The organism is Salinispora goodfellowii, from assembly GCF_059570675.1.
This window is the reverse complement of record NZ_JCANTD010000003.1, coordinates 170,322-345,764: the sequence shown is the minus strand read 5'-3', so window position 1 is coordinate 345,764 and position 175,443 is coordinate 170,322. Positions and strand designations below refer to the sequence as shown.

The following is a 175,443-nucleotide window of genomic DNA, read 5'->3' as shown; positions in this document are numbered from 1 at the left end:
GGGTGATCTGCGCGATCAACGCATCCGCGTCACACGGGACCGGAATCCCCGTCGGCTTCTTCTCCGAACCCCTGCCCTTCTCCCCGCCCTTGCCCTTGTCGGCGCGCTTGCCGCGATCACCACCGTGCTCATCGGCGACGGTCAGGGTACGCCCGAGCGCATCCGCCGCCGGGCTGGCAGCAACGCCGACGGCGCTCAAGGCCAGACCGGTCACCCCGGCCAACCCCACCGCCCACCACCGCCGCCGCGCCCGACCCCCGCCAGGCCGCACCGGCCCCTGAGTCTGGTCCTGATTACTCATCGTGAACTCGATGTCCTTCCCCCGTACCCGACAAGGACCCACCACCCGCACGCACGAGGGCCGCCCTCGGCTACCAACCGGCGGTAGCAGCCACCCGCAACCTAAACCGGGTAAACAGCACACATCAACCTGAACGCGAATAAATAACTGAAAAGGGATGCTAATGGTTTGCGGTCAACAGACCTTTCGCGGGCACCTCTGTGCCAACGAAGATTGACCGCGGGTGCGATCTTTGCCGAGCGGGTCGAGTTGACTCGGGTGGGAGGGCCACTGTGCCGACGCACGAGGTGTTCAACCAGGTGCCACCCCTGGTCGACTACGACGTGGCGGACGACCCGGCGCTCCGCTCCGGGCTGGCCCGGGAGGGAGCCGGCTGGGCCGCCGCCGAGCTGCGCGACCTCGGCCGGCTCGGCGGCGCCGCGGCGGCGATCGAGCACGGTCGGTTGGCCAACGAGCACCCACCCGTACTGCGTAGCCACGACCGCTACGGGCACCGGGTGGACGAGGTGGAGTTCCACCCCTCGTGGCATGAGCTGATGCGGACCGCGGTGACCTTCGGCCTGCACGCCGCGCCGTGGGCCGACGACCGACCGGGAGCGCATGTCGCCCGCGCCGCGAAGTTCTACACCTGGCGGCCGGACGCCGGGCACGGCTGCCCGATCTCGATGACCTACGCGGTGGTGCCGGCGCTGCGGCACGCCCCGGAGTTGGCCGCCCAGTACGAGCCGCTGCTGACCGCCACCACGTACGACCCGGGGTTGCGTCCGGCGCTCGGCAAGCACGGCCTGCTGGCGGGCATGTCGATGACCGAGAAGCAGGGCGGTTCGGACGTACGCGCCAACACCACCCTCGCCCAGCCGGCGGCGGACGGCAGCTACCGGTTGGTCGGGCACAAGTGGTTCACCTCCGCACCGATGTGCGATCTCTTCCTGACTCTTGGCCAGGCCCCGGGTGGGCTGACCTGCTTCCTGGTGCCTCGGGTGTTGCCCGACGGCACGCGCAACGCGCTGCGGTTGATGCGGCTCAAGGAGAAGCTGGGAAACCGGTCGAACGCCTCCGCGGAGATCGAGTACGAACACGCGGTGGCGTGGCGGGTCGGCGACGAGGGGCACGGCGTCCGCACCATCATCGACATGGTCAACCTCACCCGGCTCGACTGCCTGATCGGCGCCGCCGCCGGGATGCGCCAGGGGGTGGTCACCGCGGTCCACCACGCCCGCCACCGACGGGCCTTCGGGCGCCCGCTGGTCGACCAGCCGTTGATGCGCAACGTCCTCGCCGACCTGGCGGTGGAGTCGGAGGCCGCGACCGTCCTGATGCTGCGGCTCGCCGGTGCGACGGACCGGTCCGCCCGGGGTGACGCCGACGAGGCCGCGTTCCGGCGCCTCGGTGTCGCGGTCGGCAAGTACTGGGTCTGCAAGCGGTGGCCGGGGCATGCCGCCGAGGCCCTGGAGTGCCTGGGTGGCAACGGGTACGTGGAGGAGTCCGGCATGCCCCGGCTGTTCCGGGAGTCGCCGCTGAACTCGATCTGGGAGGGCTCCGGCAACGTGGCCGCCCTGGACGTGCTGCGGGCCTTGACCCGCCAGCCGCGGGTGCTGGCCGCGTTCGAGGCCGAGGTGGACGCCGCCGCCGGTGCGGACACCCGACTCGACGCTGCGGTCCGGCGGCTGCGGGTGAGCCTGGCGGACCCGGCCGACGCCCAACTCCGGGCACGGCACCTGGTGGAACGGCTCGCCCTCGTCCTACAGGGGTCGCTGCTGGTGCGACACGGCCACCCGGCGGTCGCCGAGGCGTTCTGCGCGTCCCGGCTGGGCGGTGCGCACGGCTACGCGTACGGCACGCTGCCCGCCGGGGTCGACCGCACCGCGATCATCGACCGCGCCACGCCGAAGGTGGGCTGACCCACCGCGCCGGCCGTGGCCACCAGGCAGAACGGGGAGGCGGCCAGCCACTGCCGGTCCCGCTCGTGCAGGTGCGTTCGCTCCTTCGTGGCATCCCGAGCCGTCGGTACGCCCAGTAACTCCCGCAACTCCTCGTGAGTGGTGATTTCTACCGTCACGTGCCCCTCCCTCGTCCGTTGACCATGGCGGCGGTGCGTCATCGACAGCCTAGGTGGCATCGGCCGGGGTGAGGTTTGCCGAACAGTGGAGGCCCGGGTATGGAGAGCCGACTCAGAGTGTTGGGTCATCCCCTCCACCCAATGCTGGTGATGTTCCCGGTCGCCCTGCTCGCGACTGCCGTGCTCTTCGACGTGGTCGACATCGTGGGCGGGCCCGACTTCCTCGGGGAGGTCGCCTACTGGAACCTCACCGTCGGCCTGGTCGGTGCTCTGCTGGCCGCGGCGGCCGGGACGGTCGACCTGCTCGCCATCCCAGCTGGTACCCGGGCCAAGCGGGTGGCGCTCACCCACGCCGCCGCGAACGTGGCGCTGATCCTGCTCTTCGCCGCGGTCTGGGCGGTCCGGCTCAACGCCGACTCCCGGGCCGCCGGCGGCGCGCTCATCGCGATCGAGATCGTCGCCCTGGCGATCCTCGGGGTCAGCGCGTGGCTCGGCGGAGAGCTGGTCGGCCGGCTCGGCGTCGGGGTTGACCGGGACGCCGACCTGGACGCGCCCAGTTCCCTGCGGCCCTCGACAACCCCCAGTGAATAGGAGAAGTGTGATGAGTGAACCCGGCGGCGGGATCGGCCAGGGCAGGCGTGGCCGGCAGCAGGGGTGGGACCCGATGGGCGAGCTGCATTCGCTCCGCGCCGAGCTGGGGCGGCTGGTGGGGGGTCGGTCCGACTCGACGGACCTCCAGCTGGACGAGACCGAGGACGGCTGGGAGGTGATCGTCCGGCTGCCCGGGGTGGCACCCGACGAGGTGGCCGTCGAGCTGGACGAGCGGGAGCTCTGCGTCCGGGCCCGGTCGGAGGCCGAGGTCAACGCCGACTACGGGATCCTCGACGGCTCCGAGACCCGGGCATTCGTGTACCGGGTGGAGCTGCCGTCCCGGGTGGACCCGGAGGCCATCGACGCGGTGATGGATCACGGTCTGCTCCGGATTCGGCTGCCCCGGACCGTCCGACCCGAGCCCCGCACCATCACCGTCGGGCACAGCGGTGCTCGCGGCGGCGGTGACGGTGGTACCCCGTTCCCGGTCGACCCCGCCGCCAACCGGGAGCTGCACCACCCGCACGTCGAGACCGACCGGCCGTAGCGCGCCGATGGCCGCCCCGCACCTGCTCGGCCCGGCCGCGCAGCGCGTACCCGAGGTGGAGCGGATCGCCGTGCTGCGGGCCAATGCGCTCGGTGACTTCATCTTCGTCCTGCCGGCGCTGGCCGCGTTGCGGGCCGCGTACCCCGCGGCGGAGATCGTCCTGCTCGGCGCGCCGTGGCACGCGAAGCTCTGGCGGGATCGGCCCGGTCCGGTGGACCGGGTCCTGGTGGTTCCGCCGGCTCCCGGGATCCGCCGTCCGGAGCCGGACGAGCCGGACGAGCCGGAGTCCGGGCTGGCGGACTTCCTCACCCGGGCCCGCGCGGAGCGCTTCGACCTGGCGTTGCAGGTGCATGGCGGCGGGGCCAACTCCAACCCGGTGGTGGCCGGCCTCGGCGCCCGGGTGACGGCCGGTCTGCGGGCCGAGGACGCGCCACCGCTGGACCGCTGGCTGCGGTACGTCTACTACCAGCACGAGGTGATCCGCTACCTGGAGGTGGCGGCCCTGGTGGGGGCCCCGGCGACCACGGTCGTCCCCACCCTGGCGGTCACCGACGCCGACCGGGCGGAGGCGGCCGAGGTGCTCGGCCCGGCGGACCGGCCGCGGGTGGCGCTGCACCCGGGCGCCACCGACACCCGTCGACGTTGGCCGGTCGAACACTTCGCGGCCGTCGCCCGGCAGCTGCACCGGGACGGGTACGAGGTGCTGGTCACCGGCACCCCGGTGGAGCAGGAGGTGGTGGACCGGGTGGTGGCGGCGGCCGGGGTGCCGCTGCGGCCGGAGGTCGGCACGCTCAGCCTCGGCGGGCTGGCCGGCTGCTACGCCGGCTGCGCGCTGGTGGTCGCCAACGACACCGGGCCGCTGCACCTGGCGGCGGCGGTCGGCACCGCCACGGTCGGCATCTTCTGGGTTGGCAACCTGATCACCACGGCTAGCCCGCTGCGGGGCCGGCACCGCCCGATCACGTCCTGGACGGTGCACTGCCCGGTCTGTGGGGTTGACTGCACCCCGGGCAGCTATCCCCACCGGCCCGGCGACGGCGAGTGCCCGCACCGCGACTCGTTCGTGGCCGAGGTCCCGGTGATCGAGGTCCTCGAAGCCGCCCGCGACCTGCTCGCCGACGGAGAACAGCCGGCCCCGATGCCCTGAGCCGGGCTGCGGATTTCCGCCCACCGGTCAGGCCTGTTCGAGGAGCACCTCCCACGCCTCAACCTCACGTTCGGTGACGGTGGTCGGTGACTCCAGGTGGAACGCCCCGCTGGGCAGGACGCCGGCACCGCCGTGCCGCTCCAACACGGCGAGCTGGGCGGCGACATCCTCCCCCTGGTGCCGCTCCGGCACCCGTCGCCAGAAGTCGAAGCCGCCCGCGTCCACCAGCTTCTCCCGGTCGTACAGCACACAACCACCGATCCAGGACACCTTGTACGCCCGCCAGGAGTCCGGCGGCAGGCGCAGCCGCTCGGTGACGTGCAGCAGGTTCGCGGCCGGGTGGAGCAGTGCGCGCTCCCACTCCGGGGCACCCGGGCGGATCCGCTCCGGCACCGGCGGCCCGTCCCACTCCTCGTAGTGCCGGTGCGTCTCCGGGCGGATGTCGTGCCGGTACGACAGACCGTGTACGGCGTTGCCGACGAACCCGCAGCCCAGCTCCGCGATCGCGGTGACCAGCCGGCGCAGGGTTCCCGGCGCCAACCACACGTCGTCGTCGAGGCAGAGCACGTAGCGGGCGGTCGAGGCGGCCAGCAGCGCTGCCCGGTGCTCGGCCATTCCACGCCGGGGTAGTCGGCGGGTCAGCAGGACCGGGTGTCCCTGGTGGCGCAGGACCCGGACCATCGCGGCCACGGCCGGGTGCGCGTACGCGGGAGCGTCGTCGGACTGGTCGCTGACCACCACCCCGAAGTCGGGTACGCCTTCCTGGGCGGCGAGCCCGGAGAGGGTGACGGCCAGCTCGGCGGGGCGGTTTCGGGTGGGGACCAGTACGTCGAGGTGTCGGTCGGCGCGGAACTCGTCGGCGGTGCCGCGCTCGAGGGGTCGGCTCACGCCTGCCCCGCCACCGGTGCGCTGCCGCCGTGCGCGCGGATCCGGTCGATGATCGCCGAGGTGGAGCGGTCCGGCACGTAGCCGAGGGTGCGGACCTGGCCGCCGAGCCGGCGGACCAGGGGTGCCTCCGGCACCAGCTCCGGCGGGTAGTCCCCGCCCTTGACGTAGATGTCCGGCCGGGTGGCCTCGATGAGCCGGGCGGGCGAGTCCTCCTCGAAGACCACCACATGGTCAACGTGGGTCAGCGCCGCCAGCAGGGCCACCCGGTCCTCGACCGGGTTGACCGGCCGGTCGGCGCCCTTGAGCCGGCGGACGCTGCCGTCGGCGTTGACCGCCACCACGAGCAGGTCGCCGAGGGCGCGGGCCTGCTCCAGGTAGCGGACGTGCCCGGGATGCAGCACGTCGAAGCAGCCGTTGGTGAAGACGACCGAGCGGCCCGCGCGGCGGTGCGCACCGGCGATCGTCGCCAACTCGTCGGCGTCGACGAGGGTCGGGGCGTCGCCGTCGCCGGACCGGTTGAGTGCGGTGAGCAGGTCCTCCCGCCGGCAGACACAGGTGCCGGTGTCGGAGACGGTGATGGTGGCCGCGAGTTGGGCGAGCTGCGCGGCGGTCGGTAGGGGGGCGTCGGCGGCCAGGGCGAGGGTCATCGCCGCCAGGTACGCGTCTCCGGCCCCGACCGTGTGACTGGCCGGCATCGGGTTGCTGTGGCTGCGGTTGGGCTCGCCGTCTGGGCCGGCGACGACCGCGCCCTCGGTGTCCAGCGTCACCGCCACGACGTCGGCGCCGGTGTGCTGCCGTAGCTCCGCCAGCCGGGACTCGGCCAGTAGCGCCCGGTCCGGCCGCGCGGCGTCCCCGCGCGCTCCGGGTTCGATCTCCTCGGCGGCGACTCGGCCGTCGCCGGGTGCGACTCCCACGGTCAGCTCGGAGGGGCCGTCGGAGCGGGCGCGGTCCGGGTGGTCCAGGTGCAGGCCCTCGCCCCCGCCCCCCGGCCGGGCCGCGGTGTGGGCGAGCAGTCGGCTCGCCTCGGCGAAGCTCGGCGTGACCACGGTCGGGGCGAGCCCACGCCAGTCGGCGAGGTCATGCGCGTCCAACGCGACCGTCGCGTACCGCTCCCGGTTGGCCACCAGCCACCCGCGTACCGGTGCGGGCAGGGCCCCCAGCGCGTAGTCGCAGACCACCAGGGTCGGCGCCGCGCCGCCCGCCGCGTGTAGCTCCGTGGTCGCGCAGGCCAGGGCGTCGAGCAGCCGAGCCACCCCGGCATCGTCCAGGGGCTCCGCGGGACCACCGGAGTCCTCCCGGAGCAGGATCTGGCTGCCGGCGAGCATCCGTCGCTTGACCGGGGTCGGGCGGCTCGAGTGGCTGACCGTGCGGTCCCACACGCCAGCCCGGTCCAGGCAGTCGTGCACCTCGTCGCCGGCCACGTCCGCGCCGATCGGTGCGACCAGCGCGGCCCGTCCGCCGAGCGCGGCGATGTTGACGGCGGTGTTCGCCGCACCGCCCGCGGCGGAGATCCGCCGACGCAGGGTGAGGATCGGGGCCGGTGCCTCCCGACAGAGCCGATCCGAGTCGGCGAACCGCCACTCGTCGAGCATCGCGTCCCCGACGACCAGGACGGGGCGTCCCAGCCAGCTCTCCACCACGGCGGCGAGTCGGTGCTGTTCCGCTGCTGCTCCTGCCATGTCCGTCCGGGTCCCCGCCGGTCCGCCGGGCCAAACCTGGCGGTGCGGGACCGGCGGCGGACTATTTGAGGATCAGACGGTTCGTCTGCTCGAAGACATCCAGGTCGGCGAGGGTCTCCGGGACGCTGGCCGACAGCGGGCTGGGCAGGTGGCCCCGGTCGAAGAAGGCGGCATCGGTGGTCTCATCGGTGACCCGGGTGAGGTCCCCGTCCCACTCCTCCACCCGGAACGCGGTGGTGAAGATCTGGTACGTGTGCCCGTACATGTTGGTGTGGGTGCGGTCCGGCCCGGTGTAGAGGGCGAAGGCGCTGACCCGCAGGGCGCGCAGCCCGGTCTCCTCCCGAACCTCCCGTACCGCGCAGTCGGCGATCGACTCACCCAACTCCATCGCCCCTGCCGGCATGGCCCAGTGCCCGTTGTCGGCGCGCTGGATCAGCAGGATCCGGTCTGCGTTGTCCCGCACCACCGCGCGGGCGCCGACGAACATCAGCGTCCGGTCGCCGGCGAGGGCGCGGAGCTGTCCGACGTAGGAATCTGCCCAGGAAATGCTCACTCCGGCTAATCTACGCACCGCCGCCGGGGCGAGATGGAGATCCGGGGTTCCCAGATGTGATCGGTGACACTACTTTGTTGCTCATGCGGAGCACGATGATGGATGCCCCCCTCCAGGTCTCCCGGATTCTTGACCACGGCGCCACCGTGCACGGCGCGGCCACGGTGGTCACCTGGACCGGTGCCGAGCCGCGCCGGATGAGCTACGCCGACGTGGCGCGTTCGGCCGCCCGGCTGGCGCACGCGTTGCGGGACGAGTGCGGGGTGACCGGGGACGAGCGCGTCGCCACCTTCCTGTGGAACAACACCGAGCACCTGGTGGCCTACTTCGCGGTGCCGAGCATGGGCGCGGTGCTGCACACGCTCAACATCCGGCTCCTCCCGGACCAGGTCGCCTACATCGCCAACCACGCGCAGGACCGGGTGGTGCTGGTCGACACGACCCTGATCCCGCTGCTGGCGAAGGTCATCGGCGACCTGGGCACCGTCCGGCACGTGGTGGTGGTCGGCGGTGGTGATCCCGCCCCGCTGGTCGCGGCGGCCGGTGACCGGATCGCCGTGCATCACTGGGATGCCCTGCTGGCCGGCAAGCCCGACAGCTACGACTGGCCGGACGTGGACGAGCGTTCCGCCGCCGCGCTCTGCTACACGTCCGGGACCACCGGCAACCCCAAGGGGGTGGCCTACTCGCACCGCTCGCTCTACCTGCACTCGCTCCAGGTCTGTATGCCGGAGTCGTTCAGCCTCGGGCCGAGGGACCGGGTCTTGGGCATCGTGCCGATGTTCCACGCGATGTCCTGGGGGCTGCCCTATGCGGCGTTCCTCTGCGGCGCGTCGCTGCTCCTGCCGGACCGGTTCCTCCAGGCCGCCCCGATCGCCGGGATGATCGCCGCCGAGCGGCCGACCGTCGCCGGTGCGGTCCCGACCATCTGGACCGACCTGCTCGCCCACCTGGACAGCCACGACGTCGACACCAGCTCCCTGGGAGAGGTGATCGTGGGTGGGTCGGCCTGCCCACCGGCGCTGATGCACGCCTTCGAGGAGCGGCACGACATCCGGATCATTCACGCCTGGGGGATGACCGAGACCTCTCCGCTCGGTTCGGTGGCCCGCCCGCCGGCCGGTGCGGACGAGGCCACGGCGTGGCGCTACCGCTACACCCAGGGGCGGGTCCCGGCCGGCGTCGAGGCCCGGATCGTTGGCCCGCAGGGCAGGCAGCTGCCCGCCGACGGCACGTCCGTGGGGGAGTTGGAGGTCCGCGGGCCGTGGGTGACCGGGCGGTACGTCGGCGACGAGACCCCGGACGAGGAGACGTTCCGGGACGGCTGGCTGCGTACGGGTGACGTCGGCACCCTCTCCCCGGATGGCTACCTGACGTTGACCGACCGGGCGAAGGATGTCATCAAGTCCGGCGGTGAGTGGATCTCCTCGGTGGAGCTGGAGAACGCGCTGATGGCCCACCCGGATGTGGTCGAGGCCTGCGTGGTGGGGGTCCCGGACCAGCGTTGGGGAGAGCGGCCGTTGGCGACCGTGGTGCTTCGGGAGGGGGCGAAGGCCGGGGTTGCGGAGCTGCGGGGCTTCCTCGCCGAGTCGGTGGCCCGCTGGCAGCTCCCCGAGCGGTGGGCGGTCATCGACGCCGTGCCGAGGACCAGTGTGGGCAAGTTCGACAAGAAGGCGGTTCGGTCCCGGTACGCCGAGGGGGAGCTCGCCGTCCGGGAGCTGGCCTCTTCGTAGCCGCCACCACCCCCGGCCGGGCGGGTTGGGCTGGTGCAGGGAGGGGGCCGCGGTCGTGGCATAGGGGGGCGGCCCCGGCGTTCGCACCGCGCCGGGGCCGCCCGTTCAGCGCGGGGCGACCCGCACTGTCATTCTCGCGAGGACGATTCGCCTCTGTCCTCCATACCTGGGAACTTGATACGGGGGGAGGATTGCCCGGTCCGATCCGGGTTCACCGGTCGTTCGAGGTGTTGATCAACACCTTGCCGATCGCCCCCTCCTCCACTGCCCGGTGCGCCGCCTCGGCTGCCGGCAACGGGTAGTGGTGCAGCGGCAGCCCCGCCTCCTCGCCCACCCGGACGCCCCCCTGCTCCACCGCCGCCGCCACATCCACGACGGCCTGCGCCTTCGCGGCCTTCGGCGCGGTGTAGACCAGGACGAACTGCCAGCGGGCGTTCAGGGCCATGAGGGGCCGGACCGGCAGGGTCACCTGACCGCCGCCGTCGTCGGCGTACACACAGACCGCGCCGCCGGTCCGGAGTAGCTGGACATCGATGTCACTGTTGCGCGTGGAGACCTCGACGATCGCGTGGACCCCCGCTGGTGCGATCTTGCGGACCTCCGCCACCACGTCCTGTTCCCGGTAGTTGACCACCAGATCGGCCCCGGCCGCCGCCGCGAGTTTCCCCTTCTCCGCGCTGCTCACCGTGGTGACTACGCAGGCGTCCGCCCAGCGCGCGAGCTGGATCGCCGCGTTACCCACCGCGCCCGCTCCACCCTGCACCAGCACGGTGTGACCAGCGAGCGCCCCGGCGTGTAGCGCGTCCGGCAGGTACTCACCGGCGGTCAGGCACCGGTGCGCGGTCAGGAACGGAATGCCCAGGCACGCGCCGAGGTCGAAGGAGGCAGCGCCGAGGCGGACGGCCTGCCGGGCCGGGAGCAGCGTGTACTCGGCGGTCGTTCCCCACGGCCGCTGCCAGGCGGCCTCCCACACCCAGACGCGTTCGCCGATGAGGGACCGGTCGACTCCCTCGCCGACCGCCTCGACCACCCCCGCGCCGTCCTGGCCGGGTATCTGCCAGCCGGCCGGCAGTTGGCCGTCTCGTCGTGCCTTCCAGTCCGTCGGGTTCACTCCCGCGACCGCCATCCGGACCAGCACCTCGCCGGCCCCCGGATCGGGCACCGGCCGGTCAACCGGCCGCAGCACCGTGGGGTCGCCGGTGCGCTCGTACACGATCGCTCTCATGCCGCCTCCATCGCTTTCATGCCTTCTTCTCAGCTGCCTGTTGGTCTGCCGTACCCGGCCGTTCCTCGCCTATCCCGCCGTGGACCGTCGCCACGACCTCCGGCGTCAGCTCGCCGATCGAGGAGAGCACCACCGCGGCGAGCCGCTCGGCCGCCGGCTCCAGCGGGTACGCCCCGTGCGGCACCGCCACCACGGCCATCCCCGCGGCCGCCGCGGACCGGACGCCGTTGGCGGAGTCCTCGACGGCGACGCAGCGGGCCGGGTCAACACCGAGCCGTTCCGCGACCGCCAGGTAGACATCTGGAGCCGGTTTGCCGTGCCTGGTCTCCTCGGTCGACAGCGTCGCGTCGAAGGTGTCGCTGAGCCCGGTCGCGTCGAGCGCCGTCCGGATCAGCCGGGTCGGGGAGGAGCTGGCCAGGCCCAGCGGCCACCGCCCGGCGGTCCGGCGCACGGCTTCGACGCCGCCATCGATCAGCGGTACGCGGTGCGCGTACCGCCGGGACATCTCCGTGACCACCTCGCTGGCGACCTGCTCGGCGGTCCGGTCAACGCCGAGCTCACCGCTGAGGTAGCGGGACCATTCGCCGGTGCTCATGCCCATCAGCCGGCGCTGCGAGTCGGCCTGCCAGGTGCCGCCGTGTGCCGAAACATACGCCCGCCGGACCTCCTCCCAGACCGGTTCGGAGTCCACGATCACGCCGTCCAGGTCGAAGATCACCGCAGCTACCATGCCCTCATCCTGCCGGACCGTGCCAGCGGCGCCGGTCAACCCAGGGACGGCAGGCCGATCGGGTTGTCCGGCGGGATGATGGTGTGCCCGGCCCGGACCACCGGGTCGAGCAGTTCCCGGAGCCGGGCGCTGCGCTCCGGGCCGAGTGCCTGCCACGGGTGGGTCGCCGCCGCGTCGGTGGCCGCCTCGACGGTGCCGAATCCGGCCTGTCCCCGCTCGGTCGGTTCGCCGTCGGCGGTTAGCCACCCCCGGTCGTGGAGCCGACTCGTGGCCGCCGCCCACTCCTGCTCGGTCCAGCCCCGGCCGAGCAGGGCGGCCGCGGGTAATCCCACCGCGACCCGCCAGGCCAGCGTCTCCACCGGGTCGAGGTCGGCCGCGACGAGCGCGGCGATGTGTCCGTCCCCACGGTGCTCCCGCAGGACCGTCGCCGCCTGCCAGAGCCGGGCGAGCGGGTATTCACCGCGCGGCAGCGCCGCGTTCGCCGCCCCCAGCACCCGGCCCGCCGTCTTGGTCTCGACCGCCGCGGCCTCCATCAGGTCGGCGGTCTCCGTGAGGTGGGACTCGGGCAGCTCGTAGGTGAGCTCGGCGAGGGCCTGGACGGCACCGGTGAGTCGGGCGCGCAGGGCCTCCTCCGGGGAGGCCAGCTTCCAGACCGCGGGCAGCGCGCGCTGCACCATGTGCGGGGCGAAGTGGTAGAAGGCCGCGGTCACCGGTGCCGCGGCGGTGGCGCCGAGCGGCGCGGACCGGCCGGCGAAGTAGCCCCGCCAGTAGCCGCGTAGCCCGGTCGCCTCGTACGCCGCGCGGGCCCGGGGATGGAAGTACGTCACCGCGTGCACCGGCTCGAAGTGGGTCCACATCAACCGGGCTGTCCGCCCCGCGTCGTCTGTCATGCGCACCTCCGCGTCCGTTCCGGCCCCTTGGGGGTATCTGCCCCCGGTTCGACGAACCTACTGCCGTTCGGTAACGGTATGGAAGCCCACTGTGGCCAACTGCACCGGCGCGGGGCGGGGCGGGTTACTGCGCGTCGAGCACGTCCACGACGAAGCGCAGCGGACCGGCCGGCTGACCGCCCTCGGGGGTTGGGTACGCCAGTTCGGTGGGGATGTCCAGCTGCACCCGGCTGCCGATGGTCACGCCGACCAGGCCCTGGTCCCAGCCGGGGATCACCGTACCGACCCCGATCGGGAAACTCGCCGGCTGCCCGCGCGACCAGGACGAGTCGAACTCCTCGCCGTCTTCGTAGCGGACCCCGACGTAGTTGACGGTGATCGTCTGACCGCTCTCCACCGCGGGCCCGGTGCCCTCGATCAGGGGGGTGACGAGGAGTTCGGTCAGCTCGCCCTCGCCCGCCTCCATGGTCGGCGGGGTGTTCAGCGCCGGGTCGGCCCCGTCCGGCAGCTCGATGCCGCCGGCAGCCGGGTCGGGGGCGTCCGCCGACGGGGTCCCCGCCGACGGGGTGTCCGCCGCGGTCGGGTTGCCGTCGTCGTCGCCGGCCGGGCCGACCAGCACGAACACGGTGACCAGGAGGGCCGCCACGGCGACCCCGGCGAGACCGCCGGCCCAGGCCTGCCGGCGACGCTTCGCCTCGGCCGCCTTCTGCTCGGCGAGCTGCGCGGCCAACCGCCGCTCCGACTTCTGTGCCCGGTTCTGCGTCCGCTCGCTCACGGCGTCGACTCCCTGTTCGAAGATGGTGGCCGGCACCGTGTGCCGGGGGAAGGCCGACGAACACGGTACCCGCCGAGGTCCCCGTGGTGCAGGTGCCGGGCGACCTCTTGTCCGGTGGTGACCGGCGTCGCCAACGGTGACCGGGGTCGCCAACGGTGGCTGGTAGCGCCAGTGGTGGCCGGCTCGCCGCTCAGGCGGTCTTGCGGGCGCCCTTGCGGGCCGGTGACTTCTTGGCCGGCTCGGCCCGCTGCCCCTCATCCTTCTTGGCGGTCGTCTTGGTCGCCGTCTTCTTCCCGGCTGTTTTCTTGTCGGCCTTCTTCTCCTCGGCCTTCTCCTTTTCCGCCGGCTTCTTCGCCGGAGTTGTCTTTTCGCTCTTCTTGCCGGCGGCTTTCTTCGGTGGGGCCTGCTGCTCGGCGGCCTTTCGCTGGGCGGAACGCGCCGCCGAGATGGGGGTCGGTTCGCCCGAGCCGGAGCCGGCGGGCTTCTCGCCGCGTGCTGCCTGGGCCCGCTCCACCGATGCCTTCAGCGCCGCCATCAGGTCCACCGCCGCCGCCGGAGCCTCTTCGACCTCCTCCGGCTGGACGACCTCGCGGCCCTCCACCTTCGCGTCGATGACCTCCTTCAGGGCGGTCCGGTAGTCGTCGGTGAAGACGTCGGGCTGGAAGTCACCCGCCATCGAGTCGATCAGGGAGCTGGCCATCGCGAGCTCCGGGGGGCGGACCGTCAGGTCCTCGTCGAGAAAGCCGAACTCCGGCGTCCGGATCTCGTCGGGCCAGAGCATCGTGTTGAGCAGCAGGACGTCCTGGTGCACCCGCAGCGTCGCGAGCTGCTCGCGTTGCCGGATCGCCACCTTCACGATGGCCACCCGTTCGGAGTCGGTGAGCGCGTTGCGCAGCAGCACGTACGGCTTGGTGGCGGTGCCCTCCGGCTCGAGGAAGTACGCCTTGTTGTAGAGGATCGGGTCGACCTGCTCGGCGGGGACGAACTCCAGTACGTCGATCGCCCGTGAGGTGCTCAGTGGCAGGTCGGCGAAGTCGTCGTCGGTGAGGATGACCAACTCGCCGCCACCGAGGTCGTACCCCTTGGCGATGTCGTCGTAGCTGACCTCTTGGCCGCAGACCTGGCAGGTGCGCTTGTAGCGGATTCGACCTCCGTCATCCCGGTGTACCTGGTGGAACCGAATATCCTTCTCCTCGGTCGCGGAATACAGCTTCACCCCGATCGAGACGAGCCCGAACGACACGGCTCCTTTCCAAATGGCCCGCACCCTGTGCTCCTTTCGCCGGTATCGACCATGTTCTCATCCGATGGAACCGGGCGCGAGTAGTTCCGCATTCGACTAAGGTCGGTTCGTGCCCGGCGTGCCGTCCAAGCCGATGCTCGCGACCACCGGGGAGTTGCCGGTGGGCCCGGGCTGGGCCTATGAGTTCAAATGGGACGGAATTCGAGCGCTGGTCAACATCGGCGACGACCAGCAGCGGGTGTACGCCCGTTCCGGCGTCGAGGTCACCGTCGCCTACCCGGAACTGGCCGGCCTCGCCGCGCAGGTGGATGACGCCCTCCTCGATGGCGAGGTGGTGCTCTTCGGCGCGACCGGGCAGCCATCGTTCACGGCGCTCGCCGAGCGAATGCACGTCCGGGACCGTGGTCGGGCCGCTCGGCTCGCGGCGTCCCTGCCGATCACCTACCTGGTCTTTGACCTGCTGCGCCTCGACGGCGTCGACCTGACCGGCTACCCGTGGCAGCGGCGGCGGGCGGTGCTCGACGAGTTGGGGCTGGCCGGGCCCCGGTGGGCGGTCCCGCCCGCCTTCTCGGACGGCCCGGCGACCTTCCAGGCGGCGGGGGAGCACGGCCTGGAGGGGGTGATGGCCAAACGGGTCGCTTCGGTCTACCGGCCGGGTACCCGTTCACCGGACTGGGTCAAGGTCAAGTTGGAGGTGACCGGCGACTTCGTGGTGGGTGGTTGGCGGCCGGGTGCTCGCCGGCTCGGCGGGCTGCTGGTCGGCGTGCCCCGGCCGGACGGCCGCCTCACGTTCCGGGGGCGGGTCGGCGGTGGCATCGGCGCCGCGCTGGAGCGAGAGCTGTTGCGCGAGCTGGAGCCGTTGCGCACCGATGGTTCCCCCTTCGCCGGGGACCTGTCCCGCGCTGACTCCCGGGCTGTGGTCTGGGTAGCGCCCCGGGTCGTGGTGGAGGTGAAGTACGGCCAGCTCACTCCGGATGGGCGCCTGCGGTTTCCCCGGGTGCTGCGGTTACGCCCGGACAAACCCGCCGAGGAGGTGGACGATGCCTGACCGGCTCCGGGTCGAAGTGGCTGGCCGTACGTTGGAGTTGTCGAATCTGGATAAGGTGTTGTACCCGGCGACCGGCTTCACCAAGGGTGAGGTGATCGACTACTACACCCGGGTCGCCCCGGTGCTCCTGCCGCACCTCGCGGGCCGGGCGCTGACCCGGATCCGGTTCCCGAACGGCGTCGACGGCAGCTCCTTCTTCGAGAAGAACGCCCCGGCGGCGACCCCGAGCTGGGTCCACACCGAGACGTTGCCGGTCCCCGGCTCGGCGAAGGGCCGGGAGACGATCGACTACGTGGTCGCCGACGAGTTGCCGACCCTGGTCTGGTTGGCCAACCTCGCCGCCCTCGAGTTGCACACGCCACAGTGGCAGATCGGGGCGCATCCGGACCTGATGGTGGTTGATCTCGACCCGGGTGCACCGGCCGGGCTTCGCCAGTGTTGTCAGGTCGCCCTGTTGCTGCGGGAGCGGCTCGCCGACGACGGGATCGAGTCGTATCCGAAAACATCGGGAAAGAAGGGCATGCAGCTCTGCTGCCCGATTGCCGGCACCCAACCGGCCGACGTGGTCTCCGGCTACGCCCGGCGGGTCGCCCAGGAGTTGGAGCGGGCCCATCCGAAACTGATCGTGTCCAAGATGGCGCGAAAGCTGCGGGCCGGAAAGGTTTTCATTGACTGGAGTCAGAACAGCGCGGCGAAGACGACGGTGGCGCCGTACTCGTTGCGTGCGCAGCCGGTGCCGGCGGTGTCCACCCCGCTGACCTGGGCTGAGGTTACGGCCGGGGCGGCCGGCGAACGTCCGGCGCTCACGCCCTACCCGGCGGCCGAGGTGCTGACCCGTATCGCCGAGCAGGGCGATCTGCTCGCCCCACTGCTTGACGGTGGACCGGAGCTGCCGGGCTAGTTGGGTGGGCGGTCAACGGTGTCCAGCCGTTTGGAGTGTCGGTGTGGCGTGTCCGAAAGGGCGATGTTGGCGTCGACCGACTGGGGTAGCGTGACCGGTCGATCACCTGCTCTCGGGGGCTTCACATGTCACGGTTAAAGAACATCGTCGTCCTGGCGGCGGCGACCGCCGCGGCGGTCGCGGTGACCGGCTGCGGGCCCAGCACGGGCTCGCCGGAGGCGGCACCGCAGTCGAGCGTGCTGGAGCTACTCGCCAACGACCTCCAGGGTTCACTTCAGGAGGCGGCGAATCGGACCAGCAACGTCGAAACCGTACGGGCGACGATGGTGGTCTCGGGTCCCGAGGACTTCGAGGTGCAGATTGCGATGGATCTGCGTGACTCCCTGAGTTACGAGGTAGTCATGGAGCTGGAGGGAGAACTCACCACCATCCGTTTGATCGACTCCGTGATGTACGTGGAGATTCCCGAGATAGCATCCGAGCGTAGCGACGGAAAGCGGTGGATTAAGACGGATTTTTCTGTCGCCGCGGGAATGGGCCTCGACGATCAGATGACGGGCATCGACGATCAGATCCGGGATGCCGACCCGGTCCAGCAGGTCAAGACACTGCTGGAACTTGAGGGAGTCACCGTTGTCGGCGAGGAGACGGTGGGCGGGGTGCCCACGGTCCACTACAGCGTCACCGCCACCATGGAGGAGCACCTCGCGCTGTTGGAGAAGCAGGGTGAGCTCGACCCCGCCAGCCGGGCGAACGCCGCGGACGAGATGGCCGAGTTCGGCGTCACGGAGATCAAAACTGAGCTGTGGATCGACGAGCAGTACTGGCCGCGCCGGGCCCGCATGACCATGGGTGAGATGGGTGAGATGGGCGTGATGACGATCGACTACACCGACTACAACGAGCCGGTGACCATCGAGGCGCCGCCGGCCGCCGAGACCGCCGACTTCGCCGACCTCCTCGGCGACCTCAGGGAGGAACTCGGCGCCACCACCTGAACGTCCGGATCCGTTTGTCGATCTCATCGGTCGCATGGCGGCCCCGGTCGCCGGTGGCCGCAGGACACGATGTCAGCCGGGGTAGTTGCCGTCAGGCGGAAGGACGCAAGCGGACCTGACGAGCAGTGCCAGCCATACTCGATCGCCTGAGCTGGCCAGTGTGATCGCCGTGCCGTCCCTGGGGTCGGACAGGATCGCTTCGGCGCCGGTGGGTCCGGGAAGGTCGCGGTACGAGGTGACCGTGTAGCCCTGCCTCTCGAGGGTGTCTCGGGCTTGGGTGACGAGGTGGCGGTGTTGGTCTGCGGGTGCGGTGATGGTGGTCTGCCCGCTGACGTAGTACATGCCGTCGGTCGCGGTCTCGCCGTTTGGACCGTTGCAGGGCACCGCGAGCAGTTGGGGCGTGCTGGCGTCTGGTGTTCCGGCGTTGACGGCGGTGATCACGGTGGAGATGTGTTGTCGGGTGGCTTGTTCGAGGTCGGCCTTGGGTTGGGTACGCACGGTGGCGCTGTTCCTTTCCGCTGGCTCTTGCCCGGTGCAGCTGGTGAGAACGAGTGCGAGACATGCCGCTATCGCGGCTTGCTTCCTCAACGCGGTGCGCTCCCGTGGTCAAGGGACACGTCGGCGTAGCGGCCGACGATAATCCGGGCTTGGTTGTTCAGACTCCCCCAGCGACGCTGGGTAGCAAGACGCACACAGGCCCGAAAGCGCCGGCGTAGATCACGTACTCCACGCTGATCAGGCGCCAACCGTGTGACATCGCCTCGTAGCAACAGGAGGTGTACGCGCCTTTGATCTTGTTCGAGAATCGACTGTTTTCCGAATAAGATCGAAAACGACCGACTGCCCCGGCTTCTTCGGGGTCGGCCTCGACTTCGCCTTGCGGGAGTCGCAGTGTGCCCAGTCCCACGGCGGTGTCTGATGGATCGGGACCCTGCCGCTCTGCCCGGCCGGGCTCACCGGCCGGGCAGAGTTGCTACCGGGGCGGACGCGGCCGGCAGCGGGAGGTGTGGTCCACCGCGAGTACGCACCGTCCGCCTCCCTCCGGCAACAGCTGGTTGCAGAAGACCCAGTGGCGCACATCCTGCTGGTCCTCGGCGGAGACGGTTACCCCGCCCGGTTCGACCCGGGCGCCGAACCGAATCAGCACCCGGGCGGCGGTCCGGGCCAGGATTCGGGCTCGCATCAGGTCGGCCGCGGTGACCGGGAGGTGGATCACCCAGCGGCTGGTCATCGGTAGTGGTGGCGAGCCGACTGGGCGCTCTGCCATTCCCGTAGGGCGTTCTTGATCCGTACATTTTCCTCCCGCACCGCGACCAGGGCGGTCTGCGCGGTGGTCAACTCGTCGGCGACCCGGTGCAGGAAGTCGCGGATCTCCACCGGGTCGAGCCCCCGTCGCCGGACCGAGAAGTAGCGGTCCCGGACCTCCCCCGGCCGCAGCGGCAGTCGGGGGTGCGTGGGCGGGGCGGGTTTGTGGTGGTGGGTGACCTCGCTGTTCGGGCCGGGGCCGGGTCGGTGCGTGAGTCGGCGGATCAGGTTGCGCATGGTGGCCACCCTTCGTCGAGTCGCGGGTAGGTGGAGGGGCGCTCCGTCGGTTGCGGCCGGCGGAGCGCCCGCCCGGCCGTCGCAGCCTCAATCGGCGGTACGACAACCGGGCCGCGCCTGGTGGTGGCGCGGAGGTGTGATCTCGGCGGCGATGCGAGACCAGTACGAGAGGCGCCAACCGACCGCAGCGGCACCGCATCACCGACAGCGACGCTACTGAGACCTCGCACCTCTGTCAACGCTTCCTTATCTGTCGAATCTAGCTCACCCTCTTCCTGCTGCTTTTCTCCTAGCTCTTGCTGCTCTCTCAGTCGGTGATCAATACTGGAAGAGCCAACCGACTGCAAGGGGCTTCCATGCCAATACCGCCAACCATGGATGAGTTGATCAGTGATCTGTTGAAGCGGATCGAGGCGGGCGAGCTTCGTCCTGGCTCGCAGATACCGTCCACCCAGGAGCTTGCCGACCACTACGACCTGTCGCTGTCGACGATTCATCGAGCCGTGGCGCGGCTGCGGGCGCAGGGGGTGTTGGTGGGGCGTCCGGGACGCGGCGTCTTCGTCGCGGAGCCGCCACGTCGTTGACGGGCCCTTGATCGGGCAGTACCCCGCGCTGCCGCCACCCGTGCCTCGATGGGCTTGAGGTCATCGCACCGGCCGCGACCCCGGATCGGCCTGCGCCGCACTTCGGGGCTCTCGGTTATGGCCACCACCGGGGAGGCCCTCTCCCGCGTGACCCGCCGGCCGCCGCTGCTCGCCGCGGGCGAGCTGCACTTCCTTCGTTCTCACCCGCTACCGGACGCCTCCCGGGCCCGCAGTCAACTGGGCTGGCAGACCACCGACGTACCGGAGGGCTTCGCCCGCGCCCTGCGGCACTTCGACGTGCTGCCCCAGCCCAATCCCACCCACGGTGGATGAGTTGCGCGAAGAGCTGACGCGGTGCTGCCCTTGATCGGGTAGCCCGCCTCTCCCGTCGTCGTTACGCCTCGGCCCAGACGGCCAGCTCGTTGCCGCTCGGGTCGGTGAAGTGGAACCGACGCCCGCCCGGGAAGTCGTATGGGCCGTTGACCACGGTGCCGCCGGCCTCGGTCACCGCCTGGACCGACTTTTCCAGGGCGGTCGAGAACAGTACGACCAGTGGGCCGCCCGCCCGCACCTGCGGGTCCTGCCGCAGCCCGCCCACCTCTGGTGCGGACTCGCCGTGCGGGCTGCGGATACCGGCATATTCCGGCCCGTAATCGGTGAACTGCCAGCCGAAGGCCTCGCCGTAAAACCGTTTCGCCTCCGCGAGGTCGGTGACGGCGAACTCAACGTAGTCGATGGCGTGCTGTCGGTTTGTCACAGAATCGGTCATGCATCAGATCATGCCCGGTGGGTACGACCAACTCGTGGACGCGAACCCATCCACACCGTCCCGCCGTCGAATGCGGCCAGCACAAACGTTACCCAGCGCAGAGGTCGCCCGTACGACTAACGTGCCGGGTGGCAATTCGTGGGTCGGCCGTTGCCCGGCGTCATAGCGGGTGAAGTGGTGCAGGGCGGTGAAATCGGGCACCGATTCGATCGAGTTCCTCGCCGTTCCCGGATCGGCGGGTCATCGCCGGGCCGTCGTCCGTGCAACAATTCGTTCGGATTCAATGACGAGGTTCCTGGGAGTCGATGGTGCAGTGCGCGAACTGCGGCAATTATATTGATCCGGCAAAGGGTGAGTGCGAGTGCGGCACTCCGTTGCCGCAGCCAACCGGAGCGGAGGTGCCCGGCCAGCGGCCGGCGCAGCCGATCTCCGTCCCGCCGCACAACGTCAAGCCGGCCCGGGGGCAACGGCTCTTCGCCCGTCCCCCTGGCTATCCGACCTTCGTCTCCTGGCTGGTGACCGGCGCGTTCCGGGACCGGCGTGGTGCGCTCGGCGCGTTCATCGCCGCCTGGTTCAACCTGCCGCTCGCCGTGTTCCTCGGCGGTTTGGGGATCGTGTACGGCGGGATAGCTGGCTACCTTGGCGGGTTTACCAGTGGCAATGAATTCGGCCCCGATTTCCTCGCCGAGGTTCCCCTGCTCGGTCCGGTGCTCAGCGGTGCCGCGCTTCAGGTGGGCGGTGTGCTCGGGCTTCTGGTCGGCGTGCTGCTCGGCTGCCTGGCCGGGTTGGTCGGCGGCTTGTTCGTGCCGTGGTCTCTGGTCACCACCGAGCCGGGCTATGCCGTCGGCTACTTCGTCGCCCAGACCATCGTCGCGATTCTCCTCAGCCTGCTCTACACCAGCTACGGAATCGCTACCGAAGGATGGCGGTTCCGGGCTGCCGGCTACCGCGAACCAAGCCGTCGAGAAAGGGAACTACTCCAGCCGATCCTGGTCGACTGCGCGACACGGCTGCAGCTCGACGCGTACCCCAAGCTGCTCATCGATGACAGCCACGATCCGCACGCGGTCAGCGGGACTCGACACGTGGTGATCAGCCGCGGACTGCTCGACGAGTTCGACTACGCGCCCGAGCCGATCGCCGCGGTGCTGTGCCACGAGCTGACGCACTGGCGCAACGCCGACCCGGTGTCCGGCCTCTTCGTGCGCGGGCTCGGCCTGCCGCTCTACCTCGCCTACGCGTTGGTCACGTGGCTGCGACGGAAGTTCCGGCACCCGATCCTCTCCCTCGTCCTGGCGCTCAGCGCCTGGCCGCTCCTGCTGACCGTCCGGTACGTCGTCATGCCGACGCAGGCGGCGGGGAACCGAGCCGCCGAATACCTGGCCGACCAGGGCGCGATCTGGGCGGGGCACCACCTCGGGCTGCGGCAGGTGTTGAGCCGGATCCAGGGAGGATTCGACGGAGCCCGCAATGGGTGGGAACACGCTGTCTGCGCCAACCACCCCCCGAGTGAGCTGCGGTTGGAGCGTGCCGAGGCACCCGGTGTTGACTACCCGCTGCCCGACCGAGACTCGCCGGCACGTCCGCTTCCGGTGGTCGTGTCCAGCTCATCCCGTGACTGAGCCGACGGCGGAGAGGCAGCGATGACGACGATTCATGCCTGCGTGACGTGCCGGACCGTGCTCCTTCCGGGCCAGCAGGGGTGCCTGCGATGTGGTCTCCCGACCGCCGAGCAGACGCAGGAGTGCCCCACCTGTCACCGTCTCACCGGGGTGGACGCGCGGTTCTGCCCCGCCTGTGGGCAGCGGCTGGGGCAGCGGTCGCCGATGCCCGCCGTTGAAGCGGCGACGGCGACGACGCCCGGCGCCGACCCAGCTGCCCCGTTGCCGCCGCCCATCGTGTTTGCCAAGGTGCGCAACCCCAATCGCTGGCTGTACCGGCTCACCGGCGTCGGTCTGGCCGTGCTGTTGGCCGGTATTGCCGGCCTCTACGTGGTCCAAAGCATCTTCTACACCCCCGAGCGGGTGGTGGCGGAGTACTTCTCCGCGCTCTCCGAGCGGGACTTCGCCACCGCGCGCTCGCTCCTGGAGGAGCCGTCCGGGGACGGCCCGAACGATCCCGGGAAGCTACCGCTGATCCCCCTGAACGCGTCGTACCAGCCGCCGTCGGCGGCGGAAGTCACCTCGATCGAGGAGCCGAACGAGATCCAGCTGGCGGGCGTTCCGGCCGGGACGGAGCGGGCTGACTGGCGGTTCGCCGGCGTCACGTACCGGGTGGGCGACCGTACCTATCGGGAAGTGTTGTATCTGCACCGGCAGAAACGGAAGGAACTGGGTGTTCTGGATGGCTGGTTGATCTACGGCGGGGTTAATGAGCTGACCGTATCGGCCTGGCAGAACAGTCCGAGCGTGCTCATCAACGGGCAGGTGGTGCCAGCTCGCGAGGGGCGCGCGATTGCCCGCGTCTTCCCTGGTGTCCATGAGGTGGGAGTGGCTGACGACCCACTACTCCAGGCCGGGCTGGTGTCTGCGGAGGTTGGCCTGCTGAGACCGCGTGAGGCGAGGCTACGGCCAACGGTCCGGGACTCGGCGCGCAGCGCGGTCGAAAGTCAGGTGAAGGCGTACCTTGACAACTGTGCTGAGAGCACCGACCCGTCGCCGGCGGACTGCCCCTTCTCCTGGACCGCAGTCGATTCTTCACAATCTGTGCAATGGGCGATCGAAACGTATCCGGAGCTCGACTTCGATATCTATGAGGGTCAGGTCGGCGTCACCGGTTGGACGGGACGTGTCAACGTGGCATGGGTCGGCTACGACGGGGTGGAGATGGATTACGACATCGGCTTCTCCGTCACCGGTTGGGCCAGCTTGATCGGTGGTCAGGTGACTTTCGACCACGACTGATGTCACCAGCAGTCCAGTATGGATGATGCCGGTTTCGTCTCCGCGTTGCCAAACTGGCGTGGGTCGGGAATAGGCTGATTCGCCGCCCCTGTCGTTGCCGGGGCGGGGGGTCCGGAAGGGACTTGTTCGGCCTGACCTACTGGGTTAATGTGTACAGTCGACCTAGATTTACTTCCCGGGGGAGTGGCTTCACGTGTCACGTTGGAAAAAGTTGAGCGCCCTGGCAGTCGCGGCCGTTACGGCGGTTTCGATGACTGCCTGCGGACCGAACGACTCCACGGGAGAGTCGGGTGCGCTGGAGCAGCTCACCGATGACGTCTCTGGCTCGCTTCAAGCGGCGGCCGACAAGGCCAAGGAAACCGAATCGGTGCGAGCGGACGTGGTCACTTCGGGAGGTGCCGCAGATTCTGAGTTGCAGATAACGATGAACTTCCGTGGCGCGGTCAGCTTCGAGATGGTCGGCGACATGGTCGGTGAAGACGTCACCATGCGCATGGTTGACTCCGCGCTTTACACGGTGAATTCCCCGGAGGATCGGGAGCTCTACGGCGGTAAGCACTGGACCAAGATCGACCTCAACGCGTCGCCCGCAGGTGACGTGGGCGTGGATCAGATGTTGCAGGAATCCGACCCATCAAGGCAGATCGAGGCGCTGCTGGAGTTGGAGGGCGTCACCGCCGTGGGTGAGGAGACGGTGGATGGGATCCGCACGGTCCAGTACACCGTCACCACCACCCCCGAGGAACTCGCCGAGGCGCAACCGGAGGGGTCAGCAGAAGACTCGGACCTGTCGGCTGCTGGGGACGCTCTCGGTGTCACCGAGGTAACGCTCGATGTCTGGATCGACGAAGAGTACCTACTCCGTCGGTTCCGCTTGGACACGGGCACGGCGGGCGTGACGACGGCTGACTACTACGACTACAACGAGCCCGTGCAGATCGAGGCGCCCCCGGCAGCGGATGTTGTCGACCTGGAGGATCTCTTTACGGACCTTGAGGGCTCCTTCGCGGAGATCGAGGATGCCATGAAGGAGATCGAAGACCTCACTGGTGGCAACTGAACGGGATCGCCCTAGCTGATCGTCGTACCCCGCCCGGCCGGTCTCCCCGGCCGGGCGGAGTCGTTGCGGCCCCTGCCCGGGGTGCCGGACGGTCGAGCCTGGACCGGAAATCGGCCCACGGTCCACCATCGCCAGGCCATCGGCGAGCGCCCCGCGGCGTCAGTCGACCGAGGGCAGCGACGGGCCAAGGACATCGTCGGCGTCCACGATCGTGTAGGCGTACCCCTGCTCGGCGAGGAAGCGTTGGCGGTGGGCGGCGTACTCGGTGTCGATCGTGTCCCGGGAAACCACCGTGTAGAAGTGCGCCTGCCGGCCGTCGGCCTTGGGCCGGAGCACCCGACCGAGCCGCTGCGCCTCCTCCTGCCGGGAGCCGAACGTGCCCGACACCTGGACCGCCACCGCCGCCTCCGGTAGATCGATCGAAAAGTTACCCACCTTCGAGATCACCAGGGTGCGCAGCTCACCGGAGCGGAATGCGTCGAAGAGCCGCTCCCGCTCCCGGTTCGTGGTTGACCCCTGCACGATCGGCGCGTCCAGATACTCCCCCAGCTGGTGCAGCTGGTCGATGTACCCGCCAATCACCAGGGTCTGTTCGCCCGGGTGTCGGTCGAGTAGCGCCTTCACCACCGGCAGCTTGGTCCGGGTCGTCGCCGCCATCCGGTAGCGCTCCTCGGCCTCCGCCATCGCGTACGCCATCCGCTCGGCCTCGGTGAGCGTCACCCGTACCTCGGTGCACCGGGCCGGTGCGATCCAACCCTGCTGTTCGATGTCCTTCCACGGCGCGTCATATCGCTTCGGACCGATCAGACTGAACACGTCCCCCTCCCGACCGTCCTCGCGAACCAGGGTGGCCGTCAGCCCCAGTCGGCGACGGGCCTGAAGGTCGGCGGTGAACCGGAAGATCGGTGCGGGCAGCAGGTGAACCTCGTCGTAGACGACCAGACCCCAGTCCCGTGCCCCGAACAGGTCCAGGTGGGTGAACGCGCCGCCGCGCCGGGAGGTCAACACCTGGTACGTGGCGATGGTGACCGGACGGATCTCCTTGCGCTCCCCCGAGTACTCGCCGATCTCCGCCTCGGTCAGCGACGTGCGGGCCACCAACTCCCGTTTCCACTGCCGCCCCGCCACCGTGTTCGTCACCAGGATCAGCGTGGTCGCCTTCGCCTCAGCCATCGCCGCCGCCCCGACCAGGGTCTTCCCCGCGCCGCAGGGCAGCACCACCACGCCCGACCCGCCGGCCCAGAACGCCTCCACCGCCTCCCGTTGGTAGGAGCGCAGCGTCCACGGCTTTCCGCCGTCCCCGCCAGCCTCGGCCAGCTCGATCGGGTGGGCCTCACCATTGACGTACCCGGCCAGGTCCTCGGCCGGCCAGCCGAGCTTGAGCAGCGCCTGCTTGAGCCGCCCGCGCTCGGACGGATGCACCGCGATGGTGTCGTCGTCGAGCTTCGTGCCGAGCATCCCGGCGAGCTTCTTGCTCTTGGCGACCTCGATCAGCACCACCCGATCCACGGCCCGCAGCACCAGGCCGTGCGTCGGGTCGTTGATCAGTTGCAGCCGGCCATACCGGTCCATCGTCTCGGCCACGTCAACCAGCAGGGCATGGGGTACCGGATAGCGGCTGTACGTGATCAGCGCGTTGACCACGCCCTCGGCGTCGTGCCCAGCGGCCCGGGCGTTCCAGAGGCCCAGTGGGGTCAGCCGGTACGTGTGTACATGCTCCGGTGAGCGTTCCAACTCGGCGAACGGCGCGATCGCCAACCGGCAGGCCTGCGCATCGGGATGCTCGATCTCCAACAGCAGGGTCTTGTCCGACTGCACGATCAGGGGTCCACCACTCACGTGAGTGCCTCTCTTGATCTTCGGATGTCGGTCGTCGTGCCGGGCGTGGGGCCACGGGACGACCATCCAGTGTTGCACGCTCCGCCCCGGATCTTGGATTTTTGGGCGCACCATGCAACCTGACGGGGTGCTGGTACGTCTTGCAGGGTGACAACCAATGCGGGCGGGTCTCACATTTCTGGTTCCGGACTGCCTTCCGGATTCTGCCCGCACGGCTGTCACGCTGGTCGGCGCCGGTGCGTACGCGTTCGATCCGCGGCCGAGGGCGGCGGGGCCGGAGGTCCGCGTCGACCGGGCGGCGGAGTCGCCAACGGGGGCGGGCGCAACGCCCGGGCCGGACCGGCCGGTGGTGGTGCTGGCCCACGGCCACGGTGAATGTCACCCTGGACCCTCGGAGCTCGTCGATGGCGGGGAGGGCGGAATGACCGTCGACCAGGATGTGATGACTGAGACGCCGCGGAGACCTGATCCGCCTGTCTCCGCCGGCACCATGGTCGCCTACGTGGCCGGCGGGGTGCTCCTGTTCGGTTGGTTCCTGTTTGGTCTGCTGGTGCAGCGGCAGGGCCTCGTGGACTCGGTCGGCGAGACCGCCGGTACGGCGTTTGGTCTGCTGTTGGTGGTCGCGGTGGTCGGTACGTTCCGCCGCGATCGGCGCTGATCCGTTGGTCCTCTGCCGCGCGATCGGCCCTGGCCTGGCAGGGTGTTCAGTCCGCCAGCACCGCTGCTGCCACCCGGTGTAGGGCGAAGGTGTGCAGCATCTCGGTCCGCTCGTCTTCCGCCCGTAGGTAACCGGCCCCGATCGACACCGGCCGGACCAGCCGGGAGGCGGTCGCCCCGTGCGCGTCGACATACCCCACCCAGACCAGCGCCTTGTCCCGAACCGCTTGCTGGAGTACGGCCAGCGCGTCGGTGTGGCGGTGCGCGGCTCCGGCGCCCTCCTGGCCGCGGAGCGACGCCGGTGCCCGCTGCGCGGCCCGGGTGGCGGCGTCACCCCGCCGGATCTGCTCGACCATGCCGAGGAGCCGGGGCATCGGGAGCCTCGGGGCGGTGACCGGGTCAACGATCCGGGCGGCGGTGCCCGGCGAGCGCGCCGGTGCCCGGCGGGCCCTGGGCCGGGTGAGTACCGCCGCACCGGTGGCGTCCTCGGGCACCGGTGCGTAGCCAGCCTCGCGCAGCGTGGCGAGCATCCGGTTGACCGGGCCCGGCGTGACGAGCACGGTCGGCGCGAGCCGGCGGAGCGCCAGCACCTCCAACCGGCGGTCGGCGAGTACCTCGCCGAGCAGCGCCTCATCGTCGCTGCGTAGGTACGCCCCGGTGGCGCCGACCCGTAGCCCGCCGTGCCGGCGGGCGACGTCGTCGACCAGGTAGGTGAGCCCCTGCGGCACCGGGGTCCGCGAGCGCCGGGCGAACAACCCGTGTAGGTCGGCTGCCGAGTAGCCGGCGTCCAGCGCCCGCCGGACACTTGCCGGGGTCACCCGGTGCACGCTGGCCCCACCGGCCGACTCGTGCTCGGCCACCACGTCCAGTTCGGCGGCGAGGGTCGGGTCAGCCGGTCCCGGTACGACGACGGTCAGATCGGCCTGCACCAGGAAGTGGTCAACCGGGGCGGGCAGCAGCCCGTCCAGCGCCCGTACCGCCGTTGACGGCTCGCCGTCGGCGTGCAGGCCCAGCGGGTCGTCCGCGCCCCGCTGCTCGCTGGCGGTGGTGTCGGCGAGCAGCAGCCGCCCGTACGAGGTGAGCGCCCCCAGCCCGGTCACGCCCAGCGTGGCCGCCTCGGTCAGCACCTCCCGGTGTGCCGCCTCCCGTCCCCGGCTGCGCCGGGGCGCTCGCCAGTCCAGCAGCTCCAACACCTCGTCCGGGGTGGGTGCGGTCGCCGGCTCCAGGTCGGCGAGGACACCGAGCGCCGCCTGCCGGGCGATCGGCGCCCCAGCACGTTCCGCCTCGGGGGAGAGCACCGTGATCGGGCGGTCCCGGTCGTCGCGTTGGCCGACCAGCCCGGGTTGTCGGGTCATCGTCAGCCAGGCCCGGGCCAGCTGCTCCCACCGTTGCGCCAGCGAACCGGCGCGCCAGGCCTCGTACCCGGCGCTCGGCAGCACCTGCTGCTCGGCGCCGGCCCGGGGTGCGGCGACCCCGGGCGCCTCCAACTCCCCGGTTAGTCCGGCGGCGTGCGCCGCCTCCAGCAGCAGTGCGGCGGTCGGTTCGTCCAGGCCGAGGGCGCGGGCCAGCCGGCGCAGGTCGCGGACGCCCAGGCCGCCGGAGCGAAGCACCGAGGCCGGCTCCGCGGCGAGCTGTTCCAGCAGCGCCTCGGCCTGGCGGACCACCTCCATGGTCTGGCCGGCCCCGGCTGAGTCGACCGCCTTCGGTTCCCGGGGTGGGGCCGCGACCGGTGGCGGGTCGGTGGGCAGGGGGCCGAGCGAGCCGGTGTCCCGGCGGAGCAGGAGCCCCACCTCCCGGGGCAGCTCGACAGTCCCGGGGCGGCCGCCCCCACCGGTGGTGACCGAAACCAGGAGCCGGTGGTCAACCAGCCAGCGCACCGGTGAGCCGGTGGGTGCGCCGCCGTTCGTGGGGTCCGGCGGCAGGGCATCCTCGGCGCCCAGGGGCAGGGCCTGCAACGCCCCCGGTGGCACGCTGCCGACCGGCGGACCGGCGGCGAGTCGATCCAGGATGGCCCGCGCCGACGGCGGTGCCGAGAGCAGGGTGCGCCGCAGCTTCGCCGGGTCCGCGCAGAGGGCCGCCGCCCGCGAGTCCAGCTCCGCTGCCGGCCGGCCCAGCCCCGCAGGGTACGGGGAGACTTCGTCGATGCCGCCGATCACGTGTAGCCGTTCGTCGGGTCCGTACAGCAGCAGGCGGGATCGGAGCAGTCGCACCGCTTCGCGGACGGCGGCCGGGTCGGGCGGGCACACGTTGGCCGCGGCCATGGCGAGGATCACGTCGAGGCTGGTCGTGTCGGCCGCTGCGGCGCGGGTGAGTCGGGCGGCGTCGAGGACCTGAAGCGTGAACCGGTCCAGGCTGTCCAGCACGCGGGCCACCGACACCCGGGACTGGGCTCGGAGGGCGAGCGCGGCGAGGTCGCTGGGGACCGGTACGACCAGGTCCGGCCGCCGCTGGAGCAGGGCCGCGAGCTCCTGGTCGGGCAGCGCACGCAGGTGGTCGGCGAGTGAGTTGGTCATCGTCTTTCCACGCTAGCCCGGCGGGTGCCCGCTCCGCCCCTCGGTCGGCCAGTCGCCCTCACCGCATCGGTGACCGCCGTACCGGTGGCAGCCGCGGCGGGGTGGAGCCGGTGCGCGATGATCTCACTGGATTCCCAGCGGCGCCCGACGCCGTGGTCCGGCTAGCCTTAGAGCAGTAGACGTCGTGAGTGAAGCAGAGGTTTTCAAGTGCCGACGGGTCGAGTGAAGTGGTACGACGCGACCAAGGGATATGGGTTCGTCACCAGTGACGAGGGCGGCGACGTGTTCCTGCCCAAGGCGGCGCTTCCGGCGGGTGTCACCGACCTCAAGGGTGGGCAGCGGGTCGACTTCAGCGTGGTCGACAGCCGTCGTGGCACCCAGGCGATGGGGGTCAAGCTGTTGGAGGCCCCACCGTCGGTGGCGGAGCTGCGTCGTCGCCCGGCGGAGGAGCTGCACGGCCTCGTCGAAGACATGATCAAAGTTCTGGAGGCAAAGGTGCAGCCGAACCTACGCCGAGGCCGGTTCCCGGACCGGAAGACCGCGCAGAAGATCGCTCAGCTGGTCCACGCGGTCGCCCGCGAGTTGGAGGTCTGAGGCACCAGGCCGGCGTCGGCGGCCCGGCCCAGCAGCGCGTTGACGGCGGCGGACCCGGCTGCACCCAGGTCGGCGGTGAACTCGTTCACATAGAGGTCGATGTGCCGCTGGACCACGTCGGGCTCCATCTCCTGCGCGTGCCTCAGCACGTAGTCGCGGCTGGCCGCCGGGTCCGCCCAGGCGCGGTGGACCGACTCCCGGATCCATCCGGTGGCGGCCTCGGGGTCCACGCTGCCGCGGCGGGCGAGAATCGCGCCGAGCGGGATCGGGAGGCCGGTGTCGGCCTCCCACCACTGGCCCAGGTCGACCAGGGCGGTCAGCCCGTGCCGGGGGTAGGTGAACCGGGCCTCGTGGATCACCAGGCCGGCGTCGTAGCGACCGGCGGCGACCCCCGGCATGATCTCGTGAAACGGCACCACCTCGATCCGGGCGGGTGGCCGCCCGGCTGACCAGAGCCGGAAGAGCAGGTAGGCCGTGGTCCGGTCGCCGGGTACGGCAACCGTGGCCCCGGAGAGGTCGGCCCGGTCTGGGACCCCGGTCACCCGGCTGCCCGAGCCCTCGGGTGCCGCAGCAGGGGCGAGCGTCGGGTCGGGTCGGGTCAGCACCAGGGGTCCGCAGCCCCGGCCGAGTGCTCCACCGCAGGGCAGGAGGTGGTAGTCCTCGAGCAGCCACGGCAGCGCCGCGTAGCTCACCTTCACCAGGTCGAACGCGCCCCGCTCGGCGGCCGTGTTGGTCACGTCCACGTCGGCGTAGGCCACCGTGACCGCGGGGGCGCCGGGGACCTGCCCGTGCACCAGCGCGTGGAAGACGAACGTGTCGTTGGGGCAGGGCGAGATCGCCAGCGAGAGCGTCACGCACCTACGGTAGCCCCGCGGTATCGCCGCTCCTGGCCGGCCTTGTGGCAGTGGCCAAGATCCGGCATTGTCCGGTGGTCCAGATCCGCGTCCTCGCCACCGGAGGCACCAAACTGCCCACCTCGTACCTGCTCTGGCTCGTCGGGATCCTCGCCTCGTTGCTGGGCAACTCGCTGTTCTACTTCGCCCTCGGTTGGCAGGCGAGTGCGCATGGCGGCGCCATCGCCGGGCTGGTGCTCACCGCCATCACGCTGCCGCGGGTGCTGCTGCTCCTGATCGGTGGGGCCCTCGGGGACCGGGTGAGCGCACGCCGAGTGCTCATCATCGGCGACGCGGCGATGCTCGTCTTCTCGGTCGCCCTGGCGGCGGCGGCCTACCACCTTGGCGCGCCGCCCTGGTTGTTGCTTACCGCCGGGGTCGCGGTGGGGGTCGCCGATGCCTTCTATCTGCCAGCGTCCGGGTCGATGCCGCGACGGCTGGTCCACCCGGACCACCTGCCGCGGGCCCTGGCGCTACGTCAGGCCGGCGGTCAGTTGGTGGCCGTGAGCGGCGGTCCGCTCGGCGGGGTTCTCGTCGGGTTGGCCGGGCTGGCGGGGGCCGCCCTGGTGAACGCGGTGACCTTCGCCGCGGTACTGATGCTGCTGATCGTCATCCGGCCGCGGTACGGTGGCCCGCCACCGCCCGCGGGCAGTGGGGTTGTCCGCGACGCCTTCGACAGCTTCCGCGTCGGCTTTCGTGATCCGCTTCTGCGCCCCGGGTTGACGATGACCGGGGCCGCGGCGGCGTTCCTGCTTCCGGTGTTGTCGTTGCTGGTCCCGCTGCTCGTGCGGGCGGAAGACTGGGGAGCCGCGGCTGCCGGTCTCATTCTTGGGGCGCAGAGCATCGGCATGCTGGTCGTCACCCTGGCTGTCGCGCGCCGGGGCCCGCTTGGCCGGCCCGGTCTTCTCTCCGCCTGGGGCCTGTTGGCAGCGAGCACCGGTGTCCTCGGACTGGCGCTCTCGCCCACCGCCGCTGTTGCCGTCGGCGCGGCGCTGGTGTTGGGGCTCGGGAGTGGCCTCTTTGCCGCGCACATCGGGCCCCTGATCCTGGGGACGACCCCGGAGACGCACCTGTCCCGTATTCAGGCCCTGCTGGTTCTGGTGCAGAGCCTGGCTTCGTTGGTCATGCTCAATGTGCTCGGCGCTGTCGTCGAACACCGTGGTGCGGTGGTGGCGGTCGTGGTCTGCGCGGTGGCCACCGGCGGCGTCGGGCTGTTGGCGCTCTTGTCCGCGCCGCTGCGTACCACTCGGGTCGGGCTTCCGACAGTCCCGGTCAACCGGTGAACGTTCGAGTGGCGTTGCCCGAGCGGCACATGAACGTTCGAGTGGCGTTGCCCGAGCGGCGCAACCGGTGGTGCTGCCCGGCCACGTTACGGAGCTCCCGCCTCCGGCGTGGCCTCGTGCCCCCGCAACCCGTGGGTACGGCGCCGCTGCTTCATCTCCGCCTCGTAGATGTGCCGCCGCCCGCCGGCCAGGCGCTCCCGTGCGTCCCGTTCGATCTCCTGGAACGTAGCGTAGTAGCCGTCGTCGAACTCCTCCACGACCTGGAACGTCCACCGTCCGGGTAGCACGTTGCGGCCCAGCAGCTCGTGCTCGACCCGGTCGGCAAGGTCGTCGTGCCCAGCCTCGCGGAGCAGCCCTACCACCCGGTCGAGGGTGAGATCTGCTCCCCCGATGAGCTGGTGTGCCGAATACAGGTGACCACGTGCTCGGTGGACCGTCTCCAACGCCCCGCTCAACTCGCCCAGTGCGTCGACGGTGACGTCATCGACCCCTGCTGGCCGGGAGTGTTCCGCGTCCACCGATCTGTCCTTATTTGACATGTGATCGACTACCCTTAAACGGTGGGATCGTACCCAGTTGCTGCGTCGAGATTCGGGCCAGATCAGGGTAGGTCAGGATCATTCTATCTGTAGTAGTAAAAGGTTATTTTTGCCCGGATTTGTCGTTTCCAGATCCGTCCCGCCGGGGGCTTTGCCGGCGGATTCCACATGTGGCACCATCGTGACACCGGCAACAATCTCGGATCCCCTCCCGGCAGGAGTTAATCGATGTCTGGACTGGCACGTCGGGGGCGAAGTGCCCTCACCTTCGCGGTAGTGGCCCCATTCGGTAGCCGCCTGGCCCTGAACTCGGGTGCGCAGCGCGCTGACTGGATTTGGGTCTAGCCGTGGAGGCTGGTACCACGGTAAGCAGGTAGCGTCCGCGCCGTCGACCAGGGGGCGGAATGTCAGGCGGTCCACCGCCGGTGCATAGGCTCACCGAGCAGGTCTGGCTGATTACCGCCCCGCTGGCGATGGTCGCGGTATTTGGGAGCATCTTCCTGGCGCTCGCGGCCGAGTCTCCCCCCGGTGACCTGGCTATCGCCGCTGTCCTGCTCGTCGTGATGATCGCGGCTGGTGCCGGGGTCCTACAGATCGTCGTGCGCCGGGAGGCGCTCGAGGTGGTCGTCACCGAGATCCCACTCGTGCTGGCGTTCTACTACCTGCCGCCCTTCACGGTCGTGGCGCTCATCGTGCTGTCCACCCTTGTCGGGCTGCTCTGGCGTCGGCTCGGCGCGGTGAAGGTCTGGTTCAACGTGGCCTGCAAGGGCGCGGCGGCCGCGCTGGGCGGCGTGGTCCTGGTCGGGCTTTCGGGTGTGGACGGAATCGGTCCCCGGACCTGGGCGGTCCTGTTCGCCGCGGTCACCGTGAACTCGGTCGCCTCCCTGATCGCGGTCAGTGGTGTCGTGAGTCTGCTCCACGGCTGGCAGGCGGGCTGGGAGTTTTTCCGTGGGTCCCGGGTGCAGTTGGTGGTCAACTCCATCAACGTGGCGATCGGCCTGATCCTGTTGCTGGCGCTGGAGTCGACCTGGTGGTCAGTGCTGCTGATTGCCGTGCTGGCCGTTGCGATGGTGGTGGTCTACCGCTCCTATGCGCAGTTCCTCCGGCAGCACCGCACGTTGAGCAGCATGTACGAGCTGACTCGGGCGATGACCGAGGGCGGTCGGGAGGGTGCCGTCGCCGACCAGCTATTGGGTCGGATCCGGGCCCTGATGCAGGCCGAGTACGCGACCCTGTGGCTGCCCGCGCAGGGGCGGTACCCCGAGGTGCTGCTCAGCGCCCGGATGGGCGACCGGGGACTACTCGATGTCGCGCCCACCCCAGCCGACCTGCGGGAACAGGTCCGGGAATCCGGTGTTACCCGCGCCGTCGGGCGGGCCCTCCCGGACTCGGCTGACGCTTGGGGGGACCTGGCCGGCCACGGGGTGAAGGACGTGATCGTCGTCCCGTTACGGTCGGGTCCGGCGGTGATCGGCACACTGGAGGTCGTCAACCAGCTCAGCGTAGGAGGTCGCTTCACGCCGGATGATGTCCCTGTCTTCGAGACCGTCGCCGCGCACACCGCGGTCGCGCTCGAGAATTCCCGGCTGGTTGACCGGCTGCGGCACGACGCCTACCACGACACGCTCACCAAGCTGCCCAACCGGCGGCGGGTCACCGAGGCGCTGGACGAGGCGGTGAAGATCCGGGCGCCGGGTGAGGTGGTGGCGCTGCTGCTCTTCTCGGTTGATCGACTCCGGGAGGTCAACGAGTCTCTCGGGCGGGCCGCCGGGGACACGGTGTTGGTCCAGGTCGCCGCGCGGCTTCGGTCCTGCGCGCCGTCCTCGGCATTGGTGGGACGGGTCGGCGGTGACGCGTTTCTGGTGACCCTCCGGCTGGCGGGGGCGACCGCGGCCCTGGAGTTGGCGGCGCGGATGCGGGAGCAGATCCGGGCCGTGGTGATTCTTGACGGGCTGACCCTCGACGTGGATACGGCGGTGGGTGTCGCCGTGCACCCGGAACATGGCAAGGGGCCTGCCGCGCTGCTGCAAGGGGCCGACCTGGCCGTACGGGCGGCCAAGTCCGCGCCGGGGAACGTCCAGCTGTTCCACCCGGCGTTGGAGTCCCGGTCGCTGCGGCGGCTCGGTCTCGCCGGTGACCTGCGGCGGGCCCTGGCCAACGGGGAGCTGGAGGTGTATTTCCAGCCCAAGGTCACCCTGCCCGACCGGCGGTTGGTGGGCGTCGAGTGCCTTGCCCGCTGGGAGGACCGGGCCCACGGGGCAGTCTCGCCGGAGGACTTCGTGGCGGTTGCGGAGTACACCGGTCAACTGGGGCGGCTCACCGAGTTTGTGCTCCGGGAGGGGCTACGCCGTAGCCGTGACTGGGCGCCCGGGGGTCACCCGCTCTCCGTCGCGGTCAACCTCTCCCCGCGTACGCTGTCCGACCAGCATTTCCCGGAGCGGGTGCGGGAACTGCTCGAGGAGTACGGGGTGCCGCCGGAGCGGCTCACGTTGGAGATCCGGGAGTCCGGGGTGCTGGACGGCACCGACCGCCCCATTCCAACCCTGCGGCGCCTACGTGATCTGGGCGTCCGCCTGTCGGTGGATGACTTCGGTACGGGTAACTCGTCGCTTGCCCACCTGCGTCGGCTCCCCGTGCACGAGGTGAAGGTCGATCACCGGTTCGTGCAGGGGATGGCGACCGACCCCGGGGACCTGGCCATCGTCAACGCCGTGGTCACGCTCTCCCAGCAGTTCGGGCTCGGCGTGGTGGCCGAGGGGGTGGAGAGCGAGTTGACCCTGGAGCTTCTCCAGGACATCGGGTGTGAGTACGGGCAGGGGTTCCTGTTCAGTCGGCCGTTGCCCTATGAGCGGCTGGAGGCGTGGTTCGGCGCCCAACTGGAGTCGGGGACGGTGGCCGCGGGGGAGCCGCCGCGACTGCGGGTCGTGCCGTGAGCTGGGCCTGCGGGCCGTCGGGGGATCCGATTTCAGCTCCGCGATCCCGCCGTGTAGGCTTATCTCTGCGCGGCCACCGAGTGGTTGCGCAGGCCCCCTTAGCTCAGTCGGCAGAGCGTCTCCATGGTAAGGAGAAGGTCTACGGTTCGATTCCGTAAGGGGGCTCAGAGGGTCCGGCTGGACCCACCCGGCGGTGTAGCTCAGGTGGCAGAGCAAGCGGCTCATAATCGCTGTGTCGCCGGTTCAAGTCCGGCCACCGCTACTTTCGTCCATCGGGCCTCACCCGGCGGATGATGGGACGGGCGCCTTCGGCGCCCGCTTTGCATGTCCACGTGCTCTGCGCGTAGGCTGATGCGCCCGTAGTTGTCACCCATTTACGAGGAAGGCACTCCGCCGTGGCGAAGGCGACCGATGTCCGGCCGAAGATCACTTTGGCGTGTGTGGAGTGCAAGGAGCGCAACTACATCACGCGCAAGAACCGGCGTAACGACCCGGACCGTATCGAGCTGAAGAAGTTCTGCCCGCGTGACGGCCGGCACACGATCCACCGCGAGACCCGCTGATCCTGGCGGTCCACCGCTGAGTTGTCCACGGTCGCCGATCCGCCGACCCGCGTGGCTTTGCCGCCGCCGGTCGGGTGGATCGGCGGCCGTGTTCTGCGTGTAGGTTCACGGCATGTCCCTGGACCCCTCCTTCGTCGGCCGGACCTACCCGCCGACCGCCCCCTACCAGGTGGGCCGAGAGAAGATTCGTGAGTTCGCGACCGCGATCGGCGCCACCGAACCGGCCCACCACGACCCGACTGCCGCTCGTGCACTCGGCCATCCGGACGTGGTCGCCCCGCCGACCTTCCCGGTCGTGGTCACCATGGCCGCCACCCGTCAGATCGTGGAAGATCCGGACCTCGGTGTCGACTACAGCCGGGTGGTCCACGGCGATCAGCGCTTCGCCTACACCCGCCCGGTGGTGGCGGGGGACGAGTTGGTCTGCGTCAACACCATCGAGGACGTCCGCACCCGCGGCGGGCACGGGTTCCTGACCACCCGCACCGAGGTCACCACGCCTGATGGTGAGTCGGTGGTCACCGTTTGGTCGAAGATTGTCGTACGGGGGGAGGGCTGAGATGGAGCTGCCGACCAAGACGTTCCGGGTGACCCGGGCGGACCTGATCCGCTACGCGGGTGCCTCGGGAGACTTCAACCCGATCCACTGGAGCGACCGGATCGCGACCTCCGTCGGGCTGCCCGGCGTGATCGCCCACGGCATGTTCACGATGGCTCTGGTGGGCCGGGCCGTCGCCGAGTGGGCCGGCGCTGCCGACGCGGTGGTCGACTACGGGGTCCGATTCACCCGGCCGGTCGTTGTCCCAGACGATGATCAGGGCACCGAGATCGAGGTGACGGCGGCGGTTCGGGAGGTCACCGATGCGGGCTTGACCAGGATCGACATCACCGCGACCTGCGGCGGGGAGAAGGTGTTGTCGCAGGCGAGGGCGACCATTCGGACGTCCGGCTGACCGATCTTTGACGTGCCAGGGGCGGACCGGTTGGGAAAGTCGTGCCACTACCCGTACACTGATCCGCCGTGGGGCACGTGACCCTGCCCAGCCGTATTGGCGGGTGAGGTGACGTCTGCCGCATAGGGGTGTAGCTCAATTGGCAGAGCAGCGGTCTCCAAAACCGCAGGCTGCAGGTTCAAGTCCTGTCACCCCTGCGCCTCAGGCCTGATCGCTTCGTGGGTCGCGTCGTCGGTTGGCGGCGTCCGGCCCGTGGTGGTGGTATCGGCAGGGCGGCCCCGAGGCACTCGGGCCCCAAGTTCGGACCGCTGGCTACGGCCCGTCGCGGACGGTCGGGCCGGCCGGCGTGACCAGACGCCGCGTATGCTGTGACGGCGTGCGAACCGACATCCCGCGACGGAGGGCGATGTGGCCGACAACAAGCGGCGCGGCGAGGATGCCGACGACGAGCGTCCGGACGGCGAGCTCGACGCTGCCGGCGATGCCGGCGCCGACGATGAGTCAGCCTCCCGGGGCGAGGGCGCGAGCAGCTCACGGGCCGAGTCGGGGGACCGGCCGAAGAGTCGTACCCAGGGTGACAAGGTTGGTCCGATCGGTCGAGTCGTGCGATTCGTCCGCGAGGTCGTGGCTGAGCTGCGTAAGGTCATCTGGCCGACTCGCAAGGAGCTGTTGACCTACGCCTCCGTGGTGATCGTGTTCGTCGCCGTGATGCTGGCGATCGTGGCTGGCCTGGACCTCGCCTTCGCCGAGGGTGTGTTGTGGGTCTTCGGTAACCCCAGCTGACCGGCTGACTGTGCTGATAGTGACGGAAGTGAGCAAGCGTGCCTGAGTACGACGAGACCGCCGAGCCTGTGGACGAGCAGTCCACGGTCGCGACGGCGGCTGGTGACATGTCGGTTGAGGCCGCCAGCGAGCCGGAGCTCTCCGCCAGCGCCAGCGAGCCGGAGCTCTCCGCCAGCGCCAGCGAGCCGGCCGAGGAGGACGAGTTCGACCCGGTCGCCGAGCTGCGGCAGAAGCTGCGCTACGCGCCGGGCGACTGGTATGTGGTGCACTCGTACGCCGGCTACGAGAACAAGGTCAAGACCAACCTCGAGACCCGGATCACCTCCCTCGACATGGAGGACTACATCTACCAGGTCGAGGTGCCGACCCGGGACGAGGTCGAGGTCAAGAACGGCAAGCGTTCCCAGATCCAGGCCAAGGTCTTCCCCGGCTACATCCTGGTGCGAATGGAGCTCACTGCCGAGTCGTACTCCTGCGTGCGGAACACGCCCGGGGTGACCGGCTTCGTGGGCGCCACCGACCGGGCCGACCGTCCGGCGCCGCTGAGCCTCGACGAGGTGTTGAAGTGGCTGGCGCCAGCGGTCGAGGCTGTGGAAAAGAAGGCGAAGCCCGAGGTCAAGGTCCTCGACTTCGAGGTCGGCGACTCGGTCACCGTCACCGACGGTGCCTTCGCCTCCCTGCCGGCGACGATTAGCGAGATCAACGCCGACCAGCAGAAGCTCAAGGTCTTGGTGTCGATCTTCGGTCGAGAGACGCCGGTGGAGCTGAACTTCAACCAGGTCGCCAAGATCTGACCTTCAGTACGTCGGCGGTGGGTAGCTACCCACCGCCGACGTACTCGTTTCTGGCCCGGGCGGCCGGCAGCCGTACCCCGGAAGGCCGGCAGTCGGCATGCGCTACCCTAGAACGTCGCCGTCTACGCGGCATGCTGACCGTGCATGCCCCGACCGGCGGTGCGAATTTCCGTTCCACGTCCCAGGAAGTGACATGCCTCCGAAGAAGAAGCTCGTCAAGACGTTCACGCTTCAGCTGCCGGCGGGCCAGGCCACCCCGGCGCCGCCGGTTGGCCCCGCGCTGGGTCAGCACGGTGTGAACATCATGGAGTTCTGCAAGTCCTACAACGCGCAGACCGAGTCCCAGCGGGGCGACATCGTCCCCGCCGAGATCAGCGTCTACGAGGACCGCTCGTTCACCTTCGTGCTGAAGACCCCGCCTGCCGCCCGGCTGCTGATCAAGGCCGCTGGTGTGGCGAAGGGCTCGGGTGTCCCGCACCTGGAGAAGGTCGGCCAGGTCAGCCGGGCCCAGCTGCGGGAGATCGCTGAGAAGAAGATGGCTGACCTCAACGCCAAGGACCTCGACCAGGCCGAGAAGATCATCGCCGGCACCGCCCGGTCGATGGGCCTGAACGTCGTCGACTGACCCAAGCCGACCCGCCGATCCCGTTTGTGGGAGGGCTCGTGAGCACCGCGGCCCGCCAGAGACCACAGGAGTAACCACAGATGCAGCACAGCAAGAACTACCGCAAGGCGGCTGCGGCCATCGACCGGTCGAAGCTGTACACCCCCGCCGAGGCCGTCAAGCTGGCCAAGGAGACCACCTCCGCCAAGTTCGACGCCACGGTCGAGGTCGCGATGCGCCTCGGCGTCGACCCGCGTAAGGCGGACCAGATGGTGCGCGGCACGGTCAACCTGCCGCACGGCACTGGTAAGACCGCGCGTGTGATCGTGTTTGCCGCCGGCGCGAAGGCCGAGGAGGCCGTTGCCGCCGGGGCTGACGAGGTGGGCACGGATGAGCTGGTCGCCCGGATCCAGGGCGGCTGGCTCGACTTCGACGCGGCGATCGCCACGCCGGACCAGATGGCCAAGATTGGTCGGATCGCGCGGATCCTGGGCCCGCGCGGTCTCATGCCGAACCCGAAGACCGGCACGGTGACGATGAATGTCGCCAAGGCTGTTGCGGACATCAAGGGCGGTAAGATCGCTTTCCGGGTGGACAAGCACTCCAACCTGCACCTGATCATCGGGAAGGCATCGTTCTCCGAGAGCCAGCTGGTGGAGAACTACGCGGCGGTCCTCGACGAGATCCTGCGGGTTAAGCCGTCCGCGGCCAAGGGTAAGTACCTGCGGAAGGTAACCCTCACCACCACGATGGGCCCGGGTGTTCCGGTCGACCCGAACGTGGTGAAGAACCTGCAGGAGAGCTCCGCCGAGGGCTGAGCACGACTGCGTTCGAACGGGGCCCTGCCAGCTGGTGGGGCCCGTTCGGCTTTCTGACTGATCGGCTGGCGGTCGGCCGGGTGCTGGGCGGTAGGGCTGATGGGGGCGGTGTGGCAGCCCTCGCGGGCATCGCGTATTCTTGTCGCGAAGTTCCACCCAGAGACCGCTGGTCACCGTGCCTCGGCACGGTCGAAGGTTCCGCGACGACGGGCGACCCGCGCAGGGCGGTAAGCGAAAACAGGTTGTCTCCCACGGTCCGCCGACTGTGGTGCCAGCACCAGCCTTTCGCCCCGTGCGCCCTGCGCCGGGGCTTTTCTCGTTGCTGTGTTTCCTCCGGATCCGCCGTCGGCTACCGCCGATGACGGTGACCAGCCTGGAGCAACGAGAGAGGAGGGACATGGCGGACAAGCCGATCCGGGCCGACAAGGCCACGGCCGTCGTCGAGCTGACCGAGAGTTTCCGCAACGCGGGTGCGACCGTGCTGACCGAGTACCGTGGTCTGACGGTCTCCCAGCTCACCCAGCTGCGGCGCTCGCTCGGCACGGAGACCACCTACACCATCGCCAAGAACACGCTGGCCAAGCGTGCCGCGGCGGACGCGGGTATCTCCGGGCTCGACGAGCTGTTCACCGGTCCTACCGCGCTGACTTTTGTTTCGGGCGACGTCGTCGAGGCGGCCAAGGGTCTTCGCGATTTCGCGAAGACCAACCCGAAGCTGGTCATCAAGGGCGGCGTTTTCGAGGGCAAGGCCATCTCTGCGGCCGAGGTCACGAAGCTCGCCGACCTGGAGTCCCGCGAGGTGCTGCTGGCCAAGCTGGCCGGTGCCATGAAGGGCAACCTGAGCAAGGCCGCGTCGCTGTTCCAGGCGCCGATGGCCAAGACGGCCCGCCTGGCGGCTGCCCTGCAGGACAAGCGCGAGAAGGAAGGCGCCGAGGCGGCCTGAGGCTGCCCCGGTGCACACGATTCTTAGCAACACCACTTGAGAAAGGACGCCAGATATGGCGAAGCTCAGCACCGACGAGCTGCTCGACGCGTTCAAGGAGATGACGCTGATCGAGCTCTCTGAGTTCGTGAAGCAGTTCGAGGAGACCTTCGAGGTCACCGCGGCGGCGCCGGTCGCCGTGGCCGCTGGTGTCCCGGCCGACGGTGCTGGTGCGCCGGTCGAGGAGGAGAAGGACGAGTTCGACGTCGTCCTCGAGGCCGACGGCGGCAAGAAGATTCAGGTCATCAAGGTCGTGCGTGAGCTGACCGGCCTGGGCCTCAAGGAGGCCAAGGACCTGGTCGAGTCCGCGCCGAAGGCGATCCTGGAGAAGGCCAACAAGGAGACCGCCGACAAGGCCAAGGCCAAGCTCGAGGGTGAGGGCGCCAAGGTCACCCTCAAGTGACCTTGTGCTAACCCCGGTAGGGTGTCCCGGTGTACGTGTGCCGGGGCGCCCTGCGGCACGACGGGCGGTGATCCGGTCAGCGGATCGCCGCCCGCCCGTTTTGGTGGCGTGGGCTGCCCCAGCCGAGCCGGGTGTTCCGCGCGGTTGGCGGGAGCCTGGCCTGTCGGTGCCGCCCACCTGGCTGCGCCGGGTCCGATGCTGGCGGGGAGCGGTGGGTCGCCGCCGGCGGTAGCCGGCCCTTGACGGGGCCCGGCCGGGCAGGCACGCTGAAACCAGCAAGACTTTCCGCGCTTGCACGGCCACCACTGGGTGTGGGCTCGGAGTCGCCCGGTGGCCGCAATGCGGCCCGGTGGGAGCGTCGCGTTCTGAGCGGCCCGGCATGAGGTTCCGGGGCGCGCTCCGCGATGACCTGCGGGGTTGGCTGGACAGCGGCCAACCTCTCGGCTACACTGCTAGTTTGCGCTGCCTTCCGAATTTACCCCTGCTCGGAAATGTCCGATTGTGGATATTTCTGGTGGGGTTATTGGAGTGCGCGCGTACCAGCCGTTCTGCAGCACCGGTCCTCGGAAGGACGCATCTTGGCAGCTTCCCGCCCTGCGAAGACCAGTCGTACGTCGAGCGCTTTCGCTCCCCGCCGAGTTTCTTTCGGTCGGATTACCGAACACCTCGAGGTCCCCAACCTCCTTGCCATTCAGACCGAGTCTTTTGACTGGTTGGTTGGCAACGAGGCGTGGCAGGGCCGGTCGGCGGACGATCCGCACGCGCGCTCGGGTCTCGCGGAGATTCTCGACGAGATCAGTCCCATTGAGGACTTCTCCGGCACTATGTCACTCTCCTTCTCGGCCCCACGCTTCGACGAGGTCAAAGCCTCGATCGAGGAGTGTAAGGAGAAGGATCTCACCTACTGCGCCCCGCTCTTCGTGACCGCGGAGTTCACCAACAACACCACCGGCGAGATCAAGAGCCAGACGGTGTTCATGGGTGACTTCCCGATGATGACGCCGAAGGGCACCTTCATCATCAACGGTACCGAGCGCGTCGTCGTCAGCCAACTCGTCCGGTCGCCGGGTGTCTACTTCGACAAGCAGCCGGACAAGACCTCCGACCGCGACCTCTCCAGCGTGAAGGTCATCCCGAGTCGGGGTGCCTGGCTCGAGTTCGATATCGACAAGCGTGAAACCGTCGGGGTTCGGATCGACCGTAAGCGTCGGCAAGCTGTCACCGTGCTGCTCAAGGCTATCGGTTGGACGGCGGAGCAGATCCGCGAGCGGTTCGGCTGGTCCGAGCTGATGATGACCACGCTCGAGAAGGACCACATCGGCAGCCAGGACGAGGCGCTGCTGGACATCTACCGCAAGCTGCGTCCGGGCGAGCCGCCGACCCGGGAGAACGCCCAGACCCTGCTCGACAACCTCTTCTTCAACCCGAAGCGGTATGACGTCGCCAAGGTCGGCCGATACAAGTTCAACAAGAAGCTCGAACTGGACCTGTCGATCGACACCGGGGTGCTCACCCAGGACGACATCGTCGCCACCGTCGAGTACCTCTGCCGGCTGCACGCCGGGGAGGAGGGCTACGAGGCCGACGACATCGATCACTTCGGTAACCGTCGGCTGCGTACCGTGGGTGAGTTGATCCAGAACCAGGTCCGGGTCGGCCTGTCCCGGATGGAGCGGGTCGTTCGGGAGCGGATGACCACGCAGGACGTCGAGGCGATCACGCCGCAGACTCTGATCAACATCCGCCCGGTGGTGGCGGCGATCAAGGAGTTCTTCGGCACGTCGCAGCTGTCCCAGTTCATGGATCAGACCAACCCGCTGGCGGGCCTCACCCACCGGCGTCGGCTGAGTGCTCTTGGCCCCGGTGGTCTGTCCCGGGAGCGGGCCGGATTCGAGGTCCGCGACGTACACCCGTCGCACTACGGTCGGATGTGCCCGATCGAGACGCCGGAAGGCCCGAACATCGGGCTGATCGGCGCGCTGTCCACCTTTGCCCGGGTCAATCCGTTCGGCTTCATCGAGACGCCGTACCGGAAGGTCGTTGACGGTCGGGTCACCGACCAGATCGACTATCTGACCGCGGACGAGGAAGACCGCTTCGTCAAGGCGCAGGCCAACGCACCGCTGCGGGCGGATGGCTCGTTCGCCGAGGACCGTGTCCTGGTCCGTCGTAAGGGTGGCGAGACCGAGGACGTGCCCCCCGCGGCCGTGGACTACATGGACGTGTCGCCGCGACAGATGACCTCGGTCGCGACCGCGATGATCCCGTTCCTCGAGCACGACGACGCCAACCGCGCGCTGATGGGCGCGAACATGCAGCGCCAGGCGGTGCCGCTGGTCAAGGCCGAGGCGCCGCTGGTCGGCACCGGTATGGAGTACCGGGCCGCGGTGGACGCCGGGGACGTGGTGGTCGCCGAGTTCGGCGGTGTCGTCGAGGACCTCTGCGCCGACTACATCACCGTGCACCAGGACGACGGCCACCGTCGCACCTACCTGCTGCACAAGTTCCGCCGCTCCAACGCCGGCTCCTGCGTCAACCAGAAGCCGGTCGTGTTCGAGGGGGACCGGGTCGAGGCCGGCCAGGTGATCGCCGACGGTCCGTGTACCGACGACGGCGAGATGGCACTCGGGCGCAACCTGCTCGTGGCGTTCATGACCTGGGAGGGCCACAACTACGAGGACGCGATCATCCTGTCGCAGCGCCTCGTGCAGCAGGACGTGTTGACCTCGATTCACATCGAGGAGCACGAGGTTGACGCCCGGGACACCAAGCTTGGGCCGGAGGAGATCACCCGCGACATCCCGAACGTCAGCGAGGAGATGCTCGCCGACCTCGATGAGCGGGGCATCATCCGGATCGGCGCCGAGGTCGTCCCCGGCGATGTCCTGGTCGGTAAGGTCACGCCCAAGGGTGAGACCGAGTTGACCCCCGAGGAGCGGCTGCTCCGCGCGATCTTCGGCGAGAAGGCGCGTGAGGTCCGGGACACCTCGCTGAAGGTGCCGCACGGCGAGACCGGCACGGTCATCGGGGTGCGCACCTTCTCCCGCGAGGACGGTGACGAGCTGCCGCCGGGCGTCAATGAGCTGGTCCGGGTCTATGTCGCCCAGAAGCGGAAGATTCAGGACGGCGACAAGCTCGCCGGCCGGCACGGCAACAAGGGTGTCATCTCCAAGATCCTGCCGGTGGAGGACATGCCGTTCCTTGAGGACGGGACCCCGGTCGACATCGTGCTGAACCCGCTCGGCGTGCCATCCCGGATGAACATCGGCCAGGTGCTGGAGACGCACCTCGGCTGGGTGGCCAAGACCGGGTGGAAGGTCGAGGGTGACGACGCCGAGTGGAAGCGGCAGCTCCAGGCGATCAGCGCCGACGAGTCCGAGCCGGACAGCAACGTGGCCACCCCGGTCTTCGATGGTGCCCGCGAAGAGGAGATCTCCGGTCTGCTCGCGTCCACCCGGGCCAACCGGGACGGCAAGCAGCTGATCGGTTCGTCCGGTAAGGCCCAGCTCTTGGACGGTCGCTCCGGCGAGCCGCTGCCGGACCCGATCGCGGTCGGCTACATCTACATCCTGAAGCTCAACCACCTGGTCGATGACAAGATCCACGCGCGGTCGACCGGTCCGTACTCGATGATCACGCAGCAGCCGCTGGGTGGTAAGGCGCAGTTCGGCGGCCAGCGCTTCGGTGAGATGGAGTGCTGGGCGATGCAGGCGTACGGTGCCGCGTACGCCCTGCAGGAGCTGCTGACGATCAAGTCCGATGACGTCCTCGGCCGGGTGAAGGTCTACGAGGCGATCGTCAAGGGCGAGAACATCCCGGAGCCGGGCATCCCGGAGTCGTTCAAGGTGCTGCTCAAGGAGCTTCAGTCGCTCTGCCTCAATGTCGAGGTGCTCTCGAGCGACGGTGTGGCCCTGGAGATGCGGGAGACCGACGACGAGGTGTTCCGGGCCGCGGAGGAGCTGGGCATCGACCTGTCCCGGCGCGAGCCGAGCTCGGTCGAAGAGGTGTGAGTGGCGAGGGTTGCGGGCCGGCCGGCCCGCAACCCCGCCGAGAGCTAGCTAGAGATCAGACACGACACGAGGGATATAACGTGCTCGACGTCAACTTCTTCGACGAGCTGCGCATCGGCCTCGCCACCGCCGACGACATCCGGCAGTGGTCCCACGGCGAGGTCAAGAAGCCGGAGACCATCAACTACCGCACTCTCAAGCCAGAGAAGGACGGGCTTTTCTGCGAGAAGATCTTCGGTCCCCAGCGGGACTGGGAGTGCTACTGCGGTAAGTACAAGCGGGTCCGTTTCAAGGGCATCATCTGTGAGCGCTGCGGCGTTGAGGTGACTCGGTCCAAGGTCCGCCGGGAGCGGATGGGGCACATCGAGCTCGCTGCCTCGGTGACCCACATCTGGTACTTCAAGGGCGTGCCGAGCCGGCTGGGCTACCTGCTGGATCTCGCCCCCAAGGACCTCGAGAAGATCATTTACTTCGCCTCGTACGTGGTGACGAGTGTGGACGCCGATGCGCGTCACCGGGATCTGGCCACGATCGAGAACGAGATTCTCGCCGAGAAGCGGCAGTCCGAGAACAGCCGGGATTCGGAGATCGAGAAGCGGGCGGGCAAGCTCGAGGCCGACCTCGCCGAGCTGGAGGCCGAGGGCGCCAAGGCGGACGTCCGGCGCAAGGTCAAGGAGGGCGGAGAGCGCGAGATGCGCCAGATCCGCGACCGGGCCCAGCGCGAGATCGACCGCCTGGACGAGGTGCTGGAAACCTTCCGCAAGCTGGAGCCGAAGCAGCTGGTCACCGACGAGCTGCTCTACCGGGAGCTGCGCGACCGGTTCGGCGAGTACTTCACCGGCGGGATGGGGGCCGAGGCGATCAAGGCCCTGGTCCAGAACATGGACCTCGGCACCGAGGCGGAGAGCCTGCGGGAGACCATCCGTACCGGCAAGGGGCAGCGGAAGATTCGGGCGCTCAAGCGACTCAAGGTGGTCGCCGCGTTCCTGAACACCAGCAACTCGCCGCTCGGCATGGTGCTGGACTGCGTCCCGGTCATCCCGCCGGACCTGCGCCCGATGGTGCAGCTCGACGGTGGCCGCTTCGCGACCTCCGACCTGAACGACCTCTACCGCCGGGTGATCAACCGGAACAACCGGCTCAAGCGGCTGATCGATCTCGGTGCTCCCGAGATCATCGTCAACAACGAGAAGCGGATGCTCCAGGAGGCCGTTGACGCGTTGTTCGACAACGGCCGCCGTGGTCGACCGGTCACCGGTCCGGGTAACCGTCCGCTCAAGTCGTTGTCCGACATGCTCAAGGGCAAGCAGGGCCGGTTCCGGCAGAACCTGCTCGGCAAGCGGGTCGACTACTCCGGCCGGTCGGTGATCGTGGTCGGTCCGAAGCTCAAGCTGCACCAGTGCGGCCTGCCCAAGCAGATGGCGTTGGAGCTGTTCAAGCCGTTCGTGATGAAGCGGCTGGTGGACCTCAACCACGCACAGAACATCAAGTCCGCCAAGCGGATGGTCGAGCGGCAGCGGCCGGTCGTCTGGGATGTGCTGGAGGAGGTCATCGGCGAGCATCCGGTGCTGCTCAACCGGGCGCCGACCCTGCACCGGCTGGGTATCCAGGCGTTCGAGCCGCAGCTGGTCGAGGGCAAGGCGATCCAGATCCACCCGCTGGTCTGCACCGCGTTCAACGCTGACTTCGACGGTGACCAGATGGCGGTCCACGTGCCGCTGTCAGCCGAGGCTCAGGCCGAGGCACGGATCCTGATGCTCTCGTCCAACAACATCCTCAAGCCGGCGGACGGCAAGCCGGTGACCATGCCCACCCAGGACATGATCATCGGTCTCTACCACCTCACCCACCGCACCCCGGGTGAGCGGGGCGAGGGCCGGGCGTTCAGCTCGGACGCCGAGGCCCGGATGGCGTTCGACAACGGTGAACTGCACCTGCAGGCGCCGGTGAAGATCCGGCTGCGGGGTCTCGTCGGGGTCGAGAGTGGCCCCGGTGCCGAGCCGTGGACCGCGCCGGAGGGCTGGGTCGAGGGCGACCCGATCACGGTGGAGACGACGCTCGGTCGGGTTCTGTTCAACGAGACCCTGCCGCCGGGCTACCGGTTCGTGAACTACGAGATCCGCAAGGGGCAGCTCTCCGCGATCGTCAACGACCTCGCCGAGCGTTTCCCGAAGGTCGCCCTCGCGGCCACCCTCGATGGTCTCAAGGAGGCCGGCTTCCACTGGGCCACCTGGTCCGGCGTGACCATCGGGATGGAGGACGTCCTCGCGCCGCCGCGTAAGCGGGAGATCCTTGGTCGGTACGAGAAGGAAGCCGACCGGATCGACAAGCAGTACCAGCGTGGTCTGATGACCGCCGAGGAACGTCGCGGTGAGCTCATCGAGATCTGGACCAAGGCGACCAACGAGGTCGCCAAGGAGATGGACACCGCACTACCGCAGGAGAACCCGCTCTGGAAGATGATCAACTCGGGGGCCCGGGGTAACCTGCTTCAGCTCCGGCAGATCGCCGCGATCCGTGGCCTGGTGGCGAACCCGAAGGGTGAGATCATTCCGCGTCCGATCAAGGCTTCCTACCGCGAGGGCCTGTCGGTACTGGAGTACTTCATCTCCACGCACGGTGCCCGTAAGGGTCTGGCGGACACCGCCCTGCGTACCGCCGACTCGGGTTACCTGACCCGTCGTCTGGTGGACGTCTCGCAGGATGTGATCATCCGCGAGGAGGACTGCGGCACCGACCGGGCCATTCCGATGCAGGTGGGCCAGCTCGCCGGCGAGGCCGGTTCGTTGGCCGTGCACGAGCACGCGGAGACCAGCGTGCACGCCCGTACGTTGGCTGACGACATCAAGGGGCCGGACGGCACCGTCGTCGCTGAGCGGGGCGCGGACATCAATTCGATTCTGGTGGACAAGATCGTCGCCGCCGGGGTGGAGTCCGTCCGGGTCCGCAGCGTGCTTACCTGTGAGTCGAAGCTGGGCGTCTGCGGGGCCTGCTACGGCCGTTCGCTCCCGACCGGCAAGACCGTGGATGTCGGCGAGGCCGTCGGCATCATCGCCGCCCAGTCGATCGGTGAGCCGGGTACGCAGCTGACGATGCGTACCTTCCACACCGGTGGTGTCGCCGGGGAGGACATCACCCAGGGTCTGCCCCGGGTCCAGGAGATCTTCGAGGCTCGTATCCCGAAGGGCAAGGCCCCGATCGCGGACACCCCTGGTCGGGTCCGGATCGAGGACGGCGAGCGGTCGCGGAAGATCATTGTGGTGCCGGACGACGGCAGTGACGAGATCGCCTACGACAAGATCTCGAAGCGGGTCCGACTGCTGGCCAACGACGGCGACCACGTCGAGGTCGGCGAGAAGCTCACGGTGGGTACGATCGACCCGCACGAGCTGCTCCGCATCCTCGGTCCGCGTGCGGTCCAGGTCCACCTGACCCAGGAGGTCCAGGAGGTCTACCGCTCGCAGGGTGTGCTCATTCACGACAAGCACATCGAGATCATCATCCGGCAGATGCTGAAGCGGGTGACGGTGATCGACTCCGGCTCGACCGAGTTCCTGCCGGGCGTGCTCGTGGACCGGGCCCTGTTCGAGTCGGAGAACCGCCGGCTCGTCTCCGAGGGCGGCGAACCTGCCGCTGGCCGTCCGGTACTGATGGGTATCACGAAGGCATCCCTGGCCACCGACTCCTGGCTCTCGGCGGCCTCCTTCCAGGAGACCACCCGGGTGCTGACGGATGCGGCGATCCACGCTCGCAGCGACTCGCTGATCGGTCTCAAGGAGAACGTGATCATCGGTAAGCTCATCCCGGCTGGTACTGGTATCAGCAAGTACCGCAACGTCCGGGTCGAGCCGACCGAGGAGGCGAAGGCCAAGGTCTACTCGATGACCGGCTACCCGGAGACCGATTACGGCTTCGGGCCGGCCAGTGGCCAGGCGGTCCCGCTGGACGACTTCGACTTCGGGTCGTACCGCTAGACCACCCAATGATTGACGCGGCCCCCGGCATTGCTGGGGGCCGCGTCGTGTTCGTCGGTGTCGGTGATCCGCTGGGCGACCGGCTCGAGCTCTGTTCCGTTCCGAGTCCGGGCATGATGGGGGCATGAGCACCACTGCCGGGCCCTCCCCGCTCGCCCCGCCGGGGCTGCCCCGGCACCCGCAGGATCCGGATCCGGTGCGGTCAACCAAGGCGCGGGCTGTCTTCGCGCTCGGGCTGTTCGGGGCACTGACCGGCCTCTTCGTCGGGGGAGTGGTGCCGGCCACGGTGGCACTCGTGCTGGCGCGGCAGGCCCGTCGTGAGGCGTACCTGTCTGGGGGGTTTCTGACCGGAGCGGCGTGGCTGCGGCGCGGGGAGCGACTGGCCTGGACCGGCCTGGTGCTGACCATGGTCGTGGTGACCGCCCTGGTGGTGATTGGTGTCATCCGGCTGGCGGAGGCCCCCTACGGCCAGGATTTTGCCCCGAACGTGGACTGACCGTTGGGAGCGTTGACCAAGTCGGGCATCGCCCGCTGGCCGCGCAGCGGTAGCCTGACCGATGTTCGGCGCTTGGGCGTCGACTGCCGACTTGGAGGACCTGTGAGCGATCCGGCCCGACCGCCGGGCACCGATCCGGCCCGCCCGCCGGGCACCGATCCGGCCCGCCCGCCGGGCACCGACCCGACCCGACCGCCGGGCACCGACCCGACGGCGTCCGGCGGGCCGCCGGGGCCAGCGGAGGGCGCGCCTGCCGCGCCGCGGCTGGGGGCGCCGACTCCGGACCCGTGGGCCCGGCCACCAGCGCCGTCCGGCCCGGCGGGCACGCCACCGACCTCAACCCCCGGTTGGGGCCCCCTGCCGGTGGTGTCGCCGCCTCCACCGCGGGAGCCGTTGGGTCGGCCGAGTCAGATTCATCCGGTGCCGGGTACGCCGTTCGGGGTTGTGCACCTCGACGTACCGGCGGTCACCTCCGGTCTCGCCGTGGGCTCCCTGGTCGTGGGGATTGTTTCGATTCTGGTGTCGTTGCCGGTGGTCGGTTTCGGCGTGATTGGGGCGGGTGGGGACGGCGCGTGGGCTGCGGGGGCCTTCGCCATGCTGGGCGTCCTTACCGGGGCGGGCGCTGTTGGTGTCGGATTGTTCGGGCTGCGGCAGATCCGTCGGCCGATGCCGCCGCCGGCGGTCCGGTTCTCCGGGCGGGGACTGGCCTGGGCCGGGGTTAGTTGCGGTGGTGCCGGGCTGCTCTTCAACCTGGGCGGGCTTGGGTTGGCACTGCTCGCGGGGTTGTCCTGATCGTCGGGTTTATGGCTGATTGTGCAGGGCGTTGGGAACCAAGGGCCGCGGGATCGTTGCCAGGTGCAGCCGGTACACTCGACTCGGTAGGTGCCCGGCACGGGCGCGCAGGCCGAACGGTCTCGACCGGTGGGTGAACCCGCTGGCCGCCCAGTTTTGACCTGCGCGGTTGTGGTAGGTACTCTTTCCCCTTGTGCCCAGGCATGCCTGGGCAGTTCGTGCGTGCGCTGTGATCTCGCTTCGTGGGTGTTCTCGCGGTGCACGACGACAGCCAGAGAGATCCGGCCACATTGCGTCGGTGACCAAACCCGGTTTTCGCCCGTGAGTGACGACCGGGAAACCGCGAATCGGCGACACGCCCGACCGCGGGTACTGGGACCCCGGCAGGTGGCCCTGGTTGGAATGTAGGAGAGCCGTCCATCCGGCCGGCTAGAAGCAGACGGCGCGGTCGCTCGCTGGCGACCGAAGGGAGCGGAGAAACCCGGTGCCCACCATTCAGCAGCTGGTCCGAAAGGGCCGTCAGGCCAAGACGACCAAGACGAAAACCCCCGCCCTGAAGGGGTCCCCGCAGCGGCGGGGCGTGTGCACCCGGGTGTACACCACCACCCCGAAGAAGCCGAACTCGGCGCTGCGTAAGGTCGCTCGGGTCAAGCTCAGCAGCCAGATCGAGGTGACCGCCTACATTCCGGGCGTCGGTCACAACCTCCAGGAGCACTCGATCGTGCTGGTCCGCGGTGGCCGGGTGAAGGACCTCCCCGGCGTGCGGTACAAGATCGTACGTGGCTCGCTGGACACCCAGGGTGTCCGCAACCGCAAGCAGGCGCGTAGCCGCTACGGCGCGAAGAAGGAGAAGAGCTGACATGCCGCGTAAGGGACCCGCTCCGCGGCGGCCGCTGGTCGCTGACCCGGTGTACAACTCGCCGCTGGTCACCCAGCTGGTAAACAAGATCCTGCTGCGCGGTAAGCGTCAGCTCGCCGAGACCCTCGTCTACGCGGCGCTGGAGGGCTGCCGGGAGAAGTCCGGCACCGACCCGGTGGTCACCCTCAAGCGGGCGATGGACAACGTCAAGCCGACGCTCGAGGTGCGCAGCCGTCGGGTTGGTGGCGCCACCTACCAGGTGCCGGTCGAGGTTCGTCCGGCCCGCGCCACCACCCTGGGCCTGCGCTGGCTGGTCACCTACGCCCGTGCCCGGCGCGAGAAGACCATGGTTGAGCGGCTGATGAACGAGCTGTTGGATGCGAGCAACGGCCTCGGCGCCGCCGTCAAGCGGCGTGAGGACACGCACAAGATGGCCGAGTCCAACAAGGCCTTCGCGCACTACCGCTGGTAACACCCGGGTTCCGGCGCCGTCTCGGCGCCGGAACCACACCAGTTGTGTCGAGACGACGATAAGTAGGGATTGAAGTGGCCGCCGCAGACGCGCTCGCCAACGTACGCAACATCGGCATCATGGCGCACATCGATGCCGGTAAGACCACTACCACCGAGCGGATCCTGTTCTACACCGGTATTACCTACAAGATCGGTGAGGTTCATGAGGGCGCTGCCGTCATGGACTGGATGGCGCAGGAGCAGGAACGCGGTATCACGATCACTTCCGCCGCCACGAAGTGCGAGTGGAAGGGCCACACGATTCAGATCATCGATACGCCCGGCCACGTCGACTTCACGGTCGAGGTCGAGCGGTCGCTGCGGGTTCTGGATGGTGCGGTCGCGGTCTACGACGGTGTCGCCGGCGTGGAGCCGCAGACGGAGAACGTCTGGCGTCAGGCCGACAAGTACAACGTCCCGCGGATGTGCTTCGTCAACAAGCTCGACCGGACCGGTGCGGACTTCTTCCGCTGCGTCCAGATGATGGTGGACCGGCTCAACGCCACCCCGCTGGTGCTTCAGGTCCCGATTGGGCTCGAGTCCGAGCACATCGGTGTTGTTGACCTGATCGGCATGCACGCCCTCACCTGGCGTGGGGAAACCCAGAAGGGCGAGGACTACGCGGTCGAGGAGATCCCGGCTGAGTTGGCCGACGTCGCCGCCGAGTGGCGCGAGAAGCTGATGGAGACGCTGGCCGACGTCGACGACGCGGTGATGGAGAAGTACCTGGAGGGCGAGGAGTTCTCCGTCGAGGAGATCAAGGCCGCCATCCGCCGGGCGACCATCGCCGGTAAGGCCAACCCGGTCCTCTGCGGCTCCGCCTTCAAGAACAAGGGCGTCCAGCCGATGCTCGACGCCGTGGTCGACTTCCTGCCGTCGCCGCTGGACGTCCCGGCGATCGAGGGCACCGCGACCGACGGTGAGACCCCGCTGCTGCGGAAGCCGTCCACCTCGGAGCCCTTCTCCGGTCTCGCATTCAAGATCCAGACCGACAAGCACCTTGGGAAGCTGACCTACGTCCGGGTTTACTCCGGTGTGGTCGAGACCGGTTCGCAGGTGGTCAACTCCACCAAGGACCGCAAGGAGCGGATCGGCAAGATCTACCAGATGCACGCCAACAAGCGGGAGGAGCGCGGCTCCGCCAAGGCTGGCGACATCATCGCGGTTCAGGGTCTGAAGCAGACCACCACCGGTGACACCCTCTGCGACCCGGCGAACCCGGTCATCCTTGAGTCGATGACCTTCCCGGAGCCGGTCATCGAGGTGGCCATCGAGCCGAAGACCAAGGCCGACCAGGAGAAGCTCAGCACCGCCATCCAGCGGCTGGCCGAGGAGGACCCGACCTTCCGCGTCAAGCTGGACGACGAGACCGGGCAGACGGTCATCTCCGGCATGGGCGAGCTGCACCTGGACATCCTGGTGGACCGGATGCGTCGCGAGTTCAACGTCGAGGCGAACATCGGTAAGCCGCAGGTGGCGTATCGCGAGACCATCCGCCGCAAGGTGGAGAAGGTCGAGTACACCCACAAGAAGCAGACCGGTGGCTCCGGCCAGTACGCCCGGGTGATTATCAGCTTGGAGCCGCTGCCCCTGGACAACGACGCTCCGACCTACGAGTTCGCCAACGCCGTCACCGGTGGTCGCATCCCGCGGGAGTTCATCCCCTCGGTGGACGCAGGTGCGCAGGATGCCATGCAGTACGGCATTCTGGCCGGCTTCCCGCTGGTCGGGGTGAAGCTGACGCTGGTGGACGGTCAGTACCACGAGGTCGACTCGTCTGAGATGGCGTTCAAGATTGCCGGTTCGATGGTGCTGAAGGACGCGGCTCGCAAGGCCGATCCGGCGCTGCTCGAGCCGATGATGGCCGTTGAGGTCACCACTCCAGAGGAGAATATGGGTGACGTTGTCGGCGACATTAACTCCCGTCGGGGCATAATCCAGGCGATGGAGGATCGCGGCGGTGCCCGCGTCGTCCGTGCCCTGGTGCCGTTGTCGGAGATGTTCGGCTACGTCGGCGACCTGCGGTCGAAGACCCAGGGCCGGGCTAGCTACAGCATGCAGTTCGACTCCTACGCCGAGGTCCCGGCCTCGGTGGCGAAGGAGATCATCGCCAAGGCGACCGGCGAGTGACACTCGCCTGAGCCGGTTGATGAGCCGGGGCGGGTCGCGGGAGGGTCTCCCGCCCGCGACCACCTCGGTCGGAGGGCATGAACCTGGGCCTGTAGGCTTCATCGCCGCAGCGCCCGCAAATGGCTTCCCGGCCGTCAGGCCGGAAAGGCTGTCGACAGAGTCCTAAGCGCCGAACGGCGCGCCGGGGCGAACGAACCAAGAAAGTCCACAGGAGGACACCAGTGGCGAAGGCGAAGTTCGAGCGGACTAAGCCGCACGTCAACATCGGCACCATTGGTCACATCGACCACGGTAAGACGACGCTGACGGCGGCCATCACCAAGGTCCTGCACGACCAGTACCCGGACCTGAACCCGTACATGCCGTTCGACGAGATCGACAAGGCGCCGGAGGAGAAGGCCCGCGGTATCACGATCTCGATCGCGCACGTCGAGTACCAGACCGAGGCGCGGCACTACGCGCACGTCGACTGCCCCGGGCACGCCGACTACATCAAGAACATGATCACCGGTGCGGCCCAGATGGACGGCGCGATCCTCGTGGTCGCGGCGACCGACGGCCCGATGCCGCAGACCCGCGAGCACGTGCTGCTGGCCCGCCAGGTCGGCGTGCCGTACATCGTCGTGGCGCTCAACAAGAGCGACATGGTTGACGACGAGGAGCTCCTTGAGCTCGTCGAGCTCGAGGTCCGTGAGCTGCTCTCCTCGCAGGAGTACCCGGGTGACGACCTGCCGGTCGTGCGGGTCTCCGCGCTGAAGGCCCTTGAGGGTGACCCGGAGTGGGCCGGCAAGCTCATGGAGCTGATGACCGCGGTCGACACCTCGATCCCGCAGCCGGAGCGCGAGACCGAGAAGCCGTTCCTGATGCCGATCGAGGACGTCTTCACGATCACCGGCCGGGGCACGGTTGTCACCGGTCGCGCCGAGCGTGGCGTGCTGAAGCCGAATGAGGAGGTGGAGCTCGTCGGCATCCGCGAGAAGTCGACGAAGACCACCTGCACCGGCATCGAGATGTTCCGCAAGCTGCTGGACGAGGCTCGCGCGGGTGAGAACGTCGGTCTGCTGCTGCGTGGTGTGAAGCGCGAGGACGTCGAGCGCGGCATGGTCGTCATCAAGCCGGGCACCGCCACCCCGCACACCGAGTTCGAGGCGACGGTCTACATCCTCTCCAAGGAGGAGGGCGGCCGCCACACGCCGTTCTTCCAGAACTACCGTCCGCAGTTCTACTTCCGGACCACGGACGTTACCGGCGTGGTTACCCTCCCCGAGGGTACCGAGATGGTCATGCCGGGCGACAACACCACGATGACCGTGAAGCTGATCCAGCCCGTCGCGATGGAGGAGAACCTCAAGTTCGCGATTCGGGAGGGTGGCCGCACGGTTGGCGCTGGTCGCGTCACCAAGATCGTTCAGTGAGCTAGGTAACCCCGATTAGGTATGCCGCCGCTCGTGCGGCATACTGGTCAGGTTGCGTAACGATGGTTCGCCCGTTTGCGTTCGGCAGCGCCGAACCTCCGGGTGGGGGAACCAGTCGGGCGCAGGGTGGTCAGCGATTCGGTCGCTGACCACCCTCGCGCGGCGTCTAGGTCGCCATTGTGCGATCGACGTGATGACCCACCGCGGCAGGACCGCTCCGGAACCTGGGGCGGATTCTGAACCGAGGGCGCGACACGCCCGACCGCGGGGGTCGGCGAAGCGGGCCCGGTGCCACTCGGCGCAGGCGTCCGCAACACAGCGGCATCGAGAGAAGGAACAGAAGCCACTATGGCGGGACAGAAGATCCGCATCCGGCTCAAGGCCTATGACCACGAGGTCGTCGACTCCTCGGCTCGGAAGATCGTCGAGACGGTGACGCGCACCGGGGCGCAGGTCGCAGGGCCGGTGCCGCTGCCCACGGAGATCAACCGTTTCTGCGTTATCCGCTCGCCGCACAAGTACAAGGACTCGCGCGAGCACTTCGAGATGCGCACGCACAAGCGGCTGATCGACATCATCGACCCGACCCCGAAGACGGTCGACTCGCTCATGCGCCTCGACCTGCCGGCTGGCGTCGACATCGAGATCAAGCTGTAGGGATCGGACAAATGGACAGGCAAGTCAAGGGGATCCTGGGCGCGAAGCTCGGCATGACCCAGGTCTGGGACAACAACCGTGTTGTCCCGGTGACTGTGGTGCAGGCCGGCCCGTGTGTCGTCAGCCAGGTCCGTAGCCAGGAAAAGGACGGCTACACGGCCGTCCAGTTGGCGTATGGCGCCATCGACCCGCGCAAGGTCAAGAAGCCGGTCAGCGGCCACTTCGCAAAGGCCGAGGTCGCGCCGCGCCGGCGCATCGTCGAACTGCGCACCACCGACGCCGCCGAGTACTCGCTCGGCCAGGAGGTCACGGTCGAGGAGTTCCCGGCCGGTATCTCGGTTGACGTGACCGGGAAGACCAAGGGCAAGGGCTACGCCGGCCCGATGAAGCGGCACGGCTTCCACGGCCTGCGCGCCAGTCACGGTGTCGAGCGCAAGCACCGCTCGCCGGGCTCGATCGGCGGCTGCGCCACTCCGGGGCGCGTCTTCAAGGGCACCCGGATGGCCGGCCGGATGGGTGGAGTGCGTTACACCGTCCAGAACCTCACCGTCCAGGCGGTTGACACCGAGAACAATCTCCTGCTCGTCCGGGGTGCCATCCCTGGCCCCAAGGGCGCGCTGGTCCTGGTTCGCACTGCGGCCAAGGCGAAGAAGGGTGGGGCAGTCAAGTGACCACCGTTGATGTCCACACCGTTGAAGGTGCCAAGGCCGGCTCTGTCGAGCTGCCCGCTGACATCTTCGACGCGCAGGCCAACATCCCGCTGATGCACCAGGTCGTGGTTGCTCAGCTCGCAGCGGCTCGACAGGGCACGCACAAGGCCAAGACGCGGGGCGAGGTCGCCGGCGGCGGCAAGAAGCCCTACAAGCAGAAGGGCACCGGCCGGGCCCGCCAGGGCTCGATCCGTGCTCCGCAGTTCGCCGGGGGCGGCGTGGTGCACGGCCCGGTGCCGCGCGACTACAGCCAGCGCACCCCGAAGAAGATGAAGGCCGCCGCGCTGCGGGGTGCCCTCTCGGACCGGGCCCGCGCCGAGAAGGTGCACGTCGTCGAGGCGTTCGTCGCCGGTGAGAAGCCGTCCACCAAGGCGGCCCTGGCCACCCTGGCGAAGCTGACCGACGCACGCCGGGTGCTGGTGGTGCTGAGCAGCACCGATGAGGTGAACTGGGTGTCGCTGCGCAACGAGCCGCGGGTGCACCTGATCGAGTCCGGCCAGCTCAACACGTACGACGTGTTGCTGGCCGACGACGTGGTCTTCACCAAGGAGGCCCTGGAGGAGTTCCTGGGCGTTCCCGCTGAGACCACCGAGGAGGGTGGCAAGTGAGCACGATCGCCGACCCGCGCGACATTATTATTGCGCCGGTCGTCTCGGAGAAGAGCTACAGCGAGCTGAACCGTAACTGGTACACGTTCCTGGTGCACCCGGACGCGAACAAGACCGCGATCAAGATCGCCATTGAGCAGATCTTCAACGTCCGTGTCCTGACGGTCAACACGCTCAACCGCGTGGGCAAGCGTAAGCGGACCCGGACCGGGTTCGGCAAGCGGAAGGACACCAAGCGGGCGATGGTGAAGCTGGCTGACGGTGACCGCATCGAGGCCTTCGGCGGCCCGGTCAGCTGAGGGGTGTAGACAATGGCTATCCGTAAGTACAAGCCGACGACGCCGGGCCGGCGTGGCTCGAGTGTTGCCGACTTCGCCGAGATCACCCGGTCCACGCCGGAGAAGTCGCTGCTGGCCCCGCTGCCGAAGAAGGGTGGGCGGAACGCCCACGGCCGGATCACCGCCCGGCACCAGGGTGGCGGCCACAAGCGTCAGTACCGAATCATCGACTTCAAGCGAGTCGACAAGGACGGCGTGCCGGCGAAGGTCGCGCACATCGAGTACGACCCGAACCGCACCTCGCGGATCGCGCTGCTGCACTTCCGGGACGGCGAGAAGCGATACATCCTCGCGCCGAAGGACCTGAAGCAGGGCGACATCGTCGAGTCGGGTCCGGGCGCCGACATCAAGCCGGGCAACAACCTGCCGCTGCGGAACATCCCGGTCGGTATGACCATCCACAACGTGGAGCTGCGCCCGGGTGGCGGCGCCAAGCTGGCCCGCTCCGCGGGGACCGGAATCCAGCTGCTGGGTCGGGAGGGCGCCTACGCGACCCTGCGGATGCCCTCCGGTGAGATCCGCCGCGTTGACGTGCGTTGCCGGGCCAGCATTGGTGAGATCGGCAACGCCGACCAGTCAAACATCAACTGGGGCAAGGCCGGCCGGATGCGGTGGAAGGGCAAGCGCCCGACCGTCCGTGGTGTGGCCATGAACCCGGTCGACCACCCGCACGGTGGTGGTGAGGGTAAGACCTCTGGTGGCCGTCACCCGGTCAACCCGCAGGGTAAGCCCGAGGGCCGTACCCGCCGTAAGGGCCAGCCGAGTGACCGGCTGATCGTCCGCCGTCGCTACGCCACGCGTAAGCGCGGCTGAGGGAGATAAGAGATGCCTCGCAGCCTGAAGAAGGGCCCGTTCATCGACGACCACCTGCTCAAGAAGGTGGAGACGCAGAACGACAAGGGCAGCAAGAACGTCATCAAGACCTGGTCGCGGCGCTCGACGATCATCCCGGAGATGCTGGGTCACACGATCGCTGTGCACGACGGGCGCAAGCACGTCCCGGTATTCGTGACCGAGGCGATGGTCGGGCACAAGCTCGGCGAGTTCGCGCTGACCCGCACGTTCAAGGGTCACGAGAAGGACGACCGGAAGAGCCGTCGGCGCTGACGCCGCGGGCATACGGATAGAGGAACAAGGGGTTACAGCGATGCCAGGAAAGGGCGACGCTCCGGTGCTTCCGGGCGCGCGGGCGGTTGCGCGGTACGTGCGCATCTCGCCGATGAAGGCGCGCCGGGTGGTCAACCTCGTCCGCGGCCTGCCCGCGAAGGAGGCGCTCACGGTGCTGCAGTTCGCGCCACAGGCCGCGAGCGAGCAGGTGTACAAGGTACTCGCGAGCGCGATCGCCAACGCGGAGAACAACGAGCGGCTGGACCCCGACGCGCTGCTCGTCCGCGAGGCGTACGTGGACGAGGGCCCGACGATGAAGCGGTTCCAGCCGCGCGCCCAGGGTCGGGCGTACCGGATCCGGAAGCGCACCTGTCACATCACGGTGGTGGTTGAGGCGGTCGCGCCGGCTGCGCCGAAGGCGGCGGCGAAGAAGGCGGCCCCGGCGAAGGAGACCACGCCAGCTGCGACCGAGAGCAAGACGGAGGGTGCCGAGTAATGGGTCAGAAGGTTCACCCGCACGGGTTCCGGCTCGGCATCTCGACCGACTGGAAGTCGCGCTGGTTCGCGGACAAGCTCTACAAGGACTACGTCGGCGAGGATGTCAAGATCCGGCGGATGATGTCCAAGGGCCTGGAGCGGGCGGGAATCTCCAAGGTTGACATCGAGCGCACCCGGGACCGGGTCCGCGTCGACATCCACACGGCCCGGCCGGGCATCGTGATCGGCCGTAAGGGTGCTGAGGCCGACCGGATCCGGGGCAAGCTCGAGAAGCTGACCGGCAAGCAGGTCCAGCTCAACATCATCGAGGTGAAGAGCCCCGAGTCGGACGCGCAGCTCGTCGCGCAGGGCGTGGCTGAGCAGCTGTCCAGCCGGGTCAGCTTCCGTCGGGCGATGCGCAAGGCCATGCAGTCGGCGATGAAGAACCCGGTCTGCAAGGGCATCCGGGTGCAGGTCTCGGGGCGGCTCGGTGGTGCCGAGATGAGCCGGACCGAGTTCTACCGCGAGGGCCGGGTCCCGCTGCACACGCTGCGGGCCAACATCGAGTACGGCTTCTTTGAGGCCCGAACCACCTTCGGCCGGATCGGTGTGAAGGTTTGGATCTACAAGGGCGACGCGGTACCAGGTCGGGAGACCCCGGCCGAGGCTCCGTCGCGTCCGCGCCGGGAGCGCGGCGACCGCTCGGAGCGGCCGCGTCGGGGTAGGTCTGGTTCGTCCGGCACCACCGCTGGTGGCACCGAGACCGGCCGCGCCGCCGCAACCACCATCGCGCAGGCGGCCGAGACGCCGAGCGGCGAGTCGGTGGACGCTGGCGCGATCGCGTCGGCCGCTACCCAGCCGGCAGAAACGCAGCAGGAGGGCTGACAGATGCTGATGCCGCGCAAGCCCCCGAAGGGCTTCCGCAAGCCGCACCACCCGGACCGCAGTGGCGCGTCCAAGGGCGGTAACCGGGTGGTGTTCGGCGAGTTCGGGATCCAGGCTCTCGAGCCGGCCTACGTGACCAACCGCCAGATCGAGTCGGCGCGTATCGCGATGACCCGGCACATCAAGCGTGGTGGCAAGGTCTGGATCACGATCTTCCCGGACCAGGCGCTCACCAAGAAGCCGGCGGAGACCCGGATGGGTTCCGGTAAGGGCTCCCCCGAGTGGTGGGTCGCGAACGTGAAGCCGGGGCGGGTGCTCTTCGAGATGTCCTTCCCCAACGAGCAGATCGCGCGTGAGGCGATGCGTCGCGCGATTCACAAGCTCCCGATGAAGTGCCGGATTGTTACACGCGAAGTGGGTGAATCCTGATGGCAGCGGGCGTTAAGGCCGGCGAGCTGCGTGAGCTCTCCGAGGAGGAGTTGGTCACGAAGCTGCGCGAGGCTAAGGCGGAGCTGTTCAACCTCCGCGTGCAGGCCGCAACCGGGCAGCTGGACAACAACCGGCGGCTGCAGGTCATTCGTCGGGAGATCGCCCGGATCTACACGATCATGCGTGAACGCGAGCTGGGGCTCTCGGCCGCGCCGACTGAGGTGACTGCAGGATGAGCGAGAACACCACCGCGACCACGCGGGCCCGCCGGAAGGTTCGTGAGGGCCTCGTGGTCAGCGACAAGATGGACAAGACCGTTGTCGTCGAGGTCGAGGACCGCGTCAAGCACGGGCTGTACGGCAAGATCATGCGCCGTACCAGCAAGCTGAAGGTCCACGACGAGCAGAACTCGGCCGGCATCGGCGACCGGGTCCTGATCATGGAGACCCGGCCGTTGTCTGCCACCAAGCGGTGGCGGCTCGTGGAGATCCTCGAGAAGGCCAAGTAGCGAAGGCTCGAGCTCGGCCGGTTCCGGTCGGGCGCAGGTTCCGCCAGGCTCCGGCCGCCGCGGTGCGGCCGGAGAACCGGCAGACATAGGAGATAGACGTGATTCAGCAGGAGTCGCGACTGCGCGTCGCCGACAACACGGGTGCCCGGGAGATCCTGTGCATCCGGGTGCTCGGTGGCTCCGGTCGGCGCTACGCGAGCATCGGCGACGTCATCGTGGCCACCGTCAAGGACGCGATCCCGGGCGCCGGTGTCAAGAAGGGCGATGTCGTGAAGGCGGTCGTCGTTCGTACCGCCAAGGAGAAGCGGCGGCCGGACGGCTCGTACATCCGCTTCGACGAGAACGCCGCCGTCATCATCAAGGACGGCGGGGATCCGCGTGGTACCCGTATCTTCGGCCCGGTTGGCCGGGAGCTGCGGGACAAGCGGTTCATGAAGATTATTTCTCTCGCGCCGGAGGTGTTGTGACCGTGAAGGTCAAGAAGGGCGACACGGTCGTCGTCATCGCCGGCAAGGACAAGGGCGCCAAGGGTAAGGTCATCTCGGCCTACCCGCGGCAGGACAAGGTCCTGGTCGAGGGCGTGAACCGGGTCAAGAAGCACACCCGCATCAGCACCACTCAGCGTGGCGCGAAGACCGGTGGCATCGTCACCCAGGAGGCTCCGATCCACGTCTCGAACGTGATGGTCTTGGACTCCGACGGCAAGCCGACCCGGGTCGGCTACCGGATCGACGACAACGGCCAGAAGGTCCGCATCGCGCGTAGCACCGGTAAGGACCTGTGATGACCACGGCTACCGAAACCAAGACCATGCCGCGCCTCAAGGAGCGGTACCGTAACGAGATCGTGGGCCAGCTGCGGGAGCAGTACAAGTACGGCAACCCGATGCAGGTGCCGGGCCTGGTCAAGATTGTCGTCAACATGGGCGTCGGCGAGGCCGCTCGGGACGCCAAGTTGATCGACGGTGCGGTCCGCGATCTGGCCACCATCACCGGCCAGAAGCCGCAGGTTAGGCGGGCCACCAAGTCCATCGCGCAGTTTAAGCTGCGGGAGGGGATGCCGATCGGCGCGAAGGTCACGCTGCGCGGCGACCGGATGTGGGAGTTCCTGGACCGGCTGCTCTCCATCGCGCTGCCGCGTATCCGTGACTTCCGCGGTCTCGACGGGCGCAAGCTCGACGGGAACGGTAACTACACGTTCGGTCTGACCGAGCAGTCGGTGTTCCACGAGATCGACCAGGACAAGATCGATCGCCAGCGGGGCATGGACATTACGGTGGTCACCACCGCCACGACCGACGATGAGGGCCGGGCGCTGCTCAAGTTCCTGGGCTTCCCGTTCAAGGAGAACTGAGATGGCCAAGAAGGCGCTGATCCTCAAGGCGGCCGCGAAGCCGAAGTTCTCGGTTCGCGCGTACACCCGCTGCCAGCGGTGCGGGCGTCCGAAGGCGGTCTACCGCAAGTTCGGTCTCTGCCGGGTCTGCATCCGGGAGATGGCCCACCGCGGTGAGCTGCCCGGCGTGTCCAAGGCTTCCTGGTAATAGCCCGGCGCGCTCCGCGCGTCAGCTGCACTGTCTCTTCGCCGTAGGCCCGGGATCACCCGGGAACCCCGGCGAGAAAGGTTGACGAGTTTAATGACGATGACCGACCCGATCGCAGACATGCTTACGCGTCTGCGTAACGCCAACCAGGCGTACCACGACCGGGTGACGATGCCCTACTCGAAGATCAAGGCGAATATCGCCGAGGTCCTCAAGTCCGAGGGATACATCAGCACCTGGTTGGTCGAGGAGCCCGAGGAGAGCGCCGTCGGCAAGCGACTGGTCGTCGAGCTGAAGTACGGCCAGAACCGCGAGCGGAGCCTGGCCGGCATCAAGCGCGTGTCCAAGCCCGGCCTCCGGGTGTACGCCAAGTCGGGTGAGCTTCCGCGGGTGCTCGGCGGCCTTGGCGTGGCGATCATTTCGACGTCCCAGGGGCTGCTCACCGATCGGCAGGCCCGCAAGCGGAGCGTTGGCGGGGAAGTCCTCGCCTTCGTCTGGTAACGGGAGACAGGTAGAAATGTCGCGTATTGGACGTAAGTCGATCCCGGTGCCAGCCGGCGTTGACGTCACGATCGCCGGCCAGACCGTCACGGTCAAGGGCCCCAAGGGCGAACTCTCGCACACCATCGCCGAGCCGATCACGATCGAGCAGGCGGAGGACGGGCAGCTGAACGTGGCTCGCCCGAACGACGAGCGCAAGGCCAAGGAGCTGCACGGACTGAGCCGTACTCTGGTCGCCAACATGATCGTCGGCGTGACCGAGGGGTACCGGAAGAGTCTGGAGATCGCGGGCACCGGTTACCGGGTGACCGCGAAGGGCAAGGACCTCGAGTTCGCGCTCGGGTTCTCGCACCCGGTCACCGTGGTGCCGCCGGAGGGCATCACCTTCTCGGTGGAGAGGCCGACGCTGTTCCACGTGGCCGGCATCAACAAGCAGCTGGTCGGTGAGGTCGCCGCGAACATCCGGAAGATCCGTCCGCCGGAGCCCTACAAGGGCAAGGGCGTGAAGTACCAGGGTGAAGTGATCCGCCGTAAGGCCGGAAAGGCAGGTAAGAAGTGAGCGCCACGCTGCTCAAGCGTCGCCGCGGTGTCGCCGCCAAGCGCGCCGTCGGGCGGGCGCGCCGGCACTTCCGGGTCCGCCGGCAGGTCAGTGGGACGCCTGCGCGTCCCCGCCTGGTGGTCACCCGTTCGCTGCGGCACATCGTCGCCCAGATCGTGGACGACACCAAGGGTCACACCCTGGTGTCGGCCTCGACCCTGGATGCCTCGCTGCGGGGCACCGAGGGCGACAAGAGTGTTCTGGCCGGCAAGGTCGGCGTCCTGCTCGCCGAGCGGGCGAAGGCCGCTGGTATCGCCAAGGTCGTCTTCGACCGCGGTGGCAACCGGTACGCGGGGCGGGTCGCCGCGCTAGCCGACGCCGCCCGCGAAGCCGGGCTCGAGTTCTGACAAACCCCGTCACGAGAGAGAAGGAAGGCTGCTGATGCCAGGTCAACAGCGCCGTGGCGGCGGGTCCGGTGGCAACGAGGGTGGTCGCCGCGACAACCGCCGTGAGGGCGGCCGCGGAAACGCGCCCGTCGAGAAGACCCCGCACCTTGAGCGGGTCGTCGCAATCAACCGCGTCGCAAAGGTCGTGAAGGGTGGTCGTCGCTTCAGCTTCACCGCCCTGGTGATCGTGGGCGACGGCGACGGCACCGTCGGTGTGGGCTATGGAAAGGCCAAGGAGGTGCCCGCGGCGATCGCCAAGGGTGTCGAGGAGGCCAAGAAGCACTTCTTCAAGGTGCCGCGGATCGGTCAGTCCATCCCGCACCCGGTGCAGGGCGAGGACGCCGCTGGTGTCGTGTTGCTGAAGCCCGCTTCGGCCGGTACCGGTGTCATCGCCGGTGGCCCGGTCCGTGCCGTGCTGGAGTGCGCCGGCGTTCACGATGTGCTCTCGAAGAGCCTCGGGTCGTCCAACCCGATCAACATCGTGCACGCCACGTTGGCGGCGCTGAAGGGGCTTGAGTCCCCCGAGGCCGTCGCGTCCCGGCGGGGCCTGCCGGTTGAGGACGTCGCGCCGGCGGCCATGCTGGCGTCGCGGGCGGAGGTGGCGTCCTGATGGCTCGCCTGAAGGTCACCCAGGTCCGGTCCGAGATTGGGACCAAGCAGAACCAGCGGGACTCGCTGCGTTCGCTCGGGCTCAAGCGGATCAACGACGTGGTGGTCAAGGAAGACCGTCCGGAGATTCGCGGCATGATCTTCACGGTCAACCACCTCGTGAAGGTCGAGGAGGTCGAGTAATGACGATCAAGGTCCACCACCTGCGTCCGGCGCCGGGCGCCAAGGTCGCCAAGACCCGGGTGGGTCGTGGTGAGGGCTCCAAGGGCAAGACCGCCGGTCGCGGTACCAAGGGGTCCAAGGCCCGGAAGAACATCTCGGCAGCGTTCGAGGGTGGGCAGATGCCTATCCACATGCGATTGCCGAAGATGAAGGGCTTCAAGAACAAGTTCAAGGTGACCTTCCAGGTCGTCAACCTGGAGCGGCTCGCCGAGCTGTTCCCGAACGGTGGCCAGGTTGGCCCGGCCGAGCTGGTTGATGCCGGTGCGGTCCGCAAGGGGCAGCCGATCAAGGTCCTCGGGACCGGTGACCTCGGCGGCGTGACCCTCCAGGTCTCGGCGCAGGCGTTCAGCGCGTCGGCCAAGGAGAAGATCACTGCTGCCGGCGGTTCGATCACCGAGCTGTAAGAGTTCTGCGGCGTGGGCATGGTCGGGAAACCGACCATGCCCACGCCGCGACTCTTTGGCCGTCGTAATGGGGCGTGGGCTGGGTTCGTGGGAAACGTGAAGCATCCTGAACCGGCCGCGGTGTGGTCGGCTGATTGAATGACCAGAGAGTGGCGCCGCGTTTGGTAATGCCGACCGCGACCGCTTTCGGTTTTGTTTCCCGAAAGAGTGAGACCGTCGTCTTGTGACCCGCGTTCGCTACGGCTGCGGTAGCGTCGGGAAATGTGGCCGCGTTGGGCGCGGTAGAATTGATTCGAATTGACCGACGGGTCCGGGAAACTCTGTTTACAGGTGCTGCCGCGTTACCACCCGGCGGACTCGAAGCCCCGATGTGTTAATGGTCAGCGATACCACTTTCGTGTTCGGGTGGCATACCTGATGTGGACTTCACCGACCACGGTGGAGGTGTGGCTGAGGTCCGGATGGGCTGGGCGAGTGCCAGCGTGACGGCCGTAGCGAGATCGAGGCCGAGTCTGAGACCCAAAACCGAGATCAGGGGATCGCGGTCGGGCCGGGGTGCATGGGAGTCGCCCCAGAGTCGTTAGCTATAGTTGCCAACAATTCTGCACGCTAGCGTACGGGTGGTGCCGGGGTCAATAGAAGATTATAGGCTCGATAAATCGGTGCGTCGCTCTCTGGTGGCCGGATGGGCGCGTAAGCTGCTCCGGGCCCCGATGTGGGAGGCCGTGGAGGTTCGCTCCCTCGTCTGTCAGCTTCGTATGCCGCGACCTGACGGAACAAGACATGTAGGCACCCAGTGGTGTGGTGTTGGGCAAGCCTGTTAGGGTGTGACTTCGGCGTCGTCTAGGTCGCCAGTCTGATGGTGCCCGTGTTGGCGAAAGGCCACGCGGCCTTCGCGCAGGAGGAAGAACTTGCTGTCTGCCTTTCTCAGTGCGTTCCGTACGCCTGACCTGCGCAAGAAGCTGCTGTTCACGATCGGCATCATTGCGATCTACCGCCTCGGTGCCGCGCTACCCAGCCCCGGTGTGTCGTACACCAACGTGCAGAAGTGCATCGACGCGACGCAGGGCAGCACCGGCGTACTGAACCTGCTCAACCTCTTCTCTGGTGGGGCGTTGCTCCAGCTCTCGGTCTTCGCGCTGGGCATCATGCCCTACATCACCGCGTCGATCATCCTGCAGCTGTTGACGGTGGTGATCCCCCGACTGGAGCAGCTCCGCAAGGAGGGTCAGGCCGGCCAGGCGAAGATCACGCAGTACACCCGCTACCTGACCCTTGGGCTCGGCGTGCTGCAGGCGTCGGCCTTCGTGGCGCTGGCCCGTTCCGGGCAGCTCTTCAACAACCAGTGCGACCAGTTCCCGATCATCCCGGAAGATACCGGCGTCCCGAACTGGCTGACCCTGAGCATCCTGGTCATGACGATGACCGCGGGCACCGGTGTGGTGATGTGGCTCGGCGAGCTGATCACTGGCCGCGGTGTCGGTAACGGCATGTCAGTGCTGATCTTCACCTCGATCGCGGCGCGGCTCCCCGCCGAGGGCTGGACGATCAAGGAGAGCCAGGGCTGGGCCAAGTTCCTGCTCGTCATCGCCCTGGTGCTGGTCATCATCACCGCGGTTACCTTCATCGAGCAGTCGCAGCGCCGGATCCCGGTGCAGTACGCCAAGCGCATGATCGGCCGGCGGATGTACGGCGGCACGTCCACCTACATCCCGTTGAAGGTGAACCAGGCTGGTGTTATCCCGGTCATCTTCGGTTCGTCGCTGCTCTACCTGCCGCAGCTGGCCCTGCAGTTCTTCGACCAGAACAACCCGGGCCGGACCCAGGTGTGGATTCAGAACAACCTGGTCGACCCGACCAGCCCGATCTACATCGTGGTCTACTTCCTGCTGATCATCTTCTTCACGTACTTCTACGTCTCGATCACCTTCAACCCGACCGAGGTCGCGGACAACATGAAGAAGTACGGCGGTTTCGTTCCGGGCATCCGTCCGGGCAAGCCGACCGCCGACTACCTGGACTTCATCCTCAGTCGGATCACCCTGCCGGGCGCGCTCTACTTGGCCGTCGTCTCGATCCTGCCGAACTTCTTCTTCATCTGGCTCGACCGCCAGCAGTACCTGAACTTCCCGTTCGGTGGTACCGCAGTTCTGATCATGGTTGGTGTCGGTCTCGAGACCACCAAGCAGATCGAGAGCCAACTGATGCAGCGGAACTACGAAGGGTTCCTGCGGTAGATGAGACTCGTTCTGGTTGGCCCGCCGGGTGCGGGCAAGGGCACGCAGGCAGAGTTCGTCGCCGCGCACCTTGCGGTGCCGAAGATCTCGACCGGGGATATCTTCCGGTCCAACGTCTCGCAGGGTACGCCTCTCGGGGTTCAGGCCAAGCGATTCATGGACGCCGGCGAGTTGGTGCCGGATGAGGTGACCATCAGCATGGTCCGGGACCGGCTCGCCGAACCGGACGCCGGTGCGGGGTTCCTTCTCGACGGTTTCCCGCGGACCACGCCACAGGCGGCCGCGCTGGACAAGCTCCTCGTTGACCTGGGCGCCGCGCTGGACCTGGTGCTCGAACTGGTGGTTGACGACGACGAGGTTATTCGGCGGCTCTCCGGCCGTCGTACCTGCCGGGGCTGCGGCAAGGTCTGGCACGTCGAGTTCGACGCCCCCAGTCAGGAGGGGCGCTGCGACCGGTGTGGGGCTGAGCTGTTCCAGCGGGACGACGACAAGCCGCAGACCATTGCCACCCGGTTGCGGGAGTACACGGACAAGACCGCGCCGCTGGTGGACTACTACGGTGCCCAGAGCAAACTCGTGGGCATCGACGCCACCGGCCCGGTCGAGGATGTCACCGTTCGGGCAATCGACGCTCTGCGGTCCTACGGCGGCTGAGTCCCAGCCCTGCGGATAGAGCCCCGGTAGCGGGGTACGTGGCGGCGTGCCCGCTGCTCGGTGAGAAAGGTTTGCCCCGATGCGTCGTCCCCAGTTGGATATCCAGCTGAAGACCGCTGACCAGATCGCGAAGATGCGCGCCGCCGGGCTGGTGGTGGCGGAGGCGTTGCGCCGGATGCGGGAGGCGGTGGCTCCCGGTGTCAGCACCGCGGAGCTGGACGCGATCGCCGAGTCGACGATCCGGGCGGCGGGGGCAACCCCGTCCTTCCAGGGCTACCACGGCTTCCCCGCCTCGATCTGCGCATCGGTCAACGAGCAGGTGGTGCACGGTATTCCGGCCCCCACCCAGGTGCTCCGGGACGGAGACATCATCTCCGTCGACTGCGGTGCGGTGCTGGACGGTTGGCACGGGGACGCAGCCATCACCGTCGCGGTGGGCGACGTGGATCCGGCGTTGCTGAGGATGGCCGCGGTCGCCGAGGACGCGATGTGGGCCGGCATCGCCGCGGCCGCCCGCGGCGCCGTCAGCGGCAGGGGACGGCTTACCGACATCTCCCACGCCGTCGAGACGGCGGTCCGCAAGGGCGGGCGGTACGGCATCGTTGACGGGTATGGCGGTCACGGAATCGGCACCGAGATGCACCAGGATCCGCATGTGCTCAACTATGGCCGTCCGGGTAAGGGCCCCCGGTTGGTGCCGGGGATGGCGCTGGCCATCGAGCCGATGATCACCCTGGGCTCGCCGCGGACGGCAGAGCTGGCCGATGGCTGGACGGTCGTGACGCGGGACGGCTCTCGGGCGGTGCACGTGGAGCACAGCATGGCACTGTTGCCGGATGGGGTGTGGGTGCTCACCGCGGTCGACGGCGGGCGGGAGCGTCTCGGTGACCTGGTGACCGCCCAACAACCAGCGGTTACCGGCTGAGGCCCGAGGAGACCAACCGGCTGGGGCCCGCGAGCAGCCCGGGTCCGCGAGCAGCCCGGGTCCGCGAGCAGCCCGGCGTCAGGTCGGGAGCAGCGGGGCGTCCGCCCGGGACGGCCCCGCGAGTAGTGCGAGGTCAGCTCGGGAACGGCGGCTTCGCCGGGGCCCTGGCGGGCGCTGACTGTGCCGCCGGTGTGGGATTCGGCTGGCGCGTTGACCGCAGGCCAGCCGGGCGGCTGGTCCGGCTGGCGCCGGCCGTCGGACCCGCCGGCTTGGGATAGTGCCAACGCCGGCCGGTGGTGGGCCCGGCGGTGGGGCCGGCCACCCGACCGGTGCCGGACCCTGGCCGGTGCCGGACCTGGCCGGTGCTGGACCCGGCCGTCCCCTAGCCGGTCCGGGCCCGTGCCGGCCTGGGCCTCCGGTGGGGCCGGACGGGTTGGTGCGGCCCGCGCCCCAGCACTCCGACGGGCGGCGCTGACCGTCCGATCGTCCGGTTCGGTGAGGTCAACTGCCCGGTCGGGTGGTCGGTTTGGCGACGGCGTACGGGCCGGCGTACACTTTCTGATCGGCGCACAGCGTCCACTCCGGCATGCCCGCCCGCGCTTCGGCGGGTGCTGGAGCCGCGGCTGGCGCGGGTCACCTGATTTCGATCAGTCATCCCGTGAAAGGCGTTGTGGGCCGTCCGGAGCAACCGACGTCAGGACAGCGGAGGACATGCCGAAAAAAGACGGAGCCATCGAGATCGAGGGCCGGGTCATTGAGCCCCTGCCGAACGCCATGTTCCGGGTGGAGCTCGCGAACGGGCACAAGGTGCTGGCTCACATCAGCGGCAAGATGCGGCAGCACTACATCCGTATCCTGCCGGAGGACCGGGTCGTCGTCGAACTTTCGCCGTACGACCTGACCCGAGGGCGCATCGTCTACCGCTACAAGTAAGCCTGACGGCGGCCGGGTGAATCCCGTGTCCGTCTTCGTCGCCCGGAGCCGCGCCCGCCGCGTCGCCGGGCCAGATCGGAAGTAAGGCAACCGTGAAGGTCAAGCCGAGCGTCAAGCGGATCTGCAACAAGTGCCGGGTGATCCGCCGGCACGGCCGGGTCATGGTCATCTGCGCCGACCCGCGCCACAAGCAGCGTCAGGGCTGACTGTTCAGCCGGTCGTGACACCGCGACCGGTTGACACCGGCCCAGCCGCAGATTCGTCACAACACAGCACATGCTCGTTCCAGCCGCAGGAGTGCGCAGCGCGTACCTCGTCGTGGTTAACCCCCGGTCGGAGGCCGGGGCCCGCTCGGGCAGCGACCAAACCGGTCGCCGACGTCGATATCGGCGTCGGAGAACGGGGATGGTCGGTAGCGGGATGGGACGGGACCACACCTCCGCCAGAAAACACGAGGAGTACGCCCGCACATGGCACGGCTAGTCGGCGTGGATCTCCCCCGCGAGAAGCGGTTGGAGATCGCGCTCACCTACATCTTCGGCGTGGGTCGTACCCGCGCCCTGGAGACGCTCGCCGCCACCGGCATCTCGCCGGACAAGCGCGCCCGGGACCTCACGGACGAGGAGCTCGTGCAGCTCCGCGACCACATCGAGGCCAACTACAAGGTCGAGGGTGACCTGCGCCGCGAGGTCGCCGCGGACATCCGTCGCAAGGTCGAGATCGGCTGCTACGCCGGTATCCGGCACCGCCGGGGCCTACCGGTTCGTGGTCAGCGGACGCGGACCAACGCCCGCAGCCGCAAGGGCCCGAAGCGGACCGTCGCCGGTAAGAAGAAGCCCGGCAGGAAGTAATAGGAGCGCAGAAGACTTATGCCACCGAAGGCTCGTGCCGGAGCCGCCGTCAAGAAGGTCCGGCGCAAGGAACGCAAGAACGTCGCCCACGGCCAGGCGCACATCAAGAGCACCTTCAACAACACCATCGTGTCCGTCACGGACCCGACCGGTGCGGTCATCTCCTGGGCCTCCGCCGGCCAGGTTGGCTTCAAGGGCTCCCGCAAGTCGACTCCGTTCGCCGCGCAGCTGGCCGCCGAGGCCGCCGCGCGTCGCGCGATGGAGCACGGCATGCGCAAGGTCGACGTGTTCGTCAAGGGCCCCGGCTCCGGCCGGGAGACCGCCATCCGTTCGCTGCAGGCCGTCGGCCTGGAGGTCGGTCAGATCTCCGACGTGACCCCGCAGCCGCACAACGGGTGCCGTCCGCCGAAGCGTCGCCGGGTCTGAGAGGTAGGAAGAGATGGCTCGTTACACCGGTGCTGACTGCCGCCGTTGCCGGCGGGAGAAGATGAAGCTGTTCCTCAAGGGCAGCAAGTGCGATGGCCCGAAGTGCCCGTTCGAGTCCCGGCCGTTCCCGCCCGGACAGCACGGCCGTGGTCGCACGAAGGAGACGGAGTACCTGCTCCAGCACCGCGAGAAGCAGAAGGCCCGCCGGGTTTACGGCGTGCTGGAGAAGCAGTTCCGCGGTTACTACGACGAGGCCGTGGCGAAGCAGGCCAAGACCGGTGAGGTCCTCCTGCAGATCCTTGAGTCGCGGCTGGACAACGTGGTCTACCGGGCCGGCTACGCCAAGTCCCGGGACATGGCCCGGCAGCTGGTCAAGCACGGTCACTTCACGGTGAACGGCAAGAAGGTCGACATCCCGTCGTACCGCGTCAAGGAGCACGACATCATCGAGGTCCGGGGCAAGAGCAAGGAGCTCACCCCGTTCCTGGTGGCGCAGGCCGAGGCCGGCTCCAAGAGCGTGCCGGCGTGGCTGGAGGCCATTCCGAGTCAGATGAAGGTGCTCGTGCACTCGCTCCCGAGCCGTCAGGTGATCGACACCCAGGTCCAGGAGCAGCTGATCGTCGAGCTCTACTCCAAGTAGGTGCTCGGGTGGTGGTCCGCCCCCGCGCGGGGGCGGACCACCACAACGGTGTGTGTCGTGGGCGTCATATGGCGGGCGCCCCGGAAGAAAAGAGAAGAGATGCTCATCTCCCAGCGGCCCTCGCTCTCCGAGGAGTCGATCAACGAGACCCGGTCCCGGTTCACCATTGAGCCGCTGGAGCCCGGCTTCGGCTACACCCTGGGCAACTCGCTGCGCCGGACGCTGCTGTCGTCCATCCCCGGCGCGGCGGTGACCTCGATCAAGATCGATGGTGTGCTGCACGAGTTCACCACGATCCCCGGGGTCAAGGAGGATGTGGTCGAGCTCGTCATGAACATCAAGGAGCTCTGCGTCAGCTCCGAGCATGACGAGCCGGTCAGCATGTACCTGCGTAAGCAGGGCCCGGGTGACGTGACCGCGGGTGACATCCAGCCCCCGGCTGGCGTCTCGGTGCACAACCCGGACCTGAAGCTCGCCACCCTCAACGGCAAGGGCCGGCTCGACATGGAGCTGACCGTCGAGCGGGGCCGTGGCTACGTCACCGCGGCGCAGAACAAGCAGGCGGGTGCCGAGATCGGTCGGATCCCGGTAGACTCGATCTACTCGCCGGTGCTGCGGGTCACCTACCGGGTCGAGGCGACCCGGGTCGAGCAGCGGACCGACTTCGATCGGCTGATCATCGACGTCGAGTCGAAGCCGTCGATGGGGCCCCGCACGGCCCTGGCCTCGGCCGGTTCCACGCTGGTCGAGCTCTTCGGCCTGGCCCGGGAGCTGGACGAGACCGCAGAGGGCATCGACATCGGGCCGTCCCCGCAGGACGCCCAGCTGGCAGCGGACCTGGCGCTGCCGATCGAGGAGCTGGACCTCACCGTCCGCTCCTACAACTGCCTCAAGCGCGAGGGCATCAACACCGTTGGTGAGCTCATCGGGCGTACCGAGGCTGACCTCCTCGACATCCGTAACTTCGGCCAGAAGTCGATCGACGAGGTCAAGATGAAGCTCGCCGGGATGGGCTTGGGGCTGAAGGACTCGGCTCCGAACTTCGACCCGGCGAACGTCGTGGACGCCTTCGGTGAGGCCGACTACGACACCGAGGACTACCGCGAGACTGAGCAGCTGTAAGCGCGGCTGAGGATTGACGAGGAGCACCGAGAATGCCCACGCCCACCAAGGGTGCCCGCCTCGGCGGCAGCCCGGCGCACGAGCGGTTGATGCTGGCCAACCTGGCCATGTCGCTGTTCCAGCACGGCAAGATTCAGACCACCGAGACCAAGGCCCGGCGGCTGCGCCCGCTCGCGGAGCAGTTGATCACCAAGGCGAAGCGCGGTGACCTGGCCGCCCGGCGTCGGGTGCTCGGGGTCGTCAAGGACAAGGACGTGGTCTACACCCTGTTCGACCAGATCGCGCCCCGGTACGCCAACCGCAACGGTGGCTACACCCGGATCGTGAAGACCGGTCCGCGTAAGGGTGACGCCGCCCCGATGGCGATCATCGAGCTGGTCGAGGAGCTGGCGGTCGCGCAGCCGAAGGCGAACAAGAAGACCGCCGCCCGCAAGGCCGCGCAGCAGGACAAGGTCGAGGCGCTCGCCCCGGCCGCGGAGGCCCCGGCGCCGACCAGCGGCGACCAGGACGCCGAGGCGCCCGTCTCGGTCTCGGGGGACACCGCTGCGGCCCGTGCAGACAGCGACCTCGCTGTCGAGGAGAACAACGAGCAGAACAACGAGCAGAACAAGGCCTGATCGGCCAGGCTCCCGTCGGGCCCGACACCCATCCGGGTGTCGGGCCCGACGCGCGGAAGGGGACACGAGTGCAGGAGCGCACCCGGGTACGGCTGGATGTCTCGTACGACGGAACCGACTTCTCCGGCTGGGCGGTCCAGCCGCAGCGGCGTACGGTCGCTGGTGCCCTCGTGGCCGCGCTTGACCTGGTGCTCGGTGCCGGCGCGGCGACCGGGCTGACCGTCGCCGGCCGGACCGACGCCGGCGTGCACGCCACCGGGCAGGTCTGCCACGTCGACCTGCGGACCGATCTGTGGCACCAGCATGAGACCACCCTGCTGCGGCGGCTGGCCCGGCTGCTCCCCGCCGACGTCCGGGTACGGGCGATGACGGGCGCGCCGGCCGAATTCGACGCCCGCTTCTCGGCGACCTTCCGGCGGTACGAGTACCGGGTCACGGACGTGCCCTGGGGGGCCGAGCCGTTGCGGCGCCACGACACCCTGGCCTGGCCGAGCCGGCTCGACCTGGCGGCGCTGAACACGGCCGCCGACGGGCTGGTGGGGGAGCACGACTTCGCCGCGTACTGCCGGCGGAAGGAGAACGCGACGACGCTGCGGGAGGTGACCCGGCTGGACTGGCGGAGTGCCCCGGACGGGATTCTCGTGGCGACCGTGCAGGCTGACGCCTTCTGCCAGGCGATGGTGCGCAGTCTGGTCGGTGCGATGCTGGCCGTCGGGGATGGCCGCCGCCCCGCTGACTGGCCGGCCGGGCTGCTCGCCCGTCGGGAGCGCGCCAGCGAGGTGAACGTCGCCCCGGCACACGGCTTGACCCTGGTCGAGGTGGGCTACCCGGACGACCCCGCCGAGTACGGCCGGCGGGCCACCCGGACCCGCCGGTTGCGGGTGCCGCCGCCGGCCTGGGGCGGGGCGTCGGCGGGGCCGGTGCGAGAATCATCGGTGTGACCGGCGACCACTACTTCACTGCTGAACCGGCGACCGCCGCCCAACCCCGGGAGGTGGTCTTCTCCGCGGCCGGCCGCGACTACACCCTGGCCTCCGCCGGCGGTGTCTTCTCCGCCGGGCGACTCGACCCGGGTACGGCGGTGTTGCTGCGGAAGGCCGAGCTACCGGAACCGGAGAGCACCGGTCACCTGCTCGACCTCGGTTGCGGCTTCGGACCGATCACCTGTGTGCTCGCCACCTCGGTGCCGTCGGCCACCGTCTGGGCCGTGGATGTCAACGAGCGGGCTCGGGAGCTGACCACGGCCAACGCCGCGCGGGTCGGGGCGGCGGCCCGGGTCCGGGTTTCCCCGCCGGACGCGGTGCCAGCGGCGGTGACGTTCGATCAGATCTGGTCGAATCCGCCGATCCGGATCGGCAAGCACGAGCTGCACCAGCTCCTGCTGCGCTGGCTGCCCCGGCTGGCGCCGGGCGGGGTGGCCTGGCTGGTTGTCGCCCGGCACCTTGGTGGTGACTCGTTACACCGCTGGCTGTCCGAGCGGGGCTGGCAGGTGGCGCGGCCGGCGAGCCAGAAGGGCTACCGGGTGCTGCGGGTGACCCGGTAACCGGGTTGGTCCGGTAGCGCGCGCTGGTCCGGTAAAACGGGTTGGCCCGGCCGGGTCGGCCCGGCAGGATGCCAACGTGGGTTACGTGGATGTGGCAGCCGTTGGGCACTGGCTGCCCGACGGGCGGCAGCTCTTCGGCGATGTGTCGTTCCGGGTCGCGGACGGGGCCAAGATCGCCCTGGTCGGGCCGAACGGCGCGGGCAAGACGACGCTGCTGCGTATGGTCGCCGGCGACCTGCCGGTGCAGCGCGGCGTGGTCACCCGGGCCGGCGGGCTGGGCGTGATGCGTCAGTTCATCGGGATGATCGGCGACGAGTCAACCCTCGCCGACCTGGCCCTATCCCTCGCCCCGCCCCGGCTACGCGAGGCGGGTGAGCGGGTCGCCGGAACGGAGTCGGCGATGCGGGCGGCTGAGGTGCGTGGCAAGTACAGCACCGCCGCCGGCAAAGCCCAACTCGCGTACGCGGACGCGCTCGCCGCCTGGGGGGAGGCGGGCGGGTACGACGCGGAGGTGCTCTTCGACACGGTGACCACGATCGTGCTCGACCTGCCGTGGGATACGGCGCGGCACCGTCCGGTCCGGACGCTCTCGGGCGGCCAGCAGAAGCGCTTCGCCCTGGAGTTGCTCCTGCGTGGTCCGGAAGAGGTGCTCCTGCTCGACGAGCCGGACAACTTCCTCGACGTGCCCGGGAAGCGCTGGTTGGAGGCGCGGCTGCGGGAGTCCGGCAAGTCGGTGCTGTACGTCTCGCACGACCGGGAACTGCTGGCCCGCACCGCGGACCGGGTGGTGGCGGTCGAGGGTGGTGGCGCGTGGGTACACCCGGGTGGCTTCGCCAGCTGGCACGAGGCCCGCGTCGCCCGGCACGACCGTCTCGACGAGCAGCGTCGGCGGTGGGACGAGGAACACCAGAAGCTGCGGGAACTGGTGCTGATGTACAAGCAGAAGGCCGCGTACAACTCGGGTATGGCCTCCCGCTACCAGGCCGCCCAGACCCGGTTGCGGAAGTTCGAGGAGGCCGGGCCGCCGCCCGTACCCCCGAAGGAGCAGGACATCCGGATGCGGCTGGCCGGCGGCCGCACCGGCAAGCGTGCCCTGAGCTGCGAGCAGGTGGCGCTCGACGGCCTGACCTACCCCTTTGACCTGGAGCTCTGGTATGGCGACCGGCTCGCCGTGCTCGGTGCCAACGGGACCGGGAAGTCGCACTTCCTCCGCCTGATCGCCCGGGGCGGAACCGACCCCGATCCGGTGAATCTGCCGGTTGACGGCGGCGCGGGACTCGCACCCGTCGGGCATGACGGGGCGGCCCGCCTCGGTGCCCGGGTCCGGCCCGGCCACTTCTCCCAGACCCACGACCGGCCGGAGCTGATGGAGCGGACGCTGGTCGACATCCTCTGGCGGGGCGACGAGCACCGCGCCGGAATGGATCGACATTCGGCGATGGCGGCGCTGTCCCGGTACGAGCTGGCCGGGCAGGGGGACCAGCGGTTCGGCACTCTCTCCGGCGGCCAGCAGGCTCGGTTCCTGGTGCTGCTGCTGGAGCTGTCCGGGGCGACCCTGCTGCTGCTTGACGAGCCGACGGACAACCTGGACCTGGCCTCGGCCGAGGCGCTCGAAGCGGGGTTGGCCGCGTTCGCGGGGACGGTGGTGGCGGTGACCCATGATCGATGGTTCACCCGTTCCTTCGATCGATTCTTGCTGTTCCAAGGGGACGGCGAGGTGGTGGAGGTCGCCGAGCCGGTCTGGGAGGTGGCCTGAGCGCGGGCGGCATAGGGTGGATTTCGTGACTGAGATGACGTACCGCCGGTTGGGCGACTCCGGGCTCGTGGTGTCCGCGGTCGGCGTCGGCTGCAACAACTTTGGCCGCCGGGTCGACCTGGACGGGACCCGGGCGGTGGTGGCGGCCGCCCTCGACTCCGGGATCAACTTCTTCGACACCGCCGACATCTATGGTGCTCCGCCGGGTGGCTCCGAGGAACTCCTCGGCCAGGTGTTCAAGGGGCGCCGGGACGATGTGGTGATCGCCACCAAGTTCGGCATGGACATGGACGGCCACAACGGGCCGGACTACGGCGCCCGCGGTGCCCGGCGCTATGTGATGCGGGCGGTGGAGGCTTCGCTGCGGCGGCTGCAGACCGACCACATTGACCTGTACCAGCTGCACCAGCCGGACCCGGGCACTCCGATCGACGAGACGCTCGCCGCACTGGACGATCTGGTCACCGCCGGCAAGGTGCGGTACCTGGGCAACTCCAACTTCGACGGCTGGCAGATCGCCGACGCGGACTGGACCGCCAGCTCGCGCGGGTCGACCCGGTTCATCTCCGCCCAGAACCACTACTCGTTGCTCGAACGGGGCGTCGAGGCCGAGGTTGTCCCGGCGTGTGCGCGGTTCGGGCTGGGCCTGCTGCCCTTCTTTCCCCTCGCCAACGGACTGCTCACCGGCAAGTACCAGCGCGGCGCGGCGGCGCCGTCGGGCACTCGCCTCGCCGGTGGCGGCCGGTACGCGGCCCGGCTGGCCGCCGCCGAGTGGGACACCATCGAGGCGCTCGAGGCATACGCGGCCGAGCGCGGGCTCAGCCTGCTTCAGGTCGCCATCGGCGGGCTCGCCGCCCAGCCCGCGGTGGCCTCGGTGATCGCCGGTGCCACCAAGCCTGACCAGGTGCGGGCCAACGCGGCGGCGGGCTCCTGGTCACCCGATGCCGACGATCTGGCCGCCCTGCGGGCGGTACTCGACAGCTAGCGAGGGGAGAATCTCGGCCTCCCATCGTCTCGACGGTGGGAGGCCGATTCGTGTCCGGTCCGGCTCCGGCAGCGGCCGGTCCGCACACCCGCGTCGAGGACGCCGTCTTGGCAGCCACACGGCGCCTGCCGTACGGTGGTGGGTAGGAACCCACGGGAGCCCGGTAAACCGGGCTGAGAGGGGGGCTGAGAGCCCCCGACCGTTGAACCTGATCCGGATAGTGCCGGCGCAGGGAGGAGAGTTGCCGTGTCGTCCCTTGGGCGTCTACATCTGATTACCGACACTCGACCTGGGCACAACCCGCTCACCGTGGTGCGGGCCGCCCTGGCGGTGGCTCGCGCCGAACTGGTCGTCCAGGTCCGCGTGACCGACGACGCGACCGACCGGCAGGCGTACGACCTGGCCCGCCAGGTGACCGCGCTCTGCGCCCCGTACGGTGCGACCTGCCTGGTGAATGACCGGCTACACGTGGCTCTGGCGGTTGGTGCTGCCGGTGGGCACGTGGGCGTCGAGGACCTGCCGGTCGGGGCGGCCCGCGTGGTGCTCGGCTCCGCCGCTGTCCTCGGCGCCACCGCCCGGTACGCGGACACCGCCGTCGAGGCGGTCGCCGCCGGGGCCAGCTACCTCGGGGTCGGGCCGGTCCGCCCCAGCACCTCAAAGGACGGCCTGCCGCCCCCGATCGGCGTGGCGGGGGTACGAGCGGTTTCCGCCGCGGTCAGCGTGCCGGTGATCGCCATCGGGGCGGTGACCGCGGCGGACGTGCCCGCCCTGCGGGCCGCGGGCGCGTACGGAGTGGCGGTGATCGGCGCGCTCTCGCGCGCCGCCGACCCTGCCCGGACCACCACCGAACTGATGGCGGCACTGACATGGTGAGCAGACTCCCCGGCACCCCCCGGGGCGGCAACCGGAACTCGCTGTCCACCCCCGACGTCGCGGTGGTCGGGGCCGGGCCGATCGGCTTGGCCATCGCCTGGCGGTGCGCGGCCCACGGGCTGCGGGTCGTCGTACACGACCCGGATCCCGGCTCGGGTGCGGTGCACGCCGCGGCGGGGATGCTCGCGCCCGTCGCCGAGGCGTACTTCGGGGAGCACGAGCTGACCGGACTGCTCACCGAGTCGGCGGCGCGCTGGCCGGCGTTCGCCGCCGAGCTGGCCGCCGCCTCCGGCACCGACGTCGGCTACCGCAGCGAGGGCACCCTGATGGTCGGGCTCACCACCGACGATCTCGCGGTGGCCCGCCGGCTCTGGGCGTACCAGCAGGGGCTGGGGCTGCCGGTCACCCCACTGCGCCCCTCCGAGCTTCGAGACCGGGAGCCGGCGCTGTCACCCCGGCTGCGGGGTGGCGCCTACGCCGGCACCGATCACCAGGTGGACCCGCGGCGGCTGGTGTCGGCGTTGCGCACCGCCACCGAGCGGGCCGGGGGAGTGCTGGTGCCGACGCCGGTCCAGCGGTTGACCGAGGTGACCGCGGGGACCACGGTGGTCGCGGCCGGCTGCGGCTCCGCCGCGCTGACCGGGTTGCCGGTCCGCCCGGTCAAGGGCCAGGTGCTTCGGCTCCGTGCTCCCGGTGCGCCGGGCTTCCAGCACGTGATCCGGGGCTTCGCCGACGGGGAGCAGGTCTATCTCGTCCCGCGGCCGGACGGGGAGGTCGTGGTCGGGGCGACCTCGGAGGAGCGCACCGACACCATGGTGACCAGCGGTGCGGTGTTGCGGTTACTCCGGGCCGCCACCGAACTGGTACCCGAGGTGGCTGAGTACGAGCTGGTCGAGGCGGTCGCCGGGCTCCGTCCGGGCAGCCCCGACAACGCGCCGATCCTTGGCCCGCTCCCGGGCCGGCCGGGGGTGCTCGCCGCGACCGGGCACCACCGGCACGGGGTGGTGCTCACCCCGGTGACCGCCGACCTGATCGCCGACCTGATCACCACCGGTACGCCGGATCCGCTACTCGCCGCCTTCACCCCGGAGCGCCTCGGTCCGGGGCTGTCCCGTCCACCCGCCACCGCTGACCCGGCGTGCGGATCCGCCGTGTCCCGGCCGACCCCACTGGAGGAGTCGTGGAACTGATGGTGAACGGCCTTGGGCGCAGCCTGCCCACCGGCTCCACGCTCGCGGACCTGGTCCGAGCGGTGACCGAACAGGAGCGTGGTCTGGCGGTCGCCGTCAACGGCGAGGTCGTGCCCCGGGGCGGCTGGCCGGTCACCCTGCTGTGCGAGGGCGACCGGGTCGAGGTGCTCAGCGCCGCGCAGGGCGGGTGAGCGGGGTGACCTTCGAACTGGGTGGGGTACCGATCCCGTCGCGACTGGTCCTCGGCACCGGCGGGGCCGCCAACCTCACCGTCCTGGAAGAGGCGATCCGAGCCTCCGGCACCGGACTGGTCACGGTGGCGCTGCGCCGGGTGGACACCACCGGGGGCCCTTCGGGTGGCCTACTGGACCTGGTCGACCGGTGCGGGGTCCGGCTGCTGCCCAACACCGCTGGCTGCTACACGGCGGGTGAGGCGGTGAAGGTGGCCCAGCTGGCCCGGGAGGCGTTCGAGACCGACTGGGTGAAGCTTGAGGTGATCGGCGACGAACGTACTCTGCTGCCCGACGGCGTGGAGCTGTTGCGGGCCGCGGAGGAGTTGGTCGCCGACGGGTTCACCGTGCTGCCGTACACCTCGGACGACCCGATTCTGGCGCGTCGGCTCGCCGATGTCGGCTGCGCGGCGGTGATGCCGGCGGGTTCTCCGATCGGGTCGGGGCTCGGGGTGTCGAACCCGCACCACATCCGGCTCATCCGGCAGAGCGTGGCGGTGCCGGTGATCCTGGACGCGGGGATCGGCACCGCCTCCGATGCGGCGCTCGCCATGGAACTGGGCTGCGACGCGGTGCTGCTGGCCAGCGCGGTGACCCGGGCCGCCGATCCGGTGGCGATGGCGACAGCGATGCGGTACGCGGTCGAATCCGGCCGGCTCGCGTACCAGGCGGGCCGGATACCGCGCCGCTTCCACGCCCTCGCCTCGACTCCGGACGATGGGCGGCCGGAGCTGTGACCGGGCTTACCGGCCTGGTGGTGCTCACCGATCGCTGGGTGGCCCGGCGACCGCTCGTCGAGGTTGTCGCCGCGGCGGTGGCCGGCGGTACGCGCTGGGTGGTGCTGCGGGAGCGGGACCTTCCCCGGGCCGAGCGCGTCGCCCTCGCCGATGACCTGCGTCAGGTCCTCACCCCGGTCGGCGGTACGTTGGTCGTTGCCGGCCCGGACCCGCTCGGCGGCGACGCGGTGCACCTGCCGGCGGCTGGTCCGTACCCGCCGCCGCGACTCGGGCTGATCGGCCGTTCCTGCCACGACGAGGCGGAACTGGGCCGGCTCACGGTTGAGGACTATGCCACTCTCTCCCCCGTCTATCCGACGCCGACGAAGCCCGGCTACGGCCCACCGCTGCTTCCGTCCGGGTTGGCAGGCTTGATCAAGGCCAGTCCAGTCCCGGTGGTGGCGCTGGGCGGGATCGAGACGTCCGGGCAGGTGCGCGACTGTGTGCGGGCGGGAGCCGCCGGGGTGGCGGTCCTGGGTGCGATCATGCGGGCCGAGGACCCGGGCGCCGTAGCCGCCGCCCTTCAGGGAGCCTTCGACGCCGTCGCCCGGGTAGGCATGCGATGACACCCCGTACCGTCCTCACCATCGCTGGCTCGGACTCCGGCGGGGGTGCCGGCATCCAGGCCGACCTGAAGGTCTTCGCGGCGCTGGGGGCGTACGGCACCAGCGTCGTCACCTCCGTCACCGCGCAGAATACCTGCGGTGTTGATGCCGTGCTGTCGTTGCCCCCGCAGACCGTCACCGACCAACTGGAGAGCGTGCTCACCGACTTCACGGTGCGGGCGGTGAAGACCGGCACGCTCGGTAGCCCGGCGATCGCCGACGCGGTCGCTGTTGCGGCGGGGGAGGGCCGACTGCCGCACCTCGTCGTCGACCCGGTGCTGGTGTCGACCAGTGGACGTCGGCTGGGAACGGTCGCGGCGGTGGAGCGGTTGCTGCCGTTCGCCCGGGTGGCGACGCCGAATCGGGCGGAGGCCGCGGCCCTCACCGGCGGCCGGGTGGAGACGGTCGAGGAGATGGTCGTCGCCGCGAAGGCACTGGCCGCCGGCGGACCGGAGTATGTCGTGGTCACCGGCGGGGACACCGACGGTGAGGAAGCGGCGGTGGACGTGCTCCACGGCGAGGACGGCACCATCCAGTTCCGCGCGGCCCGGGTGTCGACCCGGCACAACCACGGCACCGGGTGCTCGTTCTCGGCGGCCGTCGCCGGCCGGCTGGCGTTCGGTGATTCGGTGCCGACAGCCGTCGCGGCGGCCAAGGAATATGTGACCCGGGCGCTGATCGGCGCTCGGGGCTGGGAGTTGGGCGCGGGACGCGGACCACTCGATCACTTCAGCTGGTCCGTCTGACCTATAGGGAGGCTGTCATGCAGAAACGTCGCAAGGTCTACGTCGAGGGATCGCGGCCGGACATCCAGGTGCCCTTCGCCGAGGTCGACCTCGCCGGAGACAACCCGCCCGTCCGGCTCTACGACACCTCGGGACCGGGCTCCGACCCGGAGGCGGGGCTAGCGCCGATGCGCGGCAAGTGGATCGCGTCGCGGGGGGACGTCGCCCCGGTCCGCGGGGCTGGTACCCCGTTGGCGGGGGTGGACGGCCAGCGGCCGACCCAGCTGGCGTACGCCCGGGCCGGGGTGGTGACGCCGGAGATGGAGTTCGTGGCGATCCGGGAGGGGGTGGCGCCGGAGTTGGTGCGGGAGGAGATCGCGACCGGGCGAGCCGTGCTGCCACTGAACGTCAACCATCCGGAGTGCGAGCCGGCGATCATCGGCAAAGCCTTCCTGGTGAAGATCAATGCGAATATCGGCACCTCGGCGGTGACCTCCTCGATCGCCGAGGAGGTGGAGAAGCTGACCTGGGCGACCCGGTGGGGCGCGGACGCGGTAATGGACCTGTCGACCGGCAAGCGGATCCACGAAACCCGGGAGGCGGTCGTCCGGAACTCTCCGGTGCCGATCGGCACCGTGCCGGTCTACCAGGCCCTGGAAAAGGTGGGTGGCGATCCGGCGAAGTTGAGCTGGGAGGTGTTCCGGGAGACGATCATCGAGCAGGCCGAGCAGGGCGTCGACTACATGACCGTGCACGTCGGCGTGCTGCTGGCATACGTGCCGCTCGCGGTGGAACGGGTGACCGGGATCGTCTCCCGGGGTGGTTCGATCATGGCGGCGTGGTGCCTCGCCCACCATGAGGAGAACTTCATCTACACGAACTTCCGGGAACTTTGCGAGATCATGGCCCGCTACGACGTGACGTTCTCGTTCGGCGACGGGCTGCGCCCCGGCTCCATCGCGGACGCCAACGACGAGGCGCAGTTCGCCGAGCTGCGTACCCTCGGTGAGCTGACGAAAATTGCCTGGGAGTACGACGTCCAGGTGATGATCGAGGGCCCCGGGCACGTGCCGATGCACAAGATCAAGGAAAATGTGGACCTGCAGCAGGAGTGGTGCCACGAGGCGCCGTTCTACACGCTGGGCCCACTGGCCACGGACATCGCGCCCGCGTACGACCACATCACCTCCGCTATCGGCGCGGCGATGAGCTCCTGGTTCGGCACCGCGATGCTCTGCTATGTCACCCCGAAGGAGCACCTCGGGTTGCCGGACCGGGACGATGTGAAGGCCGGCGTGATCGCTTACAAGATCGCCGCGCACGCCGCCGATCTGGCCAAGGGGCACCCGGGGGCCCAGGAGTGGGACGACGCGCTCTCCAAGGCGCGGTTCGAGTTCCGCTGGGAGGACCAGTTCAACCTGGCGTTGGACCCGGAGACCGCGCGGGCCTACCACGACGCCACCCTGCCGGCTGAGCCAGCGAAGACGGCCCACTTCTGCTCGATGTGCGGCCCGAAGTTCTGCTCCATGAAGATCACCCAGGAGCTGAAGGAGTACGCCGCACGCGGCATGAAGGACAAGTCAGAGGAGTTTGTCGCCTCCGGCGGTCGGGTCTACCTTCCGCTTGCCTGATCTCTGACCACGGTGGCACCCCGACCAGCGGGCGGGGTGCCACCGTGGCACCCACATCGACCGGGCCAGTCGAGGCGCCGGGGCGGCCCCGGGTCAGTCGGCGTGATGCCGGCCGACAGAACGCAACGAGCGGCGAGCGCTTTCCCGATCGGGCTCGTTGTTGGGCACCGGCTCGCTCAGACCGGTGACCCAGTCCACGAACTCCTCGTCCGGTGCTGGTAGCCGGACCTCCGCCGGCGGCTTTCCCGCCTCGTCGACCCGGGTGCGACTGCGTCGGAACAGGCTTCGGCGGCGCGGGGCGGGCGGCGTCGCGCCGGCCACCACCGGGTCGGCTGCGGTGCCCGGGTCGGCTTCGTCCTCGTCCGACGCCGGACGCGGCGGGGCCGCCGGTACGGGGCCGCCGGTGGTCGGCGCGGCCGAGTCGACCTCGGCCGGAGCCGGGCGTACCGGGGAGACTGCCGTCGGCGCGGGCGTGAGCAGCGGTGCGGGACCGGGTGTCGGCTCGGGCTTCGAGGCCGGCTTGGGGTCGGGAGCCGGGTCGGGGTCGGGAGCCGGGTCGGGGTTGGCCGCCGGCTTGAGGGCGGGTGTCGACCCGGGGCTGGCTGCCGGTGGGCGTTTCTTCGGTGGCCAGCGCAGTAGCGTGGTGGCTCGTTCGACGGGGCGTTCGAGCAGCGGCCAGCGCAGCAACGCGGCGCCGGCCGAGCCGAGCCCGCCGGCGACCACCGAGAGCAGGGCGGCGTAGTACGGCGTGGCCTGGTACTGGTCCGGATCCGTCCCGGGTCCCGCGGCCAGGTACGCGCCGGCTAACAGCATCGGCCCGGGGAGCCCGGTCAGCGCGCCGACGGATGCGGCCTGCCCGCGCCGACGGCCGAGGCCGCCGCTGCCGGCTCCGGCCAGTAGCACCGCCACCGGAAGGCCCAGCAGGCAGAGGCGGTTCGCCGCGGCGGGATCGAGCCAGGAGGGTTCCCACACCCCGAGGCGTACTGCCCGAAGTGGACCGGTGTCGTTCAGCGACGGAGCAACCGAGGCCAGGGCGAGGAACCAGCCCAGGCCGGCGACGAACGCCAGGTTCCAGAGCAGTGGGGGTCGGATGAGGACGGCCAGCGCCGCGCCCCCGCCGAGTACCACGCCGAGGAGTGCACCAGCGGCGACGGACCAGACCGGCGCCCCGGCACCCACGTCGGCGGCTCGGGCGGACTGCATTCCCAGCGGCGCGACGACCGTGGCGCCGAGCGCGGCGGCGCCCGCCACCGCAGCCCGCCGACCAGCGCTGATCAGCGGGGCTCCCCGGCGCGCCAGCCGGTCGGCACCGACCGCACCGGCGACTGCGGCGTTCGCCGTGAACCAGGCGACCCAGGCGAGCTGTGCTGGCCCCTGGTCGAGGCCCGCACCGGTGAAGGCGCCGGAGAAGCGCACGATGCCGAAGCCGAATGCGACGCCGAGCTGTCCGGCTCCGGCCAACAGGCTTACCCCAAGCGCCGCGAGCAGTAGCTTGCCCAAGGTCCGAAACGCCATGCCGGGCACGTTACGGTCCCGGTCCGGGCGCGCGCCACTGGCACGCCGGGGCGGGGTGCGGTAGCCCCCGGCGCTGGACTACTTGAGCTCGACCAGCCGGGCCAGGTAGGTCGTGTCGCCCGTGTTGGTGAGCATGTGCACAGCACCCGGATCCCGATAGACGACGCCGCCGGTCGGCTCGTCGGCGTCGATCCGGTCGCCGTCGATGGTCTGCACGACGTTCTTGGCACCCTGGATCGCCACCACCAGATACGGGTGGTCGTGCCGATGCAGCGGCTGCCGCTCACCGGGTGCCAGCCGGATGTGCCAGACCCGTACCCGGTCGTTCTCGAAAACGATCTCCTGGCCCACCGGGCCCAGCTCAAGGTCGGTTGTGCTCATTGTGGTCCATCCAGTTGGGGGAGCACCTCGGCGGCGACGAGCTCCAGGTGGTCGAGGTCGGCGAGGTCGATGAGGCGCAGGTGGACGCGGCTCGCTCCGATCGCGGCGAACTCGCCGATGCGTTCGACGAGCTGCGCGGGCGAGCCCACGACCGCATCCTCCGGGGGCAGTGCGCTGGGTCGGTGTAGCGGAGTGGCGCGGTGGCGCGCCTCGGCGTCGGTACGGCCGATGGCCACCACAATCCCCGCCGAGAGCGTCAGCGGTTGCCGCCCGGACTCGGCCCGGCCAGCGGCATCGCACGCCTCCCGGACCCGCTGATACGCCGCCGCCGTCTGCGCGACGGGGGTGAACGGCATGTTGAACTCGTCGCCGTACCGGGCGGCCAGGTCCGGGGTACGCTTCGCGCCGCGACCGCCCACGATCACCGGTGGACCGGGGCGCTGGACCGGCTTCGGCAGGGCTGGGGCGTCAACGAGTTGGTAGTGCTCTCCGCTGTGGTTGAACCCGGCCCCTGGAGGGGTACGCCACAGGCCGGTGACGATCTCCAGCTGTTCGGCCAGCCGGTCGAACCGTTCGCCGACCCTGGGGAAGGGGATCCCGTACGCGGTGTGCTCCCGTTCGTACCATCCGGCGCCGATGCCCAGCTCGACCCGGCCACCGCTCATCTGGTCGACCTGCGCCACCATGATGGCCAGCGGGCCGGGCAGCCGGAAGGTGGCCGACGTGACCAGCGTGCCGAGCCGGATCCGGTTGGTCTCGCGGGCCAGCGCGGCCAGCGTCAGCCAGGCGTCCGTGGGACCGGGCATCGCCGGGTCGTCGCCCATCGCCCGGTAGTGGTCGGCGCGGAGGAAGGCGTCGTAGCCGCAGCGTTCCGCGTGGCGGGCGAACTGGAGTTGGTCTTCGTAGCTGGCGCCACGGTGTGGCTCGGTGAATACCGAGACGCGCATCAGGGTACCTCCACTGATCCGGGTTCTTTCTCCGCGAGTAGCTCGTGCAGGTCGGCGCTGACCCGGGCGACATCGGCCAGATGTGCGTTGCGGCCAAGCGTGCGCGGACGGGGGATGGAGACGTCAACGGTGTCGCGGATGCGGCCGGGGCGAGGGCTGAGCACCACCACCCGGTCGGCCAGCAGAACCGCTTCCTCAATGGAGTGGGTGACGAAGACGACCGTCGCGGAGGTCTCCATGTGCACCCGTTGCAGCTCACCGGAGAGCTCCTCGCGGGTGAGCGCATCCAGTGCGGAGAAGGGCTCGTCCATCAGCATCACCCGGGGGTCGCCGATCAGAGAGCGGCAGAGCGAGACCCGCTGTTGCATGCCGCCGGAGAGCTCGTGTGGCAGCCGCTTCTCGAACCCGCCGAGGCCGGTCAGCTCCAGCAGCTGCCGGGCCCGGTCGCGGTGTTGGGCCCGCTTCCAGCCGAAGATCTCCACCGGGAGCAGGACGTTGTCGAGCACCGTGCGCCAGGGCAGGAGGGCCGGTCGCTGGAACAGCATCGCGACGTCTGGTCGGGGATGGGTGACCGGTGCGCCAGCCACGGTGACCTCCCCGATGGTGACCGGGAGTAGCCCGGCGATGAGTCGGAGCAGAGTGGACTTACCGCAGCCGGAGCGGCCGAGTACGGCTACGAACTCACCGTCGCCGATCTCAAGGTCGATGCCGCGCAGGGCCTCGACGGGGCCGGAGCGGCCATCGAAGCTCCGGGACACCCCGGACAGCCGGATCATCCGCGGACCTCCCTGAGTTGACAGTCAGTGATCAGGCGACAGGGTACCGGTCGGGCGGGGCGGCGGTGCTGGCTGGGGTGGGATTAGTTGTTTCCGTTCCGCAACCCGATATGCCTGGTGGTGGGGCCGTGTTTTTCTCGTACGCTGTGCCCCCGAAGAGTCCCCTCACGATGGCGGCGCCGGCTTCACCCTTCGGGCCGCCGCCACCCGACTACCTTCCGGCGGCGCTCGGCCCCGGTCGGAAAGGACAAGGTGCACTGATGAGAAGGCTGACCCGTACGGTCGCCGCGGCTGCGATGGCGGCTGCGCTGGCGACGGTTGGGGCGTGTAGCAGCGACTCGGACTCCACCGAGGGGGGTGACGGCGCGATGGAGAAGGTAACCTATCTCACTTCCTTCGGAAACTTCGGCCGGGACTCCTATGCCTGGGTGGCGAAGGAGAAGGGCTTCTTCCGCGACGCGGGTTTTGATGTCGAGATTAAGCCGGGGCAGGGCACCGGCAGTACTATTCAGACGGTCTCCGGCGGCAAGGCCGACTTCGGGCCGGTCGACCTCACCGGTAGCCTGCTCCAGTTCGGCAACGGCGAGGCCAAGGACTTCGTCGTCGTCGCCGCGATCCAGCAGCGCACCATGGCCGGTATCGCCACCGTCGAGGGTACGAACATCGCCACGCCGAAGGACCTCGAGGGCAAGAAGATCGCGGACTCCCCCACCTCGGTGGTCCGTAACCTCTTCCCCACGTACGCGGAGTTGGCCGGCGTGGACGCGAGCAAGGTGACCTGGGTCAACGGTCAGCCGCAGGACCTGATGGGCACCCTCGCCGCCGGCACGGTCGACGGCATCGGGCAGTTCGTCGTGGGCCAGCCGACCATCGAGGCGATCGCCAAGAAAAAGGCGTTCATGCTGCCGTACAGCCAGTACATGCAGGACCTGTACGGCAACGTGCTGATCACCTCCGCGCAGATCGCCAAGGAAAAGCCGGAGATGGTCAAGCGGTTCAGCGAGGCCCTGTTGAAGGGCTTGGAGTACGCGTTGGAGAACCCGCAGGAGGCGGCCGAGCTGCTGAAGAAGAACGTGGACTCGACGAATGTCAAGTCCGCCCAGGCGGAGCTGGAGTTGATGGTCGACTACGTCCGGTCCAGCAACAGTGGTGCGACGCTGGGCACGCTGGACAGTGCCCGGGTAGCGAAGAGCATCGCCATCCTGCGGGGTGCGGGACAGCTCGAGCAGGAGCTCGAGCCCGACCAGGTCATCGACTTCAGCCTCACCCCGAAGGCCTGATCGTCCACCGTTCGGGGGTGTGGACCGGGGCCCCGGTCCACACCCCCGCCGTGTGCCGGCCCGCAGCCGGCAGGAAGGAGGGAGGCGGTGACCGAGACCCGGACCCGTCTCGAGGGACCGTCGGCAGGGGTGGTGAACCCGCCCACGCCGGCCGCTCGCGGACGGCGTGCGATCCCGGTCGGGGCCGCCGGGCTTCCGTTCCTCGGACTGGTGATCGCACTGGCCTGTTGGTGGCTGGTCACCACCGGGTTCGGCCTTGTGCACCCGGCTGCCCTGCCGTCACCGCAGGCTGTCGGGGCCTCGATGGTAGAACGGAGCGGTGTGCTCCTGCCCGCGCTCGGGATCACTTCCTCGATGACGGTGGTGGGGTTCCTGCTCTCGGCGGCCGCCGGGGTGCTGATCGGGATTGCGCTGGCCGCGTCTCGACACCTCGAGCGGATGTTCGCGCCGTTGCTCGTCGCCGTCAACGCGGTGCCGAAGATCGCGCTTGGCCCGCTCCTCGTGGTGTCTTTCGGCTGGGGAGCGAAGCCGGTCCTGACGATGGTGTTCCTGCTCTGCTTCTTTCCGATCGTGCTCTCCACCGCGACTGGTCTGACGACCACCCCGGCGGACCTCGCCGAGTTGGCGCGGTCGCTGCACGCCTCCTGGTGGCAGTCGTTCCGGAAGGTACGCTTCCCGGCCGCGCTACCGCAGGTCTTCGTCGGCCTCAAGGTGGCGATGCCGCTGGCCGCCATCGGGGCGGTGATCGGGGAGTTCTACTCGGACCAGCCGGGCCTGGGCTACCAGATCCTGCAGTACAACGGGATTGGGGAGACCGCGACGGCGTGGGCGGCGATCGTGTTGATCGCCGCGATGAGCATCGGGCTCTACTCCCTGCTCCACCTCGTGGAACGCCTCGCCCTGCCCTGGGTTCGCGCGACCACGTCGGCTCGGTGACCCAGCCAGCCTGACCGGGCCCGCCGCCCGGCCCGGTGCCACCGGGCCGGGCGCGAGGTGTCACCCGGCCAGATGCCAGCGGCCGTTGCGCACGACCAGTGTGGTCAGCGCCTGCGGCATGAGTCCGGAGTGGTTGTCCGGAGTCAGTCGGATTGGACCCGAGAGTCCGTCCAGCTGGGTGGTCTCCAGCACGTCCCGGATGCCCTCCCGGTCGGGCTTGCCACCGCTGGTGCCGGACCGCACGGCGGCATCGGTGACGAGCTGGAGGGCGTCGGCGGCAAACGAGGCCGAGCCGTGGTATCCGCCGAACCGGGCGGTGTAGTCCTGGAACCACTGTCGCCGGGCCGCTTTCGCCGGGGTGGTGGCGATCACGTCATCAATCACCATGGTCTGGGTGAAGACCATCGTGGCGTTCTCCGCGGCCGTGGCCGTTGTGCCGAGGAAGAGCTCGCCCGCGGCCGAGGCATCGAAGTAGAGCGCGCCCTCGAAGCCGGCCTTTCGGGCGGCGACAGCGGCGAGATCAGCCTGCTCGGCGCGGGCCCAGAGCACCAGTGCTTTGGGCCCGCTTCCGGTCAGCGCGGTGATCTGGCTGGAGACGTCGGTGTCGGTGGCGCGGACGGTCTGCACACCCCGGATCTCGATGGCGGCCTTGTCCAGCGCGGCTTGGAGGACGATGAGCCCCTCTTCGCCGTAGGCGTCGTCGCTGCGCAGTACCCCCACGTCGCCGATCTTGTTGCGGCGAAGCTCGACAGCGAGGGCTTCGGCGCTGTCCGGTGCGCTCGGAGCCAGCTTGAACACGTACCGGCGCTCCGTTGCCGGGCTGGCGATGGCCTCGGCGGCAGCCAGCGCCACCGTCGGCAACTGCTGCTCGTTGACGGTTTCCACCGCGCCCACTGCGCATTCGTTGCAACCGCCCAGGACGATCGCGCTGACCTGGGGGTCGGTGCTGAAATCGGTGACGTTGCGGAGGGACTCGCTCGCCTCGGAGCGGTTGTCCTTGATCCGGAGCTCGATCTGCCGCCCGTTCAGCGCGCCGGATGAGTTGAGCTGTTCGGCCTTGAGCTCGAGCGCCCGTTGGTAGGTCTTGCCCAGTTGCGCGCCGGGCCCGGACAGTTCGAGGTCGGCGGCGATGATGATCGGGCTGGTGTCTTGCTCCTCCGTGCCGAGTTGGCAGGCGGTGAGCGTGGCGGCCAGGACGGCCGAGGTGAGTGCCGCGGTTGCGGAGCGGATGGGGCTCAACGTTGTCCTCCAGGTACGGCACGGGAGCCGGCGGATCGTCCGCTATCGTTGGGAGTCGATCACGTTCCCGTACGGGTGCGCGCAGCCGGGAAAACCTTGCCAATCTCGGGCCCCGTGGTCAAGCGGGCCGGGCAGAGGCTTTTCGGGACGAAAATCTCACATGCTGGGGTAACGTAAAGTTTGCGCCTGATTCCAAGCCGTATCGGTACAGCAACCTGCATCTACATTGCCTGTTCAGGGCGGTGCGGGATGGCCGGCATTTGTGGACAGTCGCATCGGTTGGCCGTCCGCTGGCCCTTTTGGCCTCCAGTTCGACTTTCCAAATCCCGTCCCGTCTGATGAAATCGCGGCCGTGCCGCGCATGGCTTCTCTATCTGCTGGACCAGACATGGTCGGCGGTTCAGGCGTGGATGAAATGACGGAGGCGATGTCGTGAGCACCGGACCGACGACCCTGCCCGCAAGCAGTGGCATTCAGCAGCCGAAGCGGCGCCGACTACCTCGGCTCCACAATGCGCGAATCCGCTCGAAGCTGGCGCTGATCCTGGTCGTACCGGTCGCCGCGGTCGTCGCGCTGGCGACTGTTCGTCTGATCACAGTCGGCGAGGGTGCGTACGACGCCACGCGGGCCAAAGCGCTCACCGAACTCTCCATCGACATCTCGGCCCTTACTCAGGACCTGCATACCGAACGAATGGCGGCTGCGGCCTATGTCGCGTCGACGGGAGAGGCGGAAGCAGCCGCCGACGCCTACAACCTTCGGGTGCGCAGCACCGACGAGCGGGTGCGGGCGTACCGGGAGGAGCGCGAACTCTTCGACGAGTTGCCCGCCGTTGTCAGCGACCGGGTGGCGGCTATCGACGGGCACCTCGAGACGCTGGACGCAATTCGACAGCAGGTGCTGGAGCGTAGGCAGATGGCGGTCGCCGAGTCGGCGTTGCGCTACGGCGTCATCCTGACCGACCTGGTGGCCTACGGTGACGGCCTCGCCCAGCTCCCCGGCGACGAGCGGCTGGCAGAGGCCCGGCGGGCGGTCGCGGCCTTCGCCCGGGCCAAGGCAGCAGTCGCCGAGGAAGAGTCCGTCGCCTACACCGCGTTGAGCGCCGGCGGCTTCGACGAGGAGCAGCACTCCTCCTTCCTGGCGACGTTGACCAGCCAGCAGGAGGCGCTACTCGGCTTCGCCCTCGCGGCGGAGCCGGGGCAACGCTCGTTCGTAGAGAACACCATCTCGGGCGACGCGGTCACGCTGGCCGACACCATCGCCGTGGACATCGGCCGCTCGGTCGGGCAGCAGCCCCTGGTGAGCGCGGAGGACGCCAGCGCCGCCGTCGGTGCCGTCCACGACCTCATGCGCTGGACCGAGGCCCGGCTCCAGGCGGAGCTGCTCGCCGATACCGAGCAGAACCGGTCGGACGTCCTCCGGCAGGCCGTCATCGAGTTTCTACTGGTGCTGGTGACCCTGATCATCGCGGTCACCCTCGCCGTGGTGCTGGCCCGTTCGCTGAACCGCTCGCTGCATCGGCTGCGGGAGGGCGCCCTGGCCGTGGCCAACCACGACCTGCCGGAAGCGGTACGTCGCCTGCAGAGCATGGAGGCGGTTGACGAGGGCGGGGTCGACGAGATCGTCCAGGAGATTCGGGATCCGATCCGGCTCAACAACCAGGACGAGGTCGGCCAGGTCGCCGTCGCCTTCAACGTGGTGCACCGGGAGGCGGTCCGGGTGGCGGCGGAGCAGGCTGCCCTGCGGACCAGCGTCTCAGCGATGTTCCTCAACCTGGCCCGGCGGAGTCAGACGCTGGTTGACCGCATGATCGGGGAACTGGACGCGATCGAGCGTGGTGAGGAGGACCCGAAGCGGCTGGCCCGACTTTTCGAACTGGACCACCTGGCCACCCGAATGCGCCGCAACGACGAGAACTTGCTGGTCCTCGCGGGGGCCGACTCGACCGTACCTCGGCGGGAGGACGCGCTCCTGGTGGACGTGCTGCGGGCCGCGCAGTCCGAGGTCGAGCTCTACAACCGGATCGAGTTCGGCACCGTTGACACGGATGTGTCGGTGGCCGCCCACGTGGTCAACGACGCGGTCCGGCTCGTCGCCGAACTACTCGACAACGCCACCCGCTTCTCGCCGCCGAACACCACCGTGGTCGCTGACGGGCGGCGGATCCGCGACTACGTGCTCATCCAGGTCGAGGACCGTGGTCTCGGCCTCTCCGACGAGCAGCTCGACTCGCTGAACCGGCGGCTGGCGGAGCCGCAGAGCGTCGATGTCGCGGCGTTCCGACTGATGGGCCTGGCCGTGGTGAGCCGGCTCGCTGAGCGGCACAGCATTCGGGTCGAGCTGCGCCGCAACGTTGAGGGGGGCATCATCGCCCAGGTGACCCTGCCGACGGCTGCGGTTGTGCTGCCCGTTGGGCGGGGGCCAGCCCAGCTCACCCGCCCCAGCCAGCCGCTCGCGGTGGAGCAGGACCCGTCCGCCCCGGTCAGCTTTGGTAACCCGGTGGCGGTCGCCGCGAGCGCCGCTACCCTGCCGGAGCAGCGGCAGCCCGAGCCGGCCCCGTGGCCGGCGCCGGCGGTTGTCAGCGTGGTGCCGGATCAGACCGTCGGGGTGAGCGGGACCGAGCCCAGCCGCAGCGTCGCCGGCGGTCTGGGTGCAGCGCCCACCGCGTCGCACCCACTGCCCCAACGGAATCCCTCGGGTGAGTCGTCGGTGGCGACTGCGGCCTTCCCTACCGTGGCCGCCACCCCACCATCGCCAGTCGACCCGCCGCCAGCCAGTCCACTCGGCACCGACAGCACGTTGACCGGTGGGCTCGGCGCGGACTTGGCCGCCACCGCACCGATCGATGCGGCACCGTTGTCCGCGCCGCCGGTGGAGGCGCCGGCGGAGGCGCCGATCTTCCGGGAGATGGAGGCGGTCTGGTTCCGGACGCACGGCAACGACGCGACCACCATCTTCACCCGGCCGGACTTCGACAAAGCGGCTCCGTCCGCGACGGCGAGTTCTCCAGCTGAGCCGCAGCTACCCACCCGGGTGTCCGGAAGGACGACGACTCCGCCGGCCGCCACCCCGGCGCCGTCGTATTCCGCCGCTCCTGCCGCTCCCGCTCCTGCCGCTCCTGCTCCCACTCCCGCCGCTCCCGCTCCCGCTCCTGCCGCTCCTGCCGCTGCCGCTCCCGCTCCCGCCACTCCTGCCGCTCCTGCCGCTCCCGCTTCCACGGGACGGCCGCCCGTGCCGCCGCCTGCCGTGCCGCCGGCCGCGGTGCCGCCGGCCAGCGCGGCGTCGTCGAGTGCCTCCGGGGCCCCGGCCGGCGGTGGCAATGCGTGGCGCACCATCGCGGATGAGGGGTGGAGCCGGGCCACCCAGGCTGCCGAGCCGACCAACAGTGGTACCACCCGTTCCGGTCTGCCGAAGCGGGTGCCAAAGGCGCAACTCGTACCCGGCGGGATCGAGCCCCGGACCCGGGAACGGACCCGCCGGACGCCGGACGAAGTCCGCGGCCTGCTGTCGGCCTATCACCGCGGCGTGCAGCGGGGCCGTGCGGCCGGCTCGGACCCCAACAGCACTTCGAGCAAGGAGACGAGCTGATGAACAGGCCAGCAACCATGCAGGACATGGGTTGGCTGCTCAGTAACTTCGCTGACAGCGTGTCGGGCATCGCCCACGTGGTTGCGGTGTCTGCCGACGGGCTGCTGCTCGCCTCGTCCCGGGATCTGCCCGCGGACCGGGCAGATCAGCTTGCGGCGATCACTTCCGGCGTGGTGAGCCTGACCGACGGCGCGTCCCGCATGTTCAGCGCCGGCGGGGTGCTGCAGACAGTCATCGAGATGGACAGCGGCTACCTCTTCCTGATGTCCATCAGTGACGGCTCGTCGATGGCGGTGCTCGCTGCCCGCAGTTGCGACGTCGGCCAGGTGGGCTACGAGATGGCACTCCTGGTGGAACGGGTTGGTGCCGCGCTGGTGCCGCTGCCTCGGGACGCGGTTTCTTCGTGATCACCGGGCTCCGGGCAGCGCCATCTGAGGAGAGCAGATCCGGCGCCGAGGGGGCGCAGGTCGGGCGAGAGGGGAGGTGACAGCGGATGGAAGGCCGGCGGACCGAACCGCGTGGGGCGCTGGTGCGTCCGTACGCGGTCACTCGGGGCCGGACGGAGCCGCGGCAGGACATCACCCTGGAGGCGGTGCTGTCCGCGAGCGCTACGGCGGTTGCCGAGTCACGTTTCGCGGGGCACGACAAGCACCGTATCGCGACGATTTGTGAGGGCCGGGCGCAGTCGTTGGCGGAGATCGCCGCGTACACCCGGATGCCCCTCGGTGTTACCCGGGTGCTGGTGGCCGACATGGTGGCCGAGGGCTTGCTGACGCTACACACCGCCGCTCCCACGATGGGGTTTGCGGAGCGGATGAACCTGCTTGGAAGGGTGCTAAGTGGACTTCGCGAACTATGACCCCGCCAGGGCGAGCCGGGAGATCACCTCCGCGAAGATCGTCGTCGCGGGCGGCTTCGGCGTGGGAAAGACGACGCTGGTCGGTGCGATCTCGGAGATCACACCGCTGACCACCGAGGCGGTCATGACCGCAGCCGGTGTCGGCATCGACGATCCATCCAAGGTGCCGGGCAAGGAGACGACGACAGTCGCCATGGACTTTGGCCGGATCACCATGGCGCAGGATCTGATTCTGTACCTGTTCGGCACGCCCGGACAGACTCGGTTCTGGTTCATGTGGGACGAGATCATCCGTGGTGCGGTTGGCGCGGCCGTCCTAGTGGACACCCGGCGGATCACCGATGCCTTCGCCCCGCTGGACTACTTCGAGAACCGTAAACTGCCGTACGTGGTCGCGCTCAACCGGTTCGACGGCGCCCCCAACTACGAGTTGGCGGAGGTGCGGGAGGCGCTCGCCATCCCGGCGGATGTGCCGCTCGTGCTGACCGATGCGCGCAGCCGGGACTCGGTCAAGCAGGTGCTGGTGACCGTCGTCGAGCACGCCATGAGTCGCCTGCAGGCGGAGCACGGTCGCGGTTACCCGACTCCGGTCGGGTGAGCCGGCGCCGGTGGACCGGCACCGTCACCCTCCGCCTCGGGTGGCCGGCTCCCCGGCACCGGTCTGCGAGCCCGGCCCGCCACCTAGCTGCGGGCCGGGGCTGCGGCAGCTCCGCGTCAGTCGACCCGGAGGCGGTAGCCGCGCTTCACCACCGTCTGTACCACCCCGGGGGCCCGCAACGCGGCGCGCAGCCGCGCCACCGCCATCTCCACCGCGTGTTCGTCCGCCCCGCGCGGCAGCATCTGGAGCAGCGCCGCTCGGGACAGGACCCGCCCCGGGGACGCTGCCAGCCTCCGCAGCACCGCCATCGGGGCCGGCGCCAGCGGTCGCAGCTCACCATCGACCACAGTGGCGTGCCCGCGCAGGGTGAGTAGGTGACCGGCGGCTTTCAGGGTGACCGCCCGCCGCGGTAGCTCCGCCACGATCGTTCGGACCAGAGCACCCAGCCGGGCCCGCTCGGGAGCGCTGACCGGCACCCCCCGCCGCCGCAGCGGCTCCGCGGTTACCGGCCCCACGCAGCTCGCCAGCACCGGACCCCGGAACGCATCGAGCACCCGGGCGGTCCGGCCCCCGGCGGCGTGCAACAACGCCTCGGCGGCCGGTGCCGAGGTGAACGTCACCGCGTCCACCATCCGGTCGGCGATCAGGTCGATCAGTCGATGCAGTGGGGTCGGGTCGGTCGGCGGGACCCAGCGGTAGACCGGCACCGCGACCACGGTCGCGCCGGCGGCAACCAGCGCCCTCGTACACTCGGGTTGCGTTCCGCCGTGCAGCTGCACGGCGATCACCTGGCCGGCGACCCCCCGGTCACGCAGGTGCTCCACCACCTCGGCACAACTCTCCGAGCCGGGCGACCATTGGTCCTGCAGTCCGGCGGCCCGGATCGCGCCGCGGGCCTTCGGGCCGCGCGCCACCACGTACGCTCCGCGCAGCGCCGCGCGCAGCGGCTCGGCCAGCCCCCAGCCCTCCGCCGCCTCCAGCCAGCCCCGCATCCCGATCCCGGTGTCGGCCATCAGGACATCCGGTGGTCGATCGAGGCAGGCCCGCGTCGCCGCGCGCAACTCGGTGTCGTCGGCGAGTGGCACGATCCGTAGGGCCGGCGCGAAGACCACCCGGGCCCCGTGCCGCTGGAGGAGCGCGGCCAGTTCCTCCCGACGCCGGTCGGCGGTCACCCCGACGGTGAAGCCGGCCAGTTCGTCGCGCATCTACGCCTCCTCTCGCAGCCGTACCTCGACCAGCCCGGCCCGGCACCGCACCTCGTGCCACCGGACCGCGACGCCCGGCAGGTCCAGGCAGTCTCCGGTACGCAGGTCGTATGCCTGTTTGTGCAGTGGGGAGGCGACTGTCGGCACGTCGCCCCGGCTGCCCACGATGCCGCGCGAGAGCACGTACGTGTCGGTGACCGGGTCCCGGTTGTCGAGGGCGAAGAGGTCGGCGGCGGTACGGAACAGCGCCACCTGGACACCGTCAACGAGCGCTGCCACCCCCCGACCCGGGTCCAGGCGGGCCAGTGGACAGACCACCGTCCACCCCCGCGGCTGCCCGGTCATCGCCGTACCTCCGGCGTTCCCAGCCCGACCGGCTGTCGGTTCTCGGTCTCCCCGGCCTCCGCCGGTACCCGTTGTCCACGTTCCTCGGTGAACCGGATGGAGGGGTCGGGCACCTCGGGAGCGTTGACGAACGAGGTGAACCGGCCCAGCAGGGCCGGATCATCGAGGACGTCGCGCCACTCGTCGGAGTACGACCCGACGTGCCGCGCCATCGCCGTGTCCAGCTCGGCGCAGAGCCCGAGCGAGTCGTCCACGATGACCGCGTTGAGGTGCTCCAGGCCGCCGTCCATCGCCTCGATCCAGGCGGCGGTACGTTGTAGCCGGTCCGCGGTGCGGATGTAGTACATCAGGAACCGGTCAACCAGCCGTACCAGCGCCTCGGTGGTCAGGTCGGTGGCGAAGAGGTCGGCGTGCCGGGGCCGGAATCCGCCGTTGCCGCCGACGTAAAGGTTCCAACCGGCGTCGGTGGCGATGATGCCGAAGTCCTTGCCGCGCGCCTCGGCGCACTCCCGGGCACAGCCGGAGACCGCGGCTTTTATCTTGTGGGGGGCGCGGAGCCCGCGGTAGCGCAGCTCCAGCGCGATGGCCAACCCGACCGAGTCCTGCACCCCGTACCGGCACCAGGTGGACCCGACGCACGACTTCACCGTCCGTAGCGCCTTGCCGTACGCGTGACCGGACTCGAAGCCCGCGTTGACCAGCCGGCGCCAGATCTGCGGCAACTGCTCCACCCGGGCACCGAACAGATCGATGCGCTGCCCGCCGGTGATCTTCGTGTAGAGCGCGAAGTCCCGGGCCACCTCGCCGAGCACGATCAGCTTCTCCGGGGTGATCTCGCCCCCGGGGATTCGGGGCACGACCGAGTAGCTGCCGTCCCGCTGCAGGTTGGCCAGGAAGTGGTCATTGGTGTCCTGTAGCGACGCCCGCTCGCCGTCGAGGAGGTGACCGGTGCCGAGGGAGGCCAGGATCGACGCCACCACCGGCTTGCAGATGTCACAGCCCTCGCCGCGGCCATACTCGGCGATCAGGCTGGAGAAGGTGCGGATCCCCCGGACCCGGATGAGGTCGAAGAGCTCCTGGCGGCTCACCTCGAAGTGTTCGCAGATCCCGCGGGACTGCCCAACTCCGGCGGCGTTGAGTAGCTGCTGGAGCATCGGTACACAGGAGCCACAGCTGGTGCCGGCTCGGGTGCACGCCTTCAGCGCCGGTACGTCGGTCGCACCGCCGGCGATCGCCGCGTCCAGATCGGCGCGGGTCACCGCGTTGCAGGAGCAAACCTGGGCGGAACCGGGGAGCGCCGCCGCCCCGGCGCCCGCACCGGCCGGGGCGAGCAGGGCGAGCGGCGCGGCGGGCAACGCCTGGCCGACACTGGCCCGCAACGTCGGGTACGCGTCGGCGTCGCCGACCAGTACGCCGCCGAGCAGCGTCTGCGCATCGTCGGAGAGGACCAGCTTCGCGTACACCCGGGTGGCCGGATCGGTGAAGGTCACGTCGAGGCAGCCCGGGGTGGTGCCGTGGGCGTCGCCGAAGGAGGCGACATCCACGCCGAGCAGCTTCAGCTTGGTGGCGGTGTCCGGGTCGGAGACGGTGGCCGCCCCACCGACCAGCCGGTCGGCCACCGTCTCCGCCATCGCGTAGCCGGGGGCGACCAGACCGTGGCAGGTGCCGTCCACGGCGGCGCACTCGCCGACCGCCCAGATCCGCTCGTCGGCACTGCGGCAGGTGCGGTCGACCAGCACCCCGCCCTGGCTGCCGAGGGGCAGGTCGGCGGCGCGGGCCAGCTCGTCCCGGGGACGGATGCCGGCTGCCACGACGACCAGGTCGGCGTCCACCCGACTGCCGTCGGCCAGTTCCAGCTGGGCCACCGAGCCGTCCGGGCCGGGGTGCAGCGCGCTGGTGGCGACCCCGAGGTGGCAGGCGACGCCCAACTCCTCGACGTAGCGGCGCAGCAGCGCCCCGCCGGCGGTGTCCACCTGCAGCGGCATCAGCCGCGGTGCGAATTCCACGACGCTGGTGGCGAGGCCGAGTAGCCGCAGTGCGTTCGCCGCCTCCAGGCCGAGCAGCCCACCGCCGATCACCGCGCCCCGCCGGCGGCCCCGGGCGTGCGCGCGGATCGCGGCCAGGTCGTCCAGGGTGCGGTAGGTGAAGACGCCCGGCAGGTCGGCGCCGTCGATCGGCGGCACGAAGGGGTATGAGCCGGTGGCCAACACCAGCGCGTCGTACGGGTACTCACCGGCGGCCGTCGCCACGACGCGTCGGTCCCGGTCGATCGCGGTGACCGACGTACCGAGCCGCAGCCGTACCTGCGGATCCGGGGTGTGCAGGTTCAGCTCAGCTGCGTCCACCCCGTCGAAGAGGGCGGAGAGCCGCACCCGGTCGTACGCGGGTTGGGGCTCCGCGCCGAGCACGGTCACCCGCCACCGACCGTGGCTGTCGCGGTCCCGCAGCGCGTCCACGAACCGCTGCCCGACCATGCCATTGCCGACGACGACCAGCCGGCCTTTCCTCATCGTTCCACCTCCACAGATTCCACGGTGGAGAGCCAATCGGTGATGCCGGCGACCGCGTCCCGGCAGGAGCCGCAGCCCGTACCGGCGCGGGTGGCCGCCACCACCTCGTCAACCGTCCGCGCCCCGCGGCGCCAACTCTCCACCAGCGTTCCTTTGTTGACGTTGTTGCAGTGGCAGACCGTCGCCGCGGCCGGCATCAGCGCCGGTGTCGTGGCCGGTTCCGCCGGTCCCGGGCCGGGTGCCCGGCCGAGCAGCAGCGACCGCCGGTCGCTGGGCACCGGCTGCCCCCGGTCGAAGAGCTGGATGACCGTGCCGACGGAGGGGTTGTCGCCCACCAGGATCGCGGCGGTCAGCCGTTCGTGGTTGATTCGTAGCCGGGCGTACGTGCCGCCGGCCGGGTCGGCGAAGGTCAGCTCCTCACCGGGGCCGTCGCCGGGGTCGCCCATCGCGGCCAGGTCGATGCCGGCGGTCTTGAGTCGGGTCACCGCCGGTCTCGGCCGGTACCGGGCCGACGGGTCCGCGCCGCTGAGTACCTGGGCCAGCACCCGTGCCTGCGCCCAGGCCGGGGCCACCAGGCCGGTCAGGGTGTCGCCGTGCTGGGCGCAGTCGCCGATGGCCGAGATGCGCTGGTCGCTGGTGCGCAGCTGGTCGTCGACGAGGACCCCTTGCCGTACCGCCAGGTCGGCGGTGGTGGCGAGCGCGGTGTCCGGGCGCACGCCGCAGGCGAGCACCAGCAGGTCGGCGTCGAACGACCGACCGTCGGCCAGCTCGAGGCGGACGCCGCGGGAGTCAGCGAGCACTGCGGTGGCCGGTACGGCCAGCTGGGTGGTTACCCCGAGGTCGGCGAGCGTATCGGCGAGCACGGCCGCCGCGGCCGGGTCGAGTTGCCGCTCCATCAGGTACGGCACCGGGTGCACCACCGTCACCTCGAGCCCGCGGCCGGCGAGCCCGTGGGCTGCCTCCAGTCCGAGTAGCCCGCCGCCGAGTACCAGCACGCGGCGGGCCCGGTCCGCAACCGCGAGGATGCGGCGGCAGTCCTCCAGGGTGCGAAACGACACCACCCGCTCTGGCAGTTCCCCGCCGGTCAGCCCGGTCAGTGGGGGGACAACGGCGCGGCTACCGGTGGCGAGCACCAGGTGGTCGTAGTGGACCCGGTCGCCCCGGTCGGTGCGGACCGCACGGTCCTCGCGGTCGATCGCGGTAACGCAGACCCCGGTGTGCAGGTCGGCTCCGTGTCCGGCGGCCTCGGCCAGCTGCACGTCCGGCTCCCCGATCGCTCCAGCCAGCAGGGTGGAGAGCATGATCCGATTGTACGCGCTGTGCGGTTCTGTCCCGAATGTGGTCACCTTCCGGTCCCCGCCGCGTGCGGAGAGCTCGCTGGCGAGGCGGGTACCGGCCATTCCGTTGCCGATGATCACGATTCGGTCGGTCACGTCGCCGCCACCTTCTCCACTCGGACCGCACAGATCTTGAATTCCGGCATCCCGGAGATCGGGTCGACGGCGTCGTTGGTGACCGTGTTGGCGCGGGCGGTGCCACCCCAGTGGAACGGGGCGAAGACGGTGTCCGGCCGAATCGCCGGGCTGAGCCGGGCTGGCGCTACCAGCTCGCCCCGGCGGGAGCGCACCCGGACCGGCTCGCCATCGGTCACGCCCAGCCGGTCGGCCACGTCCGGGTGCAGCTCGACGAAGGCCGCCGGCGCGGCCCGGCGCAGCGCGGGTATCCGGCGGGTCTGCGTTCCCGACTGGTACTGGGCAAGTACCCGTCCGGTGGTGAAGTGCAGCGGGTAGGTGGCGCACACCTGCTCCGCGGCGGGTCGGTGCTGTACGGCGTGGAATCGGGCGCGCCCGTCGGGGGTAGGGAACCGGTCGGCGAAGAGCCGGGGGGCGTCCGGCCCGGCAAGCTCCGGGCAGGGCCAGAACACCCCCTCCTGCGCGTCGATTCGCTCCCAGCTGATCCCGGCGTAGTCGGCGAGCCCGCCGGCCGAGGCCGCTCGGAGCTCGTCGAACACCACCTGCGGCTCGGGCGAGAGCGTAGGCATTCGGTCGCGGTCGGCAGGGCGTCCGGGGCCCTGCTCCAGCGCCGTGGCGAGGGCGGCGAGGAGCTCCAGGTCGGTACGGACGCCGGGCGGTGGTGTGCGGAGCGCCCGCCGACGCAGGACCCGTCCCTCCAGGTTGGTCATGGTGCCGTCCTCCTCGGCCCACTGCGCGGTCGGCAGCACCACGTCGGCGAGGGCGGCCGTCTCGGAACGCAGGAAGTCGACGACCACCAGCAGGTCGAGGTCGTGCAGGCGGCGCTCGATCCGGGCCGCCCGGGGCGCGGAGACCACCGGGTTGGAGCCGAACACCAGCAGGGCCTTCGGCCCGTCCGGGGTGCCGAGCGAGTCCAGCAGCCGGTAGGCGGGCATCCCGGGCCCCGGTAGCTCCTCCGCTGGTACGCCCCAGACCGCGGCGACGTGCTCCCGGTCGGCGGGGTCGTCGATGCGGCGGTAGCCGGGAAGCTGGTCGGCCTTCTGGCCGTGTTCCCGGCCGCCCTGGCCGTTGCCCTGCCCGGTCAGGCAGCCGTAACCGGAGCCGGGGCGGCCGGGCAGGCCGAGGGCGAGCGCCAGGTTCACGTACCCGGTGACGGTGTCGACTCCCTTGGCGTGTTGCTCGGCGCCGCGGGCGGTGAGGATGATCGCCCGGCGGGCGCTGCCCAGCGCCCGTGCGGTCGTCTCCAGATCTGCGACCGACACCCCGGACAGCGCCTCGGCGCGAGCGGGCCACCACTCCACCACCGTCCGGCGGACCTCGTCGAAGCCGGTGGTGCGGCCGGCGACGTAGCTGTGGTCCACGAACCCCTCGGTGAGCGCGATGTGTAGCAGCGCGTTGGCCACCGCCAGGTCGGTGCCGGGTAGTGGCTGTAGGTGCAGGTCGGCCTGGCGGGCGGTGGCGGTGGCGCGCGGATCCACCACGATCAGCCGGCCGCCGCGACGGCGTTGCGCGGTCAGCCAGCGCACCAGTGGGGGCATCGTCTCGGCCGGGTTCGCGCCGACCAGCAGCAGGGTGTCGGCGGTGCCCAGGTCGGCCAGGGGGAAGGGGAGACCCCGGTCGACACCGAAGGCGCGCATCCCGGCGGCAGCCGCCGACGACATGCAGAACCGCCCGTTGTAGTCGATGTGTCGCGTTCGGAGCACCATCCGGGCGAACTTGCCCAGCGCGTACGCCTTCTCGTTGGTGAGGCCACCGCCGCCGAAGACGGCGACCGCGTCCGGCCCATGGTTGGCCTGGACGGTGCGGATGCCGGTGACGATCCGGTCCAGGGCCGCGTCCCAGCTCGCCGGGCGCAGCTCGCCGCTGGCCGGGTCGCGAAGTAGCGCGGTGGTGAGGCGATCCGGGTGGTCCAGCAGCTCAGCGGCGGTCCAGCCCTTCTGGCAGAGCCCGCCCTGGTTGGTGGGGAACCAGCGGGGGAGTACGGCCACCTCGCCGGCCGTCTCGCGCAGGGTCATCCCGCACTGGAGCGCGCAGTACGGGCAGTGTGTCGCCGCCTCGAGGTGGGGCTGTCCGGATGCGGTAGCGGGGCGCGTACCGTCTGTCATGCCGGTGAAGCGTGCCGGTAGGGGGTTTCCGGCCCGGTTCCCACGTGTTTCGGTCCGGTCAAGTCGGGCGCACCACCTCGGCGGGCTGACTGATGGTCGTACCCCTGGGTAGGCTGCCGGCATGACTGCCAAGGTGACCCTGTCGCTCGCCGACGAGACGATCGAGCAGGCCCGGTGGTTCGCCCGCCGCGAGGGGCTCTCCCTGTCCGCCTGGATGGACCAGGCCGCCCGGGAGAAGACGCTGCGGGCGGTCTTCTCCGCCCACGCCGACGCGGTCAGCCGTGCCGGTCTCGACTGGGAAACCCCCGCGCTCGCTGACGCCCACGAGGTGGGGCTGGTCAACGACCTGCTCCGCGGTGGCCGTCCGCGTGCTGCATAGGGGCGAGGTCTGGCGGATCTCGGGGGCCCGGGAGCGGCTGGGGCTGGTCGTCAGCTCCGACGTCTACAACTCCACCGCGGTACCGATCGTGATCGTGGCGGAGGTGGTGGAGACGGCGCTGCTGCGGGACTCCCCCCTCGCGGTGTCGATGGGCGAGCGGGTGGTGATGCCGGACCGGCTCTCCTCGCCGATGAAGCAGTGGTTCTCCGAGTGCGTGGACGTGGCCGACCACGAGGTCATGCGTCGGGTCGGCCGGGCGCTGCGCATCCTGCAACAGCTCTGAGTCACCCGCCGATCGCCTGCTGACCGAGAGCGCTCCTCACCGGCCGGTGACCAGCTCGGTGCGCGCACCGTTGCCTCCCCGAATCCAGCGACGAACGCTGCGGTAACGCCGGCTTCCTAGGTTCCAGCCGGGCCCGCTCGACACCGAACAACCGGTGCGGCCGGCGGGTCAGGACGGCCCGGCCGGAAGGAGCGCCTGATGACGACGAGCGTGCCCGCGACGACCACCGCGGAGGAGATCGACCTACACCGCGGCCGGGGCCGCTGGATTGGCCACTGGGATCCGGAGGACGAGCACTTCTGGCGGACCGTCGGCCGGGCTGTCGCCCGGCGCAATCTGATCTATTCGATCTTCGCCGAGCACATCGGGTTCTCCGTCTGGCTGCTCTGGAGCATCGTGGTGGTCCGGTTGGACGATGTCGGCTGGACGCTCACCACCAGCCAGGCGCTCTGGCTGACCGCCGTGCCCAGCGGCGTCGGCGCGTTGTTGCGGCTGCCGTACACCTTCGCGGTGCCGGTCTTCGGTGGGCGGAACTGGACCGTGATCTCCGCCCTGCTGCTGATCGTTCCGGCTGCCGGGTTGGCCTGGGCGGTGCAGCACCCGGAGATCGGCTTCGTGCCGTTGCTGCTGATCGCGGCCACGGCCGGGTTCGGCGGCGGGAACTTCGCCTCCAGCATGGCGAACATCTCGTTCTTCTACCCGGAGCGGGAGAAGGGGTGGGCGCTTGGGCTGAATGCGGCGGGCGGCAACATCGGGGTCGCCGTCGTGCAGTTCCTGGTGCCGCAGGTGATCGTGCTCGGCGGTGGCCTCGCGCTGGCCCGAGCCGGCCTGATGTACCTCCCGCTCGCGGTGATCGCGGCGGTCTGCGCCTACCTGTGCATGGACAACCTGGTCGAGGCCAAGGCGGACGTGGGGCCGGTCTGGTCTTCGCTGCGGGACCGGAACACCTGGATCATGTCGCTTTTGTACGTCGGCACGTTCGGCTCCTTCATCGGCTATTCGGCGGCCTTCCCGACGCTGCTCAACGGGGTCTTCGGCCGGCCCGACATCGCGTTGTCCTGGGCGTTCCTCGGTGCGGCGGTGGGCTCACTCTGCCGACCCTTCGGTGGTCGTCTCGCCGACGCCATCGGTGGTGCCCGGGTCACCGTGGCCAGCTTCGTGTTGATGACCGGCGGTGCGTACCTGGCGCTGTGGTCGGTGCGGGAGCGGTGGCTGGAGCTCTTCTTCCTGGCCTTCATGCTGTTGTTCGTGGCCACCGGGGTCGGCAACGGATCGACGTACCGGATGATCTCTCGGATCTTCCAGGTGCGGGGGGAGGAGCTCGGCGGTTCGCCGGAGACCATGCGTGCCATGCGCCGGCAGGCGGCCGGGGCGCTCGGGATCATCTCCGCGATCGGCGCCTTCGGCGGCTTCCTGGTCCCGATCTGCTACGCGTGGGCGAAGTCGGCGTACGGCAGCATTCAGCCGGCGCTGTGGTTCTATGTCGGCTTCTTCCTGCTGTTGACCGTGCTGACGTGGGCTGTGTACCTGCGCCCGGGGGCCCGGCTGGCCTCGGCTCGGGTGTGACTTCGGTCATCGTCGACCGGTACCGTGGGCGGGAAGCCAGCCGGCTCCGGCCCAGCCCGCCGGGCCGACCGGACCCGGTTTTGCCGGCTGGCCCGGCGTTGGGTATCGTTACCTGCTGTTGTGCGACATCTAGGGGCGTGCCGTCTGAGGTGCGCTTGGTCGTTCGTGCGCGCTGGCTCGGCTGAAAGTCATGGTCACCCGGTGCGCAGGCCCCAGACCGACGACGAGACAAGGTAAACCTGTGCGTACGTACAGCCCGAAGCCGGGTGAGATCGAGCGTCAGTGGCACGTTATCGACGCCTCTGATGTCGTGCTGGGCCGCTTGGCCACCCATGCCGCCACGTTGCTGCGCGGCAAGCACAAGCCGACTTTCGCGCCGCACGTCGACACGGGCGACTTTGTCGTCATCGTGAACGCCGGCAAGGTCGCGCTGACCGGTAACAAGCGGCAGCAGAAAATCGCCTACCGGCACTCCGGTTACCCCGGCGGCCTCAAGCAGGTCGGCTACGACGAGCTGCTGACCAAGCGCCCCGAGCGGGCCGTTGAGCTGGCCGTGAAGGGCATGCTCCCGCACAACAAGCTGGGCCGGAAGCTGATCAAGAAGCTGAAGGTCTACGCCGGTGCCGAGCACCCGCACGGCGCGCAGCAGCCAGTGCCGTTCGAGATCAAGCAGATCGCGCAGTGAGCGCGGGCGAAGGAAGCAGCATGACCGACATCATCGCCACCGAGGTCGCCCCCGAGGCCGCCGAGGCGCTGGCGCCCGTCGTCCGCGCGCCCCTTGGTGACCGGCCGATCCAGACCGTGGGTCGCCGCAAGGAGGCCATCGTTCGGGTCCGTATCGTCCCGGGCACTGGCAAGATCACCTGCAATGGCCGCGACCTTGAGGCGTACTTCCCGAGCAAGGTGCACCAGCAGCTGATCAAGGACCCGCTGGTCACCACCGAGAAGGCGGAGCAGTTCGACGTCATCGCGAACCTGCGGGGCGGCGGCACCACCGGCCAGGCCGGTGCGCTCCGGCTGGCCATCGCCCGCGCGCTGATTGCCAGCGAGCCGGACGACCGTCCGGCACTCAAGAAGGCCGGCTTCCTGACCCGGGACGCGCGGGTCAAGGAGAGCAAGAAGTACGGCCTCAAGAAGGCCCGTAAGGCTCCTCAGTACTCGAAGCGCTGACGATCAGCTGCTCGTTGTACTTCTGACGGACGGCCGGGCCGCCTCCTGCGAACGGAGGTGGCCCGGCCGTTTCCGTTTTTCACCATCGGCAGTCGCATCGGAGGTTCGACGGGAATGGGTCGGTTGTTCGGCACGGACGGGGTACGGGGACGGGCGAACGCGGATCTCACGCCCGAGTTGGGGCTCGCGGTGGCGGTTGCTGCCGCGCACACCCTCGCCGAGGCGGATCGGAGCCACCCCCCGCTGGCCGTTGTCGGCCGGGACACCCGGGCCAGCGGCGAGATGCTGGAAGCCGCGGTGGTGGCCGGGCTGACCAGTGCCGGCGCGAACGTCGTACGGGTCGGCGTCCTGCCGACCCCGGCAGTGGCGTTCCTCACCGCGGAGGCCAAGGCCGATATCGGGGTGATGCTCTCCGCCTCGCACAATCCCATGCCGGACAACGGCATCAAGCTCTTCGCCGCCGGTGGGCACAAGCTACCGGACGAGATCGAGATGAAGATCGAGACGGCGGTCGAGACGAACGCGACGACCGCCTGGAAGCGCCCCGTGGGGGCGGGGGTCGGCCGGGTCCACGACCTGCTCGACGGCGCCGACCACTACGTGCAGCACCTGGCCGGCACCGTGCCACACCGGCTGGACGGGATCAAGGTCGTGGTGGACTGTGCCAACGGCGCCGCCGCCGAGGTGGCCCCGGCGGCGTACCGGGCGGCCGGCGCCGAGGTGGTCGCGATCCACGCGGAGCCCGACGGTCTCAACATCAACGACGAGTGCGGCTCCAACCACGTGGCGGCGCTCCGGCAGGCCGTCGTCGAGCACGGCGCGCAGCTGGGCATCGCCCATGACGGCGACGCCGACCGTTGCGTGGCGGTCAGCGCCGATGGTGACGAGGTGGACGGCGATCAGGTGATGGCGATCCTCGCACTGGCGATGCGGGAGGCCGGCACGCTCACCGACGACACCCTGGTAGCGACCGTGATGAGTAACCTCGGCCTGCGGATAGCCATGTCGCGGGAGGGGATTCGGCTGGTCGAGACGAAGGTCGGTGACCGGTACGTGTTGGCGGAGCTGCGCGCCTCCGGCCTGGCGCTCGGTGGCGAGCAGAGCGGACACATCGTGATGCCCGCCCACGCGACCACCGGCGACGGCGTGCTGACCGGCCTGCACCTGATGTCCCGGATGGCGGGGACCGGCAAGTCCCTGGCCGAGCTGGCAGCCGTGGTTACTCCGCTGCCTCAGGTTTTGCTCAACGTGCCGGTCGGTGACCGTACCGTGGGTGCGGCGGCTCCGACCGTACGGGCCGAGGTCGCGCGGGCCGAGGCCGAGCTGGGCGATTCCGGCCGGGTCCTGCTGCGTCCCTCGGGCACCGAGCCACTGGTCCGGGTGATGGTGGAGGCCGGTACCGAGACGACGGCGCGGGCGGTGGCCGAGCGGATCGCCGAGCAGGTCCGCACCGCCAGCCCGGTCAGCTGACCTGGTGCATCCCCGCCGGCGACGGGTGCTGGCGGGGCGCGTTCACCAGGCCAGCCGCCGCAACCGGGTGACGGCCTCGGCCAGGATCTCCGGGCGTTTGCAGAAGGCGAACCGGACCAGCCGCCGGCCGGCCTCCGGGTCGTCGTAGAAGACCTGGGTCGGGACCGCGACCACGCCACAGCGTTCCGGCAGCGCGCGACAGAACTCGACCCCGTCTCGGGCGCCGAGCGGGGTCACGTCGGCGGTGACGAAGTAGGTGCCCTCCGGTGGTCCGACCCCGAACCCGGCATCGGCGAGGCCGGTGACGAGTTGGTCCCGGCGGGCCTGCATCCCGGCCCGGAGCTCGGTGAAGTAGCTGTCGGCCAGGCCCAGCGCCACCGCGACCGCGGGTTGCAACGGTGCGGCGTTGACGAAGGTGAGGAACTGCTTGACCCGCAGGACCGCCGACACCAGCGACGCCGGCCCACTCGCCCAGCCGACTTTCCAGCCGGTGCAGGAGAAGGTCTTGCCGGCTGAGGAGATCCGCAGCGTCCGTGCCCGCATCCCGGGCAACGTGGCGAGGGGCACGTGGCCGGCGGCGGCATCGGTGAAGGCGAGGTGTTCGTAGACCTCGTCGGTGACGGCGTACGCGTCGTACTCGTGGCACAGCTCGGCCACCAGCGCCAGTTCGGTGGGGGTGAAGACCTTGCCGGTGGGGTTGTGCGGGGAGTTCAGCAGCACCAGCCGGGTACGCGGCCCGAACGCGGCGCGCAGCTCGTCCGGGTCGACCGCGTACCGGCTGGCTGCTCCGGGGCGCAACGTCACGGGGCGTCGACGGGCGCCGGCGAGCGCGATCGAGGCGGCGTACGAGTCGTAGTAGGGCTCGAAGCAGACCACCTCGTCGCCGGGCTCGCAGAGGCTCAGGATCGCCGCCGCGATCGCCTCGGTGGCGCCCGCGGTCACCACGATCTCGCCCTCGGGGTCGTACTCCAGCTCCCAGAACCGTTGCTGGTGTGCGGCCACGGCGGCGCGGAGGGCGGGGATGCCGGGCCCGGGTGGGTACTGGTTCTGTCCGCCGCGCAGCGCCTCCGCCGCGGCCGCCAACATCTCGGGTGGACCGTCGCTGTCCGGAAAGCCCTGCCCGAGATTGACCGCCCCGGTACGGCTGGCGAGGGCGGACATCTCGGCGAAGATTGTCGTCCCGAAGGGGCGCATTCGGGCTACCAAAGCATCGACATGGGCGGTCGTCACGTCTGTCAGCCTACGGACTGTCCGGGTCGGTTCAACCCACCACGGTCGCCGATCGTTCTTCGTGACGCTCGGTAACCACTCGCACCATTCGCTCAAAGCCAATGCTTGTTTACCCGCCTTTCGAGCACCTCCGATGATTGAAACTGGGTTAGGCTGCCACCCATGTGTGGAATCGTGGGTTACGCCGGTGCGCGTCCGGCGCTCGGCATTGTGCTCGATGGGCTGCGACGGCTGGAGTACCGCGGCTACGACTCGGCGGGCGTCGCCATCATCTGCGCGGATGAGCTGCTGGCGGAGAAGAAGGCCGGCAAGCTGGCCAACCTGGAGAAGGTCCTCGCCGAGCGGTCCGCGCGGGATCCGGAGGCCTGCGCCGCATCCCCGATCGGGATCGGGGATGGGGTCACCGGAATCGGCCACACCCGCTGGGCCACCCACGGCGGCCCCACCGACCGCAATGCCCACCCGCACCTCTCCCCGGACGGTCGGGTTGCGGTGATCCACAACGGCATCATCGAGAACTTCGCGAAGCTGCGCGCCGAGTTGGAGGCCGACGGGGTCCAGTTCGGCAGCGACACCGACACCGAGTGCACCGCCCACCTGCTCGCCGGGGCCCTCGCCGACCTGCGTTCCGCCGGGCATCCGGAGGGGCCGCAGCTGCTCGCCGCCGGCATGCGGGTCGTCTGTCAGCGCCTGGAGGGGGCCTTTACCCTGCTCGCCGTGGACGCCGGTGTTCCGGGCGCGGTGGTCGGCGCGCGGCGTAACTCGCCCCTGGTCGTCGGCCGGGGCGACGGCGAGAACTACCTGGCGAGCGACGTCTCGGCGTTCATCGAGCACACCCGCGAAGCGATCGAGCTGGGTCAGGATCAGCTCGTCCTGATCACCGCCGACAGTATCGAGATCACCGACTTCGCCGGCCAGCCCGCCACCGGCAGGGACTTCCACATCGACTGGGACTCCTCCGCCGCGGAGAAGGGCGGTTACGACTGGTTCATGCTCAAGGAGATCGCGGAGCAGCCGCAGGCTGTCGCCGACACGCTGCTGGGCCGGCTCACCGAGACCGGCGAGATCATGCTTGACGAGGTTCGCCTCAGCGACCAGGACCTGCGCGACGTGGACAAGATCTTCATCGTCGCCTGCGGTACCTCGTACCACGCCGGAATGGTGGCCAAGTACGCGATCGAGCACTGGACAAGGATCCCCTGCGAGGTGGAGCTGGCCAGCGAGTTTCGTTACCGCGACCCGGTGCTCGACCGGTCCACCCTCATCGTGGTGATCTCGCAGTCCGGCGAGACGATGGACACCCTGATGGCGCTGCGGCACGCCAAGGACCAGAAGGCCCGCGTCCTGGCGATCTGCAACACCAACGGCTCGACCATTCCCCGGGAGTCCGACGCGGTCCTCTACACCCACGGTGGGCCGGAGATCGCGGTCGCCTCCACCAAGGCGTTCCTGACCCAGCTCGTCGCCTGCTACCTGATCGGCCTGCATCTGGCCCAGGTGCGCGGGATCAAGTTCGCCGACGAGGTCGCCGCGGTGGTGTCCCAGCTCCAGGAGGTGCCGGGCAAGCTGCGCGAGCTGCTGGGGCGGATCGAGCCGGTACGCGAACTGGCCCGGGAGCTGAAGTCCGAGTCGACCGTGCTCTTCGTCGGTCGGCACGTCGGCTACCCGGTAGCCCTGGAGGGCGCCCTGAAGCTCAAGGAACTGGCGTACATGCACGCCGAGGGCTTCGCCGCGGGCGAGTTGAAGCACGGCCCGATCTCGCTCATCGACGAGGGCACCCCGGTGATCTGCATCGTGCCGTCGCCGATCGGCCGCGGCATGCTGCACGACAAGATCGTCTCCAACATCCAGGAGGTGCGGGCCCGGGGCGCCCGGACCATCGTGATCGCCGAGGAGGGGGACGAGTCTGTCGTCCGGTACGCCGACCACCTGATCTACGTGCCGCGTACGCCGACCCTGCTCACACCGCTGGTGACCACCGTGTCGCTGCAGGTTTTCGCCGCGGAGATCGCCGCTGCCCGGGGCCACGACGTTGACCAGCCCCGCAACCTGGCGAAGTCCGTCACCGTCGAGTGATTCGCGAGGTCGCCAGGAACGCCGTGGGCACGCCGGCCGTCGTGCCCGCGGATGGCGACCCGGCGGGGGTGTCCCGAGTGGCGGCAACGGCAGCATGCGCGGGGCACCGCGCCGGTAAGGTGAGCGCATGATCGTCGGGGTCGGCATCGACGTGGTCCTGGTGGAGCGGTTCGCGCGTGCGCTGACCCGGACGCCGCTGCTCGCCGACCGGCTCTTCACCGAAGCCGAGCGGTACACCAGTTCTGGTAACGCCCGTTCGCCCGAGTCGCTCGCCGCCCGCTTCGCGGCGAAGGAGGCGGTGGCCAAGGCGCTCGGTGCCCCGAGCGGGCTGAGCTGGCACGACTGCGAGATCGTGCCGGATCCGGATGGCCGGCCGTGGTTGACCGTCTCCGGCACGGTCGCGGCGGCGGCGGTCGAGCGGGGGGCCAACCGGTGGCACCTGTCGCTGTCGCACGACGGGGGCATCGCGTCGGCCATGGTGGTCGCGGAACGCTGATCGGTGGCGTGCCCGGTCCAGTCGGGCACGGGGACGGAGTGGGATGAGACCGGTGTGGCGGGTGGCGGACGTACGCGCCGCCGAGGCGGGCTTGCTGGCGACGCTCCCGCCCGGGACGCTGATGCAGCGGGCCGCCGCGGGGCTCGCCCGCCGCTGTGCGCTGCTCCTCGCCGACCGGGGTGGTGTCTACGGCGCCCCGGTGCTGCTGCTGGTCGGCTCGGGCGACAACGGCGGCGACACGCTCTTCGCCGGCGCCCGGCTGGCCCGGCGCGGGGCGGCGGTGTCGGCGCTGTTACTGGCTCCGGGCCGGGCGCACGCCGAGGCGTTGGCGGCGCTGCGGGCCGCGGGCGGCCGGCTGGTCGACCGCCCACCGGCCCGGGTGGACCTGGTGCTCGACGGCATCGTCGGGATCGGTGGCAGCGGTGGGCTCCGGGCGCCCGCGGCGCAGCTCGCGGCGGGCCTCGGGCAGTGTCGCGGGCGGGCCGGTGGCCGGGCGACAGTGGTCGCGGTGGACGTACCGAGTGGGGTGTCGGTCGACACCGGGCAGGTGCCGCTGACCGCGTCTGGTGAGCCGGCGGCGATCCACGCCGACGTCACGGTGACCTTCGGTGCCTTGAAGCCCGCACTGGTGGTGGGCGCGGCGGCGCCCTTGGCCGGCCAGGTGGAGTTGGTCGACATCGGGCTGGAGCCCTGGCTGTGTGGCACCGCGGCGCTGCAGGTCACCGAGGGGGCGGACGTGACCGACTGGTGGCCCAGACCCGGACCGGCGGCAGAGAAGTACAGCCGGGGTGTGGTCGGTCTCGCCACCGGCTCGGCCGGCTACCCCGGCGCCGCGGTGCTCTCGGTGGCCGGTGCGTTGGCCGGCCCAACCGGCCTGGTCCGCTACGCCGGCACCGCCCGGACGGAGGTGTTGCGCCAACACCCGTCGGTGATCGCTACCGACCGGGTCGCCGAGGCCGGTCGGGTGCAGGCGTGGGTGTGCGGCTCCGGGCTGGGCACCGGTGACGAGGCGGCGGGTGCGCTGCGGGCGGTGCTCGCGGCACCGGTGCCGGCGGTGCTCGACGCGGACGCGTTGACCCTGCTTGCTGTGGGCTCCCTCGCCGACCAACTTCGGCGGCGGGACGCCCCGGTCGTGCTCACCCCGCATGATCGGGAGTTCGCCCGGCTCGCCGGCGAGGCTCCCGGCGACGACCGGGTCGCTGCCGCGTTGCGTCTGGCCGCCCGGATGAACGCCGTGGTGCTACTCAAGGGCGACCGGACGGTGATCGGCACGCCCGACGGCCGGGCCTTGGTCAACCAGACCGGGACCGCGGCCCTGGCCACCGGCGGTACCGGCGACGTGCTGGCTGGGCTGCTTGGCTCGTTGTTGGCCGCGGGTCTCGCGCCGGAGCGGGCCGCCGCCGCGGCGGCCTACCTGCACGGGCTCGCCGGCCGGGAGGCGGCGCGGGGCGGCCCGGTGGCCTCGCCCGATGTCGCCGTAGCCCTGCGCCCGGTGCTGGCCGGGCTCGGGTGGGTCGGTGGATCGACCTGGGGCGGGCCCAATTCCTGATCAACTCAGTAGGCTGGGGGCATGTGGCAGGCCGAGGTACGCGTCGACCTTGACGCGATCCGTGAGAACGTGAGTTGGTTGCGCTCCGGTAGCGCCGCCGAGTTGATGGCGGTGGTCAAGGGGGACGGGTACGGCCATGGCATGGTCCCGGCCGCCCACGCCGCGCTGGATGGTGGTGCCGACTGGCTCGGTGTCTGCACCCTCGACGAGGCGCTCACCCTGCGCCGGGCCGGGATCACCGTGCCGATTCTGGCCTGGCTGCTCGCGCCGGGCCTGCCGTTGCACGAAGGGGTGCTGGCCGGTATTGATCTCGGCGCGGCCAGCGTGGCGCAGCTCGACGAGATGGTCGAGGCGGGCCGGGTGGCCGGGCGTCCCGCCCGACTGCACCTCAAGATCGACACTGGGCTGTCCCGGGGTGGCGCGACCGTCTCGCAGTGGCCGGGGCTGCTCGATGCCGCGGCGAAGGCGCAGGCGGACGGCGCGGTCGAGGTGGTGGGGGTGTGGAGCCACCTCGTGTATGCCGACGCGCCCGGACACCCGACCACCGACCGCCAGCTTGCCGTCTTCCACGAGGGGTTGCGCATGGTGGAGCAGGCGGGGCTGCGCCCGCGCTACCGCCACCTGGCCAACTCGGCGGCCACGCTGACCCGGCCGGACGCCCATTTCGACCTGGTCCGTCCCGGGCTGGCCGTCTACGGGCTCTCGCCGGTGGCCGGAGAGCGATTCGGCCTGCGACCGGCGATGACCGCCCGGGCCCGCGTCATGCTCACCAAGCAGGTCCCGGCGGGGGCCGGAGTCTCCTACGGCCACACGTACACCACCGAACGGGCGAGCAACCTCGCCGTGATTCCACTCGGGTACGCCGACGGGGTCCCCCGGGACGCGTCCAACAGCGGCCCGGTGCAGCTCGGTGGCGTTCGGCGGACCATCTCCGGCCGGGTCTGTATGGACCAGTTCGTGCTCGACTGCGGCGACGATCCGGTCGCGCCGGGAGACGTGGCCACCCTCTTCGGCGCCGGACGGAACGGGGAGCCCACCGCCGACGACTGGGCCGAGGCGGTCGGCACGATCAACTACGAGATCGTCACCCGCTTCGGCAGCACCCGGGTGCCCCGCTGCTACGACGGCGAGCGTCCGTGACCGCGTCCCGGTTCCGGGTTCCGCTGCCCCGGGCCAGCCACCCCCGGGCCGCGATCGGCGCGTTGGCCGCCGTCGGTGTCGCGGCCGCCGGTCTCGTCGCCGGCGTCGCGACCGAACGCGCGCTGGTCCGTCGGCTGAAGGCCGACCCCACCGACCGGTACGCCGGCGAGGACTTCGGCGAGCGGCGGTTCGACGAGGCGTTGCGGGTGGAGATGCCGGACGGCACCGACATCCACGTGGAGGTGGTCGAGCCGGCCCGGCCGGTCACCGGGAATCCCACCATCGTGCTGGTGCACGGGTTCTGCCTGGACCAGGGCACCTTCCACTTCCAGCGCAAGCTGCTCGCCGCCCGGGGCGAGCACCGGATCGTGGCGTACGACCAGCCGGGGCACGGGCACTCCGGCCAGCTGGAAACCGGAGAGTACGACCTGACCGCACTCGGTCGGACGCTGCGCGCGGTGCTCGACCGGACCGCGCCGGAGGGCCCGCTGGTGCTGGTCGGCCACTCGATGGGTGGTATGACCATCATGGCGTTCGCGGAACTCTTCCCGGAGCTGTTCGGGGACCGGGTGGTGGGCACCGTGCTGCTGGCCACCTCCGGTGGGCTGCTCGCCGAGACCAAGCTGGTCGCCCCGGCGCTGCTGGGGCGGGTCGGTACGCCGGTGCTGCACCTGATGAGCAACGCCGCCCGCTACGGGAGCCCGGTGATCGACCGAGCGCGTCGGTCCACCTCCAACGTGGCCTGGCTGCTCACCCGCCGGTACGGCTTCGGCGCCGGTCACCCCAGCCCGGCTCTGGTCTCCTACGTCGAGGAGATGAACTCCCGGACCTCCGCCGACACCGTCACCCGCTACCTGCGAACGCTCGCCACCCACTCCCGGTTTCCGGCTCTGGCGGCGCTCACCAGCGCGCCGGTGCTGGTGCTGGTGGGGGAGAAAGACATGATCACGCCGGTGGCGCACTCGGAGGAGATCGTCCGCCGGCTGCCGCACGCCGAGTTCGTCAAGATCCCCGACAGCGGGCATGTGGTGATGTTGGAACACGCCGACGAGGTGAACGCGGCGTTGACCCGGTTCCTGGAGGAGCTGTGAACCCCGGAAGGCCGATCCGATTCACCCTGCCGACCGTCGCCGACACGCACGCCTTCGGCCGCCGGCTGGCCGGCCTTCTCCGGGCGGGGGACCTGCTGCTGCTGACCGGTCCGCTCGGTGCTGGCAAGACGGCCCTCACCCAGGGCATCGGCGCCGGCCTGGGGGTGGCCGGGGGGGTCACCTCCCCCACCTTCGTGATCGCGCGGGTACACCAACCCGATCCGGTTCGGGGCGGCTCGGTGCCTCTCGTACACGCCGACGCGTACCGCCTGGGTGCTGCGAGCGACCCCCGTGCCGAGCTCGACGACCTGGATCTGGACGCGTCGGTGGACGAGGCGGTGACCGTGGTCGAGTGGGGCGAGGGGCTCGCCGAGCAACTCGTCGCGGAGCACCTGTGGGTTCGGATCGACCGCCGGGACGACGACACCCGGCTGGTCGACCTGGAACCGGTCGGTGGCGACTGGAGCGCCCGGCTGACCGGTAGCCCCGGATTCATCGACAGCTGAGCCAGCCGACCGGTCCCCGGACGAGGGGTGGGCCGTCATGGTTGGGGTCGAGGTGGCGACCCGGGGTAGCCTCGCCCGCTGGCGCGGGGAGGTGGCCGGTGCTGTCGGGGTCGGCGACTAGAGTGCGCGGGACGCCCCGACCGGAAAGGCCGCTGATGCCCGACGACGCACCCACCCTGGATCTGCTGGCCCTGCTGCCGTCGGGCTGGCGGTCCGCGCTCGCCCCGCAGCTCGACCCGGCCCGCACCGCTGAGCTTGCCGGTTTCGTCGCGCAGGAGTACGCCACCCAGACCGTCTTTCCGCCCGTGGCGGATCTCTTCTCGGCCTACCGGCTCTGCCCGCCGACGGAGACCCGGGTGGTGGTCCTCGGTCAGGATCCCTATCACCGGGCCGGGCAGGCGCACGGGCTGAGCTTCAGCGTCCGCCCGGGGGTGCCGACGCCGCCCTCACTGCGCAACGTCTTCAAGGAGTTGGGCGCTGATCTGGGTGTGCCGCGGCCGGCCGGTGGAAATCTGGACGGCTGGGCCGCGCAGGGTGTGCTGCTGCTCAACTCGGTGCTGACGGTCCGCGAGGCCAGCCCCGGTTCCCATGCCAACCGCGGCTGGGAGGAGTTCACCAACGCGACGATTCGGGCGTTGAACGCGGTAGAGCACCGGGTGGTCTTCCTGCTCTGGGGTGGCTATGCCCGGAAAAAGGCGGCTTTGGTGACAAACCCGAGCCACGTGGTGCTGGAGGCGGGACACCCCAGCCCGATGAACCCGCGGGGGTTCCTGGGCAGCCGCCCGTTCAGCGCGGCCAACAAGGCGCTCGCCGACGCCGGTCTGCCGACGATCGATTGGGAGCGCGCCGCCGCCTGATCACTCTGCCGGGGCGGGGCCGGCTCCGGCAGCCGGGCGGCTAGGCTGGTTCACCGTGCTCGTACTGGTGGTGGACAGCTCGACTCCCGCGGTGATCGCCGCGCTGGTGCAGGTCACGGCGGCCGGCGTCGAGGTGACGGCGCAGCGCTGCGCCGTTGACGCCCGAGCCCACGGTGAGCTGCTCGCCCCACAGGTTGACGCGGTCCTGGCCGAGCTCGGTGTGCGCCCCTCCACTCTCGGTGCGATCGTCGCCGGCCTCGGGCCGGGCCCGTTCACCGGGCTGCGGGTGGGGCTGGTCACCGCTGCCACGATGGGGCAGGCGCTCGGCGTGCCGACCTACGGGGTCTGTTCGCTGGACGCCATCGGCTTCCCGGCCGCCGCCGGTGAGCCGGTGCTAGCGGCGACCGATGCGCGCCGCCGGGAAATCTACTGGGCGGTGTACGACGGGGCCGGCCAACGGATCGTCGGCCCCGAGGTCTCCGCTCCACCGGTCGCCGCCGCCCGCGCCCATGACCTGGCGGTTGTCGCCGCGGTCGGCGACGGCGCGCACCGGTACGCGGCGACGCTGGAGTTGCCGGTCGGCGACGAGCCCCGCTACCCGATGCCGGTGGCCCTGGCGCAGCTCGCGGCGGAGCGGATCGCCGCCGGTGCCCCCGGTGAGCCGCTCACCCCGCTCTACCTGCGCCGCCCGGACGCGGTCGCGGCGGCGGGCCGCAAGTCGGTGCTGCCGTGAGTAGGGAAGCGAACCGGGGCGGCGAACCGGGTGGCGGGGGGAGCGGACTCCACCTGGAGCGGTTCCGCTGGTGGCACATCGCCGAGGTGTTGCCGATCGAGGCGGACCTCTTCGGTGTCGAGCAGTGGTCCGCCGCGATGTTCTGGAACGAACTCGCCAACGGGCACCACTACCTGGTGGCGACCGAGGGGGGAGACCTGCTCGGCTACGCGGGGCTCACCGCTGTCGCCGGCGAGGAGGCGTGGGTGCAGAACATCGCCGTCTGCCGGTCGGCGCAGCGGCGGGGGGTCGGGCGGCTGCTGTTGCGCGCGTTGTTGGCCGAGGCGGCGCGCCTGCGGGTGCACGGCACGCTGCTGGAGGTGGCCGCGGACAACGCCCCGGCGCAGAAGCTTTACGCGGCGCATGGCTTCGAGGCGATCGGGGTGCGGCGCGGGTACTACCAGCCGCGCAACACCGACGCGTTGGTCATGCGCCGGGACGAGGAGTTGACCGATGGCTGACGAACCCCTGGTCCTGGGGATCGAGACGTCCTGCGACGAGACCGGGGTCGGTGTTGTCCGGGGCCACACCCTGCTCGCCGACGCGTTGGCCAGCAGCGTCGAGCAGCACGCCCGGTTCGGCGGCGTGGTGCCGGAGGTGGCCAGCCGGGCCCACCTGGAGGCGATCGTCCCGACGATGAACCGGGCGCTGACGGAGGCGGGGGTGACGCTCGCCGACGTCGACGCCATCGCGGTAACCTCCGGCCCCGGCCTGGCCGGGGCGCTGCTGGTCGGTGTCGCCGCGGCCAAGGGGTACGCGGTCGCCGCCGACAAGCCGGTGTACGGCGTGAATCACCTGGCCGCGCACGTCGCCGTGGACACTCTGGAACACGGTCCGCTGCCCGAGCCGGCGATCGCCCTGCTGGTCTCGGGCGGGCACTCGTCGCTGCTGCTCGTTGACGACCTGGCCCAGGGTGTCACCCCGCTCGGCGCCACGATCGACGACGCGGCCGGCGAGGCGTTCGACAAGGTCGCCCGCCTCCTCGGGCTGCCCTTCCCCGGTGGCCCGTACATCGATCGGGAGGCCCGCGCCGGTGACCCGGCGGCCATCGCGTTCCCCCGCGGGTTGACCGCGGCCAAGGACCTGGCAGCGCACCGCTACGACTTCTCCTTCTCCGGGTTGAAGACCGCGGTGGCGCGTTGGGTGGAGCGGCGGCAGCGGGCCGGCGAACCCATCCCGGTCGCCGATGTCGCCGCCTCCTTCCAGGAGGCGGTTTGCGACGTGCTGATCGGGAAGGCACTGGATGCCTGCCGGTCGAGTGGGGTGCAGACCCTGGTGATCGGGGGCGGGGTGGCGGCCAACTCGCGGTTGCGGGCGATGGCCGAGCAGCGCGCGGCGAGGTACGACATCCGGGTGCGAACGCCCCGCCCGACGTTGTGTACGGACAACGGCGCGATGGTCGCCGCGCTCGGCTCACACCTGGTCGCCGCCGGTGTCGCGCCGAGCCGCCTGGACCTGCCCGCCGATTCGGCGATGCCACTGACGACAGTCAGTGTTACCGGGGAGGAGCAGACATGATCGTGCGGATGTGGGAGGTACGGGCCGAGCCGTACGGGATGGCCGACCTGATCACCTGGGTCTGCGAGACCGCCCTGCCGGAGTTCGAACACGACCCGTTGCACGTGTCGAGCGAGGTCTTCTCCTCCACCGATCACCGGGTCGTGGTGATCTCGAAGTGGCGGGGCAACCCCCGTCCCCTGCCCGACGCGCCGGTGACCCTGGTCGCGCGTCCCCCGTACTCCTGGGACTTCACCCAGGTCGACCGCTGATCCCCGCGCCGATCAGTCCACCCGAGGACGGGGTTCAGTGGACGTCCAGCGGGTCGGCGAGGAGCCGTTCGAAGGCGAGTTCGGCCGCGCCGATCAGGGCGGCGTCGTCGCCGAGTTCGGGGGTGCGCAGCCGGACGTGTTCCACACAGGCGGGCAGGGCGCTGGCGTTGAGCCGGCTGCGCACCTGGGCGGCGGCGGCCAGGTAGAGGTCCCGCATGGCACCGCCGAAGATGACCAACTCCGGGTTGAAGATGTTGACGAGGTTGGCCACGCCGAAGCCGAGCCAGTCGCCGGCGGCGCGGACCGCGGTCTGGGCTCGGGCGTCGCCCCGGTCGGCGGCCTCGAAGACGGCCAGCACCGCGTCTCGGCCCTGGGCGTCGGAGCGGCCGGCGGCCTGCAGCAGCCCGTGTTCGCCGATCTCCGTCTCCCAGCAGCCGCGTGACCCACACTCGCAGCGGATGCCGTCCCGCCGGACCACCATGTGTCCGACCTCGCCGCCGTAGCCGCCGTGTCCGGTCAGCCGACGCCCACCGGCGATGATGCCGGCGCCGACGCCGACATCGCCGTACAGGTAGATCAGGTTGTCGCAGCCGGTGGCGGCGCCGCGGGTGTGTTCGGCGAAGGCCGCCATGTCGGCGACGTTGCCGACGACGACCGGAACGTCCGGCCCCAGCTCGGCACCGATCGCCGCACCGATCGGCTCATCCACCCAGCCCAGCGTGGGGCCGAGCCGGACCAGCCCGTCGTCCCGGCGGACCAGGCCGCAGACGGCGACGCCCGCGCCGACGCAGATCGCGTCGGCGGGCACGGACTGTTGCATCTCCCGCGCCGCCCGGGCCAGCAACGGCGCGGCCTCGGCGGCGGTGATGCCGCGCGGACGCGCCAGCTCCCGCCGGTCGAGCACCCCGCCGCCGAGCCCGATCCGCGCGGCCCGCAGCCGGTCCACCTCGATGCTGTACGCGTACACGTGCACCCGGACCGACTCGGGTCGGACGACCAGCGACGGTCGTCCGGCCCGGCCGGTCTCCTTCGGCGCCCCCTCGCTCACCAGGCCCGCCGCGGCGAGGTCGGTGGTGAGTGCGCCGATGGTGCTGCGGTTCAGCCCCAGCGTGGTGGTCAGCTCGGCCCGGGACGTCGCCCCGTGCATGTGGACGTACCGCAGCAGCGCTCCGAGGTTCTGTCGACGGATCTCGTCCTGGCTCGGTCCTGCGCGCATCGCGGCGTGCTGCTCCTCAGTGCGGTGGCGGGGCGGCGTCGGTGGCCTGGTCGGGCCGGCCCGGTCAGCGGCCGCCGCTGGCGGCGGCCCGGCGCCGGGACAGCGCGTCCACACTGGCGGCGAGGAGTAGGACCACCCCGGTTACCACGTACTTGACCCCTGAGCTGTAGCCCATCAGACCCATCCCATTGTCGATCACCGCGACGACCGCGCCGCCGAGCACCGCGTCGAGGACCCGCCCCTTGCCACCGAAGAGGCTGGTGCCACCGATCACCGCCGCGCCGACGGCGTAGAGCAGTACGTTACTGCCACCGGTGTTCGGGTCGACCGAGTTGGCCCGGCTGGCGGCGACAATGCCGCCGATCGCGGCCATCGCGGAGCAGATCACGAAGACGGAGATGCGGATCCGGTCGACGTTGATGCCGGCCCGGCGGGCTGCTTCCTTGTTGCCGCCGACCGCGTAGATGTGCCGGCCGTAGCTGGTGCGCCGCAGTACGAAGGTCCCAGTGATCAGCAGTACCGCGATCAGCGGCACCACGATCGGTACGCCCTTGAGTGAATTGATCAGGACGTTGAAGCTGCGTTCCTGGTTGAGGAGGTAGACCGTCGTGCCGAGTACGGCGGCCAGCCCGACGACCCGGGCGAGGACCACGGTGCGCGGGTCGGTGACCAGGCCCCGGGCCGCACGGCTGCGGTACCGCATCGTCTGGACCGCGGCGTAGCCGGCGACGGCGAGCCCGGCCAGGGCCCAGCCGAGAGCCGGTGGCAGGTTGCGGTTCGCGATCGCCACCAGCACCGGGTCGCGGACCGAGATGTTCCTGCCCTCCTCCATCAGCAGCAGCACGATGCCCTGGAAGGCGAGGAAGCCGGCGAGGGTGACCACGAAGGACGGAATGCCGATCTTCGCGACCAGCATTCCGAGCACGCTGCCGATCAACACTCCGGTGAGAACGGCGGCGAGCACCGCGACGTACCACGGGTAGCCGAGGACGGTGACCACGTTGGCCAGCACCGCGGCACAGACTCCGCTGGCGAAGCCGGCGGAGAGATCGATCTCACCGAGCAGCAGGACGAAGACCAGCCCCATGGCGATCAGCGTGACCGCTGCCCCCTGGGTGAACAGGTTGGCGAAGTTGGCGGTGGTGAGGAACGACGGCCGCATGATCGCGAAGACGGTGCAGAGCACGATCAGGCCGAGGACGGCGGGTAGGGCACCGATCTCCCCGCCGCGTACCCGGCTTAGGTAGCCGCGCACGTGGCTGGTGAGGGTGGGCACGGCGGCGGGGGTGGCCACGGATTCCTGGTCGGGGAGGGCGGTGCTGGTCATCGGGCGGCTCCCGGGGCGGCGGCGGGCTCCCCGCCGGTGTCGTTCGATCCGTTGCCCGCGTTGAGCCCGAGCGCACCGGAGCGGCCGGCGGTGATCAGCTCAACGATCTGGGCGTGGGTGATGTCGGTGGTCTTCACCTGGGCGACCATCTGGCCCAGGTAGAGCGCGGCGATCCGGTCGGAGACGGCGAAGACATCGTTCATGTTGTGGGAGATGAGTACGACCGCGAGGCCGTTGTCGGCCAGCCGGCGAACCAACTCGAGCACCTGTGCGGTCTGCGCGACCCCGAGTGCGGCGGTCGGCTCGTCCAGGATGACGACCTTGCTGTTCCAGAGCACCGCCTTGGCGATCGCCACGGTCTGCCGTTGGCCTCCGGAGAGGCTGGAAACCTGCTGGCGGAGCGACTTGACGGTGCGGACGGAGAGCCCGGCGAGCGTGTCCGCCGCCATCTGCTCCATGGTCGGCTCGTCGAGCACGAGGCCGTGCCGCTTCTCCCGGCCGAGGAACATGTTCTGCACGATGTCGAGGTTGTCGCAGAGCGCGAGGTCCTGGTAGACGACCTCGATGCCGAGTGCGGCGGCGTCGCGGGGGTTGTGGATGCTCACCGGGCGGCCGTTGAAGAGGAACTCGCCGGCGTCGGTCGGGTAGATGCCGCTGATGCACTTGACCAGAGTGGATTTACCGGCGCCGTTGTCGCCGACCAGCGCGGTCACCTGTCCGGGAAAGGCGGAGAGAGTGACATCACGCAGGACCTGGACGGGACCGAAGCTCTTGTCGATCCCGTGCAGCTCCAGCAGGGGGGTCGCGGACACGGGGACTCCTTAACGCACGTGAGGGGAGATCGTCGTATCACCGGATGCGGCGACATGTCGCCCGGCACGGGGCGGCCCGTGCCGGGCGACGGCCACGGCGGCGGTCAGCTGATGCCGGCGCTCGCGCAGAGTTCGGCGTACGCCTCGGTGCAGACCTCGTCCTTGGTCACGAAGCCGTCGGCGATGACGTCCTTGACGTTCTCCTGGTAGATCGCCTGGGGGGTGAGCAGCACGGCGGGCACATCCCGGCCGCTCTCCGGGTCCTTGACGGTCTGGCCGGTCTCCTTCCGCTCCCCCTTGGCCAGCGAGATGGCCAGTTCGGCGGCGGCCTGGGCCTCCTGCTTGATCGCCTTGTAGACGGTCATGCACTGGTCACCGGCGAGGATGTTCTGTAGGCCCTGCGGGGTGGCGTCCTGGCCGGTGACCGGGACCTTGCCGTTGAGCTTGTTCTTTTTCAGCACCGAGATGGCGGCGTTGCCGAGCCCGTCGTTCGCCGCGAGTACCCCGTCGATCTTGCCACCGGACTTGGTGAGCTGCTGCTCGAAGATGGTGGCGGCCTGCGCGTTGTCCCAGTCCGGGACGGAGTCGTCCGCGACCTGCTGGTACTCGCCGGCGTCGAACTTCGGCTTGAGGACCGAGTCGTAGCCGTTCTTGAACAGGGTGGCGTTGTTGTCGGTCGGCGCGCCGTTCAGGTACACGATCGACGGGTTCTGCACGCCGCCGTCGGTGAGGCACTTGATCAGGCCTTCGCCCTGGAGTTCGCCGACGGCCTCGTTGTCGAAGCTGACGTAGTACTCCGCGGAGCCGCCGAGGGTCAGGCGGTCGTAGTCGATGGTGGCGACCCCCTGCGACTTGGCCTTGTCCAGGACGGCCTTGCCGGTGCCGGAATCCAGGTTGACGATCATCAGGGCGGTGACCCCCTGGGTGATCATCTGGTCGGCGATGGTCTGGAACTCGGTCTTGTCACCCTGCGCGTTCTGGATGTCGGCCTCCACGCCGGCCTCCTTGAAGGCGTCCTCCAGAAACTTGCGGTCCGCGCCCTCCCAGCGGGCGGAGGACTTGCTGTCCGGGAGGATCACGCCGACCTTGGGGGTCTTGCCGGCCGACTCCTCGTCGGAGTTGTCGCCACAGGCCGCCATGCTGCCGGTGGCCAGGAGGCCGACGGTCGCAGCGGCGAGGAAACCCTTGCGCATCTGCAGGGTCCTTTCCGGGTGGGGGATTGGGGGATGGTTTGTTGTGCCCGGCAACGTATTCCGCGATCCCGGGACGACACAAGAGTGGCGAGGTCATGAGTTTGTTGCCAGCAGTAACAATTCGGCAACGTCGTGGTCTCTGGGCTGTGACGGGGCCGGTCTGCGGTGCCCTTGCCCGGTGCGGTCACCGGCGCGGGGGTCACTTCGGGTGTTCGCGCCCCAGAATCGCCTCGACGCCAGCGGTGTAGACCTCGGCCGGTACCGCCTCGGGGTCCAGTAGACGTTGGAGGCCAACACCGATGTCGAGCGCCAGGAGCAGGGTGGCCAGCTGGTCGGCGGGGAGGGGGAGGTTGGCGCCGGTCAGGGTGGCAGCGTCCTGGGCGGTGGCATCGCGGGCGGTCTGGAGCCATCGGGCCAGGAGCGCTCGCGCGGGTTCGTTGCGCATGCCGTGGAGCCAGAACTCGATGAGCGCCAGCGCGAAGCGGCGGTTCTCGTCCCTGTCCACGTTGGACTCGTAGCTGTCGCCGAGGCGAGCCGCCCAGGTGGCCAGGGACTGGATCGGGTGCGGTTCTTCGTGGCCGCCGACCCTGCGCTCCAGGATCGCCGCGACGAGGTCGTTCTTGCTGCTGAAGTTCGCGTAGATGGCGCCCTTGGTGAGGCCGGCGGAGGCGGCGATCTCATCCAGGGAGGTCTGGTGAATCCCGCGGTCGCCGAACCGGGCCTCCGCGGCGTCCAGTAGGCGTGCCCGGGTGAGCTCCTGGCGCTGCGCCCGGGTGAGTCGTTCCACCATGCACCGAACCTTACCCCATTGACATACGGCCCAGTATCTAAATACCGTTCGGTATCCAGATACTGGCTAGTATTCGGAGTGTTGATGCTGCACATTGACAATCTGACCAAGGTCTATCGCCGTGGGGTGCGCGCCAACGACGGCATCAGCCTGGCGGTGGCCGGCGGCGAACTCCTCGGCCTGCTCGGACACAACGGCGCCGGCAAGACCACCCTGCTGAACCAGGTCGTCGGCCTGGCTCGACCCACCGGCGGCGCGATCACCCTGCTCGGCCGGGACCCGGTCGCCGAACCCGCCTGGGCGCGCTCGGTCTGCTCGTTCCAGCCGCAGGCCCACGCCCCACTCACCGGGGTGACGCCCCGGCAGGCGATCGAGAGCATCGGCAGGATCCGCGGCGGTCACCGCCGGGCGGTGCGACGCCGTACGGCCGAACTGCTCGCCGCACTGGACATCGAGCAGTGGGCGGACCAGCCCGGCGAACGCCTCTCCGGCGGGGTGCGGCGGCTCACCGCGTTCTGCATGGCCGTCGTCGAGCCGGGCCGACTGGTCATGTTGGACGAACCCACCAACGACGTGGACCCGGCCCGCCGGCGCCTGCTCTGGGCGCAGGTTCGGGAACTGGCCGCGGCGGGGCGCGGAGTCGTCCTGGTCACCCACAACATCGCCGAGGCCGAACGGGTGATCGACACGGTGGTGATCCTGGACCACGGCCGGGTCACCGCCACCGGCCCGCCGGCCGCACTGGCTCCGGACCGACAGCTGCGCCTGGAGGTGAGCGGGGCCGCCGCACCGACGGTGCCGGCGTGGGCGCTGCGCACCAGCCGGGCGGGCGACCGGCTCACCATCACCCTCGCCGCGGAGCACGCGCAGCTCGCGCTGGCCTGGGCGACGTCGATGACCAGCCACTACTCGCTCAACCCCGTCGGCCTCGAAGAGTTCTACCTCACCCTGACCGCGAACCCGGAGGCAAACCCCGATGCGGCACTGGTTTCGTAGCTACCTGCTCCTGCTGCGCTGGTCGGCGATCCGGCTGCGCTACCTGCTCTCGCTGGTGCTGGTCGTCCAGATCTTCCTCTCGGTGGGGATCGTCCTCGGGTTCGCGTTCCTGCTGCCGCAGATCGACCCGACCACCGCGCGTTACCTCGCCACCGGGGCGCCGACCCTGGGCCTGATCACGATCGGCATGGTGATGGCACCGCAACTGGTCGCCACCGCGAAGACCGAGGGCACCTTCACCTACCACCAGACGCTGCCCGTGCCGCGGACCGCGGTGGTGGTCTCGGAGGTCACCACCTGGTTGGTCGTCGGGGCGCCGGGACTGCTCCTCGGACTGCTGGTCGCGGTGCTGCGCTTCGATCTCACCCTTCGGGTGAGCTGGTTGGCCGTACCCGCTGCGGTCCTGGTCGCACTCGCCGCGACCACCGTCGGCCTCGCGATCGCCTACGCGGCCCCGCCACCGGTGACGAACATGGTGACCCAGCTCATCGTCTTCATCGCGTTGATGTTCTCGCCGATCAACTTCCCCGCCGACCGGCTCCCGGAGTGGCTGCAGACGGTCCACCAGGTGCTGCCGTTCCAGCACATGGCGCAGGTGGTTCGCGACTCCCTCACCGCCGGCCCGGCGGGCGTCTCGGCCGCGCCGTACGCGGTCCTGGCCGCGTGGTGCGCCCTCGGCCTCGCCGCCACCCTGCACATCATGACCCGACGCGACTGAGCCGATCCGCCGCGACCCAGCCGGGGCCGGGTCGGCAGATCAGCACCGTGGGGGCGCCGTCCACCCGGGTCAGCACGAGGCTGGCCGGCTGGTCGCCGCTCAACCGCAGATCGCGGCGGAGCTGCTCCGGCTCGAGAGCCGAACCCCGCTTGCGGATCTCCACCCGGCCGACCCGCCGCTCGCGCAGCAGGGCACGAAGCCGCTTCAGCGAGAACGGCAGTACGTCGGTGATCTCCAGGCAGCGGGCGAAGGGGGTCGGCGTGGGAGTGTCGGCGTACAGGTAGGCGATCGTCGGGTCGGCGAGGGTGGCGTCGAGGGCGCCGGCCAGCTCGGCGACGAGGTGCGCGCGGACCACCGCGGGGTCCGGGTCGTAGACGTAGCGGCGGACCGGCCCGACCGGGGCCTCGGCGACGCGGGAACTGGTCAGCTCGTGCACCCTGGTGCGGTGCGTGGCGGGATCGACCCGGCCGGTGGTGTCGGTCGGCGGCTCTTCTCGCAGCACGGTCGCGCGGCGGGCCACCGTCGCGAACTCGCCGCACCACAGGGCGGCCTCGACCAGGTCGCCGTTGACGCTGACCCACTCCGCCTCCGCGCCGGGTGGGATCAGTGCGTGGTCCAGGCCGGGCGCCACCTTGACGACCGTCCGCGGCACCCGTTCGGTCAGCGAGAGCACGAAGTCCCACGGTGGGGAGTAGGCGTTCGGGTCGAAGATCCGCCGACCGGAGGCCCGGCGGGCGGGGTCACAGAAGACCCCGTCCACCCGGTGCAGATCGAAGGTGGTCGCGTCCCGGCGTTCGACGGTGAAGCGTTCGGCGAGTCCGGTCGCCTCGGCGTTCGCGGTGGCGGTCGCGGCGGTGAGTGGGTCGGCCTCCACCCCGTACACCCGGATCCCGGCCCGGGCGGCGGCGAGCGCGTCCGCGCCGATTCCGCAGCCGAGGTCGGCCAGGGCACGGACGCCGCTGGTGCGCAGCCGTTCGGCGCGTCGCCGCGCCACCACCTGGCGGGTGGCCTGCTCCAGGCCGGCTCGGGTGAAGAACATGTCGGCCGCTACCGGACCGAACTTGCCCACCGCACGTCGGCGCAGCTCGGCCTGGGTCAGCGCCGCCGCGGCCAGGCCGGCCGGGATCCCGGCGGAGCGGAGCGCCGTCGCCGCGGCCAGCGGGTCACCCCCGGCCACCTCGGTGGCCGCCGTCAGTGCTGCCGACCCCGCGGGGGTACGCAGCCACGCCAGCTGTCCCAGGTCCACCCCGTCATTCTTCCGGCTGGTCCGTGGGGGTCGGAGTCGGGGTGTTGCCGGGCGGGCGCCGGCCCATCGCCCGTCGTACGCGCGACGCCCTGGGCGGTTGTTGGCACTCTCCTTGACGGAGTGCTAGCCGAGGAATAACCTGCGATTAGCACTCTCGACCTGAGGGTGCCAACCTCCGGGCCCTGGTGCCCGGCAGGTTAACGCCAGGCGGACCGGCACCCGCGACGACGGCCCCGCCCGGTGGCATGTGGCAGATTGAGCTGGCCGGTTTACCGGTCGGTAACGAAACCAAGTACCCCAGGAGGGTATGCCCGTGACTACCGCGACCAAGGTTGCGATCAAGCCGCTTGAGGACCGCATCGTGGTCCAGGCGAATGAGGCTGAGACCACCACGGCGTCGGGCATCGTGATTCCCGACACCGCCAAGGAAAAGCCGCAGGAGGGCACCGTCCTCGCTGTCGGCCCGGGCCGGATCGACGACAAGGGCAACCGCGTGCCGATCGACGTTAAGGTCGGCGACACCGTCCTCTACTCGAAGTACGGCGGCACCGAGGTCAAGTACGCCGGCGAGGAGTACCTGGTGCTCTCCGCCCGCGACGTCCTCGCGGTCATCGAGAAGTAGGTAACCGAGAGCAGTGTCGTCGCCCCGGTCCGGCTCGCCGGGCCGGGGCGACGACACTTTGAAGGGACATTCATGGCGAAGATCCTGAGCTTCTCGGACGACGCTCGGCACCAGCTGGAGCACGGTGTCAACGCCCTCGCGGATGCGGTCAAGGTCACCCTCGGCCCCCGCGGGCGCAACGTCGTCCTGGACAAGAAGTTTGGTGCACCCACGATCACCAACGACGGCGTGACCATCGCCAAGGAGATCGAGCTCACCGACCCGCACGAGAACCTCGGCGCGCAGCTGGTCAAGGAGGTGGCGACCAAGACCAACGACGTCGCCGGCGACGGGACCACCACCGCCACCGTGCTGGCCCAGGCGTTGGTCCGGGAGGGCCTGCGCAACGTGGCGGCCGGCGCCAACCCGACCGGCCTCAAGCGGGGCATCGACGCGGCGGCCACCAAGGTCTCCGAGGCGCTGCTCGGCAAGGCCGTCGAGGTGTCGGACAAGGCGGCGATCGCGCACGTCGCGACCGTCTCCGCGCAGGACGCCACGATCGGTGAGCTCATCGCCGAGGCGATGGAGCGGGTCGGCCGCGACGGTGTCATCACCGTCGAGGAGGGCTCCACCCTCGCCACCGAGCTGGATGTGACCGAGGGTCTCCAGTTCGACAAGGGCTTCATCTCGCCCAACTTCGTCACTGACACGGAGGGGCAGGAGTCGGTCCTGGAGGACCCGTACATCCTCATCACCACGCAGAAGATCTCGGCGATCGAGGAGCTGCTGCCGCTGCTGGAGAAGGTCCTCCAGGAGAGCAAGCCGCTGCTGATCATCGCTGAGGACGTCGAGGGTCAGGCGCTGTCCACGCTGGTGGTCAACGCGCTCCGGAAGACCATGAAGGTCTGCGCGGTGAAGGCTCCCGGCTTCGGTGACCGCCGCAAGGCGATGCTGCAGGACATGGCGATCCTGACCGGTGCCGAGCTGGTCGCCCCGGAGCTGGGCTACAAGCTTGACCAGGTCGGGCTGGAGGTGCTCGGCACCGCCCGCCGGGTGGTGGTCGACAAGGAGAACACCACCATCGTTGACGGCGGCGGCAAGGCCGCCGACGCCGCCGACCGGGTCGCCCAGATCCGCAAGGAGATCGAGGCTTCGGACTCCGAGTGGGACCGGGAGAAGCTCGCCGAGCGGCTGGCCAAGCTCTCCGGCGGCATCGCCGTGATCCGGGCGGGCGCGGCGACCGAGGTCGAGATGAAGGAGCGCAAGCACCGCATCGAGGACGCCATCGCCGCCACCAAGGCCGCGGTCGAGGAGGGCACGGTGCCCGGCGGTGGCGCCGCCCTGGCCCAGGTCCTGCCGGCGCTCGACGATGACCTCGGCCTCGTCGAGGACGAGAAGGTCGGCGTCTCGATCGTGCGCAAGGCGCTGGTCGAGCCGCTGCGCTGGATCGCCCAGAACGCTGGCCACGACGGCTACGTCGTGGTGCAGAAGGTCGTCGACAAGAACTGGGGTCACGGCCTCGACGCAGCGACGGGCGAGTACGTCGACCTGGCCAAGGCCGGCATCCTCGACCCGGTGAAGGTGACCCGCAACGCCGTCGTCAACGCCGCGTCGATCGCGGGCCTGCTGCTCACCACCGAGAGTCTCGTGGTGGAGAAGCCGCAGGAGCCGGAGCCGGCTGCGGCTGGCCACGGCCACGGTCACCAGCACGGCCCGGGTTTCTGACCCACGCCGGACGCTCGGTCGGGGCGCGTCGTCCACGGTGGCGACGCGCCCCGACGCGTCTTCCGGACTGCTTACGGAACGCTGACGTGGCTACCGGTGTGGACCGAGATCGGAAACACTGGTCCGCGTGACCAGTACGACCCGTCGCCACGCCGCTTCGGCCGGGGTGATCGCCGCTGCGGTGGCGATCGGCTCGGCGGAGCTTGTCGCGGTGTTGACCGGCCCCCGTTCCGCTCCGCTGGTAGCCGTCGGCGGGCTGGTGGTCGACACCGTGCCGGAGCCACTCAAACAGTTCGGCATCGCGCTCTTCGGCAGTTACGACAAGGTCGCTCTGTTGGCGGGTACAGGCCTGCTGTTGGCCGGCTTCGCCGCGCTGCTCGGCGTGCTGTCCCGGCGGCACCTGGCGTACGGGCTGGCCGGTGTCACGGCGTTTACCGCGCTGGGGGCGTTCGCCGCCCGGACCCGGGCCGATGCGGATCTCGCCGCCGCCCTGCCGGCGCTGGCCGGGGGGAGCCTCGGTGGGTTGGTGCTCTGGGCGTTCATCCAGGGCCCGTTGAAGCTGGGTCCACGGCCCTGGTCCGCCCCCATCCCACCGGCCGACTCCGGTGCGCCGGTGGCCGGGGCAGCTGACCGGGAGCAGGGCGCGGGTCCGGAGTCCCGGCGACGGTTCCTCACCGCGAGTGGGCTACTGCTCGGGGCGGCGTCGGCGGCCGGCGTCGGCGGCCGGTGGCTGAGCGGCCGGCGGGGAGTGTCGGTGGCCCGGGCGGCGGTCGTGCTGCCGGCCCCGGCCTCGCCGGCCGCCGCGGTGCCGGCCGGAGCCGACCTGGACCTGGCCCAGCTCGCCTCCTACGTCACGCCCAGATCCAGCTTCTACCGGATCGACACCGCCCTGGTGGTGCCGCAGGTGGATCCGGCCACCTGGCGGTTGCGCATCCATGGCCGGGTCCGCAACCCGATCACCCTCAGCTTCGCCGACCTGCTGGCCCGGCCGCTGGTCGAGCGGTATGTCACGTTGGCCTGTGTGTCGAATGAGGTCGGTGGTGACCTGATCGGCAACGCCCGCTGGTTGGGGGTGCCGTTGCGGGATCTGTTGGCCGAGGCGGAGCCGCTGCCGGGCGCGGATCAGGTCGTTGGGCGGTCGGTTGACGGCTGGACCTGCGGTACCCCCACCGCGGTGCTGCGGGACGGCCGGGACGCGTTGCTGGCGGTCGGCATGAACGGTGAGCCGCTGCCGGTCGAGCACGGCTTCCCGGTTCGGATGGTGGTGCCGGGCCTGTACGGCTACGTGTCGGCCTGTAAGTGGGTCACCGAGCTGGAGTTGACCAGCTTCGCGGACTTCGACGCGTACTGGGTGCCGCGCGGCTGGTCGGCGCAGGGCCCGGTGAAGACCCAGTCGCGGATCGACACGCCCCGGCGGCGGAGTCGGCTGGTGGCGGGGGAGGTGGTTGTCGCCGGTGTCGCCTGGGCTCAGCACCGGGGGATCCGGCGGGTGGAGGTTCGGGTGGACGAGGGGCCTTGGCGGGAGGCGGACCTCGCGCCGACGGTCTCAGTGGATACCTGGGTGCAGTGGTCGTGGCGGTGGGACGCGTCGCCGGGGGGGCACACGCTTGCGGTTCGGGCCACCGACGTGACCGGTGAGACGCAGACCGGCCGGAGCGCGCCGGTGGCTCCGGATGGCGCGACCGGCTGGCACACGGTGCGCGTCACGGTTGGCTGACCCGCCAGGTACGCCGTCGGCGGCGAGCAGATTACCGCAGCGCAGCAGGACGCCGCGCGGAGTTAACCCGGCCGGGAGCTATGAAGACGGCACTTCCGACGTAGCGCCGCACTGGCCGCGGAGTCGTTCCCGGTACGGCGCAGGCGGTCGGGGCGATCCCGGGGGTTGATGCCACCGTAAGGGGGAAAGCGCAGACCCGCCGCACTGCCACCCTGGGGAGCAACGAGGGTTTGGGTGGTTCGGTAGTTCACCGGAGAAGGGAGTCCAGTTATGTCGCCTCAGTCACAGTGCTCAGCCTGCGGGGCCCGTGTCGGTGTGAGGCCTGGCAGCTCTTGCCCACCGCATTCGGCGATGGGCGGTCGGGGCGATTGCCCCGGAACCCGCCAACCCACGAAGTAGCAACGGCGCCCGGCGACGCAACGATCGCCTCGAGGCGGATCTGGCGTGGACGACACGCCACCGCGGCCACGCCGGCGCTGGCTGCCACGTTCGACGAGCTGGCGCTGCGTGCTGGTCTTGGTGATCACCGGGAAGACGTTGTGGTCCCCCCCCGGCGGATACCACGCTCAGGGCCACCACCCCGCCCTCGCCCTCCGGCGCCGACCGCGCCAGCGCCTCGGTGGCCTGGTTGGTCGTGCTGTCTGTCCATCTGGTCGTCCCCAGGACCGGGAAGCTCGGACGACTAGCGGCAAATGCCCCAACTGTCGGAAAAGTTCGAAGGATTGGCGGGAACCCCCTCCCGACCAGACTCCGTCATGGTCTGCTCGTTGACGGAGAGGAGACCACTGTGCGTACGGTTCTCGTGTGCGTTCGGACGCCCTTGGCGGCGCAACACCTGACCTCCGCCGCGGCGCGGCTGGGGCTATCTGGGGCGGTGCGGACTGCCGTCTCCGACCCGGAGGTGATGTTGCGGCTCGCTGAACGCCCCGCCGACGTGGTGCTGGTTGATACGGCGCTGACCCGGCCCGACAGTGCGGGGTTCGTTCGCCGGGTCCTGGCCCGGGCGCCGCAGGCGGCGGTAGTACTGCTGGGGGTCGAGGAGTCCGAGTCGGCGGCGGCGACAATCAGCGCGGGTGCCCGGGGGCTGATTCAGGGCGCCGACCACGACCTCACCAGCTCGGTCGCGAAGGCGCTGCTGCTGCTCTCCGCCCCCGGGCGGGCCAACCGCCACCGGGTCGATCCGGCCCGGGACGCGGCTTCGGTGGGCGGGTCAGCCCGCGCTACTCCCGGCGGCCGGGCTCCTGCTGACCCACCGTCGGGATGGCCGGCCGGGGCCGCCGAGGGGGCCGGTGGGGGGTCCACGGTCGTACCGGTGCAGCGCGGCGATGATCCCGCCGACCCGGCGGGTGAGCCCGCCGCGGTGCCCGCCGGCGGCCCAGCTCGGGAGTCGCGGCCAGCGGTCGGGCTGACCGAGCGGGAGCTACAGGTGCTCCTGGGGATGGCCGAGGGCAAGAGCAACGCCGAGATCGGCCGGGAGTTGTTCGTCTCCGAGGACACGGTGAAGACCCACGCCCGACGACTCTTCCGCAAGCTTGGCGCCCGGGACCGGGCCCACGCCGTCGCCGCCGGCTTCCGCGCCGGACTGGTCGCCTGATGCGTCGCTGACGTGTCGGCCGATCAGGCCCGAGACCTGGTCCAGTGCCAGGATCAGCGGTTGGAGTCCGGTTCCTCGTCGGTGCCCTCGCTCAGGGTGTCGTGCACCCCGTCGGCGTACCCGCGGGCGTAGTCCCAGGTCACGTAGTGATCCGGATCGGGGTCGTACGCCGGCTCGTGCACCCGGGGGTGCCCGGAGCTGAGTAGGTGGCGCAGGTTGCCGCGAAGTAGATCCCAGTCGAAGTAGTGTGGCTCCCGGCAGTCCTCGCACTTGATCACCAGGCCGCGTACGCCGATCGGCGCCAGCAGTGCCTGGTAGATCTCCAGGTCGGCGAGGTCTTCCAGCACTTCCTGCCGCTCGGCGTCGCTCAGTGGGTCGAGCTCAGCGTCGGCGGAATCGGGCGGGCCCGCCACTGGGTCGGCTGGCTCTCCGTTGAAGGGATCGATGGGCTCGTCGTGCACCCCCTCACCGTAGACCCAACGCTCGTTCGCCGCCCGCCCTGGGCCGGTGTGACCTGCCTGCCCTGGGCATACCTGACCTGCCCGCCGGCAGCAGGGGCGCGGCCAGCCGATGGGTACGATGGGCGAAGCGCCGCTACCCGGTTTCTGCCGGTGCCCGCCCGCGCCACCTCGCTGAAGCCCGTTCGAGCAGCTCAGGGGAGCAATCGTGGAAAATTCGCCCAGCACCGTTCAACCGACCGACGCCGAAACCGGTGCGCTGGGCGGTCACCTACCGGAGCTGCCCGCCGGTTCGGCGCGGGTGGTTCCCCTCGGTCTGACCTTCGACGATGTGCTGCTCCAGCCGGGCGAGTCGGATGTCGTGCCGAGCCGGGTGAACACCCGAACGAAGCTGACCCGCACCGTCGAGCTGAACATCCCACTGCTGTCCAGCGCGATGGACACGGTGACCGAGGGCCGGATGGCGATCGCCATGGCCCGCCAGGGCGGGATCGGCGTGCTCCACCGCAATCTCTCCGTGGAGGACCAGGCGCTCCAGGTCGATCTGGTGAAGCGCTCCGAGTCGGGCATGATCACCAATCCGGTGACCGCGGGCCCGAGCGACACCCTCCAGGACGTGGATGCGCTCTGTGGGCAGTACCGGATCTCCGGGGTGCCGGTGGTGGACGGCGACGGGCAACTGGTCGGCATCGTCACCAACCGCGACATGCGCTTCGTCTCCGACCCGGCCACGCCGGTCCGCGAGATCATGACCCGGACCCCACTGGTCACCGCCCCGGTCGGCGTCAGCAAGGAGGACGCGCTCGGCCTGCTGCGGCAGCACAAGGTCGAGAAGCTGCCGATCGTTGACGGCAGCGGCAAGCTGCGTGGCCTGATCACCGTCAAGGACTTCACCAAGAGCGAGCAGTACCCGAACGCCACCAAGGACTCCGCCGGCCGGCTTCGCGTCGCCGCCGCCGTCGGCGTCGGCGAGGACGCGTACAAGCGGTCCCGGGCCCTGGTGGACGCCGGCGTGGACGTGTTGATCGTGGACACCGCGCACGGCCACCAGCGGGCGGTGCTGGAGATGGTCGCCCGGATCAAGAAGGACGTCCGGGTCGATGTCGTCGGCGGTAACGTCGCCACGTACGCGGGGGCGAAGGCGCTCGTCGAGGCCGGTGTGGACGGGGTCAAGGTGGGGGTCGGGCCGGGGGCGATCTGCACGACGCGGATCGTGGCCGGTGTCGGTGTGCCGCAGGTGACCGCGATCATGGAAGCGGCCCGGGCGGCCCGGCCGGCCGGCGTTCCGGTCATCGGGGACGGTGGCATCCAGTACTCCGGCGACATCGCCAAGGCGCTCGTGGCCGGTGCCGACACGGTGATGCTGGGTGGCCTGCTCGCCGGCTGCGCGGAGAGCCCCGGCGAGCTGATCTTCATCAACGGCAAGCAGTACAAGGCATACCGGGGGATGGGCTCGCTGGGCGCGATGCAGTCCCGGGGCCAGGTCCGGTCGTACTCGAAGGACCGCTACTTCCAGCAGGATGTCACCAGCGACGAGAAGCTCGTCCCCGAAGGCGTCGAGGGTCAGGTGCCGTACCGCGGCCCGCTCGCCCAGGTCGCCCATCAGCTGGTCGGCGGGTTGCGCCTGGCGATGGGGTACGCCGGCGCGGAGAGCGTCGCCGAGCTGCACCAGCGCGGACAGCTCATTCGGATCACCGCGGCCGGGCTCAAGGAGAGCCACCCGCACGACATCCAGATGGTCGCTGAGGCACCCAACTACCAAACCCGTTGACCCCACCACCCCCTACCGTCTGGAGTCCCCATGCGTGACGTGGTCGAGATCGGGCTGGGCAAGACCGCGCAGCGCGGCTACCACCTGGACGACATCGCGATCGTGCCGAGCCGCCGCACCCGGGACGTCGATGACGTGTCGACGGCCTGGCAGCTCGACGCGTACCCGTTCGGCATCCCCTGCGTCGGTCACCCCTCCGACGCGACGATGAGCCCGGCCTCGGCGGTGCGGCTCGGCCAGCTCGGCGGCCTCGGTGTGCTCAACGTGGAGGGTCTGTGGACCCGGTACGAGAACCCGGCGAAGGCGCTGGCGGAGCTGGCCAGCCTGGGCGCGGACGCCACCGGCCAGTCGCCCCGCCCCACCCGCACCGGCGCGACCGGCCTGCACCACACCCGGCGCCTTCAGGAGGTGTACGCCGAGCCGATCCGCGCGGACCTGATCGCCGAGCGGGTTCGGGAGCTGCGGGCCGGCGGCCAGACCGTGGCGGTACGCGTCTCGCCGCAGCACACCCTGGCGCTCGCCCCGGTGATCCTCGATGCCGGGGTGGACATCCTGGTGATCCAGGGCACGATCGTCTCCGCCGAGCACGTCTCCACCACCGACGAGCCGCTGAACCTCAAGGAGTTCATCGCCGACCTCGACCTACCGGTGGTCGTCGGCGGCTGCACCGACTACAAGACCGCCCTGCACCTGATGCGCACCGGCGCCGCCGGGGTGATCGTGGGGATCGGCGGCGACGACTGGTCAACCACCGAGTCGGTGCTCGGCATCCGGGTGCCGATGGCCACCGCGATCGCCGACGCCGCGGCGGCGCGCCGGGACTACCTGGACGAGACCGGCGGCCGCTACGTCCACCTGATCGCCGACGGCGATATCCGGACGTCCGGTGACATCGCCAAGGCGCTTGGCTGCGGCGCCGACGCGGTGATGCTGGGTGAGCCGCTCTCGCTCTGCCCGGAGGCGCCGGCCGGCGGCGCCTGGTGGCACTCGGCCGCCAGCCACCCGGCGCTGCCCCGGGGTGCCTTCGAGGCCGCCGGTGAGCCGGTCGGTTCGATGGAACGGCTGCTGTACGGCCCGGCCGACGAGCCGGATGGCCAGCTCAACCTCTTTGGCGGGCTGCGCCGGGCGATGGCCAAGTGTGGCTACCGGGACCTTAAGGAGTTCCAGAAGGTCGGCTTGGTCCTGGATCGGTAGGCGGAGCGGAGGGGCGTCATCGCGCCGGTCGGGTGGCTAGGCTCGACCGGTGTGGTCCACCTTCGCCCGGGTTCGGCCCGGCCTCGCCGCCGCCGTGGTGGCGGCGACCCTGCTCACCGGCTGCTTCTCCGCGAGCCCGGGCGGCGACTTCCGCCCGGGCGCTGTCGAGCTGGGTGACCCGTACGTGCCGGGTGCGGGCAACGGCGGATACGACGTGGAGCACTACCGGCTCGCCGTCGACTACGACCCGGCCAGCGACCGACTCCGGGGGCAGGCGGCGGTCACCGCGGTCGCCACCCAGGCGCTGTCCCGGTTCAACCTGGACCTGCAAGGTCTGGAGGTCACGGCGGTCCGGGTGGATGGGGACCGGGCCCGGCACCGCCGCGACGGCGACGAGTTGGTGGTGACGCCGGCGCGGGGGTTGGCCCAGGGCAGCCGTTTCACCGTCGCGGTCGAGTACGCCGGCCACCCCGGCACCCGGCCGAACGGTCCTTTGGGTGGCGGCGGTTTCCTGCACACCGAGGACGGTGCGATCGTGCTCGGCCAGCCCTACTCGGCCGCCGCCTGGTTCCCGGTGAACGACCACCCGAGCGACAAGGCGACGTACGACATCGAGGTCACCGTCCCGGATGGGCTCGCCGCGCTCAGCAACGGGGTGCCCGGGGAACAGAGCAGCGCCGGCGGCCGGACCACCTGGCGCTGGGCGCAGCGGGCCCCGATGGCGAGCTATCTGACCACCTTGGTGATCGGCGCCTACCGGGTGGAGACCGGCACCCACGCCGGGAAGCCGATCGTCACCGCTGTGCCGGAGTCGTTCGCGGAGACCGGCCCGGAGGCCGTCTCGCTGGCCCGTACCGGCGAGATCGCCGACTTCCTGGCCGACCGCTTCGGGCCGTACCCGTTCGACTCCTACGGCGGGGTGGTGGTCGCCGACCCACGGGTGGGGTACGCGTTGGAGACGCAGTCCCGTCCCGTGTACGGCCCTGTCTTCTTCCTCGGTGGGCGGCCGAACTTCGGTGTGGTCGTCCACGAACTGGCGCACCAGTGGTTTGGTAACAGTGTGGCGGTGACCCGGTGGCGGGACATCTGGCTGAACGAGGGCTTCGCCACCTATGCCGAGTGGCTCTGGGCGGAGCACCAGGAGGGCCGGTCGGTGCAGCGTGCGTTCGAGGGCCGGTACGCGGCGACGGACTGGTCGTTGCCGGCCCTGGACCCGGGGCCGGAGCAGATGTTCGGCACCGCCGTCTACCAGCGCGGGGCACTGACCGTGCACGCGCTGCGGCGGACGGTCGGCGACGACGCCTTCTTCGCCATCCTGCGGGCCTGGACGGCTGAGCGGCGCGACGGCTACGGCACCACCGATGACTTCATCGAACTGGCTGAGCGGGTTTCCGGGGAGCAGCTCGACGATCTCTTCGACGCCTGGCTCTCCGGCGCCACCCGGCCCGCTCTCCCCGAACCGGGCTGAGCTGCCTCTGGCGCGATTGCTACCGGTCGGTAATGATGCGTCTATGCGGTACGACGTGGTCGTCATCGGGTCCGGCTTCGGCGGGGGCGTCGCCGCGCTGCGGCTGGCCGAGAAGGGCTACCGGGTCGGGGTGCTGGAGGCGGGCCGACGCTTCGCCGACGGCGACTTCCCACGGACCTCCTGGCAGCTGCGCCGCTTCGTCTGGGCACCGCGGCTGGGCTGCTACGGCATCCAGCGGATCACCCTGCTGCGGGCGGGCCGGCGCCGGGCCGGTGGCGTGCTGGCGCTCTCCGGCGCCGGGGTGGGCGGCGGTTCCCTGGTCTACGCCAACACCCTGTACGAGCCACTGGACGCCTTCTTCCAGGATCCGCAGTGGCGGGACATCACCGACTGGCGGGAGGAGTTGACCCGCCACTTCGATCAGGCGAAGCGGATGCTCGGCGTCAGCACGTACCCGGAAACCACCGAGGCGGACCGGGCGATGCGGGCGGTGGCGGAGCGGATGGGGGTCGGGCACACCTTCCGGGCCACCCCGGTCGGCGTGCACCTCGGCCGGCCGGGACAGCGGGTGCCCGATCCCTACTTCGGCGGGGCGGGGCCGGAGCGAACCGGCTGCACGCACTGTGGCGCCTGCATGACGGGTTGTCGGCTCGGCGCGAAGAACACGCTGGCCAAGAACTATCTGTGGCTGGCCGAGCGGCTCGGCGCAGAGGTGCACCCGTTGACGACCGTGACCGCCGTCGCGCCGGTCGAGGGGGGCGGGTACGCGGTGCACACCCGGCGTACCGGCTCCTGGCTGCCGGGGCGCTCGCAGGTGATCCACGCCGACCAGGTGGTCTTCGCCGCCGGTGCGTTGGGTACCCAGCGTCTGCTGCACTCGATGAAGGTGGCTGGGGCGCTGCCGCGGCTCTCGTCCCGCCTCGGCGCGTTGACCCGGACCAATTCGGAGGCGATTCTCGGCGCGTCGGTGCACCGGCGGGCGGCGCGGGCGGCGGGGGTCGACTTTACCGAAGGGGTGGCGATCACAAGCTCGTTCCACCCCGACTCGCAGACCCACATCGAGCCGGTCCGCTACGGTCGGGGCTCGAACGCGATGGGGCTGCTCCAGACCCTGTTGGTGGACGGCGGCCCGCGTCGGGTGCGTCGCTGGCTGGGCACCCTCGTGCGGCGGCCGCGTGCGGCGGCGCAGCTGTTGTCGGTCCGCAACTGGTCCGAGCGCACGGTGATCGCGCTGGTCATGCAGTCGGCGGACAATTCGTTGACCACCCGGCTACGCCGTGGCCTCGGCGGCCGGCGACTCGTCTGCGAACCGGGTCACGGGGAGCCGAACCCGACCTGGATACCGGCCGGCAACCGGGCGGTTCGGCTCCTGGCCGAGGAGATCAACGGGGTGCCGGGTGGTGCGCTCACCGAACCGTTCAACATCCCGGTGACCGCGCACATCCTGGGCGGCGCGGTGATCGGCGCCACCGAGGAGGACGGCGTGGTGGACCCGTGGCAGCGGGTGTACGGGCACCCGGGCCTGCACGTCGTTGACGGCGCGGCGGTCTCGGCCAATCTCGGGGTGAACCCGAGCCTGACCATCACCGCCCAGGCCGAGCGGGCCCTGTCGTTCTGGCCGAACCAGGGGGAGCCGGATCCCCGCCCTCCGCTCGGCTCCCCGTACGTGCGGCTGGCCCCGGTGGCCCCACGCCATCCGGCGGTGCCGGCGCACGCCCCTGGTGCGCTGCGGTAGCGCCGGCGGAGACCGCGGCGCGGCGCGGTCGGCGGGGCCGCTGCGCCGACTCGGGTCCCGGGTCGGCGCCGGGCGTGTCGGTGGGTAGGCTTGCTGCACATGAGCACCCCGCGCCCTGTCCTGGTGGTGGACTTCGGAGCCCAGTACGCCCAGCTCATCGCACGCCGGGTACGGGAGGCCCGGGTCTACTCGGAGATCGTCCCGCACACGATGTCGGTGGCCGAGATGCTGGCGAAGGACCCGGCAGCGATCATCCTCTCGGGTGGCCCATCCAGCGTTTACGCGCCCGACGCGCCCGGTATCGACGCCGGGGTGTTCGAGGCCGGGGTGCCGGTTTTCGGCATCTGTTACGGCTTCCAGGCGATGGCGCAGGCACTCGGGGGCACGGTCGCGCAGACCGGCAACCGGGAGTACGGCGGCACGGTGCTGCGCCCGCGGCCGGAGGCCGGGGTGCTGCTGCGCGATCTCCCTGGTGATCTTCCGGTCTGGATGAGCCACGGTGACTGTGTGACGGAGGCGCCGGCTGGCTTCGCGGTGACCGCCGAGTCGGCGGGGGCCCCGGTGGCGGCCTTCGAGGATCGGGCCGGGCGCCGGGCCGGGGTGCAGTTCCACCCGGAGGTCGGGCACACGGCGCACGGCCAGGAGATGCTGACCCGTTTCCTCTACGACATCGCCGGCATCGAGCCCACCTGGACGCCGGAGAACATCATCGACGAGCAGGTGGCCCGGATCCGGGAGCAGGTCGGTACCAAGGAGGTCATCTGCGGTCTCAGCGGCGGCGTTGACTCCGCGGTCGCCGCGGCGCTGGTGCACCGGGCCATCGGCGACCAGTTGACCTGCGTCTTCGTTGACCATGGCCTGCTGCGGGCGGGCGAGGCCGAGCAGGTGGAGAAGGACTACGTCGCCGCCACCGGAATCAAGCTGCGGGTGGTTGACGCGGCGGACCAGTTCCTGACCGCGCTGGCCGGGGTGACCGATCCGGAGCGGAAGCGCAAGATCATTGGCCGGGAGTTCATCCGGACCTTCGAGGCCGCGGCTCGGGACATCGCCGCCCATGGCGACGTGGAGTTCCTGGTACAGGGCACCCTCTATCCGGATGTGGTGGAGTCCGGCGGCGGTGCGGGCACGGCCAGCATCAAGAGCCATCACAATGTCGGCGGGCTTCCGGAGGATCTCGGATTCTCTCTGGTCGAGCCGCTGCGCACGCTCTTCAAGGACGAGGTTCGCGCCCTCGGCCTCCAGTTGGGCCTGCCGGAGGCGATGGTCTGGCGGCACCCGTTCCCCGGTCCGGGGCTCGCGATCCGGATCATCGGCGCGGTGGACCGGGAGCGGCTCGATGTGCTCCGCCGGGCCGACTTCATCGCCCGGCAGGAGCTCAGCGCTGCTGGCCTGGACCGGGGCGTGTGGCAGTTCCCGGTGGTCCTCCTGGCCGACGTACGCAGTGTGGGTGTGCAGGGCGACGGACGCAGCTACGGGCATCCCGTGGTGCTGCGCCCGGTCTCCAGCGAGGACGCGATGACGGCCGACTGGTCGCGGCTGCCGTATGACCTGATTGCGCGGATCTCCACCCGGATCACCAACGAGGTCGCTGAGGTGAACCGGGTGGCGCTGGATGTCACCAGCAAGCCGCCGGGCACCATCGAGTGGGAGTGAGTCGCGCTCAGCTGACGGGGGGAGCCGGCGGCTGCGGCCCCGGCCAGGTGGGGGTGGCGGTGGTCGCCGCGGCTGTCGTCGGGTGCCAGGCCGGCGCGCTCACCGGCTCCGCCGGCATCAGGAACCACATGACCGGGTACGCGAGCGCCGCGATCCCGCCGGTGAGCAGGCCGGTCACCGCGAAGATGACCCGAATCAGCGTGGGGTCGAGGTTGAAGTAGCGGCCGACGCCACTGGCCACTCCGGCGATCATCCGGTCGGTGGTGGGGCGACGGAGCTGCTTGTACGGGGGCTGGGCGGTTCCGGTGTCGGTCATCTCCCGATGGTGCGTCGCCCGGCTCTGGCCGACCTCGGTGACTTCCCGGGGCCTTACCCTGATCTACCCCTTGCCCGCGAGCCGGGAGTCATGATTCCGACCCTCTTCGGCGTTGGTGGCGGGGAGCGGGGAGAATTTGGCTCTGTGACCCTCATGCTGGAGCCGCTTCGTAGGATTGCGGCGTACGCGGTTTGTGCAAACTCGGCCGGTCAGGTGCTGCTGGTTCGCGCCTCGCAGCGCTCCGGCACCCCCGGCACCTGGTCGCTGCCCGGGGGCGCGGTGGACCACGGCGAGGACCCCTGCGACACGGTGGTGCGGGAGACCGCCGCCGAGACCGGGCTGTCGGTCAGTGTCGCCACCCTCACCGACGTGCTCGCCGACATGCGAGCGTTGCCCGAACGGGGCATCACGATCCACACCGACCGCCTGCTCTACCAGGTGTCGGTGCGGGGCGGGACGCTCGCCGACCGGGCTGACCAGCCCACCGACCTGGCCCGCTGGTTCACCCCTGAGCAGGCCCGCGAGTTGCCCCTGCGCTCGTTCACGGCGCGGGCTCTCGGCCTGTCCGCCTCGTCGGCGGACATCGTGCCGGACGAGCCGCCCGAGTTTCCCTCCTTCTACGCGGTCGAGGGGCCGGACGGCCTGCACCGGGCGCAGCGCTTCGCCGCGTACGCCGTCGTCACCGACCCGGACGAGCGGGTCCTGCTCACCCGGGTCTCGGACGGGTACCCGGGTGCCGGTTGTTGGCACCTGCCGGGTGGTGGGACGGACTACGGTGAGCAACCGGGCGCGGCGCTCATCCGGGAACTGGTCGAGGAGACCGGGCAGACCGGGCGGCTGGTCGAGCTCCTCGGCGTGGCGAGTCACCGGGACGCCGCCTCGCTCGGTCCGGAGGGCTACCCGATCGACTGGCACGGGGTCCGGGCCTTCTACCGAGTCGTGGTTGACCGACCTGCCCCGCCCACCGTGATCGATGTTGGTGGATCAACCTGTGAGGCTCGCTGGTTCGCGAAGGAGGAGCTGGGCGCCCTCCCGGTCGATCGGCTGACCGAGGTGACGGCCGAGGCGGTCCAAGCCGCCCGGCTGACCTGACCCCCCCAGCCTGACGTTCCCGTAGCTATCGTCGGTCGAGGTAACTTCTCATCGATTCGGTGCAGGGTGGGGGCAGGGTGCAGCAGCGGCGGATGGCGGCCTATGGGGTGCTGCGGGATGACGGCGGGCAGGTGCTACTCGTGCGGGGCGGGGACGGACGTCCGGATCGGGGTGCCTGGCGGCTGCCGGGGGGCGACCTTCGGCACGCCGAGCATCCCGCCGCCGCGGTCGTCCGCGGGTTCGCCGAGGAGACCGGGTTGGCCGTGACGGTGGCCGGGGCCCGGGCGGCGGTAGCCGATGTGGCCACCGACGCCGCCGGATCCGGGCTGCACACCGACCGGCTGGTGTTTGACGTGACCGCGACGGCTGGCGTACTCCGGTCGGAGCAGGGCGGCGGTGCCGGGCTGGGGTGGTTCACGCCCGACTCGGCGGCGGCGGTGCCCGTGATGCCGTTCACGGCGGAGTTGCTCGGCCTGCCGGGCGCGCCCCTGCCTTCGGGGGCGTCCCGGGTACTACCGCCGGCGGCTCCGGGGTCGACGAACTCGGCGCCGACTGCTCCGGCGCGGTCGAGCTCGGGGGTATTGGCTCCGGCGGCAACGGCTCCGGGGTCGACTGCTCTGCGGCACCGATTCGGCGCGTACGGGCTGGTCACCGACCCGGCCGGGCGGGTGCTGCTGACGCTGATCGCGGAGGGCTACCCGGGCGCTGGCAGCTGGCACCTGCCCGGCGGTGGCACCGACTACGGTGAGGCGCCGGAGACGGGGCTGCTCCGCGAGCTGGTGGAGGAGTCCGGTCAGGTCGGACGGGTCGTCAGGTTGATCAGTGTGGACAGCTTTCATCACCCCAGCCGGGTCGGGCCGGAGGGGCGTCCGTTGAACTGGCACACCGTTCGGGCCATCTACACGGTGGTGGTGGCGGAGCCGACCGAGGCGCGGGTGCTGGAGCTGCCTGGGGGGTCGACCGCCCGGGCGAGCTGGTTTACCGTCGACGAGCTCAGGGGGCTGCGGCTCAGCGATATCGCTGCCCGAACGGTCGCCGAGCTCCGCTGACTGTCCTGTCCGGTGTTGGCCCCGGGGTGGGGTGACCGTGGATATCCGTTCGCCCATTTAGCTCTAATTGGGGCATTCGGGGTGCCGAAGAGTGCTCGTCATGTGGTGCCACTGGGCTCCGGTACATTTGAGTGCGGGAAGTTAACGGTGTAACGGGCGATGCGATCCGGATTAGGGGTAAGAGGGCGATGCGTGCGGTTTAAGGGAGTTTTAAGTACCGCCGGCAGCTATCGCCAAGCCCTGTTTGCCTGTGCGATGGTGTAGCCCGCAAAACGGCTGCTGGGCCAAGAAGGTCTGGCACGAGACAGCCGGACGCCCCGCCACTGCGGCGGCGCGGCGATCCGGTGATGGAGGGAATGTGCCGAGAGCCCCCTGGCGCCGGCGTCGTACGACAGACAGTCCACGTCCTGCAGGGCGTCGATGGGCAGGCCCGTTGCGGCGCAGCGGCACAATTGCCCGTCAGGTGCTGTGGGTCCGCGCGGGCCGCCAGGACGGTGGCCTCCGTGCCGGAGCTGGCCGCAAGCTGGTCGAGCGCCGGTTCCCACGGCGCCGCTACCCGCGGTACGACGCCGAGGCGGAGACGATCGTCCCGGTCAGCCCTCCGGTCGCCCCGGCGCCGCCGGTGGACGAAGCGGCGGCGACCTCGGCTCCGCTCCTTCCCGGTGCCCGAACGCCGGCCCGGCGGATGAAATTCATGCTGGTCAACGGCTGCACCCTCGCCAGCCTCACCCTCGGCATGCTGGCGATCTTCCTGGCCATGCAGGGTGAGGTGCGGCCCGCGGCCCTCTGCCTGATCGCCTGCGTGGCCTTCGACGGTCTCGACGGTGCCCTCGCCCGCCGACTCGGCGTGGCCAGCCCGTTCGGCGCCCAGATGGACTCGTTGGCCGACATGTGCTCCTTCGGCCTCGCCGCCCCGGTCGTGGTCTACGCCTCACTGGCTGGCTCGGTGCCCCCGGCCGCCGCCGCGGTGGGCTGTGCGCTCGTCGCGTCCTGTGCCGCGATCCGCCTCGCCCGGTTCAACGTCTCGTCGAAGGACAGCCGCTTCTTCTGCGGGGTGCCCACCACCATGGCGGCCGCCATGCTGGCCCTGACCGTCGCCATCGGGCTGCCGGTGTCCGGGCTGGTCCTGCTCGGCGGTGTGGCGCTGCTCGCCTTCGCGATGGTCTCCAGCTTTCCGTACGCGAAGCTCGCCCGCCTGGTGAGGCTGCCGCCCTGGGTGTGGCTGGCTCCGCTGGTCGGCGCGCTGGTCGACATCCGGCTCACCTTCGCCCTGGTCGTGGTGGGCTACCTGCTCAGCGGCCCGGTGCTCTGGCTGCGGCAGCGCCGTACCGTCTGATTCGGGTTTCTCGCGGGCGGGGCACCGGGGCTTCCCGGCGCCCCGCCACAGCTCCTTCCGGCGCCCCGGCGTCCGACGCGGTCAGTGCCAGTGAGCGATGACCGACGACCCCCCGACGACCCGGTCGCCGGGCCCGACCAGTGGCTGCGCCGCCTCGGCCGGCAGGTAGACATCGGTGCGTGAGCCGAACCTGATCAGCCCAAACCGCTCGCCCTTGGCCAGCAGCGAACCGATGGGCGCCCGCTGCACGATCCGCCGGGCGATCAATCCGGTACGTTGCGCCACGATCACCGTTCCGTTGGTGGTGTCCAACACCGTGTACGCGGCGACATTGTGTTCCGCATCGGGCTTCATCGCGTTGGCGAAGCCGCCGTCGGTCACGAAGTGGTCGACCACCTTGCCCGCCACCGGGGAACGGTTGATGTGGACGTCGAGCACCGACAGGAACACGGCGATCCGTAGCCACTCGCCGTCGCCGAACCGCTCGTCGGAGAGCCGTTGTACCGAGAGCACCCGGCCATCGGCGGAGGCGACCACCGCGGACGGATCCGCTGGCACCTCCCGCTCCGGGTCCCGGAAGAAGGCGGCGACCGGTGCGGCGGCGAGGGCCGGCAGCAGCCACAGCTTTGAGGTCGGCCGGGCGACACGGGCCACCGCCGCCAACCCGAGGGCGATCCCGGCGGCAGCCACCCCGTTGCTGTCGATGTGCATCGTGCGGGTCAGCGGCACGCTGGCGGGTCGGTAGGCCGGGGCCAGCCCCACCGTCGCCGCCGCGGTGGCCGGGCTGAAGCGGAACCGGTGCACCCGCAGCGGTGGGTTGTTGCGCAGCAGCAGGTCGCTACCGACGCCGTGCAGCGCGGCCTGGCGGTCCAGTTCGTCGCTCGCGCCGCCGGTGCGCCTGGTGATGGCGGGGGTGGCGACGCTCAACGTGGCCCCGTTGTCGAGGTACTTGCCGAGCCCGTCGAGGGTGGCGCGGGTCTCCTCCATCGTCCCGGTGAGCGGTGCACCGATGATCGCCACCGCTGCGGCCTCGGCATCGGCCAGGGCGTCAACGACCCGGACCTGCTCGGAGACCCAGGGGCCCTGGGCGGCTACGTGCGTGCGCAGCGTCTCGGCGTCCGACCACCCGGCCGGTACGACGGTGAGCGTGTCACCGGGCAACAGCGCCTCGATCGCCGCGGCGAGTACCGGGGACTCCAGGCTGGCGTCAACGAGCAGGGCAGCCTTCGGTTCGTTGATCCGGGCGAGTTCCGAGACGAGGACACGGGCGGCGCGCTCGCCGACGCGGACCGGACCGGAGCGGCCGGTGGGAGGCACGGCGGGGGACTGGGTCATGTCGGACAAGCTCCTGATGGGTAGGGACGACGGGTTGGTGAGATCGGCGCGATCGGCGTCGGGTCACTCGGCGTCGCCCGGAGTGCGGGGCTGCCGGGTCGAACTGGCGAGTGCGCGGCGGGGGCGGGCGCCACCAGCCAGCATATGCCCCGAGTCGATTCGACCCGGCGTCGCGCTCAGCGCCGGTCCCCCTCGGTTGGCCCGGGTTCCGGCGTCGCCCCGGTCGGTGTGGCCTTCGGCTCCGGAGCGGCCGGGTTGCCGGACCGGGCCGCGCGAAGCGCCCCGACCAGCCCCAGTACGCCGATCAGTAGCAGTGCTCCGGCCAGGAACCAGCCCACCGGGGGGAGCGTGAATTCAAGTAACCGGGCGACCAGCCACCAGCCGGCAAGGAGCAGAAAGAGCAGTCCGAAGAGCAGAGACACTGAGTCGGTGCGGTGGGCCTTCACCGGGTTACCTCCAGCTGGCCGATGTCAACGTGAACGAAGAGGCGCAGCGTCCCGCCGCCGGGGCCGTCCGCCCCCAGATCGGTGCTCTCGTGCCGCGAACCGGTGGAGCCGCCGCGCTTGTCGACGCGTTGATCGAAGACGACCGCGTCGCCGAGGTCGACGGTCGCGGTGACCGTGGCGTCAACGTTCGGGGGTAACACCACGACGGCCTCTCCGGCTATGACCGCTACCGTGACCTCGCTGTGTTTCCCGGTGAAATCCACCGAGCGCAGGTCGAGCAGCGAGTTGCCGACGGTGTTTTCGTACCGGCTCGCGAGCTCGGCGTGGTTGGCCGGAGACCAGTTCACCGTTTGGTTCACTGTTCGGAACCGGTCGGACTCGGCCACCGTGGCCACCCCCAGCGCGGCGGCGGTGATCAGGCCGAGCGCGATGAGCCAGCGGGCCCGGCCGAACCAGGCGCCGACGAGTAGGCCGAGGCCGATGGTGGCCAGGACCGCCGCGAAGTACGCGGACGCGCCGAGGGCGGGTACGCCGGCCAGATCGAGGACGGCCAGCAGCCCGAGGACGAGGAAGACCAGCGAGAAGGTCACCCCACCGAGCGCGGACCGTTTCCGCGGTCGCTTCCGCTCCGGTCGGGGAGCCGGGGGCGGGAGCGGCGGCGGCGCGGCGTACGGCCCATGCGGGGCGAACGGGGGGCGGAAGCCGCTGGGCGGAGCCTCGGGCGCTGTCGGTGCGTCCGGCGGCGGTGCCCAGGTCGGCCAGGCCGGCGCCGGTGGCCTGGGCGATTCGGGCCGGCCTGGGCGTTCGCGGTTGAGTAGCAGAGCGCCGCTGATCAGGATCGCCGCGCCGAGCAGCACGGCCCGGAACGCATCCGTGACGATGAAGGCGAAGCTGATTGCCACCAGGATGCCGAGCACGATCACGGTGACCGGGGACATGCTGGAGCGTCCCCGGCCCAGCATCGACTCGATTGGTGAGGCGGTGTCCCCCTCACCCGGGATGATCAGCCAGGCGGAGACGTACACCAGGATGCCGATGCCGCCGAAGAAGCCGAGCACGGCGAGCAGCACCCGCCAGAGCACCGGATCGGTGTTCGTCGCCCGGCCGATAGCCGCGCAGACACCGGCCAGGTAGCGGCCGTCGTGCGGACGGACCAGCCCGTACCGCGAGGTGAAGCCGCTGCCTCCGGTTGGCGGTGGGGTGGGTGGGCCCCCGGGCGGTGGCGGTGCACCGGTCGGTGCCGCAGGTGGTGGCGGTGCACCGGTCGGTGCCGCAGGTGGTGGCGTCGCCCCGGCTGGCTGGTGCTGGGCGGCTTCTTCGGTCATGACCTCGATCCTGCTCCCTCGTCGCCTCGCCGGCCTCCGGCGGAGACCCTGACCTCACCCTGAGATCAGGGCAGCAGGATCTCCGGGACGCCCCCGTGGTCGAGTGCTCACCTGGCGTGTGACGATCGGAACCAGCGGCGCGTGCCGCTCGCCGGCGAGACCCGCCGTGACTAGCTAGGGAGCCCTCGATCAGTGTCGTGACCAACCCCCCGCGCCTCCATCGCGCCCGCGAGCACCGGATCGCTGCGGGGGTGGCGGCGGGGATCGCCGGGCACCTTCGCATTCCGGTGCTCTGGGTCCGGGTCGCGTTCCTGGTGTTGCTCGGCTTCAACGGCCTCGGGTTGCTGTTGTACGCGGCCTTCTGGGCGGTGGTGCCGCTGCGACCGGGGGACACCGCCACCCCACCCCGTCGCGATGTGGCTCAGCTGCTGCCGTTTGTGGCGATCGGCCTGGGGATACTGATCTTCCAGGCGATCTTTTTCGACTCGGTGGGTGCGACCGGCGTGGCCGGCACCGCCGGCTGGCTGGTCACGATCATCGCGGTCGGGGCCGGGCTGATCTGGCACCAGTCCGCACCGCAGCGGCGACGGCAGTGGGACGGGACGCTGCCGGTGCCCTGGCTGAGGGTGGTGGTGGAGGAGAGTGACCGGCGGGCGTTCGTGCTTCGCTTCATCGGCGGCGGAATCCTGGTCGCGGTGGGGTTGATCGGGGTTGCGGCGGTGTACTCCCCGACGCAGAACTTCGACGCGGTGCTCAACGGCGTGATCTTTGCCTTGGTCGGTCTGGCGGGGGTCGGGGTGGTGGCCGCGCCGGTGCTCTGGCGAACCTGGAACCAGCTCCGGTCGGAGCGGGAGGGGCGGATCCGGGAGCAGGAGCGGGCCGAACTGGCTGCCATGGTGCATGACCAGGTGCTGCACACCCTCGCGTTGATCCAACGCAACGCCAACGACGGGAAGATGGTGACGCGGCTGGCCCGGGGGCAGGAACGCTCGCTGCGCAACTGGCTCTACCGGCCGACCGCCTCGCCGACAGAGCGCTTCGCGGCCGCGCTGGAGCTGGTGGCGGCCGAGGTGGAGGACACGTACGCACTCCCGGTGGAGACGGTGGTCGTCGGTGACCGGGAGACCGACGAGCGGGTCGACGCGTTGGTGGCCGCCGCGCGCGAGGCGTTGGTGAACGCCGCCCGGCATGCTGGGGTGCAGACCGTCTCGCTCTACGCCGAGGTCGAACCGGAGCAGGTCAGCGTCTTCGTCCGGGATCGGGGGAGGGGTTTCGATCCGGCTACGGTGGAGGAACACCGGCACGGCGTTCGCGGCTCGATTGTCGGCCGGATGAAGCGACACGGCGGCCGGGCGGAGATCCGCTCCGAGCCCGGGGAAGGGACCGAGATCCGGTTGATCCTGCCGATCTCCCGTGACGGGTCCACGGCGGAGAGGAGTAGGTGATGGCGGACCAGACGCCGGACTCGGCGGTGGAGGCGGGTGTGCCCGCGCGGCGGCTGCGGGTCTTCCTCGTTGACGATCACGCGATGTTTCGGGCCGGAGTCCGCGCCGAGTTGGGTGCGCATGTTGACGTGGTGGGCGAGGCGAGCACGGTGGGGGAGGCGGTCAGTCGGATCGCCGTCACCGAGCCCGATGTGGTGCTGCTTGATGTGCACATGCCGGAGGGGGGTGGCCGGGCGGTGCTGGAGGCCATCCGGCGTACGCACCCGGCTGTGCGGTTCCTCGCGCTCAGCGTCTCGGACGCGGCCGAGGATGTGATCGGGCTGATCCGCGCTGGTGCCCGTGGCTACGTCACCAAGACGATTTCACCGGACGAGTTGGCGGCGGCGGTCCGCCGGGTCGCCGAGGGCGACGCCGTCTTCAGTCCCCGGCTGGCCGGTTTCGTACTGGACGCCTTCGCCGCCCGGCCGGATATGCCGGTCTCGGACCCGGAGCTGGACCAGTTGACCAACCGGGAACGGGAGGTGCTGCGTCTCCTCGCCCGGGGGTACGCGTACAAGGAGATCGCCAGGGAGCTGTACATCTCGATCAAAACGGTCGAGACGCATGTGTCGAACGTCCTCCGCAAGCTCCAGATGTCCAGCCGCTACGAGTTGTCGCGCTGGGCGGCGGATCGTCGGCTCGTCTGAGTCGCCGACCGGCTGTTACGACGGATTGCTCAACGTGACAGTACTGGCTACTATCGATGTTGTTTCCCGGCTATTACCACGCTTGCCCGCAGTCGATGAATCCACCTATGGGTGGATGTACACACCGTCCCGGCCGGGTATCGGGTTGATAACACGCCTTCCCGCTAGCGCGCGTCTGGTGTCACAGTGGCAGGCACCTCACACCCCCTCGTGAGCTGAGCGCCCTGAGGAGGCACTCCCATGCGCGGGAAATTTCTGAAGGTGGCGGTCGCGGCGACCGCCACCGCTATGTTGGCCACCGCCTGTGGCAGTGGCGGCGCGAGCGATGCCGACGGCGAGTCCGGTGGTGCGCTCCGTGTTTACGCGTCACCGCCAGCGTTCTTGCTGCCGTCGAATGGTGACGACGAGCCGTCGATCTACGTGATTCGTCAGCTCTACCGTGGTCTGGTCAAGTACAACGCCGACACCGGTGAGCCAGAGAATGATTTGGCCGAGTCGATCGACTCGGAGGACCAGAAGCTCTGGACGATCAAGCTGAAGGACGGCTACACCTTCGACAACGGTGAGCCGGTCGACGCCGCGTCCTTCATCCGCTCGTGGAACTACGCCGCCTACGCGCCGAACGCGCAGAACAACGGCTACTTCATGAAGCGGATCGCCGGCATCGACGCGGTCCTGCCCAAGGACCCGGACGGCGAGGGTCCGGAGGAGGCCCCGGAGCCGACGGCCGAGACGTTGTCCGGCCTGAAGGAGGTCGACGACCTGACCTTCACCGTCGAGCTCAAGGAGCCGTTCAGCGGCTTCCCGACCGTGCTTGGCTACACGGGCTTTTCCCCGATGGCCCAGGCCTGCATCGACGACGCCGAAGCCTGCAACGAGACCCCGATCGGCAACGGCCCTTACAAGATCGACGGTACGTGGGAGCGCGGCATCCAGATCAACCTGGTCCGCAGCGACAGCTGGAACGGCGAGCCGGGTAAGCCAGACTCGATCAACTACCGGATCTTCGCGGACGTGGACGGCGCCTACGCCGCCTTCCAGGCGGGCGAGCTGGACGTGATGTACACGATCCCGCCGGCGCGCTTCAAGGAGGCCAAGGCCAGCTACGGCGACCGGCTGTACGAGCAGGCGGGTGACAGCCTCAACTACGTCGGCCTGCCGCTGTACGACGACAGCTTCAAGGACAAGCGGATCCGCCAGGCACTCTCGTTGGCGGTCGACCGGCAGTCCATCGCCGAGGCTGTCTTCGACGGACGGTGGGCTCCCGCCACCGGCTTCGTCGCGCCGGCCTTCGAGGGCGCTCGCGAGGGTGTCTGCACCTACTGTGCGAAGGACGTCGAGAAGGCCAAGGAACTGCTCGCGGCCGCCGGCGGCTGGCCGGAGGGGAAGAAGCTGACCCTGTGGGCCAACGCGGGTGCTAGCCACGAGGACTGGCTGCAGGCGGTCGGCGACCAGATCAAGGCCGCGTTGGGCATCGACTACGAACTGAAGGTTAACCTGCAGTTCCCCGAGTACCTGGCTGTTGGTGACGCCCGGGACTTCACCGGCCCGTTCCGGCTCGGCTGGGGCCCGGACTACCCGTACCTGGAGACCTACCTGACTCCGGTCTACGGCAGCAACTCCGACGGCAACAAGACCACTTTCAGCAGCCCCGAGTTCGACAGCCTGCTGAAGCAGGGTGACTCGGCCAAGAGCATTGAGGAGGCCATCCCCTTCTATCAGGAGGCCGAGGACATCCTGGCCGAGGAGATGCCGGTCATCCCGATGTTCTGGCGGAAGGAGGCGGCGGTCTACAGCGAGAACGTCGACACCTTCGTCTGGAACCAGGTCTCTGGTGCCGACTACGGTGCGACCTCGCTGAAGTAGAACAGAGCTTCGGCAATCTGATCCAGCCGTAACCAGGATGTGGCGGCAACGGTCACCCCACCAGGGTGATCGTTGCCGCCATATCAGCGCCGAGAGGAGACCCCGACATGGGGCGCTACGTCATTCGACGGTTGCTCCAGTTCATCCCGACCGTGCTGGGCACCATGTTCCTGCTCCACTACATGACCTCGCTGGCGATCCAGTTCAGCGGGAACCCGGTCCGAGCGCTTTTCGGCGACCGGACCCCACCGCCGGCCCTGCTCCAGGCGGTCACCGAGCGACTCGGCTACGGCGACCCCTGCCTCGAGCAGAAGGGCAACCCCTGCTTCGGGCTCTTCCTCGACCGGGTGAGCGGAGTCTTCCTGCACTTTGACTTCGGCATCAACCTGCGGCGGCAGGAGGTCACCGACCTGATGGCCAACGCCCTGCCGTTCACCCTCAAGCTGCTGGTGATCGCGATCATCTTCGAGGCCGTCGTCGGTATCGCCGCCGGCGTGTGGGCGGGTCTGCGGGGCGGCAGCTTCGCCGACAACCTGGTGAAGATCAGCACCGTCTTCGTGATCTCTGTGCCGATCTTCGTGCTCGGTGTGGTGGTACGAGAGTTCGTCGGGGTCAAGTTCGGCAACGTCCTGCGCGGTCAGGAGTGGATCCCCGACGTCATCGCGCACGGGTTCTTCAGCCCCGGTTTCAAGCCGGACTACCCCTTCGCCAGTCTCCTGATTCCCGGCATGGTGCTCGGCTCGATCGCGCTCGCCACCACCGCTCGCCTGACCCGGACCAGCATCATGGAGAACATCCGCGCCGACTTCGTCCGGACCGCGCGGGCCAAGGGCCTGGCGAACAAGCGGGTCATCGGCGTGCACACGCTGCGTAACTCGCTGATTCCGGTGATCACGTACCTCGGCGTCGACATCGGTTCGGCGATGGCCGGCGCGGTGGTCACCGAGACCATCTTCAACGTGCCCGGTATCGGCCGGCTGGTGACCCAGGCCGCCCGTACCGGTGAATCGCCTGTGATCATCGGCGTGGTGACCCTGCTGGTGCTGGTCATCCTGCTTGTCAATCTTCTGGTCGACCTCCTGTACGCCGTGCTCGACCCGAGGATCCGCTATGAGTGACGGCACCGTGATCAGTAACCGGTGGCCGGCGATCCCGGCTGATCCGCGGCAGGCGAAGCGAAACGAGGTGTGGACATGAGTGACGCGACGAGTGCCGGCCCCGCCGTCGGCGGTGCCCCGGGTTCCGGCGACGGCCGGGCCCCGGAGGCGACGAGCAAGAGCGGCAGGGAACGCAACGCCAGCCTGTGGGCGGATGCCCGCCGGCAGTTGGTCCGCGACCCGGTCTTCATGATCGCCGTGCTGTACATTCTCGTGGTCAGCACGATGGCGGCCTTCCCGAAGCTGTGGACCGGTCAGGACCCCCGGGCGTGTAACACCGACCAATCCCGGTTCGCGCCGAGCTGGGAACACCCGTTCGGCTTCAACATTCAGGGCTGCGACTACTACTCGCACGCCATCTACGGCGCTCGACCATCGATGATCATTGCGATCATGGCAACCAGCGGCATCGTGCTCTTCGGCGGCCTGATGGGACTCCTCGCCGGCTACTACGGCGGCTGGGTCGACGGGGTCATTTCCCGGCTGATGGACATCTTCTTCTCGCTGCCGTTCCTGCTCGGTGCGATCGTCTTCCTGACCCTGATCAAGCAGCAGAACGTCGTGACCATCGCCCTGGTGCTGTTCCTGCTGAGCTGGCCGACGATCGCCCGGATCATCCGCGGTAGCGTCATCTCCTCAAAGGACCTGGACTACGTGCAGGCCGCCAAGGCGGTCGGGGCGGGTAACGGCCGGTTGATGTTCCGGCACATCCTGCCGAACGCGATCGCGCCGATGTTGGTGTACGCCACGATCGTGCTGGGCTCGTTCGTGGCCGCGGAGGCCACGCTGACCTTCCTCGGTATCGGGCTCCAGCCGCCGGCCCAGTCCTGGGGCATCATGATCTCGGCCCACGACGTCTACTTCCTGGAGGACCCGTGGCTGCTGCTCTTCCCCTGCGGGCTGTTGATTGGCACGGTGCTGTCCTTCATTCTTATGGGTGACGCCCTGCGTGACGCCCTCGACCCGAAGTTCCGGTGAGCGCCATGAGCACTGATGTGAACGTCAAGCTGGACGCCATGCCCGGCCTTGATTCGGATGCGTTGCCGCTTGAGGTCAAGGATCTGCACGTCGAGTTCCGCACCCGCAACGGCATCGCCCACGCGGTCAACGGCGTCAGCTTCAGCCTGCGGGCCGGCGAGACCCGAGCGATTCTCGGCGAGTCCGGCTGCGGTAAGAGCGTCACCGCCCAGGCGATCATGGGCATCCTCGACACCCCGCCCGGGTTCGTCACCGGCGGGGAGATCCGCTACCGCGGTGTTGACCTGCTCAAGCTCCGGGAGGCGCAGCGGCGTAAGGTCCGCGCCAACCGGATCGCGATGATCTTCCAGGACGCACTGTCCGCGTTGAACCCGGTCTTCACGGTCGGCTTCCAGCTCAGTGAGCTGTTCCGCAAGCACCGGGGCATGTCCCGGGCGGACAGCAAGGTGCGCGCGGTCGAGCTGCTTGACCTGGTCAAGATTCCGGCGGCGAAGCAGCGGGTGAACGAGTACCCGCACCAGTTCTCCGGTGGTATGCGGCAGCGTGTCATGATCGCTATGGCGTTGGCGCTCGACCCGGAGGTGTTGATCGCCGACGAGCCGACCACCGCCCTGGACGTCACCGTGCAGGCCCAGATCATGTCCCTTCTCGCCGAGTTGCAGCGGGAACGGAACATGGGCCTACTGCTGATCACGCACGACATGGGTGTGGTCGCCGACGTGGCGGACCAGATCTCGGTGATGTACGCCGGCAGGGTCATTGAAGAGGCTCCGGTCCGGGAGATCTACGAGAGCCCGTCCCACCCGTACACCAAGGGTCTGCTGGAGTCGATCCCCCGCCTGGACCTCAAGGGCCAGGAGCTCTCCGCCATCAAGGGGCTGCCGCCGCTGCTGACCGACATCCCGAAGGGATGCGCCTTCAACCCCCGGTGCCGGTACGCGCGGGACGCCTGCCGCCGGGACCCGGTGCCGCCGCTGTATCAGGTGGCGCCGTCCCGAAGCTCCGCCTGCCACTTCTGGAAGGAGGTCAAGGCCGATGTCTGACATCGTGCTGGAGGCCCGTGACCTGGTGAAGCACTTCCCGCTCACCCAGGGGATCCTCTTCAAGCGGCAGATCGGTGCGGTCCGCGCGGTCGATGGGATCAACCTGCAGCTGCGCCGGGGCGAGACCCTCGGCATCGTCGGCGAGTCCGGCTGCGGCAAGTCGACCCTGGCCCGGCTGCTGGTGGGGCTGGAGACGCCCACCTCCGGTGACCTGTTCGTGCAGGGCCGGAACATGGCGAAGGTCGGTGGCGGCGAGCGGCGTCGTGGCCGGCGCAACATCCAGCTGGTGATGCAGGATCCGTACACGTCCCTCAACCCGCGGATGACCGTCGGCGACATCGTCGGCGAGCCGTTCGAGGTGCACCCCGAGGTGTTGGCGAAGCCCAAGCGGCGGGCCCGGGTGCAGGAGCTGTTGGATCTGGTCGGTCTGAACCCCGATCACATCAACCGGTACCCGCACCAGTTCTCCGGCGGCCAGCGCCAGCGCATCGGTATCGCCCGCGCCCTGGCGCTCAACCCGGAGATCATCTTGTGCGATGAGCCGGTCTCCGCCCTGGACGTGTCGATCCAGGCGCAGGTGATCAACCTGCTGGAGAAGCTTCAGGACGAGTTGGGGCTGTCGTACATCTTCATCGCACACGACCTGTCCGTGGTTCGGCACATCGCTGACCGGGTCGCGGTGATGTACCTCGGTCGGGTCGTTGAGGTCGGCACCGAGGACCAGATCTACGAGAACCCCACCCACCCGTACACGCAGGCGCTGCTCTCGGCGGTGCCGGTGCCGGATCCGAAGCTGCGGGGTCTGCGGGACCAGATCGTGCTGACCGGTGATGTTCCGTCGCCGGCCAACCCGCCCTCCGGCTGCCGGTTCCGGACCCGCTGCTGGAAGGCGCAGGAGATCTGCGCTCAGCAGGAGCCGGTGCTGGCCGTCCGGCAGAGTTCGGCCCACCCGAGTGCCTGCCACTTCGCCGAGGTTCGGGACGTGGTGCACGCGCAGCGGTAGCAGCTCTACAGTGACCGGGGCGTCGGCCATTCTTGGCCGACGCCCCGGTCCTGTTTTCGCTACCGGGCCGCCGGATCAGAGCGGGCCCCGACCGGCGCGAAGCAGCAGGAGGGCGACCTGGGTGCCGTCCGCCCCCAGCGCGGACCGGAAGCGTTCCAGGATCTCCTGCTCCCGGGAGAGCACCAAGCGGGTGCCACCGGAGGCCATCCGGGTCACGCCGACCTGCCGGGAGAGCCGGGCTCGCTCCTGCCAGAGGTCGATCAGGGTGCCGTCGATCTCGTCGATCCGCTGCCGGATATTCGCGATTTGCGCTGCAGCCAACGGCTCCTTCGTGCCGGCGTCGCGGTCGTCGGTGCCCGCCGCGCCACTCGTTCCGTCCGTGCTGCCGTTCTGCTTCGCCACGCCTGTCATCATCGTCGTACCCTTCGGGTGTCGGGCGCTGGTGCCCGGATCCCGAGACGAAAAGGCCCCGGGCTCGCGAGCCCGGGGCCTTTTCGTAGGTCTTGGTTGATCAGGTGTGACCTACGGCTACCGGACTCTCCGGGCCGTAGTAAAAGTAGTCGCGCTGATCGAACACGGGTCCGAGTATGCCCGCTCCCGCCTGGCGGCGCAAGGAAGCCCGGACCAGGGAGGCCGGTGCCACCGACGGGGGACGACCCGGGGCGGGCGCGCCGTCGCACACATCCGGGCCGTGGCCGAAGAGATTCGTCGGGGCGACGGCATAGACTCGCCGTGCGATGCATCCTCTCTTTGACCTTCCCGTGCCCTCGTCCGCGCCCGACCCTGCTCCGCCGCGCCGGCCCACTCCGGTGCGCCTCGACCCGCAGGCGCTGCTCAACGGGCTGAACGGCCCCCAGCGGGAGGCGGTCACCCACGCCGGGTCACCGCTGCTCATCGTGGCCGGGGCCGGCTCCGGCAAGACCCGGGTGCTCACCCATCGGATCGCGTACCTGCTCGCGGAGCGACAGGTGCACCCAGGCGAGATCATCGCGATCACCTTCACCAACAAGGCCGCGGGCGAGATGAAGGAGCGGGTGGCCCAGTTGGTCGGGCCGCGTGCGCGGTTGATGTGGGTCTCGACCTTCCACTCCGCGTGCGTCCGCATCCTGCGGGCCGAGCACGAGCACGCCGGTTTGAAGTCGACCTTCTCGATCTATGACGCCGACGACTCCCGTCGGCTGATGCAGATGGTCACCCGGGAGCTGGACCTCGACCCGAAGCGCTATCCGGCGCGGGGGCTGGCCGCCCAGGTCTCCAACCTGAAGAACGAGCTGGTTGACCCCGAGGAGTTCGCCACCCGGGCCAAGGGGCCGAACGAGCGGGCGCTCGCCGAGGCGTACTCGCTCTATCAGCGGCGGCTCCGGGAGGCGCACGCGCTGGACTTCGACGATCTGATCATGACCACGGTGCACCTGCTCCAGTCGCATCCGCACGTCGCGGAGACCTACCGGCGTCGGTTCCGGCACGTGCTGGTTGACGAGTATCAGGACACCAACCACGCCCAGTACGTGTTGATCAAGGAGCTGGTGTCGGGTACCGACGGGCTCGACCCGGCGGAGCTCTGCGTGGTGGGCGACGCCGACCAGTCGATCTACGCGTTTCGGGGCGCGACGATCCGCAACATCCTGGAGTTCGAGCGGGACTTCCTCGATGCCCGGACAATCCTGCTGGAGCAGAACTACCGCTCCACCCAGACCATCCTGAACGCGGCCAATGCCGTGATCGACCGAAACACCTCCCGTAAGCCCAAGCGGCTCTGGAGCGAGGCCGGGACCGGTGACCCGATCGTCGGCTACGTCGCCGACACCGAGCACACCGAGGCCGACTGGGTGGCCCGGGAGATCGACCGGCTCGTGGACGACGGCGACACCCGGCCGGGGGACGTGGCGGTCTTCTACCGCACCAACGCCCAGTCCCGGGTCTTCGAGGAGGTGTTCATCCGGGTCGGCCTCCCCTACAAGGTCGTCGGCGGGGTCCGCTTCTACGAACGCAAGGAGGTCCGGGACGCCCTGGCCTACCTGCGGGCGTTGGTCAACGAGGACGACACGGTCAGCCTTCGTCGGGTGCTGAACACTCCCCGCCGGGGCGTCGGGGACCGCGCCGAGGCGTGCGTCGAGGCGCTTGCCGGCCGGGACCGGATCTCCTTCGGCGCGGCTCTGCGCCGGGCCAAGGACGCGCCGGGCATCTCCATCCGGGCGGCGAACGGCATCGCGGAGTTCATCGCGCTGCTCGATGGTGCCCGGGAGGTCGCGGAGACCAGCGCACCCGAGGAGGTGCTGGAGGTGTTGCTGAACCGGTCGGGGTACCTGACCGAGTTGGAGGAGAGCCTGGACCCGCAGGATGCCGGCCGGGTCGACAACCTCCAGGAGCTGGTCAGCGTGGCCCGGGAGTACACGGAGCGGGTGGAGGGCTTGGGCGAGGAGGGCGAGCGAGCCACCGTCGCCGGTTTCCTGGAGCAGGTCGCGCTGGTGGCCGATGCGGACCAGTTGCCCGCCGACGACCCGGAGCACCAGGGGGTGGTCACCCTGATGACGCTGCACACCGCCAAGGGGCTGGAGTTTCCGGTGGTGTTCCTGACCGGCCTGGAGGACGGGGTCTTCCCGCACGCCCGTACCTTCGGCGACAACCATGAGCTGGAGGAGGAGCGGCGCCTGGCGTACGTGGGGATCACCCGGGCCCGGCAGCGGCTCTACCTGTCCCGGGCGGTCACTCGATCGGCGTGGGGCCAGCCGGCCTACAACGCGCCGTCCCGGTTTCTTGCGGAGCTGCCCGTGGAGTTGGTGCGCTGGGAGCGCACCGAGGGCTCGTACACCTCGTGGACCGGCGGCGGTGGGGGCGTGGGCGGTCGCGCGGACCGGGGGCAGGGCGGCTTCACCGGGGGCACGCCGAAGGCCACGCAGCTGGCGCGCCGGCTCGGCGTGGACGGTAGCCGCCTCACCACGGCCAGCGAGTTGCCGTCGGCGCCCCCGCGGGTCGCGGTCGGGGACCGGGTCAACCACCAGCGGTACGGGCTGGGTCGGGTGCTCGCGGTGGAAGGGCACGGCCCTGGCGCCCGTGCCCAGATCGACTTCGGCGACCAGACAGTCTGGCTGGTGCTCCGGCACGCACCCATCGACCGACTCTGAGCGGACGGCCCGGGCTCGGTTCGGCCGCCGTCGGCCCCGGGAAGCGCTCGGTCAGCAGGCCACGTCGACGCCGCGTTCGCGGAGGAACGGCGCCGGGTCGATCTGGTTCCACAGCTGGCCCTGATGCACCTCGAAGTGCAGGTGCGGGCCGGTGGAGTCGCCGGTGGAGCCCTCCAGGCCGATGGTGTCACCGGCGTCGACCGGGTCGCCGACGCTCACCTTCGCGGTGCTCAGGTGGGCGTAGTGGGTCAGTATTCCGTTGCCGTGGTCGATGACGACCGAGATGCCGTACCCGTCACCGGCGTCGCCGGCTTTCGTCACGGTGCCGCCGAAAGCGGCGCGGACCGGGGTACCGGCGGGCAGGGCGAAGTCGATGCCGGCGTGCAGCATTCCTCCCCGGGGGCCGTAACAGGAGGTGATGGCGGCATCGGCCATGGGGATGACCCAGGTCGGTGTCGACGCGGTCGTTGTCGGCTTGGCTGTCACCTTCGGTGGTGTCGTGTTGGGCGAGGGGCTCGCCGAGGCGCTGGCGCTCGGACTGCTGCCCGCCGACTTCCGGGCGGAGCGATCGGCGCGGGCGGCCGCCGCAGTGCGGGCGGCGGCTTCGGCTTCGGCTTCGGCGGCGGCTTCGGCTTCGGCGGCGGCCTCGGCTTCGGCGGCGGCTTCGGCCTCGGCGCGGGCGGCGGCCTCGGCTTGGGCCCGCAGGTCGACGTTGACGGCATCGTTCGGTGTGGCGTCCTGGTCATCGCCGACGATCGCTGTTACCGCGACTCCGGCGAGGGCGAGTCCGGCTACCGCGGCCGTGGCCCGCAGTATCCGACCTCGGGTGTTGATCGGTCGCCGGTGGCGGGCCGGGACGGTGTTCCTGCGCGAGCGGGAGGTGTCGTTCTGCACAGCGGACCTTCACTGCTCGTAGGGGCACGTGACCTCGACATCCTGAGGTCCGTCCGGAGCCGGCCGGAGACGAGGGGTCCACGGGCGGGCGCGGTCCGGTGCGATCGTCGGAGCTATGTCGGCCCGTGTCGCGAATAGCGGCGGCAGTGACCACGGCTCGAGCGTGGCGTCAGTCACACTGTTGGAGGTGACCCCAAACACCTTCACCGGCTGGTGGAGAGAGAAAACCGCCCGGATCTTTCGATCCGGGCGGCAGTAGGGCATGACCCAGTGTCAGGGTGTGGCTACCTCGCTGTAGAAAGGTTCCATTTGGAGTTTGATGTCCACTCCGCGCTCCATCAGCCAGGGCACCGGGTCGAGCGGTTCGCCCTTGACATGGACCTCAAGGTGTAGGTGGGAGCCGTAGGAGAGGCCGGTGTTGCCGACCAGGCCGAGCTGGTCGCCGGCCTTGACCTGCTGTCCCTCCTGCACGCTGAGGGTGGAGGAGTGCCCGTAGATGGCCTCGCTGCCGTCGGCGTGCGCGACGATCACCGTGTAGCCGTAGCCGCCGAACCAGCCGGCCTTGGTGACGGTGCCGTCATGGACGGAGACGTAGGGGGTGCCCTCGGGGGCGACCAGGTCCACGCCGGTGTGCAGCTCCTCACCCTGTACGCCGTACGGGGAGTTGAACTCGTAGTCCTTGAGCGGGAGACACCAGGCTCCGGTCTCCGCCTCCAGGCTGAACCGCTCGCCGTCCCGCGACGAGCGGTCGGCGGCGTCGGCGCGCTCCGCGGCGTCCTCGCTCAGCGCGGAAGCCGCCTTGAGCTCGTCCAGTACCGTCGGGCTGACGCTCTTGGCGTCGGGAAGGGCGCTGCCGGCGAAGAGGGCGACTCCGCTGGCGCCGACGAGGGCAGTGGTAACCACTGCGGCGTAGCGGCTCCGCGGTGGGGTGGGTACGCGGCGGCGGCCGCGATATTTGTCGGGCTCAGACGACAGGCGCTGGCGCACGCACACCCTCCGTTGTCGGGGTATCGAGGCGATCGGGCGGGTTCGCGAAGCTGGGTGAACTCCGCCGACCGCGTCATCACCCGTCCATGGACCTGATGACAACCGTTGGACACGGTAGCCAACCACCACGTCCGTCACAAGCCGCATCGCTAAATTGATGTGATGTTCTGTCCGTTTGTATCCACTATTGTCCTGGGGCTAAGCCGGTGAAGGTGTCCCCAATCTCATCCCGTTCGTCGCGTAGGGTGACCGAAAGGTGGAGCCGTCCGACTTGACTGAGTCGGGGTTACCAACCCCGGTCCGATGGGTGGACGGGTGCCGAGGTGGCGGGGGTGTGCGGCGGCCCGGATTCCGCGGCCCGGACCGGTCGGGTTACCGTTCGTTAAGGTCAAGCCGCGGAGCCGGTGAAAGGGATGCGCAGATGAGCTCTCGTGTTCGGGTCGTCGTCGCCAAGCCGGGCCTGGACGGCCACGACCGCGGCGCAAAGGTCGTCGCGCGTGCCCTCCGGGACGCCGGGATGGAGGTCATCTACACCGGTCTGCATCAGACCCCGGAGCAGATTGTGGAGACCGCGATCCAGGAGGACGCCGACGCGGTCGGGCTTTCCGTTCTGTCCGGGGCGCACATGACCCTTTTCCGGCGGGTGTTGGAGCTCCTTACCGAGCGGGACGCGCGAGACATCGTCGTCTTTGGTGGGGGCATCATCCCGGACACTGATATCCCGGAACTGCAGCAGATAGGCGTGGCTAAGATTTTCACACCGGGAGCCACCACGGGGTCGATCGTGGACTGGGTCCGGCAGAACGTGGCGCAGGCCGTCGCCTGACGATCGGCCCGAGGAGTTCACGGGCCGGGCAGGGGGAGAGGCCGGACGCACCCCTCACACGCCCGGCCCCTCTATGCACGACGCCCCGCCGCCACCCCTCGACCGACAGGGCATCGGCCGTCTCGTCGCCGCGCTGATCAGCGCTTTGACATCTGACTCAACGAGGCCTGACCCCCGGGGTTACGTGCCGGGGAAAACATCGTCCGGAAGGTTGACGCTCGGCCAAACGGCGGGTGCTGGCCAGTCAGCTGTGCAGAACCGCACATCACGTACCCGCTTGGTCGTTGGTGGTGTCGACCTCGCTAGGCTGACTTCAATGGCCTGTTACAACTGATGACAGGCGTCAAACTGTTTTCCATACGCTGGTGGCGGCGCGACGGCGCGCCGCGGAGACGGGACGGGACGCGCAATCGTGGACCTGTACGAGTACCAGGGGCGGGACCTGTTCGAGCGGCACGGGTTGCCCGTGCTCGCCGGCGGCGTCGCCACGACCCCGGAGGAGGCCCGCGCGATCGCCGAACGCCTCGGCGGTCGGGTGGTTGTCAAGGCGCAGGTGAAGGTCGGCGGCCGGGGCAAGGCCGGCGGGGTGAAGCTGACCGAGGGCGCGGAGGAGACGGTGGCCCGGGCCACCGACATCCTCGGCATGGACATCAAGGGGCACACCGTCCACAAGGTCATGATCACCGTGACCGCGGACGTGGCCGAGGAGTACTACTTCTCCTACCTGTTGGACCGGGCGAACCGTACCTTCCTCTGCATCGCCAGTGTCGCCGGTGGGATGGACATCGAGCAGGTGGCCGCCGAGACGCCGGAGAAGGTCGTCAAGGCGCCGATCGACGCGAACGTCGGCGTGGACGCGGCGACGGCCCGGCGGATCGTCACCCAGGCCGGCTTCCCGGCCGAGGTTGCCGACCAGGCCGTCGAGATCGCGGTGGACCTGTGGCAGGCGTTCGTCGCGGAGGACGCGACGCTGGTCGAGGTGAACCCACTCGCCAAGACCGCCGAGGGTGGTCTGCTCCTGCTCGACGCCAAGGTCAGCCTGGACGAGAACGCGGCGTTCCGGCACCCGGACCACGAGGCGCTGGTTGACCAGGCCGCGGTGGACCCCCTTGAGCAGGCCGCCAAGGAGAAGGACCTCAACTACGTCAAGCTCGACGGTGAGGTCGGCATCATCGGCAACGGCGCCGGACTGGTCATGTCGACCCTCGACGTGGTCGCGTACGCCGGTGAGCGGCACGGCGGCGTGAAGCCGGCGAACTTCCTCGACATCGGTGGCGGTGCGAGCGCCGCGGTGATGGCCAACGGCCTCGAGATCGTGCTCTCCGACCCCGCGGTGAAGAGCGTCTTCGTCAACGTCTTCGGTGGGATCACCGCCTGTGACGCGGTCGCCAACGGCATCGTGCAGGCGCTGGCCCTGCTCGAGCAGCGGGGTGAGAAGGTGACCAGGCCGCTGGTCGTCCGCCTGGACGGCAACAACGCGGAGGCCGGTCGGGCGATTCTCGACGGCGCGAACAACCCGCTGATCCAGCGGGTCGACACGATGGACGGTGCGGCCGAGCGGGCCGCCGAGCTGGCCGCTGCGGGGGTCTGACAATGGCGATCTGGCTGACCAAGGACTCGAAGGTCATCGTGCAGGGGATGACCGGTTCCGAGGGTTCCAAGCACACCCGGCGGATGCTCGCCGCGGGCACCGACATCGTCGGTGGGGTGAACCCGCGCAAGGCGGGCACCACCGTTGACTTCGACGGCGCCCAGCTGCCGGTCTTCGCGAGCGTCGCCGACGCGATGCGGGAGACCGGTGCCAACGTGACGGTCATCTTCGTGCCGCCGCAGTTCACCAAGGGCGCGGTGATCGAGGCGATCGACGCCGGCATCTCGCTCGCCGTGGTGATCACCGAGGGTGTGCCGGTGCACGACACCGCCGCCTTCTGGGCGTACAACGTGGCGCAGGGCGAGCGGACCCGAATCATCGGGCCGAACTGCCCGGGGATCGTGTCGCCGGGCGCCTCCAACGCCGGCATCATCCCGGCCGACATCACCGGCGCCGGCCGGATCGGCCTGGTCAGCAAGAGTGGCACGCTGACCTACCAGATGATGTACGAGTTGCGCGACATCGGCTTCTCCACCTGTGTCGGTATCGGCGGTGACCCGATCATCGGCACCACGCACATCGATGCGCTGGCCGCGTTCGAGGACGACCCGGACACCGACGCGATCGTCATGATCGGTGAGATCGGTGGCGACGCCGAGGAGCGGGCTGCCGAGTTCATCAAGGCGAACGTCACCAAGCCGGTGGTCGGTTACATCGCTGGCTTCACCGCACCGCCCGGGAAGACGATGGGGCACGCCGGCGCGATAATCTCCGGCTCGGCCGGCACCGCGGAGGCCAAGAAGACGGCGCTGGAAGCAGTCGGCGTCAAGGTCGGCAAGACTCCGACCGAGACCGCCCGGCTGATGCGGGAGATCATGTCCGCGGGCTGAGCCCCGACGACGACCGCTGGGGGATCAGCCGTCCACAGCTGATCCCCCAGCGGTCGGCAACTCAGCTGAACGGATTACTACCGCCCAGGTAGAGGATTCCGTTGGCGATGATGTTGAACACGCCGAAGGCGATGCCCAACCAGCCGAGCACCGGCGAGTTGCCGAAGCGCCGCGCATCGCGGATTGACAGGTAGCCGAAGACGATCCCGAGGACGCCGCAGCAGAGCAGGCCGACGACGATGCCGAGTACGCCCCAGAGCGTCGTCCGGTCCTTGCCCGCCGCCGCGTCGGACGGCGGATATGCAGCGGTCACGGCGTGTCTCCTCGCATCGGTGCCGCGCCCGCCGGGGGTACGGGGGCACGGTCAACACCTCCGGTGGTGGAGGTCCCCACTCGACCCACCGGTCGGCCACGGTGGCGTCCTGTGGCCGAGGCTAGACCGGATCGGAGGCAGGAGACGGTGGATCACGCAACTCGAACCCGCCCGGGGTGTTTATCGACCCGCCACCACGCCCGCGGCATGTCAGAGTGGACTTGATGTCCTCTGTCACCCCCGATCAGCCCGGCCGCCGCACCCGGGCGGGTGCCCGCCCACCGGGGCGACCCGGGCCGGCGCGCCGGGTACCCGCGCCACGGGCGAGTGGGCCGCCGAGCCGTCCGCCGTTGGTCGTCGCCGCGGGCGTCGCCGCGGTCGGTGCGGCGCTCACCTCCTGGCTACCGGTGGCAGTTGTGCTCTGGTTCTTTCAGCTCAGTGCGGGTGCGTCGAACCTGCCGGACGCGGTCCGGGTCGGGCTGGCCGGCTGGTTGCTCGGGCACGGTGTCCCGCTGACGACGAACGCCGGTCCGCTCGGGCTCGCCCCGCTCGCGGTGACCCTGCTCGCCGGTTGGCGACTCACCCGGGCCGGAGTGCACGTCACCCGGGCCATCGGCGCCCGGGGCAGCAGGTCGCCGAAGGGTGCGTTCGTCGCCGCGGGGGCGGTCGGGATCGCGTACACCGTCCTCGGAGTGCTCGCCGCCCTGCTGGTCACCGGGGGGACGGTGGAGGTGTCGCCGGTACGGACCGGCCTGACCCTCGCCGCGGTCGCCACCGTCGCTGCCCTCGTCGGGGCGGTTCACACGACCGGGCTCGGTGACCTGCTCGCCGCGCGGGCGCCGCTACCGCTGCGGGAGGGGATCCGGACCGGTCTGGTCGCGGCGCTGCTGCTACTTGCGGCGGGGGCCGGCGTGGCGGGGCTGGCGGTGGCGACCGGCGGCGGTGACGCGGCCGACCTGATCGCGGCCTACCACACCGGGGTGGCGGGGCAGGCCGGGATCACCCTGGTCAACCTGGCGTACGCCCCGAACGCGGCGATCTGGTCAACCAGCTACCTACTCGGCCCCGGGTTCGCGGTTGGCGCCGACACCACGGTGCAGACCAGCGAGGTGACCGTGGGGGCGCTGCCGGCCCTGCCGCTGGTGGCGGGCCTCCCCGGTGGACCGGTGGACGGCCTGGGTACGGGCCTGCTCGCGGCGCCGGTTCTGGTCGGGATGGTGGCGGGCTGGTCGTTGACCCGTCGGGTGCTGCGGTCCGGCAGCGGCAGCGCCCGGGAAGAGTGGGGGCCGCTACTGCGCCCGGTGATGCTCGCCGGCCCGGTGACGGGCGTACTGGTGGGGGCCGCGGCGGCGGTGTCAGCCGGCCCGCTCGGTGCGGGCCGGCTGGCGGAGGTCGGGCCGGTGCCGTGGCAGGTGGCGGTGGTGGCGACCGTGGTGACCGGGACCGGCGCGCTGGGTGGCGTGGTAGCGGCCCGTTTCCTGTCCCGCCGCTGACGCCGCGACGCCACTAGATGACGTGCAGGATGTCCAGGCCAATCCAGCCGAGGCCCAGCAGCGCGCCGATCGCTCCGCAGATCATGCCGGCCAGGGCCTGACCACGATTGTCTGCGAGCCGCTGCTCGACCTTCTGCCGGCCGAGCCATCCGGTCACCACCGCGGCGATGCCCACCGGCAGGCCGAGATAGCAACAGGCCAGCGGGACCGACACGATGCCGAGGATCATGGAGAGCAGCCCGAGCGCGTTCTGCCTTCCCGCCGGGAGCGGGTAGCCCGCGTGCGGGTACATCTGCACCCCACCGTAGGGCCCCGGGTACGGCGGGGCGTACGGGCCCGGTGGTGGGCTCGGCGGAGCGGCGGGCGCGGCGTACGGGTTCGGTGGTGGTGGGTACGGCGCAGCGGTGGGTGCGGCGTACGGGTTCGGCGGTGGTGGGTACGGCGGTGGTGGGTTCGGCGGTGTGGTGGGCGCGGCGTACGGGTCTACCGGCGGCGGGGGGTACGGCTGCTGCGGAACCGAGGTAGCCGGTGGGGCGTACGGGTCGGCCGGTGGGGCCCACGGGTCGACGGGTGGGGTGTACGGGTCGACGGGTGGGTGGAACGGGTCCGCCGGTGGGGTGGATGGGTCGGGCTGTGGCGTGGACGGGTCGGGCTGCATGTGGTTCCCCGGTTAATCAGCAGGAGTTCGAGGACTGGGGCGGGATCCGGCTACATCTCTCGATACTCCTTCGAACGGGTGCGGCAACGGGACAACTGTCGCCACCGGTGCGCGGGGGAGCGACCGGCAGCGTACCGGGTCCAGCCCAGGGTGCAGAGTCGGCTTGCCGCCCAGCGGACCGGCGGCCGGGGCACCCCGATAGGGTTGTCCGGTGCCTGAGCCCGCGTCTGCCGCCCGTATCGTCGTTCTCGTCTCCGGCTCCGGCAGTAACCTTCAGGCGTTGCTCGACGCGACCACCGATCCCGGGTACGGGGCCCGGGTGGTTGCGGTCGGGGCGGACCGCGACGGCATCGCCGGGCTGGACCGGGCCGCGGCGGCGGGGGTGCCGACCTTCGTTGAGCGGGTGAAGGACTATCCGACCCGCTCCGACTGGGACGCCGCGCTCACCGCGCGGGTCGCCGAGCACACCCCCGACCTGGTCGTCTCCGCCGGCTTCCTGAAGCTGGTCGGCCCGCACTTCCTCGCCGCGTTCGGCGATCGCTATCTGAACACGCACAACACCCTGCTGCCGGCCTTCCCCGGCATTCACGGGCCCCGCGATGCGCTCGCCTACGGAGTGAAGATCACCGGGGCCACCCTCTTCTTCGTTGACGCGGGCACGGACACCGGCCCGATCGTCGCCCAGGTCGCGGTGCCGGTCCGGGACGGCGACGACGAGCAGACGCTCACCGAGCGCATCAAAGAGGCCGAGCGCCGCCAGCTCGTCGAGCAGGTGGGCCGCCTGGTCCGTACAGGTTGGACGATCACCGGAAGAAAGGTCACGGTCCCGTGAGTTCCAGTCAGGACGAGCGCCGCCCGATCCGGCGGGCGCTGGTCAGCGTCTACGACAAGGCCGGTCTGGCCGAGCTGGCCCAGGCGTTGCACGACGCCGGCGTGGAGATCGTCTCGACCGGAAGCACCGCGTCGGCCATCGCCGGTGCCGGCGTGCCGGTCACCGCGGTGGACTCGGTGACCGGGTTCCCGGAGATCCTCGACGGCCGGGTCAAGACGCTGCACCCCAAGATCCATGGTGGTCTCCTCGCGGACCTGCGCAAGGCCTCGCACGTGGGGCAGCTCGCCGAGCACGGCATCGGGGCGATCGACCTGCTGGTGTCCAACCTGTACCCGTTCCAGGCGACCGTCGCCTCCGGGGCGGGGCAGGACGAGTGCGTCGAGCAGATCGACATCGGTGGGCCGGCGATGGTGCGGGCCGCCGCCAAGAACCACGCCTCGGTCGCCGTGGTGACCGACCCGTCGGGCTACCCCCAACTGCTGGCGGCGGTACGGGCGGGTGGCTTCACCCTGGCGCAGCGCCGGGCGCTCGCGGCCCGGGCGTTCGCGGTGATCGCCGACTACGACGTGGCCGTCGCCGAGTGGTGCGCGCGGGAGTTGGTCGAGGAGGACGCGCCGTGGCCGGGCTTCGCCGGGCTGGCGCTGCGTCGCGAGGCGGTGCTGCGGTACGGGGAGAACCCGCACCAGCCGGCCGCCCTCTACACCGACCCGTCGAGCCCGGCCGGGCTCGCCCAGGCCGAGCAGCTGCACGGCAAGGAGATGTCGTACAACAACTACGTTGACGCCGACGCCGCCTGGCGGGCCGCCAACGACTTCTCCGACCAGCCGGCGGTGGCGATCATCAAGCACGCCAACCCGTGTGGCATCGCGGTGGGCGCAGACGTTGCCGAGGCGCACCGCAAGGCACACGCCTGCGACCCGGTGTCCGCCTTCGGCGGCGTGATCGCGGTGAACCGGCCGGTCGGCGTCGAGCTCGCCGGGCAGGTGGCGGAGGTGTTCACCGAGGTGGTTGTCGCCCCGGAGTTCGAACCCGACGCCCTCGAGGTGCTGCGGGGCAAGAAGAACGTGCGCCTGCTGCGCGCCCCGGCCTACGCCCCGGCGTCGGCGGAGTGGCGACCGGTCACCGGTGGGATGCTGGTGCAGGTGCGGGACCGGGTGGACGCCGCGGGCGACGACCCGGGCACCTGGCAGCTGGCCACCGGCGAGGCCGCCGACGAGGCGACCCGGCGGGACCTGGCCTTCGCCTGGCGGGCGGTCCGGGCGGTGAAGAGCAACGCGATCCTGCTCGCCCGCGACGGCGCGACCGTCGGCGTGGGCATGGGGCAGGTCAACCGGGTCGACTCGGCCCGGCTGGCGGTGGAGCGGGCCGGTGCCGAACGGGCGCGCGGTGCGGTGTGCGCCTCCGACGCGTTCTTCCCGTTCGCCGACGGGCCGAAGGTCCTCTTCGACGCCGGCGTACGGGCGATCGTCCAGCCCGGCGGATCGATCCGGGACGAGGAGGTCATCGCCGCTGCCAAGGCGGCCGGCGTGACCATGTACCTGACCGGCACCCGGCACTTCTTCCACTGACCGAGGTCAGAGCCCGCCGTCGACAGTGAGGCCTGCCCGGTCAGCCAAAGGTGCTGGCCGGGTCGGCCAGGCGCAGGACGGCCACGTCGGCGTCGTCGATGGCCTACCTGAGGACCTCGCAGATCGAAAGCCTGGGGCCCCGCAGATCGAAAGCCTGGGGCCCCGCAGATCGAAAGCCGAGTGCCTCGCAGATCGAAACCCCCGGGGTATCATCAGACGTGCCTCATCTGATCCCACGCCATGCTGCCGCGCAGGTCAACGCCGCCTTGGCGGACAACCGTCGGCGTGGGCATGGGGCAGGTCAATCGGGTCGACTCGGCCCGGCTGGCGGTGGAGCGGGCCGGTGCCGAACGGGCGCGCGGTGCGGTATGCGCCTCCGACGCGTTCTTTCCGTTCGCCGACGGGCCGAAGGTCCTCTTCGACGCCGGCGTACGGGCGATCGTCCAGCCCGGCGGATCGATCCGGGACGAGGAGGTCATCGACGCTGCCAAGGCGGCCGGCGTGACCATGTACCTGACCGGCACCCGGCACTTCTTCCACTGACCGAGGTCACGTCAGCGGCGGCCAACGCCTGGCTCTCGGTTGGGCCGGGAGCCGGGGCGTTGACCCGGATGCCGTTCTCCGGCGCAGGTGCGGTAGGGCCGCGTGCGTCAGCAGGCCGGGCGCGACGACGTTTAGGTCAAACAGCGCGGCGATGCCTGCGGCCGCGGTGTGTGCCAACGGCATGACCGGCGTTGTTGACCAGCATGTCCAGTTGTCCCCAGCGGTCGACTCCGGCCACTTTCCTGCGGTGCCCCGAGGGCGTTCAGGGCGGGAGCTCTCCCTCATCGACGTGCTGGGGGCTCAGGTTTTCGCCCCCGTGCCGCTGGCGTGGAATGCGCGGCTGCGGGTCCAGCCGAGGAACCGTTGGTGGAGGATCCCGGCGGGAGTCCAGGGCATGTCCTGGGTGGCTTGGACGAGGTGCGCGCCGAGGTAGAGGGTCAGCGAGACCGGGGCGCGGTCGTACGCTGCCTGTAGTTCTTGTTTCCGGGTCGGGCAGGGCCAGGGCAGGCCGCAGCCGCCGCAGGTCCAAACCCGGGTGACCGGGCTGTGGGCGGTCACCCGGTACCGCGCAGGAAGCGGTCGGTGATTCTGCGGGCCTGCCGGCTGGTCGCCCAGTCGATCTGCGGGCACGGGTACGGCGTCAGTCGCGACCACCAGGCGCGGCAACCGGTGCACATGCCGTCAGGTCCGGGTACGTGCGCGGCGAGGATCGTCTGTTCCTGCTGGTCGGTCGCCGGTCTCACCGGTAGCCCCTGGTCTCACCATCGGTGCGCTGCTCCACCGTCGTCGGGGTAGGGGGCGCGGGCTGGGCCGGCTCACGGTGCCACTGTGTGTCCCGTAGCCGTCTCGCCTGGTCGAGCAGCCGCTGCCGGGCCGCTTCCCGCTCAATCGCCTGGTGGCGTTCGCCGAGGCCGGGTGGCGGGGAAGTGCCGGAGCGTCGCAGCAGCCACAGCACGAGGTAGCGCAGTTTAGACCAGATCGTCACAGGTTCCGCCTCCCTTGTTGTGGTGGGAGGGCGGCGACGGCAGCGCAGACAGAGGCGCTGTGCTCGGGTTGCTACCGCCGCCACCCAGCGGACACGGTTGACATAGCGTGAGCTTCCTGTCTTCGTGTCCTGATCGGAACGCTATGAACAGCACGTTGTGTGGTGGAACACTTACGCACCACTATCAGCCGGTGACTCCCATGCGCTCGCATAGGCCCCGCAAATCCGTGGAAACGAGACCCTGGCGTAGCAGTCCCCGCGCGATCTCTCGCGCCGCCGTTGACGACCGGGTGTGCTGCGGGCCAACCCGTTCGGCCGTCGACAGCATCCGTACCGCGTCTCGCTCGCGTTCGGCCGCGAACATTGCTCGCGCCATGTCCAGCCAGAAGTACACCTGACGTACCGCTGGCAGCTCCGCGACGGCCACCCCGCCGGCGGTCAGCAGCGCCTCATGTGGGCGACCGGTGTCGAGTTGGTAGGCCATTCGCCACAACGCGACGTTGCTCGGTCCCCACGCCAGATCCCAGCTGGTTGTCTCCCCGGTGTGTGCGGCGATCCGTGCCGCCTCGTCGAGGTGATCTTCAGCCGCGATCTGGTCCTTCAACCCAGCGAGGTGATGCGCGCGGGCCAGGTGTAGGAAGCCGAGCACGTCCAAGGCCGTCTTCGCATCACTGCCCTCCAGGTCCAACCCGGCCCGATCGCAGTAGGCTCGCGCGGCACCGTACGCGCCGGTGTGCGCCGCCACCCGGGCTCGGTTCGCCGCCGCGACCCCTACTGCAACCGGATCGTCGAGCAGGTCCGCCGCCTCGGCACACCGCTCGGCGGCTAGCCACGCGTGGGCCGGATAGCCGACGTTCAGCAGTGAACCCATCGCCACCCCGTACACCGGCAGCATCAGTTGGTACGCCGCCCGCTGATCGGTCACCTTGTGCAAGGTCGGTAGGAGGTCCACCAGCCGACGCAGCGCACCGGCGTAGTCACACCGGCCGTACAGGTCCCGCACCAACGCTGCTTCCCGAGCTACCTGCCCCACATTGGCAGCCCTGGCACCGACCACCGGTGGTCCGCCGAACGGATGCGCCATCATCGCCCGCCACACCCGTTCGGCTTCGATGCGCGCACCTTCGAGCTGCCGATCGGCCGGAGTATATGGCTGTCCCGTGAGGTCAACGACCGAACATTCCAGGGCGGCAGCCAAATCGACCACCATATACCGATCCGTGCGCTGCAACCCGCGCTCGATGCGTGACCATGTTGTGTGTGAGATACCCGCGCGACTCGCGGCATGTCGAATGCTCCAGCCGCGCAGCTCACGCCGGGCCCGGATGCGGTCGCCCACGGACGGATCAGCAGGTATGGCTCGGCGAGGCATAGTAGTCCCCTCGAACAGCGGGTCGTCGCGGCGGGACGATGTCCTGGTCCCACTGTGTGCGCTCATCGGCTGGGCCGTCAACCGAAGTCCGCTGCCCGGATCCCTGGTGGCCGCGAGCTGGGCTGTGGTCGTCAGGAGGGGGACGCTGGTTCGCGGAGTTCGGCGAAGTGGCAGGCCGACGGGTGCGGGTCGGCGGCGCGCGGCACGGTGTCCGGGTCCTGGGTGGCGCAGATGTCCTGCGCCTTCCAGCACCGGGTGCGGAACCGGCAGCCGCTCGGCGGGTTCGCCGGGCTCGGTACGTCGCCGATCAGGCGGATCATGTTCTGGTTGTCCCGCTGTTCCGGGTCGGGCACCGGCACCGCCGACAGCAGCGCCTGGGTGTACGGGTGGGTGGCCCGCTGGTAGATCTCCTCCTCGGTGCCGAGCTCGACGATCCGGCCCAGGTACATCACCGCGACCCGGTCGCAGATGTGCCGCACCACCGACAGGTCGTGGGCGATGAAGATGTACGAGAGGCCGAGCTCGTCCTGCAGCTGTTCGAGCAGGTTGATCACCTGCGCCTGGATCGAGACGTCCAGCGCGGAGACCGGCTCGTCACAGACGATCACCTCGGGGCGTAGCGCGAGCGCGCGGGCGATGCCGATGCGCTGCCGCTGGCCGCCGGAGAACTGGTGCGGGTACCGGTTGATGTGCTCAGGGCTGAGCCCGACCATGTCCAGCAGTTCCTGGACTCGCCGCTGTCGGCTGCCCTTGGGCGCCGCCTCCGGGTGGATCTCGAAGGGTTCCCCGATGATGTCGCCGACGGTCATCCGCGGGTTCAGCGAGGTGTATGGGTCCTGGAGGACCATCTGCATGTTGCGGCGGAGCCGGCGCAGCTCCCCGCCCCGGGCGGCGAAGAGGTCCCGCCCCTCCAGCGTCGCCGCTCCGGAGGTCGGCAGCTCCAGCCGCATCAGCAGCCGGGCCAGGGTGGATTTGCCGCAGCCGGATTCGCCGACGATGCCGAGGGTTTCCCCGCGGCGCAGGTCGAAGCTGACCCCGTCCACGGCGCGGACCGCGCCGATCTGGCGCTGGAAGACGACGCCCCGGGTGATCGGGAAGTGTTTGACCAGGTTTTCGACGGCCAGGATCGGCTCGCCGCGTACCTTCTTCGGCGGGCTAGCGGGCGCGGTCATCGCGGACCTCCTGCGCGAAGTGGCACGCGCTGGTCCGGCCGTCGCCGAGGACCAGGTCGTGCGGTACGACGTCCACGCAGACCTGCTGGACGTACGGGCATCGGGGGTGGAAGGGGCAGCCGGAGGGGATCCGCATCAGGTTCGGCGGGAGCCCCCGGATGGTCGACAGCTGCTGGCCCTGGAAGTCCAGCCGCGGGATCGATTTCAACAACCCCTTGGTGTACGGGTGGGCGGGTGCCTTGTACAACGACCGGACGTCGGCGTGTTCGACGATCCGCCCGGCGTACATGACGGCGATCCGGTCGGCGACGCCGGCTACCACGCCGAGGTCGTGGGTGATCAGGATCATCGCCATGCGGAGGTCTCGGCGCAGGTCGGACAGGAGGTCCATGATCTGGGCCTGCACGGTCACGTCCAGCGCGGTGGTGGGCTCGTCGGCGATGAGGACCTTCGGGTTCAGCGCCAACGCCATGGCGATCATGACGCGTTGCCGCATGCCGCCGGAGAACTGGTGCGGGTAGTCGCCGAGCCGGTTGGCCGCGGCCGGAATCTTGACCAGCTCCATCAGCTCGATCGCCCGGCGGCGGGC

Annotated in this window: 175 protein-coding genes, 3 tRNA genes, 6 pseudogenes and 1 riboswitch (1 of these 185 cut by a window edge); of the genes and pseudogenes, 132 read left to right on the top strand and 52 right to left on the bottom strand. The window is 70.0% G+C overall.

The features are described from left to right. Window positions 1-301: pseudogene (locus T398_RS06475) on the bottom strand (right-handed parallel beta-helix repeat-containing protein); the annotation flags it as partial. Window positions 302-573: 272 nt separating this feature from the next. Between T398_RS06475 and T398_RS06470 the strand changes: the two are divergent. Further along, on the top strand, window positions 574-2,202 hold the full coding sequence (locus T398_RS06470) for an isovaleryl-CoA dehydrogenase (RefSeq protein WP_496445437.1): 1,629 nt from the start codon (window positions 574-576) through the stop codon (window positions 2,200-2,202). Here the strand turns inward: T398_RS06470 and T398_RS06465 are convergent. Continuing rightward, window positions 2,202-2,360 (bottom strand): annotated as a pseudogene (locus T398_RS06465) (pyridoxamine 5'-phosphate oxidase family protein); the annotation flags it as partial. The gene T398_RS06470 and the pseudogene T398_RS06465 sit on opposite strands and share 1 nt — an antisense overlap. A 99-nt stretch (window positions 2,361-2,459) precedes the next feature. On the opposite strand from T398_RS06465, the gene T398_RS06460 reads away from it, so the two are divergent. From T398_RS06460 to T398_RS06450, 3 genes are read left to right on the top strand one after another with little or no spacing between them, the layout of a single operon-like run. Then, the gene (locus T398_RS06460) at window positions 2,460-2,951 is read left to right on the top strand and encodes a DUF2231 domain-containing protein (RefSeq protein WP_496445436.1); all 492 of its coding nucleotides are present in this window, start codon (window positions 2,460-2,462) and stop codon (window positions 2,949-2,951) included. Window positions 2,952-2,961: 10 nt separating this feature from the next. Further along, entirely contained in the window at window positions 2,962-3,498 is a 537-nt protein-coding gene (locus tag T398_RS06455; protein ID WP_496445435.1) for an Hsp20/alpha crystallin family protein, read from the top strand. Window positions 3,499-3,505: 7 nt separating this feature from the next. Next, window positions 3,506-4,645: a glycosyltransferase family 9 protein gene (locus T398_RS06450; RefSeq protein ID WP_496445434.1), complete on the top strand. Its 1,140-nt coding sequence runs from the start codon at window positions 3,506-3,508 to the stop codon at window positions 4,643-4,645. 27 nt (window positions 4,646-4,672) lie between these two features. On the opposite strand, the gene T398_RS06445 is transcribed toward T398_RS06450, so the two are convergent. The 3 genes from T398_RS06445 to T398_RS06435 form a co-directional block, all read right to left on the bottom strand. Continuing rightward, a complete protein-coding gene (locus tag T398_RS06445; protein WP_496445433.1) occupies window positions 4,673-5,533 on the bottom strand; it encodes a glycosyltransferase family A protein in 861 nt (286 codons plus the stop codon). Next, complete coding sequence (gene rfaE2 / locus T398_RS06440; protein ID WP_496445432.1) at window positions 5,530-7,212, bottom strand: D-glycero-beta-D-manno-heptose 1-phosphate adenylyltransferase; 1,683 nt, start codon at window positions 7,210-7,212, stop codon at window positions 5,530-5,532. Before rfaE2 ends, T398_RS06445 begins: the two co-directional genes overlap by 4 nt. A gap of 61 nt (window positions 7,213-7,273) precedes the next feature. Beyond that, the gene (locus T398_RS06435) at window positions 7,274-7,765 is read right to left on the bottom strand and encodes an NUDIX domain-containing protein (protein ID WP_018217103.1); all 492 of its coding nucleotides are present in this window, start codon (window positions 7,763-7,765) and stop codon (window positions 7,274-7,276) included. An 83-nt stretch (window positions 7,766-7,848) separates the two neighbouring features. Between T398_RS06435 and T398_RS06430 the strand changes: the two genes are divergently transcribed. Continuing rightward, on the top strand, window positions 7,849-9,498 hold the full coding sequence (locus T398_RS06430) for a fatty acid--CoA ligase (RefSeq protein ID WP_496445431.1): 1,650 nt from the start codon (window positions 7,849-7,851) through the stop codon (window positions 9,496-9,498). 211 nt (window positions 9,499-9,709) lie between these two features. Here T398_RS06430 and T398_RS06425 read toward each other — a convergent pair whose 3' ends face one another. The 5 genes from T398_RS06425 to ku form a co-directional block, all read right to left on the bottom strand. Continuing rightward, window positions 9,710-10,723: an NADPH:quinone reductase gene (locus T398_RS06425; RefSeq protein WP_496445430.1), complete on the bottom strand. Its 1,014-nt coding sequence runs from the start codon at window positions 10,721-10,723 to the stop codon at window positions 9,710-9,712. 16 nt (window positions 10,724-10,739) lie between these two features. Further along, the gene (locus tag T398_RS06420; protein ID WP_496445429.1) at window positions 10,740-11,453 is read right to left on the bottom strand and encodes an HAD family hydrolase; all 714 of its coding nucleotides are present in this window, start codon (window positions 11,451-11,453) and stop codon (window positions 10,740-10,742) included. 35 nt (window positions 11,454-11,488) lie between these two features. Further along, window positions 11,489-12,343 carry an SCO6745 family protein gene (locus T398_RS06415; protein WP_496445428.1) on the bottom strand — a complete coding sequence of 285 codons (855 nt, stop codon included), beginning with the start codon at window positions 12,341-12,343 and terminating at the stop codon, window positions 11,489-11,491. Window positions 12,344-12,467: 124 nt separating this feature from the next. Beyond that, window positions 12,468-13,154 carry an FKBP-type peptidyl-prolyl cis-trans isomerase gene (locus tag T398_RS06410; protein WP_496445427.1) on the bottom strand — a complete coding sequence of 229 codons (687 nt, stop codon included), beginning with the start codon at window positions 13,152-13,154 and terminating at the stop codon, window positions 12,468-12,470. 154 nt (window positions 13,155-13,308) lie between these two features. Beyond that, complete coding sequence (gene ku / locus T398_RS06405; protein ID WP_496445426.1) at window positions 13,309-14,385, bottom strand: non-homologous end joining protein Ku; 1,077 nt, start codon at window positions 14,383-14,385, stop codon at window positions 13,309-13,311. A gap of 85 nt (window positions 14,386-14,470) precedes the next feature. On the opposite strand from ku, the gene ligD (T398_RS06400) reads away from it, so the two are divergent. The 3 genes from ligD (T398_RS06400) (at window position 14,471) to T398_RS06390 (ending at window position 17,308) form a co-directional block, all read left to right on the top strand. After that, entirely contained in the window at window positions 14,471-15,409 is a 939-nt protein-coding gene (gene ligD, locus T398_RS06400; protein ID WP_496445425.1) for a non-homologous end-joining DNA ligase, read from the top strand. After that, window positions 15,402-16,310 carry a non-homologous end-joining DNA ligase gene (gene ligD, locus T398_RS06395; RefSeq protein WP_496445424.1) on the top strand — a complete coding sequence of 303 codons (909 nt, stop codon included), beginning with the start codon at window positions 15,402-15,404 and terminating at the stop codon, window positions 16,308-16,310. Before ligD (T398_RS06400) ends, ligD (T398_RS06395) begins: the two co-directional genes overlap by 8 nt. A 125-nt stretch (window positions 16,311-16,435) precedes the next feature. Continuing rightward, window positions 16,436-17,308: an SCO4651 family lipoprotein gene (locus T398_RS06390; protein WP_496445423.1), complete on the top strand. Its 873-nt coding sequence runs from the start codon at window positions 16,436-16,438 to the stop codon at window positions 17,306-17,308. 72 nt (window positions 17,309-17,380) lie between these two features. On the opposite strand, the gene T398_RS06385 is transcribed toward T398_RS06390, so the two are convergent. From T398_RS06385 to T398_RS06375, 3 genes are all read right to left on the bottom strand, one after another. Further along, window positions 17,381-17,806, bottom strand: a complete 426-nt coding sequence (locus T398_RS06385; protein WP_496445422.1) for a hypothetical protein — start codon at window positions 17,804-17,806, stop codon at window positions 17,381-17,383. A 475-nt stretch (window positions 17,807-18,281) separates the two neighbouring features. After that, entirely contained in the window at window positions 18,282-18,539 is a 258-nt protein-coding gene (locus T398_RS06380) for a hypothetical protein (RefSeq protein WP_496445421.1), read from the bottom strand. Next, complete coding sequence (locus tag T398_RS06375) at window positions 18,536-18,859, bottom strand: DivIVA domain-containing protein (protein WP_496445420.1); 324 nt, start codon at window positions 18,857-18,859, stop codon at window positions 18,536-18,538. The genes T398_RS06380 and T398_RS06375 overlap by 4 nt, the downstream gene beginning before the upstream one ends. A gap of 347 nt (window positions 18,860-19,206) precedes the next feature. On the opposite strand from T398_RS06375, the gene T398_RS06370 reads away from it, so the two are divergent. After that, a complete protein-coding gene (locus tag T398_RS06370; RefSeq protein ID WP_026273999.1) occupies window positions 19,207-19,434 on the top strand; it encodes a winged helix-turn-helix domain-containing protein in 228 nt (75 codons plus the stop codon). A 117-nt stretch (window positions 19,435-19,551) separates the two neighbouring features. Beyond that, a pseudogene (locus T398_RS06365) lies at window positions 19,552-19,767 on the top strand (NAD-dependent epimerase/dehydratase family protein); the annotation flags it as partial. Between the two features lie 61 nt (window positions 19,768-19,828). Here the strand turns inward: T398_RS06365 and T398_RS06360 are convergent. Continuing rightward, on the bottom strand, window positions 19,829-20,203 hold the full coding sequence (locus T398_RS06360; protein ID WP_496445419.1) for a VOC family protein: 375 nt from the start codon (window positions 20,201-20,203) through the stop codon (window positions 19,829-19,831). 308 nt (window positions 20,204-20,511) lie between these two features. On the opposite strand from T398_RS06360, the gene T398_RS06355 reads away from it, so the two are divergent. The 3 genes from T398_RS06355 to T398_RS06345 all read left to right on the top strand — a co-directional run bounded on the left by T398_RS06355 (window position 20,512) and on the right by T398_RS06345 (window position 24,166). Further along, window positions 20,512-21,825 (top strand): M48 family metalloprotease, encoded by a 1,314-nt coding sequence (locus T398_RS06355; RefSeq protein ID WP_496445456.1) that lies wholly within the window; start codon window positions 20,512-20,514, stop codon window positions 21,823-21,825. 21 nt (window positions 21,826-21,846) lie between these two features. Beyond that, the gene (locus T398_RS06350; RefSeq protein ID WP_496445418.1) at window positions 21,847-23,106 is read left to right on the top strand and encodes a zinc ribbon domain-containing protein; all 1,260 of its coding nucleotides are present in this window, start codon (window positions 21,847-21,849) and stop codon (window positions 23,104-23,106) included. A 193-nt stretch (window positions 23,107-23,299) separates the two neighbouring features. Then, window positions 23,300-24,166, top strand: a complete 867-nt coding sequence (locus tag T398_RS06345; RefSeq protein WP_496445417.1) for an SCO4651 family lipoprotein — start codon at window positions 23,300-23,302, stop codon at window positions 24,164-24,166. A 159-nt stretch (window positions 24,167-24,325) separates the two neighbouring features. Here T398_RS06345 and T398_RS06340 read toward each other — a convergent pair whose 3' ends face one another. Beyond that, window positions 24,326-26,005, bottom strand: a complete 1,680-nt coding sequence (locus T398_RS06340) for a DNA repair helicase XPB (protein ID WP_496445416.1) — start codon at window positions 26,003-26,005, stop codon at window positions 24,326-24,328. 421 nt (window positions 26,006-26,426) lie between these two features. Between T398_RS06340 and T398_RS06335 the strand changes: the two genes are divergently transcribed. Continuing rightward, window positions 26,427-26,663 (top strand): hypothetical protein, encoded by a 237-nt coding sequence (locus T398_RS06335; RefSeq protein WP_018222559.1) that lies wholly within the window; start codon window positions 26,427-26,429, stop codon window positions 26,661-26,663. A gap of 46 nt (window positions 26,664-26,709) precedes the next feature. Here the strand turns inward: T398_RS06335 and T398_RS06330 are convergent, their stop codons facing one another. Then, the gene (locus T398_RS06330) at window positions 26,710-29,175 is read right to left on the bottom strand and encodes a helicase-associated domain-containing protein (protein ID WP_496445415.1); all 2,466 of its coding nucleotides are present in this window, start codon (window positions 29,173-29,175) and stop codon (window positions 26,710-26,712) included. Window positions 29,176-29,382: 207 nt separating this feature from the next. Between T398_RS06330 and T398_RS06325 the strand changes: the two genes are divergently transcribed. After that, window positions 29,383-29,769, top strand: a complete 387-nt coding sequence (locus T398_RS06325; RefSeq protein ID WP_026322528.1) for a cold-shock protein — start codon at window positions 29,383-29,385, stop codon at window positions 29,767-29,769. Here the strand turns inward: T398_RS06325 and T398_RS06320 are convergent. Next, on the bottom strand, window positions 29,730-30,623 hold the full coding sequence (locus T398_RS06320) for a 1,4-dihydroxy-6-naphtoate synthase (protein WP_496445414.1): 894 nt from the start codon (window positions 30,621-30,623) through the stop codon (window positions 29,730-29,732). The genes T398_RS06325 and T398_RS06320 overlap by 40 nt on opposite strands. A 74-nt stretch (window positions 30,624-30,697) precedes the next feature. Here T398_RS06320 and T398_RS06315 point away from each other — a divergent pair, with 74 nt between their 5' ends. Continuing rightward, window positions 30,698-31,945, top strand: a complete 1,248-nt coding sequence (locus tag T398_RS06315) for an MFS transporter (RefSeq protein WP_496445413.1) — start codon at window positions 30,698-30,700, stop codon at window positions 31,943-31,945. Window positions 31,946-32,031: 86 nt separating this feature from the next. On the opposite strand, the gene T398_RS06310 is transcribed toward T398_RS06315, so the two are convergent. Beyond that, entirely contained in the window at window positions 32,032-32,484 is a 453-nt protein-coding gene (locus T398_RS06310; protein ID WP_496445412.1) for a hypothetical protein, read from the bottom strand. A 404-nt stretch (window positions 32,485-32,888) separates the two neighbouring features. Here T398_RS06310 and T398_RS06305 point away from each other — a divergent pair, with 404 nt between their 5' ends. The 63 genes from T398_RS06305 (at window position 32,889) to thiC (ending at window position 84,204) form a co-directional block, all read left to right on the top strand. Beyond that, window positions 32,889-35,417: a putative bifunctional diguanylate cyclase/phosphodiesterase gene (locus T398_RS06305; protein ID WP_496445411.1), complete on the top strand. Its 2,529-nt coding sequence runs from the start codon at window positions 32,889-32,891 to the stop codon at window positions 35,415-35,417. A 92-nt stretch (window positions 35,418-35,509) separates the two neighbouring features. Next, a tRNA-Thr gene (locus T398_RS06300) sits at window positions 35,510-35,582 on the top strand. A 24-nt stretch (window positions 35,583-35,606) separates the two neighbouring features. Further along, window positions 35,607-35,679, top strand: a tRNA-Met gene (locus T398_RS06295). Between the two features lie 133 nt (window positions 35,680-35,812). Continuing rightward, window positions 35,813-35,980 (top strand): 50S ribosomal protein L33, encoded by a 168-nt coding sequence (gene rpmG, locus T398_RS06290; protein ID WP_012184342.1) that lies wholly within the window; start codon window positions 35,813-35,815, stop codon window positions 35,978-35,980. Window positions 35,981-36,092: 112 nt separating this feature from the next. Beyond that, window positions 36,093-36,539: a MaoC family dehydratase N-terminal domain-containing protein gene (locus T398_RS06285; protein WP_018726256.1), complete on the top strand. Its 447-nt coding sequence runs from the start codon at window positions 36,093-36,095 to the stop codon at window positions 36,537-36,539. A gap of 1 nt (window position 36,540) precedes the next feature. Continuing rightward, entirely contained in the window at window positions 36,541-36,933 is a 393-nt protein-coding gene (locus T398_RS06280; protein ID WP_018217076.1) for a MaoC family dehydratase, read from the top strand. 124 nt (window positions 36,934-37,057) lie between these two features. Further along, window positions 37,058-37,130: transfer RNA gene (locus T398_RS06275), tRNA-Trp, on the top strand. Between the two features lie 211 nt (window positions 37,131-37,341). Then, entirely contained in the window at window positions 37,342-37,716 is a 375-nt protein-coding gene (gene secE / locus T398_RS06270) for a preprotein translocase subunit SecE (protein WP_496445410.1), read from the top strand. A gap of 38 nt (window positions 37,717-37,754) precedes the next feature. Continuing rightward, window positions 37,755-38,510, top strand: a complete 756-nt coding sequence (nusG, locus tag T398_RS06265) for a transcription termination/antitermination protein NusG (RefSeq protein WP_496445409.1) — start codon at window positions 37,755-37,757, stop codon at window positions 38,508-38,510. 193 nt (window positions 38,511-38,703) lie between these two features. Continuing rightward, on the top strand, window positions 38,704-39,135 hold the full coding sequence (gene rplK / locus T398_RS06260; protein ID WP_496445408.1) for a 50S ribosomal protein L11: 432 nt from the start codon (window positions 38,704-38,706) through the stop codon (window positions 39,133-39,135). Between the two features lie 80 nt (window positions 39,136-39,215). Next, entirely contained in the window at window positions 39,216-39,932 is a 717-nt protein-coding gene (gene rplA, locus T398_RS06255) for a 50S ribosomal protein L1 (RefSeq protein ID WP_496445407.1), read from the top strand. A gap of 397 nt (window positions 39,933-40,329) precedes the next feature. Continuing rightward, window positions 40,330-40,875: a 50S ribosomal protein L10 gene (rplJ, locus tag T398_RS06250; protein WP_018217071.1), complete on the top strand. Its 546-nt coding sequence runs from the start codon at window positions 40,330-40,332 to the stop codon at window positions 40,873-40,875. A 55-nt stretch (window positions 40,876-40,930) separates the two neighbouring features. Next, window positions 40,931-41,317: a 50S ribosomal protein L7/L12 gene (gene rplL, locus T398_RS06245; RefSeq protein WP_496445406.1), complete on the top strand. Its 387-nt coding sequence runs from the start codon at window positions 40,931-40,933 to the stop codon at window positions 41,315-41,317. Window positions 41,318-41,895: 578 nt separating this feature from the next. Next, complete coding sequence (gene rpoB / locus T398_RS06240) at window positions 41,896-45,327, top strand: DNA-directed RNA polymerase subunit beta (RefSeq protein WP_496445405.1); 3,432 nt, start codon at window positions 41,896-41,898, stop codon at window positions 45,325-45,327. An 80-nt stretch (window positions 45,328-45,407) separates the two neighbouring features. Then, window positions 45,408-49,301: a DNA-directed RNA polymerase subunit beta' gene (locus T398_RS06235; RefSeq protein ID WP_496445404.1), complete on the top strand. Its 3,894-nt coding sequence runs from the start codon at window positions 45,408-45,410 to the stop codon at window positions 49,299-49,301. 124 nt (window positions 49,302-49,425) lie between these two features. After that, complete coding sequence (locus T398_RS06230) at window positions 49,426-49,797, top strand: hypothetical protein (protein WP_496445403.1); 372 nt, start codon at window positions 49,426-49,428, stop codon at window positions 49,795-49,797. Window positions 49,798-50,217: 420 nt separating this feature from the next. Further along, complete coding sequence (locus T398_RS06225; protein WP_496445455.1) at window positions 50,218-50,589, top strand: hypothetical protein; 372 nt, start codon at window positions 50,218-50,220, stop codon at window positions 50,587-50,589. A gap of 484 nt (window positions 50,590-51,073) precedes the next feature. Further along, entirely contained in the window at window positions 51,074-51,448 is a 375-nt protein-coding gene (gene rpsL, locus T398_RS06220) for a 30S ribosomal protein S12 (RefSeq protein WP_007465318.1), read from the top strand. A gap of 1 nt (window position 51,449) precedes the next feature. Beyond that, entirely contained in the window at window positions 51,450-51,920 is a 471-nt protein-coding gene (gene rpsG / locus T398_RS06215; RefSeq protein ID WP_012015128.1) for a 30S ribosomal protein S7, read from the top strand. A gap of 74 nt (window positions 51,921-51,994) precedes the next feature. Then, window positions 51,995-54,091, top strand: coding sequence for an elongation factor G (gene fusA / locus T398_RS06210; RefSeq protein WP_496445402.1), 2,097 nt, complete (start codon window positions 51,995-51,997; stop codon window positions 54,089-54,091). 221 nt (window positions 54,092-54,312) lie between these two features. Continuing rightward, window positions 54,313-55,506: an elongation factor Tu gene (gene tuf / locus T398_RS06205; protein WP_496445401.1), complete on the top strand. Its 1,194-nt coding sequence runs from the start codon at window positions 54,313-54,315 to the stop codon at window positions 55,504-55,506. A gap of 348 nt (window positions 55,507-55,854) precedes the next feature. Continuing rightward, the gene (gene rpsJ, locus T398_RS06200; RefSeq protein WP_007073037.1) at window positions 55,855-56,163 is read left to right on the top strand and encodes a 30S ribosomal protein S10; all 309 of its coding nucleotides are present in this window, start codon (window positions 55,855-55,857) and stop codon (window positions 56,161-56,163) included. An 11-nt stretch (window positions 56,164-56,174) separates the two neighbouring features. Further along, window positions 56,175-56,834 carry a 50S ribosomal protein L3 gene (gene rplC / locus T398_RS06195; protein ID WP_496445400.1) on the top strand — a complete coding sequence of 220 codons (660 nt, stop codon included), beginning with the start codon at window positions 56,175-56,177 and terminating at the stop codon, window positions 56,832-56,834. Beyond that, the gene (rplD, locus tag T398_RS06190) at window positions 56,831-57,481 is read left to right on the top strand and encodes a 50S ribosomal protein L4 (RefSeq protein ID WP_496445399.1); all 651 of its coding nucleotides are present in this window, start codon (window positions 56,831-56,833) and stop codon (window positions 57,479-57,481) included. Before rplC ends, rplD begins: the two co-directional genes overlap by 4 nt. Further along, window positions 57,478-57,780 carry a 50S ribosomal protein L23 gene (rplW, locus tag T398_RS06185; RefSeq protein ID WP_012015123.1) on the top strand — a complete coding sequence of 101 codons (303 nt, stop codon included), beginning with the start codon at window positions 57,478-57,480 and terminating at the stop codon, window positions 57,778-57,780. The genes rplD and rplW overlap by 4 nt, the downstream gene beginning before the upstream one ends. 12 nt (window positions 57,781-57,792) lie before the next feature. Next, complete coding sequence (gene rplB / locus T398_RS06180; protein WP_496445398.1) at window positions 57,793-58,632, top strand: 50S ribosomal protein L2; 840 nt, start codon at window positions 57,793-57,795, stop codon at window positions 58,630-58,632. Between the two features lie 12 nt (window positions 58,633-58,644). Next, window positions 58,645-58,926 carry a 30S ribosomal protein S19 gene (gene rpsS / locus T398_RS06175; protein ID WP_088647003.1) on the top strand — a complete coding sequence of 94 codons (282 nt, stop codon included), beginning with the start codon at window positions 58,645-58,647 and terminating at the stop codon, window positions 58,924-58,926. 40 nt (window positions 58,927-58,966) lie between these two features. Beyond that, window positions 58,967-59,422, top strand: coding sequence for a 50S ribosomal protein L22 (gene rplV, locus T398_RS06170; protein WP_018217058.1), 456 nt, complete (start codon window positions 58,967-58,969; stop codon window positions 59,420-59,422). Further along, a complete protein-coding gene (gene rpsC / locus T398_RS06165) occupies window positions 59,422-60,288 on the top strand; it encodes a 30S ribosomal protein S3 (RefSeq protein WP_018217057.1) in 867 nt (288 codons plus the stop codon). Before rplV ends, rpsC begins: the two co-directional genes overlap by 1 nt. Before the next feature lie 3 nt (window positions 60,289-60,291). Next, window positions 60,292-60,717, top strand: coding sequence for a 50S ribosomal protein L16 (rplP, locus tag T398_RS06160; protein WP_007465292.1), 426 nt, complete (start codon window positions 60,292-60,294; stop codon window positions 60,715-60,717). Further along, window positions 60,717-60,953, top strand: coding sequence for a 50S ribosomal protein L29 (gene rpmC, locus T398_RS06155; RefSeq protein WP_016813717.1), 237 nt, complete (start codon window positions 60,717-60,719; stop codon window positions 60,951-60,953). The genes rplP and rpmC overlap by 1 nt, the downstream gene beginning before the upstream one ends. Next, complete coding sequence (gene rpsQ / locus T398_RS06150; RefSeq protein ID WP_012015117.1) at window positions 60,950-61,225, top strand: 30S ribosomal protein S17; 276 nt, start codon at window positions 60,950-60,952, stop codon at window positions 61,223-61,225. Before rpmC ends, rpsQ begins: the two co-directional genes overlap by 4 nt. A gap of 98 nt (window positions 61,226-61,323) precedes the next feature. Beyond that, window positions 61,324-61,692 (top strand): 50S ribosomal protein L14, encoded by a 369-nt coding sequence (rplN, locus tag T398_RS06145; RefSeq protein WP_007073026.1) that lies wholly within the window; start codon window positions 61,324-61,326, stop codon window positions 61,690-61,692. After that, window positions 61,689-62,009: a 50S ribosomal protein L24 gene (gene rplX, locus T398_RS06140; protein ID WP_496445397.1), complete on the top strand. Its 321-nt coding sequence runs from the start codon at window positions 61,689-61,691 to the stop codon at window positions 62,007-62,009. Before rplN ends, rplX begins: the two co-directional genes overlap by 4 nt. Next, the gene (gene rplE / locus T398_RS06135; RefSeq protein WP_012184318.1) at window positions 62,009-62,578 is read left to right on the top strand and encodes a 50S ribosomal protein L5; all 570 of its coding nucleotides are present in this window, start codon (window positions 62,009-62,011) and stop codon (window positions 62,576-62,578) included. Before rplX ends, rplE begins: the two co-directional genes overlap by 1 nt. Before the next feature lies 1 nt (window position 62,579). Then, window positions 62,580-62,765: a type Z 30S ribosomal protein S14 gene (locus T398_RS06130; protein WP_007073023.1), complete on the top strand. Its 186-nt coding sequence runs from the start codon at window positions 62,580-62,582 to the stop codon at window positions 62,763-62,765. 93 nt (window positions 62,766-62,858) lie between these two features. Further along, on the top strand, window positions 62,859-63,266 hold the full coding sequence (gene rpsH / locus T398_RS06125) for a 30S ribosomal protein S8 (protein WP_018217053.1): 408 nt from the start codon (window positions 62,859-62,861) through the stop codon (window positions 63,264-63,266). Between the two features lie 16 nt (window positions 63,267-63,282). Further along, window positions 63,283-63,825 carry a 50S ribosomal protein L6 gene (rplF, locus tag T398_RS06120; protein ID WP_496445396.1) on the top strand — a complete coding sequence of 181 codons (543 nt, stop codon included), beginning with the start codon at window positions 63,283-63,285 and terminating at the stop codon, window positions 63,823-63,825. After that, window positions 63,822-64,211, top strand: coding sequence for a 50S ribosomal protein L18 (gene rplR / locus T398_RS06115; protein ID WP_018217051.1), 390 nt, complete (start codon window positions 63,822-63,824; stop codon window positions 64,209-64,211). The genes rplF and rplR overlap by 4 nt, the downstream gene beginning before the upstream one ends. 34 nt (window positions 64,212-64,245) lie before the next feature. Beyond that, the gene (rpsE, locus tag T398_RS06110; protein ID WP_496445395.1) at window positions 64,246-64,860 is read left to right on the top strand and encodes a 30S ribosomal protein S5; all 615 of its coding nucleotides are present in this window, start codon (window positions 64,246-64,248) and stop codon (window positions 64,858-64,860) included. Then, the gene (gene rpmD / locus T398_RS06105) at window positions 64,860-65,042 is read left to right on the top strand and encodes a 50S ribosomal protein L30 (RefSeq protein WP_012015110.1); all 183 of its coding nucleotides are present in this window, start codon (window positions 64,860-64,862) and stop codon (window positions 65,040-65,042) included. The genes rpsE and rpmD overlap by 1 nt, the downstream gene beginning before the upstream one ends. Continuing rightward, window positions 65,042-65,485 (top strand): 50S ribosomal protein L15, encoded by a 444-nt coding sequence (gene rplO, locus T398_RS06100; protein ID WP_018217048.1) that lies wholly within the window; start codon window positions 65,042-65,044, stop codon window positions 65,483-65,485. The genes rpmD and rplO overlap by 1 nt, the downstream gene beginning before the upstream one ends. Window positions 65,486-66,396: 911 nt before the next feature. Continuing rightward, complete coding sequence (gene secY / locus T398_RS06095) at window positions 66,397-67,722, top strand: preprotein translocase subunit SecY (protein WP_496445394.1); 1,326 nt, start codon at window positions 66,397-66,399, stop codon at window positions 67,720-67,722. Then, window positions 67,723-68,376, top strand: a complete 654-nt coding sequence (locus T398_RS06090; protein ID WP_496445393.1) for an adenylate kinase — start codon at window positions 67,723-67,725, stop codon at window positions 68,374-68,376. Window positions 68,377-68,455: 79 nt separating this feature from the next. Next, window positions 68,456-69,301, top strand: coding sequence for a type I methionyl aminopeptidase (map, locus tag T398_RS06085; RefSeq protein ID WP_496445392.1), 846 nt, complete (start codon window positions 68,456-68,458; stop codon window positions 69,299-69,301). A 711-nt stretch (window positions 69,302-70,012) separates the two neighbouring features. Then, on the top strand, window positions 70,013-70,234 hold the full coding sequence (gene infA, locus T398_RS06080; RefSeq protein ID WP_007073013.1) for a translation initiation factor IF-1: 222 nt from the start codon (window positions 70,013-70,015) through the stop codon (window positions 70,232-70,234). 92 nt (window positions 70,235-70,326) lie between these two features. Next, window positions 70,327-70,440, top strand: coding sequence for a 50S ribosomal protein L36 (rpmJ, locus tag T398_RS06075; protein ID WP_012015104.1), 114 nt, complete (start codon window positions 70,327-70,329; stop codon window positions 70,438-70,440). 264 nt (window positions 70,441-70,704) lie between these two features. Further along, window positions 70,705-71,085, top strand: a complete 381-nt coding sequence (rpsM, locus tag T398_RS06070) for a 30S ribosomal protein S13 (protein ID WP_018222593.1) — start codon at window positions 70,705-70,707, stop codon at window positions 71,083-71,085. An 18-nt stretch (window positions 71,086-71,103) separates the two neighbouring features. After that, window positions 71,104-71,511: a 30S ribosomal protein S11 gene (gene rpsK, locus T398_RS06065; RefSeq protein ID WP_012015102.1), complete on the top strand. Its 408-nt coding sequence runs from the start codon at window positions 71,104-71,106 to the stop codon at window positions 71,509-71,511. A gap of 13 nt (window positions 71,512-71,524) precedes the next feature. Then, window positions 71,525-72,151, top strand: coding sequence for a 30S ribosomal protein S4 (gene rpsD, locus T398_RS06060; protein WP_018222594.1), 627 nt, complete (start codon window positions 71,525-71,527; stop codon window positions 72,149-72,151). Window positions 72,152-72,250: 99 nt separating this feature from the next. After that, window positions 72,251-73,273 (top strand): DNA-directed RNA polymerase subunit alpha, encoded by a 1,023-nt coding sequence (locus T398_RS06055; protein ID WP_018217041.1) that lies wholly within the window; start codon window positions 72,251-72,253, stop codon window positions 73,271-73,273. A gap of 32 nt (window positions 73,274-73,305) precedes the next feature. After that, on the top strand, window positions 73,306-73,890 hold the full coding sequence (rplQ, locus tag T398_RS06050) for a 50S ribosomal protein L17 (protein WP_496445391.1): 585 nt from the start codon (window positions 73,306-73,308) through the stop codon (window positions 73,888-73,890). A gap of 68 nt (window positions 73,891-73,958) precedes the next feature. After that, window positions 73,959-74,831 carry a tRNA pseudouridine(38-40) synthase TruA gene (gene truA, locus T398_RS06045; protein WP_496445390.1) on the top strand — a complete coding sequence of 291 codons (873 nt, stop codon included), beginning with the start codon at window positions 73,959-73,961 and terminating at the stop codon, window positions 74,829-74,831. Further along, window positions 74,828-75,433 carry a class I SAM-dependent methyltransferase gene (locus T398_RS06040; protein ID WP_496445389.1) on the top strand — a complete coding sequence of 202 codons (606 nt, stop codon included), beginning with the start codon at window positions 74,828-74,830 and terminating at the stop codon, window positions 75,431-75,433. Before truA ends, T398_RS06040 begins: the two co-directional genes overlap by 4 nt. Before the next feature lie 76 nt (window positions 75,434-75,509). Then, on the top strand, window positions 75,510-77,189 hold the full coding sequence (locus T398_RS06035) for an ATP-binding cassette domain-containing protein (RefSeq protein WP_496445387.1): 1,680 nt from the start codon (window positions 75,510-75,512) through the stop codon (window positions 77,187-77,189). A gap of 16 nt (window positions 77,190-77,205) precedes the next feature. After that, window positions 77,206-78,174: an aldo/keto reductase gene (locus tag T398_RS06030; protein WP_496445384.1), complete on the top strand. Its 969-nt coding sequence runs from the start codon at window positions 77,206-77,208 to the stop codon at window positions 78,172-78,174. A 142-nt stretch (window positions 78,175-78,316) separates the two neighbouring features. Then, window positions 78,317-78,426, top strand: a riboswitch (TPP riboswitch). Then, entirely contained in the window at window positions 78,421-79,047 is a 627-nt protein-coding gene (locus T398_RS06025) for a thiamine phosphate synthase (protein ID WP_496445382.1), read from the top strand. (Overlaps the previous riboswitch by 6 nt.) Further along, window positions 79,041-80,237, top strand: coding sequence for a glycine oxidase ThiO (gene thiO, locus T398_RS06020; protein WP_496445380.1), 1,197 nt, complete (start codon window positions 79,041-79,043; stop codon window positions 80,235-80,237). Before T398_RS06025 ends, thiO begins: the two co-directional genes overlap by 7 nt. Beyond that, window positions 80,228-80,428 carry a sulfur carrier protein ThiS gene (thiS, locus tag T398_RS06015; RefSeq protein ID WP_018222602.1) on the top strand — a complete coding sequence of 67 codons (201 nt, stop codon included), beginning with the start codon at window positions 80,228-80,230 and terminating at the stop codon, window positions 80,426-80,428. The genes thiO and thiS overlap by 10 nt, the downstream gene beginning before the upstream one ends. Next, window positions 80,425-81,204 (top strand): thiazole synthase, encoded by a 780-nt coding sequence (locus T398_RS06010; RefSeq protein WP_180197472.1) that lies wholly within the window; start codon window positions 80,425-80,427, stop codon window positions 81,202-81,204. The genes thiS and T398_RS06010 overlap by 4 nt, the downstream gene beginning before the upstream one ends. Next, window positions 81,201-81,809, top strand: a complete 609-nt coding sequence (locus tag T398_RS06005) for a thiamine phosphate synthase (protein WP_496445377.1) — start codon at window positions 81,201-81,203, stop codon at window positions 81,807-81,809. The genes T398_RS06010 and T398_RS06005 overlap by 4 nt, the downstream gene beginning before the upstream one ends. Beyond that, window positions 81,806-82,594, top strand: coding sequence for a bifunctional hydroxymethylpyrimidine kinase/phosphomethylpyrimidine kinase (gene thiD, locus T398_RS06000; RefSeq protein WP_496445375.1), 789 nt, complete (start codon window positions 81,806-81,808; stop codon window positions 82,592-82,594). Before T398_RS06005 ends, thiD begins: the two co-directional genes overlap by 4 nt. Window positions 82,595-82,611: 17 nt before the next feature. Continuing rightward, on the top strand, window positions 82,612-84,204 hold the full coding sequence (gene thiC / locus T398_RS05995) for a phosphomethylpyrimidine synthase ThiC (RefSeq protein WP_496445373.1): 1,593 nt from the start codon (window positions 82,612-82,614) through the stop codon (window positions 84,202-84,204). A 93-nt stretch (window positions 84,205-84,297) separates the two neighbouring features. Here thiC and T398_RS05990 read toward each other — a convergent pair whose 3' ends face one another. From T398_RS05990 to T398_RS05975, 4 genes are all read right to left on the bottom strand, one after another. After that, window positions 84,298-85,719: a hypothetical protein gene (locus tag T398_RS05990; RefSeq protein WP_496445371.1), complete on the bottom strand. Its 1,422-nt coding sequence runs from the start codon at window positions 85,717-85,719 to the stop codon at window positions 84,298-84,300. A gap of 78 nt (window positions 85,720-85,797) precedes the next feature. Next, complete coding sequence (locus tag T398_RS05985; protein WP_180197467.1) at window positions 85,798-86,100, bottom strand: cupin domain-containing protein; 303 nt, start codon at window positions 86,098-86,100, stop codon at window positions 85,798-85,800. After that, window positions 86,097-87,047, bottom strand: coding sequence for an LLM class F420-dependent oxidoreductase (locus tag T398_RS05980; protein ID WP_496445368.1), 951 nt, complete (start codon window positions 87,045-87,047; stop codon window positions 86,097-86,099). Before T398_RS05980 ends, T398_RS05985 begins: the two co-directional genes overlap by 4 nt. Continuing rightward, window positions 87,047-87,823: an ABC transporter ATP-binding protein gene (locus tag T398_RS05975; RefSeq protein ID WP_496445366.1), complete on the bottom strand. Its 777-nt coding sequence runs from the start codon at window positions 87,821-87,823 to the stop codon at window positions 87,047-87,049. The genes T398_RS05980 and T398_RS05975 overlap by 1 nt, the downstream gene beginning before the upstream one ends. A gap of 260 nt (window positions 87,824-88,083) precedes the next feature. Between T398_RS05975 and T398_RS05970 the strand changes: the two genes are divergently transcribed. After that, entirely contained in the window at window positions 88,084-89,103 is a 1,020-nt protein-coding gene (locus tag T398_RS05970; RefSeq protein WP_496445364.1) for an ABC transporter substrate-binding protein, read from the top strand. Between the two features lie 87 nt (window positions 89,104-89,190). Then, a complete protein-coding gene (locus T398_RS05965; protein WP_496445362.1) occupies window positions 89,191-90,039 on the top strand; it encodes an ABC transporter permease in 849 nt (282 codons plus the stop codon). Window positions 90,040-90,099: 60 nt separating this feature from the next. Here T398_RS05965 and T398_RS05960 read toward each other — a convergent pair whose 3' ends face one another. Next, window positions 90,100-91,278, bottom strand: a complete 1,179-nt coding sequence (locus T398_RS05960; protein ID WP_496445360.1) for an ABC transporter substrate-binding protein — start codon at window positions 91,276-91,278, stop codon at window positions 90,100-90,102. Between the two features lie 432 nt (window positions 91,279-91,710). Here T398_RS05960 and T398_RS05955 point away from each other — a divergent pair, with 432 nt between their 5' ends. From T398_RS05955 to T398_RS05940, 4 genes are all read left to right on the top strand, one after another. After that, a complete protein-coding gene (locus T398_RS05955) occupies window positions 91,711-94,866 on the top strand; it encodes a sensor histidine kinase (protein ID WP_496445358.1) in 3,156 nt (1,051 codons plus the stop codon). Continuing rightward, a complete protein-coding gene (locus tag T398_RS05950; protein ID WP_026184686.1) occupies window positions 94,866-95,273 on the top strand; it encodes a roadblock/LC7 domain-containing protein in 408 nt (135 codons plus the stop codon). Before T398_RS05955 ends, T398_RS05950 begins: the two co-directional genes overlap by 1 nt. Window positions 95,274-95,359: 86 nt before the next feature. Continuing rightward, window positions 95,360-95,725 (top strand): DUF742 domain-containing protein, encoded by a 366-nt coding sequence (locus T398_RS05945; protein ID WP_496445356.1) that lies wholly within the window; start codon window positions 95,360-95,362, stop codon window positions 95,723-95,725. Beyond that, window positions 95,706-96,323 carry a GTP-binding protein gene (locus tag T398_RS05940; RefSeq protein ID WP_496445354.1) on the top strand — a complete coding sequence of 206 codons (618 nt, stop codon included), beginning with the start codon at window positions 95,706-95,708 and terminating at the stop codon, window positions 96,321-96,323. The genes T398_RS05945 and T398_RS05940 overlap by 20 nt, the downstream gene beginning before the upstream one ends. A 116-nt stretch (window positions 96,324-96,439) precedes the next feature. Here the strand turns inward: T398_RS05940 and T398_RS05935 are convergent, their stop codons facing one another. The 5 genes from T398_RS05935 to T398_RS05915 are packed head-to-tail and all read right to left on the bottom strand — an operon-like array spanning window position 96,440 to window position 103,960. Beyond that, the gene (locus T398_RS05935) at window positions 96,440-97,528 is read right to left on the bottom strand and encodes a uroporphyrinogen-III synthase (protein WP_496445352.1); all 1,089 of its coding nucleotides are present in this window, start codon (window positions 97,526-97,528) and stop codon (window positions 96,440-96,442) included. Beyond that, window positions 97,529-97,873, bottom strand: coding sequence for a nitrite reductase small subunit NirD (gene nirD / locus T398_RS05930; RefSeq protein ID WP_496445350.1), 345 nt, complete (start codon window positions 97,871-97,873; stop codon window positions 97,529-97,531). Then, on the bottom strand, window positions 97,870-100,383 hold the full coding sequence (gene nirB, locus T398_RS05925; protein ID WP_496445348.1) for a nitrite reductase large subunit NirB: 2,514 nt from the start codon (window positions 100,381-100,383) through the stop codon (window positions 97,870-97,872). The genes nirD and nirB overlap by 4 nt, the downstream gene beginning before the upstream one ends. Next, a complete protein-coding gene (locus T398_RS05920) occupies window positions 100,380-101,816 on the bottom strand; it encodes an FAD-dependent oxidoreductase (protein ID WP_496445346.1) in 1,437 nt (478 codons plus the stop codon). Before T398_RS05920 ends, nirB begins: the two co-directional genes overlap by 4 nt. Beyond that, the gene (locus T398_RS05915; RefSeq protein ID WP_496445344.1) at window positions 101,813-103,960 is read right to left on the bottom strand and encodes a molybdopterin oxidoreductase family protein; all 2,148 of its coding nucleotides are present in this window, start codon (window positions 103,958-103,960) and stop codon (window positions 101,813-101,815) included. Before T398_RS05915 ends, T398_RS05920 begins: the two co-directional genes overlap by 4 nt. Before the next feature lie 121 nt (window positions 103,961-104,081). Here T398_RS05915 and T398_RS05910 point away from each other — a divergent pair, with 121 nt between their 5' ends. From T398_RS05910 to glmM, 6 genes are all read left to right on the top strand, one after another. Further along, window positions 104,082-104,339: a DUF6364 family protein gene (locus T398_RS05910; protein ID WP_018222622.1), complete on the top strand. Its 258-nt coding sequence runs from the start codon at window positions 104,082-104,084 to the stop codon at window positions 104,337-104,339. Beyond that, on the top strand, window positions 104,317-104,622 hold the full coding sequence (locus T398_RS05905) for a type II toxin-antitoxin system PemK/MazF family toxin (RefSeq protein ID WP_018222623.1): 306 nt from the start codon (window positions 104,317-104,319) through the stop codon (window positions 104,620-104,622). Before T398_RS05910 ends, T398_RS05905 begins: the two co-directional genes overlap by 23 nt. Before the next feature lie 198 nt (window positions 104,623-104,820). Then, on the top strand, window positions 104,821-106,188 hold the full coding sequence (locus T398_RS05900) for a NarK family nitrate/nitrite MFS transporter (RefSeq protein WP_496445342.1): 1,368 nt from the start codon (window positions 104,821-104,823) through the stop codon (window positions 106,186-106,188). 241 nt (window positions 106,189-106,429) lie between these two features. Next, complete coding sequence (gene rplM / locus T398_RS05895; protein ID WP_018217015.1) at window positions 106,430-106,873, top strand: 50S ribosomal protein L13; 444 nt, start codon at window positions 106,430-106,432, stop codon at window positions 106,871-106,873. 20 nt (window positions 106,874-106,893) lie between these two features. Continuing rightward, window positions 106,894-107,358 carry a 30S ribosomal protein S9 gene (gene rpsI, locus T398_RS05890; protein ID WP_018217014.1) on the top strand — a complete coding sequence of 155 codons (465 nt, stop codon included), beginning with the start codon at window positions 106,894-106,896 and terminating at the stop codon, window positions 107,356-107,358. A 114-nt stretch (window positions 107,359-107,472) separates the two neighbouring features. Beyond that, window positions 107,473-108,828 (top strand): phosphoglucosamine mutase, encoded by a 1,356-nt coding sequence (gene glmM / locus T398_RS05885; protein ID WP_496445340.1) that lies wholly within the window; start codon window positions 107,473-107,475, stop codon window positions 108,826-108,828. A 42-nt stretch (window positions 108,829-108,870) separates the two neighbouring features. On the opposite strand, the gene T398_RS05880 is transcribed toward glmM, so the two are convergent. Further along, window positions 108,871-110,058, bottom strand: coding sequence for a pyridoxal phosphate-dependent aminotransferase (locus T398_RS05880; protein WP_496445338.1), 1,188 nt, complete (start codon window positions 110,056-110,058; stop codon window positions 108,871-108,873). 162 nt (window positions 110,059-110,220) lie between these two features. Here T398_RS05880 and glmS point away from each other — a divergent pair, with 162 nt between their 5' ends. The 11 genes from glmS to T398_RS05825 all read left to right on the top strand — a co-directional run bounded on the left by glmS (window position 110,221) and on the right by T398_RS05825 (window position 120,314). Next, the gene (gene glmS / locus T398_RS05875) at window positions 110,221-112,134 is read left to right on the top strand and encodes a glutamine--fructose-6-phosphate transaminase (isomerizing) (protein ID WP_496445336.1); all 1,914 of its coding nucleotides are present in this window, start codon (window positions 110,221-110,223) and stop codon (window positions 112,132-112,134) included. Between the two features lie 127 nt (window positions 112,135-112,261). Beyond that, a complete protein-coding gene (locus T398_RS05870; protein WP_018222629.1) occupies window positions 112,262-112,630 on the top strand; it encodes a holo-ACP synthase in 369 nt (122 codons plus the stop codon). 43 nt (window positions 112,631-112,673) lie between these two features. Beyond that, window positions 112,674-114,179 carry an NAD(P)H-hydrate dehydratase gene (locus T398_RS05865; RefSeq protein WP_496445334.1) on the top strand — a complete coding sequence of 502 codons (1,506 nt, stop codon included), beginning with the start codon at window positions 112,674-112,676 and terminating at the stop codon, window positions 114,177-114,179. Window positions 114,180-114,200: 21 nt separating this feature from the next. Beyond that, a complete protein-coding gene (gene alr, locus T398_RS05860; protein ID WP_496445332.1) occupies window positions 114,201-115,319 on the top strand; it encodes an alanine racemase in 1,119 nt (372 codons plus the stop codon). Next, complete coding sequence (locus T398_RS05855; RefSeq protein ID WP_496445330.1) at window positions 115,316-116,410, top strand: alpha/beta fold hydrolase; 1,095 nt, start codon at window positions 115,316-115,318, stop codon at window positions 116,408-116,410. The genes alr and T398_RS05855 overlap by 4 nt, the downstream gene beginning before the upstream one ends. Next, on the top strand, window positions 116,407-116,916 hold the full coding sequence (tsaE, locus tag T398_RS05850; RefSeq protein WP_496445328.1) for a tRNA (adenosine(37)-N6)-threonylcarbamoyltransferase complex ATPase subunit type 1 TsaE: 510 nt from the start codon (window positions 116,407-116,409) through the stop codon (window positions 116,914-116,916). Before T398_RS05855 ends, tsaE begins: the two co-directional genes overlap by 4 nt. Before the next feature lie 155 nt (window positions 116,917-117,071). Beyond that, window positions 117,072-117,773: a uracil-DNA glycosylase gene (gene ung / locus T398_RS05845; RefSeq protein WP_496445326.1), complete on the top strand. Its 702-nt coding sequence runs from the start codon at window positions 117,072-117,074 to the stop codon at window positions 117,771-117,773. A gap of 55 nt (window positions 117,774-117,828) precedes the next feature. Beyond that, window positions 117,829-118,506, top strand: a complete 678-nt coding sequence (gene tsaB, locus T398_RS05840) for a tRNA (adenosine(37)-N6)-threonylcarbamoyltransferase complex dimerization subunit type 1 TsaB (protein ID WP_496445324.1) — start codon at window positions 117,829-117,831, stop codon at window positions 118,504-118,506. Further along, window positions 118,503-119,006, top strand: a complete 504-nt coding sequence (gene rimI, locus T398_RS05835) for a ribosomal protein S18-alanine N-acetyltransferase (RefSeq protein WP_496445322.1) — start codon at window positions 118,503-118,505, stop codon at window positions 119,004-119,006. The genes tsaB and rimI overlap by 4 nt, the downstream gene beginning before the upstream one ends. Further along, window positions 118,999-120,063, top strand: coding sequence for a tRNA (adenosine(37)-N6)-threonylcarbamoyltransferase complex transferase subunit TsaD (tsaD, locus tag T398_RS05830; protein ID WP_496445318.1), 1,065 nt, complete (start codon window positions 118,999-119,001; stop codon window positions 120,061-120,063). Before rimI ends, tsaD begins: the two co-directional genes overlap by 8 nt. Beyond that, window positions 120,060-120,314 carry a hypothetical protein gene (locus tag T398_RS05825; RefSeq protein WP_496445316.1) on the top strand — a complete coding sequence of 85 codons (255 nt, stop codon included), beginning with the start codon at window positions 120,060-120,062 and terminating at the stop codon, window positions 120,312-120,314. The genes tsaD and T398_RS05825 overlap by 4 nt, the downstream gene beginning before the upstream one ends. A gap of 34 nt (window positions 120,315-120,348) precedes the next feature. Here the strand turns inward: T398_RS05825 and T398_RS05820 are convergent, their stop codons facing one another. From T398_RS05820 to T398_RS05800, 5 genes are all read right to left on the bottom strand, one after another. Next, the gene (locus tag T398_RS05820) at window positions 120,349-121,530 is read right to left on the bottom strand and encodes an ROK family protein (RefSeq protein WP_496445314.1); all 1,182 of its coding nucleotides are present in this window, start codon (window positions 121,528-121,530) and stop codon (window positions 120,349-120,351) included. 64 nt (window positions 121,531-121,594) lie between these two features. Continuing rightward, the gene (locus T398_RS05815) at window positions 121,595-122,857 is read right to left on the bottom strand and encodes a sugar ABC transporter permease (RefSeq protein ID WP_496445312.1); all 1,263 of its coding nucleotides are present in this window, start codon (window positions 122,855-122,857) and stop codon (window positions 121,595-121,597) included. After that, on the bottom strand, window positions 122,854-123,669 hold the full coding sequence (locus T398_RS05810; protein WP_496445310.1) for an ATP-binding cassette domain-containing protein: 816 nt from the start codon (window positions 123,667-123,669) through the stop codon (window positions 122,854-122,856). Before T398_RS05810 ends, T398_RS05815 begins: the two co-directional genes overlap by 4 nt. A gap of 104 nt (window positions 123,670-123,773) precedes the next feature. After that, on the bottom strand, window positions 123,774-124,862 hold the full coding sequence (locus T398_RS05805; RefSeq protein ID WP_496445308.1) for a sugar ABC transporter substrate-binding protein: 1,089 nt from the start codon (window positions 124,860-124,862) through the stop codon (window positions 123,774-123,776). Window positions 124,863-125,061: 199 nt separating this feature from the next. After that, complete coding sequence (locus tag T398_RS05800) at window positions 125,062-125,652, bottom strand: TetR/AcrR family transcriptional regulator (protein ID WP_496445306.1); 591 nt, start codon at window positions 125,650-125,652, stop codon at window positions 125,062-125,064. Between the two features lie 84 nt (window positions 125,653-125,736). Between T398_RS05800 and T398_RS05795 the strand changes: the two genes are divergently transcribed. Beyond that, window positions 125,737-126,648, top strand: a complete 912-nt coding sequence (locus T398_RS05795; protein WP_496445304.1) for an ABC transporter ATP-binding protein — start codon at window positions 125,737-125,739, stop codon at window positions 126,646-126,648. After that, the gene (locus T398_RS05790) at window positions 126,629-127,366 is read left to right on the top strand and encodes an ABC transporter permease (protein ID WP_496445302.1); all 738 of its coding nucleotides are present in this window, start codon (window positions 126,629-126,631) and stop codon (window positions 127,364-127,366) included. The genes T398_RS05795 and T398_RS05790 overlap by 20 nt, the downstream gene beginning before the upstream one ends. On the opposite strand, the gene T398_RS05785 is transcribed toward T398_RS05790, so the two are convergent. Beyond that, complete coding sequence (locus T398_RS05785; RefSeq protein ID WP_496445300.1) at window positions 127,347-128,612, bottom strand: THUMP-like domain-containing protein; 1,266 nt, start codon at window positions 128,610-128,612, stop codon at window positions 127,347-127,349. The two genes, T398_RS05790 and T398_RS05785, sit on opposite strands and share 20 nt — an antisense overlap. A 313-nt stretch (window positions 128,613-128,925) precedes the next feature. On the opposite strand from T398_RS05785, the gene groES reads away from it, so the two are divergent. The 4 genes from groES (at window position 128,926) to T398_RS05765 (ending at window position 134,249) form a co-directional block, all read left to right on the top strand. Further along, the gene (groES, locus tag T398_RS05780; protein WP_012015047.1) at window positions 128,926-129,234 is read left to right on the top strand and encodes a co-chaperone GroES; all 309 of its coding nucleotides are present in this window, start codon (window positions 128,926-128,928) and stop codon (window positions 129,232-129,234) included. A 72-nt stretch (window positions 129,235-129,306) separates the two neighbouring features. Then, the gene (gene groL / locus T398_RS05775) at window positions 129,307-130,938 is read left to right on the top strand and encodes a chaperonin GroEL (RefSeq protein WP_496445298.1); all 1,632 of its coding nucleotides are present in this window, start codon (window positions 129,307-129,309) and stop codon (window positions 130,936-130,938) included. Window positions 130,939-131,065: 127 nt separating this feature from the next. After that, window positions 131,066-132,655, top strand: coding sequence for a molybdopterin-dependent oxidoreductase (locus tag T398_RS05770; protein WP_496445296.1), 1,590 nt, complete (start codon window positions 131,066-131,068; stop codon window positions 132,653-132,655). Between the two features lie 787 nt (window positions 132,656-133,442). Continuing rightward, window positions 133,443-134,249, top strand: a complete 807-nt coding sequence (locus T398_RS05765; protein WP_496445294.1) for a helix-turn-helix transcriptional regulator — start codon at window positions 133,443-133,445, stop codon at window positions 134,247-134,249. Window positions 134,250-134,302: 53 nt separating this feature from the next. Here the strand turns inward: T398_RS05765 and T398_RS05760 are convergent, their stop codons facing one another. Continuing rightward, window positions 134,303-134,710, bottom strand: a complete 408-nt coding sequence (locus T398_RS05760; RefSeq protein ID WP_496445292.1) for a DUF5319 domain-containing protein — start codon at window positions 134,708-134,710, stop codon at window positions 134,303-134,305. Between the two features lie 205 nt (window positions 134,711-134,915). On the opposite strand from T398_RS05760, the gene guaB reads away from it, so the two are divergent. The 5 genes from guaB to guaA all read left to right on the top strand — a co-directional run bounded on the left by guaB (window position 134,916) and on the right by guaA (window position 142,528). Further along, the gene (gene guaB / locus T398_RS05755; RefSeq protein WP_496445290.1) at window positions 134,916-136,478 is read left to right on the top strand and encodes an IMP dehydrogenase; all 1,563 of its coding nucleotides are present in this window, start codon (window positions 134,916-134,918) and stop codon (window positions 136,476-136,478) included. Between the two features lie 30 nt (window positions 136,479-136,508). Beyond that, window positions 136,509-137,672 (top strand): GuaB3 family IMP dehydrogenase-related protein, encoded by a 1,164-nt coding sequence (locus T398_RS05750; protein ID WP_496445288.1) that lies wholly within the window; start codon window positions 136,509-136,511, stop codon window positions 137,670-137,672. 49 nt (window positions 137,673-137,721) lie between these two features. Then, window positions 137,722-139,140: a M1 family metallopeptidase gene (locus T398_RS05745; RefSeq protein ID WP_496445286.1), complete on the top strand. Its 1,419-nt coding sequence runs from the start codon at window positions 137,722-137,724 to the stop codon at window positions 139,138-139,140. 43 nt (window positions 139,141-139,183) lie between these two features. Then, window positions 139,184-140,875, top strand: coding sequence for an FAD-dependent oxidoreductase (locus T398_RS05740; RefSeq protein ID WP_496445284.1), 1,692 nt, complete (start codon window positions 139,184-139,186; stop codon window positions 140,873-140,875). 99 nt (window positions 140,876-140,974) lie between these two features. Then, window positions 140,975-142,528: a glutamine-hydrolyzing GMP synthase gene (gene guaA / locus T398_RS05735; protein ID WP_496445282.1), complete on the top strand. Its 1,554-nt coding sequence runs from the start codon at window positions 140,975-140,977 to the stop codon at window positions 142,526-142,528. A gap of 7 nt (window positions 142,529-142,535) precedes the next feature. Here the strand turns inward: guaA and T398_RS05730 are convergent, their stop codons facing one another. Continuing rightward, window positions 142,536-142,844 (bottom strand): PspC domain-containing protein, encoded by a 309-nt coding sequence (locus tag T398_RS05730; protein ID WP_496445280.1) that lies wholly within the window; start codon window positions 142,842-142,844, stop codon window positions 142,536-142,538. 144 nt (window positions 142,845-142,988) lie between these two features. On the opposite strand from T398_RS05730, the gene T398_RS05725 reads away from it, so the two are divergent. The 3 genes from T398_RS05725 to T398_RS05715 all read left to right on the top strand — a co-directional run bounded on the left by T398_RS05725 (window position 142,989) and on the right by T398_RS05715 (window position 146,321). Next, window positions 142,989-143,936: an NUDIX domain-containing protein gene (locus tag T398_RS05725; protein WP_496445278.1), complete on the top strand. Its 948-nt coding sequence runs from the start codon at window positions 142,989-142,991 to the stop codon at window positions 143,934-143,936. A gap of 77 nt (window positions 143,937-144,013) precedes the next feature. Next, on the top strand, window positions 144,014-144,985 hold the full coding sequence (locus T398_RS05720; protein ID WP_496445276.1) for an NUDIX hydrolase: 972 nt from the start codon (window positions 144,014-144,016) through the stop codon (window positions 144,983-144,985). Between the two features lie 433 nt (window positions 144,986-145,418). After that, window positions 145,419-146,321: a CDP-alcohol phosphatidyltransferase family protein gene (locus T398_RS05715; protein ID WP_496445274.1), complete on the top strand. Its 903-nt coding sequence runs from the start codon at window positions 145,419-145,421 to the stop codon at window positions 146,319-146,321. Between the two features lie 81 nt (window positions 146,322-146,402). On the opposite strand, the gene T398_RS05710 is transcribed toward T398_RS05715, so the two are convergent. The 3 genes from T398_RS05710 to T398_RS05700 form a co-directional block, all read right to left on the bottom strand. Then, window positions 146,403-147,656, bottom strand: a complete 1,254-nt coding sequence (locus tag T398_RS05710; RefSeq protein WP_496445272.1) for a phosphatidylserine decarboxylase — start codon at window positions 147,654-147,656, stop codon at window positions 146,403-146,405. A 176-nt stretch (window positions 147,657-147,832) separates the two neighbouring features. Continuing rightward, entirely contained in the window at window positions 147,833-148,102 is a 270-nt protein-coding gene (locus T398_RS05705; RefSeq protein ID WP_496445270.1) for a hypothetical protein, read from the bottom strand. Beyond that, window positions 148,099-149,427 carry a PspC domain-containing protein gene (locus T398_RS05700; protein WP_496445268.1) on the bottom strand — a complete coding sequence of 443 codons (1,329 nt, stop codon included), beginning with the start codon at window positions 149,425-149,427 and terminating at the stop codon, window positions 148,099-148,101. The genes T398_RS05705 and T398_RS05700 overlap by 4 nt, the downstream gene beginning before the upstream one ends. Window positions 149,428-149,624: 197 nt before the next feature. Between T398_RS05700 and T398_RS05695 the strand changes: the two genes are divergently transcribed. The 7 genes from T398_RS05695 (at window position 149,625) to T398_RS05665 (ending at window position 157,605) form a co-directional block, all read left to right on the top strand. Next, window positions 149,625-150,872, top strand: coding sequence for a sensor histidine kinase (locus tag T398_RS05695; RefSeq protein WP_496445266.1), 1,248 nt, complete (start codon window positions 149,625-149,627; stop codon window positions 150,870-150,872). Beyond that, window positions 150,872-151,558 (top strand): response regulator, encoded by a 687-nt coding sequence (locus T398_RS05690; RefSeq protein ID WP_496445264.1) that lies wholly within the window; start codon window positions 150,872-150,874, stop codon window positions 151,556-151,558. The genes T398_RS05695 and T398_RS05690 overlap by 1 nt, the downstream gene beginning before the upstream one ends. 240 nt (window positions 151,559-151,798) lie before the next feature. Beyond that, window positions 151,799-153,424, top strand: a complete 1,626-nt coding sequence (locus T398_RS05685; RefSeq protein WP_496445262.1) for a peptide ABC transporter substrate-binding protein — start codon at window positions 151,799-151,801, stop codon at window positions 153,422-153,424. Between the two features lie 107 nt (window positions 153,425-153,531). After that, window positions 153,532-154,542, top strand: coding sequence for an ABC transporter permease (locus T398_RS05680; protein WP_496445260.1), 1,011 nt, complete (start codon window positions 153,532-153,534; stop codon window positions 154,540-154,542). Between the two features lie 75 nt (window positions 154,543-154,617). After that, a complete protein-coding gene (locus tag T398_RS05675) occupies window positions 154,618-155,559 on the top strand; it encodes an ABC transporter permease (RefSeq protein ID WP_496445258.1) in 942 nt (313 codons plus the stop codon). Window positions 155,560-155,564: 5 nt separating this feature from the next. Next, a complete protein-coding gene (locus T398_RS05670) occupies window positions 155,565-156,602 on the top strand; it encodes an ABC transporter ATP-binding protein (RefSeq protein WP_496445256.1) in 1,038 nt (345 codons plus the stop codon). After that, window positions 156,595-157,605, top strand: a complete 1,011-nt coding sequence (locus T398_RS05665) for an ABC transporter ATP-binding protein (RefSeq protein ID WP_496445254.1) — start codon at window positions 156,595-156,597, stop codon at window positions 157,603-157,605. Before T398_RS05670 ends, T398_RS05665 begins: the two co-directional genes overlap by 8 nt. Window positions 157,606-157,680: 75 nt before the next feature. On the opposite strand, the gene T398_RS05660 is transcribed toward T398_RS05665, so the two are convergent. Beyond that, window positions 157,681-158,019, bottom strand: a complete 339-nt coding sequence (locus tag T398_RS05660; RefSeq protein ID WP_496445252.1) for a chorismate mutase — start codon at window positions 158,017-158,019, stop codon at window positions 157,681-157,683. Window positions 158,020-158,342: 323 nt separating this feature from the next. Here T398_RS05660 and pcrA point away from each other — a divergent pair, with 323 nt between their 5' ends. Beyond that, the gene (gene pcrA / locus T398_RS05655; protein ID WP_496445250.1) at window positions 158,343-160,730 is read left to right on the top strand and encodes a DNA helicase PcrA; all 2,388 of its coding nucleotides are present in this window, start codon (window positions 158,343-158,345) and stop codon (window positions 160,728-160,730) included. Window positions 160,731-160,781: 51 nt separating this feature from the next. Here pcrA and T398_RS05650 read toward each other — a convergent pair whose 3' ends face one another. Together T398_RS05650 and T398_RS05645 are read right to left on the bottom strand one after the other, a co-directional pair. Then, window positions 160,782-161,624: a M23 family metallopeptidase gene (locus T398_RS05650; RefSeq protein ID WP_496445248.1), complete on the bottom strand. Its 843-nt coding sequence runs from the start codon at window positions 161,622-161,624 to the stop codon at window positions 160,782-160,784. Window positions 161,625-161,897: 273 nt separating this feature from the next. Continuing rightward, window positions 161,898-162,611: a M23 family metallopeptidase gene (locus T398_RS05645; protein ID WP_496445246.1), complete on the bottom strand. Its 714-nt coding sequence runs from the start codon at window positions 162,609-162,611 to the stop codon at window positions 161,898-161,900. Between the two features lie 421 nt (window positions 162,612-163,032). Between T398_RS05645 and icmB the strand changes: the two genes are divergently transcribed. The 3 genes from icmB (at window position 163,033) to sucD (ending at window position 165,918) form a co-directional block, all read left to right on the top strand. After that, window positions 163,033-163,437, top strand: coding sequence for a coenzyme B12-dependent isobutyryl CoA mutase small subunit (icmB, locus tag T398_RS05640; protein WP_018222676.1), 405 nt, complete (start codon window positions 163,033-163,035; stop codon window positions 163,435-163,437). A gap of 412 nt (window positions 163,438-163,849) precedes the next feature. Beyond that, window positions 163,850-165,028 (top strand): ADP-forming succinate--CoA ligase subunit beta, encoded by a 1,179-nt coding sequence (gene sucC / locus T398_RS05635; RefSeq protein ID WP_496445244.1) that lies wholly within the window; start codon window positions 163,850-163,852, stop codon window positions 165,026-165,028. 2 nt (window positions 165,029-165,030) lie between these two features. After that, window positions 165,031-165,918 (top strand): succinate--CoA ligase subunit alpha, encoded by an 888-nt coding sequence (gene sucD, locus T398_RS05630; protein WP_496445242.1) that lies wholly within the window; start codon window positions 165,031-165,033, stop codon window positions 165,916-165,918. 61 nt (window positions 165,919-165,979) lie between these two features. Here the strand turns inward: sucD and T398_RS05625 are convergent, their stop codons facing one another. Continuing rightward, on the bottom strand, window positions 165,980-166,231 hold the full coding sequence (locus T398_RS05625; RefSeq protein ID WP_496445240.1) for a hypothetical protein: 252 nt from the start codon (window positions 166,229-166,231) through the stop codon (window positions 165,980-165,982). Between the two features lie 224 nt (window positions 166,232-166,455). Here T398_RS05625 and T398_RS05620 point away from each other — a divergent pair, with 224 nt between their 5' ends. Then, complete coding sequence (locus T398_RS05620) at window positions 166,456-167,724, top strand: cell division protein PerM (protein ID WP_496445238.1); 1,269 nt, start codon at window positions 166,456-166,458, stop codon at window positions 167,722-167,724. 13 nt (window positions 167,725-167,737) lie between these two features. Here the strand turns inward: T398_RS05620 and T398_RS05615 are convergent, their stop codons facing one another. Beyond that, complete coding sequence (locus T398_RS05615; protein WP_496445236.1) at window positions 167,738-168,382, bottom strand: DUF4190 domain-containing protein; 645 nt, start codon at window positions 168,380-168,382, stop codon at window positions 167,738-167,740. 211 nt (window positions 168,383-168,593) lie between these two features. On the opposite strand from T398_RS05615, the gene purN reads away from it, so the two are divergent. The 4 genes and pseudogenes from purN to purH (T398_RS05595) form a co-directional block, all read left to right on the top strand. After that, on the top strand, window positions 168,594-169,214 hold the full coding sequence (gene purN, locus T398_RS05610; RefSeq protein ID WP_496445234.1) for a phosphoribosylglycinamide formyltransferase: 621 nt from the start codon (window positions 168,594-168,596) through the stop codon (window positions 169,212-169,214). Further along, a complete protein-coding gene (gene purH, locus T398_RS05605) occupies window positions 169,211-170,782 on the top strand; it encodes a bifunctional phosphoribosylaminoimidazolecarboxamide formyltransferase/IMP cyclohydrolase (protein WP_496445232.1) in 1,572 nt (523 codons plus the stop codon). The genes purN and purH (T398_RS05605) overlap by 4 nt, the downstream gene beginning before the upstream one ends. 79 nt (window positions 170,783-170,861) lie before the next feature. Then, window positions 170,862-170,936 (top strand): annotated as a pseudogene (locus T398_RS05600) (transcriptional regulator); the annotation flags it as partial. Between the two features lie 122 nt (window positions 170,937-171,058). Continuing rightward, window positions 171,059-171,325 (top strand): annotated as a pseudogene (gene purH / locus T398_RS05595) (bifunctional phosphoribosylaminoimidazolecarboxamide formyltransferase/IMP cyclohydrolase); the annotation flags it as partial. A gap of 13 nt (window positions 171,326-171,338) precedes the next feature. On the opposite strand, the pseudogene T398_RS05590 reads toward purH (T398_RS05595), so the two are convergent. The 7 genes and pseudogenes from T398_RS05590 to T398_RS05560 all read right to left on the bottom strand — a co-directional run. Continuing rightward, window positions 171,339-171,591 (bottom strand): annotated as a pseudogene (locus tag T398_RS05590) (SDR family NAD(P)-dependent oxidoreductase); the annotation flags it as partial. 34 nt (window positions 171,592-171,625) lie between these two features. Beyond that, window positions 171,626-171,883, bottom strand: coding sequence for a hypothetical protein (locus T398_RS05585; RefSeq protein WP_496445230.1), 258 nt, complete (start codon window positions 171,881-171,883; stop codon window positions 171,626-171,628). After that, a complete protein-coding gene (locus T398_RS05580; protein ID WP_496445228.1) occupies window positions 171,880-172,068 on the bottom strand; it encodes a hypothetical protein in 189 nt (62 codons plus the stop codon). The genes T398_RS05585 and T398_RS05580 overlap by 4 nt, the downstream gene beginning before the upstream one ends. Then, window positions 172,065-172,310, bottom strand: coding sequence for a hypothetical protein (locus tag T398_RS05575; RefSeq protein ID WP_496445226.1), 246 nt, complete (start codon window positions 172,308-172,310; stop codon window positions 172,065-172,067). The genes T398_RS05580 and T398_RS05575 overlap by 4 nt, the downstream gene beginning before the upstream one ends. A gap of 184 nt (window positions 172,311-172,494) precedes the next feature. Next, the gene (locus tag T398_RS05570; protein WP_496445224.1) at window positions 172,495-173,649 is read right to left on the bottom strand and encodes a helix-turn-helix domain-containing protein; all 1,155 of its coding nucleotides are present in this window, start codon (window positions 173,647-173,649) and stop codon (window positions 172,495-172,497) included. A gap of 164 nt (window positions 173,650-173,813) precedes the next feature. Beyond that, window positions 173,814-174,854, bottom strand: a complete 1,041-nt coding sequence (locus T398_RS05565) for an ABC transporter ATP-binding protein (RefSeq protein ID WP_496445222.1) — start codon at window positions 174,852-174,854, stop codon at window positions 173,814-173,816. Further along, window positions 174,838-175,443: the 3' portion of an ABC transporter ATP-binding protein gene (locus T398_RS05560; protein WP_496445220.1), read on the bottom strand. It continues 480 nt past the right edge of the window; 606 of the gene's 1,086 nt are visible here — the last part of the coding sequence; the start codon falls outside the window, past its right edge — the gene reads right to left on this strand; the stop codon is at window positions 174,838-174,840. The genes T398_RS05565 and T398_RS05560 overlap by 17 nt, the downstream gene beginning before the upstream one ends.

Excerpts from the sequence above, each read along its gene's own strand:
- rpsH (WP_018217053.1), top strand. The coding sequence starts at position 62,859 with ATGACGATGACCGACCCGATCGCAGACATGCTTACGCGTCTGCGTAAC.
- rpsI (WP_018217014.1), top strand. The coding sequence starts at position 106,894 with ATGACCGACATCATCGCCACCGAGGTCGCCCCCGAGGCCGCCGAGGCG.
- rpsQ (WP_012015117.1), top strand. The coding sequence starts at position 60,950 with ATGAGCGAGAACACCACCGCGACCACGCGGGCCCGCCGGAAGGTTCGT.
- T398_RS06305 (WP_496445411.1), top strand. The coding sequence starts at position 32,889 with ATGTCAGGCGGTCCACCGCCGGTGCATAGGCTCACCGAGCAGGTCTGG.
- rplV (WP_018217058.1), top strand. The coding sequence starts at position 58,967 with ATGCCAGGAAAGGGCGACGCTCCGGTGCTTCCGGGCGCGCGGGCGGTT.
- T398_RS05690 (WP_496445264.1), top strand. The coding sequence starts at position 150,872 with ATGGCGGACCAGACGCCGGACTCGGCGGTGGAGGCGGGTGTGCCCGCG.
- T398_RS06230 (WP_496445403.1), top strand. The coding sequence starts at position 49,426 with ATGAGCACCACTGCCGGGCCCTCCCCGCTCGCCCCGCCGGGGCTGCCC.
- rpsD (WP_018222594.1), top strand. The coding sequence starts at position 71,525 with ATGGCTCGTTACACCGGTGCTGACTGCCGCCGTTGCCGGCGGGAGAAG.
- T398_RS06055 (WP_018217041.1), top strand. The coding sequence starts at position 72,251 with ATGCTCATCTCCCAGCGGCCCTCGCTCTCCGAGGAGTCGATCAACGAG.
- T398_RS05825 (WP_496445316.1), top strand. The coding sequence starts at position 120,060 with ATGATCGTGCGGATGTGGGAGGTACGGGCCGAGCCGTACGGGATGGCC.
- T398_RS05675 (WP_496445258.1), top strand. The coding sequence starts at position 154,618 with ATGAGTGACGCGACGAGTGCCGGCCCCGCCGTCGGCGGTGCCCCGGGT.
- rplQ (WP_496445391.1), top strand. The coding sequence starts at position 73,306 with ATGCCCACGCCCACCAAGGGTGCCCGCCTCGGCGGCAGCCCGGCGCAC.
- T398_RS05870 (WP_018222629.1), top strand. The coding sequence starts at position 112,262 with ATGATCGTCGGGGTCGGCATCGACGTGGTCCTGGTGGAGCGGTTCGCG.
- T398_RS05915 (WP_496445344.1), bottom strand. The coding sequence starts at position 103,960 with ATGACAGACGGTACGCGCCCCGCTACCGCATCCGGACAGCCCCACCTC.
- rpsC (WP_018217057.1), top strand. The coding sequence starts at position 59,422 with ATGGGTCAGAAGGTTCACCCGCACGGGTTCCGGCTCGGCATCTCGACC.
- T398_RS05660 (WP_496445252.1), bottom strand. The coding sequence starts at position 158,019 with ATGATGACAGGCGTGGCGAAGCAGAACGGCAGCACGGACGGAACGAGT.
- T398_RS06415 (WP_496445428.1), bottom strand. The coding sequence starts at position 12,343 with ATGACAGACGACGCGGGGCGGACAGCCCGGTTGATGTGGACCCACTTC.
- T398_RS05805 (WP_496445308.1), bottom strand. The coding sequence starts at position 124,862 with ATGCGCAAGGGTTTCCTCGCCGCTGCGACCGTCGGCCTCCTGGCCACC.
- T398_RS05800 (WP_496445306.1), bottom strand. The coding sequence starts at position 125,652 with ATGGTGGAACGACTCACCCGGGCGCAGCGCCAGGAGCTCACCCGGGCA.
- groL (WP_496445298.1), top strand. The coding sequence starts at position 129,307 with ATGGCGAAGATCCTGAGCTTCTCGGACGACGCTCGGCACCAGCTGGAG.
- T398_RS05945 (WP_496445356.1), top strand. The coding sequence starts at position 95,360 with ATGGAAGGCCGGCGGACCGAACCGCGTGGGGCGCTGGTGCGTCCGTAC.
- T398_RS05670 (WP_496445256.1), top strand. The coding sequence starts at position 155,565 with ATGAGCACTGATGTGAACGTCAAGCTGGACGCCATGCCCGGCCTTGAT.
- map (WP_496445392.1), top strand. The coding sequence starts at position 68,456 with ATGCGTCGTCCCCAGTTGGATATCCAGCTGAAGACCGCTGACCAGATC.
- ligD (WP_496445424.1), top strand. The coding sequence starts at position 15,402 with ATGCCTGACCGGCTCCGGGTCGAAGTGGCTGGCCGTACGTTGGAGTTG.
- rplK (WP_496445408.1), top strand. The coding sequence starts at position 38,704 with ATGCCTCCGAAGAAGAAGCTCGTCAAGACGTTCACGCTTCAGCTGCCG.
- pcrA (WP_496445250.1), top strand. The coding sequence starts at position 158,343 with ATGCATCCTCTCTTTGACCTTCCCGTGCCCTCGTCCGCGCCCGACCCT.
- T398_RS06380 (WP_496445421.1), bottom strand. The coding sequence starts at position 18,539 with ATGACCAGCCGCTGGGTGATCCACCTCCCGGTCACCGCGGCCGACCTG.
- nirD (WP_496445350.1), bottom strand. The coding sequence starts at position 97,873 with ATGACCGGGCAGCCGCGGGGGTGGACGGTGGTCTGTCCACTGGCCCGC.
- T398_RS05820 (WP_496445314.1), bottom strand. The coding sequence starts at position 121,530 with ATGCGCGCAGGACCGAGCCAGGACGAGATCCGTCGACAGAACCTCGGA.
- rplC (WP_496445400.1), top strand. The coding sequence starts at position 56,175 with ATGGACAGGCAAGTCAAGGGGATCCTGGGCGCGAAGCTCGGCATGACC.
- T398_RS06420 (WP_496445429.1), bottom strand. The coding sequence starts at position 11,453 with ATGGTAGCTGCGGTGATCTTCGACCTGGACGGCGTGATCGTGGACTCC.
- T398_RS05865 (WP_496445334.1), top strand. The coding sequence starts at position 112,674 with ATGAGACCGGTGTGGCGGGTGGCGGACGTACGCGCCGCCGAGGCGGGC.
- glmS (WP_496445336.1), top strand. The coding sequence starts at position 110,221 with ATGTGTGGAATCGTGGGTTACGCCGGTGCGCGTCCGGCGCTCGGCATT.
- T398_RS05790 (WP_496445302.1), top strand. The coding sequence starts at position 126,629 with ATGCGGCACTGGTTTCGTAGCTACCTGCTCCTGCTGCGCTGGTCGGCG.
- T398_RS05970 (WP_496445364.1), top strand. The coding sequence starts at position 88,084 with ATGAGAAGGCTGACCCGTACGGTCGCCGCGGCTGCGATGGCGGCTGCG.
- T398_RS06455 (WP_496445435.1), top strand. The coding sequence starts at position 2,962 with ATGAGTGAACCCGGCGGCGGGATCGGCCAGGGCAGGCGTGGCCGGCAG.
- infA (WP_007073013.1), top strand. The coding sequence starts at position 70,013 with ATGCCGAAAAAAGACGGAGCCATCGAGATCGAGGGCCGGGTCATTGAG.
- T398_RS05615 (WP_496445236.1), bottom strand. The coding sequence starts at position 168,382 with ATGCAGCCCGACCCGTCCACGCCACAGCCCGACCCATCCACCCCACCG.
- alr (WP_496445332.1), top strand. The coding sequence starts at position 114,201 with ATGTGGCAGGCCGAGGTACGCGTCGACCTTGACGCGATCCGTGAGAAC.
- T398_RS05910 (WP_018222622.1), top strand. The coding sequence starts at position 104,082 with ATGACTGCCAAGGTGACCCTGTCGCTCGCCGACGAGACGATCGAGCAG.
- T398_RS06425 (WP_496445430.1), bottom strand. The coding sequence starts at position 10,723 with ATGAGAGCGATCGTGTACGAGCGCACCGGCGACCCCACGGTGCTGCGG.
- T398_RS06460 (WP_496445436.1), top strand. The coding sequence starts at position 2,460 with ATGGAGAGCCGACTCAGAGTGTTGGGTCATCCCCTCCACCCAATGCTG.
- T398_RS05730 (WP_496445280.1), bottom strand. The coding sequence starts at position 142,844 with ATGACCGACACCGGAACCGCCCAGCCCCCGTACAAGCAGCTCCGTCGC.
- T398_RS06350 (WP_496445418.1), top strand. The coding sequence starts at position 21,847 with ATGACGACGATTCATGCCTGCGTGACGTGCCGGACCGTGCTCCTTCCG.
- rplB (WP_496445398.1), top strand. The coding sequence starts at position 57,793 with ATGGCTATCCGTAAGTACAAGCCGACGACGCCGGGCCGGCGTGGCTCG.
- rplF (WP_496445396.1), top strand. The coding sequence starts at position 63,283 with ATGTCGCGTATTGGACGTAAGTCGATCCCGGTGCCAGCCGGCGTTGAC.
- T398_RS05710 (WP_496445272.1), bottom strand. The coding sequence starts at position 147,656 with ATGACCCAGTCCCCCGCCGTGCCTCCCACCGGCCGCTCCGGTCCGGTC.
- T398_RS06335 (WP_018222559.1), top strand. The coding sequence starts at position 26,427 with ATGACCGTCGACCAGGATGTGATGACTGAGACGCCGCGGAGACCTGAT.
- guaA (WP_496445282.1), top strand. The coding sequence starts at position 140,975 with ATGAGCACCCCGCGCCCTGTCCTGGTGGTGGACTTCGGAGCCCAGTAC.
- rpsG (WP_012015128.1), top strand. The coding sequence starts at position 51,450 with ATGCCGCGTAAGGGACCCGCTCCGCGGCGGCCGCTGGTCGCTGACCCG.
- rplE (WP_012184318.1), top strand. The coding sequence starts at position 62,009 with ATGACCACGGCTACCGAAACCAAGACCATGCCGCGCCTCAAGGAGCGG.
- rpsM (WP_018222593.1), top strand. The coding sequence starts at position 70,705 with ATGGCACGGCTAGTCGGCGTGGATCTCCCCCGCGAGAAGCGGTTGGAG.
- T398_RS06130 (WP_007073023.1), top strand. The coding sequence starts at position 62,580 with ATGGCCAAGAAGGCGCTGATCCTCAAGGCGGCCGCGAAGCCGAAGTTC.
- T398_RS05980 (WP_496445368.1), bottom strand. The coding sequence starts at position 87,047 with ATGCGCGTCTCGGTATTCACCGAGCCACACCGTGGCGCCAGCTACGAA.
- T398_RS05985 (WP_180197467.1), bottom strand. The coding sequence starts at position 86,100 with ATGAGCACAACCGACCTTGAGCTGGGCCCGGTGGGCCAGGAGATCGTT.
- glmM (WP_496445340.1), top strand. The coding sequence starts at position 107,473 with ATGGGTCGGTTGTTCGGCACGGACGGGGTACGGGGACGGGCGAACGCG.
- T398_RS06330 (WP_496445415.1), bottom strand. The coding sequence starts at position 29,175 with ATGACCAACTCACTCGCCGACCACCTGCGTGCGCTGCCCGACCAGGAG.
- T398_RS05950 (WP_026184686.1), top strand. The coding sequence starts at position 94,866 with ATGAACAGGCCAGCAACCATGCAGGACATGGGTTGGCTGCTCAGTAAC.
- rplO (WP_018217048.1), top strand. The coding sequence starts at position 65,042 with ATGACGATCAAGGTCCACCACCTGCGTCCGGCGCCGGGCGCCAAGGTC.
- rplP (WP_007465292.1), top strand. The coding sequence starts at position 60,292 with ATGCTGATGCCGCGCAAGCCCCCGAAGGGCTTCCGCAAGCCGCACCAC.
- rplJ (WP_018217071.1), top strand. The coding sequence starts at position 40,330 with ATGGCGGACAAGCCGATCCGGGCCGACAAGGCCACGGCCGTCGTCGAG.
- rpsK (WP_012015102.1), top strand. The coding sequence starts at position 71,104 with ATGCCACCGAAGGCTCGTGCCGGAGCCGCCGTCAAGAAGGTCCGGCGC.
- rpsE (WP_496445395.1), top strand. The coding sequence starts at position 64,246 with ATGCCAGGTCAACAGCGCCGTGGCGGCGGGTCCGGTGGCAACGAGGGT.
- rpsJ (WP_007073037.1), top strand. The coding sequence starts at position 55,855 with ATGGCGGGACAGAAGATCCGCATCCGGCTCAAGGCCTATGACCACGAG.
- tsaD (WP_496445318.1), top strand. The coding sequence starts at position 118,999 with ATGGCTGACGAACCCCTGGTCCTGGGGATCGAGACGTCCTGCGACGAG.
- T398_RS05680 (WP_496445260.1), top strand. The coding sequence starts at position 153,532 with ATGGGGCGCTACGTCATTCGACGGTTGCTCCAGTTCATCCCGACCGTG.
- rfaE2 (WP_496445432.1), bottom strand. The coding sequence starts at position 7,212 with ATGGCAGGAGCAGCAGCGGAACAGCACCGACTCGCCGCCGTGGTGGAG.
- T398_RS06360 (WP_496445419.1), bottom strand. The coding sequence starts at position 20,203 with ATGACCGATTCTGTGACAAACCGACAGCACGCCATCGACTACGTTGAG.
- rpmC (WP_016813717.1), top strand. The coding sequence starts at position 60,717 with ATGGCAGCGGGCGTTAAGGCCGGCGAGCTGCGTGAGCTCTCCGAGGAG.
- T398_RS05990 (WP_496445371.1), bottom strand. The coding sequence starts at position 85,719 with ATGGCGTTTCGGACCTTGGGCAAGCTACTGCTCGCGGCGCTTGGGGTA.
- rplL (WP_496445406.1), top strand. The coding sequence starts at position 40,931 with ATGGCGAAGCTCAGCACCGACGAGCTGCTCGACGCGTTCAAGGAGATG.
- T398_RS05900 (WP_496445342.1), top strand. The coding sequence starts at position 104,821 with ATGACGACGAGCGTGCCCGCGACGACCACCGCGGAGGAGATCGACCTA.
- T398_RS05620 (WP_496445238.1), top strand. The coding sequence starts at position 166,456 with ATGTCCTCTGTCACCCCCGATCAGCCCGGCCGCCGCACCCGGGCGGGT.
- icmB (WP_018222676.1), top strand. The coding sequence starts at position 163,033 with ATGAGCTCTCGTGTTCGGGTCGTCGTCGCCAAGCCGGGCCTGGACGGC.
- T398_RS06390 (WP_496445423.1), top strand. The coding sequence starts at position 16,436 with ATGTCACGGTTAAAGAACATCGTCGTCCTGGCGGCGGCGACCGCCGCG.
- T398_RS05815 (WP_496445312.1), bottom strand. The coding sequence starts at position 122,857 with ATGACCAGCACCGCCCTCCCCGACCAGGAATCCGTGGCCACCCCCGCC.
- rplA (WP_496445407.1), top strand. The coding sequence starts at position 39,216 with ATGCAGCACAGCAAGAACTACCGCAAGGCGGCTGCGGCCATCGACCGG.
- T398_RS05740 (WP_496445284.1), top strand. The coding sequence starts at position 139,184 with ATGCGGTACGACGTGGTCGTCATCGGGTCCGGCTTCGGCGGGGGCGTC.
- nirB (WP_496445348.1), bottom strand. The coding sequence starts at position 100,383 with ATGAGGAAAGGCCGGCTGGTCGTCGTCGGCAATGGCATGGTCGGGCAG.
- thiC (WP_496445373.1), top strand. The coding sequence starts at position 82,612 with ATGCAGAAACGTCGCAAGGTCTACGTCGAGGGATCGCGGCCGGACATC.
- T398_RS06280 (WP_018217076.1), top strand. The coding sequence starts at position 36,541 with ATGGAGCTGCCGACCAAGACGTTCCGGGTGACCCGGGCGGACCTGATC.
- thiD (WP_496445375.1), top strand. The coding sequence starts at position 81,806 with ATGACACCCCGTACCGTCCTCACCATCGCTGGCTCGGACTCCGGCGGG.
- T398_RS05665 (WP_496445254.1), top strand. The coding sequence starts at position 156,595 with ATGTCTGACATCGTGCTGGAGGCCCGTGACCTGGTGAAGCACTTCCCG.
- T398_RS06310 (WP_496445412.1), bottom strand. The coding sequence starts at position 32,484 with ATGTCAAATAAGGACAGATCGGTGGACGCGGAACACTCCCGGCCAGCA.
- T398_RS05795 (WP_496445304.1), top strand. The coding sequence starts at position 125,737 with ATGCTGCACATTGACAATCTGACCAAGGTCTATCGCCGTGGGGTGCGC.
- T398_RS05935 (WP_496445352.1), bottom strand. The coding sequence starts at position 97,528 with ATGCGCGACGAACTGGCCGGCTTCACCGTCGGGGTGACCGCCGACCGG.
- rpsS (WP_088647003.1), top strand. The coding sequence starts at position 58,645 with ATGCCTCGCAGCCTGAAGAAGGGCCCGTTCATCGACGACCACCTGCTC.
- T398_RS06370 (WP_026273999.1), top strand. The coding sequence starts at position 19,207 with ATGCCAATACCGCCAACCATGGATGAGTTGATCAGTGATCTGTTGAAG.
- T398_RS05750 (WP_496445288.1), top strand. The coding sequence starts at position 136,509 with ATGCGTGACGTGGTCGAGATCGGGCTGGGCAAGACCGCGCAGCGCGGC.
- T398_RS06285 (WP_018726256.1), top strand. The coding sequence starts at position 36,093 with ATGTCCCTGGACCCCTCCTTCGTCGGCCGGACCTACCCGCCGACCGCC.
- rpmD (WP_012015110.1), top strand. The coding sequence starts at position 64,860 with ATGGCTCGCCTGAAGGTCACCCAGGTCCGGTCCGAGATTGGGACCAAG.
- T398_RS06450 (WP_496445434.1), top strand. The coding sequence starts at position 3,506 with ATGGCCGCCCCGCACCTGCTCGGCCCGGCCGCGCAGCGCGTACCCGAG.
- T398_RS05975 (WP_496445366.1), bottom strand. The coding sequence starts at position 87,823 with ATGATCCGGCTGTCCGGGGTGTCCCGGAGCTTCGATGGCCGCTCCGGC.
- T398_RS06430 (WP_496445431.1), top strand. The coding sequence starts at position 7,849 with ATGCGGAGCACGATGATGGATGCCCCCCTCCAGGTCTCCCGGATTCTT.
- ung (WP_496445326.1), top strand. The coding sequence starts at position 117,072 with ATGCCCGACGACGCACCCACCCTGGATCTGCTGGCCCTGCTGCCGTCG.
- sucD (WP_496445242.1), top strand. The coding sequence starts at position 165,031 with ATGGCGATCTGGCTGACCAAGGACTCGAAGGTCATCGTGCAGGGGATG.
- T398_RS05685 (WP_496445262.1), top strand. The coding sequence starts at position 151,799 with ATGCGCGGGAAATTTCTGAAGGTGGCGGTCGCGGCGACCGCCACCGCT.
- T398_RS05565 (WP_496445222.1), bottom strand. The coding sequence starts at position 174,854 with ATGACCGCGCCCGCTAGCCCGCCGAAGAAGGTACGCGGCGAGCCGATC.
- T398_RS05700 (WP_496445268.1), bottom strand. The coding sequence starts at position 149,427 with ATGACCGAAGAAGCCGCCCAGCACCAGCCAGCCGGGGCGACGCCACCA.
- thiO (WP_496445380.1), top strand. The coding sequence starts at position 79,041 with ATGGTGAGCAGACTCCCCGGCACCCCCCGGGGCGGCAACCGGAACTCG.
- T398_RS06090 (WP_496445393.1), top strand. The coding sequence starts at position 67,723 with ATGAGACTCGTTCTGGTTGGCCCGCCGGGTGCGGGCAAGGGCACGCAG.